General features: G+C 59.2%; 228 protein-coding genes and 2 tRNA genes (1 of these 230 cut by a window edge). 114 read left to right on the plus strand and 116 right to left on the minus strand.

The window, feature by feature from the left end; translation table 11 throughout:
- From AC53L6_RS12450 to AC53L6_RS12470, 5 genes are all read left to right on the plus strand, one after another.
- A partial coding sequence (locus tag AC53L6_RS12450; protein ID WP_496908510.1) for an EF-Tu C-terminal domain-related protein occupies window positions 1–96 on the plus strand: 96 nt, incomplete at its 5' end.
- Window positions 97–294: 198 nt separating this feature from the next.
- Entirely contained in the window at window positions 295–1,539 is a 1,245-nt protein-coding gene (locus AC53L6_RS12455; RefSeq protein ID WP_496908082.1) for a tetratricopeptide repeat protein, read from the plus strand.
- A 384-nt stretch (window positions 1,540–1,923) separates the two neighbouring features.
- Complete coding sequence (locus tag AC53L6_RS12460; protein ID WP_496908083.1) at window positions 1,924–2,763, plus strand: HTD2 family dehydratase; 840 nt, start codon at window positions 1,924–1,926, stop codon at window positions 2,761–2,763.
- The gene (locus AC53L6_RS12465; protein WP_496908084.1) at window positions 2,760–3,998 is read left to right on the plus strand and encodes a CoA transferase; all 1,239 of its coding nucleotides are present in this window, start codon (window positions 2,760–2,762) and stop codon (window positions 3,996–3,998) included. Before AC53L6_RS12460 ends, AC53L6_RS12465 begins: the two co-directional genes overlap by 4 nt.
- Window positions 3,999–4,047: 49 nt before the next feature.
- A tRNA-Trp gene (locus AC53L6_RS12470) sits at window positions 4,048–4,123 on the plus strand.
- A gap of 272 nt (window positions 4,124–4,395) precedes the next feature.
- Here the strand turns inward: AC53L6_RS12470 and AC53L6_RS12475 are convergent.
- Together AC53L6_RS12475 and AC53L6_RS12480 are read right to left on the minus strand one after the other, a co-directional pair.
- On the minus strand, window positions 4,396–5,214 hold the full coding sequence (locus AC53L6_RS12475) for an SDR family NAD(P)-dependent oxidoreductase (RefSeq protein ID WP_299599606.1): 819 nt from the start codon (window positions 5,212–5,214) through the stop codon (window positions 4,396–4,398).
- On the minus strand, window positions 5,211–6,584 hold the full coding sequence (locus AC53L6_RS12480; protein ID WP_496908085.1) for a flavin-containing monooxygenase: 1,374 nt from the start codon (window positions 6,582–6,584) through the stop codon (window positions 5,211–5,213). The genes AC53L6_RS12475 and AC53L6_RS12480 overlap by 4 nt, the downstream gene beginning before the upstream one ends.
- Window positions 6,585–6,716: 132 nt before the next feature.
- Between AC53L6_RS12480 and AC53L6_RS12485 the strand changes: the two genes are divergently transcribed.
- On the plus strand, window positions 6,717–7,313 hold the full coding sequence (locus tag AC53L6_RS12485; RefSeq protein ID WP_496908086.1) for a TetR/AcrR family transcriptional regulator: 597 nt from the start codon (window positions 6,717–6,719) through the stop codon (window positions 7,311–7,313).
- Between the two features lie 51 nt (window positions 7,314–7,364).
- On the opposite strand, the gene AC53L6_RS12490 is transcribed toward AC53L6_RS12485, so the two are convergent.
- From AC53L6_RS12490 to AC53L6_RS12525, 8 genes are all read right to left on the minus strand, one after another.
- Entirely contained in the window at window positions 7,365–8,366 is a 1,002-nt protein-coding gene (locus AC53L6_RS12490) for an ABC transporter ATP-binding protein (RefSeq protein WP_496908087.1), read from the minus strand.
- Window positions 8,366–9,313, minus strand: a complete 948-nt coding sequence (locus AC53L6_RS12495) for an ABC transporter ATP-binding protein (protein WP_496908088.1) — start codon at window positions 9,311–9,313, stop codon at window positions 8,366–8,368. Before AC53L6_RS12495 ends, AC53L6_RS12490 begins: the two co-directional genes overlap by 1 nt.
- A gap of 39 nt (window positions 9,314–9,352) precedes the next feature.
- Entirely contained in the window at window positions 9,353–10,321 is a 969-nt protein-coding gene (locus tag AC53L6_RS12500) for an ABC transporter permease (protein WP_496908089.1), read from the minus strand.
- On the minus strand, window positions 10,285–11,217 hold the full coding sequence (locus AC53L6_RS12505) for an ABC transporter permease subunit (protein ID WP_299201192.1): 933 nt from the start codon (window positions 11,215–11,217) through the stop codon (window positions 10,285–10,287). The genes AC53L6_RS12500 and AC53L6_RS12505 overlap by 37 nt, the downstream gene beginning before the upstream one ends.
- An 82-nt stretch (window positions 11,218–11,299) precedes the next feature.
- Complete coding sequence (locus tag AC53L6_RS12510) at window positions 11,300–12,916, minus strand: peptide ABC transporter substrate-binding protein (RefSeq protein WP_496908090.1); 1,617 nt, start codon at window positions 12,914–12,916, stop codon at window positions 11,300–11,302.
- Window positions 12,917–14,018: 1,102 nt separating this feature from the next.
- Window positions 14,019–14,588 (minus strand): transporter substrate-binding domain-containing protein, encoded by a 570-nt coding sequence (locus AC53L6_RS12515; RefSeq protein ID WP_496908091.1) that lies wholly within the window; start codon window positions 14,586–14,588, stop codon window positions 14,019–14,021.
- Window positions 14,585–14,974 carry a hypothetical protein gene (locus AC53L6_RS12520; RefSeq protein ID WP_496908092.1) on the minus strand — a complete coding sequence of 130 codons (390 nt, stop codon included), beginning with the start codon at window positions 14,972–14,974 and terminating at the stop codon, window positions 14,585–14,587. The genes AC53L6_RS12515 and AC53L6_RS12520 overlap by 4 nt, the downstream gene beginning before the upstream one ends.
- Window positions 14,971–15,456, minus strand: coding sequence for a hypothetical protein (locus AC53L6_RS12525; protein WP_496908093.1), 486 nt, complete (start codon window positions 15,454–15,456; stop codon window positions 14,971–14,973). Before AC53L6_RS12525 ends, AC53L6_RS12520 begins: the two co-directional genes overlap by 4 nt.
- A 982-nt stretch (window positions 15,457–16,438) precedes the next feature.
- Between AC53L6_RS12525 and AC53L6_RS12530 the strand changes: the two genes are divergently transcribed.
- From AC53L6_RS12530 to AC53L6_RS12545, 4 genes are all read left to right on the plus strand, one after another.
- Window positions 16,439–18,160, plus strand: coding sequence for an SLC13 family permease (locus AC53L6_RS12530; protein ID WP_496908094.1), 1,722 nt, complete (start codon window positions 16,439–16,441; stop codon window positions 18,158–18,160).
- A 62-nt stretch (window positions 18,161–18,222) separates the two neighbouring features.
- Complete coding sequence (locus tag AC53L6_RS12535) at window positions 18,223–19,401, plus strand: glycerate kinase family protein (RefSeq protein WP_299599582.1); 1,179 nt, start codon at window positions 18,223–18,225, stop codon at window positions 19,399–19,401.
- A gap of 217 nt (window positions 19,402–19,618) precedes the next feature.
- Entirely contained in the window at window positions 19,619–20,536 is a 918-nt protein-coding gene (locus AC53L6_RS12540) for a lipid A-modifier LpxR family protein (RefSeq protein ID WP_496908095.1), read from the plus strand.
- Between the two features lie 154 nt (window positions 20,537–20,690).
- Complete coding sequence (locus tag AC53L6_RS12545; protein ID WP_496908096.1) at window positions 20,691–21,755, plus strand: Hint domain-containing protein; 1,065 nt, start codon at window positions 20,691–20,693, stop codon at window positions 21,753–21,755.
- 89 nt (window positions 21,756–21,844) lie between these two features.
- Here AC53L6_RS12545 and AC53L6_RS12550 read toward each other — a convergent pair whose 3' ends face one another.
- Together AC53L6_RS12550 and AC53L6_RS12555 are read right to left on the minus strand one after the other, a co-directional pair.
- Window positions 21,845–22,774, minus strand: a complete 930-nt coding sequence (locus tag AC53L6_RS12550; RefSeq protein ID WP_496908097.1) for a sterol desaturase family protein — start codon at window positions 22,772–22,774, stop codon at window positions 21,845–21,847.
- Window positions 22,771–23,160, minus strand: coding sequence for a hypothetical protein (locus tag AC53L6_RS12555; RefSeq protein ID WP_299744005.1), 390 nt, complete (start codon window positions 23,158–23,160; stop codon window positions 22,771–22,773). The genes AC53L6_RS12550 and AC53L6_RS12555 overlap by 4 nt, the downstream gene beginning before the upstream one ends.
- Before the next feature lie 373 nt (window positions 23,161–23,533).
- Between AC53L6_RS12555 and AC53L6_RS12560 the strand changes: the two genes are divergently transcribed.
- The gene (locus AC53L6_RS12560; RefSeq protein ID WP_496908098.1) at window positions 23,534–23,713 is read left to right on the plus strand and encodes a hypothetical protein; all 180 of its coding nucleotides are present in this window, start codon (window positions 23,534–23,536) and stop codon (window positions 23,711–23,713) included.
- Here the strand turns inward: AC53L6_RS12560 and AC53L6_RS12565 are convergent.
- Window positions 23,710–24,276 (minus strand): TlpA disulfide reductase family protein, encoded by a 567-nt coding sequence (locus AC53L6_RS12565; RefSeq protein ID WP_496908099.1) that lies wholly within the window; start codon window positions 24,274–24,276, stop codon window positions 23,710–23,712. The genes AC53L6_RS12560 and AC53L6_RS12565 overlap by 4 nt on opposite strands.
- 25 nt (window positions 24,277–24,301) lie before the next feature.
- On the opposite strand from AC53L6_RS12565, the gene argH reads away from it, so the two are divergent.
- From argH to AC53L6_RS12590, 5 genes are all read left to right on the plus strand, one after another.
- Window positions 24,302–25,693: an argininosuccinate lyase gene (argH, locus tag AC53L6_RS12570; protein WP_496908100.1), complete on the plus strand. Its 1,392-nt coding sequence runs from the start codon at window positions 24,302–24,304 to the stop codon at window positions 25,691–25,693.
- The gene (locus AC53L6_RS12575) at window positions 25,690–25,866 is read left to right on the plus strand and encodes a hypothetical protein (protein WP_299201241.1); all 177 of its coding nucleotides are present in this window, start codon (window positions 25,690–25,692) and stop codon (window positions 25,864–25,866) included. Before argH ends, AC53L6_RS12575 begins: the two co-directional genes overlap by 4 nt.
- Window positions 25,867–25,869: 3 nt before the next feature.
- Window positions 25,870–26,187, plus strand: a complete 318-nt coding sequence (locus AC53L6_RS12580; protein WP_299599570.1) for a DUF2834 domain-containing protein — start codon at window positions 25,870–25,872, stop codon at window positions 26,185–26,187.
- Window positions 26,188–26,224: 37 nt separating this feature from the next.
- Window positions 26,225–27,490, plus strand: coding sequence for a diaminopimelate decarboxylase (gene lysA / locus AC53L6_RS12585; protein WP_496908101.1), 1,266 nt, complete (start codon window positions 26,225–26,227; stop codon window positions 27,488–27,490).
- A 67-nt stretch (window positions 27,491–27,557) separates the two neighbouring features.
- Complete coding sequence (locus AC53L6_RS12590; RefSeq protein WP_496908102.1) at window positions 27,558–30,158, plus strand: TIGR02302 family protein; 2,601 nt, start codon at window positions 27,558–27,560, stop codon at window positions 30,156–30,158.
- A gap of 3 nt (window positions 30,159–30,161) precedes the next feature.
- Here the strand turns inward: AC53L6_RS12590 and AC53L6_RS12595 are convergent, their stop codons facing one another.
- Window positions 30,162–30,974, minus strand: a complete 813-nt coding sequence (locus tag AC53L6_RS12595) for a zinc-ribbon domain-containing protein (RefSeq protein ID WP_496908103.1) — start codon at window positions 30,972–30,974, stop codon at window positions 30,162–30,164.
- 147 nt (window positions 30,975–31,121) lie between these two features.
- On the opposite strand from AC53L6_RS12595, the gene AC53L6_RS12600 reads away from it, so the two are divergent.
- Genes AC53L6_RS12600 through AC53L6_RS12615 form a run of 4 tightly spaced genes read left to right on the plus strand, consistent with a single transcriptional unit; the run spans window position 31,122 to window position 34,018 of the window.
- A complete protein-coding gene (locus AC53L6_RS12600) occupies window positions 31,122–31,799 on the plus strand; it encodes a cell division ATP-binding protein FtsE (protein ID WP_496908104.1) in 678 nt (225 codons plus the stop codon).
- A 17-nt stretch (window positions 31,800–31,816) separates the two neighbouring features.
- Window positions 31,817–32,701 (plus strand): cell division protein FtsX, encoded by an 885-nt coding sequence (locus AC53L6_RS12605; protein ID WP_496908105.1) that lies wholly within the window; start codon window positions 31,817–31,819, stop codon window positions 32,699–32,701.
- On the plus strand, window positions 32,701–33,429 hold the full coding sequence (locus tag AC53L6_RS12610) for a lysophospholipid acyltransferase family protein (RefSeq protein ID WP_299599559.1): 729 nt from the start codon (window positions 32,701–32,703) through the stop codon (window positions 33,427–33,429). Before AC53L6_RS12605 ends, AC53L6_RS12610 begins: the two co-directional genes overlap by 1 nt.
- On the plus strand, window positions 33,416–34,018 hold the full coding sequence (locus tag AC53L6_RS12615; protein ID WP_299201266.1) for a pyridoxamine 5'-phosphate oxidase family protein: 603 nt from the start codon (window positions 33,416–33,418) through the stop codon (window positions 34,016–34,018). Before AC53L6_RS12610 ends, AC53L6_RS12615 begins: the two co-directional genes overlap by 14 nt.
- A gap of 64 nt (window positions 34,019–34,082) precedes the next feature.
- On the opposite strand, the gene AC53L6_RS12620 is transcribed toward AC53L6_RS12615, so the two are convergent.
- The 12 genes from AC53L6_RS12620 to sucC form a co-directional block, all read right to left on the minus strand.
- Window positions 34,083–34,583 carry a fasciclin domain-containing protein gene (locus AC53L6_RS12620; protein ID WP_299201269.1) on the minus strand — a complete coding sequence of 167 codons (501 nt, stop codon included), beginning with the start codon at window positions 34,581–34,583 and terminating at the stop codon, window positions 34,083–34,085.
- Between the two features lie 296 nt (window positions 34,584–34,879).
- Entirely contained in the window at window positions 34,880–36,268 is a 1,389-nt protein-coding gene (lpdA, locus tag AC53L6_RS12625) for a dihydrolipoyl dehydrogenase (RefSeq protein WP_496908106.1), read from the minus strand.
- Between the two features lie 78 nt (window positions 36,269–36,346).
- Window positions 36,347–36,757 (minus strand): MAPEG family protein, encoded by a 411-nt coding sequence (locus AC53L6_RS12630; protein WP_496908107.1) that lies wholly within the window; start codon window positions 36,755–36,757, stop codon window positions 36,347–36,349.
- 13 nt (window positions 36,758–36,770) lie between these two features.
- On the minus strand, window positions 36,771–37,163 hold the full coding sequence (locus AC53L6_RS12635) for an MAPEG family protein (protein WP_496908108.1): 393 nt from the start codon (window positions 37,161–37,163) through the stop codon (window positions 36,771–36,773).
- Entirely contained in the window at window positions 37,160–37,519 is a 360-nt protein-coding gene (locus tag AC53L6_RS12640; protein ID WP_496908109.1) for a VOC family protein, read from the minus strand. The genes AC53L6_RS12635 and AC53L6_RS12640 overlap by 4 nt, the downstream gene beginning before the upstream one ends.
- A gap of 4 nt (window positions 37,520–37,523) precedes the next feature.
- Window positions 37,524–39,047, minus strand: a complete 1,524-nt coding sequence (gene odhB / locus AC53L6_RS12645; RefSeq protein ID WP_496908110.1) for a 2-oxoglutarate dehydrogenase complex dihydrolipoyllysine-residue succinyltransferase — start codon at window positions 39,045–39,047, stop codon at window positions 37,524–37,526.
- Between the two features lie 4 nt (window positions 39,048–39,051).
- Window positions 39,052–42,009 (minus strand): 2-oxoglutarate dehydrogenase E1 component, encoded by a 2,958-nt coding sequence (locus AC53L6_RS12650; protein WP_496908111.1) that lies wholly within the window; start codon window positions 42,007–42,009, stop codon window positions 39,052–39,054.
- Between the two features lie 11 nt (window positions 42,010–42,020).
- Window positions 42,021–42,608 (minus strand): hypothetical protein, encoded by a 588-nt coding sequence (locus AC53L6_RS12655; protein WP_299698615.1) that lies wholly within the window; start codon window positions 42,606–42,608, stop codon window positions 42,021–42,023.
- The gene (sucD, locus tag AC53L6_RS12660; protein WP_299698616.1) at window positions 42,608–43,492 is read right to left on the minus strand and encodes a succinate--CoA ligase subunit alpha; all 885 of its coding nucleotides are present in this window, start codon (window positions 43,490–43,492) and stop codon (window positions 42,608–42,610) included. The genes AC53L6_RS12655 and sucD overlap by 1 nt, the downstream gene beginning before the upstream one ends.
- Window positions 43,493–43,511: 19 nt before the next feature.
- Entirely contained in the window at window positions 43,512–44,186 is a 675-nt protein-coding gene (locus AC53L6_RS12665) for a hypothetical protein (RefSeq protein ID WP_496908112.1), read from the minus strand.
- The gene (locus AC53L6_RS12670) at window positions 44,177–44,887 is read right to left on the minus strand and encodes a hypothetical protein (RefSeq protein ID WP_299770163.1); all 711 of its coding nucleotides are present in this window, start codon (window positions 44,885–44,887) and stop codon (window positions 44,177–44,179) included. Before AC53L6_RS12670 ends, AC53L6_RS12665 begins: the two co-directional genes overlap by 10 nt.
- A 5-nt stretch (window positions 44,888–44,892) precedes the next feature.
- Window positions 44,893–46,086: an ADP-forming succinate--CoA ligase subunit beta gene (gene sucC, locus AC53L6_RS12675; RefSeq protein WP_299698619.1), complete on the minus strand. Its 1,194-nt coding sequence runs from the start codon at window positions 46,084–46,086 to the stop codon at window positions 44,893–44,895.
- A gap of 231 nt (window positions 46,087–46,317) precedes the next feature.
- On the opposite strand from sucC, the gene AC53L6_RS12680 reads away from it, so the two are divergent.
- Both AC53L6_RS12680 and AC53L6_RS12685 read left to right on the plus strand, forming a co-directional pair.
- Window positions 46,318–47,298, plus strand: coding sequence for a glycosyltransferase family 2 protein (locus AC53L6_RS12680; protein WP_496908113.1), 981 nt, complete (start codon window positions 46,318–46,320; stop codon window positions 47,296–47,298).
- A 78-nt stretch (window positions 47,299–47,376) separates the two neighbouring features.
- Window positions 47,377–47,973 (plus strand): sulfotransferase family 2 domain-containing protein, encoded by a 597-nt coding sequence (locus tag AC53L6_RS12685; RefSeq protein ID WP_496908114.1) that lies wholly within the window; start codon window positions 47,377–47,379, stop codon window positions 47,971–47,973.
- A 48-nt stretch (window positions 47,974–48,021) separates the two neighbouring features.
- Here AC53L6_RS12685 and AC53L6_RS12690 read toward each other — a convergent pair whose 3' ends face one another.
- Window positions 48,022–48,828: an adenylate/guanylate cyclase domain-containing protein gene (locus AC53L6_RS12690; RefSeq protein WP_299599535.1), complete on the minus strand. Its 807-nt coding sequence runs from the start codon at window positions 48,826–48,828 to the stop codon at window positions 48,022–48,024.
- Between the two features lie 71 nt (window positions 48,829–48,899).
- Window positions 48,900–49,862, minus strand: a complete 963-nt coding sequence (gene mdh, locus AC53L6_RS12695; protein ID WP_299201309.1) for a malate dehydrogenase — start codon at window positions 49,860–49,862, stop codon at window positions 48,900–48,902.
- Window positions 49,863–50,031: 169 nt separating this feature from the next.
- On the opposite strand from mdh, the gene AC53L6_RS12700 reads away from it, so the two are divergent.
- Window positions 50,032–50,784, plus strand: coding sequence for a sulfite exporter TauE/SafE family protein (locus AC53L6_RS12700; RefSeq protein ID WP_299743948.1), 753 nt, complete (start codon window positions 50,032–50,034; stop codon window positions 50,782–50,784).
- Complete coding sequence (locus tag AC53L6_RS12705; protein ID WP_496908115.1) at window positions 50,781–51,215, plus strand: GNAT family N-acetyltransferase; 435 nt, start codon at window positions 50,781–50,783, stop codon at window positions 51,213–51,215. Before AC53L6_RS12700 ends, AC53L6_RS12705 begins: the two co-directional genes overlap by 4 nt.
- 143 nt (window positions 51,216–51,358) lie before the next feature.
- On the opposite strand, the gene AC53L6_RS12710 is transcribed toward AC53L6_RS12705, so the two are convergent.
- The gene (locus AC53L6_RS12710) at window positions 51,359–51,667 is read right to left on the minus strand and encodes a hypothetical protein (protein WP_496908511.1); all 309 of its coding nucleotides are present in this window, start codon (window positions 51,665–51,667) and stop codon (window positions 51,359–51,361) included.
- 362 nt (window positions 51,668–52,029) lie between these two features.
- Here AC53L6_RS12710 and AC53L6_RS12715 point away from each other — a divergent pair, with 362 nt between their 5' ends.
- From AC53L6_RS12715 to AC53L6_RS12795, 17 genes are all read left to right on the plus strand, one after another.
- Window positions 52,030–52,884, plus strand: coding sequence for an HpcH/HpaI aldolase/citrate lyase family protein (locus AC53L6_RS12715; RefSeq protein WP_496908116.1), 855 nt, complete (start codon window positions 52,030–52,032; stop codon window positions 52,882–52,884).
- Between the two features lie 3 nt (window positions 52,885–52,887).
- The gene (locus AC53L6_RS12720; protein WP_299546554.1) at window positions 52,888–53,442 is read left to right on the plus strand and encodes an NnrU family protein; all 555 of its coding nucleotides are present in this window, start codon (window positions 52,888–52,890) and stop codon (window positions 53,440–53,442) included.
- A gap of 4 nt (window positions 53,443–53,446) precedes the next feature.
- Window positions 53,447–53,650 carry a DUF1737 domain-containing protein gene (locus tag AC53L6_RS12725; protein ID WP_299546552.1) on the plus strand — a complete coding sequence of 68 codons (204 nt, stop codon included), beginning with the start codon at window positions 53,447–53,449 and terminating at the stop codon, window positions 53,648–53,650.
- On the plus strand, window positions 53,650–54,681 hold the full coding sequence (locus AC53L6_RS12730; protein ID WP_496908117.1) for a MaoC family dehydratase: 1,032 nt from the start codon (window positions 53,650–53,652) through the stop codon (window positions 54,679–54,681). The genes AC53L6_RS12725 and AC53L6_RS12730 overlap by 1 nt, the downstream gene beginning before the upstream one ends.
- A 72-nt stretch (window positions 54,682–54,753) precedes the next feature.
- Entirely contained in the window at window positions 54,754–55,464 is a 711-nt protein-coding gene (locus tag AC53L6_RS12735; RefSeq protein ID WP_496908118.1) for a DUF4344 domain-containing metallopeptidase, read from the plus strand.
- 50 nt (window positions 55,465–55,514) lie between these two features.
- Complete coding sequence (locus AC53L6_RS12740; RefSeq protein WP_496908119.1) at window positions 55,515–56,174, plus strand: DUF1194 domain-containing protein; 660 nt, start codon at window positions 55,515–55,517, stop codon at window positions 56,172–56,174.
- 151 nt (window positions 56,175–56,325) lie between these two features.
- Window positions 56,326–56,709 (plus strand): succinate dehydrogenase, cytochrome b556 subunit, encoded by a 384-nt coding sequence (sdhC, locus tag AC53L6_RS12745; protein WP_299546544.1) that lies wholly within the window; start codon window positions 56,326–56,328, stop codon window positions 56,707–56,709.
- Window positions 56,710–56,722: 13 nt separating this feature from the next.
- Window positions 56,723–57,094: a succinate dehydrogenase, hydrophobic membrane anchor protein gene (sdhD, locus tag AC53L6_RS12750; protein WP_299201343.1), complete on the plus strand. Its 372-nt coding sequence runs from the start codon at window positions 56,723–56,725 to the stop codon at window positions 57,092–57,094.
- 49 nt (window positions 57,095–57,143) lie between these two features.
- Window positions 57,144–58,949 carry a succinate dehydrogenase flavoprotein subunit gene (gene sdhA / locus AC53L6_RS12755; protein WP_496908120.1) on the plus strand — a complete coding sequence of 602 codons (1,806 nt, stop codon included), beginning with the start codon at window positions 57,144–57,146 and terminating at the stop codon, window positions 58,947–58,949.
- A gap of 80 nt (window positions 58,950–59,029) precedes the next feature.
- Window positions 59,030–59,851: a polysaccharide pyruvyl transferase family protein gene (locus AC53L6_RS12760; RefSeq protein WP_496908121.1), complete on the plus strand. Its 822-nt coding sequence runs from the start codon at window positions 59,030–59,032 to the stop codon at window positions 59,849–59,851.
- A 70-nt stretch (window positions 59,852–59,921) separates the two neighbouring features.
- Entirely contained in the window at window positions 59,922–60,665 is a 744-nt protein-coding gene (locus AC53L6_RS12765; protein WP_496908122.1) for a hypothetical protein, read from the plus strand.
- Between the two features lie 141 nt (window positions 60,666–60,806).
- Window positions 60,807–61,631, plus strand: a complete 825-nt coding sequence (locus AC53L6_RS12770; RefSeq protein WP_496908123.1) for a hypothetical protein — start codon at window positions 60,807–60,809, stop codon at window positions 61,629–61,631.
- On the plus strand, window positions 61,628–61,957 hold the full coding sequence (locus tag AC53L6_RS12775; RefSeq protein WP_299201353.1) for a hypothetical protein: 330 nt from the start codon (window positions 61,628–61,630) through the stop codon (window positions 61,955–61,957). The genes AC53L6_RS12770 and AC53L6_RS12775 overlap by 4 nt, the downstream gene beginning before the upstream one ends.
- A gap of 13 nt (window positions 61,958–61,970) precedes the next feature.
- Entirely contained in the window at window positions 61,971–62,750 is a 780-nt protein-coding gene (locus tag AC53L6_RS12780) for a succinate dehydrogenase iron-sulfur subunit (protein WP_299201356.1), read from the plus strand.
- Window positions 62,751–62,757: 7 nt separating this feature from the next.
- A complete protein-coding gene (locus AC53L6_RS12785; protein ID WP_496908124.1) occupies window positions 62,758–63,456 on the plus strand; it encodes a ZIP family metal transporter in 699 nt (232 codons plus the stop codon).
- A 94-nt stretch (window positions 63,457–63,550) separates the two neighbouring features.
- Window positions 63,551–64,696 (plus strand): WD40/YVTN/BNR-like repeat-containing protein, encoded by a 1,146-nt coding sequence (locus AC53L6_RS12790; RefSeq protein WP_496908125.1) that lies wholly within the window; start codon window positions 63,551–63,553, stop codon window positions 64,694–64,696.
- Between the two features lie 37 nt (window positions 64,697–64,733).
- Entirely contained in the window at window positions 64,734–65,582 is an 849-nt protein-coding gene (locus AC53L6_RS12795) for an urea carboxylase-associated family protein (protein WP_496908126.1), read from the plus strand.
- A gap of 238 nt (window positions 65,583–65,820) precedes the next feature.
- Here AC53L6_RS12795 and deoD read toward each other — a convergent pair whose 3' ends face one another.
- Together deoD and AC53L6_RS12805 are read right to left on the minus strand one after the other, a co-directional pair.
- Entirely contained in the window at window positions 65,821–66,525 is a 705-nt protein-coding gene (deoD, locus tag AC53L6_RS12800) for a purine-nucleoside phosphorylase (RefSeq protein ID WP_496908127.1), read from the minus strand.
- A 189-nt stretch (window positions 66,526–66,714) separates the two neighbouring features.
- Window positions 66,715–67,038, minus strand: a complete 324-nt coding sequence (locus tag AC53L6_RS12805) for an H-NS histone family protein (protein WP_299201372.1) — start codon at window positions 67,036–67,038, stop codon at window positions 66,715–66,717.
- 441 nt (window positions 67,039–67,479) lie between these two features.
- Here AC53L6_RS12805 and AC53L6_RS12810 point away from each other — a divergent pair, with 441 nt between their 5' ends.
- Entirely contained in the window at window positions 67,480–67,617 is a 138-nt protein-coding gene (locus tag AC53L6_RS12810) for a RebB family R body protein (protein ID WP_366141793.1), read from the plus strand.
- Here the strand turns inward: AC53L6_RS12810 and AC53L6_RS12815 are convergent.
- Window positions 67,569–67,694: a hypothetical protein gene (locus tag AC53L6_RS12815; RefSeq protein WP_299599503.1), complete on the minus strand. Its 126-nt coding sequence runs from the start codon at window positions 67,692–67,694 to the stop codon at window positions 67,569–67,571. The two genes, AC53L6_RS12810 and AC53L6_RS12815, sit on opposite strands and share 49 nt — an antisense overlap.
- 112 nt (window positions 67,695–67,806) lie before the next feature.
- Between AC53L6_RS12815 and AC53L6_RS12820 the strand changes: the two genes are divergently transcribed.
- Window positions 67,807–68,172 carry a hypothetical protein gene (locus AC53L6_RS12820; protein ID WP_496908128.1) on the plus strand — a complete coding sequence of 122 codons (366 nt, stop codon included), beginning with the start codon at window positions 67,807–67,809 and terminating at the stop codon, window positions 68,170–68,172.
- Window positions 68,173–68,175: 3 nt separating this feature from the next.
- Here the strand turns inward: AC53L6_RS12820 and AC53L6_RS12825 are convergent, their stop codons facing one another.
- On the minus strand, window positions 68,176–70,146 hold the full coding sequence (locus AC53L6_RS12825) for a methylmalonyl-CoA mutase family protein (protein WP_496908129.1): 1,971 nt from the start codon (window positions 70,144–70,146) through the stop codon (window positions 68,176–68,178).
- A gap of 74 nt (window positions 70,147–70,220) precedes the next feature.
- Window positions 70,221–70,616 carry a hypothetical protein gene (locus tag AC53L6_RS12830; protein WP_299599497.1) on the minus strand — a complete coding sequence of 132 codons (396 nt, stop codon included), beginning with the start codon at window positions 70,614–70,616 and terminating at the stop codon, window positions 70,221–70,223.
- A gap of 82 nt (window positions 70,617–70,698) precedes the next feature.
- Between AC53L6_RS12830 and AC53L6_RS12835 the strand changes: the two genes are divergently transcribed.
- From AC53L6_RS12835 to AC53L6_RS12860, 6 genes are all read left to right on the plus strand, one after another.
- The gene (locus AC53L6_RS12835; protein ID WP_496908130.1) at window positions 70,699–72,087 is read left to right on the plus strand and encodes a 1-acyl-sn-glycerol-3-phosphate acyltransferase; all 1,389 of its coding nucleotides are present in this window, start codon (window positions 70,699–70,701) and stop codon (window positions 72,085–72,087) included.
- A 111-nt stretch (window positions 72,088–72,198) separates the two neighbouring features.
- Window positions 72,199–73,479: a crotonyl-CoA carboxylase/reductase gene (ccrA, locus tag AC53L6_RS12840; protein WP_299201399.1), complete on the plus strand. Its 1,281-nt coding sequence runs from the start codon at window positions 72,199–72,201 to the stop codon at window positions 73,477–73,479.
- A 216-nt stretch (window positions 73,480–73,695) separates the two neighbouring features.
- Window positions 73,696–73,902, plus strand: coding sequence for a hypothetical protein (locus tag AC53L6_RS12845; protein WP_189370924.1), 207 nt, complete (start codon window positions 73,696–73,698; stop codon window positions 73,900–73,902).
- Entirely contained in the window at window positions 73,838–74,569 is a 732-nt protein-coding gene (locus AC53L6_RS12850) for a helix-turn-helix transcriptional regulator (RefSeq protein ID WP_299201404.1), read from the plus strand. The genes AC53L6_RS12845 and AC53L6_RS12850 overlap by 65 nt, the downstream gene beginning before the upstream one ends.
- Before the next feature lie 114 nt (window positions 74,570–74,683).
- Complete coding sequence (locus AC53L6_RS12855; RefSeq protein WP_496908131.1) at window positions 74,684–75,319, plus strand: acyl-homoserine-lactone synthase; 636 nt, start codon at window positions 74,684–74,686, stop codon at window positions 75,317–75,319.
- Window positions 75,320–75,360: 41 nt separating this feature from the next.
- The gene (locus AC53L6_RS12860; RefSeq protein ID WP_496908132.1) at window positions 75,361–76,899 is read left to right on the plus strand and encodes an ATP-dependent DNA helicase; all 1,539 of its coding nucleotides are present in this window, start codon (window positions 75,361–75,363) and stop codon (window positions 76,897–76,899) included.
- On the opposite strand, the gene AC53L6_RS12865 is transcribed toward AC53L6_RS12860, so the two are convergent.
- The 14 genes from AC53L6_RS12865 to AC53L6_RS12930 all read right to left on the minus strand — a co-directional run bounded on the left by AC53L6_RS12865 (window position 76,896) and on the right by AC53L6_RS12930 (window position 88,081).
- On the minus strand, window positions 76,896–77,648 hold the full coding sequence (locus tag AC53L6_RS12865) for a TIGR02186 family protein (RefSeq protein WP_299201411.1): 753 nt from the start codon (window positions 77,646–77,648) through the stop codon (window positions 76,896–76,898). The two genes, AC53L6_RS12860 and AC53L6_RS12865, sit on opposite strands and share 4 nt — an antisense overlap.
- The gene (locus AC53L6_RS12870; protein ID WP_299743886.1) at window positions 77,648–78,565 is read right to left on the minus strand and encodes a sulfite exporter TauE/SafE family protein; all 918 of its coding nucleotides are present in this window, start codon (window positions 78,563–78,565) and stop codon (window positions 77,648–77,650) included. The genes AC53L6_RS12865 and AC53L6_RS12870 overlap by 1 nt, the downstream gene beginning before the upstream one ends.
- A gap of 154 nt (window positions 78,566–78,719) precedes the next feature.
- Entirely contained in the window at window positions 78,720–79,694 is a 975-nt protein-coding gene (locus AC53L6_RS12875) for an ABC transporter permease (protein WP_299201415.1), read from the minus strand.
- Window positions 79,695–79,699: 5 nt separating this feature from the next.
- Window positions 79,700–80,818: an ABC transporter permease gene (locus AC53L6_RS12880; RefSeq protein WP_496908133.1), complete on the minus strand. Its 1,119-nt coding sequence runs from the start codon at window positions 80,816–80,818 to the stop codon at window positions 79,700–79,702.
- A gap of 3 nt (window positions 80,819–80,821) precedes the next feature.
- A complete protein-coding gene (locus tag AC53L6_RS12885) occupies window positions 80,822–82,417 on the minus strand; it encodes an ABC transporter ATP-binding protein (protein ID WP_496908134.1) in 1,596 nt (531 codons plus the stop codon).
- Window positions 82,418–82,514: 97 nt separating this feature from the next.
- Complete coding sequence (locus AC53L6_RS12890; RefSeq protein ID WP_496908135.1) at window positions 82,515–83,510, minus strand: BMP family lipoprotein; 996 nt, start codon at window positions 83,508–83,510, stop codon at window positions 82,515–82,517.
- Window positions 83,511–83,711: 201 nt separating this feature from the next.
- Window positions 83,712–84,158 carry a ribosomal protein S18-alanine N-acetyltransferase gene (rimI, locus tag AC53L6_RS12895; protein ID WP_496908136.1) on the minus strand — a complete coding sequence of 149 codons (447 nt, stop codon included), beginning with the start codon at window positions 84,156–84,158 and terminating at the stop codon, window positions 83,712–83,714.
- Window positions 84,155–84,727, minus strand: a complete 573-nt coding sequence (gene tsaB / locus AC53L6_RS12900) for a tRNA (adenosine(37)-N6)-threonylcarbamoyltransferase complex dimerization subunit type 1 TsaB (protein WP_496908137.1) — start codon at window positions 84,725–84,727, stop codon at window positions 84,155–84,157. Before tsaB ends, rimI begins: the two co-directional genes overlap by 4 nt.
- Window positions 84,724–85,155, minus strand: a complete 432-nt coding sequence (locus AC53L6_RS12905; protein WP_496908138.1) for a GFA family protein — start codon at window positions 85,153–85,155, stop codon at window positions 84,724–84,726. Before AC53L6_RS12905 ends, tsaB begins: the two co-directional genes overlap by 4 nt.
- Entirely contained in the window at window positions 85,145–85,708 is a 564-nt protein-coding gene (locus tag AC53L6_RS12910; protein WP_299201438.1) for a NifU family protein, read from the minus strand. The genes AC53L6_RS12905 and AC53L6_RS12910 overlap by 11 nt, the downstream gene beginning before the upstream one ends.
- A gap of 100 nt (window positions 85,709–85,808) precedes the next feature.
- Window positions 85,809–86,264 carry a universal stress protein gene (locus AC53L6_RS12915; protein WP_299201441.1) on the minus strand — a complete coding sequence of 152 codons (456 nt, stop codon included), beginning with the start codon at window positions 86,262–86,264 and terminating at the stop codon, window positions 85,809–85,811.
- A gap of 65 nt (window positions 86,265–86,329) precedes the next feature.
- The gene (locus AC53L6_RS12920) at window positions 86,330–86,926 is read right to left on the minus strand and encodes a 2-hydroxychromene-2-carboxylate isomerase (protein WP_496908139.1); all 597 of its coding nucleotides are present in this window, start codon (window positions 86,924–86,926) and stop codon (window positions 86,330–86,332) included.
- Entirely contained in the window at window positions 86,919–87,782 is an 864-nt protein-coding gene (locus AC53L6_RS12925; protein WP_299743861.1) for a branched-chain amino acid aminotransferase, read from the minus strand. Before AC53L6_RS12925 ends, AC53L6_RS12920 begins: the two co-directional genes overlap by 8 nt.
- 59 nt (window positions 87,783–87,841) lie before the next feature.
- Complete coding sequence (locus AC53L6_RS12930) at window positions 87,842–88,081, minus strand: DUF8831 family protein (protein WP_299201450.1); 240 nt, start codon at window positions 88,079–88,081, stop codon at window positions 87,842–87,844.
- Window positions 88,082–88,204: 123 nt separating this feature from the next.
- On the opposite strand from AC53L6_RS12930, the gene AC53L6_RS12935 reads away from it, so the two are divergent.
- A complete protein-coding gene (locus AC53L6_RS12935; protein WP_299202522.1) occupies window positions 88,205–88,927 on the plus strand; it encodes a M48 family metallopeptidase in 723 nt (240 codons plus the stop codon).
- Here the strand turns inward: AC53L6_RS12935 and AC53L6_RS12940 are convergent.
- A complete protein-coding gene (locus AC53L6_RS12940; protein WP_299599466.1) occupies window positions 88,924–89,205 on the minus strand; it encodes a CBU_0592 family membrane protein in 282 nt (93 codons plus the stop codon). The genes AC53L6_RS12935 and AC53L6_RS12940 overlap by 4 nt on opposite strands.
- Window positions 89,206–89,261: 56 nt before the next feature.
- On the opposite strand from AC53L6_RS12940, the gene AC53L6_RS12945 reads away from it, so the two are divergent.
- Together AC53L6_RS12945 and AC53L6_RS12950 are read left to right on the plus strand one after the other, a co-directional pair.
- A complete protein-coding gene (locus AC53L6_RS12945) occupies window positions 89,262–89,648 on the plus strand; it encodes a YigZ family protein (RefSeq protein WP_496908140.1) in 387 nt (128 codons plus the stop codon).
- Between the two features lie 74 nt (window positions 89,649–89,722).
- A complete protein-coding gene (locus AC53L6_RS12950; protein ID WP_496908141.1) occupies window positions 89,723–89,983 on the plus strand; it encodes a DUF6455 family protein in 261 nt (86 codons plus the stop codon).
- Here AC53L6_RS12950 and trhA read toward each other — a convergent pair.
- The 4 genes from trhA to rimO form a co-directional block, all read right to left on the minus strand.
- The gene (trhA, locus tag AC53L6_RS12955) at window positions 89,975–90,607 is read right to left on the minus strand and encodes a PAQR family membrane homeostasis protein TrhA (protein ID WP_496908142.1); all 633 of its coding nucleotides are present in this window, start codon (window positions 90,605–90,607) and stop codon (window positions 89,975–89,977) included. The genes AC53L6_RS12950 and trhA overlap by 9 nt on opposite strands.
- Window positions 90,608–90,653: 46 nt before the next feature.
- The gene (locus tag AC53L6_RS12960; protein WP_299599458.1) at window positions 90,654–91,037 is read right to left on the minus strand and encodes a thiol-disulfide oxidoreductase DCC family protein; all 384 of its coding nucleotides are present in this window, start codon (window positions 91,035–91,037) and stop codon (window positions 90,654–90,656) included.
- A 51-nt stretch (window positions 91,038–91,088) separates the two neighbouring features.
- Window positions 91,089–91,436, minus strand: a complete 348-nt coding sequence (locus AC53L6_RS12965) for a hypothetical protein (protein ID WP_496908143.1) — start codon at window positions 91,434–91,436, stop codon at window positions 91,089–91,091.
- A gap of 122 nt (window positions 91,437–91,558) precedes the next feature.
- Entirely contained in the window at window positions 91,559–92,938 is a 1,380-nt protein-coding gene (gene rimO / locus AC53L6_RS12970; RefSeq protein ID WP_496908144.1) for a 30S ribosomal protein S12 methylthiotransferase RimO, read from the minus strand.
- Window positions 92,939–93,041: 103 nt separating this feature from the next.
- Between rimO and AC53L6_RS12975 the strand changes: the two genes are divergently transcribed.
- Window positions 93,042–95,003, plus strand: a complete 1,962-nt coding sequence (locus tag AC53L6_RS12975) for an AsmA family protein (protein ID WP_496908145.1) — start codon at window positions 93,042–93,044, stop codon at window positions 95,001–95,003.
- 327 nt (window positions 95,004–95,330) lie between these two features.
- Here the strand turns inward: AC53L6_RS12975 and pobA are convergent, their stop codons facing one another.
- The 8 genes from pobA to AC53L6_RS13015 form a co-directional block, all read right to left on the minus strand.
- Window positions 95,331–96,500 (minus strand): 4-hydroxybenzoate 3-monooxygenase, encoded by a 1,170-nt coding sequence (pobA, locus tag AC53L6_RS12980; protein WP_496908146.1) that lies wholly within the window; start codon window positions 96,498–96,500, stop codon window positions 95,331–95,333.
- 50 nt (window positions 96,501–96,550) lie between these two features.
- Window positions 96,551–97,225 (minus strand): TetR/AcrR family transcriptional regulator, encoded by a 675-nt coding sequence (locus AC53L6_RS12985; RefSeq protein WP_496908147.1) that lies wholly within the window; start codon window positions 97,223–97,225, stop codon window positions 96,551–96,553.
- A complete protein-coding gene (locus tag AC53L6_RS12990; protein WP_496908148.1) occupies window positions 97,225–98,754 on the minus strand; it encodes a trimethylamine methyltransferase family protein in 1,530 nt (509 codons plus the stop codon). Before AC53L6_RS12990 ends, AC53L6_RS12985 begins: the two co-directional genes overlap by 1 nt.
- Complete coding sequence (locus AC53L6_RS12995; RefSeq protein ID WP_496908149.1) at window positions 98,751–101,171, minus strand: GcvT family protein; 2,421 nt, start codon at window positions 101,169–101,171, stop codon at window positions 98,751–98,753. Before AC53L6_RS12995 ends, AC53L6_RS12990 begins: the two co-directional genes overlap by 4 nt.
- Before the next feature lie 158 nt (window positions 101,172–101,329).
- Window positions 101,330–102,541 carry a CaiB/BaiF CoA transferase family protein gene (locus AC53L6_RS13000; RefSeq protein WP_496908150.1) on the minus strand — a complete coding sequence of 404 codons (1,212 nt, stop codon included), beginning with the start codon at window positions 102,539–102,541 and terminating at the stop codon, window positions 101,330–101,332.
- Window positions 102,538–104,046, minus strand: a complete 1,509-nt coding sequence (locus tag AC53L6_RS13005; RefSeq protein ID WP_496908151.1) for a tripartite tricarboxylate transporter permease — start codon at window positions 104,044–104,046, stop codon at window positions 102,538–102,540. The genes AC53L6_RS13000 and AC53L6_RS13005 overlap by 4 nt, the downstream gene beginning before the upstream one ends.
- Window positions 104,046–104,477, minus strand: a complete 432-nt coding sequence (locus AC53L6_RS13010) for a tripartite tricarboxylate transporter TctB family protein (protein WP_496908152.1) — start codon at window positions 104,475–104,477, stop codon at window positions 104,046–104,048. Before AC53L6_RS13010 ends, AC53L6_RS13005 begins: the two co-directional genes overlap by 1 nt.
- Before the next feature lie 44 nt (window positions 104,478–104,521).
- Window positions 104,522–105,484, minus strand: coding sequence for a tripartite tricarboxylate transporter substrate binding protein (locus tag AC53L6_RS13015; protein ID WP_496908153.1), 963 nt, complete (start codon window positions 105,482–105,484; stop codon window positions 104,522–104,524).
- 124 nt (window positions 105,485–105,608) lie between these two features.
- Between AC53L6_RS13015 and AC53L6_RS13020 the strand changes: the two genes are divergently transcribed.
- The 4 genes from AC53L6_RS13020 to AC53L6_RS13035 all read left to right on the plus strand — a co-directional run bounded on the left by AC53L6_RS13020 (window position 105,609) and on the right by AC53L6_RS13035 (window position 108,078).
- A complete protein-coding gene (locus AC53L6_RS13020) occupies window positions 105,609–106,505 on the plus strand; it encodes a LysR family transcriptional regulator (protein ID WP_496908154.1) in 897 nt (298 codons plus the stop codon).
- A 160-nt stretch (window positions 106,506–106,665) separates the two neighbouring features.
- Window positions 106,666–107,001 carry an ArsR/SmtB family transcription factor gene (locus AC53L6_RS13025; RefSeq protein WP_299698661.1) on the plus strand — a complete coding sequence of 112 codons (336 nt, stop codon included), beginning with the start codon at window positions 106,666–106,668 and terminating at the stop codon, window positions 106,999–107,001.
- Window positions 106,998–107,495, plus strand: a complete 498-nt coding sequence (locus tag AC53L6_RS13030; protein ID WP_496908155.1) for an SRPBCC family protein — start codon at window positions 106,998–107,000, stop codon at window positions 107,493–107,495. The genes AC53L6_RS13025 and AC53L6_RS13030 overlap by 4 nt, the downstream gene beginning before the upstream one ends.
- A gap of 1 nt (window position 107,496) precedes the next feature.
- On the plus strand, window positions 107,497–108,078 hold the full coding sequence (locus tag AC53L6_RS13035; RefSeq protein WP_496908156.1) for a dihydrofolate reductase family protein: 582 nt from the start codon (window positions 107,497–107,499) through the stop codon (window positions 108,076–108,078).
- Between the two features lie 52 nt (window positions 108,079–108,130).
- Here the strand turns inward: AC53L6_RS13035 and mnhG are convergent, their stop codons facing one another.
- Genes mnhG through AC53L6_RS13065 form a run of 6 tightly spaced genes read right to left on the minus strand, consistent with a single transcriptional unit; the run spans window position 108,131 to window position 114,072 of the window.
- Complete coding sequence (mnhG, locus tag AC53L6_RS13040) at window positions 108,131–108,517, minus strand: monovalent cation/H(+) antiporter subunit G (protein ID WP_496908157.1); 387 nt, start codon at window positions 108,515–108,517, stop codon at window positions 108,131–108,133.
- Entirely contained in the window at window positions 108,514–108,801 is a 288-nt protein-coding gene (locus AC53L6_RS13045) for a K+/H+ antiporter subunit F (protein ID WP_299201517.1), read from the minus strand. The genes mnhG and AC53L6_RS13045 overlap by 4 nt, the downstream gene beginning before the upstream one ends.
- Window positions 108,798–109,298 carry a Na+/H+ antiporter subunit E gene (locus AC53L6_RS13050; RefSeq protein ID WP_299698664.1) on the minus strand — a complete coding sequence of 167 codons (501 nt, stop codon included), beginning with the start codon at window positions 109,296–109,298 and terminating at the stop codon, window positions 108,798–108,800. The genes AC53L6_RS13045 and AC53L6_RS13050 overlap by 4 nt, the downstream gene beginning before the upstream one ends.
- Window position 109,299: 1 nt before the next feature.
- Entirely contained in the window at window positions 109,300–110,844 is a 1,545-nt protein-coding gene (locus tag AC53L6_RS13055; protein ID WP_496908158.1) for a monovalent cation/H+ antiporter subunit D, read from the minus strand.
- Window positions 110,841–111,191 carry a Na+/H+ antiporter subunit C gene (locus tag AC53L6_RS13060; RefSeq protein ID WP_299201527.1) on the minus strand — a complete coding sequence of 117 codons (351 nt, stop codon included), beginning with the start codon at window positions 111,189–111,191 and terminating at the stop codon, window positions 110,841–110,843. Before AC53L6_RS13060 ends, AC53L6_RS13055 begins: the two co-directional genes overlap by 4 nt.
- A gap of 1 nt (window position 111,192) precedes the next feature.
- Entirely contained in the window at window positions 111,193–114,072 is a 2,880-nt protein-coding gene (locus tag AC53L6_RS13065; RefSeq protein ID WP_496908159.1) for a monovalent cation/H+ antiporter subunit A, read from the minus strand.
- A gap of 634 nt (window positions 114,073–114,706) precedes the next feature.
- Between AC53L6_RS13065 and urtA the strand changes: the two genes are divergently transcribed.
- The 5 genes from urtA to urtE are packed head-to-tail and all read left to right on the plus strand — an operon-like array spanning window position 114,707 to window position 120,727.
- A complete protein-coding gene (urtA, locus tag AC53L6_RS13070; protein WP_299599424.1) occupies window positions 114,707–115,990 on the plus strand; it encodes an urea ABC transporter substrate-binding protein in 1,284 nt (427 codons plus the stop codon).
- 57 nt (window positions 115,991–116,047) lie between these two features.
- Window positions 116,048–118,021 carry an urea ABC transporter permease subunit UrtB gene (gene urtB, locus AC53L6_RS13075; protein ID WP_496908160.1) on the plus strand — a complete coding sequence of 658 codons (1,974 nt, stop codon included), beginning with the start codon at window positions 116,048–116,050 and terminating at the stop codon, window positions 118,019–118,021.
- Window positions 118,022–118,024: 3 nt separating this feature from the next.
- The gene (gene urtC / locus AC53L6_RS13080; protein WP_299743797.1) at window positions 118,025–119,293 is read left to right on the plus strand and encodes an urea ABC transporter permease subunit UrtC; all 1,269 of its coding nucleotides are present in this window, start codon (window positions 118,025–118,027) and stop codon (window positions 119,291–119,293) included.
- The gene (urtD, locus tag AC53L6_RS13085; RefSeq protein WP_299201539.1) at window positions 119,290–120,030 is read left to right on the plus strand and encodes an urea ABC transporter ATP-binding protein UrtD; all 741 of its coding nucleotides are present in this window, start codon (window positions 119,290–119,292) and stop codon (window positions 120,028–120,030) included. The genes urtC and urtD overlap by 4 nt, the downstream gene beginning before the upstream one ends.
- 1 nt (window position 120,031) lies before the next feature.
- A complete protein-coding gene (gene urtE, locus AC53L6_RS13090) occupies window positions 120,032–120,727 on the plus strand; it encodes an urea ABC transporter ATP-binding subunit UrtE (protein WP_496908512.1) in 696 nt (231 codons plus the stop codon).
- A 37-nt stretch (window positions 120,728–120,764) separates the two neighbouring features.
- Here the strand turns inward: urtE and AC53L6_RS13095 are convergent, their stop codons facing one another.
- Window positions 120,765–121,847: an alcohol dehydrogenase family protein gene (locus AC53L6_RS13095; protein ID WP_496908161.1), complete on the minus strand. Its 1,083-nt coding sequence runs from the start codon at window positions 121,845–121,847 to the stop codon at window positions 120,765–120,767.
- Between the two features lie 460 nt (window positions 121,848–122,307).
- Here AC53L6_RS13095 and AC53L6_RS13100 point away from each other — a divergent pair, with 460 nt between their 5' ends.
- The 8 genes from AC53L6_RS13100 (at window position 122,308) to AC53L6_RS13135 (ending at window position 130,184) form a co-directional block, all read left to right on the plus strand.
- Window positions 122,308–124,041 (plus strand): ABC transporter substrate-binding protein, encoded by a 1,734-nt coding sequence (locus AC53L6_RS13100; RefSeq protein WP_496908162.1) that lies wholly within the window; start codon window positions 122,308–122,310, stop codon window positions 124,039–124,041.
- 93 nt (window positions 124,042–124,134) lie between these two features.
- Window positions 124,135–125,199, plus strand: coding sequence for an ABC transporter ATP-binding protein (locus tag AC53L6_RS13105; protein ID WP_496908163.1), 1,065 nt, complete (start codon window positions 124,135–124,137; stop codon window positions 125,197–125,199).
- 100 nt (window positions 125,200–125,299) lie between these two features.
- Window positions 125,300–126,373, plus strand: coding sequence for an ABC transporter ATP-binding protein (locus AC53L6_RS13110; protein ID WP_496908164.1), 1,074 nt, complete (start codon window positions 125,300–125,302; stop codon window positions 126,371–126,373).
- On the plus strand, window positions 126,370–127,233 hold the full coding sequence (locus AC53L6_RS13115) for a carbohydrate ABC transporter permease (RefSeq protein WP_189370973.1): 864 nt from the start codon (window positions 126,370–126,372) through the stop codon (window positions 127,231–127,233). Before AC53L6_RS13110 ends, AC53L6_RS13115 begins: the two co-directional genes overlap by 4 nt.
- 147 nt (window positions 127,234–127,380) lie before the next feature.
- Window positions 127,381–128,178: a carbohydrate ABC transporter permease gene (locus AC53L6_RS13120; RefSeq protein WP_496908165.1), complete on the plus strand. Its 798-nt coding sequence runs from the start codon at window positions 127,381–127,383 to the stop codon at window positions 128,176–128,178.
- On the plus strand, window positions 128,178–128,576 hold the full coding sequence (locus AC53L6_RS13125; protein WP_496908166.1) for a DUF2160 domain-containing protein: 399 nt from the start codon (window positions 128,178–128,180) through the stop codon (window positions 128,574–128,576). The genes AC53L6_RS13120 and AC53L6_RS13125 overlap by 1 nt, the downstream gene beginning before the upstream one ends.
- Before the next feature lie 80 nt (window positions 128,577–128,656).
- On the plus strand, window positions 128,657–129,052 hold the full coding sequence (locus AC53L6_RS13130; RefSeq protein WP_189370976.1) for a BlaI/MecI/CopY family transcriptional regulator: 396 nt from the start codon (window positions 128,657–128,659) through the stop codon (window positions 129,050–129,052).
- Window positions 129,039–130,184, plus strand: a complete 1,146-nt coding sequence (locus AC53L6_RS13135) for a M56 family metallopeptidase (protein WP_299770066.1) — start codon at window positions 129,039–129,041, stop codon at window positions 130,182–130,184. The genes AC53L6_RS13130 and AC53L6_RS13135 overlap by 14 nt, the downstream gene beginning before the upstream one ends.
- Window positions 130,185–130,187: 3 nt before the next feature.
- Here AC53L6_RS13135 and AC53L6_RS13140 read toward each other — a convergent pair whose 3' ends face one another.
- Entirely contained in the window at window positions 130,188–131,243 is a 1,056-nt protein-coding gene (locus AC53L6_RS13140) for a LacI family transcriptional regulator (RefSeq protein WP_496908167.1), read from the minus strand.
- 187 nt (window positions 131,244–131,430) lie between these two features.
- Here AC53L6_RS13140 and AC53L6_RS13145 point away from each other — a divergent pair, with 187 nt between their 5' ends.
- From AC53L6_RS13145 to AC53L6_RS13175, 7 genes are all read left to right on the plus strand, one after another.
- Complete coding sequence (locus AC53L6_RS13145; protein ID WP_299201573.1) at window positions 131,431–132,657, plus strand: ABC transporter substrate-binding protein; 1,227 nt, start codon at window positions 131,431–131,433, stop codon at window positions 132,655–132,657.
- Between the two features lie 68 nt (window positions 132,658–132,725).
- Complete coding sequence (locus AC53L6_RS13150) at window positions 132,726–133,628, plus strand: carbohydrate ABC transporter permease (RefSeq protein ID WP_299201576.1); 903 nt, start codon at window positions 132,726–132,728, stop codon at window positions 133,626–133,628.
- Between the two features lie 55 nt (window positions 133,629–133,683).
- On the plus strand, window positions 133,684–134,511 hold the full coding sequence (locus AC53L6_RS13155; protein ID WP_366141792.1) for a carbohydrate ABC transporter permease: 828 nt from the start codon (window positions 133,684–133,686) through the stop codon (window positions 134,509–134,511).
- A 3-nt stretch (window positions 134,512–134,514) separates the two neighbouring features.
- Window positions 134,515–135,588 (plus strand): ABC transporter ATP-binding protein, encoded by a 1,074-nt coding sequence (locus tag AC53L6_RS13160; RefSeq protein WP_299698676.1) that lies wholly within the window; start codon window positions 134,515–134,517, stop codon window positions 135,586–135,588.
- 6 nt (window positions 135,589–135,594) lie between these two features.
- Complete coding sequence (locus AC53L6_RS13165; protein WP_496908168.1) at window positions 135,595–137,985, plus strand: beta-mannosidase; 2,391 nt, start codon at window positions 135,595–135,597, stop codon at window positions 137,983–137,985.
- 12 nt (window positions 137,986–137,997) lie between these two features.
- Window positions 137,998–138,753: a sugar phosphate isomerase/epimerase family protein gene (locus tag AC53L6_RS13170; protein WP_496908169.1), complete on the plus strand. Its 756-nt coding sequence runs from the start codon at window positions 137,998–138,000 to the stop codon at window positions 138,751–138,753.
- Window positions 138,754–138,764: 11 nt separating this feature from the next.
- The gene (locus AC53L6_RS13175) at window positions 138,765–139,889 is read left to right on the plus strand and encodes a Gfo/Idh/MocA family protein (protein WP_496908170.1); all 1,125 of its coding nucleotides are present in this window, start codon (window positions 138,765–138,767) and stop codon (window positions 139,887–139,889) included.
- Window positions 139,890–139,904: 15 nt separating this feature from the next.
- Here the strand turns inward: AC53L6_RS13175 and AC53L6_RS13180 are convergent, their stop codons facing one another.
- The 7 genes from AC53L6_RS13180 to AC53L6_RS13210 all read right to left on the minus strand — a co-directional run bounded on the left by AC53L6_RS13180 (window position 139,905) and on the right by AC53L6_RS13210 (window position 147,610).
- Window positions 139,905–141,398, minus strand: coding sequence for a mannitol dehydrogenase family protein (locus AC53L6_RS13180; RefSeq protein WP_496908171.1), 1,494 nt, complete (start codon window positions 141,396–141,398; stop codon window positions 139,905–139,907).
- Window positions 141,398–142,171 carry an L-iditol 2-dehydrogenase gene (locus tag AC53L6_RS13185; RefSeq protein ID WP_496908172.1) on the minus strand — a complete coding sequence of 258 codons (774 nt, stop codon included), beginning with the start codon at window positions 142,169–142,171 and terminating at the stop codon, window positions 141,398–141,400. The genes AC53L6_RS13180 and AC53L6_RS13185 overlap by 1 nt, the downstream gene beginning before the upstream one ends.
- Complete coding sequence (locus AC53L6_RS13190) at window positions 142,168–143,172, minus strand: ABC transporter ATP-binding protein (RefSeq protein ID WP_299201599.1); 1,005 nt, start codon at window positions 143,170–143,172, stop codon at window positions 142,168–142,170. The genes AC53L6_RS13185 and AC53L6_RS13190 overlap by 4 nt, the downstream gene beginning before the upstream one ends.
- Before the next feature lie 49 nt (window positions 143,173–143,221).
- A complete protein-coding gene (locus tag AC53L6_RS13195; protein ID WP_299201601.1) occupies window positions 143,222–144,055 on the minus strand; it encodes a carbohydrate ABC transporter permease in 834 nt (277 codons plus the stop codon).
- A 5-nt stretch (window positions 144,056–144,060) separates the two neighbouring features.
- A complete protein-coding gene (locus AC53L6_RS13200; protein ID WP_299599396.1) occupies window positions 144,061–144,999 on the minus strand; it encodes a carbohydrate ABC transporter permease in 939 nt (312 codons plus the stop codon).
- Between the two features lie 166 nt (window positions 145,000–145,165).
- Window positions 145,166–146,461: an ABC transporter substrate-binding protein gene (locus tag AC53L6_RS13205; RefSeq protein WP_496908173.1), complete on the minus strand. Its 1,296-nt coding sequence runs from the start codon at window positions 146,459–146,461 to the stop codon at window positions 145,166–145,168.
- A gap of 117 nt (window positions 146,462–146,578) precedes the next feature.
- On the minus strand, window positions 146,579–147,610 hold the full coding sequence (locus AC53L6_RS13210) for a LacI family DNA-binding transcriptional regulator (RefSeq protein ID WP_299698686.1): 1,032 nt from the start codon (window positions 147,608–147,610) through the stop codon (window positions 146,579–146,581).
- Between the two features lie 208 nt (window positions 147,611–147,818).
- Here AC53L6_RS13210 and AC53L6_RS13215 point away from each other — a divergent pair, with 208 nt between their 5' ends.
- From AC53L6_RS13215 to AC53L6_RS13235, 5 genes are all read left to right on the plus strand, one after another.
- Window positions 147,819–148,487, plus strand: a complete 669-nt coding sequence (locus AC53L6_RS13215) for a DNA-3-methyladenine glycosylase I (RefSeq protein ID WP_496908174.1) — start codon at window positions 147,819–147,821, stop codon at window positions 148,485–148,487.
- 179 nt (window positions 148,488–148,666) lie between these two features.
- A complete protein-coding gene (locus tag AC53L6_RS13220) occupies window positions 148,667–149,605 on the plus strand; it encodes a sugar ABC transporter substrate-binding protein (protein WP_299599389.1) in 939 nt (312 codons plus the stop codon).
- Between the two features lie 95 nt (window positions 149,606–149,700).
- Entirely contained in the window at window positions 149,701–150,783 is a 1,083-nt protein-coding gene (locus AC53L6_RS13225; protein WP_299201619.1) for an ABC transporter permease, read from the plus strand.
- Window positions 150,784–150,794: 11 nt separating this feature from the next.
- Entirely contained in the window at window positions 150,795–151,571 is a 777-nt protein-coding gene (locus AC53L6_RS13230) for an ATP-binding cassette domain-containing protein (protein WP_299201622.1), read from the plus strand.
- A 61-nt stretch (window positions 151,572–151,632) separates the two neighbouring features.
- On the plus strand, window positions 151,633–152,634 hold the full coding sequence (locus tag AC53L6_RS13235) for a LacI family DNA-binding transcriptional regulator (protein WP_299743744.1): 1,002 nt from the start codon (window positions 151,633–151,635) through the stop codon (window positions 152,632–152,634).
- Between the two features lie 66 nt (window positions 152,635–152,700).
- Here the strand turns inward: AC53L6_RS13235 and AC53L6_RS13240 are convergent, their stop codons facing one another.
- Complete coding sequence (locus tag AC53L6_RS13240) at window positions 152,701–153,432, minus strand: endonuclease/exonuclease/phosphatase family protein (RefSeq protein ID WP_496908175.1); 732 nt, start codon at window positions 153,430–153,432, stop codon at window positions 152,701–152,703.
- Between the two features lie 41 nt (window positions 153,433–153,473).
- Here AC53L6_RS13240 and AC53L6_RS13245 point away from each other — a divergent pair, with 41 nt between their 5' ends.
- The gene (locus AC53L6_RS13245; RefSeq protein WP_299201635.1) at window positions 153,474–154,127 is read left to right on the plus strand and encodes a DUF2238 domain-containing protein; all 654 of its coding nucleotides are present in this window, start codon (window positions 153,474–153,476) and stop codon (window positions 154,125–154,127) included.
- 134 nt (window positions 154,128–154,261) lie between these two features.
- Here AC53L6_RS13245 and AC53L6_RS13250 read toward each other — a convergent pair whose 3' ends face one another.
- Genes AC53L6_RS13250 through AC53L6_RS13260 form a run of 3 tightly spaced genes read right to left on the minus strand, consistent with a single transcriptional unit; the run spans window position 154,262 to window position 157,435 of the window.
- The gene (locus AC53L6_RS13250; RefSeq protein WP_472728788.1) at window positions 154,262–155,416 is read right to left on the minus strand and encodes a Gfo/Idh/MocA family protein; all 1,155 of its coding nucleotides are present in this window, start codon (window positions 155,414–155,416) and stop codon (window positions 154,262–154,264) included.
- Window positions 155,417–155,419: 3 nt separating this feature from the next.
- Window positions 155,420–156,316, minus strand: coding sequence for a TIM barrel protein (locus tag AC53L6_RS13255; RefSeq protein WP_496908176.1), 897 nt, complete (start codon window positions 156,314–156,316; stop codon window positions 155,420–155,422).
- 15 nt (window positions 156,317–156,331) lie between these two features.
- Window positions 156,332–157,435: a Gfo/Idh/MocA family protein gene (locus AC53L6_RS13260; RefSeq protein ID WP_496908177.1), complete on the minus strand. Its 1,104-nt coding sequence runs from the start codon at window positions 157,433–157,435 to the stop codon at window positions 156,332–156,334.
- 115 nt (window positions 157,436–157,550) lie between these two features.
- Here AC53L6_RS13260 and iolD point away from each other — a divergent pair, with 115 nt between their 5' ends.
- The 6 genes from iolD to iolG are packed head-to-tail and all read left to right on the plus strand — an operon-like array spanning window position 157,551 to window position 163,886.
- Window positions 157,551–159,419 carry a 3D-(3,5/4)-trihydroxycyclohexane-1,2-dione acylhydrolase (decyclizing) gene (gene iolD, locus AC53L6_RS13265; protein WP_496908178.1) on the plus strand — a complete coding sequence of 623 codons (1,869 nt, stop codon included), beginning with the start codon at window positions 157,551–157,553 and terminating at the stop codon, window positions 159,417–159,419.
- Window positions 159,419–160,216, plus strand: a complete 798-nt coding sequence (locus AC53L6_RS13270; RefSeq protein ID WP_496908179.1) for a phytanoyl-CoA dioxygenase family protein — start codon at window positions 159,419–159,421, stop codon at window positions 160,214–160,216. Before iolD ends, AC53L6_RS13270 begins: the two co-directional genes overlap by 1 nt.
- The gene (gene iolC, locus AC53L6_RS13275; protein WP_299599368.1) at window positions 160,213–161,193 is read left to right on the plus strand and encodes a 5-dehydro-2-deoxygluconokinase; all 981 of its coding nucleotides are present in this window, start codon (window positions 160,213–160,215) and stop codon (window positions 161,191–161,193) included. The genes AC53L6_RS13270 and iolC overlap by 4 nt, the downstream gene beginning before the upstream one ends.
- A 14-nt stretch (window positions 161,194–161,207) precedes the next feature.
- Complete coding sequence (locus AC53L6_RS13280) at window positions 161,208–162,062, plus strand: 5-deoxy-glucuronate isomerase (protein ID WP_496908180.1); 855 nt, start codon at window positions 161,208–161,210, stop codon at window positions 162,060–162,062.
- Window positions 162,059–162,886, plus strand: coding sequence for a class II fructose-bisphosphate aldolase (locus AC53L6_RS13285; RefSeq protein ID WP_496908181.1), 828 nt, complete (start codon window positions 162,059–162,061; stop codon window positions 162,884–162,886). The genes AC53L6_RS13280 and AC53L6_RS13285 overlap by 4 nt, the downstream gene beginning before the upstream one ends.
- 4 nt (window positions 162,887–162,890) lie before the next feature.
- Window positions 162,891–163,886 carry an inositol 2-dehydrogenase gene (gene iolG / locus AC53L6_RS13290; protein WP_496908182.1) on the plus strand — a complete coding sequence of 332 codons (996 nt, stop codon included), beginning with the start codon at window positions 162,891–162,893 and terminating at the stop codon, window positions 163,884–163,886.
- 3 nt (window positions 163,887–163,889) lie between these two features.
- On the opposite strand, the gene hemN is transcribed toward iolG, so the two are convergent.
- A complete protein-coding gene (hemN, locus tag AC53L6_RS13295) occupies window positions 163,890–165,242 on the minus strand; it encodes an oxygen-independent coproporphyrinogen III oxidase (RefSeq protein WP_496908183.1) in 1,353 nt (450 codons plus the stop codon).
- An 80-nt stretch (window positions 165,243–165,322) separates the two neighbouring features.
- Here hemN and fnrL point away from each other — a divergent pair, with 80 nt between their 5' ends.
- The 10 genes from fnrL to ccoS all read left to right on the plus strand — a co-directional run bounded on the left by fnrL (window position 165,323) and on the right by ccoS (window position 174,440).
- Entirely contained in the window at window positions 165,323–166,042 is a 720-nt protein-coding gene (gene fnrL / locus AC53L6_RS13300; protein ID WP_299202531.1) for a transcriptional regulator FnrL, read from the plus strand.
- An 81-nt stretch (window positions 166,043–166,123) separates the two neighbouring features.
- The gene (locus AC53L6_RS13305; RefSeq protein ID WP_496908184.1) at window positions 166,124–166,531 is read left to right on the plus strand and encodes a universal stress protein; all 408 of its coding nucleotides are present in this window, start codon (window positions 166,124–166,126) and stop codon (window positions 166,529–166,531) included.
- A 115-nt stretch (window positions 166,532–166,646) separates the two neighbouring features.
- A complete protein-coding gene (gene ccoN / locus AC53L6_RS13310) occupies window positions 166,647–168,272 on the plus strand; it encodes a cytochrome-c oxidase, cbb3-type subunit I (protein WP_496908185.1) in 1,626 nt (541 codons plus the stop codon).
- 13 nt (window positions 168,273–168,285) lie between these two features.
- Window positions 168,286–169,011, plus strand: coding sequence for a cytochrome-c oxidase, cbb3-type subunit II (gene ccoO, locus AC53L6_RS13315; RefSeq protein WP_299743714.1), 726 nt, complete (start codon window positions 168,286–168,288; stop codon window positions 169,009–169,011).
- A gap of 9 nt (window positions 169,012–169,020) precedes the next feature.
- A complete protein-coding gene (locus AC53L6_RS13320) occupies window positions 169,021–169,212 on the plus strand; it encodes a cbb3-type cytochrome c oxidase subunit 3 (protein WP_299201676.1) in 192 nt (63 codons plus the stop codon).
- 1 nt (window position 169,213) lies between these two features.
- Window positions 169,214–170,086, plus strand: a complete 873-nt coding sequence (ccoP, locus tag AC53L6_RS13325) for a cytochrome-c oxidase, cbb3-type subunit III (RefSeq protein WP_496908186.1) — start codon at window positions 169,214–169,216, stop codon at window positions 170,084–170,086.
- A 184-nt stretch (window positions 170,087–170,270) separates the two neighbouring features.
- A complete protein-coding gene (gene ccoG / locus AC53L6_RS13330; protein WP_299599353.1) occupies window positions 170,271–171,704 on the plus strand; it encodes a cytochrome c oxidase accessory protein CcoG in 1,434 nt (477 codons plus the stop codon).
- 2 nt (window positions 171,705–171,706) lie between these two features.
- Window positions 171,707–172,165 carry a FixH family protein gene (locus AC53L6_RS13335; protein ID WP_496908187.1) on the plus strand — a complete coding sequence of 153 codons (459 nt, stop codon included), beginning with the start codon at window positions 171,707–171,709 and terminating at the stop codon, window positions 172,163–172,165.
- Window positions 172,162–174,288 (plus strand): heavy metal translocating P-type ATPase, encoded by a 2,127-nt coding sequence (locus AC53L6_RS13340; RefSeq protein ID WP_496908188.1) that lies wholly within the window; start codon window positions 172,162–172,164, stop codon window positions 174,286–174,288. Before AC53L6_RS13335 ends, AC53L6_RS13340 begins: the two co-directional genes overlap by 4 nt.
- Before the next feature lie 2 nt (window positions 174,289–174,290).
- Window positions 174,291–174,440: a cbb3-type cytochrome oxidase assembly protein CcoS gene (gene ccoS / locus AC53L6_RS13345; RefSeq protein ID WP_299201691.1), complete on the plus strand. Its 150-nt coding sequence runs from the start codon at window positions 174,291–174,293 to the stop codon at window positions 174,438–174,440.
- On the opposite strand, the gene kce is transcribed toward ccoS, so the two are convergent.
- The 10 genes from kce to AC53L6_RS13395 form a co-directional block, all read right to left on the minus strand.
- Window positions 174,437–175,366 (minus strand): 3,5-dioxohexanoate:acetyl-CoA acetone transferase, encoded by a 930-nt coding sequence (gene kce, locus AC53L6_RS13350; protein ID WP_496908189.1) that lies wholly within the window; start codon window positions 175,364–175,366, stop codon window positions 174,437–174,439. The genes ccoS and kce overlap by 4 nt on opposite strands.
- A 2-nt stretch (window positions 175,367–175,368) precedes the next feature.
- The gene (locus AC53L6_RS13355; protein ID WP_496908190.1) at window positions 175,369–176,388 is read right to left on the minus strand and encodes a branched-chain amino acid ABC transporter permease; all 1,020 of its coding nucleotides are present in this window, start codon (window positions 176,386–176,388) and stop codon (window positions 175,369–175,371) included.
- Window positions 176,388–177,254: a branched-chain amino acid ABC transporter permease gene (locus AC53L6_RS13360; protein WP_496908191.1), complete on the minus strand. Its 867-nt coding sequence runs from the start codon at window positions 177,252–177,254 to the stop codon at window positions 176,388–176,390. The genes AC53L6_RS13355 and AC53L6_RS13360 overlap by 1 nt, the downstream gene beginning before the upstream one ends.
- On the minus strand, window positions 177,251–177,961 hold the full coding sequence (locus AC53L6_RS13365; protein WP_496908192.1) for an ABC transporter ATP-binding protein: 711 nt from the start codon (window positions 177,959–177,961) through the stop codon (window positions 177,251–177,253). Before AC53L6_RS13365 ends, AC53L6_RS13360 begins: the two co-directional genes overlap by 4 nt.
- Window positions 177,954–178,682 (minus strand): ABC transporter ATP-binding protein, encoded by a 729-nt coding sequence (locus AC53L6_RS13370; protein WP_496908193.1) that lies wholly within the window; start codon window positions 178,680–178,682, stop codon window positions 177,954–177,956. The genes AC53L6_RS13365 and AC53L6_RS13370 overlap by 8 nt, the downstream gene beginning before the upstream one ends.
- 9 nt (window positions 178,683–178,691) lie before the next feature.
- A complete protein-coding gene (locus AC53L6_RS13375) occupies window positions 178,692–179,963 on the minus strand; it encodes an ABC transporter substrate-binding protein (RefSeq protein ID WP_496908194.1) in 1,272 nt (423 codons plus the stop codon).
- Window positions 179,964–180,110: 147 nt separating this feature from the next.
- Entirely contained in the window at window positions 180,111–181,049 is a 939-nt protein-coding gene (locus AC53L6_RS13380) for a 3-hydroxyacyl-CoA dehydrogenase family protein (protein ID WP_496908195.1), read from the minus strand.
- 3 nt (window positions 181,050–181,052) lie between these two features.
- Complete coding sequence (locus AC53L6_RS13385; RefSeq protein WP_496908196.1) at window positions 181,053–181,838, minus strand: SDR family NAD(P)-dependent oxidoreductase; 786 nt, start codon at window positions 181,836–181,838, stop codon at window positions 181,053–181,055.
- Window positions 181,835–182,185: a cupin domain-containing protein gene (locus AC53L6_RS13390; RefSeq protein WP_496908197.1), complete on the minus strand. Its 351-nt coding sequence runs from the start codon at window positions 182,183–182,185 to the stop codon at window positions 181,835–181,837. Before AC53L6_RS13390 ends, AC53L6_RS13385 begins: the two co-directional genes overlap by 4 nt.
- Window positions 182,185–183,024 (minus strand): cyclase family protein, encoded by an 840-nt coding sequence (locus tag AC53L6_RS13395; protein ID WP_496908198.1) that lies wholly within the window; start codon window positions 183,022–183,024, stop codon window positions 182,185–182,187. Before AC53L6_RS13395 ends, AC53L6_RS13390 begins: the two co-directional genes overlap by 1 nt.
- A 156-nt stretch (window positions 183,025–183,180) precedes the next feature.
- Here AC53L6_RS13395 and AC53L6_RS13400 point away from each other — a divergent pair, with 156 nt between their 5' ends.
- On the plus strand, window positions 183,181–183,912 hold the full coding sequence (locus AC53L6_RS13400; RefSeq protein ID WP_496908199.1) for an IclR family transcriptional regulator: 732 nt from the start codon (window positions 183,181–183,183) through the stop codon (window positions 183,910–183,912).
- Window positions 183,913–184,419: 507 nt separating this feature from the next.
- Window positions 184,420–185,877, plus strand: coding sequence for a hypothetical protein (locus AC53L6_RS13405; protein ID WP_496908200.1), 1,458 nt, complete (start codon window positions 184,420–184,422; stop codon window positions 185,875–185,877).
- A gap of 42 nt (window positions 185,878–185,919) precedes the next feature.
- Here the strand turns inward: AC53L6_RS13405 and AC53L6_RS13410 are convergent.
- Window positions 185,920–185,995: transfer RNA gene (locus tag AC53L6_RS13410), tRNA-Thr, on the minus strand.
- 337 nt (window positions 185,996–186,332) lie between these two features.
- Here AC53L6_RS13410 and AC53L6_RS13415 point away from each other — a divergent pair.
- Window positions 186,333–186,911, plus strand: coding sequence for a hypothetical protein (locus AC53L6_RS13415; protein WP_496908201.1), 579 nt, complete (start codon window positions 186,333–186,335; stop codon window positions 186,909–186,911).
- A 3-nt stretch (window positions 186,912–186,914) separates the two neighbouring features.
- Here AC53L6_RS13415 and carB read toward each other — a convergent pair whose 3' ends face one another.
- The 3 genes from carB to AC53L6_RS13430 form a co-directional block, all read right to left on the minus strand.
- A complete protein-coding gene (carB, locus tag AC53L6_RS13420) occupies window positions 186,915–190,247 on the minus strand; it encodes a carbamoyl-phosphate synthase large subunit (protein ID WP_496908202.1) in 3,333 nt (1,110 codons plus the stop codon).
- 120 nt (window positions 190,248–190,367) lie between these two features.
- On the minus strand, window positions 190,368–191,612 hold the full coding sequence (locus AC53L6_RS13425) for a class I SAM-dependent methyltransferase (RefSeq protein WP_496908203.1): 1,245 nt from the start codon (window positions 191,610–191,612) through the stop codon (window positions 190,368–190,370).
- 69 nt (window positions 191,613–191,681) lie between these two features.
- A complete protein-coding gene (locus AC53L6_RS13430; RefSeq protein ID WP_496908204.1) occupies window positions 191,682–192,446 on the minus strand; it encodes an alpha/beta fold hydrolase in 765 nt (254 codons plus the stop codon).
- A 76-nt stretch (window positions 192,447–192,522) separates the two neighbouring features.
- Between AC53L6_RS13430 and AC53L6_RS13435 the strand changes: the two genes are divergently transcribed.
- The gene (locus tag AC53L6_RS13435) at window positions 192,523–192,897 is read left to right on the plus strand and encodes a hypothetical protein (RefSeq protein ID WP_496908205.1); all 375 of its coding nucleotides are present in this window, start codon (window positions 192,523–192,525) and stop codon (window positions 192,895–192,897) included.
- A 46-nt stretch (window positions 192,898–192,943) separates the two neighbouring features.
- Window positions 192,944–193,948: an NAD(P)H-binding protein gene (locus tag AC53L6_RS13440; protein WP_496908206.1), complete on the plus strand. Its 1,005-nt coding sequence runs from the start codon at window positions 192,944–192,946 to the stop codon at window positions 193,946–193,948.
- Between the two features lie 33 nt (window positions 193,949–193,981).
- Here the strand turns inward: AC53L6_RS13440 and glyA are convergent, their stop codons facing one another.
- Window positions 193,982–195,277: a serine hydroxymethyltransferase gene (gene glyA / locus AC53L6_RS13445; RefSeq protein WP_496908207.1), complete on the minus strand. Its 1,296-nt coding sequence runs from the start codon at window positions 195,275–195,277 to the stop codon at window positions 193,982–193,984.
- Between the two features lie 183 nt (window positions 195,278–195,460).
- Between glyA and AC53L6_RS13450 the strand changes: the two genes are divergently transcribed.
- Window positions 195,461–196,222: an NAD kinase gene (locus AC53L6_RS13450; RefSeq protein WP_496908208.1), complete on the plus strand. Its 762-nt coding sequence runs from the start codon at window positions 195,461–195,463 to the stop codon at window positions 196,220–196,222.
- Here AC53L6_RS13450 and AC53L6_RS13455 read toward each other — a convergent pair whose 3' ends face one another.
- Genes AC53L6_RS13455 through AC53L6_RS13465 form a run of 3 tightly spaced genes read right to left on the minus strand, consistent with a single transcriptional unit; the run spans window position 196,223 to window position 197,800 of the window.
- Window positions 196,223–196,768: an SCO family protein gene (locus AC53L6_RS13455; RefSeq protein ID WP_496908209.1), complete on the minus strand. Its 546-nt coding sequence runs from the start codon at window positions 196,766–196,768 to the stop codon at window positions 196,223–196,225.
- A 19-nt stretch (window positions 196,769–196,787) separates the two neighbouring features.
- Complete coding sequence (locus AC53L6_RS13460) at window positions 196,788–197,351, minus strand: hypothetical protein (protein ID WP_496908210.1); 564 nt, start codon at window positions 197,349–197,351, stop codon at window positions 196,788–196,790.
- Entirely contained in the window at window positions 197,348–197,800 is a 453-nt protein-coding gene (locus tag AC53L6_RS13465) for a hypothetical protein (RefSeq protein WP_496908211.1), read from the minus strand. The genes AC53L6_RS13460 and AC53L6_RS13465 overlap by 4 nt, the downstream gene beginning before the upstream one ends.
- A 169-nt stretch (window positions 197,801–197,969) precedes the next feature.
- Between AC53L6_RS13465 and AC53L6_RS13470 the strand changes: the two genes are divergently transcribed.
- On the plus strand, window positions 197,970–198,986 hold the full coding sequence (locus AC53L6_RS13470; RefSeq protein ID WP_496908212.1) for a M48 family metalloprotease: 1,017 nt from the start codon (window positions 197,970–197,972) through the stop codon (window positions 198,984–198,986).
- A 3-nt stretch (window positions 198,987–198,989) separates the two neighbouring features.
- Here the strand turns inward: AC53L6_RS13470 and AC53L6_RS13475 are convergent, their stop codons facing one another.
- The 6 genes from AC53L6_RS13475 to AC53L6_RS13500 form a co-directional block, all read right to left on the minus strand.
- Window positions 198,990–200,288, minus strand: a complete 1,299-nt coding sequence (locus AC53L6_RS13475; RefSeq protein WP_496908213.1) for an SPOR domain-containing protein — start codon at window positions 200,286–200,288, stop codon at window positions 198,990–198,992.
- Window positions 200,289–200,353: 65 nt separating this feature from the next.
- Window positions 200,354–200,986: a uracil phosphoribosyltransferase gene (upp, locus tag AC53L6_RS13480; protein WP_299698728.1), complete on the minus strand. Its 633-nt coding sequence runs from the start codon at window positions 200,984–200,986 to the stop codon at window positions 200,354–200,356.
- Between the two features lie 147 nt (window positions 200,987–201,133).
- Window positions 201,134–202,303 (minus strand): phosphopentomutase, encoded by a 1,170-nt coding sequence (locus AC53L6_RS13485; RefSeq protein WP_496908214.1) that lies wholly within the window; start codon window positions 202,301–202,303, stop codon window positions 201,134–201,136.
- Window positions 202,303–203,610, minus strand: coding sequence for a thymidine phosphorylase (locus AC53L6_RS13490; RefSeq protein ID WP_496908215.1), 1,308 nt, complete (start codon window positions 203,608–203,610; stop codon window positions 202,303–202,305). The genes AC53L6_RS13485 and AC53L6_RS13490 overlap by 1 nt, the downstream gene beginning before the upstream one ends.
- Window positions 203,607–204,005, minus strand: a complete 399-nt coding sequence (locus tag AC53L6_RS13495) for a cytidine deaminase (protein WP_496908216.1) — start codon at window positions 204,003–204,005, stop codon at window positions 203,607–203,609. The genes AC53L6_RS13490 and AC53L6_RS13495 overlap by 4 nt, the downstream gene beginning before the upstream one ends.
- Window positions 204,006–204,116: 111 nt before the next feature.
- Window positions 204,117–205,202, minus strand: a complete 1,086-nt coding sequence (locus tag AC53L6_RS13500) for a cupin domain-containing protein (protein WP_496908217.1) — start codon at window positions 205,200–205,202, stop codon at window positions 204,117–204,119.
- A 190-nt stretch (window positions 205,203–205,392) separates the two neighbouring features.
- Between AC53L6_RS13500 and AC53L6_RS13505 the strand changes: the two genes are divergently transcribed.
- From AC53L6_RS13505 to AC53L6_RS13520, 4 genes are all read left to right on the plus strand, one after another.
- Complete coding sequence (locus AC53L6_RS13505; protein WP_496908218.1) at window positions 205,393–207,666, plus strand: NADP-dependent malic enzyme; 2,274 nt, start codon at window positions 205,393–205,395, stop codon at window positions 207,664–207,666.
- Between the two features lie 100 nt (window positions 207,667–207,766).
- Window positions 207,767–208,018 (plus strand): hypothetical protein, encoded by a 252-nt coding sequence (locus AC53L6_RS13510; RefSeq protein ID WP_299743626.1) that lies wholly within the window; start codon window positions 207,767–207,769, stop codon window positions 208,016–208,018.
- Between the two features lie 44 nt (window positions 208,019–208,062).
- Entirely contained in the window at window positions 208,063–208,314 is a 252-nt protein-coding gene (locus tag AC53L6_RS13515; protein ID WP_496908219.1) for a hypothetical protein, read from the plus strand.
- Between the two features lie 111 nt (window positions 208,315–208,425).
- Window positions 208,426–210,315, plus strand: coding sequence for an AMP-binding protein (locus AC53L6_RS13520; protein ID WP_496908220.1), 1,890 nt, complete (start codon window positions 208,426–208,428; stop codon window positions 210,313–210,315).
- A gap of 26 nt (window positions 210,316–210,341) precedes the next feature.
- Here AC53L6_RS13520 and AC53L6_RS13525 read toward each other — a convergent pair whose 3' ends face one another.
- Window positions 210,342–211,880 carry a DUF427 domain-containing protein gene (locus AC53L6_RS13525; protein ID WP_496908221.1) on the minus strand — a complete coding sequence of 513 codons (1,539 nt, stop codon included), beginning with the start codon at window positions 211,878–211,880 and terminating at the stop codon, window positions 210,342–210,344.
- 284 nt (window positions 211,881–212,164) lie between these two features.
- On the minus strand, window positions 212,165–213,784 hold the full coding sequence (locus tag AC53L6_RS13530) for a long-chain-fatty-acid--CoA ligase (protein WP_496908222.1): 1,620 nt from the start codon (window positions 213,782–213,784) through the stop codon (window positions 212,165–212,167).
- 75 nt (window positions 213,785–213,859) lie between these two features.
- Here AC53L6_RS13530 and AC53L6_RS13535 point away from each other — a divergent pair, with 75 nt between their 5' ends.
- The 3 genes from AC53L6_RS13535 (at window position 213,860) to AC53L6_RS13545 (ending at window position 216,271) form a co-directional block, all read left to right on the plus strand.
- Window positions 213,860–214,792, plus strand: a complete 933-nt coding sequence (locus AC53L6_RS13535) for a DMT family transporter (protein WP_496908223.1) — start codon at window positions 213,860–213,862, stop codon at window positions 214,790–214,792.
- The gene (locus tag AC53L6_RS13540; protein WP_496908224.1) at window positions 214,789–215,433 is read left to right on the plus strand and encodes a sulfotransferase family 2 domain-containing protein; all 645 of its coding nucleotides are present in this window, start codon (window positions 214,789–214,791) and stop codon (window positions 215,431–215,433) included. Before AC53L6_RS13535 ends, AC53L6_RS13540 begins: the two co-directional genes overlap by 4 nt.
- 202 nt (window positions 215,434–215,635) lie before the next feature.
- Entirely contained in the window at window positions 215,636–216,271 is a 636-nt protein-coding gene (locus AC53L6_RS13545; RefSeq protein ID WP_299201806.1) for a Hint domain-containing protein, read from the plus strand.
- A gap of 10 nt (window positions 216,272–216,281) precedes the next feature.
- On the opposite strand, the gene AC53L6_RS13550 is transcribed toward AC53L6_RS13545, so the two are convergent.
- Both AC53L6_RS13550 and AC53L6_RS13555 read right to left on the minus strand, forming a co-directional pair.
- A complete protein-coding gene (locus tag AC53L6_RS13550; RefSeq protein ID WP_496908225.1) occupies window positions 216,282–216,908 on the minus strand; it encodes a LysE family translocator in 627 nt (208 codons plus the stop codon).
- Window positions 216,905–217,297 (minus strand): GFA family protein, encoded by a 393-nt coding sequence (locus AC53L6_RS13555; RefSeq protein ID WP_496908226.1) that lies wholly within the window; start codon window positions 217,295–217,297, stop codon window positions 216,905–216,907. The genes AC53L6_RS13550 and AC53L6_RS13555 overlap by 4 nt, the downstream gene beginning before the upstream one ends.
- Before the next feature lie 199 nt (window positions 217,298–217,496).
- Here AC53L6_RS13555 and AC53L6_RS13560 point away from each other — a divergent pair, with 199 nt between their 5' ends.
- Window positions 217,497–217,991 (plus strand): GNAT family N-acetyltransferase, encoded by a 495-nt coding sequence (locus tag AC53L6_RS13560; protein ID WP_496908227.1) that lies wholly within the window; start codon window positions 217,497–217,499, stop codon window positions 217,989–217,991.
- An 80-nt stretch (window positions 217,992–218,071) separates the two neighbouring features.
- On the opposite strand, the gene AC53L6_RS13565 is transcribed toward AC53L6_RS13560, so the two are convergent.
- The 7 genes from AC53L6_RS13565 to AC53L6_RS13595 form a co-directional block, all read right to left on the minus strand.
- Window positions 218,072–220,270 carry a 3-hydroxyacyl-CoA dehydrogenase NAD-binding domain-containing protein gene (locus AC53L6_RS13565; RefSeq protein ID WP_496908228.1) on the minus strand — a complete coding sequence of 733 codons (2,199 nt, stop codon included), beginning with the start codon at window positions 220,268–220,270 and terminating at the stop codon, window positions 218,072–218,074.
- Window positions 220,271–220,285: 15 nt separating this feature from the next.
- Complete coding sequence (locus AC53L6_RS13570; protein ID WP_496908229.1) at window positions 220,286–221,497, minus strand: acetyl-CoA C-acetyltransferase; 1,212 nt, start codon at window positions 221,495–221,497, stop codon at window positions 220,286–220,288.
- Between the two features lie 97 nt (window positions 221,498–221,594).
- Entirely contained in the window at window positions 221,595–222,227 is a 633-nt protein-coding gene (locus AC53L6_RS13575; RefSeq protein WP_496908230.1) for a glutathione S-transferase family protein, read from the minus strand.
- Window positions 222,228–222,530: 303 nt separating this feature from the next.
- Complete coding sequence (locus AC53L6_RS13580) at window positions 222,531–223,679, minus strand: acyl-CoA dehydrogenase family protein (protein WP_496908513.1); 1,149 nt, start codon at window positions 223,677–223,679, stop codon at window positions 222,531–222,533.
- A 33-nt stretch (window positions 223,680–223,712) separates the two neighbouring features.
- Window positions 223,713–223,925 carry a hypothetical protein gene (locus AC53L6_RS13585; RefSeq protein ID WP_496908231.1) on the minus strand — a complete coding sequence of 71 codons (213 nt, stop codon included), beginning with the start codon at window positions 223,923–223,925 and terminating at the stop codon, window positions 223,713–223,715.
- A 46-nt stretch (window positions 223,926–223,971) separates the two neighbouring features.
- On the minus strand, window positions 223,972–225,753 hold the full coding sequence (locus tag AC53L6_RS13590; RefSeq protein WP_496908232.1) for an acyl-CoA dehydrogenase C-terminal domain-containing protein: 1,782 nt from the start codon (window positions 225,751–225,753) through the stop codon (window positions 223,972–223,974).
- A gap of 25 nt (window positions 225,754–225,778) precedes the next feature.
- Window positions 225,779–225,949 carry the 3' portion of a MerR family transcriptional regulator gene (locus tag AC53L6_RS13595; RefSeq protein ID WP_299201836.1) on the minus strand. The gene runs 231 nt beyond the window's last position, so the window shows 171 of its 402 coding nt (coding positions 232–402); its start codon lies beyond the right edge, outside the window — the gene reads right to left on this strand; its stop codon occupies window positions 225,779–225,781.

Here is a 225,949-nt window from a genome sequence, read left to right on the forward strand (position 1 = left end):
ATCGCGCCAATCGCGATGGAGCAGGGCCTGCGCTTCGCGATCCGCGAAGGCGGCCGCACCGTCGGCGCCGGCGTCGTGTCCAAAATCACTGACTAATCGTGCGGTAGGGCGAATACTGCATTCGCCACGCTGTTCGAGACATGGAAAGGCCGCGCATTCAGTGCGGCCTTTTTCGTTGTCTGGATTGTTTAGTTTGCTACCGTATTCGAAACCGGAGCTTTTTGTATGAGATTAATGATTTTGGCCGTTTTCGCGTGCCTGTATTTGCCAGGCGCGGTCGCGGCGCGGCCCATCTTGAAAGATAGTCAGAAAAGCTACGCTTTGGTCTGCCTTGAGGATACGGAAACCCCGCAACGTCTCGTTGGAATCTGCGAAACCGCTCTTGCCGAGTTAACGCAGCTCAATCGTGACTACAGAAACATGCAAGTTGTGCTCGCTGGCGCCTATGCCGATCTTGGGCAGTCTGATGTGGCGATCAATATCCTGGAAAAGGTGCTATCGGATGATAAAACGCACAACGGGGCATTGAACACGCTTGGTTGGGTGTATTGGGACACTTCTGATTACGATGCGTCGATTGACGCCTTTCAAAGTGCGCTCGACGTAGGTGCGTTGGCCGAGTCCTTTGCCGGTCTTGCCTCATCAAGTCGCTACAAGGGCGAGATCGAGGAAGAAGATTATCTGACATTGATCGATACAGCCATTGCCATGTCGCCAGAATACGTGTGGGCCTATCGCGACAAAGCGTGGTACTTCATTGAAACGGGGCGCCCTAAAAAAGCAGAAAAAATTCTAAAAGTCGCGTTGCAACACGACAAAGAGGACCCTTGGACCCTCTATGCACTTGGTGTGGCCTTCTACGATCAAAACGCGTCCGCCGCTGCAGTTGCCCGGCTGAACAAGGCTATTGAGACGCAGCAAGCGCCGACCAACGCCTATCTCTATCGCGCCAAGGCGAACTTCGATCTTGAGAATTATCGCCGTGCACTGCTTGACGCCGAACATGTCGTGCAGGATTGGCCGGCCTCGCCCGAAGGATATGTCTGGAAAGCGCGTTCACTATCTGCATTGGGCATGCGCCCCGCCGGGCAAACTGTTTTGCGTAACTATCTTGAAGAATCCTACGACAGCTACGCAGTCTACTGGCTCGCCGAACTCCTCTATTACGGAGGAGAAGAGATCGAAGCGATCCGCGTTCTGCAGTCGAACTTTGACCAAGGCGATGCCGATTACTACGACCATGAATTCATGGCCATGATGATGCTTGAAGTGCAGGATTTCGATGTCGCCAGAACACATATTGATGCTGCACTAAAGCTAGACCCGGGTGCGCAGTTCCCACGCTTCTATACATCTCTGATCCATGTCGCCGAGGGCAGGTTTGACGAAGCCGAGGCTCTTTTTCTTGATGCGTTGAGGGGGGGTTTACCACGCCATAGAATTGGGTACTTCATCGGCGCGCTGACGGAAGAAGGCGAGCTACAAAGAGCCGTCGAGTTTCGTACAAAAACCAATTTAGTGTCTGCCGAAGCCGACTGAGCCATCACTTAACACGGGCTTGGGGATGAAAGGCGATCAGCATGTCCGTTGGTCTTTGGACTGAGCCTATTGGTCATGGCTTCAAGTCGAAGAATCGTTCCGGGTTTATTGACACTGACAGGCGTATCTCGGCCACCCACAGGCGTGACATAGGCGGACATAAAGTTTCAATTTTCCCGCCTGGGGAGAAATTTTTTGAATGCCGCCTTTGGGTTTCTGCGCCAGCAAAATGGGCTGCAAACTCATTGAAATTGCTCACTCCTCCGAATGCTGCACGTGCAAAGGCCGTGCCGCGGTATACGACAGTATTCCGCTAAGTTATTAAAATATATTGATTTTTTTCCGTGACCTCCTCACCATAAGGAGGCGGGAACGGAGGGCATCATGGATCAGGTGAACGTAGAGGCGTGGATCGGACGAAGCCTGTCGGACGTCGGTGAGATTGACCTGACGATGGCGGCAAAACTGCATGCGACACTTGGTCGAGCAGAAGCGTCGCCACCTTGCACAGGTGATCTGCTTCCTCCGCTCTGGCATTGGAGTGCGTTTGTTCCAATGACGCATACCGAGCATCTTGGTCCGGACGGCCACCCGGGACCGGGCGCGTTATTGCCTCCGCTTGGCCTGCCTCGCAGGATGTGGGCCGGTGGTGCTCTGCGCTTCCACGCGCCGATCCGCGTCGGAGACATTTTGCATCGTCACACCGCTGTCCAGTCGATCGACACAAAGACAACGGCGTCCGGCCCCATGGCGCTTGTGACCTTAGATCACAGGATTGTCGGTCCCCGGGGCCTCGCCATCGAAGAGCGCCAAGACATCGTGTATCTGCCGATGCCAGACAGCTTCACACCGCCCAAAAAACGACCCATGCCCGCGGAACCGGTCGAGCGTCTGGATATGTCGCCGACCTTGCTGTTCCGGTTCTCTGCCGTCACCTTCAACGCGCATCGCATCCACTACGATCAGGACTATGCACAGTCCGTCGAAAAGTATCCCGGCCTTGTCGTGCACGGGCCCTTGCAAGCTGCGCTCTTGATGCGTCACGCTGTCGAAACGCGACAGCGCCCGCCCAGTTACTTCGACTTCCGGGCCATGCACCCCCTGTTTGCGGCCACAGCCCTCGACATTTGTACGACGGAAGAAGATGGCGTTCTGTCACTCTTTACAGGCCAGAACGGCCATCAGGGCATGCGGGCCTCAACGATGTGGGAGGATACGCAATGACCATCTTGTCCGGAATGCGCGTTGTCGAACACTCCGCCTTTGTGGCGATGCCACTCGCAGGCATGACACTGGCTCAAATGGGAGCCGAGGTGATCCGCGTAGACAGGATCGGGGGCGGGCTCGATGCGGGCCGCTGGCCGCTTGCGCCTTCAGGACAAAGCCTTTTTTGGGCTGGTTTGAACAAGGGTAAGAAATCTGTCGCGGTCGATACCCGGCATCCTAGCGGCCGCGAGTTGCTTCAGCACCTCGCGACTGCACCGGGCGATGATGCAGGTCTGTTCCTAACCAATCTGCCGGCACGCGGTTGGCTGGATTATGATACGTTGCGCACGCTGCGAGACGATATCATAACGGTCACCTTGGCGGGGGATCGGCATGGCAAACCCCAGGTTGACTACACGGTGAACCCTGCGCTTGGCATACCATACATGACTGGACCGGAAGGATCACAAGACCCCGTGGCGCATGCCTTGCCCGCGTGGGACTTGATTGCCGGCAACATGTGTGTGTCGTCCCTGCTGGCCGCGGAACGGCGCCGCTTGCGCGGCGGGGGCGGACAGGAGGTGAAGCTTGCGCTCAAAGACGTGGCAGCGGCGACCATCGGCCACCTCGGTATGATCGGTGACGCCGCACTGAACCCATGCGACCGGGCCAAGGCGGGCAATGCCCTCTACGGGGCCTACGGTCAGGACTTTCTCTGTGCAGATGGTCGGCGGATCATGGTCATTGGGCTGACGGACCGGCAATGGTCAGGTTTGATCAAGGCCACCGGCACGCAACACGCCATGTCTGCTATGGAACTGCGCTATGGCGTTTCTCTGCAGGACGAGGGCGAGCGCTGGCGCCGTCGGGCCGAGATCACGGATATCCTGCGACTATGGTTTGCCGCGCGCCGAGTGTCTGACTTCCGCGCTGACTTTGACCGTGCGGGGCTGACATGGTCCGAGTTCCGTACGGTGCGGGAAGCTCTTGCACATGATCCCGACCTCGGGCCGGATAATCCGATGTTCGACATGCTGACTCAACCGGGCCTGGGCAGCTTTCCCGTGCCCAAACATCCCGCCAGCTTTGGAACGGCGGAACGACCTACGGCAGGGCAGGCACCTGCGCTGGGCGCACATACCGAGGAAGTGCTGGGGGATGTCGCTGGCCTCTCCGATACTGAAATTGCCGATCTCTTCGATGCGGGCATTGTTCAATCCAGCACCTATCACACTTCCCGTACGGCGGCCTGAATTCATCCTTGCAAACCGGGGACGCGCCGCGTAATTCAGTCCGGCGCGAAGGGGTATAGCTCAGCTGGTAGAGCGACGGTCTCCAAAACCGTAGGTCGCGGGTTCGAACCCTGCTGCCCCTGCCAAAACCAAACTGACATGAACATGCTGATGTTTGCCGCGCAGGAGATGCCAGCTTGAGTATTATTGTTGCACAACACTGCCCTTGGCATGTGCGTCGATTGTTTGAGTCGGGATGATCCACAGCCGCTTTCGAAAAGTTTCTGCCGTCGCACGTGCTGAACGTGAAGCTTATCCATCGGCTCCATGGGCGCACTAAGCGTTCGCTACAACCGAGCCTGTGATACGCTGACCGCAATAGCCAGCCAGACGAATGAAAGTACGGGCGTCTTGATGCTCAAGAGGATTTGAGCGTCTTGAGATAGTCTTGCTTCTTTTTCTCGCCCTGCCGTTCGAAATAGCCGACAACGGGTTTGAGCAGTTTGGGGAACATCATCATCAACGAAGCCATGAAGCCATCGGATTTCGGCAGCCAGGTTTCGAGCCTGCCCTTGTTCATTGCCTTGACCACGTGGTCCGCAATCTGATCCGGCGTCAGTGGCTTGACGTTGCCGATGAAATTCAGCGGCGATCCATCCGGGCTTGCCATCTCGGCTGCGAGCATCGGGGTGTCGATGGCACTGGGGAACAGGCCGCCAACCCCGACCCCATGGGGCTCGAGTTCAAGCGCTAGCGCAGCCTTGAAACCGCGCAAACCGAATTTCGATCCACAATAGGATGCGCTGTTCTTCATCGGCCCGATGGCGGCCAGCGACATGATGGAGAAGATATATCCTTTCTTCCGCGCGATCATTGCCCGTGCGGCAGCAGCACACAGTACCATTGGCGCCGTCAGGTTGATGTCGACATGCGCCCGCATCAGGTCATTGGGCAGTGATCCGACTGGCCCTGGTACAATGATTCCGGCGTTGTTGATCAGCAGATCAATCGGCGACTTGGGGTTTTCGAGGCGATCACAAAGCTGCTTGAGGCCCACTTCGCTACGCAGGTCTGCGACAAGAAGCTCGGCTGGCTGGGGCAGGGCGTCTGACACCTTTTCAAGGGCGTCCCCATCACGGTCGGTCAGTACCAGAGTGTAGCCTTCGCGCGACAGCCGTTTCGCCAGCGCCTCGCCCACACCGCCCGCGGCACCGGTGATCAACGCGCGTCCCATCATGCGGCCTCCAGCGTCATTTGCGTGTCGGATGATTGCTTGGCCTTGTTAAAGTAACCCGCTTCGGGTTCATGCCAGCCCATGTGTTTGCGCAGGTTCCTGAACTCCCGCTTCAATGCATCGATGTTTGCATATGTGGCATGGCGGTCGCTTTCGACGTAGCGGATACCGCCGCTCAGATCCGGGACGTGGGACTGCATCCGCGCGCGCAGCTTGGCCCATGTAACCGCATCGTCCCGCTGCGCTAAAATCGTGCGCCCGATCAGATCTGCCATCCCATCAAAGAGCTTGTAGATACCGCCATTCGTTTCCGTGAATCCAAGCCCAAAAAGCTGGCTGTTGGCGCGTGAGAACATGTGCAGGTAATTGTCGGGCCGGTTGCCTTTCCAGCTGAACAGGCTGGGATCGACATAAGGCACTTTCCATTCGTAGCCGGTGGCACAGATGACCACGTCGACCTCTTCTCGGGATCCGTCCTTGAACACCACATGCTTGCCCTCAAGCCGCTCGACATCGCCCTTGGCAAGAATGTCCCCGTGCCCAAGATAGTGGAGCAGTTGCGAGTTCACGATGGGATGGCTTTCAAGCACGCGGTGGTCGGGCTTGGGTAACCCAAGCCGAGTGAGATCCCCGTTCAGGACCTTCAGGATGCCGCTGAAGATGCGCTGGGACAACCAAAGTGGCAGGTTTGGTCCTGAATCGGCAAAAACATCCGCGGGCTTGCCCATGATGTGTTTCGGCACAAAGTGGTATCCACGCCGGACAGAGATGAACGTCTTGTTGCCGCTCACGGCTGCATCGCAGGCGATGTCGCAGCCCGAATTGCCTGCCCCCACGATCAGCACGTTCTTGTCGCGAAATTCGTCCATGTGGCGGAAGGAATTGGCGTGGCGGACTTCCCCGTCGAATTGCCCGGCCTCGAGTGCCCAACCCGGGAGCTGGGGATGCCAGGTCGTCCCCGAGACACAGATCAGCCAACGATACGTGCGGCTTTCTCCACTGGACAGTGTCACCGTCCAGGCATCGTCATCGAACGACGTCTCGGTCACTTCGGTGTTGAAGCTGATGTGAGGATAGAGATCATACTTACGCGCAAACGACTTCATATAGTCAAAGATCTGACGGTTCGCCGGATAGTCCGGGTAGTGATCCGGCATCGGGAAATCTGAGAAGTACGAGTGCGTCTTGGACGAGATGAAATGCGCAGAATCGTACATCGGCGTGCCCGGGTTCTCCAGATCCCAGACGCCGCCGACCTCACTGTGTCGTTCAAATACGTCAAACGCGATACCCAGATTTTTGAAAGCCCGCGCCAGCGCAAGGCCCCCTGGGCCAGCTCCGACAATGCATGCACGGTTGACAGTGTCTGTCATGATCTTTCCTCTTAAATGTGAGTATCTGTCATGTTTGTAATATGTGAGGCTTTCTCATATTAGTCAACCATTGGGATTTTTGGCAGGATGCTCATCGTCATGGAAACGTCGATCAAAATACGGAAAACGCCCGTGCAGGCCCGCAGCAAAGCGCGGGTCGAGCAGATCCTCAAAGCAGCCGAAGAGATGATCTCGGATCACGGAAGCGATGGTTTGAAAATGAGTGCTGTTGCGAAGCGCGCGGATGTACCAATTGGAACCGTCTACCAGTTTTTTCCGAACAAAAGCGCGCTGATACAAACTTTGGCGACTTCGGTCATGTCTGATATCAGGGACAGTATTGATGCCGACTTTGTCGGTGTTTCAAGTCTCGCGGATGCCGCGGACCGGATCGAAATATCCTTGCGTGCTTACCAACAATTTCTCAAATCCAATCCAACTGTGCGGGACATACTTTGTTCGACGCAGGGGGACAAAAAACTGCAGCAGCTTGATCTGGATGACAGCCGAAAAAACGGTGAAACGCTCCTTCGTCACCTCAAACCCTTGGTCGACGATTCGCAGCACGACCAGCTTGCAACGATGTGTTTCATGAACATGCATTTGACCGGGGCACTGGTTCGGATGACGGTCGAATTGGACGATAATGAGGCTGCAAGTCTGCTGAATATGTTTATCACCAACTTGCGGACCGAGATCACAAATTTCACCAGCCGCGCCGGACCATGAACGCCCGCACGTTGGCCGTGCGGGTGGCAACGGACTGACCGTCCGACTTTTTCAGCTATCAGATAGGCAAGGTTCCTGTTCTGCGGATGTGTCGTCCAACAGATAACATGCTGCTTCATGTCCTTCACGCTGCACCATTGGCGGCCGTGCCTTTGTGCACTTCGCCATGGCATGCGGGCAGCGCGAAGCGAACAGGCAGCCGGGTGGCAAATCCATCGGGCTGGGCAAGTCGCCTTCCAGCATCTGTGGCGCAATGCGGACATTTGGATCGGGCACCGGCACCGCCGACAGCAAGGCCTTGGCATAGGGGTGCTGTGGTGCACGGACGAGGTCAGCGGCAGGGGCGCGCTCCATCTGGGCACCCATGTACATAACCAGCACCTCGTCCGAGATGTGGCGGACGACGCCAAGGTCATGGGCTACGAACACAAGGGCCAGCCCCATCTCGCGCTGCAATTCCTTGAGCAGGTTCACCACCTGCGCCTGGATCGATACGTCCAGCGCTGACACCGGCTCATCACACAACAACACCTTGGGCTCGGCCACCAGCGCGCGCGCGATCCCGATCCGCTGGCATTGTCCACCCGAGAATTCGTGCGGAAAGCGGTTCGCCTGTGCGGGCGGAATGCCCACCCGTTCAAGCATCGCCAGCGCGGCGGTCTTGCGGTCTGCGGCACCCATCTCGGGCCGGAAGAATGTCAGCGGTTCAGTGACAATCTCGCGGATCGTCATGCGCGGGTTCAACGAGGCGATGGGATCCTGAAAGATCATCTGCATCGTCGCGCGCAATCGCTGCATCGAAGTGCGATTGCCATACTCCACCTGTTCGCCATCAAGGGTCACAGTGCCGGAGACCAAGGGTGCAAGCCCCGCAACAGCCCGGATCAGCGTGGATTTCCCGCAGCCTGACTCACCGACGATCCCAATCGTCCTGCCCGCCTCCAGTTTAAAGGAAACACCGTTGACCGCGTGGACGATGCCCGCAGGCGACCAGGGCCATTTCTTGGTTTGGGCAACGCGGAATTCGACATATGCGTTCTGGACCGAGAGCATCAGGTCAGCTCCTCGATGGGGCGCAGGCAGGCACGGCCGTCGCGCAATTGGGGCAAGGTTTCGCGGCAAGTGTCCACGACATCCGCGCAGCGGGGTGCGAAGGGGCACGCCACTGGAAAGCGGTGTTGGTTCGGTGGACTGCCGGGGATGGCCGTCAATGCATCCGACGGATCCTCGATATTCGGTACGGCGCGCAACAGGCCGCGGGTGTAGGGGTGACCGGGCTGATCGAACAGGGCCATGGTCTTAGCCGTCTCCATGACGCGACCGCCATAGAGGACAAGCACGTCTTCACAGAACCCCGCAACCACGCCGAGGTCATGAGTGATCAACACAACCGATGTCCCAAGGTCGCTCTGCACGTCCTGCAACAACTGCATGATTTGAGCCTGTACCGTCACGTCCAACGCGGTTGTCGGCTCATCCGCTAGGATGAGCTTGGGTTGGCACATCAAGGCCATGGCAATGACAATCCGCTGGCGCATCCCGCCTGAGAATTCGTGAGGATAGGCGCGCAGTCGAGCCTTGGCGTCCGGGATGCGAACCGCATCCATCACTTCAAGTGCGCGGGCGCGGGCGGCACGGCGCGACAGCCCCTCATGATGTTCAACGATTTCGGTCAATTGCCGCTCGATCGTCATGTAGGGGTTCAGCGATGACATTGGGTCCTGAAAGATGATCCCGATTTCGCGGGCGCGGATGCGGTTTATCTCGCGAGTAGACGTGGCCAGAAGGTCCTGACCATCCCACATGATGCGCCCCTCGACCTCGGCATTCTTGGCAAGCAACCCCATGATGGCGAGTGCGATCTGCGATTTGCCGGACCCGCTTTCACCCACGACTGCCAGACGACTGCCGGGGTCCACGGAAAAGGAAACATCGTTGACTGCATGGACCATACCGTCGCCGGTGCGGAAGCGGATGTGCAGATTTTCGACACTCAGCATGGCGTGCCTCGGGCTGTAGAGGTTTTCATTTGGCTCATCTCAACGCTCCTTGGGGTCGAGCGCATCCCGCAGGCCGTCGCCGATATAGAATAGCGAGACTTGGGCCAGCACGAAGACTGCAGCTGGGAAACCCAACTGCCAGAGTGTGCCGAAAGTCATTGTACTTGCTCCTTCAGACAGAAGGGCGCCCAGCGAAGTATTGGGTTCCTGAATGCCAACACCGAGGAAGGACACCAGGCTTTCCATCATGATCACTTCGGGGATAACCAACGATGTGTAGATTACCACCACCCACAGCACGTTGGGGGTCAAGTGGCGGAAGATGATGGCAAGGTCCGACATGCCCAGCATCCGCGCGGCGTCGACAAACTCGCGGTTCTTCAGCATCATCACCTGCCCCCGCACGATCAGCAGGCCAGCCGTCCAGTTCACAAGGATTATGACAAGGATCATCTGGCTCATCGAACGGCCAAAGAAGGCCTGCCAGACGACGAAGAAGATGATGTAGGGGATCGCCAACCAGATCGTGTAAGCGCCCAGCACAGTGCGGTCGAAGCGCCCGCCATAGTAGCCCGAGAGTGCGCCCAGCGTGGCGCCCAGGATCACGGAGACCGGGCCCGCAATGAAACCCACCAGCAGCGACGTGCGCGTGCCTTGCACAACGCGAGCGTACAGGTCGCGGCCCAATTCATCGACACCGAACCAGTGGCCGTTTTCCAGCGATGGGCCACCATCTTGCTTGATGCGACCCAGCACATTCCAGTCGATCTCTTCAAAGGACCAGCGCGCGAACAGGTTGCCGAAGATGGCGAACAGGATCAGTACGCTGAGCATGCCCACCGAAAACACGGCCATGCGGTTGCGCAGAAACCGCCGCCCTGCATCAGCCCAGAACGAACGGGAGGCGACCATCTCTCCGGCGCGTTCATCGGCGAAGGCGGCAGAGTTCAAGCGTCGTTTAACAGCCCCGATCATGACAGGCCCGCCCGCACCTTGGGGTCGATCCAAGCATAAAGCAGGTCAACCGCCAGTGTCAGCGCAAAGGTCAGAACAGCGTACAGGATCGCAAGGCCCAGCAGGATCGAATAGTCGCGGCTATAGGCCCCATCGATAAAGTCCTGGCCGATGCCACCGGTGGAAAAGAACACGTCGACAAAGACCGATCCGGTGATCATGTAGACAAAGACCGGGCCCATATACGTCAGCGTTGGCAGCAGCGCCGGCTTGAGCGCATGGCGCAGAATGATTGTCCGCTCGGGCAAGCCCTTGGCGCGGGCCGTGCGGATATAGGGTGAGCCCAGGACTTCCAGCATCGATCCCCGTGTCAGGCGCGCGACAGACGCCATGTAGGACGTACCAAGCGCGATGGCGGGCATGACAATGTACTGCCATTGCCCCCCGTTCCAGCCGCCGCCCGGCAAAAGGCCCCACGAGAGTGTAAAGAGCAGCACCAGCAGCGGTGCCAAAACAAAGTTCGGGAAAATCTGGGAGAAGATGGCCAATCCGGTCATCGTGTAGTCCCAGAACCCGTTGTGCCGAAGCGCCGCGATGATCCCCAGCGGCACACCCAACGCCAGCACGAAGACAGCTGACCAGAACCCGTAGGTCAGCGTCACGGGAAAGCCCTGCGCGATGACGTCGTTCACCGTCCGGTCCTTTTGCGCAAAGGAGGGGCCGAAATCAAAGCAGCAGATGATGTTCTTGATGTAGGTCCACAGCTGGACATAGAGCGGCTCGTCCATGCCATAGCGTTCAAGCACGTTTGCCATGACGGCTGGCGGCAGGGGGCGTTCCGAGGTGAAGGGGCCACCGGGTGCAAGGCGCATCAGGTAGAACGCGAAGATCACGAGGATCAACAGCGTCGGGATCACCATCAAAAGACGGCGAAGGGTGTAATTGAGCATTGTGGGCTCCGAGGTTCCGGTGGGGGATATGCCCCACTGTTACGCCCCGGCGCGGAACCGGGACGTAAGGGTTACGGGCGCATCAGTCGGCGACGCGGTAGAGATCCTTGGCGTACCAGTTTTGCTCAACATTATTGATCGGCCAACCCTGGATGCTCTCGGACAGCATGATGTTGGTTGAGTAGTGGTAGATCGGTATTACCGGCATCTCGGCGGCCACAATCTGCTCTACCTCGGTATAGAGCGGCTGCGGATCCTTAGACGATTTGGCCTCGGCCATCAATTCGTCGACGCGGGCGTTGGAGAACTTGGCATCGTTGTAACCTGACTCGGTGGTCAGAAGGTCAAGGAAGGTCGACGCCTCGTTGTAGTCACCACACCATGCACCCCGCGCCATGTCGTAGTTCTGGGCACCGCGCGTTTCGAGGAAGACTTTCCATTCCTGGTTCTCCAGTGTCACATCCACGCCCAGCTTCTGTTTCCACATCTGCGTGGCGACGATGGCGACCTGCTGGTGTGCTTCGGAGGTGTTGTAGAGGTATGTGAAGCTCAGTTCTTCACCGCCTTCGCCATATCCCGCCTCGGTCAGCAATTCCTTGGCTTTTGCGTCACGCTCGGCCTGCGTCATGCCTGCCATGTCTACGTCCGGTGTCTCGAACCCGGCCGTCGCAGCTGGGGTGAACGAGAAGGCTGGGAACTGACCACCCTGCAACACGCGGTCTACAATCACCTCACGGTCTACAGCCATTGCCAACGCCTGACGGACGCGGACGTCCTTAAAGGCTTCGGGACCGGAGGTGAGGTTGAAGTTAAAGTAGTAGTTGCACAGGCGCGGAAGAGCAAAAGCTTCGTCCGGGAACTCCTCGGCCAATGCGGGATACTGGCCTGCGGGAATGTCGGTCATATCCACTTCGCCAGCACGCCATCGGGTCAAACCCTGCGCCTCGTCGCCTATGACAAACGTCGTGACTGTATCCAAAACCGTGTTTTCATTGTCCCAGTACATCTCGTTTCGCGACCGGACCGAACGTTCTTTTGGCACGTGCGCTGTCAGGACATAAGCGCCGTTGCTTACCATGTTCTCGGGGCGGGTCCATTGTGCCCCGTGTTCCTCGATCGCCCATTTGGGGGCGGGGAATGTGGTGGCATGCGTGACCATCTTGGTGAAATAGGGCAGCGGCTGCGACAGTTGCACGACCAGAGTTGTGTCGTCAGGGGCCGAGACACCAAGCGCGGTTGGTTCCATGTCGCCTGCAATGATGGACGCGCCATTCTCAATGGACATCAATTCCATGTACCAAGCGTACGGCGAGGCCAGTTCAGGATCGACCGCGCGCTGCCAAGCATAAACAAAGTCGTTCGCTGTAACAGGTGTGCCGTCGGACCATTTGGCGTTGTCACGCAGGGTGAACGTATAGGTCAGGTTGTCGTCTGATGCCTCGTGATTTAGCGCGACGCCAGGGACGAGGTTGCCATCTGCATCCTGATTATAAAGCCCTTCGAATAGATCACGTACGACGTTGGAGCCATCCACATCCTCTACAACCTGCGGATCAAAGGACGAAAACTCGTCAAGCGTGCGATAGGTAAAGGTCTGCTCCTCTGCCAAGGTCACACCATCGGGGATGTCAGCAGCAATAGCAGGGGTTGTAAGACAAGTTGTTGCAAGGGCGGCGGCAAGAAACGAGCGACGTTTCATAGGGGGGCTCCTCCATTGGTTTTAATTTATGCTGTCCTGGTACTGTGGCTTAGGTGCGACAAAGACCAAAGCCGTGTCGAGTGGAATTAACGCTACGGCACTTGATGGTCGGCGAACTTCCGCCATTGACCAAAGTTTGCTCGTAAAACAATCGCTTGCGCTTCACCCAAGGCAAAGGGTGATGCACAGTGGATCGTCCGGGATGACGCCAGACAACGATACAAGAAATTCAGCTAACCGTCGATATGTGACCGCCTCAGTTTTCTTAATTCCTGTTCTCGACCTGGCCGACACATTTGTCGCTCAAGCCTTTTGTCTTCACTTTTAAAGGGAATTTACGTTGTTGCGCTGGACTGAGAATTCTTGCCCCGCCGAACTGTAGTACCTTGTATCAATTGATACGGGTGGGTTGCCATGCCAGGTTGTGACCCACTGGTATCCACCTTGAATATGGGCTCTGGGTTGTATGTCGGGCATTCCGTAGCGCAGGGTTGATATGCTCTATTCGGGAAGGCTGCAGGCTCATCAACCAGAACGCCCGGAACTAATCAGGGCGGGGTAAGCGAAGGCGCCAGTACTTACTACTAATAACCTGGTCATAAAAAATACGCCTTCGCCCACTGCCGCAGCGGCGACATCAGCGGTGATACCAGCGTAGTAGGTGAAGGTTCGAGCTTCGCTTACCATGCGGTTTTTCATTCGCTATGTCTGCCCTTTCGCAACTTACATGGGGCGCCTCACGAAACGCTTCCATGCACAAACTAACTATGCCCAGAGGCGACATTTAGTTCCTGAAATCTTTCCGAAATTAATCCGAAACGTGGTTTGCGCGGTTACGGTCAACTGTTTCTTGTTGAAATACGACGCGTGGCGCACGCGTGCTCTGTGTTTGCGCGACCGCCGTTCCATTCGGCCCGCACGCGTACACATCCAAATCGAACCGTATTGGTGGATGCCCTGGGTTTCTGAAATGCAGCGGAAGCATTTCAGATCGTGAGCATCAGCTTTTTGCAATGATTTCATGAGGGTTTCAGGCAGAAAACTACTTCTACGGGAATTTGGTTTCCGTGGAGCACCCCCCCCACACTCAAACTTCAGCGGATCATGCGCTGAAAATACTGACCACAAGGAGACTTGAAATGGCCACCGTAAACGTTCTGATCGCCGTAGACGTCGAGGGCGCCCTGAGCAGCGCCAACCCGGACGTCGATCCGCCAAGCGACCCCACCAAGGCCGAACATGTGGCAGCTTCGCCCACTGGTTTTCGTTGCGCATAGGTGACGCCGGACAAGAAAACCGGCGGCGAGGAAATGTAATTCGACAGACGTTTTTTCGTGGCCGTCGTCGGGCTGCATATAATGTCAATCTCGCCACTCCGCAGCGCGGGAAACACCTCGGCCGCCAGAAGTGGAACAACTTCAATGCTCAATTCCGCGCCAAAAACTGTCTGCATTTCAACAAGAGCACTGTCGCAGATGAAGGCGACATAGCCTTCAAAACCGTCTTCTTCCAGCGGGCCGGGAAACACCAAAAACGTTATATCGACAAGCGCTTCTAATGTGTGGGCCATGCCGGTTGCGTCTGATCGTACACCAACCATCAGAGCCTCTTGCGCATGCAACGCCGGTGCCATCGTGCAGAACAGGGCCGCGCTTAACGCAACTGCCTTCACGCCTGCTCCTCCAACTTTGCGAACGAGCACAATAATACTGCCGCGAGGCCGGGAAATAGCGCATGGATAAAAAAGTGCAGGAAAGGAATGTGGTTCAGCGGCCACCTCTGCCAGCGTCCATATTCCAGCGACGCCTCGCGACTTAAAAGTGCTGTGCCCGCGCACAAGCCGAACATCAACAGGCTTTGGATGAGCGACACCAGAGTTTCGTTGCGGATGAAATCAACAAGGTCCTGAGGTAGGCCATCTGTTGCGCCCACAACCTGCCACCACGATGCAAAGTAAACGAGCGGGTAAACAACCAATACAGATATAGCCATGATCAAAACGACTCCGGCCAAGGCGTTTTGCGTTGGTTCCCGGTCATTCTGCAAATGCTTGATCAACCGGACGGTGTTGGGCTGGGCCTAGTAGTGTCCTCAATCTTGTCATTCCGGATGAACAACAAGGCAAACAGGGCTTGAATATTGTTCCTCAGACGCCCTGCTTTCATGTGAACGGCTTCAATGTTTCCTTCGTTCAACTCGTCACCGACCAAAGCGCTGCGGACTTGTTCGTATTCGCCCTCCATCTTTTCGATAAGCGTCTCGATAGGGCGGTGCTTATGCACCGCAAAAATCTGGTCTCGGCTGCTTTCAAGGACGGATGCGTAGAGCACGTCGATCGTCTTCAGGCTCTCCCGGATTTCACGAAGAATGCCCGCGTTGGTTTCAGAAGCCTGATCCTCTGCTAGGCTTTCGTTCAAAGCCGTTTCCAGAGGCCCCTTGGTGCGGTGACTGATCGCTGCATAGTTCGCGCGTTTCAGGCTGCCGATGACGTGATACACACCACGCGGTATCGCGGCGATCCAATGCGCATAGGACCGCATGCCCCTTTCGATCGGGGAAAAGAGGCCGATAGATAGTGCGGAAACGATGGCGGCCGACACAAGGATAGGCTTGCTCAGATCGAAGCCTGATGTCTGCCTGGCAAGATCGGCGTCGTCACCGGTGCCTTCCCGCGCGCCGACGATCGTGAGTGTTGAAGAGTCGGAAGAGCTCGCCGCTTCCGACGCGGCGACGATAGAATAGAGTTCCGTCGACGTTAGGATCGCGGCCTATTCGCAAAGATAAAGTGCGGCATACATCAGGAAGCCGCGCAGCAGTTCCCCCTTGGTGCACAGCGCATCCAGATCTACATTTCTAAGGATCGGATACCGATCATGAGGTTCGACGTCGAGTGGCGTTTAAAACTGGCGATACGCCTCAATGACCAGCGTGACAGCCCCCACCGCCCAATATGCTACAAACATTGGACTGGATCAGTAGCAGGTCTGGATTTCGGGATTACATGGTCCAGTCGCCTTGACCGTTGTCGGAGCGAGCGAACCCGCCGCTGCAACAGTTGTCGCGAATGCTGTGAACTTAAAATAAAGTACCTCAAAATTCTCCCGGTTAAATGGCAATCAATCAATGCGCGAATATTGGCTAAAATTTGACCAAAACTCAAATTCTTGGACAATCAAGCGCGTGGCGACCTCTCTCTTGCGGTCTATGATTTGCGGTCCGATGAAGGACAATCCCTGAGAATAATCATTCCTTGTCAGAGATTTAGAATCCGCGCTGATCTGTCCTGTCTCAGAACCGAAATCCGCTTTCCGTAACCATCAAATACAATGCGACTGGGCGGATCACTGTATACTGCTTCGTGCCGGAAAAAGCGCGTAGGCCCGCATCAGTTACGGCTGTCATAAAACATTCACAAACCTGATGGGCCGTCGTTCATCGCCCTGTAAGTCCCGGCGATGGCTTTTGTCGTTACCCCTTTGATCAGCAACCCGCGAAAGCGCTGATCGACGAAAGGGACAGACGATGACGATGACTGCGGACCATGACACGTTTGGCAAGGCAAACCCGGTTCTGGCCGAAGGGCTGAAAACGGTTTTGCTTCCAGCGGTGTCGGCTGCAGTTCTCGGCGCGGTGATCTGGTTCAAAGCCACCACTCTCCTCCCGGATGCCCGGATCGTTCTTATCGTCATCGTCTGTGCGTTGATCGGTTGGGTTGCCACCCGGTTGCCGGACAGTCTGGTTGCCCTGATCGCGGCGCTGACCCTTGTGATCATGGGCGCCCAACCGCCCGAGGCTTTGACCGACACGCTCGGGTCACAGATTGTCTGGCTCTTGCTGGCGGCCTTTGTCATCGCCGCTGTGGTCAAGGAGGCTGGCCTTGTGGAGCGCCTCGTCGCGCCATTGACGCGAAGCGCCCCGCGGGTGCTGCCGTTTTTCCTCGTGACAGGTCTGGCCATTTCAGCCACCGCCTTCCTCCTGCCCAGCACGTCGGGGCGTGCCGCGCTCCTGCTGCCGGTCTTTCTTGGGTTGCTGGCTGCTTTGCCGGATCGCAGGCTTATCAAACCCTTGGCCCTGCTGTTTCCAACGGCCATTCTGCTGTCTGCTGGCGGGTCGCTTATCGGAGCAGGAGCGCATGTGGTCGCCGTCGAGGCAATTGACGCGACCGGCGGACCACGGATCGGCTATCTGGATTGGTTGCGCATTGGTGCACCACTTGCCGGCGCTTCGGTCGTTTTGGCCACCGTTTTGATCTTTGCAATCTTCGTCCCTCGGGATTTGCAGTGCGCCCGCATCGTGCCCTCCGCTCAAAGTGGATCTCTCTCGTCGCTACAACGCCGCATCCTGTTTGTTTTGGCTGGTTTGGTCGTTCTATGGATTGCCAAGCCAATGCACGGTCTGGACGAGTCCATGGTTGCGCTGGGCGGGGCAGTTCTGCTTCTGTTGCCGCCGTTCTGCACGCGCAAACCTAAGGAAGTCTTTCGCTCAGTTGATATGGAACTGGTGCTGTACATGGCAGCGACGCTTATGCTGTCTGTGGCCGTGGTCGACACCGGTGCAGATCACTGGCTGGCGGCAGGGGCCATAAGCCTTTTGCCACCAGAGCTGGCAACGCACACCGGTGCTGTTGTGATCTTCACGTCCGTTGTTGCAGTCGTGTCGCATCTGGCCATCACCTCGCGCTCGGCCCGTGCGGCCATCCTCGTGCCTGCTCTAGCGCTGCCGGTGGCCGGTCTGGGACATGACGCGACACTGACCATCCTGATTGCTGTCATGGGAACAGGTTTTTGCCAGACGCTGATGGTAAGTGCCAAGCCGGTGGCCATCTTCGGGATGCACGAGTCCGCTGGGTTCAGCCAAAAAGACCTGTTTAAACTCGCCCTCCGACTTGCCCCGGTCAAGATCACGCTGCTTGTCGCTTTTGCGCTGTGGGTCTGGCCGGATCAGTTGGCCGAGCTTGGCCCTGCAGAACTGCAGTCGCAACCATCGGCGCTTGCTGCATCCGAGCAACCCCTGCCGCGTCATCAGACTACCGCTGCAACCGTGGCGTCCACCCCGCCATCTAGTAGCCAGCGGCCCATGCTGCGTCCGGGACGCACAACGGCTGCTTCTTCGGATACAGCGCCTATCACGCGCACGATATCCAGTAAGGCTGAGCAGCAGCCATCTATCATCGCGCAGGCCCGCAGCGATCTCCGGGTCGCGCACAAGCAGATCAAACGCGATCTCTCCCGTCTGTTCCAATGACTGTCATTGCGCAGACGCTTCCAATCCTCCCTCCCAGCTCCCAGACAAAAGGAACCAGACCCATGACCATGACTGTTCTTGTCGCACCATCCGGCTTTAAGGAGTCTCTCTCAGTAAATGCCGTCACCAAGTCGATTTCCAAGGGGATCCTGCGCGCCATGCCTGACGCCCGCATTCTGCAGGCACCCATGGTTGACGGCGGCGAAGGTACAACCGAAGCGTTGGTGCGAGCCACGGGCGGCGCGATTATCCCGGCCTGTGTTACCGGGCCGGTTGGAGAGCCGGTCGACAGCTTCTACGGCATTCTTGGCGGACCCGGGCCACGCACCGCAGTGATCGAGATGGCCGCCGCTGCGGGTCTATCGCTGGTGCCGCAGGATTGTCGCAACCCGATGCTGACCACGTCCTATGGTGTCGGCGAACTGATTCTGCACGCACTTGATACCGGGGTGGAGAAAATCTTGATCGGCTGTGGTGACAGTGGGATCAACGATGGCGGTGCGGGCCTCGCCCAAGCCCTCGGTGCGCGACTTCTCGACGAAGAGGGTGCCGAGATCGGCCGCGGCGGCGCCGAGCTGATGTGGCTTCACCGGATCGACATGTCGGATCTGGACCGACGCCTCAGGTCGGTGCGTATCGACGTCGCGGTGAACTGGCACAACATGTTGCTGGGGCCGAAAGGCGTCGCGCGGGTCTTTGGCCCGCAAAAGGGCGCGACGCCGACTCAGGTGGATTACCTGGATTCCGCGTTGCAACGCTGGGCAACCGTTATCCGGGCCGAAACAGGTCTGGATGTCGGGACCGCTCAGGGGGCAGGGGCATCTGGTGGTCTGGGCGCAGGTCTGATGGCGTTTGCAGGTGCCACGTTGCACCCACGCTTTGACATCATGATGCAGTATCTCGATTTTGACCGCCTGCTGGATCAGGCCGATCTGGTTATTACAGCCGAAGGCAGCCTCGACGGTCAAAGCCCTTACGGAAAAGTACCTTGCGAAGTGGCAAGACGCGCCGCCGACCGGGACATTCAGACCGTGGCCCTCGCCGGTACCATCGGTAAGGGTGTCGACCAGACATTCTCCCACGGGATTTCGGCCTTTGCGTCCATTCTGAAACGACCCTGCACCCTCGAAGAAGCGATCCGCGATGGTGATCAACTTCTGCGCCGCGCGGCAGAAGATGCGATGCGCATGATGTGCGTTGGGTTGCGCATGTCGCAGAAAAAACAGGTCGCATATGCATGAACGTCATGCTGGCGGGTTTCTGGCTCGCCAGCTCTGTCACTCCCATCAGGCGCGCGCAATTCTGTTTGATGGCATCAGGCGGATAGAAATCAGGCACAAATAAGGCATAATTTTAGACTGAGTTTTTCTGACTGTGGCCGATCCGCACTAGGCAAATCAGAACCCTCTGGGCTAACCGTTGTCGGGCCTGGGGGGGCACGCTTGTCGAGGCATCTTAATGCTCAAAATTTTGACCGCCGCACTCTGTGCGACGCTCTGTTTCTCCGGTTTGGCAGAAGCACAAGACAGGAAACGGCTGGGTTACGGTCGCCTGATCACCAATGACTTCTTTGGCGATGGAGAGGACCGCTGGCGTACCGGTGGCTTCCAGTCCTCGCGTGTCTGGGGACCTACGTGGGACGGCGCGGCGCCGACCGGGTTCGGCCAGTTGCTGGAACTCAGACTATCTGCCGAAATCCTCGCGCCTGATGACATCCGCACACCTGATCCAGGGGATCGTCCCTATGCCGGTGCGGTGTCAGCGGGTCTACACACGCATTTCTCGCGGGGACCAATGGAGTATTCCGTCGGTGGGGACATCGTCTTTCTTGGCCCGCAGACCCGCCTCGACGAACTTCAGGACGCATTCCATGACACGTTCAACATTTCCACACCGTCGGATGCGGTGCGGGATGCGCAGGTCGGCAACGATGTTTTGCCAAATGTGGTGGCTGAAGCCGGGCGCAGCTTTGCTATAGGACAATCCACGTCCCTTCGCCCCTTTGTTGAGGCGCGGGCTGGTGTTGAGACGCTTGTTCGGGTTGGTGTAGATTTTACGTATGGCGCCTTTGGACAAGGCGAGCTTCTGGTGCGCGATGGTGTCAGCGGACAGCGCTACAACGTTGTTCAGTCGGACTGGACCGGGTTTAGCTTCGTGATGGGTGCGGACATTGCGCGAGTGGCGGACAGTGAGTTCTTGCCTGCCAGCAGTGGCGTCAGTCCGGAGGACACGCGAGAACGGCTGCGCGCCGGTGTGATGTGGCGCAGCGAAACGGGGGTGTCCGGGTTCTACGGCGTGACCTATCTGGGCGAAGAGTTCGAGGGTCAGGACGAGGGCCAGATCGTCGGTGCAATCCGGTGGCGCGTGCCTTTCTAGCATGCGTTGAGATAGCGTGCTGAAGGCCAGTCAGTGACCACACGTTATCTTCCGCGTGCAACACTCTGGAATCTTGTGGAAATCCATACTTCACAGAAGCGAATCACTTTGCTAACGTGCCCGCAATAAAAAAAGTAAGGCAGGCATACAGGCAATGGAAACGGGCTTTCGTGGCACGTTTGTCATCTCCTGGTCGCAAACGGAAGTGGACGGTCTCGAGGCCGCGCCTTTGCCATCTTTGGCGGTGGGCGCAGCATGGGCGTGGCGTGGGGACGCCGTGCGTGTGGATGGTCCGCAGGATGTATTGCGTCTGGACAGGGCGAACGGAGAAGACGTAATCCGCCGCAGGGCGGCGCGGATGGTGCATCGACTTGTCGGGGCAGCCATCGAAAATACCCCTCTGACACCCGAACCGGACGAGTCGGAGCCGCTGATGACAGACAGCAGCTTTGTCGTTACGGACGGTGCCAAGAGTTACGCTGTGACAGTGATCGAAGTGGGCCGCGGTGCGCCGCCATTGCTCATGTTCCTGGACGATATTCCACCGCGAAAAACCGACCTGTGGGTTGTGCATCACACGATCAACACCGCCTACGGTGATCCAACCCCGGATGGAGCGGGTGGCGTTATCTGCTTTACGCCCGGGACATGGATCGACACACCCGATGGACCGCGCCTGATCGAAGATCTGCGCGAAGGGGACAAGGTTCAGACACAAGACAATGGTCCTCAGGAGATCTTGTGGACCGGAAGCCGTCATATGACCGGCGCACGGCTATTTGCCATTCCACGGTTGCGTCCGATCCGGATTGCGGCTGGCGCTCTGGGGGTGGAGCGACCCGATCAGGAACTGCTGGTGTCACCGGAACATCGGATGCTGATCAAGGGAGACGTGGCCAAGGATCTGTTCAATACACCCGAGGTGCTGGTTGCGGCCAAGGATCTTGTCAATGGGTCCACCATCACCGTCGATCTCAAGGCACGTAAAGTGACCTATGTTCATCTGCTTCTTCCCAAACACGAGGTGTTGCGTGCCAACGGTGTGGAGACCGAAAGCTTCCATCCGGCCAATACTGCGCTGTCGATGCTGAACGAAGATGATCGCGCGCGGTTGGTGGGAGGCATGCCGAACCTGGAACGTGACCCGCATACCTATGGTAGCTACGCGCGTCGCAACCTGAGCGCCAGCGAAGCTGCAATCCTAAACCACGTCGCTTGATCTGTCGGACGCTGCGCGATGACATGATTTTGAGGCCTTGCCCTCGCCTTGCGGGCGGCCCCATCGTGTTTCCGGTCAAGATAAACGGTTTAGTTGAACCCTGGCGTGCCCTTGTCCTGAGGCGCGCGTGCCAGATGCTTGGCCTTGATCTTTGCTGAAGTATCGCGGGAGCCATCGTGGCTCCATCCCGGTGGGGCAACTGCGTAGAGCAGGCGATCTTTGAGCGTCAGCCCACGTTGGGTGACATCCTTCCAGATGCCGACCCATTCGTGAAACGCGACCCGGATCGGGTTGAAGGTGCCGATGTTCTGGACCAGCCCGTAGTCCGGCTTTTCACTGTCCAGCTCTGGAACAAAGGTGCCGAACATCTTGTCCCAGATGATGAAGACACCAGCGTAATTGGCATCGAGATACCTAGCGTTGCGTCCGTGATGGACGCGGTGGTGACTGGGTGTGTTCATCACGGCCTCGACCCAGCGGGGCAGTTTTCTGATGGCTTCGGTATGAATCCAGAATTGGTAGATCAGGTTGAGGCCGCCGACGAACAGCACCATGGCCGGGTGAAAGCCGAGCAGGATCAAGGGTGCACGGACAACCATCATGAAGGTGAAGGTGCCTGTCCAGGTCTGCCGCAATGCCGTTGTCAGGTTGTAGTGTTGGCTGGAGTGGTGGTTGACGTGGCTGGCCCAGACCCAGCGGATGCGGTGCCCGAAACGGTGCACCCAGTAGTACCGCAGGTCATCCAGCACGAAGCAGATCAGCACAACCCAGATGCCGGTTCCGAGATCAAATGGGGTGATCGCCCAGAGCCACATGAAAAACCCCCAGGCGATGAAGCCCAAGATGATGCCCGACGCGACACTGCCAGCCCCCATGATCAGCGATGTGACGGCGTCACGTGTTTCGTAGCGCCCGCCGCGATGTTTGATGACGATCCACGCCAGTTCGATGGCAATCGCGATGATGAAGAAGGGGACAGCGAGTTGTACGACGTCGGGGTAGGTCAGGTCGCTCATCATTTTTGGGTGATCCACGTTTGCCAGTCGGTGTATTCGTCGGGGGTGAGATGCAGCCGCACTTTCGGAGCGGCATAGTCATCAAGGTAAAGCGTTGTCGATTTTGCGTTGATGCGGAGCGTTTCGTTGCCTGTCAGCAGTCGGGCGCATGTGTCTGCCCCCATCTGCCACAGGATACCCGGACCGCGCTCTGTCGTGATCCGTGCGGCACGTCCATCGGCGGTGATCATTGTCTTTTCGATCACATCATCCGGGTGCGCGCGCAGCCATGCGGCACTGGCTGTTTCCGGTGTGAAAGGCGGGACCTTGGACAAGCCAAGCCAATGCAACACGAGCGCAATGCCCGCGATGCCACCGACCACTAAAATAAGCAGGATGTGCAATGGCACGGCCTGATCCTCCCTGTTGCCACTTCAGCGGAGCAGGTGCGCAATCGTCAAGCTTGGCGTTGCGTCAGGTTTGTTTATGGAACGCAGGGACGGTGAGCCATGTGTAAACGTATGTTATTGTTAATAAATATTAAAAAAATAAGTATCGCTTGCGAGCTGCGGCTTATCGCATCAAAGGCCAGTGGCGTTTGAAGACGATAGTACGTTATCCGCGTGACATGTATCGCGTGTTGTTTCTCTGCGGAAAAACCCGGATGCTTAGCCCCATAGCCGCTGATGTTGTCGCGGCCTGGCCAGGGTTCGAAGCAGACTTTGCCGGGTTGAGCAGAGATGCCGACGAACAGGTGTCTAAGGAACACCTTAATGGGCCGACATGGTGATCGTCATGCAACAGCGGCAGAAGCGGCTCTTGCAAGAGAGGATTGGTGCCAATTTACGCGATGTGTATGTGCGTCTCTTGAATGTCCCCGACCGCTTTGGGTTTATGGACCCGGAGCTGGTCGAACTCATCACACCCCGGTTACGTCGCATTCAGCCAATGAATGGCAGTTAGCTGTCTTCGCGCTCGATCAATGTTGCTATGATCGCCTTGGCGCTGTCCGATGACCAGTCGGCATCGCCGCGCAGGCGGGCGATTTCGCGCCCTTTGGGGTCGATCAGAACGGTGATTGGCAGGCCAAAGATGCCCATTTGCGCGGCCAGCTTCTGTTTCGGGTCTTGATGACGGGGCAGGTTGGTTGCGTTGATTTCTTCAAGGAATTTCACAATGGCGGCCGGGTTGTTGCGGCCTGTCGCGATGGTCACCACCTCGAAGTCGTCGCCACCGAATTCGGCTTGCAATTCTGATAGCATGGGCATTTCGTGCCGACAGGGCGCGCACCATGTGGCCCAGAAGTTCACCAGGATATGCTTGCCTTCATAGTCGGCGAGCGAACCCTCACCTTCGCCATCGGCCAGATCGAAGGATTGCATCGACACTGCTTCGGGTGTGCCGTGGAAGATCAGTTTTTTCATGTCGCCGTCCCGTAGGGCTGCGGCGGCATCCGTGTCGGCGAGCGCGGGAATTGCACCAAGGCTCAGGGCCATGTAGAGGGCTGCGACAACATTTTTTTTCATGTCTCTTCCTTAGGTGGGCGACCAGATGACCGACAAATCCGCGAATGCAATGTGGGGAGGCCGTTTTGCGGCAGGGCCAGATGCGATCATGGAGGCAATCAATGCCTCGATCGGATTTGACCAGCGCATGGCGTCCCAGGACATCGCGGGTTCGCGCGCCCATGCCGCCATGTTGGGCGCCACCGGCATCCTGAGTGATAAGGACGTGGAGGCGATCCGGGAAGGGCTGCTCACGGTCTTGTCAGAAATTGACGCAGGCACGTTTCAGTTTTCGACAGCTCTGGAAGACATTCACATGAATGTCGAGGCGCGGCTGAAAGAGGTGATCGGAGAGCCTGCGGGGCGTTTGCACACGGGGCGTAGCCGGAATGATCAGGTTGCCACCGATTTCAAATTGTGGGTGCGGGAACAGTTTGACGCGGCGGAGGGTGCTTTGTTGTCGCTGATCGCTGCCCTTCTGGATCAGGCAGAGGCGGGCGCCGACTGGGTTATGCCCGGTTTCACCCATTTGCAAACAGCGCAGCCGGTCACATGGGGCCATCACATGATGGCCTATGTCGAGATGTTTGGCCGTGACCTGTCCCGCGTGCGCGATGCGCGCGACCGGATGAACGAAAGCCCCTTGGGGGCGGCGGCGCTTGCGGGGACGTCTTTCCCGATTGATCGACAGATGACGGCGGAGGCGCTGGGTTTTGACCGGCCTGCCGCAAACTCTTTGGATGCCGTGAGTGATCGTGATTTTGCGCTGGAGTTCCTGGGTGCGGCCAGCATCTGTGCCGTACACCTGTCCCGTTTTGCGGAAGAATTGGTAATCTGGTCTTCGGCTCAATTCCGGTTTGTCACCTTGTCAGACAGATTTTCGACCGGATCGTCGATCATGCCGCAGAAGAAGAACCCCGATGCTGCCGAACTGATCCGGGCCAAGGTGGGCCGTATCTATGGCGCACACACGGCGCTGATGATGGTGATGAAGGGCCTGCCGCTGACTTATTCCAAAGATATGCAAGAGGACAAGGAACAGGTGTTCGACGCAGCCGACAACTGGATGTTGGCGCTGGCCGCTATGGATGGGATGGTGCGTGACATGACCGCGAATCGCGACAGTCTGGCTGCTGCGGCGGGTTCCGGTTTCTCAACCGCGACCGATCTGGCCGACTGGCTGGTGCGCGTTCTGGGTCTGCCATTCCGCGATGCGCATCACATCACCGGCAGCCTTGTGGCGCTGGCCGAGGCTGAGGGGTGTGACCTGCCTGATCTGACCCTGAAGCAGATGAAAACCGCGCATGAAAGCATCACTGACGATGTTTTCACTGTTTTGACCGTGAAAAACTCCGTTGCTTCGCGTACAAGTTACGGAGGCACTGCGCCGGTGCAGGTCCGTGCGCAGGTCGCCCGATGGAGAGAGGTGATCGCATGATCCGCGTTCTTTGTGTCCTGTCCCTGCTGGCCCTTGCAGCCTGCGGTGCTGATGGTGAGCCGGTGCAACCGCATGCGGGCGTAAACATCGGTGTGGGATCCGGCGGCGTGCACGCAGGTGGCACTGTGGGCGTCAGCAGAGGACCCCTGTCCGTCGGCGTGAGTCTTTTCTGATCCATGGCCCCCATTCGCATGATCTACCTTGGCCTTGCCATTTGGGGGGCCATCCATCCGATGTACTATTTCGTTAGCTGGTTTCAGGCTAACAGCTGGGATTTGATGGCGATGGTCGATGCGTGGCATGTGAACGCTGCCACCAGCGGTCTGGTCTGGGACCTGACCATTGCGGCTCTTGCCCTAACCATTTGGATCATCTCGGAAGTGGCGGTGCGCCGGAACTGGATCGCGCTTGTCGCCATTCCTGCAACATTTTGCATCGGTGTCAGTTGTGGCCTGCCTTTGTACCTGTTTTTACGGTCCCGCCCCGTCACCTGATTGATCCCGGCCAGCTTGCCCGATAAAGGCGCGTGTCATGGATCATTTTCTGTATCGCCATGGCGTGTTGCACGCCGAAGATGTCCCGGTGGCCGACATAGCCGCTTCCGTGGGCACGCCGTTCTATGTCTACTCTACGGCCACCTTGCTGCGTCACTTCAAACTTTTTGATGATGCGCTGGAGGGGATGGACCATCTTGTCTGCTATGCGATGAAGGCGGCCAGTAATCAGGCGATCCTCAAGACCCTTGCGCAGGCGGGTGCTGGCATGGACGTGGTGTCGGGCGGTGAATATGCACGGGCCAGGGCCGCAGGTGTGCCGGGCGACAAGATCGTGTTTTCTGGCGTGGGAAAGACGGCCGACGAGATTCGCAAGGCCCTGATCGGCGGCATTCGCCAGTTCAACGTGGAATCTGAACCCGAGATGGAGGTGCTGAACCGCGTCGCGGGCGAGGTCGGTGTCATCGCCCCCATCACCATCCGGGTGAACCCGGACGTAGATGCCAAGACCCACGCCAAGATCGCAACGGGCAAGTCCGAGAACAAGTTCGGCATCCCAATTGCCCGCGCACGCGAGGTTTATGCCATGGCGGGCGCGATGGACCACCTCGACGTTATAGGTATCGACGTGCATATCGGCAGTCAGCTGACTGATCTGACTCCGTTCGAGCTGGCCTATCAGAAGGTGGCCGAGTTGACTGTGCAGCTGCGCGAGGATGGGCATGACATTCGCCGCCTCGATCTGGGTGGCGGTCTGGGCATTCCCTACGCCCGTTCGAACGAAGCACCGCCGCTGCCCACCGATTATGGCGCGCTGATCAAGCGAACTGTTGGGCATCTGGGCTGCGAGGTCGAGATCGAACCCGGGCGCCTGATCGCGGGCAACGCGGGGTTGATGGTATCCGAAGTCATCTATGTCAAATCAGGCGAGGGGCGGGATTTCCTGATCCTGGATGGAGCAATGAACGACCTGATCCGTCCGGCGATGTACGAGGCCCATCACGACATCGTTCCCGTGATCGAGCCTGCTCCGGGCACGGAACAGGCCCCCTATGACATCGTGGGGCCGGTTTGCGAATCCGGGGATACGTTTGCCAAACAGCGCATGATGCCGCCCCTTGCGGCCGGAGACCTTGTCGCTTTTCGGTCGGCCGGCGCCTATGGCGCGGTTATGAGCAGTGAATACAATACGCGGCCGCTGATCCCCGAAGTTTTGGTCAATGGTGATCAATACGCGGTGATCCGCGCACGCCCGACCTTTGACGAAATGATAAATCGCGATACCATCCCTGAGTGGCTCTGACCTGTGCAGGGCCTCTTGAGGCTTTGGGCGCTATGGTGCGCCGCGACACCGGCAAGGGACGCGATGAATGGCGAGTTTTTCCAGGCATGACGTTCGGCATGGTCTGAAGGCGTTGCGCTGGCCGCTTGCGCTAACGCGGGCGGGTATGTTTGCCGAGGCGTTCTGGCAAGCCACGTGGCCGCTGGCAACCGTGGTGCTGGGGTGCTTGGCGATGCTTATGCTGGGCCTCCACGACACTGTCATGGTCGAACTGGTCTGGTTCCTTGGTGTCGTCGCGGCGTTGGCAAGCATCGGTGCATTGATCTACGCCCTGCGCCGGTTCCGTATCCCGACGCGCGAGGCGGCACTGGTCAGATTGGACGAAACGCTGCCAGGCCGCCCTATTCAGGCGCTGATGGATGAACAGGCCATTGGGGACGACGATGCCGCGTCGACGGCGGTGTGGCGCGCGCACCAAGCACGCATGGCCGAGCGTGCTGCCGCTGCGCAACCCGTCCCTGCCGATCTGCGCATCGCCCGCCGCGATCCCTATGCCCTGCGCTATGTTGCGGTGCTAATCTTTGCCGTGGCGCTGATCTTTGGCTCTATCTGGCGGGTTGGATCGGTGACCGACATGACACCGGGCGCAGGCAACGGGTTGGCAACGGGCCCGGTGTGGGAAGGTTGGGCTGAAAGCCCGCGCTACACCGGACGCCCAACCATCTATCTGAATGACATTGCAGAGGGGCCGCTTGAAGTCCCTGCGGGGTCGCTGATCACCTTGCGCCTGTACGGCGAGGTCGGCGCGCTGACCATTGCGGAAACTGTGTCGGGCCGCATCGGCGAAGTGCCCCCCGCATCGGACCCGGAGCAAGACTTTACCGTTGTCCAATCAGGCGAGATTGCGATCAACGGGCCTGGGGGCCGAACATGGGCCGTAACCGTTTTGCCTGACGTCCCTCCAGCTATCGCTGTTCTGGACGCCCCGGAGGCGACGGCGCTGGGCGAGATGACTCTCCCCTTTGGCGCATCTGACGATTATGGGGTAGAGGCGGGTGAGGCCCGCTTTTTCCTTGATCTGGATGAGGTGGACCGCCGCCATGGTCTGAGCATTGCGCCGGAGTCGCGGCCCGAAATTACAGTTGCCTTGCCGATGCCGTTCACGGGCGAGCGGACTGAGTTTGAGGAAGCGTTGGTCGAGGATTTCTCGGAACATCCATGGGCGAACCTGCCTGTGACGGTCATTATGACTGCACTTGATGCCGCGGAACAGCAGTCGGAAACCGAACCGTTCCAGATGATCCTGCCTGGACGACGGTTCTTTGACCCGATGGCTGCCTCCATCATTGAGCAACGCCGCGATCTGTTGTGGTCGAAAGACAATAGCGCCCGTGTTGCGCAGATTTTGCGCGCTGTGGCCCACCGTCCGGACGACGTTTTCCGCCGCGAAGTGGATCAGTTGCGCCTGCGCCGTGTCATCACACGGCTTGAAACGCTGGCCAGCTATGGCCTGACCGATGAGCAACAGGAAGATGTTGCGCGCGATATGTGGGACCTTGCCCTCGGGATTGAGGAAGGGGACCTGTCCGACGCGTTGGAGCGTTTGCGTCGTGCTCGCGAACGGTTGGAGCAAGCAATGCGCGATGGTGCCAGCCAAGCCGAGATCGAGGAGTTGATGCAGGAGCTGCGTCGGGCGACCGATGATTACATGCAGCAACTGTCCCGTCAGGCAGAACTTGATCGCCAAGAGAATGACGAGAACCCGCGCAACCAGCCCCAGAACCAGATGCAGATGACGCAGGACGATATCCAGCGCATGATGGATCGCATTCAGGAGCTGATGGAGCAAGGCCGCATGGCCGAGGCCGAACAGGCCCTGCGCGAGTTGCAGGAGATGCTTGAGAATATGCAGGTCACCCAAGGGCAAGGCGGCGAAGGCCAGAGCCCGGGAGAACAGGCCATGGAAGGGTTGGCCGAGACCTTGCGTGAACAGCAAGGCCTGAGCGATCAGGCGTTCCGCGATCTGCAAGAGCAGTTCAATCCCAATGCGCAAACTGGTGAAAGTCAGGGCAACGAAGGCCGTGATGGCGGTCGGGGCCGGGGCAACCAGCACAGTCAGGGCGGCGAAGGCCAGGGCGAGCAGGGCACCGATGAGGGCGGCGGAGAAGGCAATGAGCAGGCTGAGGGGCAATCCGAGGGATCTCTTGCCGACCGCCAGCAGGCGTTGCGGGACGAGTTGCGCCGCCAACAGGGTAGCCTGCCAGGCGCGGGCACGCCCGAGGGCGATGATGCGCGCGATGCGTTGGATCGCGCAGGCCGCGCCATGGACGGTGCGGAAGAGGCCTTGCGCCAACGGGATTTCGCAGAGGCCATCGACAATCAGTCGCAGGCCATGGAGGCGCTGCGCGAAGGCATGCGCGCGTTGGGCGAAGCGATGCAGCAGGAACAACAGAACGCGCAGCAGGGTCAGGGCACTAGCGAAAGTGATCGCCGGGCCGAAGCGCGTGATCCCCTTGGCCGTGATCCGGGGGCAAATGGTTCTGTAGGTACCGAGGAAGGGCTGCTTCAGGGCGAAGACGTGTACCGCCGCGCCCGCGATCTGCTGGACGAAATTCGCCGCCGCTCGGGCGATGGCGAACGTCCTGACGTGGAACTTGACTACCTCAAGCGTCTATTGGATCGGTTTTAAGGCTTAGCCTTCCTCTGCCGGTGCGGACAGGTTGTCGAGCCATGTCAAACCCGCTTCAACTTGCCCATCCAGCCAAACCCGTGCGCTGTCGACCTGTGCCACATAGGCACTGAGAAACGGATCGGCTTGGGGAACCGCCCGCGCGATATCCGGCGCAAAGACATAGATCGCGCCAAGGATCACCGCGAGCAGGATCATTAGCGTAAAACCACGACGGAAACTGGACTTGCGCGGCGCCACTTCTGCCGGATCGGTTGCGGTATCTGCCGTAGGCGCAGTCTGGCGGTCACCGGTCGATCGAAGAGTCGAGTTGATTTCCTCTATATCCGGCAACAGGTCACGGCGGGACCCGATAGCGGCCGCTGTCACCGCCGCTTCCGAAACTTGTTCCGGTGCAGCCTCCTCGCCACGCATCCGTGCCATTCGCTCGCGCGCTTCTCGGGCACGGCGATCTGAATCCGTCTCAGCGCTGTCGAGACCAAGGTCAGGTTGACTTTCAAGGCCCTCGGCATCGGTGGCCCTGGCTTGTGCTTCGATCTCTGCTTCCTGGCGCAGAATGTCGGCAACCGAAGAATCCAGTTCGCGCCGCTGGGGCTCGGGCGTGTCAGCGCGTTCTTCGTCCTCGACCGGTTCATCATCCGGCGGGCTCAGATCCGCAGGTGCTTCCGCCTCCTCCGGCTCCTGAGGGGCGTGGTCGGGATGATGCTGAAACCAGGTCTGGCCGCAGTTAGAACACTGCACATCGCGCCCCTCGGAGGGGATCACGTCATCGACAACCTCGTATTGGGCATCGCAATTGGGACATATCAGCCGCATTTTGGGTCCTGCCTCGGTTTTACGTGTTACCATATGTTGTAGGAATTGTTCAGAAAAGACATAAGTGCGACCACCACTGTCGGAGCATTCAGATTGAATCCGGCATGGTGCTGAGGCACAACAGGTGCCAAAGGGGCGAGGGCACGCGTGATCGAGCTGGAAAATGTAGCCTACAGCTATGGTGGGGGTGAACTGCTGTCCGATATATCGGTCAAGCTGGCCCCTGGGTCTTTTCATTTTCTGACGGGCCCGTCTGGCGCGGGCAAGACCACTCTTCTCAAGCTGTGTTATGGGGCGTTGCTACCCACGGCCGGACATGTGCGCTTGTTTGAGCGTGATGTACGCAGCCTGGAACGTGATGACGTCGCGACGATCCGGCGCAAGGTCGGGGTGGTGCATCAGGATGTTCAGTTTCTGGATCATTTGAACGTGTCCGACAACGTCGCCCTGCCTTTGACAGTGTCGGGGCGACAAGCTGAAGCGGCAAACGGTGATCTGACCGAGCTTATGGCTTGGGTTGGATTGACCCACCGGGCTGACGCGATGCCGCCAGAGCTGTCAGGGGGCGAACGCCAACGTGCGGCACTGGCCCGTGCTGTCATCATGTCGCCCGACGTTGTGCTGGCGGACGAACCCACCGGCAACGTCGATTGGGAGATGTCACAGCGCTTGCTGACCCTACTGGTCGAGTTGAACAGGATGGGCAAAACAGTCTTGCTGGCCACTCATGACCTCTCCCTGATCCGCGCCGCCAAGGCACAGGTACAGGCGCGCGTCTTGCGCATCTCGAACCGCCGGGTGCAGCTTGCGGGGGCAGACCTGTGACTTTTGGCCGGAACACCTTGCGCGCTCTTCTGGTGGGTGATCGACATGCGGACCGGGTTGTTCCGCCCACGGGCTTTACAGCGCAACTGACCCTATTCGTGTCGGGTGCGATGGCCTTTCTGGCGGTTTTTGCGCTTGCCTTGTCACTGGCGTCGGGCCGGTTGGCCGACCGATGGGGAGAGGAACTGGCGCGCACGGCGACCATTCGTATCGTGGCACCGGAAGATCAACGGGCGATCCAGACCGCCGCCGCTTTGCAGGTGCTGTCTACAACACCGGGCATCGCAGACGCGCGTGCCCTGACGGACGAAGAACAGCAAGCCTTGCTGGCCCCGTGGTTTGGGCAGGAGCTGCCGTTGGATACACTGCCCGTCCCCCGGCTGATCGAGATTGAAGCGACAGATCAGGGGTTCGACGCCACGGGTCTGCGCTTGCGTCTGGCGGCGGAGGTTCCCGGGGCCGTGCTGGATGATCATGGCCGCTGGCGCGAACCACTTGTGTCCGCAGCACAGCGGATGCGCCTACTGGGGTGGACTGTGGCTTTGCTCATTGTTGGGACTGTCGCTGCCATGGTGACATTGGCTGCAAACGCTGCACTGGCTGCCAATGCGCAGGTCATTGCCGTGCTCCGGCTCGTGGGGGCGACAGACAGCTATATCGCGAATGCCTTTGTCAGGCGCTTTACGCTGCGGGCCCTCGTTGGCTCTGCTGTGGGGGCCATCATCGGTGTGATCGCCGTATGGCTCATGCCTTCGGGCGGAGATAGCCCCGGCTTTCTGACAGGGCTTGGTTTTACTGGCGCGGGATGGTTGGTGCCCGTCTTTTTGCCCCTCGTTTGCGCGGCAGTGGCATTGTTCGCCACGGCCTATGCGGCCAGCCGCGCCCTAAGGACCCTCACGTAATGCAGATGATCCGTTCCGCCCTGTTCGTGGGCCAGATTTACGTCGCCATGCTCGTTCTTGGCATCGTGTTCGCCCCCTATGCCATCTTCAGTCGCAATGGGGCCTATACGGCCTGCAAGACCTATTGCAAGTGGGTGTTCTGGACCATGGGCTGGATGGTGGGCATCAAGGGTGAAGTCCGCGGCGAGGTCCCACAGGGCGAGGTGCTTATCGCAGCCAAGCACCAGTCCTTTCTGGACATCATGCTGATCTTTCATGCCTTACCCGCAGCCAAGTTCATAATGAAGCGCGAGCTGCTCTATGCGCCGATCATTGGCATTTATGCAAAACGGTTGGGGTGCGTTCCAGTGGCCCGCGGGAAACGGGGAGCGGCCATCGCCAAGATGGTGCGGGACGTGGAAGCCGGACGTGCCAATCCTGGGCAATTGATCATTTATTCGCAGGGCACGCGCGTGGCACCAGGGGTCAAGGCCGCCTACAAGGTTGGAACCGCCGTTCTGTATGAGCAGCTTGGACAGCCATGTGTACCCGTTGCGACAAATGTTGGGGTGTTCTGGCCGCGCAAGGGTATCTTGCGCAAGCCCGGCACTGCGATCGTGGAGTTTCTGCCTGTGTTGCCAGAAGGTATGACGCGCGATGCGTTTATGACTGAGCTGGAGGAAACGGTCGAGGCACGGTCAGACGCGCTGATGCGCGAAGGAGGGTTTGAGCCCAATGGAGTTCATTGAAGACATTCCTGCGTTGGAAGCCCTGTACGGCACGCCGGGGCAACCGTCGTTGCGTAAGGTGGCCGACCATCTGACCCCGCTTTACGCCGAGTGGATCGCTGCATCACGCTTTGTGGTGCTGACGACTGTTGGTCCGGATGGAACCGACGGCAGCCCGCGCGGTGATGATGGGCCCGTCGTGCTGCAGCTTGACCCAAAAACACTGGCGCTGCCGGATTGGCGTGGGAACCAGCGGCTCGACAGCTTGCGCAACATCGTCGAGGACGGGCGTGTGTCACTGATGTTCATGGTGCCGGGGTCGAATACCGTCGTGCGGGTAAATGGTGAGGCTCGGCTAACAGCGGATGAGGGGCTGAGACAGCAGTTCGAGCAGAAGGGGAGGCATCCGGCAACGGTGATCGTGATTCGCGTGGGAGAGGTCTACACCCAATGCGCGCGGGCACTGATCCGGTCAGGTCTGTGGTTGCGCGACGATGCAAAGAGCCTGCCGACACCGGGCGAAATCCTGGCCGAAGTGTCCGAGGGCGATGAAGGTGGCGCATCCTATGATGCGGCATGGCCCGAGCGTGCAGCCCGGACCATGTGGTAGCCGTTTTCTGGAATAGAAAACGGACCGGAAACTGGGTCAGTTTCCGGCTCTGCTCGGAACTGTGTTATGGCAGCAGCACTGCGTCGATGGCGTGGATTACGCCATTCGACGCAAAGATGTCCGGCTGAATAACATTGGCATCATTCACTTTCACGCCTGACCCGAACTTCCCGACGATCCCGTTCACATCGAGTGTACCGCCCTGAACTGTTGTCACATTCTGGCGCGTGCCCAGCACGTCACCTGCCGTGATCTGGCCCGGTACAACATGGTACGTCAGGATATTGACCAGTTGGTCTTTGTTTTCGGGCAAGAGCAAATTGTCGACGGTGCCAGCGGGCAGCGCGGCGAATGCGTCATTTGTAGGGGCGAAGACGGTGAAGGGACCGGGCCCCTTCAGCGTATCGACCAGTCCGGCCGCCTGAATTGCGGCGACGAGGGTTGAGAAGTTCGGATCGCCAGCCGCGATATCTACGATGTCCGGGTCTTGCGGTTGCGCGCATGCGGCCAGTGTCAACAGGGCAGCGCCGCCCCCGATTAGTTTCAAAGTGCTGCGACGATCCATGATGATGTCCTCTTGTCGTTTGGCATTTAATCAATCAACCCCGACGGGCTAGCCTATCAAAGAGCGTGGTTTGCCAAAAAGGAAATGACGGGCATCCCTATAAATAGGCGTGAACGCGCCATGCGGCGGATTTGCTCCGAGGGCGAAACCGTTCGGTGGCGGATGGTCGCCAGTTTGAGGCCAGTTCACGTTATCTATGGACAGGTGGCGCTGTGCTCTGGCCCGGCTCGCCTCCAAGAAGCAAAAAAGGCCGGCTCTTTTGGAACCGACCTTCTCGTTAGCATTGTGCGGTGTGACTAGCTATGAATCGCCCCAAGGCCGCAGGCCAGTGCCGCCTCGCGCACCGCCTCGGAGTAGGTGGGGTGCGCGTGGCAGGTCAGCGCCAAGTCTTCTGCTGAGGCGCCGAATTCCATCGCCACGCAGACCTCGTGGATCAGGTCGCCTGCGCTCGGGCCGATGATGTGCGCCCCAAGGATGCGGTCGGTTTCGGCGTCGGCGAGGATCTTGACGAACCCGTCTGCGGCAAAGTTTGCTTTGGCCCGACCGTTGCCCATGAAGCTGAACTTGCCCGCCTTGTACTTACGCCCTTCGGCTTTCAGCATTTCTTCGGTCGCACCGACGTTGGCCACCTCGGGGTGCGTGTAAATCACGCCAGGGATCACGCCGTAGTTCACGTGGCCATGCTTGCCTGCCACTTGATCGGCGGCGGCCATGCCTTCATCCTCGGCCTTGTGGGCGAGCATTGGTCCCTCGATCACGTCACCGATGGCGTAGATGCCGGGGATGTTGGTCTGCCAGTGCGCGTCAACGGCGATCTGGCCGCGGTCGGTCATCTTGATCCCCAGCGCATCCAAACCCAGCCCGTCAGTGTAGGGCTTGCGGCCTGTAGCGACCAGAACGACGTCTGCGTCGACTTCGTGTTCGCTGTCGTCCTTGCGAAGTTTGTAGTGCACCTTGGCCTTGTTCTTGGCGACGTCGACCTTTTGAACGGCAGCGCCCATGGTGAAGCCCAGACCCTGTTTGGTCATGATTTTCTGGAACTGGCGCTGCACCTCGGCATCCATGCCGGGTGTGACGGCGTCGAGGAATTCGATAACTTGTACTTCGGACCCCAGGCGCTTGTAGACCGAGCCAAGCTCCAGCCCGATTACGCCAGCGCCGATCACCACCATCTTCTTCGGGATCTTGCCCAGTTCCAACGCCCCGGTGGAGCTGACGACAACCTTTTCGTCGATCTCGACGCCTGGCAGTGTGGCGACATCGGATCCGGTGGCAATGATGATGCTCTTGGCCTCGTGGACCTCATCTCCGACTTTGACCTTGCCTGTTTCGGGAATACTGCCCCAACCCTTGAGCCAGTCGACCTTGTTCTTTTTGAACAGGAATTCGACACCCTTGGTGTTCTGACCGATCGTGTCGGTCTTGTATTGCAGCATCTGCTTCCAATCGACGGATGGCGATTTACCCTTGAGGCCCATGGCGCCGAAATTGTGCTCAGCCTCGTGCAGCATGTGGCTGGCGTGCAGCAGCGCTTTCGAAGGGATACAGCCGACGTTCAGGCAAGTGCCGCCCAATGTCTCGCGCCCCTCGACGCAGGCGGTTTTCAGGCCGAGCTGCGCGCAGCGGATGGCGCAGACATAGCCGCCGGGGCCGGAGCCGATGATGATTACGTCGTAAGAAGCCATGGGTTTGGTCCTTTTGCTTTGGCGTCGGACCGGTGGCGCTGCCCCCGGACCCCCGTGGTATTTTCAGTCAGAAGAAGATCACAAGAGCGCCGCGATTAACATGAAGGGTGCGGAGAGGAAGCCCACGAACCAGATTAGCGACCGCCATGGGGTCAGGCCGAAGTAGTAGGCGGGGATATAGAGGATGCGGGCAGCAAGATAGGTCCAGGCGCAAGCGGCAGTAAAGCCAGTATTGGCGTCTGCGAGCGACACCACCATGACGGCTATGGTGAAAAGCGCGAGGCTTTCGAAGTGGTTTTCCCAAGCCCGGATCAGGCGGGCCGTTCTGTCGGACACCTGATCCTGAATGTCGCCGCCCAAACGATTGCGGTCCCGCGGGGACAGTGTCTTGCCTTGCGGCAATTCGATGTTCGTGGGCACGGCCATGAGTGCGAATTGCAGCACTTGCAGAAGGGCCGCGAGGGCAAGGGCGGTGAGTTCGGGTGTCATCACGCGTGTCCGATCAGGCCCCCAGAAGTGGCAACAGCATCAGCACCAGCCCGCCAAGCGAGGCGAACCACGCGATAGAGCGGACCATGGGTATACCAGAGGCATAGGCTGGGATGTAGGCAACGCGTGCCCAGAACCATAGAGCTGCACCTGTGGCACTGGTCGCCGTGCCCAGGTCAGTGACCTTGAGCATCAGCGCAAGCGCGATGAAGGCGGGCAGGGTTTCGAGATAGTTCTTGAGCGCACGCTGGATGCGCCCCGCGATCTGGTTTTGATCGCGGTGGTCGTCCTGGGGGCCGAGTGCCCAGCCGATACCTTTGGACAGGTCAGAGAATGTGGCCTGCAGGATTGCGTGGGCGATCAGCAGGATGACGGCGTAGGTGAGGTAGGTGAGTTCTGGGGTCATTGGGTGGTCGCCATTATCTTGAGGATGTTTCGATCTGGGTCTTCAACTTCGAGGCTACGGGACCCATCGGCATTCTCGTGGACAGCTGCCACACTGGCAACCGGCGCAATTCGATCTTGAAGAGCGTCAATGTCGGCCGTCGCAAGATGAAAGTCTACTGATCCGCCGAGCGTTCGATGGCCGCCTCCTGCGCCAGATACATACAGCGCCAGACCTGGTTCCGGGTGGTCGAATTGCGCCCACCCGAATTGTTCTGCGACAAAACTTGCCTTGCACTCCAACAGCGTTTCATAGAACCGCAAAGATGCGGCCAAGTCAGCTACCGGAATTTTCACAAGTGCAAGTTGCAAGGCCATATGCTTACAAATCCATCAACAGACGCCGCGGATCCTCCAGTGCTTCTTTCACCCGCACGAGGAACGTCACCGCCCCTTTTCCGTCTACGATCCGGTGGTCGTAGCTAAGGGCGAGGTACATCATCGGCCGGATCACGACCTGACCGCCAATCGCCATGGGACGATCCTGGATTTTGTGCATGCCAAGGATGCCGGATTGCGGCGGGTTCAGGATAGGTGAGGACATGAGCGAGCCATAAACGCCGCCGTTCGAAATGGTGAACGTGCCGCCCTGCATCTCCGCCATCGACAGTTTGCCATCGCGCGCGCGCGCACCTTTCTCGGCGATCTGCTTTTCGATGTCGGCAAAGGACAAGCTGTCGGCTTCGCGGATCACTGGCACCACAAGGCCTGTGGGCGTGCCCGCGGCGATGCCCATGTGCACGAAATTCTTGTAAACGATGTCGGTGCCGTCAATCTCGGCATTGACCTCGGGCACTTCTTTCAGCGCGTGGCAGCACGCCTTGGTGAAGAAAGACATGAAGCCCAGCTTGACGCCATGTTTCTTCAGGAACAGGTCTTTGTACTCGTTCCGCAGGGCCATCACCTCGGTCATGTCGACCTCGTTATAGGTGGTGAGCATGGCGGCGGTGTTCTGACTGTCCTTCAGGCGTTTGGCGATGGTCTGGCGCAGGCGGGTCATCTTGACCCGTTCCTCGCGTGCGGCATCATCTGCTGCGACTGGCGCACGGGGCGCGCCTACGGGGGCCGATGGGGCAGGTGCGGTAGCCGCAGCTGCAACGGCCTTGGCCACATCCTCTTTCATCACACGGCCATCGCGACCCGTTCCGGTGACTTGGTCGCCACTGATCCCGGCCTCGGCCATCGCTTTCTGAGCTGACGGCGCATTTTCGACATCCGAGCGGCCTGTCCCCGCGGGGACAGCAGCCGGTGCGGCCTCGGGGGAGGCTGCGACAGGCGCGGCGGCTGCGCCAGAGGATGAGATCACGGCCAATTTGGCCGATGCGTCTACGGTGGTCCCTTCGGGCGCCGTGATTTCGGCAAGGACACCGGCGGCGGGGGCAGGCACTTCGACGCTGACCTTGTCGGTTTCCAGCTCACAGAGCATTTCGTCTTGGGCGACACTGTCGCCCACAGCTTTGAACCATGTGGATACGGTTGCTTCGGTCACGCTTTCACCCAATGTGGGCACCATGACGTCAACACTGTCTCCGCTCTTGGCGGGAGCAGCGGCGGGCGCTTCGGCCTTTGGAGCAGCCTTGGGCGCGTCGCTGGATGCTGCCGCTGCCCCACCTTCGGCGATGTTGGCGAGCAGGGCGTCCACGCCAACGGTTTCGCCCTCCGCCGCCACGATGTCAGCCAGCGTTCCCGCCACAGGGCTGGGCACCTCAACCGTAACCTTGTCGGTTTCCAACTCGCACAGCATCTCGTCCACCTCAACACTGTCGCCGGGTTTCTTGAACCATGTGGCGACGGTGGCTTCGGTGACGCTTTCACCCAGGGTGGGCACGCGGACTTCGGTGGTCATGGTGTTATCCTTCGATGGTCAGCGCTTCGTTCACGAGCGCGGCTTGTTGGGCTTTGTGCTGGCTGGCCAGACCTGTAGCAGGGCTGGCAGAGGTGGCGCGGCCCACGTAAGCGGGGCGCTGGTGCTTGGCCTTGATGCGGGTCAGGACCCATTCGATATTGGGTTCGATGAATGTCCAGCCGCCCTGGTTCTTGGGCTCTTCCTGGCACCAGACCATTTCGGCCCCTTTGAACCGCTCCAGTTCCTTGACCAGAGAGATCGCCGGGAATGGGTAGAACTGTTCAATCCGCATCAGATAAATGTCGTCAATGCCGCGGGCGTCACGTTCTTCCAGCAGGTCGTAGTAAACCTTGCCCGAACACATGACGACGCGCTTGATCTTGTCATCTTTGGCCAGCTTGGTGTCGGAATTTCCGTGCTCAGCATCGTCCCACAGCACACGGTGAAAGGACGAGCCGGTTGTGAACTCGTCGGCCTTGCTGACAGCCAGCTTGTGACGCAGCAGCGATTTGGGTGTCATCAGGATCAGCGGCTTGCGGAAGTCACGGTGAATCTGGCGACGCAGGATATGGAAGTAGTTGGCGGGCGTCGTGCAGTTGGCGATGATCCAATTGTCTTGACCGCACATCTGCAAGAAGCGTTCAAGGCGGGCAGAGGAGTGCTCCGGCCCTTGCCCCTCGAACCCGTGCGGCAGCAGAACGGTCAGGCCGGACATGCGCAGCCATTTGCTTTCGCCCGAGCTGATGAACTGGTCGAACATGATCTGCGCGCCGTTGGCAAAGTCGCCGAACTGGGCCTCCCACAGCGTCAGTGCGTTTGGTTCGGCCATCGAGTAGCCATATTCGAAACCCAACACCGCGTATTCCGACAACATGGAGTCGATCACTTCATACTGCGCCTGGCCCGCCCGGATCTGGTTGAGAGGGTAGTACCGCTCTTCGGTCTCCTGGTTCACGTAACCTGAGTGCCGTTGGCTGAACGTGCCGCGGGTCGAGTCCTGACCGGCGAGGCGCACCGGGAAGCCTTCGGTCAGAAGCGAGCCGAATGCCAGCGCCTCACCCGTGGCCCAGTCAAAGCCTTCGCCGCTGTCGAACATCTTCCTCTTGGCCTCGATCAGACGGCCCACGGTCTTGTGCATCGGGAAGCCGTCTGGCGTGGATGTCAGGGCCTTGCCCACATCGGCCAGGGTTTCCGGCGCGATGGCCGTCTTGCCGCGCTGGTAGTCTTCCTTATTCTTGTCGAGGTGAGACCACTTGCCGTCCAGCCAATCGGCCTTGTTCGGTTTGTAGTCCTTGCCCGCCTCGAACTCGTCATTCATCTGGGCCTGGAAGGCGGCTTTCATATCCTCGATCTCGCCCTCGGGGATCAGGCCATCACGGACCAGGCGTTCGGTATATAGCGTGAGCGTCGTTTTGTGCTTCTTGATCCGCTTGTACATCACCGGGTTGGTGAACATTGGCTCGTCGCCCTCGTTGTGGCCGAAGCGGCGATAGCAGAAGATGTCGATCACAACGTCCTTGCGGAACTTCTGACGGAACTCTGTGGCCACCTTGGCGGCGTGGACCACAGCCTCTGGATCATCCCCGTTTACGTGGAAGATGGGTGCCTCGACCACCAACGCGTTGTCGGTGGGATAGGGGGAGGAGCGCGAGAAGTGTGGCGCGGTTGTGAACCCGATCTGGTTGTTGACCACGATATGCATGGTGCCACCGGTCTTGTGGCCCCGTAGGCCCGAAAGGGCGAAGCATTCAGCCACAACACCCTGACCGGCAAACGCCGCATCACCATGCAGCAAGATCGGCATGACGCTGGTGCGTTCGTGGTCATTGTTCTGGTCCTGTTTGGCGCGCGCTTTGCCCAGCACCACCGGGTTCACGGCTTCGAGGTGCGAGGGGTTTGCTGTGAGTGACAGGTGGACCGTATTGCCGTCAAACTCACGGTCGGAAGAAGCGCCAAGGTGGTACTTCACATCGCCGGACCCGTCCACGTCCTCCGGTTTGAAGCTGCCGCCCTGGAATTCGTTGAAGATCGCCTTGTAGGGTTTGGCCATCACGTTTGCCAATACCGACAGGCGCCCGCGGTGGGGCATCCCGATCACGATGTCCTTGACTCCCAGCGCACCGCCGCGCTTGATGATCTGCTCCATCGCGGGGATCAGGCTTTCGCCGCCATCCAGACCGAAGCGTTTGGTGCCCATGTACTTGACGTGCAGGAATTTCTCAAAGCCCTCGGCCTCGACCATCTTGTTCAGGATCGCCTTGCGCCCCTCACGGGTGAACTGGATTTCCTTGCCGAACCCCTCGATCCGCTCCTTGAGCCAGCTGGCCTCCTCGGGGTCCGAGATGTGCATGTATTGCAGGGCAAAGGTGCCGCAATAGGTGCGTTTCACGATGGCGACGATTTCGCGCATAGTGGCGACCTGCAGGCCCAGCACGTTGTCGATGAAGATGGGGCGGTCCATGTCGGCCTCTGTGAAGCCGTAGGATTTTGGGTCCAGCTCGGGGTGCGGGGTCTGATCACGCATGCCCAGCGGGTCGAGGTCGGCCACAAGGTGCCCCCGGATGCGGTAGGCGCGGATGATCATTAGCGCGCGGATAGAGTCGAGCACGGCGCGTTTGATCTGGTCATCACTGACTTCAACGCCCTTTTCCGCAGCCTTCGCCTTGATCTTGTCGCCTGCGCCTTTGACCTCAGCCGGGGCGGCCCACTCACCCGTCAGGGCCTGGGTCAGATCATCGCCCGGAACCGGAGGCCAATCTGCGCGCGCCCAGGACGGCCCCTCAGCTTCGCGTTTGACGGACACCTCGTCATCGCCCATCGCCTTGAAGAACGCCTGCCAGCTTTCGTCCACTGCACCGGGGTCATTGGCGTAGCGGGCGTACATCTGTTCGAGGTATTCCGCATTGTGCCCCTGCATGAAGGAGGAGGCATGGAACTGGTCGTTGGGGGATTGGTCGGTCATTGTGAGTATCCTTACTCCCGAAGTTCTGCAGTCGCTGCGATACTGAGTTTCGCACCCGACACCGCTTTGGCGGATTGGTCAGGCATCATGGCGATCGAAAAGTACTGATCACCTTTTCCCGTGAATGCGAGTTTCTTTTCCGCACTTTGTGTTCGACGAGTTGCAAATTGCGTAAACTGATCTTCAAGTTCCGCGAAAGGAATGACAAATGTCGTTGTGAAACTACAGGTGAACGTGTCCGGTGGCAGCGCGGAAGAAACAAATGCCACGGCATCGTTTCCGCGTTCAAGGATCAGCATGAGACGAGTCTGAAACAGCTCGATTCCTGAGAACTCGGTGGGATTGCGGACAATGTCGTCTTGATTGGCGATGTCTATGCCTTCCACTTCTAAGGCGTAGAAGCGTTCAGTGATCTTGCCTTTGGATGGCACCCGCGTCCAGTCATCCGAAACACCCTGCTGTATCAGTTCCGCCGGTCCGGAAATGTCTGCCTGACAGCGCTCGAGCATCGCGAAAGTCGCGGCCTTGAGCACCACATTCGCTGATGCGGAATGTGGTGCAATCAAAACTGCGAAAGATACAAGAAGCAGCCGTAGCATTATCCCTTAATCGCCTCCATCACGGCCTCGCCCAGCGTCGCGGGGCTGTCGGCCACCACGATGCCTGCGGCGCGCATGGCTTCGATCTTGTCCTCGGCACCGCCTTTGCCGCCCGCGACGATGGCACCCGCATGGCCCATGCGGCGCCCGGGAGGGGCGGTGCGGCCTGCGATGAAGCCGGCGGTTGGTTTCCAGCGGCCTTTCTTCTTTTCGTCAGCGAGGAACTGTGCTGCGTCTTCTTCTGCAGAGCCACCGATCTCACCGATCATGATGATGCTTTCGGTTTCATCGTCGGCCAGGAACATTTCCAGCACGTCGATATGCTCCGTCCCCTTGATCGGGTCGCCGCCGATGCCTACGGCGCTTGACTGGCCCAGGCCCATATCCGTCGTCTGTTTCACAGCCTCATAGGTTAGGGTGCCCGAGCGGCTCACGACACCCACGCTCCCGCGCTTGTGAATGTGGCCAGGCATGATGCCGATCTTGCACGCATCCGGCGTGATGACACCGGGGCAGTTGGGGCCAATCAGGCGACTAGCTGACCCTTCCAACGCGCGCTGCACCTTCATCATGTCCAGAACCGGAATGCCTTCGGTGATGCACACGATCAGGGGCATCTCGGCGTCGATGGCTTCAAGGATAGAGTCGGCGGCGAAGGGCGGCGGCACGTAGATGACAGAGGCATTCGCCTCAGTCACGTCCATTGCCTCGTGCACCGAGTTGAAGACAGGCAGGTCCAGATGTGTCTGACCACCTTTGCCGGGTGTCACGCCGCCCACCATCTTGGTGCCATAAGCGATGGCCTGTTCGGTGTGGAACGTACCTTGCGAGCCGGTCAGGCCCTGGCAGATCACTTTGGTGTTTTCATCGATGAGTACGGCCATGAAGCGCTTCCTTGGTTTGTCAAGCGCAGACGGACTGGGTCTGCGGCGAGAGAGTAGTTTGAGTGACGGGAACAACGTCGCGCCTGGCGGTGCCGTGCGCGGTCGCGGAAAGGGTGAAGAGGGGGCGGGCGGCTTCGAAGTAGGCGCGCAGCAGCTTTTGGCGATGCGGCAACCACCCGTTTGGGTGTTTACGGCGCGCATCGGATATCTCCACCTCTTCCGGAAGCCGGTCGACAGCGATGAACGTCTTGCCTTGGCGCGTTCCGACATGGACCACGGCAATACGCCCGCGCAACAGCGCCCGACCTTCGAGATACGCTGTGCCGGGTTCCGTAGTGTATGGTGCGGGCAGGGAGATGGGCGTGCCAAAGACCGGCTGTTCAGCCATCTTGGCCTGAACGGCGGCCACGGCATCTGCTGCATGGTTGCCTTGGAACTCCACGGCGCAGCGGCGTTCGGCGTGATCAGGTGTTCCGGGGGCAGGCTCAAGTGACTTGTCCCAGAAGGTCAGATCGAATGGTAGCGGGGCGCCCGCGAGGCTTTCCATGTTCACGCGAGCACGCTCGACTGTCTGACCTGCTTTGAAACAGTACGATACAAATGCGTCGATGGCCGGATGTGTTCCGGCGGTCGCTGGCATGGCCAGACCGCACAGAGACAAGGCGCCAAGGATATGACGTGCGACTAGCGCCATACAATCCAGACTCCGGTGAGTTTTTGACCCAGAACGTTTGTGCGCGTCACCATCTTCAATCGTGTCCCGGCCGGTGCACCGGATATCGCCCATTCCTGTTGTGCATTTCCCGTGGCCGCGACCGGCGTCAGAGCATAGCCCGCCGCCGTGACAGTGTTCACCAGTGCTTGCGCAGTCGTGGCTTGGTCCTGCCGGCGGACAGAAATGTTGCATTGGAAGATATTGGATCGTCCGGCGCCCAGGGCGACACTCATGAAAATGTCACCACGCCGCTGACCTGAGAGAAAGTAGTTTCGTCCCGCCTCGTCCGGGGCAACCCCGAAATCGCGTCGGCTCACCTGATCGAAGCGCTTTTCGACGCCAGCCATGCTGGGCAGCGATGCGACACAGGTATCTGCAAAGGCCTGCGCGGCCAACGCTATGTTTCCGGCTGGTTTCGAGCGGTTGGGCACTGCAGGTTGCGCAGCGGGAGTCGCGACAGGTGCATTGCCGCCGGACACGACCGATCGGATTTCTGACGTTGGGATGTCGCGTGCAGCGCGCGCACGCGGCGCGCTGCCTTCCCGTTGCTCCAGCCATACAGCTGTCGAGGCCAACCCAACAGGCGGCAAGCTCTGCTGGACCGGAATGTCTGGCCGTCTTTCGCTGCTGCATGCGGCAACTGCCAAAAAGGCTGCGACAACTACTCCCGCGCGCACCATCGGCGTCAGCCCTTGACCGCTTTCACGATTTTCTGGGCACCGTCTTTCAGGTCGTCGGCCGCGATCACATCAAGACCAGAGTTGTTGATGATGTCCTTGCCCTGCTGCACGTTGGTGCCTTCGAGGCGCACAACCAGCGGGACTTGCAGGCCCACCTCTTTCACGGCGGCGACAACACCCTCGGCAATCACGTCACAACGCATGATGCCCCCGAAGATGTTGACAAGGATACCTTTGACGTTCGGGTCTGAGGTGATGATTTTGAAGGCTTCGGTCACCTTCTCCTTGGTCGCGCCACCGCCTACGTCGAGGAAGTTGGCAGGCTCGGCGCCGTAGAGCTTGATGATATCCATCGTCGCCATGGCCAGGCCCGCGCCGTTCACCATGCACCCGATCTCGCCATCCAGCGCGATGTAATTCAGGTCGTATTTGGAAGCGGCGAGTTCCTTGGGGTCTTCCTCGGTCTCATCGCGCAGTTCATTGATGTCTGTGTGGCGATAGATGGCGTTGCCATCAAAGGACACTTTGGCGTCGAGCACTTTCAAATCACCGCTGTCGGTCACGATCAGTGGGTTGATCTCGAGCATCTCCATATCCTTCTCTTCGAAGGCTTTGTAGAGCAGGCCCATCAGGCCCACGCATTGCTTGATCTGCTTGCCTTCCAGACCCAACGCAAAGGCGATGCGGCGGCCATGATAGGCTTGATACCCTGTTGCCGGATCGACCGAGAAGCTCAGAATTTTTTCAGGGGTCGCAGCGGCAACTTCTTCGATGTCCATGCCGCCCTCGGTCGAGCAGACAAAGCTGATGCGGCTGGTTTGGCGATCCACCAGCAGGGCGAGGTAGAGTTCAGTTTCGATACCCGAGCCGTCTTCGATGTAGATGCGATTGACCTGTTTGCCGGCCGGTCCTGTTTGATGGGTAACCAGCGTCCGTCCCAGCATCTTCTTGGCTTCTTCGGCAGCTTCTTCGACCGATTTGGTCAGACGTACGCCGCCTTTGTCGCCTGCATCCGCTTCCTTGAACTTGCCCTTGCCGCGGCCACCGGCGTGGATCTGTGCCTTGACCACCCACATCGGCCCATCAAGGGCGCCCGCTGCCGTCTTCGCCTCTTCTGCCCTCAGAACGACACGACCGTCCGAAACGGGCGCTCCGTAGCTGCGCAAAAGGGCCTTGGCCTGGTATTCATGGATGTTCATGGCGGTTTGATCCCGTATAGATACGTCAACGTTGGGCCTATACGACCAACACTGAACAGCGCGTAAACGGAAAATATGTCGCAGTGGCGGTTTTGTGCGCGAAAATCGGACATTTGTGATCACTGCATTAAATCGTGTGATCACAAATCTGGGTGAGAAAGGGAATCAACCCCCATGGCGACGCAATTTCCTATAAAACCAGAGGAAAATGGCGTGTGCTGGGGCGTGGTAATGACAGCAAGCGAACCGTTGGCCTTGGTCGAAACCAATGTGCGGTGGCACCTCGCAACAGGTGCCGAGACCGTTTTCGTGTTCCTCGACGACCCGAACGATCCGTCAAAAGATACGCTTGGGGCGATCCCAAATTGCTCGGTTCATCTGTGTGACGATCGCTATTGGAATGAAGCCAAGCCCAAAAATGGCCGGCCGCCGTCGCAGATGCGGCGCCAAACAATCAATGCCAACTGGGCGCAGAGCCATTGCGATCTGGATTGGCTGTTTCATATCGATGCCGATGAATTCATCTGGCAAAGTGGCGATCTGCGGGCCGAACTCTCAGACCATGACGATCCCAGCACCGAATTGAATTTGCCTGTGTTCGAAAGGGTCTTTCCGAAGGGGCAGCAGCAGTCCCTGTTCGACGGCGCATTTCGCGCGTCATCGGATCTGACGTCGGACCAGGCCTACGCCGTGTTTGGGTCTTTTGCGTCGCTCATGAAACGTGGACAGTATTCGCATGGCGCAGGCAAAAGCGGCGTATGTGTGCGGGCCGGTTTGCGCCTTGGGGTGCACAACGCGACACGCACCGGATCGGGCGGGCAGCAGAGACGGGCGGCCAAACGTGTTTCGGAGACGGCGCGCCTATTGCACTTTGATGGTGTGACGCCACTTCACTGGATGATGAAAGCGTTGCGCTACCGCCAGACGTCCCCAGAGGTGCAGGCGAAGGTGTTGCAGCCACACCGCGCGGCTCAAATCAGATGGATGATGGAACGTTCGGACACGATGGACAGTATGCGACAGGCTCATCGGTGCATGTTTTCACTGACGGACGAGCGACGTTTGAAATTGAACGCCTTTGGTTTGCTGCGCGAGGTTCCATTCAAGCCCAAAGGCGTTTTGGGCGCAGATTGCCCCAACCTCGACCCCGACGCGTTCGATACTGAATTGCTCCGCCGCACTCCCTGGCTGCGCGAACTGTTTGAAGAATAGGGATTTGTCATGGTTGTGTCGGCAGCCCGATAACAATAGCGCTTGCCATAGAGTGTCGAGAGATTTTGAGTTCGAAATATGCCGCTTGTCCGCCTTGATAAAACACTGATCTTTTTTGTGCACATCCCCAAGACCGGAGGAGCAAGTGTCGACCGCTATCTTTCAAAGGTTGGAAACATCGCCCTTTGGACGCCTGGAACCATGCAGTGGTCAAAATGCTCGCCACAGCATATCCATGCAGAATTGCACACACGCATGATCCCTCGTGGCTTCTATCAACACGGTTTCACCATCTTGCGGGATCCCGTGGCGCGTATGATCAGCGAGTATAGATACAGGGCGATGCGTCGCCAGTCAGACAGACCCTTGCCTGAGTTTGACATATGGGCGATCCGTATGTTGCAGCGATATGAGAGCAATCCCTATGTTCTGGACAATCATATTCGCCCGCAATCGGAATTCGTCTCGGACGGCCTCAAGCTGTTTCGCTATGAAGATGGGCTGGATCCGGTGTTCGACTGGATCGACGAGATAGGTGGTCATGCGGCCCTGCCGCGCAAATGGCATAACAGATCCTCTGGTCCGCAGGTCGAACCCTCCAAGGAAGTTGCGGACTTGATCCGTGAATTTTATGCGCAGGATATCGCGTTGCTGGATCAGATCTCGTCAGCATAGCGGGTTTTGACAGGTTGCCAACATACCCGGCATCGCCAAACTGATAGCTCAGGAGGCCGCCGTGTCCGTCGTGGGAAGGGTCTTATGGGCACGCCACTTGGTATAAAGGATGTATACCAGAGCGCCCTCCGGAATGGCGGTCACAAGAAACGGCAAACTTGCATATATATCCACCACGATGATGGCGCCCAGTGCCCCAAGAATGCGATTTCGGTCTTTCTTGAACTTTCGGTGGGCTGGCGTTTCCGTATCTGATGACGTGTCGTCCGCCGCCGGGGCAAAAGCCGTTGCGCGGTCAATCTTGGGACCAAGGTTATCAAGGTGTCGTGGGGCGGTGACGCCGTCTGCGACGACCGCATACACACCAACTTCTTCCGCGAGATGTTTGGGGGTCGCGGGTCCAAGCGGGCGCAACTCAACCTTTCCCAGTTTGCCATGTGCATGATCGTACACCTGTTGCGAGATCAGGATGCCGCCCACATCCGCCATCTCTTGCAAGCGCGCGGCCAGGTTCACGCCATCACCCAGCAGGTCAGCCCCTTCGATGATCACATCATCCAGATGAATGCCCAGCCGAAATGGCAGTAGATCGGCCCGTGCATTCAGCGTGCGTTGTACGTCTACCGCGCATTTCACAGCGCCGACAACGGATGGAAAGTCAACGATCAGGCCATCGCCCGAGGTGTTGGCGATGCGACCGCCGCATTCTGCAATCGCGCTGTCCATGACATCGCGCGTCGCGCGCAACGCCTGCACTGTACCTTCCTCATCCCGGCTCATCCGACCGGAATAGTTGGCCGCGTCCGCCGCCAGAATGGTGGTCAGCTTTCGTTCAATGGGGCGCGACTGGGACATGTGAACCATATAAACATAAAAAGGGCCGGATGCGACGGCATCCGGCCCCTAAATTCATCGCCGCGGCAAATTTACGCGAGGCTGTCGTCGATGCCCTTGCAGGCCTCCATCAAGCCCTGAACGGCTTTCACGGAGGTGTCGAACATCTCTTGCTCTTCCTTGGTGAGCTTGATGTTGACGATCCGTTCGATCCCGCCCGCACCGATCACGGTAGGCACACCAACATACATGCCTTTCAGGCCGAAATCACCGTCGCAATGGGCCGCACAAGGCAGAACGCGTTTTTGATCCTTGAGGTAGGCTTCGGCCATTTCGATGCCCGCTGTGGCGGGTGCATAAAACGCAGAACCGGTTTTTAGAAGGCCGACAATCTCGGCGCCGCCGTCACGGGTGCGCTGCACGATGGCGTCCAGTTTCTCTTGTGTGGTCCAGCCCATCTTGACCAGATCAGGCAGCGGAATGCCTGCAACGGTCGAATAGCGGACCGAGGGGACCATCGTGTCGCCATGACCGCCCAGCACAAAGGCGGTGACGTCTTTCATCGACACGTCGAACTCTTCCGCCAGGAAGTGGCGGAAACGGGCGCTGTCAAGAACACCGGCCATACCACAGACCTTCTCGGCTGGCAGGCCCGAGAATTTCTGCAGGGCCCAAACCATCGCATCAAGCGGGTTGGTGATGCAGATCACAAAGGCGTCGGGTGCGTTGGCGGCAATGCCTTCGCCCACGGATTTCATGACTTTGAGGTTGATGCCCAGCAGGTCATCGCGGCTCATACCCGGCTTGCGGGGAACGCCTGCGGTGACGATGCAGACATCCGCGCCCGCGATATCGGCGTAGGATTGCGTGCCTTTCAGCTTCGCATCGAACCCTTCCGAAGGGCCGGACTCCGCGATGTCGAGGGCTTTGCCCTCGGGGGTGCCTTCGGCAATGTCAAACAGGACAACGTCGCCCAGCTCTTTCAAAGCTGCGAGGTGGGCAAGTGTCCCGCCGATTTGACCGGCGCCGATCAGGGCAATCTTGGGTCTGGCCATGGGTGAAAATCTCCGCACTAGGGGTTTTTGCTGGCGCGGTGCCTAGCGCGAGATGGGGCGTCACGCAAGGGTGCCGCACCGCAGCGTATCGCAACAGGCGTGCTGGTGCATATCACATTCGCGCGCTAAGGGTGCAGGACAGCACTGTTTTTTAAAGGGTCGTGCGGGCGTGAACCTGGATCTGTGGTTTTTTGCAATCGCTGCACCGGCGGTGGTCTTTGCGGGGGTTTCCAAGGGCGGTTTCGGGTCTGGCGCATCCTTTGCGTCCGCTTCGATTCTGGCGCTGGTGATTGAACCGGGCATGGCGTTGGGGGTCGTGTTGCCCCTGCTGATGCTGATCGATGCAGCGACGCTCAAACCGTATTGGGGCAAGTGGGACTGGCGCGTGTCGGCGTTGATGATTGCGGGCGGGTTGCCAGGCGTCGCGCTTGGCGCTCTGTTGTATTCGCGTACCGAACCGGACGTGTTCCGAGTGTTGATCGGCGTGATCTCTGTCGGCTTTGTCGTCTGGCAGGTGGGACGCAGCCGGGGCTGGATCAGAACGGCATCGCGCGCCTTGCCCGCTTGGTTCGGTGCGCTGACGGGCACAGTTGCGGGCTTCACCAGCTTCGTCAGTCACGCGGGCGGACCGCCTGCCGCTGTATACCTTCTGTCTCTGCGTCCCTCAAAGACGGCATACCAAGCCAATACCGTGCTTATCTTCACCGCGATAAACATCTTCAAATTCATTCCGTATGCCTTTCTGGGCATGTTCACGGCCCAAACAGCGATCGCAAACATCGCCTTGGCGCCCTTTGCGCTGCTGGGGGCCTGGCTTGGGGTGCGCGCGCATCATCTCGTACCGGAACGCACGTTCTTTTTGCTGACTTATGTGTTGCTGGTGATGACAGGCGCGAAGCTGATTTGGGACGGCCTGACATGACCACGCGAACCCTTACGGTGGGTGATACAGCCCAAGCCGTGCTGTTGTACCGGCATCTTGTCGGAGAACAGCCGCTCGCATCCGACTCGGCATTTGCCGAGCTGATTGACCACCCCGGTACATGGGTGTGGGGTGCCTTTCTGTCGGATCATCTGGTGGCGATGGCAACGCTTCATGTTTTGCCCAACATGACACAGGGTGGTCGCCCCTACGCATTGGTCGAAAATGTGGTCACGCATCAAACGCATCGTGGGACTGGTCAGGGGCGGCGGGTCATGCAGGCGGCGATCGATGCAGCGTGGGCGGCGGATTGCTACAAGATAATGCTCCTGACCGGGCGAACAGCCGAAGCGCGAGGCTTTTATGAAAAGCTGGGGTTCGGCACGGACGAGAAATGGGGTATGACCATCCGCCGTGTTCCTGAGCGGTGATCTGTTGGGCGGATCAAGATCCACCTTACAGTGGGTAATGCGGACATTTGGTCTGCCCCGGGCAAAGCAAAGGCGCACCGAGGTGCGCCTTACAAAGGACTGTCAGGATACTGTAAGGCGGACCTGTCGTCCGCAGCACCGGTTCAGGCGTCGCTACCCTTGGCAGGCAAGGCTTCGGCGAGCGTTTCATAGGCCTGACCGCTGGCAACAAGGCAGGTCATCCCGTTGGGCGTTGTTACTGTGATCGTCCACGATCCGCTTTCGTCCGAGGCAAAAACCTCGATCACTGAATTATTGGCCCCAAGGCCCATGGATTGGCGTGTCTCGCCATAACCTTCGGCGAGACGGCTCACCACGATATCGCGGGGTCCGCAATTGCGGGCCTGCTGCGCCTGTGCCGCATTCACCATTGCCGCAAACGCTAGAACGCCCGCTATCATCACATTCATCATCCGTGTCATCACGTTCAGCCTTTCACAAAGGAAGGCGTCACCTCTGGTCATCTGGCCCAGCCGGAACCCCGGCGATGACCGGGCAGCCCCGGTTCACACCCGACCCTTTGCGCATTCCGTGAAGTGTTCGGCGGCCCTGCCGAAACGGCCCTCCCCGCGCTGTCGGATTGGGACAAATGTGCGGATCTAGCCTTGAATAGTGGTTAATGCAGCGTGCGCAGGTCGTTAAAATTTGATGAAAGACTGCTGAACCCAACGAAAGTAGGGCCCCCATTTCTGCAGCGCAGAAAAATAGCGCTTGAACTATCTGGCAAAAAGTGGCCCTTTCCGCGCAACTTTATGACTCGCAAGGATCGCACGCAATGGCCCTCGACCGTCCCCTCCGCTCTGTTCTCTACATCCCAGGTTCGAAACCACGGGCGTTGGACAAGGCGCGCGGACTGCCGGTTGATGCGATCATCTTCGATCTCGAAGATGCCGTATCGCTCGAAGAAAAGGAAAGCGCGCGGGCCACGCTGGCCGATGCGCTGGCCCAAGGCGGGTACGGTGCGCGGCTGAAAATCGTGCGGATCAACGGCTTTGACACAGCATGGGGTCGAGATGATGCGCAGGCAGCCAAGGATATGGGGGCCGACGCGATCCTGTTGCCCAAGGTGTCCTCGCCCGCCGATCTGGATGCATTGGCCGAGATCACCGGGGACACGCCTCTTTGGGCGATGATGGAAACGCCTCTGGGCATGATCAACGCGCCCGCCATCGCTGCGCATCCGAAACTGCAAGGCATGGTCATGGGCACCAATGATCTGGCCAAGGAATTGCAGACCCGCTTCCGGTCCGACCGACTGCCGCTGCAATCCGGGTTGAGCCTGTGCTTGCTGGCGGCCAAGGCGCATGGCTGTGCCATCGTCGACGGCGTTTACAACACGTTCAAGGACGATGAAGGTTTGCAATTCGAATGCGAACAGGGCCGTGATATGGGTTTTGATGGCAAGACGCTGATCCACCCGGCGCAAGTCGACATCACGAATGCCGCTTTTTCCCCGTCCGAGGCGGAGATCGATCTGGCCCGCCGCCAGATCGCAGCCTTTGAAGAGGTGGAAGCCGCGGGTCAGGGCGTGGCGGTTGTCGATGGACGTATCGTCGAGAATCTGCACATCGTGACTGCGCGCGAAATGTTGGCCAAGGCCGAGGCTATCGCGGAGATGGCAAAGGGATAAGCGATGTATTGGATTGTGTTGATTGCAGGTGTCGCCTTGTGGTGGGCGGCGCATCTGTTCAAGCGGGTGGCCCCGGCACGTCGGGCATCTATTGGGGATCCGGGCAAAGGCATCATTGCCTTGGTGCTTGTCGGGTCCATTGTGCTGATGGTTATCGGCTACCGGGGTGTGGATTTTGTCCATGTCTGGCTGCCCCCAGAATTCATGATCCACATCAACAACCTGCTCATGCTGATCGCAATCTACCTGCTCAGCCCAGCACCCAAACGGGGCAAGCTGGTGTCAGGCATGCGTCATCCCATGTTGACCGGGTTCAGCCTGTGGGCCATCGCGCACTTGCTGGTGAATGGTGATGTCGCCTCGATACTGCTCTTTGGCGGCTTGCTGGTTTGGGCCATTGCAACCGCGCGTATCATCAATGCAGCCGAACCCGGCTGGCAACGTGGGCCAGAGGGTACGCTTGCAAAGGACGCCATGTTCCTTGTCGGGTCCGTCGTCTTGCTGGGCGTAATCGGTTGGGTCCACAACTGGCTAGGTGTCTGGCCGTTCCCGGGGTAAATCCATGAAATTGTATCGATTTTTGTCCGAAGAGGACACGTCCGCCTTTTGCCACAAGGTTACTGCCGCGCTGAACGCGGGATGGGACCTGCACGGCTCACCGACCCAGACTTGGGACCACGCCGCGGGGATCATGCGTTGCGGACAAGCGGTCGTGAAAGAGGTGCCGGGGGACTACACCCCGGACATCAAGCTAGGAGAGCAGTGATGGCCAAGACCAATGCGGGCCGGTTTTTCGAAGATTACAGTGTTGGCGATGTGCTGACGCACGCGGTTCCGAGGACGGTCGGGGCAGGCGAGCGGGCGCTGTACCATGCGCTTTATCCGGCGCGGCACGCTCTGTACTCGTCAGACACGTTTGCACAGGCGTGCGGGCTGGCCGCGTCACCGCTGGATGATATGATCGCTTTTCACACGGTCTTTGGCAAAACCGTCCCGGACGTGTCGCTGAATGCCGTCGCAAACTTGGGCTACGCCGAAGGCCGGTGGCTGAAGCCGGTCTGGCCGGGTGATACGTTGACCTCGCAATCCGAGGTCATCGGGGTCAAGCAGAACTCGAACGGCAAATCCGGTGTCGTCTATGTACGTACCACCGGGCGGAACCAACGGGATGAGGCGGTGCTGGAATATGTGCGCTGGGTGATGGTGCGGAAGGGTGATCTGGATGCGCCCGCGCCTGAGACTGTCGTGCCGGAGTTGAACAAGGCCGTTCCAGCGGAAACACTTGCCGTGCCCGACGGTTTGACCTTCGAAAACTACAATTTCGGTCTGGCGGGGGAACCGCACCGCTGGGGTGACTACGAGATCGGGGAACGGATCGACCATGTGGACGGTGTGACGATCGAAGAAGCTGAACACATGATGGCCACCCGCCTGTGGCAGAACACGGCCAAGGTGCATTTCGACACCTCTGCGCGGCCCGACGGAACGCGGCTGATCTATGGCGGGTATGTGATTTCCATGGCGCGGGCACTGTCGTTCAACGGGCTGGCCAACGCACAAATGATGGTGGGGCTGAACGGCGGCGCACATGCCAATCCTTGTTTGGCGGGCGATACGGTGCGCGCGTGGTCCGAAGTGCTGGACAAGGCGGAAACATCAGCCCCCGGTGTGGGGGCGATCCGTCTGCGGTTGGTTGCAACCAAGGGCGGCGCCCCGTTCCAGTTGCGCGGCGAAAACGGCAAGTATCTGCCCGAGGTCTTGCTTGATCTCGATTACTGGGCCCTGATGCCCATGTAAGGATGCCGGGGTGACGCGCGTCTGACGACGACGCCCCACCCGCCATCCCGCAGGGCGTGAAGGAGAGACATCATGCTGCGATACGTGTTGCCGTTTCTGTTGCTACCGGGCGTGGCGCTTGCAGATGAAGAGCGCGAGGCCTTCGTCGAGGCCAATCTTCTGGGGGTGTTTTACCACGAACTAGGGCACGCGCTGATCGACATTCTGGCCCTGCCGGTTTTTGGTCAGGAAGAGGATGCGGCGGATGTCGCCTCGATCCTGTTGATCGACGGCTTCTATGAGGAAGAGGCAGCACAGGCGTTGGCCTACGATGCAGCCTTTGGTTTCCTGGGAGAGGCCGCCGCGGCCGCCGGAATCGCCTATTGGGACACGCATGGGCCGGATGAGCAACGCTTTTACAACACGGTGTGCCTGTTCTACGGTGCCAATCCCGAAGCGCGCGAGGATTTTGCGATTGACCTTGGGTTGCCGCCAGAGCGCGCAGAAACCTGCCCTCATGAATTCGCACTGGCGCTCGACAGTTGGGGCCCGGCCTTTGACGAAATCGCAGGGCAGGGCAATACGATCCAGTTCGATCCCGGCGGGCACGCCCTGCTGACCACGGACGTGATGCAGGCTGAGGTTGCCGCATTGAACGATGATTTCGACTTGCCCATGACTCTGACAGTCCGGGTCGAGGAATGTGGCGAGGCCAACGCGTTTTATGACCTTGGCACCACCGAAATCATCATGTGCACAGAGTTCGAAGACCATCTGCGCACGCTTTATGACGCGCTTGAGTGACCGTACGTTTGTGAAGTGCACTGTGTGACAGGACGCGCTAGGCTTCTGTCATGTGGCGCTTGGCTTCCATCTGTCTGACATTGGCGTCGCCAGCGCGCGCGTGCGAGTTGGCGCTTCTTTTGGCTGTGGATGTGTCAGGCTCGGTTGATGCCGATGAATATCGTATCCAGATGGATGGTGTGGCCCATGCGTTGCGGAACGGGATCGTGGCCGATGCTATCATCGCACAGCGCGCGCAGATCAGCCTGGTGCAATGGACGGGCGCGTCTCGCCAGCGCCAGACCGTGCCGTGGACGGAAATCCAGACCTACCAGGACGTGCTCGCCCTCGCCGACCGGATCGAAGGCGACGCGCGCGTCTGGCGAAACTACTCGACGGCCATTGGTGAAGCGTTGGCTGTGTCACGTGTGTCCTTTGCCCCCGTGGCTCACTGTCAGCGCAAAGTGATCGATGTGTCGGGCGATGGGGTCTCGAACGAAGGGGTGGAACCAGCGACGCTAAGAAAGGCGCTGACGCAGGACAACATCACGGTGAATGCCATCGCGATTGAGACCGACGATACGGATCTGACGGCGTATTTCTTTGAAAACGTGATCACCGGGCCTGGCGCTTTTGTGGTCACAGCCCAGGGATTCGAGGACTACCCCGAGCAGATCAAACGCAAGCTGCAACGCGAGACGACAAAACAGGTGACTTATTCTGCACAGTGACCAAACTTGTGATCACACGCATTTCAACCGTGATCACGTTTGCGCAGAATCCTGCAAATGCGCCAAAAAACCGCGCCAATTGTGAAGGCGTCGCGCGTGACATGTCCGTAAAAAGAGGTATCAAGAAGCAACCGATCACAAAGGATGCACAATGGCAGACGTCAACCGGGGCAATCGCCCGCTTTCGCCGCACCTGCAAATCTACCGCCCACAGTGGACATCGATGTCGTCCATTATGGTGCGCATCACAGGGATAGGCTGCCTGATCGCCTCTGTGCTTGTGGTTGCTTGGCTCTTGGCCGCTGCATCATCCGAGGCTGCATTTGCCGTGGTTGATGGTCTGCTGCGCAGCGTGCTCGGCAATCTGATCCTGATCGCAGCAGTGTGGGGCATCTTTTATCACATGCTGGGTCGGCTGCGTCACGTGTTGTGGGACTTCGGCCATTTTATCCAGGTCCCCGTGTCCGAAGACATGGCCAAGGGCATGTTCATTCTGGCCACGTTGCTGACCATTTTTGTTGTGATCGCAGTTTAGGAGGGGGTTCGATATGCGCTTTTTGACAGACCGCAAACGCGCCATGGGCCTGGGGTCCGGACGTGAAGGTACACACCATCATTGGCAGATGATGGTCAGTTCGATCCTGCTTGTGCCGCTCGTGCCAATCCTTGTCATCCTATTCGCGTCGGCCCTTGGCGGCAGTCATGCCGAAGTTGTGGCCTTCTTCAGCCGTCCCATCCCGGCCATTCTGATGGGGCTATCCCTGATCGTGATCGTGCTGCACCTGATGCGTGAAGCACATGCGGCGATCGAGGATTACGTTCATGGGACAGCTGGTAAGTTGACGTTAATCGCAACCACCGCATTTGCCTACACTATGATCGCGGCAGGCCTGTTTGCGATCGCGCGCATCGCGCTTTGAAATAACCAAGCGCGCTTCGCCAGCGCCGCTGTGAAACGAGGAGGCCGAAATGGCTGCATATGATTACGAGACGCATGAATATGACGTCGTGGTCGTTGGTGCCGGTGGCGCTGGACTGCGCGCGACACTGGGCATGGCCGAGCAAGGCTTGCGCACCGCTTGCGTGACAAAAGTGTTCCCGACGCGTTCACACACCGTTGCAGCACAGGGTGGCATCGCGGCGTCCCTGTCCAACATGGGCCCCGACAACTGGCAGTGGCACATGTATGACACGGTCAAAGGCTCGGACTGGCTGGGTGACACGGACGCGATGGAATACCTCGCCCGCGAAGCACCCAAGGCGGTCTATGAACTGGAGCATTACGGCGTGCCGTTTTCCCGTACGGAAGAGGGCAAGATCTACCAGCGCCCGTTCGGCGGTCACACCACCGAGTTTGGCGAAGGCCCCCCCGTGCAGCGCACCTGTGCCGCCGCGGACCGGACCGGCCACGCGATCCTACACACGCTTTATGGTCAGTCGCTCAAGAACAACGCCGAGTTTTACATCGAATACTTTGCCATCGACTTGATCATGTCCGAAGACGGCGTGTGTCAGGGCGTGCTGTGCTGGAAGTTGGATGACGGCACCATGCACCTGTTCTCGGCCAAGATGGTCGTGCTGGCGACAGGCGGCTATGGCCGCGCCTATTTCTCGGCCACATCGGCCCACACCTGCACCGGCGACGGTGGCGGCATGACCGCACGGGCGGGGCTTCCACTCCAGGATATGGAATTCGTGCAATTCCACCCGACTGGCATCTACGGCTCGGGTTGCCTGATCACTGAAGGCGCGCGGGGTGAGGGCGGTTACCTTACCAACTCCGAGGGCGAGCGGTTCATGGAACGATACGCACCGACCTACAAAGACCTCGCATCGCGCGATGTGGTCAGCCGCTGCATGACCATGGAAATCCGCGAAGGCCGTGGTGTTGGCGCTGATGGCGATCACATCCACCTGCACCTCAACCACCTGCCACCCGAAACGCTGGCCGAACGCCTGCCCGGTATCTCGGAAAGCGCGCGCATCTTTGCGGGCGTCGACCTGACCAAGGAACCGATCCCGGTTCTGCCCACTGTGCACTACAACATGGGCGGCATCCCCACGAACTATTGGGGCGAGGTTCTTGCGCCCACGAAGGACAATCCCGACAACGTCTCGCCCGGCCTGATGGCCGTGGGTGAAGCGGGCTGTGCCTCGGTGCACGGCGCGAACCGTCTGGGGTCGAACTCTTTGATCGACCTCGTGGTCTTTGGCCGTGCTGCTGCGATCCGCGCCAAGGATGTGGTGGACGCTGATGCGCCGGTGCCCACGCCCAGCAAACGGTCCATCGAGGCTGCGTTCAGCCGCTTTGACGGTCTGCGCTATGCCAAAGGCCATGTGCCTACGGCTAAGCTGCGGCTGGAAATGCAACGCACAATGCAGGCTGACGCGGCCGTCTTCCGCACGGACAAAACGTTGGCTGAGGGCGAAGAGAAGATGAAAGGCGTGGCCGAGAAGATCAGCGACCTGCAGGTCACCGACACGTCACTGGTCTGGAACTCCGACCTGATGGAGACGCTGGAGCTGACAAACCTCATGCCGAACGCCGTGGCAACCATCACCGCAGCAGCAGCACGCAAGGAAAGCCGCGGCGCCCACGCGCACGAGGATTATCCTGATCGCGACGATGAAAACTGGCGCAAGCACTCCCTTGTCTGGTTCAAGGGCAACGCGGCCTCACTGGGTTATCGCGGCGTGCATCTGCAACCGCTGACCAGCCACAACGACGGCGGCATTGATCTCAAGAAAATCGCGCCCAAGGCGCGTGTCTATTGATCGGTCTGGTCAACACATCAATGCCGAACCGCTTGGAAGATGATGGCTATCTACTGCGTCGTATGTATTGGGGTGCTTGAATGACGTTGCGCGGTCACAGTTGTTTTGAAGATCTCGCGGATGCCCTCCGCGCTTTTGCGAACGGGCAGCCGCTTGTCGAAATCGTAAACTCTGGTAACTGGGGCGACGCGCTGATTCATGCCGGTCAAAAGCAATTTCTGGCGGATGCCGGGCTAGTGGTCGAGCAGGTGCCGGTGCAGAGCCTACAAAACAAAAAAGCGTGGAAGAATGCGTTGAAGCGTATTCTCATCCCGCGCAAGGCAATAATCACCGGTTCCGGAGCCTATCGCAAGGAATATAACAGGCCAAAAGAACTCGCCTTCGCGGCGCGCCAGTTTGCGCATGTCGTGGTGATGCCCTCTTCTTACCCCTTTAAACCAGATATGGATTTCAACCGTACCGTGTTCTGGCGGCGCGACGCGCTGGAAAGCATGGAGGCCATCCCGGACGCCCGCTTCTGCCATGATATGGCATTCTACCTCCAACCTGCGCCGCGAGACGTGACGCAGGAGGTCGGTGTTTTCTTTCGTGATGACGCCGAGCGCAGCAGCGTAGCGTTGCCCGCCAATAATGAAGACATCAGCGCCGAAGGTACCCATAAAACGGATATAGAGCCGTTTCTGGATCGTATCGGTGCATGCAGTGTGATCCATACAAACCGGCTGCATGTCGGTATTGCGGGCGCGTTGCTGGGGCGCGAGGTGCATCTCTATCCGGGCAACAACCAGAAAATCCGGTCCATGTACGAAGCGTCCCTTGAGCCATTTTATGCCAAGGTTCACTTCCATCAAGACGTGCCGCCCACATTGTATCAGGAGGCGGAAACACATGCCGCGTCCTGACAATGTCACAATAGACGCATGCCCTGATGGTCCACGCTATGTCATCGGCAGCGGTTGGTGGTGCAGCGAAGTGGCGGATGCCGACGTGAACGCCAAACGGCGCAAAGTCGGGTCCGAGCAGCAGCGCGCGGTTGGGTTCTTTGCGATTTGGCTGGCCAACATAAATCGGTTTGCGCAGCCCTTTGCGGTGGTAGTGGTCGATTCAGCGTCTCCGGTCAAACCGGACAGCGACCTGCGCGAACAGGTGGCGTGGATAGAGCTTCCGTTCAATGCCCGTCACGCCACGGACCATGTCGGACAGTGGAGCGGTTGGCTAAGATCCGTTATGATCTCGGCACAATATGCCCTGACAGTTGAAGCCGAATACTTCGTTTATGTTGAGCAGGACTGCCTGATCAAGGGTGATAGGATTGTTGAATATTGCATCGGCAAAATGAAAACCGGTTTGATGTTTGGCGATGGTGAAGGCACGCCGCAGCCCGTGCAGCAGTCCTTTTTCCTCATCCACCGTGATCGAATACCTGGGTTTCTCAAGAATCTTGGGGATCTCCAGGCGCGTGACAGTGATCTTTCGCCGGAGCTGAAATTTGTCTTTGCGTCATGGCGCCCGTTTGTTTGGTTGGAAAACCTGGGTCTTATGAAGCGCAGGAAAATACGCAATTTTTCCATCAAGGTCGCAAAACGATTTTTCTTCGATATGTTGCCGATGGGAACCGGGCGAACGCGCCCCGTTCCGTTCGATGCTCCACATTACTACTTCCAGCATGGGTCAGAAAAAGAGTTAAACAAGCATCTTGAGGCAAACGTCGGATGAAGTCGCTTCAGCCAAAACTCCAATTGGTTTGCGGTATTGACGCGCCGCGCAGCCATGGACAAATCTTCCTGCCGGATATGGTACTAACGGACCGGGCCCGCGCTTCATCGCGACTCCTTTCCAGAGGCGAGGATGATACGCATGGCTGATATTGCAACACATGCTGGCGCCGCGCTCGTCCCCGGACGGGTGCTGCGCGTCTATGGCATGCGTCGTTCGGGCAATCATGCGATCATTGACTGGATCATGCGGAACACCAGCGGTGGCGGGCTGTTTTTGAACAACTGCAAATTTGGCTGCGACCCGCTGGAAACAACGCGCGCCATCACCGTCTATCGCGACGGGGTGCAGCTGGACATGCCAGGCCGGGAAGCCAAGATTGCAGCGGCAGGTGATGCTCCCACTGCGCTCATATCCTACGAGGACCGCATCCCGCCGCGTCAGCGCAAACCGCTCTATGCTGCGCCTGAAACATGCGTGATCATCTACCGCAGTTTCCTTCATTGGGCCGCCTCTCTCTTGCGCAAGATCCAAGGCAATATGGGTTACGGACCGGTCGCACGGATGCGGATCATGATGAACGCCGTTGCCACCTACGGTAAGATGCTGGATCGGGTGCAGGACGATGACACTGTGGCGTTGCTCTATGATCAGTGGAATGCGGACGACAGCTACCGTGCCGACATGGCGGCGCGGCTTGACTTGCCCGGGCGCGACCTCAGCAAGGGACAGGTCCAAAGCTACGGCGGCGGCTCGTCTTTCCAAGGCAAATCGGCGACCCCCGAAACGCTCAAGACGGATCAACGTGCCAACCAGATGGCAGATGATTTTGAGTACCAGCTGATCCTGTGGACCGCCGCCCGCGATCCCCATTTCATCGCCCGGCTGGCCGAAATGTTCCCCGAAGACGCGCTGCGCCTGTCCGGCCTGCTGCGCACCGCCAAAGCCGAGGTAACCCTGACATGATCCGCGCCGCCGCCCTTGTTGCTCTCCTGACGCTTACCGCTTGCGAAGAAACCACCCAAGCGGTGGACAACGTCGCGCGCCGCAGCGCCAAGGCCGCTGTTTCGGAAACCATAGTCACGCGCTTCCCAGCTGTGCCGAAACAGGCGGTCACGCCCTTTACCGACTGCATCATCGACAACGCGTCAGCGCGTGAGATCGGTGAATTTGCCAAGGACGCCGTGATCGGCGTCTCAGAAACAACTGCTGCTCTGGTACGCTCCGTGCTTGAGCGGCAACAGACACAACAGTGCATCGTCGGGGCAGGTCTCTCTGTCCTGACCGCGTGAAAGGAGAACCGCAATGGTCCAACTGACGCTTCCCAAGAACTCTCGCATGACGACAGGCAAAACCTGGCCCAAACCCGAAGGGGCCACCAACGTGCGCAAGTTCAGCATCTACCGCTGGAACCCCGATGACGGGAAAAACCCGCAGGTCGACACCTATTTCGTCGACATGGACACCTGTGGCCCGATGATCCTGGACGCGCTGATCAAGATCAAGAACGAGATCGACCCGACCCTGACCTTCCGTCGCTCCTGCCGCGAAGGCATCTGCGGGTCCTGTGCGATGAACATCGACGGCATCAACACGCTCGCCTGCATCTACGGCATGGACGAGGTGAAGGGCGACGTCAAAATCTACCCGCTGCCGCACATGCCCGTGGTCAAGGACCTGATCCCTGACCTCACGCATTTCTATGCGCAGCATGCGTCGATCATGCCCTGGCTCGAAACCAAGACGAACCGCCCGGCGAAAGAGTGGAAGCAGTCGATCGAAGACCGCAAGAAGCTGGACGGCCTCTATGAATGCGTGATGTGCGCCTCCTGCTCGACAGCGTGCCCTAGCTACTGGTGGAATGGTGACCGCTACCTCGGGCCAGCAGCCCTGCTACACGCTTACCGCTGGATCATCGACAGCCGGGACGAGGCGACAGGCGAACGGCTCGACGATCTTGAGGATCCGTTCAAGCTCTATCGCTGCCATACGATCATGAACTGCGCCAAGACATGCCCCAAGGGCCTGAACCCGGCAGAGGCGATTGCCAACATCAAGCAGATGATGGTCGAACGTACCGTCTGATGCAGGCATGAACGACGTCTGGGCGGCCCTTCTGCTGGCAACACTTGCAGGCGGATCGATCCCGCTGGGCGCTTGGATTGCGACATTCAACGCCGCTTGGCCCAACTGGCTCAAGACCGAAGCGCGCCACGGCGTGATTGCATTCGGGGCTGGCGCGCTCTTGGCAGCCGTCGCACTAGTGCTGGTCCCCGAAGGCACGGAGCGGCTTGGGGCTGGCGCAGCCCTTGGCTGGTTCTTTGCAGGCGGTGTCGCTTTCGCCGTGATTGACCGGGCGCTGTCGCGGGCAGGGGGCAAATTCGCGCAGTTTCTCGCCATGATGATGGACTACCTGCCCGAGGCGATGGCTCTTGGCGCCCTTATCTCAGGCGATCTTGGCACTGCGCTCCTTGTGGCGGGCCTTATTGCCCTGCAGAACCTGCCCGAAGGCTTCAATGCCATGCGCGAATTGTCAGAAGATGGCCCCGCGCCGCTTTGGCTCTTTGTAGTGATGGTCCCGCTTGGTCCACTGGCCGCTTATGTCGGGGTGTCTCTGCCGCCCTCGCAAGAGCATGTGATCGGTGCTGTCATGATGCTGGCGTCGGGTGGCATACTTTTCCTGATGTTCCAGGATATCGCACCGCAGGTGCCATTGAAGAACGCGCATCTGCCGACACTGGGCGCTGTGTGCGGCTTTGGCCTTGGATTGGCCGGCGACCTGCTGATTTAGCCCTTCGAGCGCAGCATATCTTGCCTGCGGATACCCCCGGCTGCCGCTGACGGCCGATTTGTGATACCCTGCGTCCAATCAAACGGGGGTGGACATGTCGGATATCACCATTCTCATCGGCACGACCAAGGGTGCGTTTCTTTTGCACAGTGCCACGCGCGACACCTGGAAACTGACAGGACCACATTGTGACGGCTGGGCCATCAACCATGTGATTGGTGATCCGAAGACAGGCCATATCTGGGCCGGTGGTGGCAATACTTTCAGCGGCGCCGGGATCTGGCGGTCTGAAGATGGCGGGGCGACATGGCAGCTGTCCAAACTTTCGAAAGGCGAGATGGACAGCTGGGCCGAAGACAATCCGGATGAGGCGGCCCTTTTCGGCTGGACGGCGCACGACACCAGTTTTGATGGCGATGTCACAGCGATCTGGTCGCTGTCACTGGCCGACGGACGGCTTATGGCAGGTGGCAATCCGGGCCGTCTTTATGAAAGCACCGATGGCGGCCAGAACTGGACCCGCAACGATGCGCTTAGCGACCATGACACGCGCGACAGCTGGAGCCCTGGTGGGGCGGGACTGGTCCTGCATACGATTGTTCGCGACCCCAAGGATGACGCCAAGATGTGGGTGGGTATTTCTATGGCCGGCGTTTTTGCGACCGAGGATGGTGGCGCCACATGGGACCGGCGCAACCGGCTCTCCAATGCAGAAAGCTGCGGCTACAATGCACATCCGGCAGCACCCCGCGATGGCGAAACCGGGCATTGCGTTCATAACTTTGTCCGCGCCAGCACGGATGTGCTCTATCAGCAAAACCATCACGGGGTCTGGCGGTCGTCCGATGACGGCCGCAGTTGGGAGGATATCACCGAAGGGTTGCCCTCGACCTTCGGGTTTCCCATCGCCGTACATCCCCATAAGCCACAGATGATCTGGACCTTGCCGCTCAACAGTGACAGCGACGGGCGCTATCCACCGGATGCCAGCGCCGCCGTCTGGCGGTCAGAGAACGGCGGCGACACCTGGACAGACCAGCGAAACGGATTGCCACAAGACACCTGCTTTTTCACCGTGTTGCGACAGGCCATGGCGACCGATCAGCAGACGCAAGCGGGAGTGTATTTTGGCACAAACTCCGGCTCGGTTTTTGCATCAAGGGACGAAGGCGAAACATGGGATGAAGTCGCCCGGCACCTGCCGACAATCCTGTCGGTCGAGGTGATGGACCGTATCTGACACTTGCACCCAACGTTCTGGCAGTTAGGCTGCGCGCATGACCGATGCCCCCGACTATGCCGACGCTCACCGCGCCATCCCGCCAGTGATCTGCTACCCGCCCGAGACATTGCCGAAACCGGATATGGAGCGCTATGCCCGCGCCCGTGATGACATGACCAAACTGTCCGAGATTATTGCCGCCCCACGCGAGGCGGCAACGTTCGAGGTGCCTGCGGGTCACATCTTTCGCATCTCATCTGTCGAAGGGCCGCAGGTCGGCGACTTGAACCTGTGGAATGCAAACGATCTGTCCGAAAGGTTCTACTCGGGCAAGACGCGGGCCTTGCACGGCACCCATGTGGACACAGGCGATCGGCTCTGGACCAGCTTTCCCACCCTGCGCCCCATGGCCACGATCATCCACGACACGCTTGATTGGTACGGGTTCGATGAGTTTGGGGGTGGTGTGCATGACGTGATCGGTACGCGGTGTGACCCCTATACAGGCAACCTTTTACAGGGCGGTCACTACCATCACTGCTGCCATTCGAACCTGACCCGCGCGCTGGCCGACCATACGGGGCTGTCGCTAGTCGAGGCCGAGCCGCATGTGCATGACGTCATGAACGTCTTCATGTGCACCGGCTTCACCCGCGACACCGGTCAGTACTTCATGAAGGCGTCACCGGTCCGTCCCGGTGACCACATCGACTTCTTCGCCGAGATCGACCTGCTGGGCGCACTCAGCGCCTGCCCGGGCGGCGATTGCGGGTCCGAACATTCCTCGGACACAGCGCCCTGCTTCCCGCTCAAAATCGAAGTGTTCGCGCCCACACCCGGCGCACTTGATGGCTGGCAGAGCCCGCCGGTCAACGGCTACGATCGCAGCCACGGACGCGCATAGCGCGACGAGGGCCAGCCTTCCCTGTTTTGGAAAAATCCCCGCCGGAGGCTCCGACGAAGGCCACATGCATAACGGTGCATTCATCGCGCGTTAAGCAAGACGCGCTACAAGAAAGTTAACCAACGCTTGCATGACCGTGACGGTGGGGGTGCACAGGGGGTGTACAGATGGTGCACGCGGGGTGACAGGCTTGTGCCACCCCTAATAGGCTGAAAAATAGTGCTAAAATAGCGTCGCGTCAGGCAAACGCGGCTTCCAGCGCAATTTCCACCATATCCCCAAAGGTCTTTTCACGATCTTCCGACGGCAGGGCTTCACCTGTCTGAAGGTGGTCACTGACGGTCAGCACAGCCAGTGCCCGGCGCCCGTGACGCGCCGCCAAGGTGTACAGCTCCGCCGCTTCCATCTCGACGGCAAGGATGCCATGGCGAACCATCTGTTCGTCCAGGTCGGCCCGCTCGGCATAGAACACGTCGGATGAATAGATGCCGCCCACATGCGTCCTAGTGCCCTTGGCCTGGGCCGCATTTACTGCTGCCGCCAACAGACCATAGTCGGCAAAGGGGGCATAGTTGATCTCTTTGAAAAAGCCGGAGGACGGTGACGTGATGGTGGTCGAGGTCATCGCAATGATCACGTCACGAATACCCACGTAAGGCTGCATGCCCCCGCATGATCCAATGCGGATCAGCGTCTGCGCGCCATACGTGGTGATCAGTTCGTTGGCATAGATCGACAGGGATGGCATGCCCATGCCTGACCCCTGAATGGTGACCCTGTTGCCCTTCCACGTCCCGGTAAAACCCAGCATGCCACGTACTTCGTTGACCAGCTCGGCGTTTTCCAGAAACGTCTCAGCCGCCCATTTGGCGCGATAAGGGTCGCCGGGCATCAACACGGTTTCAGAAATTTGGCCCGGTGCGGCACCGATATGAACGGTCATGGTCAACTCCTTCGTCTGGGAACAGCCGTTGCAGTACTCGCTTTCAGCGGAAAGGAGAATAGCACGCACGACAACGGCGCAGATTTGTGCGCATGGATCGCACATCAAAATGTGGAAGATGCGCCGGAAACAAAAAAGGCCACGTTCCCGTAGCAAAAGGAACGTGGCCTTTCTTGAATTGGCGCGCGGTCAGATTTCCATCTTCTCCGCTGGTGTGCCTGCTTCGACAGCAGCCTTGAACCAGTTTGGCTGACGCCCTTTGCCGGTCCAGGTTTGTGCGGGATTTTCAGGGTTCATGTATTTCGGTTCGGCAGTGGACGCTTTCGCGCTTCCCCGTCCCGATTTCTTACTCGTCAACTCATCCAGCGAAAAACCATACTCTGCTGCCGCTTTTTGGGCCGCGGCCAAAGCATCATGCCGCTCTGATTTGCGACGTTGCACAATTGCCTCGTCTATGTCAGCGCGTAGTGCTTCCAGTTCCTTGCGGCTCATTTTGTCGAGTTTGATTGCCATTTTTTGTCCAGTTTATTTTGAGATTACATACTCTATTTGGCGAAATCGTAGGAAAATCAAGAGCCTGACTGATCGTAATTGTGTCAGCGGCGGGGACTTGCCCGTTATGCGCGTTTCTTTCGACCGCCAGTGGAAAACTGACTTGGCGAATTGATGACACCGGAATTGGGTTTCCCGTAGGACGGGAGAGCCCTATGGCAATTAAAACTGAAGACCATTGAAGCGGCGGTCGACGTCGCCAAAGCCTATTCCGATTTGGCGCGATCAGTATCTTCGGCGCTATTGGACGCAACTGCCGCCCAGCAAAAGGCACGGCACGAAAACATGATTGAAACCGCGAAACTGTGCGCGAGCGATTTAAAGAATGATTGATCCGGTTTTAGATCGGGTTGATTGGCTCGACATAGTTAGAGCGTGATATGGCCGAAGAAACAGCGGTGAGTGACCAGCATCACTGATGCTGTATCCCAGACACTGGTGGCCAATGTCGGCACGGCGCAGCCAAACGGCGCAGCGGTTTTTCAGCAGTGCTATGCCCAAACAATAGCGTTCTGCATGCAGAACACAGCCGCCCGATAGCGGCAGGGATAGGTTATCGCCGACACGTCGATGTCCGCTTTGGTGCCCGTCGTGGGCAAGGAAAGGTCGTAGCCCATGGTACAAAAACCCAAACCCGCCAAAAACGATATTTCGGCAGGTTCAGCAGATGCGGACGACACGTAACCCCAAGACAGCAGTCAGTTCGGAGCCGATCACCGGCAAGAGGCGTTGAACACGTTGAATGCGCAGGCCGATGCTTCGAAATCGGCAAGTTCCGTCAATGCCCGGATCGAGGCAACGGTTGTCTTGCTCAACAAGAAAATTGCCAAAAACCCCGGTGAACTCGCGCGCGTTGGGCTCGAGCTTGCAACATCGCAATCGCTGTCCATCGCCGTTCAGGATGCCGTCGATCACTTGCGACTGATGCAGCTGCTGGCCGAAGCAACGCTGGCGCGGGCGGTCATGCCCGAGGCGAGCAAGGAAGACACGGCCGCGGCATCCGCTACCCAGACCGGAGTGCACACAGCTTTGCAGCCCCTGCAGTGGGTCGCTGACCTCGCTCAGGCAGTATGGGTTTCGAAAAAGGCGCAGTGACGGCTATTCTGCCGCCACAGCCTTTGGATCCGCTAGTGTCACGATTTCCTGCATGATCGTGTTCAGCTCGAAGTCCTTGGGCGTGTAAACCCGGGCGACGCCCATGGCGCGCAACCGATCGGCGTCGTCATCGGGAATGATGCCGCCGACAATCACCGGCACGTGTCCCAGCCCCGCGGCTCGCATGCGCTGCATCAAGTCCTCGACCAGTGGAATGTGGCTGCCCGACAGGATCGACAGACCCACCACATGCGCATCGTCATCACGGGCGGCGGTCACAATTTCCTCGGGCGTCAGGCGGATCCCTTCATAGGCGATGTCCATCCCGCAATCACGCGCACGAACAGCAATCTGTTCGGCGCCGTTGGAATGGCCATCAAGGCCCGGCTTGCCCACAAGGAATTTCAAACGCCGACCCAAACGGTCGCTCACAGCATCAACAGCATCGCGCAGATCATCCAACCCCTCGGTCATGTTCGAACGACCCGCCGACACGCCGGTTGGCCCGCGATACTCTCCGTGCACCGCACGCATTTGCGCCGCCCATTCACCGGTGGTGACGCCAACCTTGGCGCAGGCGATCGAGGCAGGCATGACATTCTGGCCCGTCTGCGCCGCTGCACGTAAATCGGAAAGGGCAGCCTTCACTGCGGCATCATCCCGTTCTGCGCGCCACGCGTTCAGCCGGTCAATCTGGTCTTGTTCGACAGCCGGATCGACAACCATGATTCCGCCATCGCCGGTCATCAGTGGTGAAGGCTCCCCAGCCTGGTACTTGTTTACGCCAACCACAACGGTTTCACCCTTTTCAATGCGGTTCAGACGCTCGGCATTCGATTGCACCAGTTGGGCTTTCATATAGTCAATTGCCGCAATGGCTCCGCCCATCGCATCAAGGTTTTCCAATTCGTGGCGCGCGCCGGTTTTCAACTCCTCGACCTTGGCGTCAACAGCAGGATTGCCATCAAACAGGTCGTCATATTCCAGAAGGTCCGTTTCAAAGGCCATAATCTGCTGCATGCGCATCGACCATTGCTGGTCCCATGGACGCGGCAGACCCAGCGCCTCGTTCCAAGCGGGCAATTGCACCGCACGGGCCCGCGCCTTTTTTGAAAGCGTGACGGCCAGCATTTCGATCAGAATGCGATAGACGTTGTTTTCCGGCTGCTGTTCGGTCAGGCCGAGTGAATTGACCTGCACCCCGTAACGGAAACGGCGGAATTTCGGGTCAGTCACGCCGTAGCGCTTCTCGCAAATCTCGTCCCACAGATCGACAAAGGCGCGCATTTTGCACATCTCGGTCACAAAGCGGATGCCAGCATTCACAAAGAAGGAAATGCGCCCGACGACAGCCGGAAAATCGGTCGGGTCAATACGCGGTTTCAGTTCGTCCAGAACAGCCGTGGCCGTGGCAAGAGCGAATGCTAATTCCTGCTCAGGCGTCGCGCCCGCCTCTTGCAGGTGATAGGAACACACATTCATCGGGTTCCATTTCGGTACGTTGGTGTAGCAGTATTCGGCCACATCCGCGATCATCTTGAGTGACGGTTTCGGCGGGCAGATATATGTGCCGCGGCTCAGGTATTCCTTGATCAGGTCGTTCTGCACGGTGCCCTGCAGCTTGGCCACATCCGCGCCCTGTTCCTCGGCCACGGCGATGTAAAGCGACAGCAGCCATGGGGCTGTCGCATTGATTGTCATCGACGTGTTCATCTGTTCCAGGGGAATGTCCGAGAACAGCGTACGCATATCGCCCAGATGCGCTACGGGGACACCAACCTTGCCGACCTCACCGCGCGCCAGAACGTGGTCGCTGTCGTATCCGGTTTGTGTTGGCAGATCGAAAGCCACGGACAAGCCGGTTTGACCTTTGGCCAAGTTTGATCGGTAGAGCGCGTTGGATGCGGCGGCGGTCGAGTGTCCGGCATAGGTGCGGATCAACCAAGGGCGGTCTTTCTGTACATGCTGCGACATGGCGTACTCTCCCGTGAATCGGCTGGGTAACAAAATTTCGTATGATGTGAGGTATAGGTAATTTTGTGGCGCAGTCAATCCGCTGCGTCGCGGCATTTTCTGCGTTGCGGCCAGACGGCTACGACAAACATCAGCCATCCCAGAACCCCGACGCTGTGGGCTGACAAGGTGATGGGCCCGGTAAAGGTTAGCAGTGCCAGGATATCTTCCGGCGGGGGCGGCGCCTTGATCACGGATTGCGCAGGCAACCCGTCAAAAATCATGCGGTAGTAGGTATAGTATCCTTGCGGTGATGCCCAAACAAAGGTGATGAAGGCGACCAGCCACACGGGCACCCGGATGATCAGCGGGCGCCTCAGCACCAGCAAACGTGTGAACCCAAGAGCAACAACAGCAAACAGAAGGGATACAACGGCAAGGCCGATCTGTCCCCAAACGGTCAGGGTATGAAAGGAATCTCCGTCGTACATCCGGCCACTTTCAGGGGCAGACAGGGGAAAGACCAGCCCATTTTGCTTGCTCCTATCCCATACGCCTGCGAGGGTCCACGCGATGATGAGATCGGTTGAACTCCCCCTCTGGCTTTTTGTGCTGATCGTGTTGTTCGCAGCCGTGACTTTTGCCTCGCATTTCCTGTTCCCGTCGGTGCGCTGGTTCTTTCGACGGCGGTTGGAGCGGGCGGTGAGCCGACTGAACGAGCGGCTGACACGGCCAATCGAACCGTTCAAGCTGGCCCGCCGTCACGACATGATCCAGCGCCTGATCTATGACCCGGAAGTGACGGAGGCCATCGTTCAGCACGCGGATGAGAACAACGTGCCCGAGAACGTGGCTTTTGAACAAGCGCGCCGCTATGCCCGCGAAATCGTTCCCAGTTTCTCCGCCTTTGCCTATTTCAGCTTCGGTGCGCGCGTCGCACGGTGGTTGGCAACGGCGCTCTATGATGTGCGGACCGGCCTCAACAACGATCAGCAAATCCAAAGCGTGGACCCGGATGCGACGGTGGTTTTCGTCATGAACCACCGCAGCAACATGGACTACGTTCTGGTCACATATCTTGCGGCGCGGGCCTCGGCGCTCAGCTACGCGGTGGGGGAATGGGCACGCGTATGGCCATTATCGCGTTTGATCAAGTCGATGGGCGCTTACTTTATCCGCCGAAGATCGCGCGGCGCGCTGTATCGCAAGGTTTTGTCTCGCTACGTGCGCATGGCAACTGCGGGTGGCGTGACCCAAGCCATCTTCCCCGAAGGCGGGCTGAGCGTGAATGGTCAGCTGATGCCGCTCAAGATGGGGCTCCTATCCTATGTCGTTGATGGGTATGACCCCAGCAAACGTGACGTCGTCTTTGTTCCCGTCGCGATTAACTACGACCGTGTGCTTGAAGATCGCGTTCTGATCGCTGCCGACAAACGAGGAGATCGCCGGTTCGGGGTCAGTATCACCGTGGTGATGGCGGCAATTCTACGCCTGTTGTGGCAGTGGATAACGCGGCGGTATCGCAAGTTTGGCACAGCTTCCGTTGTCTTTGGCCCTCCGGTCTCCCTTGCGGCTTTGGGTCAGGATCGTGACCTGGATCAACTGGCAGAAACGCTTCGTGGTCGAATACAGGATGTGATGCCAGTCCCTTTTGTTCCGTTGTTGGCACGCATGTTTTTGCAAACGGACGCGCCGATCCCGGATACGGATATGACCCATCGGATCAAGACGGCCATGCCATCCGAGCGTGGAACACGGCCGCCATTGACAGACGATGATCTGAGCAACCGCATTTCCCGTGCTTTGGGCGACATGGAACGGCGCGGCATGATCCATTGGATCGACAATGGATGGGCAAAGGTAAGCGACGAACAGGACCTGTTCCGCTTTTATGCCAATTCAATCGACGATCTGTATCCGGACAGCATCACGCCGGAAGATGCTGCGCGCGCAAAGTCATAAAATTACAAAAATGATAATGCGCGGGTTGCTTTATTTCGCGGTGAGCCATATTCAGCCGTAACGCAGTCGATTCTGCGCTGCGGCACGGAATTTTCAACCCGGAGGCTCAACATGGCACTCGACACTGGCATCGCGTCCTACGACGCACCTGAAAAAGACCTCTACGAGATGGGTGAAATCCCACCCATGGGGTATGTCCCGAAACAGATGTATGCGTGGGCCATTCGGCGCGAACGCCATGGTGAGCCGGACACGGCAATGCAGTTGGAAGTGGTCGACGTTCCAAAGCTTGATAGCCACGAGGTGCTGGTCCTCGTGATGGCCGCAGGGGTCAACTACAACGGTGTCTGGGCCAGCCTGGGCAAGCCGATCTCGCCCTTTGACGGGCACGGCCAGCCGTTCCACATCGCCGGTTCCGATGCTTCGGGCATCGTGTGGGCAGTGGGTGACAAGGTGAAGCGCTGGAAAGTCGGTGATGAAGTGGTGATCCACTGCAACCAGGACGATGGCGATGACGAGCATTGCAATGGCGGCGATCCGATGTATTCGGAAAGCCAGCGCATCTGGGGTTATGAAACACCCGATGGGTCCTTTGCCCAGTTCACCAATGTGCAGGCCCAGCAGCTGATGCCACGGCCCAAGCACCTGACATGGGAAGAAAGCGCGTGCTACACGCTGACGCTTGCCACGGCTTACCGCATGCTGTTTGGCCACGAACCACATGACTTGAAGCCCGGCCAGAACGTTCTGGTCTGGGGCGCGTCCGGCGGCCTGGGATCCTATGCGATCCAGTTGATTAACACAGCCGGAGCGAATGCGATTGGTGTGATCAGCGACGAAAGCAAGCGCGACTTCGTCATGGACCTGGGCGCCAAGGGTGTCATCAACCGCAAAGACTTCAATTGCTGGGGTCAACTGCCCACGGTCAACACACCTGAATATGCGGAGTGGTTCAAGGAAGCTCGCAAGTTCGGTAAGGCGATCTGGGACATCACCGGCAAGGGCGTGAACGTCGACATGGTGTTCGAACACCCCGGCGAAAGCACGTTCCCAGTCTCGACCTTTGTGTGTAAAAAGGGCGGTATGGTTGTGATCTGCGCGGGTACCACTGGCTACAATCTGACCTTTGACGTGCGTTACATGTGGATGCACCAGAAGCGTTTGCAAGGCAGCCACTTCGCCCACCTCAAGCAAGCGTCGGCTGCCAACCACCTGATGGTCGAACGCCGCCTTGATCCTTGCATGTCCGAAGTCTTTGCCTGGAATGACCTGCCTGAAGCGCACATGAAGATGCTGCGCAACGAACACAAGCCCGGGAACATGTCGGTGCTGGTGCAGGCGCCCAAGACCGGTCTGCGTACTCTTGAAGATGCGCTGGAAGCGCGGCGTTAACGCCATACACGCCAAAGATGAGTGTAAACGCCCGCGAATCACCCTGTGGTTTCGCGGGCGTTTTGCTGTTCCAAGGCCAGATGTAGTTGGATCAATGGCTTGTAAATTACCACCTCGCTATTTCTGGGGAGGGGAAATACGTGAATTTTCGGGGCAAGTTAACACATGCTATAGTTGTGTTAACCTTTCATTAACCACTCGGGAGTGAGTTTGATCATGAAAAGTGACTGGATACTGGACGTTCTTACGGACCTAAAGACTTTTGCCCGCTCCAACGACATGCATGCGCTCGCTGAGCAGTTGGACGACACCGCAATCGTCGCGATGGCCGAGATCGCCGCGATGAAGGAAACACAGGATGGTCAGCGTCACGACGGCGAGGCAGCCGTTGGAACCTATTTTGGAGGGTTTGGAGCAAGCTGAGGGGCTCGCTGCCCTACAGGCGGCGTCCGAAGAAATACGCGACCACTACAGGGTCGATCACGTGGTGTACCACTGGGTCGATTCCGCCGGGGATCAGTATGGTTGCGGAACGTATTCGGATGTCTGGCGTGACCGGTATCTTGAGCAGAATTACCTGCGTATTGATCCGGTCATAATGGGGTGTTTTCAAAGGTTTCACCCCGTAGATTGGAAACGGCTGGACTGGAGCAGCAAGTCCGCCCGCACCTTTCAAGCCGAAGCCATTGCACACGGGGTCGGGAACCAGGGGTTCTCGGTTCCGATCCGCGGCCCGAACGGGCAGTTCGCACTCTTTACGGTCAGCCACTCATGCGACGACAAAACATGGGCCGAATGGACAGACGCGCATCGTCGTGACCTGATCCTGATCGCGCACACGTTCAACGAAAAGGCGCTCGATTTCGAACCGGACCGGGCGCCGGAACAGTCCCAGGCGCTCAGCCCGCGCGAGGTTGACGCGATGACTTTTCTGGCCATGGGATACAGCCGCGCGCAGGTGGCCGATACGCTTTCGATCTCGGAGCATACCCTGCGCGTCTACATTGAAAGTGCCCGGTTCAAGCTGGGTGCCATGAACACGACACATGCCGTTGCCCGGGCCATGAGTCGGGGGTTGATCGTCGTGTAAAATACGCTTGTTGCTTGAGAGGGCAACACAACGGACGGGCATGCGTACAAGATATTAACTTACCTTACGGTAGGCTTTTGGTCACACCTCCCCGGTTTGACTAGGAGTATTCCGATGCTGCGTTATGTTTATGCCTCTGATCTTGGCGATTATCCCAAACTTTCTCGCACCATGTTCCGTGACCGTGCGGACCAATTCAAAACCCGATTAGGGTGGGATGTGAACGTGGACCAAGATGGGTGCGAGCGGGACGAGTACGACGATCTAAACCCGCTCTATGTTATCTGGGAAGAACCTGACGGGTCGCACGGCGGCTCCATGCGCTTTCTTCCCACGACCGGCCGCACAATGGTGAACGAACACTTTGGCGATCTGATCTCTGGACCCATTGCCAGCCCATTGATCTGGGAATGCACCCGTTTCTGCCTGACACGCGGGGCCGGTGGTCATGTCGCTGCCGCTTTGATGCTGGGCGGTGGGGAAATCATGCAAAATTTTGGGATTGAGCACTTTGTGGGTGTCTTTGACGCTCGGATGGTTCGCATATACCGCATGATCGGTTCCTCGCCGGAGGTGCTGGGCAGCAAGGGTACGGGCCGTGACCAGATCAGCGTTGGTCTCTGGCACTTTGACGAAAGCGCTGCAGCTGTTGTCGCGGAGCGGGCGGGTGTCCCGATGGAACGATCGCGCCAATGGTTTGACCGCGCATTCGGGATGACACGCTACCGCAACTACGCGCGCAGCGCCTGATCCCGCTGGCACCTGCCGCGACCCATCTATAGGGTCGCGGCATGTCCACTTCCCTTGCCCTTTCTGACGACCAGGCCAGCGCTTTTGACACCGTAACCGAGATGTTGCGCGGTGCAGGCATCGATCTTGATGACGCGCTTCTTATGCCGCCGAAATCCTCGGCCACGTCCGTCATGGCAATCACGGGCAAGGCTGGATCGGGCAAGACACTTCTGCTGTCCGAACTCTACAAGGCGCTCGAAGCTGCCGGGGTCGAGATCGTGTCGGGCGATTACGAATCCCGCAGGCGCAAGGACCGCCGGACCCTTGCCATTCTTGCCCCCACAAACAAGGCGGCAAGCGTGCTGCGCTTTCGCGGCGTGCCTGCGACAACGATCCACCGCATCCTCTACACACCAGTCTATGACCCAGAATACGAACGCATTGCCGAATGGCTCGCCGGCAATGGCGACCGGCCTGAGGTCGAGGGGCTGACCGACCAGGCACTCGATCGAGCCTTTGCCTTCTACCAAACAAACAAGTCCATTCCCGGCGCATTGGCTGCTGCGGGGTTGCGTGGAAGCGACTTCATCACCGGTTGGAAACGGCGCGAGGAACCGCTGGATATTGGCTTCATCGACGAAGCCTCCATGCTGGATGACAAGCAGTTCGAGGATCTGAAAGAGATTTTCCCAACCCTCTTGCTGTTTGGTGATCCCGCGCAGTTGGCCCCTGTCAACCAATCCGGCGCGATGGTGTTCGACAAGCTGCCCGAACGTCGGGTCATGAACCTGGGCCGCATCCACAGGCAGGCAGCGGACAACCCGATCCTCGACCTCGCACACGCGCTGGCCGATCCGCAGGTCGATTTCTACCGGTTTGAAAAGATGGTGGAGGAGGCCGCAGCTCGTGACAAACGTGTCGTCTGGGGCCAGCGTGTCGAGGTGGACCTGATGGCGCGCAGCCCGGTCCTTGTCTGGCGCAACGCCACCCGCATCCGTCTGATCAATGCCTTCCGCGCGGTGTACGAAGCCCCCGATGACCGCCTGATCGAAGGCGAACCACTGATCTGTGACGGTCTGGAACTGCCGCTGAAACACCGCAAGAAACGGCTCGACCTCGAAGCGCGCGGGCTGATCAAGGGCGCGCAGGTTGTTTATCTTGGGGAAGGGCGCAAACCCGGCTTTTCCCGCCTGCACGTGATCGGGGCCGAAGACCCGCAGGTCTCTGCTGCGTCAATTGTGAAGATAGAAAAACCGGACGAGGAAGAACCTTTTATCCCCTATGCCGCGCGCATGGGCGCCACATTCCTCCACGGGGCCGCCGTAACAATCCACAAAGCACAAGGCTCGCAGTGGGACACGGTGCAGGTGTTCGCGCCTGACCTTTATGTGGCCGCCCGCATGAACCGGACAGAAGCAGGGCAGCCCCTCTGGAAGCGGCTGGCCTACGTGGCCATCACGCGCGCACAGAACAGGCTGATCTGGGTGGTTCGGAACAGGTTGTCAAAACCGACAGGTCCGCTGCGCGTCGACGATTTGCGCAGCGTTCCGGCTGCCACCCTCACCCTCACCCTCGCGCCCGAGGAACCAGAACTCTAGTTGCGCAACAGTGAAAACGCAGCCGATGCAGTCCATCCAGCTGCAATGGCAATCGCGAGCGACATCAATCCGTACCAGAACGGGTTTTCGCGGCTGAGGACAAAAAGCCAGCGCTCCAGTCCTACTTTGCGGACGTCAATGGTTGTCTCGTAGCTCGCCACCACCTCTGCGTCCCGCGTCAGAAAGATGCGCGTTTCATAGGCGCCTTCTGTCAATGCCGCTGGCAGGCGGATGCGGGTCCGAAACAGCGTGTCTTCATCGACAACAACCTGACCTTCAAGCAGCTGGTACGTCTCGGCAGCGGTGTTGATGCGGATCAGGGCCGCAACATAGGAACTGGCATCCAGAACCGAGTTTGGCGCGCCGACGGCATTTAGTTTGCTGGTGACAGATACGCGGTGTTCCAGGTTCTCACGAATCCCCAAAACCTCTTCAAGCGGCGCGCTTGATGCCACAGCGTAGTAACTTGGTGCCCCATCAAACTCGACCGCGTCGGTGTTGACCCAGATACCGAAACGCCGCTCCTTGCGGCGCACGGTGACGGGCTCAGGTGGGCCTGCAATGGTGACGATGACACCCAACTCACCCTCGGGGATGGGGGCTTCGCGTTTGACCGCGCCAAAGATCAGGATTTCGGATCCATCAAAGCTGGTGGTGATCGCCACTTCGTCCTGGCTCAGACCCAGTACGACCTCTTCGGCCCAGGTGGGCAGGGCGACGAGAATGAACAGGGCCAACCAGCGTAGCATCAATGACCCCCCACCGCACCAACAGAGTAAAGTTCGGACGGCATGACAAGCAGATCAAAGGCCAGCTTGCCGCAGACAACCAGCACCATCAGGGCCAGCAAGATGCGCAGCTGTTCCGCCTTCATCCGCACGCCGATGCGCGTGCCGATCTGGGCACCGATCACACCCCCAACCAACAACAACACGGCCAATACCACATCCACCGTAAAGTTCGTCGTGGCATGCAGCATCGTGGTGAATGCGGTGACAAAGATGATCTGGAACAGGGACGTCCCAACAACCACCTTGGTTGGCATACCCAGCAGATAGATCATGGCAGGCACCATGATGAACCCGCCACCAACACCCATGATGGCGGCGAGGATGCCAACACTCAGTCCGACCAAAAGCGGCGGAATGACCGAGATATAAAGACCAGACACCCGGAACCGCATCTTGAAGGGCAGCTTGTGGATCATCCCGTGTTTCTTGCGGGTGGGCATTGTAGTGCCCTTGGCCGTTTTGCGGATCGCGTTCAGGCTTTCGACAAACATCAATGCGCCGATCACGCCAAGGAAAACGACGTAACATAGACGTACCAGCAGATCGACCTGACCCAGCGACTTGAGATAGTTGAAGATCAGCACACCCAGTGCCGCACCTATCAGGCCGCCAATCAGCAGCACGGTCCCCATCCTCAGGTCCACCGTCTTGCGTCTGAGATGGGCCAGCACGCCCGAGAAGGACGAGGCAACAATTTGGTTTGCTTCTGTCGCAACAGCGACAGCGGGTGGAATGCCGATAAAGAACAAAAGCGGCGTCATCAAGAAGCCGCCACCAACACCAAACATGCCGGATAGGATACCCACCATGCCGCCCAATCCAAGAAGAAGGAACGCGTTAACCGATACCTCGGCGATGGGCAGGTAGATTTGCATGGGTACTGTTAGGACGGCACGGTATGGGAAATCAAGATGTCATGCCGCTGCGCAGCAAACTGGGGTTAAGTTTGTGGGGAATCTGGACCTATCACGCGGCACATAAGCATGTGCGCCTTATTGTTCGGGCGCCGGTGGCGCATCAAGATGCGCCTTACCGCTCTTTCACATAGGGCTCGCCGCCCGCACGCGGGGGAATCGCCTTGCCCACAAAGCCCGCAAGGATCACGACCGTCAGGATATAGGGCAGGGCGTCCAGAAGCTGGACCTGCACTCTAAACCCAAGCGCGCCTTCGATGATGTCAGGGCGCAGGGCGATAGCCTGCAAGTAGCCGAACAGCAGTGTGGCCCACAGCGCATGCCAGGGCCGCCACTTGGCAAAGATGAGGGCGGCCAGCGCGATAAAGCCACGACCGGCGGTCATGTCCTTGACGAAGCCAGCTTGTAGACCCGTCGCAAGATAAGCCCCCGCGATGCCACATAGGATGCCGCAAATACCAACGGCCACAAAACGCAGGCCGACGACCGATACGCCGGCTGTATCCACGGCCGCCGGGTTTTCACCGACAGCGCGCAGGCGCAAGCCAAAACGGGTGCGGAAGAGCAGCCACCACGTGCCCGGCACGGCCAGAAGCGCCACGTAGACAAGGATTGAGTGGCCCGAGATCAGCTCGGCATAGATCGGGCCAAGGAACGGCACGCCGCGCAGGCTTTCGGCAAAGGGGAGGATAATTGGTTCGAACCGGCCACCGCCGATCAGCGACGGGGTGCGCCCACCTTGCTGAAACCAATCCTGTGCAATCAGCACAGTCATGCCCGCAGCAAGGAAGTTGATGGCGACACCGGAGATCAACTGGTTGCCGCGAAAGGTGATCGAGGCAAGGCCATGGATACCCGACAAAGCCATCGACGCGGCGATACCGGCCAAAAGCCCAAGCCAGACAGAGCCCGTCATGGCCGCTACGGCAGCAGAGAAAAAGGCCGCAAACAGCATCTTGCCTTCAAGGCCGATGTCAAAGATGCCCGCACGCTCCGAGAACAGGCCGGCAAGACAGGCCAGCAGCAGCGGCGTTGCCAGACGGACGGTTGAGTCGAGGACCGAGAGGTCGAAAAGGGCGAGAAAATCCATCTTACTTACTCCGCCGGTTCGACCGATTTGGACGCACGTGCAGTGCGCACCGCAAGGAATATCCGTTCAAGCGGCATCCGCACCATGTTATCCAGCGCACCTGTGAACAGGATCACAAGCGCCTGAATGACGACAATCAACTCACGTGGAATCGATGTCCACAGCGCCAACTCCGCCCCACCTTGGTAGAGAAAGCCGAACAGGATCGCGGCAAGGAAAACACCAAACGGATGGCTGCGGCCCATAAGGGCCACCGCGATGCCAATAAAACCGGCACCCTCAACCGCGTTAAGAACCAGTCGCTCGGCCTCACCCATCACGTTATTGATCGCCATCATGCCCGCGAGGGCGCCTGAGATCAGCATGGCGATCATGGTGATGCGCACGGCCCCTATACCCGCGTATTTGGCAGCGCGGCCTGACTTGCCATAGGACCGGATCTCAAGGCCCAAGGGCGTGCGCCAGATCAACAGCCAGACCAGCACACAGGCGATAATGGCGATGACCAGCGACACGTTTGCCGGTGCTGCCTTGGAGAAGTTGATGCCAATCGGGGCCAGCATCTCGTGCAGGTTCGGCAGATGCACTGCTTCGCGGAACCGCTCGGTGGCGGGGTCCATGCTGCCCGCTGGGCGCAACTGGTTGACGAGCATGTAGTTCAGCACGGCAGCTGCGATGAAGTTGAACATGATCGTGGTAATCACGATATGGCTGCCCCGCTTGGCTTGCAGATAAGCAGGGATCGCGGCCCAAAGTGCGCCAAATACTGCAGCACCGGCCGTTGCAGCCAACAAGGCGATGGTCCAATGCGGCCAGGGAATGAACAGCAAGACAAGAGCAACGCCAAGCCCGCCCAACATGGCCTGACCTTCGCCACCGATGTTGAACAGCCCGGCGTGGAACGCCACGGACACGGCCAGCCCGGTAAACATGAAGTTGGTCGCGTAGTAGAGCGTGTAACCCCAGCCATAGGTCGACCCAACCGCGCCAGTGACCATCAGGTTCACGGCCTCTACCGGATTCTCACCAATGGCAAGGATCACCAGCGCCGACAGAAGCGCCGCAAGGATCAAGGAGATAAGCGGAACAAGGATCACCTCGGCCCATTTTGGCATCACATCCATGGTTCAGACCTCCTTCGACGCATCGCCGTGCGCATGGGCGAGGTTGGCTTCAATCTCAGCTATCGTGTGGGGCTTGTCGGTGTCGGTGATACCCGCCATCAGCAAGCCCAGTTCTTTTTCGTCGGTCTCGGTTGTCTGGCGCTCACCCATGATCTGCCCGTCAAACATGACGGCCACGCGGTCGGCAAGACCCAGAATTTCCTCCAACTCGACCGACACAAGCAGGATGGCTTTGCCCTGATCACGCAGGGCAACGATCTGTTGGTGAATGAACTCAATGGCCCCGATATCCACGCCGCGCGTCGGTTGACCGATCAGAAGCAGGTCCGGGTTCCGCTCAATCTCGCGCGCCAGAACGATCTTTTGCTGGTTGCCGCCGGAAAAGTTCTTTGCCGCCAAATGCGGATGCGGCGGACGCACGTCAAAGCGCTCCATCTTCTCGGCCGTATCGGCCTTGATGGCTGCGTTGTTGCTGAGCAGGCCAGAGGTATAGGCCGCATCCCTGTGATAGCCGAACGCGGTGTTTTCCCAGGCGGCGAAGTCCATGATCAGGCCTTCGCGCTGACGGTCCTCGGGCACGTGGGCGATGCCACGGTCGCGGCGCGACCGCCCATCCGAATACTTGCCGGTCAGGTCAATGGGCTGACCGTTCAAAGTCACGGCCCCGGTTGCGTCCTCATAACCACCCAGCACTTCAAGCAACTCTGACTGACCGTTACCTGCAACGCCTGCGATGCCCACAATTTCACCTGCACGCACCTGCAGATCGATGCCACGCAGACGTTCAACGCCCTGATCATCGACGACTTTCAGGTTTCTGACGTCCAGCACAACATCGCCGGGTGCCGCTGGTGCCTTGTCGACGCGCAGCAAGACCTTGCGACCGACCATCAGTTCGGCCAGCTCTTCGGGGCTGGTTTCGGCAGTTTTGACGGTGGCAGTCATCTCGCCCCGGCGCATCACGCTGACGGTGTCGGTGATGTCCATGATCTCGCGCAGCTTGTGCGTGATCAGGATGATTGTTTTGCCTTCTTCCTTGAGGCGCCCAAGAATTCGGAACAACTGGTCCGCCTCGGCAGGCGTCAACACGCCCGTGGGTTCGTCCAGGATCAGGATGTTGGCCTGTCGGTACAGGGCTTTCAGAATCTCGACACGCTGCTGCATGCCCACGCCGATCTCTTCAATGACGGCATCCGGATCGACCTTGAGGTCGTATTCCTTCTCCAGCTCCAGGAGGGTCTTGCGGGCCTTCGAAAGCGCCGGCTTCAGCAAGCCGCCGTCTTCGGCGCCCAGAATGATGTTTTCCAGCACGGTAAAGTTCTCGACCAGCTTGAAATGCTGGAACACCATGCCGATGCCTGCGGCAATCGCCGCCTGGCTGTCGGGGATCTCGGTCTTGTTGCCCCCGATAAAAATCTCGCCCGCATCGGCCTTGTAGAAGCCATACAGGATGGACATGAGCGTTGATTTGCCCGCACCATTTTCGCCGATGATCCCGTGGATCGTGCCGGGCATCACGCGGATCGAGATGTCTTTGTTGGCCTGAACAGGGCCGAAGGCTTTGGAAATGCCTTTAAGTTCTATGGCGGGGGCTGTCATGGGTCTTCCCTTGGTCCGGGGCCAAGATTTTTCGTACGAAAAATCTGGGCCGCGCGGCGGTTACACCGGGCGGCCCAGATCACTGCGTGTCTTGCGCTTAGAAGTTCAGCACAGGGCAGCTGTCGTCCGACATGTAGTCGTGAACGGTCAGGGTGCCGCCGGCGATCTCGGCCGATGCCGCGTCCACGGCGGCTTTCATCTCGTCCGAAACCAGAGCCGCGTTGTGCTCGTCCAATGCATAGCCGACGCCGCCATTGGCCAGACCCATGACATTAAAGCCTGTCTCCATGTCCACGCCATCGGTAAAGGCCTGGAAGACGGCGTTGTCCACGCGCTTCATCATCGAGGTCAGAACCTTGCCCGAGTGCAGGTAGTTCTGGTTGCTGTCCACGCCAATCGACAGGATGTCTTCGTCAGCGGCGGTCTGCAGCACGCCTACGCCGGTGCCACCCGCAGCGGCATAGACAACGTCAGCACCCTGGCTGATCTGCGCCTTGGTCAATTCCGATCCCTTCACAGGGTCGTTCCAAGCGGCGGGCGTCGTGCCTGTCATGTTGGCGATCACGGTTGCGTCGGCGTTCACGGCCTTGACACCTTGGGCGTAGCCGCAAGCGAACTTGCGGATCAGCGGGATGTCCATGCCGCCGATGAAGCCGACCGTGCCGGATTCGCTGGCCTGCGCCGCCATCATACCCACGAGGTATGAGCCTTCATGCTCGTTGAAGACAACGGAACGGACGTTGGGGGCGTCCACAACCATGTCGATGATGGTGAACTTGGTGTCGGGATAATCAGAAGCAACCTGACCCAGTGCATCGGCAAAGGCAAAACCGGCCATGACGATTGGGTTCGCGCCGGATTCGGCAAAGCGGCGCAGGGCCTGCTCGCGTTGGGCTTCGGATTGCAGTTCGATCTCGCGGAAGCTGTTGCCGGTCTCGTCCGCCCAGCGTTTCGCACCGTTGAAGGCCGCTTCGTTAAAGGATTTGTCGAACTTGCCGCCCAGATCAAAGATCAGCGCGGGTTCGGCCAGCGCAGCACCTGCGGACAGGGCCAGGGCCGCAGTCGCGCCAAGGAATTTCTGCATCATGGTCATCTATCAGGTCTCCCAGTTTTATCATGGTTGGGGCGGTGGCGGCGGACCACCGAACGCCCGGGATCAAAAGATCATACGGGATTAGGCCGCAGGGGCGGGGGGGCGTCAACCGCTTTTTAACCCATGGGGCGGGTGTGAAGGGGGCTAACCTTGCGCAAAGCTGATTGGGTAGGCAGGGTGGCTGTCTGCCCCCGCTCGGCCCTACGGGCGAAGCCCCCCCGAGGATTTTTTGAGAACAGACAATGGGAGGGCCGCGCGCATGATCAGCGCGTCAGCACGGCTGTCCGGGCGATTGTAGTAGTCCGGACGGGTCGCAATGATTTCAAAGCCTTGGTGGGTGTAGAGTGCAATGGCGTTCGCGTTGTCCGATGCCACTTCAAGAAAGGCGCTAGCGCACGTCGTGGCTGCCTCTGACATCCAAGAGGTCATCAACTTCGTGCCAATTCCCTGGCCCTGATGCGCCGGGTCAACGGCGATGGTCAGCAGTTCCGCCTCCGCTGCAATCCCACGCCAAAGGGCGAATCCATGCGGGACCGTGTTTAGATGCGTGTGGGGATTCGCCAGAAGATCGACGAACTCCTGCGCTGACCATGGGCGTTCGCGGGTAAAGGCAGCCCCATGCAAAGCGGCAAGCGTGTCCGGTGTCATGGCAGGATCGGTGGCGGCGCATCCCGCGCCGGTGCCGCATCCGGTGGGCGGACATAGAAAGGGGCAGGTGGCGGTGTCTCGGTCGGCCAGACAGAGGCGGCGTGCAGCGCGATCGCGGTGGCCAGTTCTGCGGGGGCAGGACGCGGCGCTGGGTTCGCGACTTCCGCAACGGGTCGCAACTGTGCTTTGCCACTCTCCGTGACATAAGCCATGTCACGGGGGGCCGGGATAGCGACGGTCGTGCCGTCTGGTGCAAGCCGCGTCCGAGCCTCGAAACCTGTGACGCCGTAGGCGGGGCACCCGAGCCCAAGGGCCAAGCCGCGTGCCGCCGACACGCCGATGCGAATGCCGGTGAAGTTGCCTGGTCCGGTTCCCACGGCCAGCGCATCCAGATCCGCCCAGGTCATGCCTTGGCCGTTCAACACCTCCTCAAGCAATCCCATCAACCGCTCGGCCTGTCCGCGCGCCATCTCTTCTCCCACCGCAACCAACACCGTATCACCGCGCACCAGCGCCGCCGCACAATGGGCGGCAGACGTGTCAAAGCCGAGGATTAATGGCGCTGTCATTCGGCTACAGTGCCCAATGCGTCACGTGCGGATGCATCGGCACGCGGCAGATCGTCATCGATATGCAGCCACGGCAAGGCACTGCCAGAATGGCTGTGCATCGCGGGTGCAAGCTGCTCCGCCTGATCAATGATCCCGATGGGCACATAGATTTGGTCCGGCAAGTAGTCGAAGGCCGCGCCCAGCGGTGCATGACAGGTGGGACATGTCCAGCGTTCGACACCAGCGGCACCCCGAAATGCATCCGGCAATTGTGCGATCACATCGGCCCGATCAAAGGCGGCAAAGGCCGCGACCGGCGCGCCAGTCCAGCGACGACAATCGTCGCAATGGCAATAAGCCACCGTGAAAGGTGGCTTATCCAGCGTCAGTCGGGACGCACCGCAATAGCATCGGGCCGTGATCGGCCCGGTAGGGTCAGACGGCAACAGGTCGTACCTCTGTCACCTCGGGAATATAGTGGCGCAGCAGGTTCTCGATCCCCATTTTCAGTGTGAGGGTCGAAGACGGGCAGCCTGCGCAGGCACCCTGCATGTGCAGGTAGACAACGCCGCGGTCAAAGCCGTGGAAAGTGATGTCTCCACCGTCCTGTGCAACGGCTGGACGGACCCGGCTGTCGAGCAACTCCTTGATCTGACCAACAACGGCGGCATCTTCACCATCATGCTCGGCGTGACCGGAGGCCGGAGCGTGGCCATCATCCATGACCGGCTGGCCGGATTGGAAGTGCTCCATGATCGCACCCAGCAGGGCCGGCTTGATATGATCCCAATCGACGGCATCCGCCTTGGTCACGGTGACAAAGTCGGTGCCAAAGAACACGCCCGTCACACCTTCGACCGCAAAGATGCGCTTGGCGAGCGGTGATTTGTCTGCCGCCTCGGCCGTTGGAAAATCGGCCGTTCCCATTTCAAGCACGGACTGGCCGGGCAGGAATTTCAGCGTCGCGGGATTCGGGGTGGATTCGGTTTGGATGAACATGGGCACAGCTCCTGAGCGTTACACTAGGATATGCGGATGCTACGGCGCACTGTCAAGGTTTGGAACGATTCTAAAGTGGGTGAAAGCACACAGATTGCGATCAGGTGATTGCTTCCAGCTTCTCTTTGCTTAAATCGCCCGGCACGACGGTCATCGGAATCGGCAGATTGCCTGCGTTGCGGCTCAGCTGCGTGACAAGCGGGCCAGGGCCCTTTTTGTCCGTCCCAGCACCCAGCACCAACACACCGATCTCTGGGTCGTCATGGACCTGCGCCATGATCTCGTCCACGGCCTGTCCCTCGCGAATAACCAGCTCGGGGTCGATACCCTGCTTGTCGCGCATCCACTTGGCGAACACCTCGAAATGGGCGTGGATGCGCTCGCGAGCCTCCTCGCGCATGACATTACCGACACCAATCCAGTGATTGAACTCGTCGGGTGGGATCACTGACAGGATTGCAACGCCACCGCCCGTGTGGTTGGCCCGCATTGCTGCAAAGCGCATCGCGTTCAGGCACTCACGGCTGTCATCCAGCACCACCAGAAATTTGCGCATCCTGTCCTCCGCTCACGTGCCGGCACAATGGCCCAACGTCCGCGCGCGCGCAATCCCGCGTGTGATCACGAGGCGCGGGCGTGGGCAAGCGCCTGTTCCAACCGGTCATTGCCCCAGAACAACGCGCCATCCACGACAAAACTCGGGGCACCAAACACCCCACGTTCCAGCGCCTCTTCGGTCGCACGACGTAGCAGGGCCTTGCCTTCTGGTGCGGTGGCCGTAGCCAGCACTGGCGCTGCATCCAGTTCAATCTCGTTCAGAAGGGTGGCAATCACGTCGTCGTCCGAAATATCGCGATCCTCGGCAAAATTGGCATGATACACGGCACGGACAAAGGCTCCGACCCACGGGGCATCCAAATGTGCCGCGGCAATGCGTGCAGCCAGCAGGCTGCCCCGCGGAAACGAGGACGGCTTGGCAAAGGGCAGCCCCAGATCGGAACAGCACCGTGCAATGTCCGTCCACATGTAAGCGCCCTTCACCGGAAACATATTGAACGGCGAATCCGTCATGCCCTGCGCGCCAAAGACAGGCCCCAGCAGAAAGGATCGCCAGACCAGCGGCACCCCGGCCTTGGCACAGGTATCTTCGATCCGGGCAGCACTCAGATAGCTGTACGTGCTGGCGAATTCGAACCAGAACTCAAGCGGCTTACCCATGGCTTGCGGCCCAATCCCAATACATCTCGCGCGCGCGGCGGGTGACAGGACCGACCTGGTAGGACGTGTCCTCGAACCCCGACACAGGCGTGACTTTCATCATATTGCCAGACAGGAACACCTCGTCAGCCTCCTCGAAATCCTCGAATGTCAGGACTTTTTCGATGACCTCCATGCCATCGGCGCGCATGTTTGACATGTGGCGGGCGCGGGTGATGCCGGACAGGAACGTGCCGTTCGGGATAGGGGTAAAGACCGCGCCATCCTTGACCATGAACACGTTGGCAGTGGCGCTTTCGGCCACGTTGCCCATCGCATCGGCCACCAGCGCGTTCTGAAAGCCACGCTTGCGCACTTCGGCCAGCATACGGGCGTTGTTGGGGTACAGGCATCCAGCCTTGGCGTTGACGACATTGTCTTCGATCACGGGGCGGCGAAACCGCGTGCGTCCCAACGTGATCGACGTGGACGGATCAGCCATCGGGATCGCTTCGAGGCAGATGGCAAATCCGGTGGCGTCCGGTTTGGGCACGATGCCTGACGCATCACCGTCCAGCCCCCAATACATGGGCCGGATGTAAACGGCATCGGACGGATCATAGGCTTTCAAACCCTCGTGGATCGCCTCCACGATATCCGCGCTTTCCATGGTTGGGGTCAGCATCAACGCCTCAGCGGACCGGTTTACGCGGGCGCAATGCAGATCCAGGTCGGGCGCACGGCCATCAAACCAGCGTGCGCCGTCAAAAACCGTGCTGCCCACCCAGCTGCCATGATCGGCCGCACGCATGACGGCAACGTCTTCATCATGCCATGCACCTTCAAAAAATGTGCGGATCTTGGTGCCGGTCGCCATGTCTGTCCTCCCCTACTGGCCCGCAGGCTAGCAGAGACAGGTCAAGGGTCCAGACCTTTTCACTTCGGTTCCTTGCGCAACTGATACACACCTTCGGGCAAGTCCAGTGCCGCAGCCAAATCACGCGCCTGTTCCGGGGACAGGGTGATCTTGACCACGCTGTCGGTGCGCGGGTCATATTGCTCCACAGTGATCACCTCGGCGAACGAGTTGATCACAACGTCTTCCTGCAGCGGGGCGGTCCCGTCATCCACCAGCGTGACGACGGTGGCGTCGAATTCATGCTCGATTGTAAACATGGGTTTAAGCGTATGCCATGCGCGCAGAGTTGCAAAGGGGCACACGGCTGCGTGAACAGGGCTGGAAGCTGCCAACATGCGTGATAGTATCTGCTGCGTTTTCTACGAAAGGACATCGCCTTGATCACGCGTCTCTTGGCCGCCCTGACAACACTGGCTTTCGTGGCCGCCTGCGATGATGTGGTAATCGCGCCAGCGCCCACCGGTGGCCCTGCGCCCGCCACGCAGGGCGTGCCAGATGAATTGGGCTCGCGGCAGCAATCCCTTCGTGCCTTTGCCGAGGTCGTGCGCCGTGTCGAACCCGTGGCTGAACGCGAATGCCGTGCCCGGACGCGGGACGTGAACTGCGATTTCAGAATCATCGTGGATGATCGGCCAAACGCCCCTTCCAATGCGTTTCAAACGCTTGATGACGATGGCCGCCCGCTGCTCGTGTTCACAGAGCGGCTGATCGACGACGCGCGGAACGTGGATGAGCTGGCCTTTGTCATGGGCCACGAAGCGGCGCACCACGTGCGCGGCCACATTGCGCGGCAGCAACAGAATGCGGCTGCAGGGGCGGTCATCTTCGGCGGTTTGGCCACAACGCTGACCGGTGGTGATGCAACTGCAATCGAGTCCGCCCAGCGGATCGGGGCGCAGGTGGGCGCACGGACCTATTCCAAGGATTTCGAGCTTGAGGCCGATGCGCTGGGCACCGTCATTACGGCCGCCGCGGGCTATAATCCCGTCAACGGAGCCGAGTTCTTCAACCGTATCCCCGATCCTGGTGACAGATTCCTGGGGACGCACCCGCCCAACGCGCAGCGCATCGAAACCGTGCGCCGTACCGCCGCCGGTCTTTAGACCGGTGCGGATGCACCGCGCCGTTTCAATCGGACCAGGATGCCGACAAGAGACATCGCCACCCAGAAGATCTGCAAAAGGGCCGAGGCCAGATTGAAACTGGCCATCAGCCCCAGCAACACGCAGCTTGCGGCAACGAGGTTGATGCAGAAATAAGCCAGACAATCGCTGCTTAGGCAGCGGGTGGTCAAAAGGCTGTAATTCGTCACATAAAGGGCAAAGCCCAGAATGCCGATCAGCTCATAAATAGGCATCGGCGGCAGTATTGAAAACGTCATGGGAAAATCCCCGGTTTGAAATTGTCTTTAATCAATCAATGCAGCGGGGATAGCACATGCGGGCCCGTCTGTCGGGTCTGGGAAACCCGACCTTGAAGCAGCTTGGGCACATCCTGACTGACCGCGGCTCGAAATACGCCGTGTCCGGCTGTCCCGTCATATCGCGGGCCGACATTGACGCTGCACTAAAAGACCTCAAACGCGACCGGGCCTATGCCAAGGCCACCCACAATACGTGGGGTGCCGCACTTTCCGATGGTGGCCCGATCAAGGGCGACGATGGTGAGGCGGGCGCGGGTATGGTGATCCTGCGCATGCTCGAACGCGAGGGGCTGACCGATCACCTGGTCGTCGTCACCCGCTGGTATGGCGGCAAACATCTGGGCGGCGACCGCTTCCGTCATGTGCAAAGCTGCGTGCGCGCCTATCTCGACCGGCTTTGATCTAGATCAAGGACCTTCCGCACCGCGCCCGTCAGGCTGGAACCATCCAAGGATCTCGTCGAAAGGGACGCCCGATGACTGACGCCCGATTGAAGACCCATGCCGATTTGGTCGACCGCATGGCCGCTGCCCGCGGTGTTGATCTGCAAGAAGCCGCCCTGCGCGCGCATCTCACACCCTCCGACATCTCGGATCTCGTGCTGAACTGTGTGGGCTGCACAAAGCCTGACGCCTGCGCGCAATGGCTGGAAATGCAGCCCGGTCGAGTATCTGAAACGCCGGACTTCTGCCGCAACGCCGAAGCATTTGGCGAACTGGCCCGCCGCTCAGACTGACACGCCGAGGGCCACAGCCCCAAAGAAACAGGCCGAGGCGGCCAGAACGAAGCTGTGCCAGATCGCGTTCTGAAAGCGCAGCGACTTCTGCGCATAAAACACCGTGCCCAGCGAATACAGGCCGCCGCCCGCCACGATCAACGCGGTCGAGGCCCCGGGCAGGTTCTGCCACATCGGCCAGATCAACAGCACGCTCGCCCAGCCCATCGCCAGATACAGCGCCAGCGATCCCCGCGCATCCGTCGCCCAGAAACTCAGCTTGGCCACGGCCCCCAGCAGGGCCACCAACCAAACGGCGGCTAGCACCACGTAAGCAAAGGCTGACCCGATCAGGACAACCAGCGGCGTGTAAGTGCCCGCAATCTTGAGGTAAATAGCGGCATGATCGACCCGGTGAAACACCGGACGCGACCGCTCCCACGGCAGCAGATGATAGGCCGCAGAGGCCACAAGGGCAAAGACCGCAAGGCCGGTATAGATGCTGGTAGCAGCAATCTGTGCCGCCCCTTGGGTCTGCACAACATGAACCAACAGCATTGCACTTGCTGTGATCCCGGCTGTCAGACCAAGAACATGAACGGAAGCATCGGCAAGGGTTTCACGAACAGAATTTGGGTATGGCATTGCGGCAACCTGACCTGTGAGATGCGCGTAGTCTAGGCACAAACCCTCACGATTCAGTTGACGTTGCTGCCGCCTGACGCCGCAGGTGCCACTGGTAGATCAGCGGCGCCAACACATGGTCATATGCTTTGGACGCCAGCCAATGGAGACCGGGCAGCGACACGATCCGTGCCAACCAGCGATAACGCGGCATGTCCTGCCACAGCACGATGAAGGCCGGGATGCCCGAATACATCTGACCACCCCGCAACACGTACAGACGGCGCGCCGCCTTGTCCCGGCTCAGCCCCCAATCCGTCATATCGATGCAATTCAGATCTTCAAAGCGGATGGGCAGGGCACGGCCCTCACTATACTTGGCATAGTGGTCAATCTCGAAACTGCAGACAGGGCAATCTGCGTTATAAAGCACCCGGGTATCTTCAGTCATGATGCAAATATAGAGCCGCACAAACGCGGCTCTACAGACAAAGCGCCGCACTCACCGTGGTTTGTTTCCATCAATCCAGCGCGACATCATTACCTTGTCCTTGAAACACTCCGCCGGGATCTGGCGGCGCTTCAGACGGGCGATGCGTTCGGCAAACTGCACCTGCTTCGCGCTGGGATAAGCTGAAAACCGGCCCTCTGGGGCTTTGGGCTTGGCCTGATCGATCCATGCCGACAAACCCGTCCGGTCACGGAAGAGTGTCGCAGGCAAGGGGCGACCCGTCTTCGCAGCCAGCGTCCGGGCATAGGCAATCTGCTTTTCCGTTGCAGGCTGCGCATCAAGGGGTAGGGCCGTCTGCACCGGCTCGAACAGGCCGGGAAGGGTGGGATGGATCGACATATCTGTTCTCCTTGCTTTCGCCAGGGTGGAGAACAAATATAGAACAAATTAACCAAAACGCAAGGTTTGTGGAAAAACGTCCCGAACGTGTTGGATATGGATTGGTGGAAACGGGCCTTTGTTCAACCCGCTGTCACCAGCTTTCCCCACAGGTCGTAATCACCAGCCTCGTCCACCTCGACGGTCACGATATCGCCGGGGGTCAAATCCTCGAACCCCTCATCAATGAACAGGTTGCCGTCGATCTCGGGCGCATCTGCCTTGGTCCGGCAGGTCGCGGCCTCGTCGTCCACCTCGTCCACGATCACGTCCATGTGCTGACCCACCTTGGCGGCCAGCTTGGCTTCGGAAATGGCCGCCGCCTTTTCCATGAACCGCTCCCAGCGTTCCTGCTTCAGCTCGGGCGCCGCGTGATCGGGCAGGGCGTTTGATCGCGCACCCTCCACGTTTTCGTACTGAAAGCATCCCACGCGATCCAGTTGCGCCTCGTCCATCCAGTCCAGAAGGGTCTGGAATTCCTCTTCCGTTTCACCGGGATAACCCACGATGAATGTCGAACGCAGAGTGATCTCAGGGCAGATCGACCGCCATTCCGCGATCCGGTCCAGCGTCCGCTCGGCGGCGGCAGGGCGTGCCATGCGGCGCAGCGTATCGGTGTGGGCATGCTGGAACGGAATGTCGAGATAGGGCAGCACCAGCCCCTCCGCCATCAGCGGGATCAACTCGCGCACATGGGGATAGGGATAGACATAGTGCAACCGTACCCACGCGCCCAGTGATCCCAGATCGCGGGCCAGATCAGTGATATGCGCGCGGTGTCCCTTATCCTCGGCATGTTTGATATCGACGCCATAGGCCGACGTGTCCTGAGAGATGACCAGCAGTTCCTTCACCCCGGCCTCGACCAGCTTTTCGGCCTCGCGGACGACGGCATGGGCCGGGCGGGACGCAAGGCGGCCACGCATGTCCGGGATGATGCAGAACTTGCACTTGTGGTTACAGCCCTCTGAAATCTTGAGGTAACTGAAATGGCGCGGGGTCAGACTGACACCGCGCGCGGGCAGCAGGTCGACAAAGGGGTCCGGGTCGGGCGGCACGGCGGAATGTACGGCATCCAGCACCTGCTCGTATTGATGCGGCCCGGTGACGGCCAGCACTTTGGGGTGTGCGCCGGTGATGTACTCAGGTTCCGCGCCCAGGCAGCCGGTGACGATCACGCGCCCGTTTTCATCCAGCGCCTCGCCAATGGCCTCAAGACTTTCGGCCTTGGCACTGTCCAGAAAACCGCAGGTGTTCACGATCACCGCATCCGCGCCGGAATAGTCGGGCGACACGCCATACCCTTCGGCCCGCAGCCGGGTCAGGATGCGTTCGCTGTCGACCAGCGCCTTGGGACAGCCAAGGCTGACCATCCCGATTGTGGGCTGGCCGGGGCGGCGTGTGCCGTCCAGCGTGGCTTTGGGGGCAATATCGGGGCGCAGATCAGGCGGGTTTGTGCTCATGATTTGCCTCATATGTGATGTGGTGGCCCGGGAAAAGGGTTGGGTGCTATGCGTGCGCTGCGTTACGCTGGTCCCAACACGTCATCAGAACGGAGCAGTTGTCATGAAATGGATTTTGCGCCTCATCGGGTTTGTCCTGGTTCTTGTGTTTGTGGCCGTCGTGTCCTTGTTCTTCCTGCCTGCCGACCGCATCGGCGTCATCGCCGCTGACCAGATCCGCAAGGCAACAGGTCGTGACGTGACCATCACCGGGGTGTCGATGACACTGTGGCCGGTGTTGGGTGTGCGGGCGGACGGGCTTGAGGTTGGCAATGCCGAATGGTCCGAACAGGGGCCCATGCTCACGGCTGAGAATGCTGCGATTGGCGTCGACCTCATGGCCTATGTCCGCGACCGCGAAATCCGCATCACCAATATCGAGGCAACGCGCCCCACCATCCGGCTCGAAAGCCGTGCTGACGGGCGGGCAAGCTGGGTCTTCACAGATGCCAGTGGAGAGGCGCAGATCGAAACCGAGACGGCACCCACCCGCGACGCGCAGCCTTTGTCGATCCAGAAGCTACAGATCACGGACGCCACGCTGGTCTATGCTGCGGAAGGGTCAGATACACTTTCATATTCAGGTGTGGATCTGTTTCTTGACTGGCCCGAGCGTCTGGGCCCGGCCACCATCGACGCGACCCTGCGCCCCTCGGGGACACCGGTTGAGGTAGATGCCACCATTGGCGGGTTCGCGGGCTTCATCGCGGGACAGGTGCAACCCGTTGAGGCCAGCATCGAAGCAGGCGGGGGGCTATTGACGCTGGACGGACGCGCCAGCACTGCCGGAGAAGTTGCGGGCACGCTTGGGTTGAACCTGCCGGATACCGATACGTTTATGGCCGCCTTGGGCCTGCCGCGCCCCGGTCTGCCGGCAAAACTGGGGGAGTCGGTCGAGATGTCGACGCAGCTCACCCTCACCGCCGACCGACGCCTGTCCCTGCGCGATCTTCGGGCAGACCTCATGGGCAACATGGTGACTGGCGCGGCCGATATCAGCCTGAACGGCACACCGACAATCAACGCCCAACTGAATGCTGGGGCGCTGGACCTGAGCAGCGCAACCGGCGGGGCCAGTGAGGGTGGTAGTGGCGGTTCCTCCTCTTCGGAGACTGAGGTAGGCACCGGCTGGCCCACGGATCCGATCGATGCCAGCGGGCTGGCGGGGTTCAATGGTGAGATCGCATTGGCCGCCTCTTCCATCGACCTTGGCCAATTCAAACTGGGGCCGACGCGCACCCTTTTGCGCAACGATAACAGTCGCATGGTGTTCGAACTGCGCGAGGTCGCCGCCTATAACGGCACCTTGGTGGGCGAGTTCGTGGTCAACAACCGCTCGGGCCTGAGTGTGGGTGGCAACCTGACCGCGCGGGGCCTTGGCCTGCAACCCTTCCTGCGGGATGCCGCGGACCTTGAGATGTTGACGGGGAAAGCCAATGCGCAAGTGAAATTCCTTGGTGTCGGGTCCAACGTGGATGCGATCATGAAGTCCCTTTCGGGTGATGGATCATTCAATGTCGCAGGTGGCACAATTGAGGGTCTGGACCTTGACGGCCTTTTGAAATTTGGTCGCGGCAACGGCCGTACAACCGTGTTCGAAGATATGAGCGCAAGCTTCCGAATGGAGGGCGGCAACCTTCTGAACGATGACCTTCTTGTCGTGCTGCGCAGCTTCGAGGCGCGGGGTGCGGGCCGGGTTGGACTGGGCCAGCAGGACATCGACTATCTGTTCACACCCACGGCACTCAAAGGCGATGATGGTCCCGATCTGGCGATCCCCGTGCGCATTCGGGGACCTTGGGCGGACCCCAGCATTCTACCCGATCTGGACTCGGCCATTGACCTGAAGCTGGACGAAAAACTTGAGGCTGAAAAGGACAGGATCGAAGCCAGGGCCAAGGAAAAGGTCCGCGAGAAAGTGACCAAGGAACTGGGTGTCACCGATGAGGGCCAGGACCTGGAAGGTGCGGCCAAACGGAAGCTGGAAGATGAGGTCAAAAAGGGGCTGCGGAGCTTGTTTGACTGATTTGTCCCCGCGGGGACAGCCTGTTCGGTGGCGTCACGGAATCTTGGTGGTTTTCTGAATTTGTAATGGCGTCAGGGACTTGGCCTTGCGCACGGTCGGTTTGGGCCAAATTAACCAGATTTTCGGCAAGCTGCCCACGAAGGCAGGCGGCAGTTTGGTGCGGGTGCAAGACGGGCAAATGACGGCGTGAGGTTGTGCTGGTTTCCCGGTGTTTCAAAGACCGATCTGACCTGCGCAAGGTTGCGATGCGACGGACATTGGTCTGGTCTATCGTTGTTGACCCACCTTGGAATTCTGATCGGGCACCGGCGGTGACGCGTTTCCAATTCAGTACGGCAGACCAACATAGTTGAGCGCCATTGCCGCTTGCGCCTCTTTGCTGTCGCGCAGGAAGGCAAGTTCGGCCAGCTGCATTTTCTTGTCGAATGCGGTTTGTCCGGGGAAGTGGTGCATGAGGGTTGAGAACCACCAACTGAAGCGTTGTGTTTTCCATACACGGGCCAGGGCGCGTTCCGAGTAACGGTCGATCCCGTTGCTGTCGCCCTCGCCGTAGAATTGGCGCAGTCCCTGGTTCAGATAGTGAACGTCTGATGCGGCGGTGTTGAGGCCCTTGGCCCCGGTCGGTGGAACGATATGGGCGGCGTCGCCGCACAGGAACAGACGCCCCCAGCGCATCGGCTCGCACACGAAGCTGCGCAGCGGCGCGATGGATTTTTCGATGCTGGGGCCGGTGATCAGTGTGTCTGCGGCCTGCGGTGGGATGCGGCGGCGCAATTCGTCCCAGAAGGCGTCGTCCGTCCAGTTGGACGGGTCATCTGATGTGTCACACTGGATGTAGTACCGGCTGAGGTTCTCATTCCGCATTGAGCAGAGGGCAAAGCCGCGGTCCGAGTTGGCATAGATCAGTTCATCGTTAACCGGTGGTGTTTCGGACAAGATGCCGAGCCAGCCGAAAGGATAGACCTTCTCATACTCCTGCCGCACGGCTTCGGGAATTGTTTGGCGGCTAACGCCATGAAACCCGTCGCAGCCCGCCACGAAATCGCAGTCGATCCGGTGGTTTTGGCCGTGTTGGGAGAAGGTGACATAGGGCGCGTCGGTGTCTGCGTCGTGTATCACGACATCTTCGACCTCGAACCGCGTGTCGCCGCCCGTCGCGTCCCGCGCATCATAGAGGTCGCGCGTCACTTCGGTTTGTCCATAGACCAGAACCGTTGCGTCGGTGTGGGTGGTGAAATCCACGCGGAACATGTCGTTGTCATAGGCGATCAGCGTGCCGTCATGCGCGAAGCCTTCGGCTTTCATCCGGGCGTCTACACCGGCCTGACCCATCAGGCCGACCAGGCCCCGTTCCAGCACGCCTGCGCGGATGCGACCAAGAACATATTCACGCGATTTGCGCTCAAGAACGGCCGTTTCGATCCCGGCCTTGTAGAGCAGTTGGCCCAGCAACAGGCCGGACGGCCCACCGCCCACGATGACGACCTGAGTGCGCATGATACCCTCCCCCGAGATTTGTCATACGACATAACTATTTTGGAAAAAGGTCAAGCAGGGCCGGTTTGCCTGGTGACTTCGCGGGCGTAGGTGACGAACGCCTCGATTTCAGCGTCTGATGCGGCGTGGCCCGTGTAGGCGACGAGGTATCCCGGCACCATGGCGAGCCGTTCGTCCAGCGTTTCGCCAAGGTTGGCGTCGTCGTAGCCAAGCTGCATGTAGTAGATGACCCGCGCGCGGGCCTTTGCTTCCAGTTCGGGATAATCGAACCGGAGGAACATGTGTGTCAGAGCAGCGATGCGTGCATCGTCACCTGCTTTGAGAACTGCATTGACCCGTTCGGACCTTCGCGCCCAGTCCCGGATGGCAAAGTCGAGCCGATTGTCGAAGAGCGCGGTGTTGATGTTGCAGCGAAAGACGTTGCAGCAGGCTTCGGTGATGGTGCCGGCGGGCGCGTTTGCCTGTGCGACCATGGCCGCTGTGTTGGTGCGTTCCCAGTGATCCAGCAGGGCGTTCAGCAGGTCGGTGCGGTTCTTGAAATACCAGTAGAAACTGGACCGTGAGACACCCATCTGCCCCGCCAGTTCCGCCACTTTCACAGCCTCGACCCCGCCTTGTTTGAGGACGGACAGCGCGGCGTTCAGCCAATCCTGGCGCGTGACCTTGATATTGCCGACAAGCGGGTCCTTGGCCGGATCGTCGCGGTGGAGGAGCGGCTCTGACATCAGCTTGTGGGGGCGCAGCCGCCTGCGGCTGTCCGGTCTGCGATGTACTTGTGCAGGGCTTCTATCCGATCGCCGCTGGTGGCGGGTGGGGTGAAGTCGCGCAGGATGCCTTTCCAGATATCTGTCGCGCGGGTTGTGGCGTCGACGCTGCCGCGTTCTTCCCATGTGCCGAAATTGGCAAAATCGGCCACGACGGGTTCGTAGAACTCGGTCGCGTAGCGTTCCATCGTGTGGGCGGCGCCAAAGAAGTGGCCGCCGGGTTGTACTTCCTCCAATGCATCCATTGCGATTTCTGCCTCGTCTGCTGGAGTTGCAGCGCATAGTTCGGCCACCATCTGCAAAACCTCAACATCCGTGACCAGTTTTTCATAGGAAATGGTCAAGCCGCCTTCGAGCCAACCGGCGGCGTGCAGCGTGACGGTGGCGCCGGCCAACAAACATCCCCATGTGCCGAATTGCGTTTCGTTGGCGGCTTGTACGTCGCCTAGATTTGCGGCGGAGCCAGAGGCGCAGCGCCAGGGTAGGCCGATGTGGCGGGCGAGTTGGCCTGCTGCGAGGGATGCTTTGAAGTGTTCGGGCGTGCCAAAGACGGGTGCGCCGGATTTCATGTCCACGTTCGAGGTGAATGTGCCGTAGCAGACGGGTGCGCCGGGATTGACCAACTGGCCGAGCGTGATGGCCGCGAGGGCTTCGGCGTGGCTGAGCGTCATGGCCCCGGCCACAGTGATCGGTGCCATTGCCCCCATCAGCGTGAAGGGCGTGATGATCGCCATCTGGCCGTGGCGGGCAAAGTCCATGACACCAAGGGCCATGGGGATGTCCAGTTGCCGGGGCGAGTTGGTGTTGATGATCGTGTAGCAATGGGAATTGGCGGTGAAGTCCGCGTCCGACAGCCCGCGAAAATCGCGCAGCATTTCGAAGCTTTCCTCGACCTGTCCAGTGCCGCGCGAATAGATGAAAGGCAGCTTGTCGGTCAGCTCCATCTGCCCCTTGGTCATTGTGTAGTGGCGCAGGTGGATGGGCACGTCCTGTGGTTCGACCAGCGGCGGGATCATGTGCAGCACGTCGTAGTGTTGGGTCAGCGTGATCAGCTCGCGAAAGTCCTGTTCGGTGCCGGGGCGGCGGCCCCGTTCCAGATCGGTGGCATGGGGACAGCCCGCGCCGGGCTGAAAGATCATGGAGCCCAGTTCCATCACCAGATTGCGGTCAGGATTGCCTGCGATCAGAGGGAAGGACCTGGGTGCGGTAGTGAGTGCCGCCTCGACCATCTCGCGCCCGATATGCACCATCTCGGTGCTGTCATCGACCCGCGCGCCGCCTGCTTTGAACTGCGCCCGTGCTTCGGGCAGCAGCACCTTGATCCCCAGCCGTTCCAGCACATCCAGCGCTGCCTCGTGCATGGCCGCGATCCGGTCGTCCGAGAACACGTTCATCGGGGGGAACGGGTTGCGCAGGTTGCGGTAGTTGGTGGTGCGCGACTTTGGCGGCGGCGCACCACGACCACGGCGGCGGCGGGGGAGGTCTGTCATCCCCGCATTGCCTTGCCCGTGGGGTCATAGGGCGACGGGGCGATCACCTTGGCGGACCGTTCGACGCCGACGACGTGGACCTTCAGGTCCGTGCCTTCGGCCGCCGCGTCAGTATCGACTAATGCCATGGCAAGCGATTTCTGCACGGTATGCCCGTAGCCACCAGAGGTGACAAAGCCAACGCGTGTGTTGCCGTTCCACACGGGTTCGTATCCGCTGGCGTCTGCATCATCGGCATCGATCTCAAGCGTCACCAGCTTTTGCGCAGGGCCATTCCCGTCACGTTCAGCCACGGCGGCGGCCTTGCCCACGAATTCCTTGTCCCAGTCGATCCAGCGGTCCATGCCTGTCATGCCGGGTGTGTAGCCTTGGGTGAATTCGGCCGACCAGATGCCGAAGGATTTTTCCAGCCGCAGCGACAACATCGCGTTGAAGCCGTATTCCTGTAAGCCGAACTCTTCGCCCGCTTCGAGCAGCATCCGGCGCAGCTTGATGTGGTCGCCGTAGCGGCAGTTGATCTCGTATCCCATCTCGCCTGCGACAGACATGCGGGCGACCTTTGCCCGGATCATGCCCACATCGAAGTCGCCGCAGCCCATGAACTTGAGCGCGCCGATGTCCTGATGGCACAGCTTTTCGATCACCTTGCGGGAATTGGGGCCGGTCAGGCCGAAGCCGCACATCTCCTCGCCCAGATCGCGCACCTGCACGCCGTCGATCATGTGGTCGTCGAACCAGCGCATGTGCCAGGCGCGGAGGTAGTAGGAGCCCATGATCCACCACGTGCAGTGTCCAGACGAGTCTGTGCCCCAGTTGAGGACGGTCAGGTCGCCCTTGAGCCGCCCGTCTTCGCCCAGCATCGGGGCCAGTTTGGCACGACCGGGGGCGGGCAGTTTCGAGGCCATGACGTTGTTCAGCCAAACCTCGGCATTGGGTCCTGTCACCTTGAACCGGGAAAAGCCTGTAATGTCGACCATGCCGACATTCTCGCGCACGTTCTTGCATTCGGCGGCCACGATTTGATGCGCGTTTGAGCGTTTGAGGGTCAGGTTCTCAACGAAATCCTCGGACGGCGCGAAGTAGAGCGGGGTTTCCAGATCCCAGCTTGATCCCCAGCGGCACCCGGCAGCGGTCATGGCGTCATGGGCCGGGGCCATCTTGAGCGGACGGCCTGCGGGCAGTTGCTCGTTGGGATAGGACATCACGAACCGCCTGGAATAGAACTGGCCGGTGGTTTCCTTGATGTACTGCTTGTTCTGGGCCCAACTGCCGTAGCGGGCGACGTCCATGCAGTAGACATCGGCCTCGGGCTCGCCCTCGATCATCCATTCGGCCAGCGATTTGCCCACGCCGCCGCCCTGCAAGAACCCGGCCATGACGGCGCAGGCGGACCAGTAGCCGCGTTTGCCCGGTACTGGCCCGACCAGCGGGTTGCCATCGGGTGAGAAGGTGAAGGCGCCGTTGACCCATGTCTTGATTCCGACGTTTTCAGCGGATGGATAACGGGCAAAGCCCAGCATCAGCTCATTCTCGATCCGGTCGAGGTCTTCCTGGAACAGCTCCATCCCATAGTTCCATGGCGCGCCGTCCATGGCCCAGTGTTGATGTTCGATCTCGTAGATGCCGATCAGGATGCCCTTCTGGTCCTGCCTCATATAGGTGAACCCTTCGAGGTCCACGGTCATGGGCATCTCGAAATCGTGCGCGGCGACTTCGGGGATCTGGTCGGTGATCAGGTAGTGGTGTTTGAGCGGGGAGACCGGCAATTCCACGCCCGCCATGCGGCCCACCTGCTTGGCCCAGAGGCCTGCGGCGTTGACCACGTGTTCGCAGCGGATGTCGCCCTTGTCCGTCTTGACGATCCAACCGTCATGGACCTGTTCCAGTGCTTCGACCTTGGTGTGTTCAAAGACGGATGCGCCACGTTTCTTGGCCGCCGTGGCATAGGCGTGCACGGTGCCGGTGGTGTCCACGTACCCCTCGCGGTCGGCCCACATGGCCCCCAGCACGCCGTCTGTGGACATGATGGGGCACCGTTCTTGTGCCTGTTGCGGCGTCAGAAGTTCGCAATCCTCGATCCCGATGGACTGGAAGACGCGGTAGGCCGATTGCAGCCATTCCCACCGTTCGGGTGTGCCCGCCAACGTCAGGCCGCCGGTCATGTGCAACCCGATGTTCTGGCCGCTTTCTTCTTCGATTTCTGACAGCAGGTCGATGGTGTAGGCCTGAAGCGCCGCCATGTTGGGGTCTGCGTTCAGAGCATGAATCCCACCCGCCGCGTGCCAGCTTGACCCCGCCGTGAGAACCGACCGTTCGATCAGGGCCACGTCGGTCCATCCCATTTTTGCCAGGTGATACAGGACTGAAGCCCCGACCACACCGCCACCAATCACGACAACCCGGTATTGCGAATTCATGTTCCGTCCCCGTCGACTCACTGTTGATTGCCGGCAGGGTGCGAAACACTGGACAGCTCTGTCCAGTACTTTCACGACACGCCGGGGTCAAACTGCGACCCGCGGTCAGGTGGCGCCTTTGCGGCGTGGGTTTGCCGCGCGTGGGTCAGGAGCTGCGGTCAGGCGTTCTGCTGATCCGGCGCGTGGATTGCGCCAGCGTCGACCAGCGCGGCGATCTGCTGTTCTGAATACCCCAGCGCGTTCAGGATCGAATTCGTATCTGTGCCAAGTGTCCGTGGTGGAAGCGCATCGGCTGGTACGTGCATCCCATCCATCAGAAACGGTAAGCCGGTAAACCCAGCGGCCCCACGCTTTGGCATGTTGCGCTGTATTGCGGGTGGCAAATCCAGCGCTTGAGCCAGCGTCCGCAGCCGTGCGCATGGAACACCAGCTGCCATGAGGCGCTGTTCCCAATCGTCGGCAGAGCGCGTTTGCAGCAAGTCCGAGATGTCTTGTCCAAGGGCCGCACCGTTTTGATCGCGTGCCACCGCATTGGAAAAACGTGCATCTGTTAGCCAATCGGTCCGGTCCACGGCGTGGGCAAGTGCCTGAAATTGTGCATCCTCGTTCACGCCCAGGCTGATCCGCCCGACCTTGCAGTCAAACACACCCGACGAGGGCGATCTGCTGTTCGCCGCGTTTCCACGCGCTTTCGGCTCTGTTCCGGTCAGTTGGAAATCGGTGAGTGTTGAACTCATCAAGCTGAATGCGGTTTCGAGCATGGAGACATCGACAAATGCCCCTTCCCCCGTGTTCTGTCGCCGCATCAGGGCCGATACCGTGGCGAGTGCTGCCGTCAGGCCAGTCGCGTAGTCGATGATCGGTGCGCCCGTTCGAAGTGGGCCGGTGTCCTTGGTGCCCGTCAGGGTCATCAATCCGCTGATGGCCTGAATGTTCACGTCATATGCCGGTGCCCCCGACATATCGTTGCTGCGTCCGTAACCGGTCATTGCGCAATGGATCAGCCGTGGGTTGATGGCGCGCGTTTCTGCCTCGGACAGCCCAAGGCGGGCGAGGGTGTCGGGCCGGTGGTTTTCGACCAGAATGTCGGCTGACCGGAGCAGCCGGTCGAACACGTCCCTGCCCATCCTGGTAGACAGGTCCAGAGCAACGCTGTGCTTGCCTGCACTTTGGGTCATGTAGGCCGTGCTCATCCCGGCAGCGGCGCGGGCCTTGTCGGTGCCGCCGCGATGACGCATTGCATCGCCGCGACCGGGGCGTTCGACCTTGATCACTTCGGCCCCGAGCAGGCCGAGGTAGTAGGCACAGGCGGGGCCAGCCAGAACATGCGTCCAGTCAATCACGCGGATGCCATCAAGCGGGGCCGTCATTGTGCGGCTTCCACCTGTGGCGCGCGGGATTGCCGGTTCAGGCTGCGCATGCGCATGACCAGCGCTGTGATCCCGATCAGGAGAAACAGGAGCGCAACCGGTCGTGTGACAAAGATCATCAGGCCGTTGTCCGAGAGCAGGAGGGCCTGGCGAAATGTCTCTTCCGCGCCACCGGCCAACACGAACGAGATGACAAACGCAGCCGGGTTGAAATCCAGCTTGCGCATGGCCCAGCCAGCAAAGCCTGCGGCCACCATGACATAGACGTCAAATAGGTTGCCCCGGAAGGTGTAGGCGGCGACAAAGGAGGTCAGGAAGATCACCGGGTACAGCACCTTGGTCGGGATGCGGGTGATGAACCGTCCCACGAACGCCGCGCCGAAATAGCCGATCAGCCCATAGAGCACGATGCCGATCAGGCCGCAGGCAAACAGCGCATAGACAAGGTCCCGGCTTGTCAGGAACATCGTCGGGCCGATCTGGATGCCGTGGATCAGGAATACACCCATCAGGATCGCCCCGATCGTCGAGCCGGGAATCCCAAGCGTCAGGAGCGGGGCCATGGACGGGCCGCTGACCGCATTGTTCGCGGCCTCGGGCGCTGCCACACCTTCCAGTGCGCCCTTGCCCCACGCCTCGGGATTTTTGGCCCGCCGCTTGCCCTCACCATAGGCGACAAAGGCGGCGATGGCGGAACCGAGCCCGGGCAGCATGCCGATGAAGGCCCCGATAAAGGACGAACGTGCCACATGCGGCAGGCACGGTTTGTATTCAGCCCAGGTCAGCGTGTTGCGCGCGGCGTCATTGCCGTTCTGCACCATCTCGGTCGTTTTTCCGCGCTCCTCGATCTGGGCAAAGACCTCGCCCAGAACAAAGATGCCAATCATCAGCGGCACCAGCCCGATCCCGTTGGTCAGGTCGAAACTGCCAAAGGTAAAACGCTCGGTCGAGCTGATGGGATCAAGGCCGATCATCGCGACCAGCACACCCAAGGCGGCTGAGGCCAGCCCGCGTGTGACCGATTTTCCGATCACGGAACCAATCACGATGAAGGCCGCGAAATAGACTGCAAAGAGCTCGGGCGGACCCAGTTTCAGGGCGATGGTAGCAATCCATGCAACGCCGACGATCAACAGGATTTCGCCAGTGAAATCCCCGATGACCGAAGAGATCGTGGCCACCTTCATGGCTTTGCTGGCCTGGCCTTGTCGCGCCAGCGGATAGCCGTCAAGCTGTGTGGCCGCCGATGCCGCTGTGCCGGGTGTGTTGAACAGGATCGCAGCGATGGAGCCGCCGTAGCGTCCGGATTTGCCGATGACATATAGGAAGGCGAGGGCGGGCAGTGGCTCCATATAGAACGTCAATGGCAGCAGCATTGCGATGGCTGCCGATGCGGTCAGGCCGGGGATGGCGCCCACGATCATTCCGACGATGGCTGCCAGCAGAACCCATCCCATCAGAAAGGGATCAGAGAGAACAGCAAGGAGAGCAGGGAAGATATCCATCAATATCCTCCAATGACGTCCAGAAGGTCAAAGTATCGACCGAGTGGAGGGAAAACACCGAGCAGTTTGAAAAACACAAGATGATACGCAGCGGGGCACAAGAGGGCCGCAAGACCAAGGCCCGCCGCGCCGCGTATGCCAAAGATCCACAGAGCGGCGGGCGCTGCCAGGGCGGTGGCAATCAAGTATCCAAAACCCGAGATGACCCAGACATAGGCAACTGACAGCATCAGCAGTACCGCGATGGTCGGGAGGTGTTTGCGCCCGGTCGTATGTGTGCCCGGGGCGTTCCGTAGCTCTGCAAGCCCCAAAAGGATCAGTGCAATTGATCCCGCCAGTGGAAAGAACCGCGCACCCCAGCGGCCATATTGGTCGAGCGAAATGCTCATCGAGGTTGCTGTGGCGCCGATCCCGATCAGGACCAGCGCCATGCCGACCAACCGAGGGGCAGGAGAAGACCCTGGGGCCACCTGTCTCAGCCCTGCTGCTTCAGCGCGTCGATGACGGGCTGGGTGTCAATTTGCATTTGCTGCAGGCGGGCCTTGGTCTCGTCCCCGCTGAGGAACGCCGGAACATTGCCGCGTTCGCGCATCAGGTCGGCAAACTGCGTTGTCTCGGTGATCTTTTGCAGGGCCTCCTCCATGCCTGACACGATATCCGGGGCGGTGCCTTTCGGGGCAAAGAAGACGATCGGCGATGACACCGCGACATAATCAAAGCCAAGTTCGGCCAGTGTTGGTACATCGTCCCGGATCGGGTCCCGTTCCGGCGCGACCAGCGCCAGTACGCGCAATTCGTTTTCGAAACCCGCGGCCTGCTGGATGCCGACAAAGGCAAAGTCAACCTGCTCGCCTATCACGGCTGCGCGGGTCGGGCCGCCGCCCTTGAATGGCACATCCTGCGCCTCAAGCCCATTGCGGTTCAGGAAGCTTTGACCCGCAACCTGATGGAACCCGCCGCGCCCGTTGTGGGCCCACCGGAGGCTGCCGGGATTGGCGCGAGCTGCATCGACAAGGTCCTGGACAGATTGGAACGGGCTGTTGGCGGGCACGATGATAGCTGGGGTCAGATTGCCAATCTGTGCGATAATGTCGAAGCTATCGAGCGGGTTTACATCCGTGTCCCGCAGCATGGATGTCAGCAGGAAAGAGCCCGCCGAGGTGACCATGACCGTGTTGCCATCCGGGCGTGCAACTGCTGCTTCGGTGGCGCCGGTGATACCGGACGACCCCGGCTTGTTCACGATGACCAGTGGCACGGGCAGAATGCCGTCGGCAGATGCTGCCGCGGCCCGGGCCAGGGCGTCGGTTCCGCCACCTGCGGAATAGGGCAGGATGGCATTGATGGGCCGGCGGGGTGTCCATTCGGCCAATGCCGGTGCTGCCGCCAGCAGTGTGGATGCGGCCAAGCCGGTTCCGATGAAGTCGCGTCTTTTCATTTTGTCCTCCCATGACTCGTTGGCGTTTTAGGCAACGCACTTGCGATCACGGCTGGACGATAACCTACATGGTGATTTAGAAAAAACGCAATTATCAGAAGTATAGATCGAGAAATTCGAAGTTATGAACCTGCGCAGCCTCAAAGTCTTTGTTCTGGTGATGGAGGAAGGCACGCTTGCACGGGCTGCCGCAGCCATGCATCTCAGCCAGTCCGCAGCCAGTCGGCTTTTGCAGCTGCTGGAAGACGAGTTCGACATCTCGCTGTTCAAGCGGGACAAGAAACGTCTGGTGCCCACGGCGGAAGCGGAACGATTTTACCAGGAGGCGTTGCGCATCCTCTCCCAGATCGAGGCGTTGCCGGAGTTTGCGCGCCAGATCCAATCCGGGGTGCCGGAACCATTCCGCATCATCGCGCAGTCCCGTATCGTCAACGGTCTTGTGTTGCCGGCCATTGCCGCACTCGAAGACCGAATTAAGGATCAACCGATCAAGCTGGAGATTCACCGTCGCCGCGATTTGGGGCGCCGGATGATGAATGACCGCTTTGATGTCGGGATTTCAGCGCTGCCGTTGCCGATTGACCGGCCTGAGCCGATCCGTCTTGGATCTGCCCCGCTCAAGATTGCCATTTCCAAAAAGCACCCATTGGCAGAACGTTCCGTTTTGCGACCACGGGATATTGTTGATGTCCCCTACATCGCGCTGGACGATACGACGGTCATCCGCCGTATCGTCGATCAGGAGCTGCATTCCATAGGCGTGCAGCTTGACGTTGCGCATGAGGTTTCCCTGGGTTCTGCGGCCTATCGATTGGTGCAGCGTGGGCTTGGTTTTACATTTGCTGATCCGGTCGCCCTTGACCCTGAACTGGAGCCGCAGGTGCGCCTGATTGACTGGGAGCCGCGTATGGAGATCGAATTTGGCTTCTTCGCACCGAGCCGGGACCGCAAGCCAGAGCTGACAGCGGCGTTTGAAAGCGCTTTGCGGCAGGTCTTTGCTGAAAGATGTGCGGCTGTTTGATGCGCTGAGTTGCTGCGGTGTGCTGTTGGTCCTGACCTCGCTTTTTGACACGCCTCAGCCCACCTCAGAAATCGCAACTCGGCATAGGAACGTGGTCGCCAATATCAGTAGTTATTAAACCAGTTGACTAATTAACTTATGGGTTAAATAATGATAACCTATGGACCAGGACGACCAACTAGACGCGGCATTTTCGGCCTTGGCGCACCCTACGCGCCGGGCCATCCTCGCGCGCCTCGCGCAAGGGAAGGCGACGGTGAATGCCTTGGCGGAGCCGTTCGACATGTCACTGCCCGCGGTATCAAAGCACATTCGCGTTCTTGAGAATGCCGGGTTGATCGAGCGTGAGAAGGACGCACAGTTCCGTCCGTGCACGCTCAATCCCAAGCCCATCCAGGACATCGCGGATTGGACGGAAAAGTACCGCCCCATATGGGAAGCCCGTTTTGATGTGATGGGGAAACTACTGGACGAGATGAAGGATCAATCATCATGAGTGACACAGAAAACTGGGTGCGCATTGAGCGCGAGTTTGATGCCCCATTGGAATTGGTATGGCGTATGTGGACCGTGCCAGAACTGTTCAAGCGGTGGTACGGCCCCAACGGCATGTCCGTGCCCACAGCTGAGATGAACGTCACGGTTGGTGGTACACGCAAGGTCTGCATGGCGATGGAAACCCCCGAAAGATCCATGTCGATGTGGTTCACAGGAGTTTACAAAGAGGTCACCGCGCCGCGCCGCCTTGTCTACACCGAAAGCATGTGTGACGAGGCAGGCAATATCATCCCGCCGCAAAGCATGGGTATGCCCGATGGCTTTCCCGACATCACCGAAGTGATCGTCGAGCTGAGCCAAGTGGGCGATAAGACCAAGATGACGATGGTGCATGTTGGCGTGGCCGAAGGCACCGCGGGCGCGGGGGGGTGGAACCAGGCGTTCGACAAGCTTGCCGACTTGGCCCAAGCGCAAGCCCAAGTGGGCAACTGATATGCGCGAGCTGGCAATCCTTGCTTTCGTGACGGTTGATGGGGTGATGCAAGCGCCCAGCATGGCCGACGAAGATCGTTCGGGCGGCTTTGACCGGGGCGGGTGGGCCGCGCCCTATTGGGAAGGGGTCATGCCGCATGTGGAAGAGACGGCCATGTCGACGCCTTATGATGTCCTATTCGGCCGGAAGACCTACGATCTGTTCGCAGGTCACTGGCCGAATGCCCCTCGATCAAAAGCGAATGAACGGCTGAACAGTGCCCGGAAGTTCGTCGCAACGTCTTCACACTTGGGGACGGAGTGGGAGAATTCCGAGGTTTTGACGGGCGAAGTTGTCCCCGAGATAGCGCGTCTGAAGTCGCAGGACGGTCCACTGATTCAGGTGCACGGCAGTGCGCAGTTGATTCAGGCGCTCACCAAACATGACCTGATAGACGAGTTCCGGATATGGACGTTTCCGGTTCTGGTTGGCAAAGGAAAACGTTTGTTTGAAGGGGAGCATCCGCCGCGAGACCTGACCCTTGTGTCCGCTGAAGGTCTCACCAATGGTGTTGTGTCGCAAGTCTACCGGACAGCTCGCTGAGCCACATGCATTGCGCAGCGGCCGCTCCGGCGGGTCTGGACCGTTTGTGGGTCTACCTGGTTGCTGGCTTCTCGTCGTTCGAGTGGTCAGGCGAATCCAGAGTGGACCACATCTCGTCATCCGTTGGTTTGGGTGGCGTCATGCACTCACGCGTGTGGATGCTGACCTTGGCAAGGAAATGCGCGGACACCGGCGCCGTTACAAACAGAAAGGCCATGATCAGAAACTCGTGCATCGACGGATCGCCAGAGGCGGCGGCCGTCAGGATCGATGCCAAAAGCAACATACCGATGCCGAGCGTCCCAACCTTGGTAGGCGCATGAAGGCGTGTCATCGGGTCGTTGAATTTCAACAGGCCAATGACACCGACCAGCACAAAGATCGACCCGATCAGGAGTGAAATGGCTGCACCAATGATTGCAAGGGCTTCCAATGTCATTCGATGATGTCCCCCCGCAGAACGAAACGGGCCAGCGCCACCGTCGATACGAAGCCCAGCATGGCAACGAGCAAGGCCACTTCGAAATACACGCCGACCCCTTGGTGGATACCAACCACCACAACAAGGCCAAGCGCGTTGATGACCATCGTGTCCAGGGCCAGCACACGGTCGCCGCCCGTGGGGCCAATCACCAGACGCACCATCGAAAGCACCTGACCGATGGCGAGTACGACAAGCGCAATCGAAAGCGCGATGTCAAAAAAGCTGGTTGCGAGTGTCATGCGAAGATCTCCTTCAAACGGCGCTCGTATCGATCCTTGATTTCGTCCCTGACTGCGTCTGGGTCGTCGGTGTGCAGGATATGAACCAAAAGGCAGCTTCCTTCGTTCGATAGGTCCGCGGACACGGTGCCAGGTGTCAGCGTGATCGTGCCCGCCAGAACGGTGATCGCCTCTGGCTGTTTCAGGTCCAGTGGCACAGAGACCCAGGCAGGCTTCAACTTGTCGTTCGGAACGGTCAGAACGATCCACGCAACCTCGATATTGGCGACGATGATGTCGCGGATGACCAACATAGAATACGAGATCATCCGGCCCAGCCGGAACCCCTTGGGCGTGCCGGGCCACCATATCGCAGTGATGCGCGGGATGATGATGCCAAGGATGATGCCGAAGACGACCATCCCGGCACTGACTTCATTTTGAAGCAGTATCCAGACGAGAGCCAAGACCAGCGTCAGCGATGGATGCGGGAGGATCCAGCGAAAGGCGCGTCCCATATCAATGGCCCTCCTGCGGTTTGCTGAGCTTGCCGGGTGTGTCCAGCACGGTAGAGATATATGCATCGGGTGCAAAGAGTTGTGCGGCGATGGTCGTTGTGTAGCCGTGCACTTGCCCTGCAAACACGGTATGCACGGTCAGCAGCGTGAACAGCCCCCCGACGGCCACATATGACATTGTGGCGGGGCGGTCGGTGTCGGGTACTGGTTCTTCGGGTTGTTCGACACTGTGCGCTTTCCAGAACACGATACTGCCCGCGCGCGCAAAGCCAAGGATGCTGATTAGGCTGGACGAGAGCACGATGGCCCAGACCCAGACCATCAAGTCACTGTCAAAGGCGGCGTCCAGCACCAGAAGCTTGCCAAGAAACCCGGATAGGGGCGGCAGGCCCGCCATTGCGATGGCCCCGGCAAAGAACATGCCGGCCGTGACAACCGCGCCGATCATGGGCGCTTGGGTTGTCAGATCGACATTGCCGCGTCCGGTCCGAACAAGGTCAGACACCATGAACAACACGGCGCCCGCGAAGGTGGAATGCACAATGTAGTACAGCGCGGCTGCAATGCCCGCCGGGCTGAACAGAGAGATGGCAACCATAACCATCCCCATCGACCCGATGACCGAGAACGCAACAAGCCGATCGAGTTTGCGCGCGGCGAGCACACCGACCATCCCGATAGCCAGCGATACCAGTGCCGCGGGCAAGAGCCACACGTCATGCAATCCCGCCGTGACCTCAAGGTCAGGCGGGAAGATCATCGTGTAAACCCGGATGAGGGCGTAAGCGCCAACCTTGGTCATGATGGCAAACAGGGCGGCAACAGGAGCTGGGGCTTCTGCGTAGCTTGAAGGGAGCCAGAAGTGCAGCGGGACCAACGCTGCCTTGATGGCAAAAACCAGCAGCAGCAGCACGGCGGCCACTCGGATGCCCACGGTCTCTTCCGGCGCGATCAGGCGCACACGCTCAGCGAGGTCCGCCATGTTGAGCGTACCGGTTTCGGCATAGATGGCGCCAAGCGCAAACAGGAACAGGGTCGAGCCGATAAGGTTGAACAGCACGTATTGTATGCCGGCCCGCAAGCGCGCATTGCCGCCTGCATGGATCATCAGGCCATACGACGCGATCAGCAGCACCTCAAAGAAGACAAACAGGTTGAACAGGTCGCCCGTCAGGAAGGCACCGAGTATGCCCATAAGTTGGAATTGGAACAGCGCGTGGAAATGCCGACCGCGATCATCCCATCCCGATCCGATGGCATAGAGCAGTACAAAAAGTGCCAGCACCGAGGTCAGCAGTATCATCAGCGTGGAAAGTCGGTCACCGACAATGACAATGCCAAACGGTGCAGCCCAGTCGCCCAATCGGTAATAGATGACCGAACCATCCGAGACCTGCCAAGCAAGCCCAGCAGCGAGGCCGATCAGCGCGACGACACCAGCAACGGAAAAGACCCGCTGGATGCCAATGTGGTAGCGGGCGGCCAGCACGATCAGCGGGGCCAGAAGGGCCGGCAGGATGATGGGGGCAACGATCCAGTGGGTCATGGCTGGCCCTCCGTTTCGCGCGGCTCTGGCTGATCATCGATATGATCGTCGTCAGATCCAAGGAAGGCACCAAGCCCGATCATCACGGCCACGGCGGTCATCCCGAAAGATATCACGATCGCGGTCAGAACCAGCGCCTGCGGCAACGGGTCGGTGTATGTGGTCACGTCATCACTTAGCACCGGAGGCGCACCAATGGTCAGCCGCCCGGACGAGAACAGGAACACGTTCACAGCATAGGTCAAAAGCGAGATACCGAGGATCACCGGAAAGGTTCTGAGCCGCAGCACGAGGTAGATACCACCGGCGGTCATCACGCCAATGGCGGAGGCAACAAGCAATTCCATGTCAGCCACCCTCCTTCACAGGCGCAATTGGATCGGATGATCCTTCGGCCCTTGCTGGATTGATGTCCATGGGGTGTTCGGTTTCGTCAGCATTTGCACGCCGTGCTAGCCGCGAGAAGCTTTCGAGCGACAGCATGACCGCCCCGACAACGGCCAAGAACACGCCAACGTCGAACAAGGCGGCTGTGGCCAATTCGAATTTGTCGAACGGGGGAATGCGAACATAGGTGAAGTCCGAGGTCAGGAAGGGTTTGGTGACAAACCACGACCCGATGCCCGTGAAGCCAGCCACCAGAACGCCAGCACCGATTACACCATGATAGGGGTACTTCAATCGGGCCGAGGTCCATGTGAAACCACTGGCCATGTACTGCATGACAACCCCGATCGACACGACCAGACCGGCAATGAAACCGCCTCCGGGTTCGTTGTGGCCACGCAGGAAGATGTAGAAACCAACCAACAGAACAACCGGCATGATGACGCGTGTCAGCACGACCATCATCATCGGGTGCATGTCGCCCGCGCGTGGTTGATCGGGAATGCGGTTCAGAAGGCGTGCGCGCACGGGGCCACGCAGCAACGCTTCGGTGAGCGCGTAGATCAGGAGGGCCGCGATCCCCAACACGATGATCTCGCCGTAGGTGTCAAAGCCACGGAAGTCGACAAGGATCACGTTCACCACGTTGGTGCCGCCGCCGCCCTTGTACGAATTGGCTAGATGGAATTCTGAAATCGGCGTCGCGACTGCGTCCCGCAGCATGTAGTGATAGGCGAGTGCAAAGGCCGCAAGCCCACCAGCAATCGCCACGCCTGTATCGCGTGCTCTGCGTAGAATGGTGCTTTCGGATGGCGTCGTTTTCGGCAGGAAGTTCAGGGCCAGCAAAAGAAGAATGATGGTCACAACTTCGACCGTGAACTGGGTCATGGCAAGGTCCGGTGCGCTCAGGTAGACGAACCCGACGGACACCATCAGCCCGACAATTCCGATCAAGATGAGGGCCAGGAACCGATTGCGGTGCATGAAGACCAGTGCGCCGGTTGCGGCGACCAGCATCGCCCAGCCGGCGATGGGAACGGGCCCGGCGACTTGCACGGCGCGGGTCGCATCCCCAATCGTGCCGGTCACCCATGCATGGTAGCCGATAGCGACGATCGCCACGAAGGAAATCATCGCATACCGGCTGAACGCGCCATTGTGCAGGGTGTGGGTAAACGTGCGCGCCGCCGATGCGGCGGCTTCGATGATGCCTTCGAAAATGACTTTCGCCTCGGGACGCGGTGCGGCTTCCCATGCGTTGGACAGCGGTCTGAAGATGATCATCAGGATCAGACCGCCGACCACGGCGGCGATCGACATGAACAGCGCGGGCACAAGACCGTGCCAGATCTTGAAATACGCCTTGGGCACTTCCGCGGCCTCACCCAACAGGGATGCTGTCACGGTCTTCACAAAAGGCTCGGCCAGGAACGGGGCGACGCCGATTACCACAACCAGCACAACCAGAATGGCCGGGGGCAACCACATTCCGGGGTTCGGATCGTGGGGCTTCGCAGGATAGTCGTCACGCACCTTGCCAAGGAAGGTGTGTCCAATCAGGCGGAAGCAATATGCGGCAGAGAAGAGCGAGCCGACCGTCGCCAGCACAGGCACCAGCCATGGGGTGTTGAACAGCACGGTGTGCGTGGCTTCCTCCAGCATCATCTCTTTCGACAGGAACCCGTTCAGCAGCGGAATGCCTGCCATCGAGAGCGCTGCGAGTGTGGCGATGATGAAGGTCACTGGCATGAGCGTCCGCAGCCCGCCCAACCGCCGGATGTCGCGGGTGTGTGCTTCGTGATCCACGATACCGGCGGACATGAAGAGGGCGGCCTTGAACGTGGCGTGGTTCAGGATGTGGAACACGGCCGCCATTGCGCCGAACGCGGTGCCCGTGCCCAACAGCATCGTGATCAGCCCAAGATGACTGACGGTTGAGAAGGCGAGCAATGCCTTCAGATCGTGTTTGAACAGCGCGATCACTGCACCCAGCACCATGGTCACAAGCCCTGCGGTCGTGACAATAGCAAACCATTCGGGCGTGCCCGACAGAACCGGCCACATGCGCGCCATCAAGAAGATGCCCGCCTTCACCATCGTGGCAGAGTGCAGATAGGCCGAGACGGGCGTCGGCGCGGCCATGGCGTGTGGCAGCCAGAAGTGGAACGGAAACTGTGCGGATTTGGTGAAGCATCCTAGAAGGATCAGGATCAGGGCAGGGAGGTACAGGGGATCGGCCTGGATCAGCTCCCGGTTTTGGAGGATGACGCTCAGGTCATAGCTGCCCGCGATTTGGCCAAGGATCAGCATGCCAGCGATCATGGCGAGACCGCCCATACCAGTCACCGTCAGCGCCATGCGCGCGCCCTGACGCCCTGCGGGCAGGTGCTTCCAATATCCGATCAGCAGGAAGGAAGACAGCGACGTCAGCTCCCAGAACACCAGCAAAAGCAAGATGTTGTCGCTGAGCACAATCCCGACCATCGCGCCCTGGAACAGCAACAGATAGGTGAAAAACTCGCCCATGTTGTCGTCGCGGCTCAGGTAGTGACGCGCATAGGTGATGATCAGCAGACCAATGCCCAGGATCAGAAGCGCAAAGAAGAACCCGAGCCCGTCCAGCATCAACGTGAAGTTCAGGCCCAGTTCCGGCATCCAATTCACGCGCGCCGTGACCAGCTCACCGCGCAGAACCTGCGGTAGATTCGTCAGCAGGCCCACAAAGGCGGCGAGGGAAACCGTGAACGTCACGCCTGCGCAGGCCGCGCGGCCAGCAGCATTCATTAGTCCGGGGAGAAGCGCGCCCAGAAAGGGGAGTGCAACGATAAAGAAGAGTGACAATGTCGGGCCCAGTAAGGTTAGTTCGAATCTATCCAACAAGATAGATGGCATTCCGGTGTGTTCAGGCAACCGGAATCGTTGGGAAACTTGCGATAACCCGCTCAATTCCCAGCATCTTGGGTGTCAGTGGGTGCGCTGCACCGCAGAACGGGATGCTTGGGTGCGGTTGACTGATCGTGCGTTGGACGACCCGTTGATGCATTGCGCCGGTGAATAGCCCAGCACGGGGATAAGACGCCATCTGGCACGGTTGCCAGCCATTTGCGCCGTTAACTGGGTGACCGGTGTAAGCGGGGCTGATCGCCATTCGCCGGGTGTGGTGTTTGCTGCTGAGACACCGTTGCCGTGCCGCCAAATGCAGCATTACTCAGATTCACCTGCCTATCTTTTCGGCGAAATCGGGTATTTCGTCCAAAAAATATGCAAAATCTCGGATGACGGCTCATTTTTCAGCCGTGCGGCGTGCACTGCGCAGTCTTGGAGCTACCACTTGGCGCGGGTTTCAAAACCTACGAACGTGCGATGGTGCCGGCCTAGGAAACCAAACACCACCGCACTCCGCATCATATGCGTGGGGGGTGATATGGGTGTTTTGCCTGCAGAACACAACGTCCCTGCGCGACACGCAAAGGGAATGGCAATGTACAAGAAACTACTCGCAACAACAGCGACACTGACAACCATGGCGGCTCTGCCAGCCGTCGCGCAGGATTGCCCCATAAAAGTGGGCGTTCTGCACTCGCTGTCTGGGACAATGGCGATCTCGGAAACGACGCTGAAGGACACCATGGAAATGCTCGTTGAGCAGCAAAATGCCGCTGGTGGCGTGTTGGGCTGTCAGCTTGAAGCCGTCGTGGTTGACCCGGCATCCGACTGGCCGCTGTTCGCTGAAAAAGCGCGTGAGCTGCTGACCGTTCATGAGGTTGACGTGATCTTTGGCAACTGGACGTCGGTCAGCCGCAAGTCCGTTCTGCCCGTGATCGAAGAACTGAACGGCTTGCTGTTCTACCCCGTGCAATACGAGGGCGAGGAAAGCTCGAAAAACGTGTTCTACACAGGCGCCGCGCCGAATCAGCAAGCCATCCCGGCCACCGACTATTTCCTTGAAGAGCTGGAAGTCGAGAAATTTGCACTGTTGGGGACCGACTATGTGTACCCGCGCACAACGAACAACATTCTTGAGTCATACCTTCAGCAAAAAGGCATTGCCGCTGAAGATATCTTTGTGAACTACACACCCTTCGGTCACTCCGACTGGTCCAAGATTGTGGCGGACGTTGTCGCGCTGGGCGCGGACGGCAAGAAAGTTGGCGTAATCTCGACCATCAACGGTGATGCCAATGTGGGTTTCTACAAGGAACTGGCCGCTGCTGGCATCTCGGCGGATGACATTCCGGTTGTAGCCTTCTCGGTTGGGGAAGAGGAACTGTCGGGTCTCGACACATCCAACCTCGTCGGTCACCTCGCGGCGTGGAACTATTTCCAGTCGGCAGACACCGAAGCCAATGAAGCATGGATCGATGCATGGAAAGCCCGCATGGGTGACGAGCGTGTGACCAACGACCCGATGGAAGCCCACTACATCGGCTTCAACATGTGGGTGAACGCGGCGACTGCGGCAGGAACCACCGACGTGGATGCCGTGCGCACCGCGATGTATGGTCAGGAGTTCCCGAACCTCACAGGGGGGACCGCGGTCATGCTGCCGAACCATCACCTGGCCAAGCCGGTCCTGATTGGTGAGATCCTGGAAGACGGCCAGTTCGACATCATCAGCCAGACCGAAGAAGTGCCTGGCGACGCCTGGACCGACTTCCTGCCGGAATCGGCTGTCCTGGTGTCGGATTGGAAAGAGCTGGGTTGCGGGATGTACAACACCGACACATCCACCTGCGTGCAGATCAAGTCCAACTACTGATCTGACATTGCGGGGGCAGGCAACTGCCCCCGACACTTCTTCAAGGATAACACTTGGATGCCGGTTTTCCGCCAGTTCTACGCCGCGCTTGTGTCGGTGCTGTTGATCGCGTTTGCAGCCCCATTGGCTGCGCAGGACGCCGACGCGCCCATTCAGCGCTTGCTGCAAGAGCACGGCGAGATCATTGCAAAAAGCTCACGCCGCACCATCGGTCCTGCCATCGACGCGCTCGCTGACAGTGGTTTGCCCGAGGCGCAGGCGGTGCTGGAACGCTGGCGGGCCAAGGAGATGTGGTTCGACAAGGATACCGGTCTGTTTATCTACGCTGAAGAGATTGACCGCCGCACCATCCGCACCTTCGATTTTGCCAACGGTGCCGAGTTGGGGGAGTTCGAAGACAATGGGTTCAAACAGCTCAAACCCAACAGCGGCATCCGCGGCCTGATTGGCGCAGCGTTGGTGAGGTTTCAGTTGAATGATCCCAATCCGGTCGCGCGCGCCGCGGCCCTGATCGCCATCGAACGCGATGCGGATGAAAGCCACCTTGCCGCCTTGCGCGCTGTGCGAGACACCGAAGAGAACCCGCGCTTGAGCGCACGCATCGATCGCCTTGAACGGATTCTGACCATCCGCTTTGCAGAGGATGACGCAGAGCGCGTTGCCGCAATCCAGACCTTTGAGGGTGATCTGGGTGTCGATGTGCGCGCGGCTCTCAATCCACTTGTCGTTACAATGATGGATGCCGGTACGGACCTGCCGAACGATGCCGATGTGGCGAGGCAGGTGGTGCCCGGTTCAGAGGTGCTCAGCGAGGCTGAGGCCTATAGAATCCTTGTCGCCAAGGAACTGGCGCCCCCGCTCATTTCGCGCGCTGCTCAAAAGGCTGCGTTGATTGCTAACATAGATGGCACCTCCGTCGGCGGAATTCAGGTTGCATCACTGAATACCGAAGTGAGGCGTGACGCTGCCTATGACGAATTGGTGCGGCAGGGTCGTGTCGAAAATGCAGCAACGGTCACCGATGTGACACAGACGGTAGATGCCTATGTGTTTTTTGAACGGTATTCCGCCGCCGCGCCGACCGTTGCACTTGCCGCACAGGCGGTGCTGTCCGGGATCGAGAACAAGGTCGCCTTGAACCAGACAATCGATCTGGGGCTAGACGCGCTGTCGCTGGCGTCGATCTATTTCCTTGCAGCCATCGGCCTTGCCATCACCTTTGGCGTCATGGGCGTGATCAACATGGCCCATGGCGAGTTTATCATGATGGGCGCCTATACCGGCTATGTGGTCCAGCTCTTTATCCTGGACTACACGCTCAGTATCATGGTCGCCATCCCGTTGGCCTTTGCAGTGACCTTTGGCGCGGGGGTCGCGATGGAGCGGTTGGTGATCCGGTGGCTCTATCATCGCCCGCTTGAGACGCTTCTGGCGACCTTCGGTATCTCGATCGCGCTTCAGCAGTTGGCCAAGAACATCTTTGGCACGCAGGCCCGGCCCTTGACCGCACCCGGCTGGCTGGACGGGTCACTGGTGTTCAACGACATTGTGTCGATCAGCTATATCCGCATCGCGATCTTTGTTCTGGCGCTTCTGTTCCTTGCCCTGTTCCTGATCGTAATGAACCGCACACGGTTGGGTCTGGAAGTGCGCGCCGTCACCCAGAACCCGCGCATGGCGTCCTCCATGGGCATCAACCCGGATCGGATCAACATGCTGACCTTCGGCTTTGGCTCCGGCATCGCCGGGATCGCGGGCGTTGCCATCGGCCTTTATGCCAAGGTCACGTCCGAGATGGGCAGCGACTACATCGTGCAATCCTTCATGACTGTCGTGGTCGGCGGGGTGGGCAACATCTGGGGCACGCTGCTGGGCGCCACGATGGTGGGCACGATGCAAAAGGGAATCGAATGGTTGAACCCGTCCAACACCCTTGCGGCCCAGACCTACATGATCCTGTTCATCATCCTGTTTATTCAGTTCCGACCCAAGGGCATCATCGCCCTCAAAGGTCGCGCGGCGGAGGCTTGAGCCATGACAAACGTCGCACTTGATACCGCGCCCGCACGCAAGCCAACGTTTCTGCTGGTGAACAACCCGTCGGTGCTGATTTTCCTGGCTTGCCTTGCCTTGTTCACTCTGGGCGTGACGGTGCTGGCCGAAGGGTTTGGCATCGGTGTGGTCTCGACCAGCTTCGTCAAGACACTCGGTAAGACACTCTGCCTATGCCTTGTCGCGCTCGCTATGGATTTGGTCTGGGGCTATTGCGGCATCCTGAGCCTCGGGCACATGGCGTTCTTCGGCATCGGGGGCTACGCCATCGGCATGTGGTTGATGTACGCCCGTACCGAAATCATCGTAGTACAAAGCCTGTCAGCTGCCCCATTGCCACCAACGACCCAGGAAATCTCGGACGGGATCGCAGCGCAAATCTTTGGTGTTGTAGGTGCTTCCGAGTTCCCGCCCATCTGGGCTGTGGCCCATTCGCTGCCCTTACAATTGGCGGCCGTTGTGCTGGTGCCCGGGGTGCTGGCTTTGGTCTTTGGTTGGCTCGCGTTTCGCAGCCGGGTGACAGGCGTCTACCTGTCGATCCTGACCCAGGCGATGACGCTCGCCCTGTCGCTTTACCTCTTCCAGAACGATAGCGGGTTGCGCGGTAACAACGGCCTTTCCGGGCTACAGAACCTGCCGGGGCTGGGGGATGTGCCGCAATCCACCGTGTCGATCTGGTTCTTCTGGGCGTCGGCACTGGCGCTTGGGTTGGGCTACCTGCTGTGTGTCTGGGTGGTGTCGGGCAAGTTCGGCTCGGTCGTCCGGGCGATCCGCGACGACGAGAGCCGCGTGCGGTTCCTTGGCTACCCTGTCGAAGCATACAAACTTTTTATTTTCACGCTCACCGCGGTCATCGCAGGCATTGCCGGCGCGCTCTATTACCCACAGGCAGGGATCATCAACCCTGCCGAGATTGCGCCGATCGCCTCCATATATCTTGCGGTCTGGGTCGCTATCGGCGGGCGTGGTCGGCTGTACGGTGCGGTGATTGGCGCGGCTTTCGTTTCGCTTCTCTCGACCTACTTCACGGGCGGTCAGGCGCCAGACATCAACCTTGGATTCTATACGATCCAATGGGTCAACTGGTGGACAGTCCTGTTGGGACTGTCATTCGTCGTGGTCACTCTGTTCGCGCCCAAAGGGCTAGGTGGACTGTTTGATTTTATTGCGAGCAAAAGATCACCCAGCCGCCACGGCGCTGACCTTGGCCCAGACGCGGGTGCGTTGCGGGAAAAGGAGGCCGAGACATGAGCACACTTCTTGAAGTGTCCGGTGTGTCCGTCTCATTCGACGGGTTCAAAGCGATCAACAATCTGACCTTCCAGATCGGCGAGGCCGAGATGCGCGCCGTCATTGGGCCAAACGGCGCAGGTAAAACCACGTTCATGGACATCGTGACCGGCAAGACGCGACCTGACGAGGGGCGCGTACTCTGGGGCGAAAAATCGCAATCGCTTCTATCGATGTCAGAAAGCCAGATCGCGCAGGCGGGGGTCGGGCGGAAGTTCCAGCGCCCAACGGTGTTCGAAGACCAGACTGTTGCCGAAAACCTGATGCTGGCGCTGAAAAAGAAACGGTCCCCCTTTGCCGTTCTGAACTTCCGCGCGTCACGCGCAGACCAGGAACGGGTCGAAGAATTGGCCGGTGAGATCGGACTGGTCGCTGCACTCGCTCGCAAGGCGGGCGAATTGAGCCATGGTCAAAAACAATGGCTTGAGATTGGCATGCTGCTTGCACAGGAACCACGCCTGCTTCTGGTCGATGAACCTGCCGCCGGTATGACTCCGGCCGAGCGCGAACATACAACCGAAATACTGGTGGAGGCGGCCAAGACTCGCGCGGTTGTGGTGGTCGAGCACGACATGGAATTCGTCCGCCGCCTCGATTGCAAGGTCACCGTCCTGCACGAAGGTTCGGTTCTGGCCGAAGGATCGATTGATCACGTGACATCCAACGAAGCCGTCATCGAGGTGTACCTTGGCCGATAACCTGCTCGAAATCGAAGGGCTGACCCTGCATTACGGCGGCAGTGAAATCCTGCGTGGTATCGACCTGACGGCGCGGCGGGGTGAGGTCACATGCGTGATGGGGACCAACGGCGTCGGCAAGACCAGTCTGCTCAAGGCTATCTCGGGCACACATGTCCGCAGCGATGGTGTTTATCGGTTGGATGCCGAAGAGATAGGCAAATCCAGTGCCCATGCCCTTGCTCAGAAGGGCGTCGCCTATGTGCCGCAGGGGCGCGAGATTTTTCCGTTTCTGACTGTGCAAGAAAATCTTGAGACCGGGTTTGCCTGCCTGCCACGTAGCAAACACAGAATTCCAGACGAGATTTTCGATCTGTTCCCCATCCTTAAGGATTTTCTGCATCGTCGTGGTGGAGACCTGTCGGGCGGCCAGCAACAGCAGCTTGCCATCGCCCGTGCGCTGGTCACCGAACCCAAGCTTTTGCTGTTGGATGAGCCCACCGAAGGTATTCAACCCAACATCATCAAGCAGATCGGCGAGGTCATCTCGACCCTGCGGGAGCGGGGGCAGATGGCCATTGTGCTGGTCGAGCAGTATTTCGACTTTGCCTTCGGTCTTGGCGACCGTTTCACGGTGCTTGAGCGTGGTGCGGTCAAGCTTGAAGGAAAACGGGCCGAGATTGAGCGCTCTGAGTTGTTGAGCGCTGTCTCGGTCTAGACATCGATGTCATCGCAACGCGGGTGCTGTGCCGACGTTATGGCACGACAACGATGTTCCCGGTGTGCTGTTTGGCGATGAATGCCGTTTGTGCGGCATGCAGCTCGGACAAGGGGTAGGTGGCTGCCAGAGCGGGTTGGATTTCGCCCTGTTCGATGTACCGGACAAGGTTTGGCATGACCTCAAGATCAATGACGGTGGAACCTGTGAACGTCAGGTCCCGCAGGTAGAATGTGCGCAGATCCATGTCGACAATAGGGCCAGCGATGGCACCGGAACATGTATAGCGGCCTCCGCGCTCCAGCACGTCGACCATCGTGGGCCAGTAATCACCACCAACAACATCCGCCAGCACGGTGACAGCTTCGCCGCTCAAAGCGGTCTTCAGGTTCATTGGCGCGCGTGGCAGCACGACATCGGCACCCAAAGCTTGAACATCGGCATGCTTGACCTCTGACGCCAGGGCAATGACACGTGCCCCACGTCGCTTGGCAAGCTGCACCAAAGCGCCGCCGACACCGCCCGACGCTCCGGGGATCAACACCGTGTCCTGATCTGTCACACGGGCACGGGTCAGCATGCCTTCTGCGGTAGAATAGGAACAGGAAAACGTCGCCAATTCGGCATCCGACAGATCGGATTTGACCGCCACAGCATTGCGGGAGGGTATGGTTGTGTATTCGGCAAAACCGCCATCGCGTTCCGATCCGAAGTAGCCCGTCTTGTTCTTGTTGTTCAGGTCCGTCGGGTCACGCAGCCAGTTGTCTGTGATCACCCGTTCGCCAATGCGCGCCGGATCAATGCCATCGCCGACGGCAACGATGGTGCCGCACACATCCGCGCCCTGAACGCGGGGAAAACTGATAGGTGCGCCGCCCCAGCTTGGGTCCTCTTGTCCGACCTCTTCAAAGGCGCCGCCTGTCGTCGCCTCGGTCACGGTTTTGGAGTACCAGCCCGAGCGGGTGTTCACGTCGGTGTTGTTCAACCCGCAGGCGCCAACTTTGACCAGAACCTCGCCTTCAGCAGGGTCCGGGCGCGGCCATTCGGCGTGCCAGACCATTTGATCCAGATCGCCGTGACCCATCGTGACCATTGCGTTCATTGTTTTGGGAAGCGTCATCTAAAGGGCTCCGGTGTTCTGTTCGTCAGTGGCTCGAACGCAGGGGGATCAGATGAAAACCACACCGCGCGTAATGGCCATGGACCACGGTCAGCAAGGGCGCGTCCAGTGCAAAACAATATCGCTGGGAGGAAGCAGTGCTTTGTTGGATATGCGGTGTATACAGGTTCGACTGACCGGGCGTATCGTTCACCAGACTGCCTGGGGCGGTCTTGGAATTGAAAACAGATGTCGCCTTTTTCTGCCGCAGTCGTGGTTGATCCTCGTCACGCTTGAATGATTCAGGTCGTCAAAGAATGTGGCCCATAGAAGTGTTTCAAAGGGCTTTGATGACTTTAAAATATTGATTATAAACAGTTTATTTCTACTAACTTTTTAGTTTGACAGAAAATTTACTTTGCGCCTATCGTAAGCACAGTCGGCGAAATCCGGCTCACATAGAAATTTGGGAGGACACAAGATGCGCAAGTATCTTCTCTCCGCGACGGCTGTAGCTGCAGTCATTGCGGGGCATGGGACTGCTTTTGCCGATACGGCGGCAGCCCAGAAATGGATTGATCAGGAATTCCAGCCATCCACGCTCAGCAAGGATGATCAGATGTCGGAGATGGAGTGGTTTATCCAGGCGGCTGAACCCTTCTCGGGCATGGAAATTAACGTGCTGTCCGAGGGTATTCCGACCCACGGCTACGAGTCCGAGGTGCTGACCAAGGCGTTCGAGGAAATCACCGGCATCAAGGTGAACCATCAGATCCTTGGTGAAGGCGAGGTTGTGCAGGCTGTTCAAACGCAGATGCAGACCCAGCGGAACCTCTATGACGGCTATGTCAACGACTCCGACCTGATCGGGACGCACTCGCGCCTGCAGCTGGCCTATAACCTGACCGAGCAGATGGCGGGCGACTGGGCGGGCACAACCAGCCCGACGCTGGACCTGGAAGACTTCATGGGTATCCAGTTTACCACTGGTCCCGATGGTAACCTGTACCAGTTGCCGGATCAGCAGTTCGCGAACCTCTACTGGTTCCGCAAGGACTGGTTCGATGACGAAGACAACAAGGCGGCGTTCCAAGCCAAGTACGGCTATGAGCTGGGCGTGCCGGTCAACTGGTCGGCCTACGAAGACATCGCTGAGTTCTTCTCGAACGACGTCAAGGAAATCGACGGCGTGGCGATCTACGGCCACATGGACTATGGCAAGCGTGCGCCCGACCTTGGTTGGCGCATGACCGATGCGTGGCTGTCCATGGCAGGCACCGGTTCGGTAGGTGAGCCAAACGGTGTGCCAATTGACGAATGGGGCATCCGCATGGAAGCCGGTTCGTGCAACCCGGCGGGCGCAAGTGTGACCCGTGGTGGTGCGGCCAACGGTCCTGCGGCGGTTTACGCGATCCGTAAATGGGATGAATGGCTGCGCAACTACGCACCACCCGGTGCGGCGTCCTATGACTTCTACCAGTCGCTGCCCGCATTGGCACAAGGCAACGTGGCCCAGCAGATCTTCTGGTACACCGCCTTTACCGCCGACATGGTCAAGCCGAAGTCCGAAGGCAACAACACCGTGGATGACGAGGGCAACCCGCTGTGGCGGATGGCGCCCAGCCCGCATGGCCCATACTGGACCGAAGGGCAGAAGGTTGGCTATCAGGATGTGGGGTCGTGGACCTTCCTCAAATCCACGCCTTCCGAGCGCGCACAGGCGGCTTGGCTCTATGCCCAGTTCGTGACGTCCAAGACGGTCGACGTGAAGAAGTCCCATGTGGGTCTGACCTTCATCCGCGACAGCTCGGTCAACCACGAGTCGTTCACGGAACGTGCGCCCAAGCTGGGTGGTCTGGTGGAATTCTACCGCTCGCCTGACCGCGTTGCATGGTCGCCGACCGGCATCAACGTGCCTGACTACCCGAAGCTGGCCCAGATCTGGTGGCAGCAGATTGGTGACGTGAACTCGGGTGCCTTCACACCGCAGCAGGCGATGGATCGTCTGGCCGAGGAGATGGACATCACCATGGCTCGGATGCAGCAGGCGGACGAAGCGGCCGGTGTCTATGGCGGCTGTGGCCCACGTCTGAACGAAGAGCAGGACGCCGAATACTGGTTCGCCAACGGCGGCGCCAAGCCGAAGCTAGAGAACGAGAAGCCGCAAGGCGAGACCGTGAACTACGACGACCTGGTTGCCCGCTGGCAGCAGTAAACTCCCCGTCGGTCCCCTTTCCCAACATGGGGGGCTGACACCTGGTCGAAGCACGCGCGCGTGCTTCGACCTCATTCTTCGCGGATAGGAACAATGACACTCGAGCTGAAAGACGCTACCAAGCGCGTGCGCGGCATCACCCATATCAAGCCCACATCGCTGGTGATGGAGCCTGGACATTTTAATGTCCTGCTGGGGCAGACCGCATCGGGCAAAACATCTTTGATCAAGCTGATGGCTGGCCTCGATCCACTGGCCGATGGCGAGGTCTGGATGGACGGACAGAACGTGTCGCGACTGTCGACGCAGAAACGCAACATCAGCCTCGTGCACCAGTTTTTCGTGAACTATCCGCATATGACGGTTTTCGATAACATCGCCTCCCCGCTGCGGGTTGCAGGCATGGCGAAGTCCGAAATTCAGGGGCGGGTCGAAGAAGCAGCTGACATCCTGCAATTGCGTCCGATGCTGCACCGTCGCCCGCAGGAATTGTCGGGTGGCCAGCAGCAACGGTGCGCGCTGGCCCGCGCAATCGCTAAGGAAAGTCGGGCGGTGTTCCTCGATGAACCCCTCGCCAATCTCGACTACAAGCTGCGCGAAGAACTGCGGGAGCAACTGCCGGAGTTGTTCGCCGGTCGCGGTGCGGTTGTGGTATATGCCACGTCCGAGCCAGAAGAGGCGCTGTTGCTGGGGGGCAAGACGGCGCTGATGGACGATGGTGTCGTCACCCAGTTTGGCACGACGGCTCATATCTATCGCAAGCCGGACAATCTGACGGCGGCACGGGTCTTTTCCGATCCGCCCATCAATGCCGCGCGGATCACAAAGTCAGGCGGGACCGCGCAGATGGAAACAGGGGCAAGCTGGGCGCTTTCTGGGCCAGCGGCGGATATCGCAGACGGTGACTATACGCTGGCCATCCGGCCCCACCACGTGACACCTGTCCCCGCGGGGACAGATTATGTTAAGTTGGATGGCACTGTTCTGGTTACCGAATTGTCCGGGTCAGAGTCCAGCGCACACTTTCAGATCGGCGATGACGGATGGGTTTCTTTGGCTCATGGCGTGCACCCCTACGAAGTGGGGGAGCGGCATGAGTTCTACATGGATGCATCTCAGGCCTTCTACTTTGCAGAAGATGGGAGGCTCGTGGCGTGACGCGCATCCAATTCAAAATGCTTCGCCTTTCGCTGCCTCTCGCTGTTCGCGCGAACGCGAAAGGCGACACCTATTTGTGCCAAGAACTGGATGCTCTGTAATGGCAAAGATTACGCTTTCGAACCTGCGCCATTCCTATCTGCCTTCCCCAAGCGGACCGGCGGACTATGCACTCAAGGAAATCGACCTCGATTGGCAGGACGGCGGTGCATATGCGTTGCTGGGACCATCGGGTTGCGGGAAATCCACGCTGCTGAATATCATTTCGGGCCTGCTCACCCCGTCCGAGGGTCGCATCCTGTTCGATGATAGGGATGTGACGGACCTGCCGCCGGATCAACGCAACATCGCGCAAGTGTTCCAGTTCCCGGTGATCTACGACACGATGACGGTGCGGGACAACCTTGCCTTTCCTTTGCGCAATCGCGGGGTGGATGAAGGACGCATTGCGGAGCGTGTGGCAGAGATCGCGCAGATGCTGGAGGTCGAGGAGATGCTCGACATCCGAGCGTCACACCTCAGCCCTGACAACAAGCAAAAGATTTCCATGGGGCGTGGCCTTGTCCGTGATGACGTGAACGTCGTCATGTTTGACGAGCCTCTGACAGTGATCGACCCGCATCTGAAATGGAAACTGCGGTCGAAGCTAAAAGAGCTGCACCAGCGGGTGCGCGCGACGATGATCTATGTGACCCATGACCAGACCGAGGCGCTGACCTTTGCCGATCAGGTTGTGGTGATGCAGGACGGTGAGATTGTTCAGATCGGCACCCCGGTCGAGTTGTTCGAGCGGCCGCAGCATACGTTTGTGGGCCACTTCATCGGGTCACCCGGCATGAATGTTCTGCCTGCCGAAGAAAGTGATGGCGCGGTGCGGTTCCAGGGACGCCAAGTTGCGCTGGAAGGCGCAGTGACCGGGCAGGGGGGGATGACGCAAATTGGCGTGCGCCCCGAGTTCGTATCGCTGACCGATGCAGGTCTGCCTGCACGTGTGCACAAGGTGTCGGACGTGGGCCGTCACGCAGTTGTCGAAGCGATGGTGGGGGATGCGGCTGTCAAAGCCATCGTTGAGGGTGAATTGCCGGAGCAGGGTGCAGAAATACATCTCGCCTTCCGGCCTGACCATACGCGTCTGTATCGCGACGGATGGTTGTCTACGGAGGCACGGACATGAAGACTGAAAACCAAAAGGCGTGGTTCTTTGTTCTGCCTGTTCTGCTGCTGGTCGCGTTCAACGCGCTGGTGCCGATCATGACGGTGGTCAATTATTCAGTGCAGGAGACATTTGGGAATAATGTGTTCTTCTGGCAGGGGCTGGATTGGTTTGAACAAATCCTGCGCTCGGACCGGTTTCAGGCAGCCTTGGGGCGGCAGTTCCTGTTCACCTTTCTGATCCTGATCATCGAGATTCCGCTGGGCATTATCATCGCGCTGTCCATGCCGAAGAAAGGCATGTGGGTGCCCGTGTGCCTTGTGCTTATGGCGCTGCCCATGCTGATCCCATGGAACGTGGTGGGGGCGATGTGGAACATCTTTACCCTGCCGAAGATCGGGTTGCTGGGCTACTTTATGAACGACGTTTTGGGCATTGCCTATGACATGACCCAGAACCCCTTTGCCGCTTGGGTGACGATCATTGTCATGGATGTGTGGCACTGGACGTCGCTGGTGGTGCTGCTGAGCTATGCGGGCCTCGTGTCTATCCCGGATGCCTATTATCAGGCGGCCAAGATTGATGGGGCATCCCCATGGAAAGTGTTCCGCTACATCCAGTTGCCGAAGATGAAAACAGTTCTGACGATCGCGATCCTGCTGCGCTTCATGGACAGCTTTAACATTTATACGGAGCCGTTCGTTTTGACCGGCGGTGGGCCGGGCAACTCGACGACGCTCTTGTCGATCGACCTGGTGAAGATCGCACTTGGGCAGTTTGACCTTGGCCCTGCGGCGGCGATGAGCCTGATCTATTTCGCGATCACGCTGCTGGTGTCGTGGCTGTTCTATACTCTGATGACGAAGGATGACGCGCAATGATCTGGACGCTCCATTCAAGCCTCGTGCACGGCGGGCACCGCCGGGCAGCGCCCGACCGCCCCCCCGGGCGGGCGCTTTCAGCGCGACGCCCGCGGTCGGTCGCTGCCCTCAGTTCTGTTGGACGACCGTTTGAAAGAGGGATGTGCCATGCGTAAACGCTCCCTCATCCCGATCCTTTACATCGCGTTCCTGATGCTGCCGATCTATTGGCTGGTGGCGATGTCCTTCAAAACAACGAACGAGATACTGTCTGGCTTCAGCCTGTTCCCTCAGACTTTTACGCTCGAGAACTACAGGGTGATCTTCACCGACCCAAGCTGGTATTGGGGCTACATTAACTCGATCATCTATGTATCGCTGAACACGGTGATCTCGGTCGCTGTTGCCCTGCCTGCGGCCTACGCATTCTCGCGGTACCGCTTCCTTGGCGACAAGCAGTTGTTCTTTTGGCTGCTGACGAACCGGATGGCACCGGCGGCGGTTTTTGCTTTGCCGTTCTTCCAGCTCTATTCGTCGGTCGGCCTGTTCGACACGCACATTGCGGTGGCGTTGGCGCATTGCCTGTTCAACATCCCGCTGGCGGTGTGGATTTTGGAAGGGTTCATGGGCGGCGTGCCCAAGGAGTTGGATGAGACGGCCTATGTCGATGGCTATTCCTTCCCCCGGTTTTTCATTGTGATTTTCCTGCCGACAATAAAGGCGGGGGTTGGTGTGGCTGCGTTCTTCTGCTTCATGTTCTCTTGGGTTGAGTTGCTGCTGGCCAAGACGCTAACGGCGGTGCAGGCGAAACCCATCGCCGCCGAAATGACCAAGACCGCATCGTCTGCGGGTTATGAACTGGGACTGCTCGCAGCGGCCGGGACGTTGACGATCATCCCCGGTGCTATCGTGATCTACTTTGTCCGCAACTACATCGCCAAGGGCTTTGCCCTGGGGAGGGTGTGATGAAACGACTGATGTATCTTGCTGCGCTGCTTCCGACGTCGGCTGTCGCGCAGGGTTGGGGCAATGTTGCCAACCAGCAGGAGGAAAAAGGGTTTTCATGGACCGATCCGCTGTGGCCTGCGTTCTGGATGGCGTGGACACCGGCGACGTTCGCCCTGTTCTGTGGCATCTTCGGAGCCATAGCGATCATCGGCGTGCTTGAGGTGGTCAAGTACCGGGACGGGATCGAGCGGCGCGGTATTCTTGGGCTGACGACGACGCTGGGTGATCGGCTGTTCATCTCTCTTTTGGGATCGGCATATATCTTTCTGTTGTGGCTTGGCCTGATGGGGCAGCCGCTGTGGATTCCGCTTGGCCTTGCCATCGTGTGGGGCGTCTTCTGTTTCTGGAAGGTGTGAGAAAGCGTTTTGTAAAACGAAAGAGTTCGTATTTACTCACCCGGCGTAACGAGTGAGCGATACGTCTTGGATAGGACGGTATGAGACAAAAGAAGAAAAGCGAACTGCTGACCGAGGTTGAACTGGAGTTCATGACCGAACTTTGGGATCTGGGTGAGGGCACTGTACGGGACGTTCTGGACAAGCTGCCGGAAGACCGAAACCTGGCCTACACCTCGGCTGCCACCATCCTGCGCATTCTGGAGCAAAAGGAATTTGTGACCAGCCGCAAGGATGGCAAGCGCCATGTCTTCAAACCGACGCTGGGCAAGGATGCGTACCAGACTCGCTCACTCAAGGATCTGTCGATGAAGTTGTTTGACGATACACCTGCGTCTTTGGTCGCAAGGCTGGTCAACGATGATGCACTGACAGAGGAAGCATTGGGGCAAATCCGGGCGCTTGTGGATCGGAGGTTGAAAAATGATTCCGGGTGACGCGCTGCTCGACGCATTCATTAATGCCAATATTCTTTTTGTTGTGGCCTACGGCCTTTGGTACGCCGCACGCTTCCTGTTTTACCGATTGGGTTTGACGCACAGCTACGCGACGCAACTGCGGCTGCTGAACAGTGTTTTTCTGGCCATCGTTTTCTCTCCGTTCCTTATTCTTTTGTTCACGACCCTGCAGTCGAACGGCTACGCCAAGGCCGTGAACGTCAACCTGTCGGATATGGTTGTTGCTTACTATCTGAATGGTGGGTTCAGCATGCAGGCGACCGAGTTCGAGAAGCTCGTGAATATGCGGGACACGTTCCTGAGCAATGTAACCAATGCTGTTGGATGGGGGGCCTGGACGGTCATCGCAGCGTTCTTTGTCGGTCTGGTAATCGGAACAGTGCGTTTGGTGTTTTCGATGTTCTGCCTGTTTCGCATCGTGTCCGCCAGCTACGCATGGCGTAGGTTCGGGCGTGTTCGACTGCGTTTGTCCGACAAGACGTTGGTTCCGTTTTCGACACGAGGCCTCTGGTGCTACTACGTTGTCATTCCATCGCACATGCTTGGCCAGCCTAAGGAACTAAGTGTGACGTTGGCGCACGAGTTACAGCACTTGCGTCAGGGCGATATCGAATGGGAGATTGTGCTGGAAGCGCTGAAGCCTTTCTTCTTCCTCAACCCGGCCTATCATGCCTGGAAGCGACAGGTGGAAAACCTGCGCGAGTTCGCGTGTGATACCGAAGTTCTGACCCGTGGCCGGATCGACGTCCGTGCGTATTGCGATACGTTGCTGTCAGTTTGCCAGCAGACCCTCAGACGCGACCGCATGTTTGTGGTTGCCGTGCCAAAAGTCACATTGGTCACCGCTGATCGGTCGGCCCTGCGCGATGGGCGTATGACGTTCCTTGAACGGCGGATCACCTCGCTTCTTGATATGCGCCATTTGAGCCACCCACGCCTTTTGTTTCTGGCGACACTGTTGCCCCTGATCGCAGCCATCATGCTGACGGCCATGGCCATTCAAAGGCCGGGGGATTGGAGCCAGGACAGATTGATGCTGTCGACAGTCGTCAATCTTGAACGGCTGGATGAGATCAACCGCCTCTCGACGTTTGGGCGCATTCGGAACTGACGCCTAGCGGTCTACTTTCCACGCACTGTTGTCTGGATAGACCAACCGTTGCATGGGAGGCTCGTCGGGATGGCTGATCCTGTGCATGAGTGCGCGGGCCAGGAAATCTCCGGCCTCGTCCACGTTCTCCTCGAGCACCAGAATGCCCGGCCGAAATCGGCGTAGGAAACTCACGGCCTCTTTCGCGGCAATGTCGAAGTCCTGTTCCAGCACCAGCCCCAGTCTTTCAAGCGCGGAAACCATTGTGACACAACCACCTATGCTGGGTGCAATAAGGGCATCGGGCCGGTCAGCTTGATGGAACAAGGTTGTCATCGCCTGTTCCACAATCGAGACGGTGCTGTGTGATGTTGCCCCTTCGATGACAGAGAACTGCACACCTTCATCCGAGGCGGCGGCACGCGCGCCTTCTATCATGTTCTGCGCATAACCCTGGGTTTGTGGTGGTGCCAGCATCGCAACGTGTTTGCGTCCCCGTTCCGCCAACGCTTTGATGGCCAATGAGCCAAAGGCGGTGTTGTCATAGTCGAAATAGGCATGCTGCTCGGACAGGGCCGTCCGTCCGTGTGATACAAAAGGAAATCTGTTTTCCAACATGTAACGCACGCGGGCATCGTCCGGTTCGGTCTGGTTGATGATGAGCCCGTCCGCCGATCCGGTTTCGACGATGTAGCGGATGGGAACCATCGGATCCTCATCGGGAAAGTAGGGCGTGATGATCACGTGATATGGCGTGCCTCGTAAGGCGGATGTGACAGCTGAAATCAGGCGCCCGGTGTTGTTCATCGCGTCGTGTTCGGTCGACATCACGAGCGAGATCACATTGGTGCGTCCGGTGCGCAGGCGCACGCCGGCGCGGTTGGGGCGATAGCCGATCTGGTTCGCGATGTCGCGGATGCGTGTCTTTGTATCTTGCCGGATATCGGGGGCATCGGCGAGGGCTCGTGACACGGTTGGAACGGCAAGGCCAGACAGCCGCGCAATTGTTTTCAACGTCGGTCGCTCACCTGGTGCAAGTTCAATTTTTTTGGGTGTCTCCGATGTGCCTGATTTGCTCATTCCGGCCCCCTTACGGTACGCAAACGCGATTCTGACCTGTGTCGCCTCACGTTCAATCATAACGGAATCAACCCGTTACATATTCGTCGATGATTAATTCGAGCCATAGCAAAATTCTAGCTTGATCGAAAAATCTAAATCGTTGTAGCAATTACTATAACGATTTAGAAGTCAGGGAGGACTCAATATGAAAATAATCGCAAAACTGATGGCGTCCGCTGCACTGTGCACGGCGTCCATGGCGCATGCCGGCGAACTTGAAGTGACGCACTGGTGGACATCGGGTGGCGAAGCTGCGGCCGTTGCCGAGTTCGCAAAAGCGTTTGACGCGACCGGCAACACGTGGGTTGACGGTGCAATTGCCGGGTCTGGCGGCACAGCCCGTCCGATCATCATCAGCCGCATTCTGGGCGGTGACCCGATGGGGGCCACGCAGCTGAACCATGGTCGCCAAGCCGAAGAATTGATCGAGGCTGGTCTGATGACCGATCTTACAGAACTGGCCGAGGCAGAAGGTTGGAAGGATCTGGTCAATCCGTCCTCACTCCTGGATGCCTGTACCTTTGAAGGGCGCATCTATTGCGTTCCCGTGAACATCCATTCGTGGCAGTGGATCTGGTTGAGCCATGACGCCTTTGCCAAGATCGACACACCCGTGCCCTCTGACTGGAGCGATTTTGCCGCCGCCGCGCCCAAGCTGGAAGAGGCGGGTATCGTGCCTCTCGCCATGGGCCAGCAGGGCTGGCAGCAGAATGGTGCCTTTGGTGTGATGACCATTGCGATTGCGGGTCTGGATGCATGGCGCAAAGTTGTGGTCGACAAGGATGCGGATGCCGCCCGCGGACCGGAATACGCTGCTGTGTTCGAAGCGGCAGTCGACGCGCGCAACTTCGCCGCCAACTCAAACGTACAGGATTGGAATCTGGCGACGAACATGGTGATCACCGGCAAAGCCGGGGCTCAGATCATGGGCGACTGGGCGCAGGGTGAATTCCAGATGGCTGGTCAAGTTGCCGGTGAGGATTACACGTGCCTGCCGGGTCTTGGTGTGAACGAAATTCTCGATACCGGTGGCGACGCGTTCTATTTCCCTGTCATCGACAACGAGGATACGAAAGCGGCGCAGATGGCGCTGGCTTCCACCCTGATCTCGCCCGAGGTGCAGGTGGCCTTTAACCTTAAGAAAGGTTCGCTGCCCGTGCGTGGCGATGTGGATCTGAGCGCTGCGAATGACTGCATGCAAAAGGGTCTCGATATCCTCAAAGCGGGTGGGATCATGCCCTCGGGTGATATGAACCTGACGGCCGACACGCAAACGCAGATCGAGGATCTGATGGCCGAATTCTGGACCTCCGACATGTCGGCGGATGACGCGCAGGAGCGTTACGCCGATATCATCGCGTCCGCAGAGTAAGGGCGCACCTCCCAGCCACCTGCCCGGGTTTCCGGGCAGGTGGACATTTGCATGTAACGGGGTGTGTCATGTCTTCTTCTTCGAATGCGCGGAAGCCCTCCGGGTTGTTTCGCAACCTGTCGGCCAAGATTGCATCGGTGCCGATGGTTCTGACGGCATTGGTCGTTTTTGTCGGCGGAACAGCGTGGACGGTGTTGTACTCTTTCACGTCGTCCAAGCTGCTGCCCAAGATGAATTTTGTCGGGTTGGACCAGTATGAACGGCTGTGGAGCACGCGGCGTTGGTTGATTTCAATCGAAAACCTGGCCGTCTACGGTTTCTTCTCGATGATCTTCACGTTGGTGATCGGGTTTACGCTGGCCGCTTTGCTGGATCGCAAGATCAGGGGTGAAAACGTCTTTCGCACCATTTTCCTCTATCCTTTCGCCCTTAGTTTTGTGGTCACGGGATTGGCGTGGCAATGGATCCTCAACCCTGATCTGGGAGTTCAGAGTGTCGTGCGGTCGCTGGGTTGGGAAAGCTTCACCTTCAATCCACTGAATGACCCTGACATCGTGATCTACGGCATCCTGATTGCGGGATTGTGGCAGGGAACAGGCCTGATCATGGTGATTATGCTGGCCGGTCTGCGCGGGATTGATGAAGACATTTGGAAAGCCGCCCGCGTTGACGGCATCGGTACCGTCAAAACCTATATTCGCGTCATCATTCCAATGATGCGCCCCGTGTTTGTGACGGCGCTGGTCTTGATCGCCTCTGGCATCATCAAAATCTATGATCTGGTCGTCGCCCAGACCAATGGCGGTCCCGGCATCGCGTCCGAAGTGCCGGCAAAATACGTGATCAACTACATGTTCCGCGCCCAGAATCTGGGTCAGGGCTTTGCCGCCTCGACCATGATGCTGGTCAGTGTGATCGTCATTCTGATCCCGTGGGCCTACCTAGAATTTGGAGGGAAGAAACGTGGTTGACGCTGTGATCCCACGCGGACCAAAACCCCGCCCCCGCTTTTCCCGAACCAATATCATGCTTTACGGCACCCTGATCGTGGTCGCTGCGTACTACGCTCTGCCGCTGTATGTGATGATTGTCACGTCGCTGAAAGGCATGCCGGAAATCCGCATCGGCAACATCTTTGCCCCACCGGTCGAGGTCACATACCAGCCGTGGGTGAAGGCGTGGTCCGAAGCCTGTACGGGCATCAATTGCGAGGGGCTGAGCCGCGGCTTTTGGAATTCGGTCCAGATCCTGATCCCCTCTGTGATCCTGTCCATCGCGATTGCATCCGTGAACGGCTACGCGCTGGCAAATTGGAAGTTCAAAGGGTCCGAGGTGTTCTTCACCATCCTGATCCTAGGGGCCTTCATCCCCTATCAGGTGATGATCTACCCGATTGTGATCATCCTGCGTGAGATGGGGCTGTACGGAAACATCTGGGGGCTGGTGATGGTGCACACGGTATTCGGTATGCCCATCCTGACGCTTTTATTCCGCAACTACTTCACCTCGGTGCCGGAGGAGCTGTTCAAAGCCGCCCGCGTCGATGGGGCCGGGTTCTGGGGGATTTACTTCCGCATCATGCTTCCCATGTCCCTGCCTATCTTCGTGGTGGCAATCATCCTGCAGGTCACGGGCATCTGGAACGACTTCCTGTTCGGCGTAATCTACACCAAGCCTGCCGATTATCCGATGACCGTGCAACTCAACAACATCGTCAACTCGGTGCAGGGCGTTAAGGAATACAACGTCAACATGGCCGCCACGCTGCTGACCGGTCTTGTTCCCCTCATCATCTACTTCGCTTCCGGCAAGCTGTTTGTCCGGGGTATCGCCGCTGGCGCGGTGAAAGGCTGATCCATGACTTCTGTACTTGTCAAAGACCTGACTTTGAAATTCGGCGCATTGACTGTGCTGGACAACCTCAACATCGATATTCCCGAGGGCGAGTTCCTTGTGCTGCTGGGTGCTTCGGGCTGCGGGAAATCCACCTTGCTGAACTGCATCGCGGGGCTGCTGGATCCCACCGATGGCGAAATCCACATAAACGACCGCAATGTCACATGGGAGGAACCGTCAGGCCGAGGCATCGGCATGGTGTTCCAGTCCTATGCGCTCTATCCGCAGATGACGGTTGAGGGGAACCTGTCTTTCGGCCTGAAAAACGCGCGGATGGCCAAGGCCGAGATCAAGCAGCGCGTGGCCCGCGCCGCCGAGATTTTGCAGATCGAGCCGCTTTTGCACCGCAAACCCGCCGCCCTCTCTGGCGGGCAGCGCCAGCGCGTTGCTATTGGGCGCGCGCTGGTGCGCGATGTGGATGTGTTCTTGTTCGATGAACCCTTATCAAACCTTGATGCCAAGCTGCGCGCCGATCTGCGGGTCGAAATCAAACGCCTCCACCACAACCTGAAAAACACGATGATCTACGTGACCCATGATCAGGTCGAGGCGATGACACTCGCCGACCGGATCGCCATCATGAAGGGTGGGATCATCCAGCAACTGGATACACCGACCGAGATCTACAATCGTCCGCGGAACAAGTACGTGGCTGGGTTTATTGGCAGTCCCGAGATCAATTTCTTCGAAGGTGAGGTTGAACAAGGTGCCTTCTCAACGGGCGGAGAGCGGTTTTCACTGGATGGCTATGCGTTCCAAGGTGCCGCGACAGGAGGCTCTGCCTGGTTGGGTATCAGGCCCGAGCACATCCTGTCCGGAGATGCCGCCAAAGACTTGCCTGTGACGGCTGAAGTGACAGTGGACATCGTTGAACCGATGGGGTCGGACACGTTGGCATGGGCCGCCTTGGCCGGAGTGCCTTTGCGGATCCGTATGGATGGGCAAGCCGCCGTTTCAACGGGCGATCGCATCCTGATCGGTTTCGATCCTGCGCGCGCGTCCATGTTCGACAAGTCGACCGAGGAAAGGCTCTGACGCTTCATGCTTGACCTCAGTGGCCAATGGCACCTGTCGGACGAGACGGGTCAGTATTCTGCGCCAATGTCGCTGCCCGGCGACGGGATCAGTGCATTGCGTGCCGCGGGCATTATTCCCGATCCTTATTGGGGGCAGAATGAATATGACCTGCGCTGGATTTCGGATCGCGACTGGCTGCTGACCCGAACGTTCCGGGCCACTGAGCGAAACATGACGCTGGTCCTGTCGATGCTGGACACGGTTGTTGACGTGTCATTGAACGGGCAAACCGTTCTGCAAGCCAACAGCATGTTTCGCACACATCGCGTGGACATCTCTAATGCGTTGATCCTGGGCGAAAACGTGATCACGCTACATTTTCGATCTGCGCCGCGCGCGGCCAAGGCGCTTGCTGATGCGCAACCGTTTCCAGTGCCGTTTCAGGCTGACAATTGCCCTCTCCCTCATGGCAACATGCTGCGCAAACCGGAGTGCGATTTTGGCTGGGACTGGAACATCGCGCTCGCACCCTTCGGCATGTACGGAGATATCCGGTTGGAAAAGCACGGACCGCGTATTTCCGCCATCGCGGTTGCTCAAGATCATAACGCGACCGGGGCAACGGTCACGGCGACTGTCCAGACCGAAGGGATTGACGACGGCGCAGACCTGCGGGTGTCGTTGTGTGGGCAGGAGGCCTGCGCACCGGTCATATCCAACACTGCAACAGTGGCGCTGAAATTTGGTAGCGCCGAGCTTTGGTGGCCTGCTGGCCATGGCAAGCAGGCACTGCATGTGCTGACAGTGGCTGTTGGCGACCTGACTGCAACGCGCCGCATCGGTTTTCGAGATGTTCAGCTTGTGACCGCCAAGGACGAGACGGGCACAGGTTTTGCTTTGCATGTGAATGGGCGCCCCGTTTTTATGAAAGGGGCGAACTGGATACCGGCGGATGCTCTTGGATCGGCGATCACGCCTGACATCTGCCGTGATCTGCTTCAGTCGGCCGTTGATGCCAACATGAACATGATCCGGGTTTGGGGTGGTGGCCGGTACGAGCCTGACTGGTTTTATGACCTGTGCGATGAGTTGGGCCTGCTGGTCTGGCACGACTTCATGTTTGCGTGCCACCTCTACCCGGCGACTGATGACTTTCTGGCAGATGTAGACGCCGAGGTGCGCGAACAGGTTGCGCGCCTGAACCATCATGCCTGCATTGCATTGTGGTGTGGCGACAACGAATTGCTCGGTGCGTTGAACTGGTACGAAGAAAGCCGGCAAGATCGTGATCGCTATCTCGTTGCATACGACCGGTTGAACAGAACACTTGAGAAAGCTCTGCGAGAGACCGCACCGCATGCCATCTGGTGGCCGTCCAGCCCATCGCCGGGCCCGATGAGCTTTGGCGATGCATGGCATGATGACCGGTCCGGCGACATGCATTTCTGGTCCGTTTGGCACGAAGGGCGGGACTTTGATCACTACCGTGATGTGTCGCCACGGTTCTGCTCCGAATTCGGGTTCCAATCTTATCCATCCATGGACGTGATCCGGCGCTTTGCTGATCCCGCTGATTTCAACATTGCCGCCCCAGTGATGGAGAGCCATCAGAAGAACGCAGGCGGCAACGCGCGGATTGCCGAGACGATGTTCCGCTATTTCCGTTTTCCGGTTGGTTTCGAGAACTTCGTCTATCTCAGCCAGGTCCAGCAGGCGCTCGCGATCAAGACAGCGGTAACCCATTGGCGCAGCCTCAAGCCGCATTGCATGGGCGCACTGTACTGGCAGCTGAATGACACCTGGCCTGTGTGTTCGTGGTCCAGTCTGGATCACGGCGGGGGTTGGAAACTGCTGCACCACGTCGCGCGTCGTTTCTATGCCGATGTTATTGTGTCGGCCGTTCCCAACGCAGACGGTGTGGAACTGCTTGTCGTAAACGATCAGCCCGACGCCGCGCAGGTCGAGGTCGAAGCCTTTGCTGTGTCCATGGATGGTCGGATGCGGACCGTAGGGACAGCATCTGTCGAAGCCTGCGTCGACACCGCCATTTCAGCACTTGTTGTTCCGCACGCCGCTCTGAACGATGACGAGATACTGATGTTTGATTGGACCGCGAATGACAGGCTGCGTCAATCCGATCACTTCGCGGCGCGCCCTTACAAGGCGTATAGGCTCGGACCCGCCAGTATCTCGACCGAAATTACTGAACAGGACGGCCAATATGCCGTCACGCTGACGTCCGCCGCGCTTGCCCTGTACGTTGCCGTCGAGGCGGACATGCCTGGACGTTTCAGCGACAACGCCTTTGATCTGCTGCCGGGCCGACCTGTCACCACTGAGTTCACGCCGGCTGACCCGAGCGTCACCACGGAATTCACAATCCGTGATCTTCATTCCGCCACTCACCATATATGAAAGGCTACCGACATGACCGCATTGTCTTACCAGCTCTACAGTTCCCGCCTGTTTCCGCCGCTTGAGGATACGCTCAAATTGCTGGCCGAGATCGGATATGCGCATGTTGAAGGCTACAGCGCTTTACTCGCGGACAGTGCAGGTGTCGATGCGCTTGAACGTGGGCTGCAAGCACACGGGCTGACGATGCCCAGTTGCCATGTTGGTCTTGATATGTGTGAAAACGATCCCGGTGCCGTGGCGCAGCTCGCGTCGCGTTTCGGGATCGAAACGATCGTCATTCCATACATTCAGCCGGATGACCGCCCGACTACGGCTGACGGGTGGCGCGCCTTTGGGCAGCGGCTGGCTGCGGTCGCGCAGGAGCTGTCGAAGTCCGGTTTGAAACTTGCCTATCACAACCATGATTTCGAATTCGTACCACTTGCCGACGGGCCGCTGCCAATGGACCTGATCCTCGAAAGCGCGCCCACCGTGTTGTTTGAGTATGACGTCGCATGGGCCGTGCGCGCGGGTGCCGATCCAATGATCCCCGTTGCAAAGTACGGATCGCGTATCGCGATTGCGCATCTCAAAGACATTGCGCCTGACGGTGAGGCCCAAGACGAAGATGGCTGGGCCGATGTGGGGCATGGGATCATGGATTGGTCATCGCTCTTCCAATCGCTGCGGGCTGTAGGCACGCGACATTTCGTGATGGAACACGACAACCCCAGCGACCACCGCCGTTTTGCGCAACGTGCGTTCGACGCCACGCAGACATTTTAAGGGAGACTTCCATGCAAGGCATTGGAATCATTGGGTGCGGTAACATCTCGACCGCCTATCTGACGCTCGCGCCCCTGTTCAAAGGGCTGGAGGTACGTGCGGTTGCGGACCTCAACATCGAAGCGGCCAATGCGCAGGCAGCAGCATTCGATGTTCGCGCGCATACGGTGGAGGATCTGCTGGCGGCGGACGATATCGACATTGTTGTGAACCTCACAATCCCCGACGCGCATTTCGAGGTGACGCGTGCGATCCTGCAGGCAGGTAAGCACGCCTATTCAGAGAAGCCGATCGTGCTGACCCAAGCGCAGGGCGAGGAGCTTCGTACGTTGGCAGCAGCGCAGAACCTGCGCATCGGCTCTGCGCCGGACACATTCCTGGGCGGAGCTCATCAGGCGGCGCGAGCGGCATTGGATGCGGGCCAGATTGGGGATGTGGTCGCGGGCACAGCACATGTGATGAGCCATGGGATGGAGCATTGGCATCCGAACCCGGACTTCTTCTTCCTGCCGGGTGCCGGGCCAATGCTGGATATCGGCCCATACTATGTGACCAACCTGATCCAGTTGCTTGGTCCGGTGCGTCGGGTCGGTGCGCTGACCACAACACCTGCAGACACAAGAACCATCCTGTCCGAACCGCGCCGCGGCGAAGTGATTTCGGTCAAGACACCCACCAACATCCATGCATTGCTGGACTTCCATTCCGGGGCAAGCATCACTTTGTCGACGTCGTGGGATGTTTGGGCGCACCGGCATGGGCATATGGAGCTTTATGGAACGTCGGGCAGCATGTTCCTGCCTGATCCCAACTGGTTTTCGGGCGACGTTGAGATCGTGAGTGCCGAGGGCGACACGACCGCTCTTGAAACGGAGACGCATCCATTCGGAATTCCCAATCAAGAAAACAACGGCGTTGCGAAGGCCAACTACCGTACGGCCGGGCTGGCCGACATGGCTGCGGCGATGAACTCAGGTCTACAACATCGCTGCTCGCTAGAACTGGCCCTGCACGCCGTGGATGTGATGACCTCGATCCTTGAGGCCGGGGAACGCGGCGAAATGGTTACGCTGACCACCACTTGTGAAAGGCCCGAGCCGCTTACCGCAGATGCGGCGCAGGCCTTACTCAAATAGGGAAGGTCGGGCGCTTTACGCAGTGTATGCGTTGAGCGCCGCCTCTACCCCGTCTGACCAGATCAGGCGCAACCATGTCTCAAACTGCTGGCTGAAGTCGTGGACCTGAGCCAGCTCCTGATAGTATTGGGTTTGTGCCAGCCATGCTTGGGGGGTGGTCTTTGCCTTTTGGGCGGCAATGGTCAGGGTTTCCCAATGCGGATCATTGCTTTCAATTGCACTTCCGTCTTCGCGTGTGCCGGCGCACATGCGGGCCCAAAGCGCCTCGACAAGGCTGAGCCCGGCAATGGCGCCGTTTGCCTGAATGGCATCCCGTAGGATCGGCAAGACAAAGCCGGTGTGGCGGGATGAGCCGTCAAAGGCTACGCGGCGTGTGGTGTCCCGGATGGCATTGTTGGCAAACCGCGGTTCAATCAGGTCAACGTAAGCCGCTGGCGTAAACCCGGGCACTTCGGCGACATGAGGCACTATTTCGTCCATCTGCACCTTGCGGAAAAACCTGCGCAGGGTCGGGTGGGCCATGCAATCGGCGATGGTTGCCAGTCCCAACAACTCACCTGCATTAGCCAGCACCTGATGACCTGCGTTGAGGATGCGGATCTTCATTGCTTCGTATGAATGAACCTGGTCTGTGAAGATGGCACCAGCCTTGTCCCAGTCCGGGCGACCCGCACAGAATGCATCTTCGATCACCCACTGTCGGAAGTTTTCATGGGTCACGGGCGCTGCGTCATTGATACCAAGCTGGGCGGCGAGCGCAATTTCGTCAGCGCCAGTGGCAGGCACGATGCAATCCACCATTGAGTTGGGGAATGTGGCATGGGTTTCGAGCCAGTCCGCCAAATCCTCGTCCGTTGCGCGGGCCAGTGATACGACAATCGTTCGAAGGATATCGCCATTCCCCTGAAGGTTGTCACAACTTTGGCTAGTGAATGGCCCATGGCCTGCGGCTTTGCGTTTTGACAGAGCTGCAACAATCGCGCCAAACGCTGTGCACGGGGAATCCGGGTGAGCAACGTCGTGCACGATGTCCGGATGCGTGAGGTCGAGTCCGCCAGTCTTGGGATCGACATAGTAGCCACCCTCGGTGACGGTCATGGCCACGATCCGGACATTCGGGTTGGACATCGCCGCAATCAGGCTGGCGTTGTCAGGTTCAACTGGCAAGAAGTCGATCATGGATCCGACCACCTCGGCAGAGGTCCCACTTGGGTCAAGCTCAACCAACGTTGTCAGACAGTCTTGCGCCAGCAGCTTTTCCCGCATGATAGCATCACCTGGGCGCACACCTGCGCCAATGATTGCCCAGTCCTGCGCTAAACCGGCCTGCATGAGCCGGTGCAGATACCACGCCTGGTGCGCCCGGTGAAAATTACCAACGCCTATGTGGACAATGCCGGGCCGCAGCATCGACCGGTCGTATGTCGGGCTCAGGACGCCGCTGGGCAGCATTGCAAGCGCCGCGTCCGTGAGTGGTACGGCGTGCCGTCTTTCTGAACCATCTGCCATCAGCTCATCCATTGTCCGCCATCAACGTTGTAGCATTGGGCGACGATGTATTCGGCCTCGTCGCTGGCAAGGAACACGGCCATGCCGGTCAGATCCTTGGCTGTCCCCATACGGCCATAGGGAACGGCGTCGCCCACTTCCTTCTTCTTTTGCCCCGGTGCTTTGCCCTCGTATTTGGCAAAGAACGCATCGACCCCATCCCAGTGTTCGCCATCCACCACACCCGGCGCTATGGCGTTCACGTTGATGCCGTGCTGGATTAGGTTCAGCCCTGCGGATTGGGTCAGCGAGATAACGGCGGCCTTGGTCGCGCAGTAAACCGCAACCAAAGGTTCTCCCCGCCGCCCGGCCTGGCTTGCCATGTTGATGATCGCCCCTTTGGTCCCCGTGTCGATCATGTGGCGCGCTATGGCCTGTAAAGTGAATAAGGTGCCTGAGACATTGATGTCGAATACGCGCTGGTAGTCGTCGCGCGTGATTTCCGTGATAGGAGCGGCAGAGAAGATGGCCGCGTTGTTGATCAGAATGTCGATAGCACCAACATGTTCGATAGCAGTCGCAAGGCCTGCATCGATGCTGGCCTGATCCGTCACATCCAAGTGCACCGAAAACGCGCCGTCACCCAGTTGAGATGCTGTTTCGGCTGCCCGTTCTGCGTCGATATCGGCGATGACCACACGTGCGCCCTCGCGCAAATACGCTTCGGCAAAGGCGCGGCCAATGCCGCGCGCGGCCCCGGTGATCAGTGCCGATTTACCCGCCAATCGTATCATGCCATGCGCAATCCATCAGCGCCGAACTTGTGCAGCTTGTCCATCTGCGGCGTGAGATAGATGTCATCGCCATGCGTCACTGCGATGTCTCCGGCGATGCGCACAGTGATCATGTCAGCGAGCCCGGTGTCGTGCACGTGTATGAACGTGTCGGACCCCAGATGCTCGGCCACGCCGACCCGGCCTTTCCACTTGCCTTCGGTGGTGCTGACATCCGTGTGTTCAGGCCGGAACCCGATCGAGGTCGCACCCAGTTTTTCCGCTTCGGGGCCATCGATAATGTTCATCTTGGGCGAACCGATGAAACCGGCCACAAAGACGTTGCGCGGAGTATGATAGAGATCTAGCGGCGAGCCGACCTGTTCGATGTTACCTGCGCGCAGCACCACGATCTTGTCGGCCATGGTCATGGCTTCGACCTGGTCGTGGGTCACATAAATCATCGTTGTGTTCAGACGGTTGTGCAGTTCTGAGATTTCCAACCGCATACCGACGCGCAGCGCCGCATCCAGGTTTGACAGGGGTTCATCAAACAGGAACGCCGCCGGTTCACGCACAATGGCACGGCCGATGGCAACCCGCTGGCGTTGCCCGCCAGAGAGTTGCCCCGGCTTCTGCTCGAGATAATCAACAAGGTTCAGGATCTTGGCGGCCCCTTCGACTTTCTTGTCGATTTCGGCCTGGTCCATCTTTGCCATCCGCAGGGGAAAGGCGATGTTCTTGCGCACTGTCATATGCGGATACAGGGCGTAGGACTGGAACACCATCGCCAGCCCGCGCTTTGATGGCGGCACCTGCGTTGCGTCTTCGCCATCAATCTGGATCTTACCCGATGTCGTCTCCTCCAATCCGGCGATCAGGCGCAGGAGTGTAGACTTGCCACAGCCCGAGGGGCCAACAAATACCGCGAACTCGCCATCCTCGATGGCCAGGTCCAAGGGGGGGATCACCTGGGCATCCCCAAAGCTCTTGGTCACGTTTTCAAGTACGATACGTCCCATTGGTTTTCCTCTTATGCGCTACCGCTTTGCTACTTGAGCGCGGGCGTTCCTATTTCACGGCGCCAAAGGTGAGCCCTTGGACCAGTTGTTTTTGACAGAACCAGCCCAGCACGATGATCGGGCCAACTGCGGCGGCGGATACGGCAGACAACCGGCCGAAGAACAGACCTTCGGGTGCGCGGTTGCCTTCGATGAGTTTGGACAGGGTGGCAGCCTCGGTCGTCGTCAGGCGAACCGTCCAGTACGCTTCGTTCCAGCAGAAGATGAAACAAAGCAGCGCGGTTGAGGCGATGCCACCCCAAGCCAGTGGGATCAGGATTTCCTTGACCTCGCCCCAGGTGTTCACACCATCCATCTGGCCTGCTTCAATGATGTCCTTGGGAATTTCCTTGAAGTAGGTGAACAGCATCCAGACCACGATGGGCAGGTTGATCAACATCAGCACAACGATCACCATGAAGTGCGTGTCAAACAGGCCCAAGCTCTTGGTCAGGAACGTCATCGGATACAGCACCGCGGCGGCGGGTAGCATCTTGGTCGACAGCATCCACATCAGGACGTCTTTGGTTGCCCGCGATGGATTGAACGCCATGGCATAGGCACAGGGAATGCCGACGGCCAGTGCAAAGACTGTAGCAAAGACCGATGTGATGACCGAGTTGGTCGCAAAGCGCCAATAGTCATAGTTCTCTGTCATGTTTAGATAGTTATCGAGCGTCGGCGTGAAGAAGATCAGGAACTCGGGCTTCACCGCGTCCGCGTCCGTCTTGAAGCTTGTGAGTACCAGCCAGAAGATCGGGAAGAAGAAGATCAGACCCACGATCCAGGCCAGAACGGGCCGTCCATAGATGCTGAATTTGGTGCTGGTTGCAACAATGGCCATGGGAGTTACTCCATCAATGTCTTGCCGATCATCCGCAGCAGGAAGATGGCAACAATGTTGGCAAGGATGACGGCAAAGATACCGGTAGCGCTGGCCGCACCGATGTTGTTGTTGGCGAACTCGCCAATCAGATAGGGCAGGTTCTTGTTGCCGTTGCCGCGGCTTACGATCTCGATCTCGGCGTAAAGCGACAGATGAAAAATTGCTTGGATCATCACCACGATTGCGATGGGCCGCGCAAGGTGGGGCAGGGTGAGAAAGCGAAACTGAGAGAGCGCGCCAGCGCCATCAAGAACGGCGGCCTCCTTCTGCTGCTGATCTTCGGATTGCAGTGAGGTCATGAAAATCAGGACCGCAAAGGGTGTCCACTGCCACGTCACCATAATGATTACAGCGTAGGCTGATGTCTGAGTGGCCCGGAAAGAGATGGGTGCAACGTCAGGCCATAGTGAGAAGAACCAGCCGATACCCGGTGCCCCTTGCAATGACGCGATCAGGTCATTGATGCCGTTCACGGCAAGACCCTGCAAACCCAGTACCGGATCAAGGATCATGTTGATCCACAAAACGGCATTCACGGCGGGCATTACAAAGAAGGGCGAGATCAGCAGAACCCGTACAATCCCTTGGCCAGGAAAAGCCCGGTTGATCATGACGGCGATGAGCACGCCCAGGATAACGGTCAGGAACAAGATACTTCCGACGATCAGCAGGCTGTTCTGAATTGCAAACAGGAAGTCCTTGGAATTCAGAACAAATTCGTAGTTACCGAAGCCACGCCAGTTGCTGAAGCTTGGTGTGGTCCACTCCGGCCGACGCAGGTTGTTCAGAACGTAGCGGATGAAAGAGAAGTAGAGCGTTAAGCTCAGGGGAACCAGCATCCAGATCAACAACAGCACGACAGCCGGTGTTTGAAGGAGGCGGGGAAGCTTTCTGTCAGACATAACCCTAGTCCCTAGCATCGCGTGTGTTCAGCGATTCCGTTGGATGTTGATTGCAATTTACGAGTGCCAGCCTAGGCGATTGTGGGGCTTGAGTAACCCCGATGGACCATAGGCCGGGTTAGCTTGGGGGCCCGGTTGGGCGGGCCCCCGCTAAGTCTGGGAAGACCTAGTAGTAACCTGCTTCGCGCATGACCGAGTCTGCGACTTCTTGTGCCGCAGCCAATGCGTCTTCGACCGACTTGGCGCCCGACAGTGCGGCCGACATTTCTTGGCCAAAGGCGCTACCGATTTCCGGGAATTCCGGGATCGCAACGAACTGGACGCCAACGTAGGGCTTCAGATCGGTTGCACCGGGGGCGGCGGAGTCGATTGCGGCCATCTCGGCTGCTGCAAACTTCGCCACGGCCTGGAATTCAGGGATCTCGTAGGTCGATGCGCGCTGACCTGTCGGAACCTTGTCCCAGCCGAAGTCTGGGTGGGTGCCAACGGCCTTAACGTAGTCTTTGGATGTAGCCCACTCGATAAAGGCTTTTGCCTCTTCTGCATTTTCAGTTCCGGCGGGTACAGCCATCGCCCATGCCCACAGCCAATTCGCACCAACCGGGTTACCGGCATTTGGCGACTGTGCATAAGCGACATTCGGGTTCTCTAGGAAAGAAGCCGCGATTGTCGCGTCGATCCACAGGCCACACTTATCTTCGTTATAGAGGGCGAGGATTTCGTTGAACGAGTTGCCTTCCGAACCGGGAGGGCCGTAGTTGCTGAGCAGGTCAACATAGAAGCTGACAGCCGCGTTCCACTCGGGCGAGTCGAGCTGCGGTTTGTAGTCTGCGTCGAACCAGCGCGCGCCGAACGAGTTGGCAACAGTCGTGATAAAGGCGGCGTTATCGCCCCAACCCGGCTTGCCGCGCAAACATGCACCGTAGATGCCATTGTCGGGGTCGTGCATCGCAGCAGCGGCAGCTTTCACGTTTTCCCAGCTGTCGTTGTCCGCAATCGTGACGCCAGCCGCATCGGCCAGGTCCTTGCGGTACATCACCATCGAGCTTTCGCCATAGAACGGTGCGGCATAGAGCTGCCCGTCGTAGCTCAGGCCTTCGCGCATTGCGGGCAAGATGTCATCGACATCGTATGCGTCGCTGAAGTCCAACGGCTCGATCCAGCCGGCTTGACCCCAGATTGGTGCTTCCTGCATGCCAATGTTGATGATGTCGTACTGGCCGCCACCGGTTGCTGTGTCGGATGTGACCTGCTCGCGCAGCACGCCCTCTTCCAGCGAAACCCATTCAAGTGCGACGCCCGTTTCTTCGGTGTAGGCTTCCGCAACTTTCTGCATGTTAATCATGTGACCGTTGTTCACGATCGCGATGGTGAGCGACTTTGCATGGCCGTCTGCCAGTGCGCTCGTTGCCGTGACAAGCGACAATGCTGTCGCCGCACGCAGTGCGTTCTTCAAGTACATCCGACTCCTCCCTATTATTGGATGTTACACAGCAAACGCTATCCGCAGACTTATTGCCGCGTCAATTCATTTTTTACGCGCGTAAAGATTTCAGTCAAAGCGCTGGAAACCAAGGCTTTAGGCAGAGTCCCGCATGATCAAGCGCGCCGAGAACAGCGTTTCTTCCCGGCTTTGGAACCGTCCTCCTGATTCGATCAGACGGAACAATGTCTCTACCGCATGGCCCGACACGCTGCCGTAATCATGCGCTGCTGTCGTAAGGGACGGGCAGGTGTAACGTGAGAACGGATGATCGTCGTGCGACGCAACGCGCAGGTCGTCACCGGTGCTGCGTCCGACCTTGTAACCGATCTCGAAACAGGCCGACAGAAATCCGATGGCCAGACGATCATTGCTGCACAGAACCGTGTTGGTGGGCAGCGCTTGCCTGTTGAGAATATCATGTGCCCCTTTGCGTCCGATCTCTTCAAACGCCCAGCCGGAGCCATCGACCTGCATCACATGTGGTTCCAGTTGCAGTCGCTCCATCATGTCCAGATAGGCACGGCGGCGTTTGTTTGCGTTCGGGTTGGCCGGGTGCTTCATTTCAAAAAAGCACGGCGGTTCGCCTGTTCGGCTGAGATATTCCACGGTTTGCGAAACGAAGCTGTAGTTGTCGGACCCTACAAATGCTTCGCCCATCCCATCAATGTTGCTGTCAAACAAGACCGTAGGCACATCGCGGCAAAAGGTTTCGATCGCGGATTTGTCCGATAGTCGCCCGAGGGGTGCCAACAACACGCCAGCGGGTTTGAGAGACCGCAGCGTATCCAAAATATCCTTTTCTTGCTCCGGCTCACCGTGTGAGCTGAAAAGAGAGGGAGAAAATCCAGCTTCGATACACCGCATTTCGATGACACGAACGATCTCGCCAAAGAACGGGTCGGCAAGGTATGGCACAACAATGCCAATATTCTTGGTCAACTGCCGGTTCTGGTTCATCGCGTAGATGTTCGGGCGATAATCGTATTGTTCGATGGCCGCCTCAATCCGCGCACGCGTGGATGCGCGGACGCTGGTCGGGTCGTTGAAGTACTTGGACACAGTCGGACGAGAGATGCCGCTGACCGAGGCGAACTCTTCCATGTTCCTGATCTTGCGTTCGCCCATTTCGCACTCCGTCCTACGCCCTGCCAGACAATGCGTCGGACTCGCGTCAGATGAACGATAGAAAAAAAACTTTGCGCGCGCAAACTGCCTGGCTGCGGTGTGTGCCTAGTGCATTCATTTGCGCACCACCCCAAAGCGGAATTACGTCTACCCGGCAATTTGCACCGGCGTTTATCTTTAGGCTGCACAATGAAAAAGGAGATGGTTTATGCGCACCCTGGACGACATTCTTGCCATTAGCGCAGATCGCAAAGGCAGTGAAGATATTGTGTTTGCCGGTTCTGAGCCGCCGGTTGAACCGGATGTCCTATCGGGGATCCCTGATCACCGTTGGCTTGCCGAAATGACACGCTCCATTTTTCAGGCAGGGTTCAACTGGAAGGTCGTGGAGCGTATGTGGCCCGGCTTCGAAGAGGCTTTTTATGGTTTCGATGTGGGACGCTGCGCCATGATGAGCGGGGATTGGTTTGATGAGCTTTGTGCAAACACAGCCATTATTCGTTACCCGCAAAAAATCCGGTCTGTACAGCAGAACGCTGTCTTTGTTCAGGAACAAGCCACGATCCATGGCAACTTTGGCAAAATGGTCGGCCACTGGCCTTCAGACGATTTTGCAGGCCTTTTGGATCTCCTCAAGAAAGAAGGATCGCGGCTGGGCGGAACAACAGGGCAATACTTTCTCCGATTTATGGGCGTGGACGGTTACATTCTGTCGCGCGATGTCACTGCGCGCTTGATCGCTGAAGGCGTGATTGACAAGCCGCCGACCTCAAAGTCGGCGATGAAGGCGGTTCAGGAAGCAATGAACGCCTGGGTGGACCAATCGGGGCGTTCATTGAAAGAAATCAGCCGCATCCTTGCCACCAGTTGCGGTTAGCCTCGTATTTGCGGGGATTGCCCTTCATCCAAATTTTGAATGCAACCGGTTGCAAAATGCAGCGACTCGCCTATCATCGCGGTCGTTGCCAGCCGGGGACTCAGTCCGAGGAGAGACGGTTTTCGGTCGGCGGTCCGGCAAAAATGGCGTGATCCGGACACGCAACTTGGGAGGAAACCATGAAGAAATTTGTGACAGTAGGCGCGCTGGCGATGCTGATGGGTGGCACGGCGATGGCCGAAACCATTGGCGTGTCGGTGGCCCGTTTTGACGATAACGGCCTGACGATTATGCGCAATGGTATGACCGATCATATTGAAACGCTGGACGGTGTTGAACTGATCATGGAAGACGCGCAGGACGACGTTGCGCGCCAACTTGACCAGATCAACAACTTCATTGCGTCAGGCGTGGATGCGATCATCGTGAATGCGGTCGACACCAACGCGACCGAGGCGATGAGCCAAGCCGCTGCAGCCGCAGGTGTGCCAATGGTCTATGTGAACCGTCAGCCCGTTAACATGGACACGTTGCCCGAAGGTCAGGCTTTTGTGGCGTCGAACGAGATCGAATCCGGTACGCTGAAGGCCTTTGAAATCTGCAAGAACCTGCGCGCAGCAGGTAAGTCAGGTGGTGCAACAGCATACATGCTGATGGGCCAGCTTTCGAACCAGGCCGCCGTTCAGCGTTCCAAGGACGTAGAGGACGTTCTGGGTATGGACATGTGCAACTTCATCACCCTTATCGACAAGCAAACCGCAAACTGGTCGCGCGATCAGGCGCAAGACTTGATGACCAACTGGATTTCTTCGGGCGAGCCGTTTGACGCTGTTTTCGCCAACAACGACGAAATGGCAATCGGCGCGATCCAGGCGATGAAAGCCTCGGGCATCTCGATGGACGACGTTGAAGTGGGCGGGGTGGACGCCACCCCAGACGCCCTGGTTTCGATGCAGGCGGGTGATATGGACGTAACGGTGTTCCAAGATCTTGCTGGTCAGGGCGCAGGCTCGATCGATACGGCCATCAAACTGGCGGCCGGAGACGATGTTGATAAAACAGTCTTCATCCCCTTCAAGCTGGTTACTCCGGACAACGTGTCCGATTTCCTGAACTAAGCTAGTGAACAGGTCAGGCGGTGCTCATGTGCCGCCTGACAGACTTACCCTGACAAAAGAAGCGGCCCGACGGACCGCTCAAACTGGAGGCATCCATGGCCGACGCAACGCAGGGCACCGGCGGGCTGACATTTGACGCCAGAAAGCGCGCCTGGCCGAACGAACTCAATATCTTTTTTGCGCTGATCCTGATCATCTTCGCGTTCGAGGCGGCGGGCCAGTTGCTGCCCTACATGAACGGGCAAAGCTTTCTGTTCGATACACGTGACCGCTTCGACAGTATTTTCAACGAAGCGCGGCTGCGCATCATCATTCTTCAAGTTGCGATCATCGGGATCATCGCGTTGGGGGTGACGCAAGTGATCATCTCAGGCGGCATCGACCTCAGCTCCGGCCCCCTTGTCGGGGCAACGGCTATGATCGTGATGTCCTTTGCACAGACAGAGTTGGTCAATGGCGGTCCAAATCCCAAGGCGGTGTTTGGCGACTGGGCCTTTGACTTGCCGCTTATCATCCCATTGATTGTCGGGCTCAGTTTCGGGGCCTTTATCGGGGCCATAAACGGCAGTCTGATCGCGTACACCCGCATCCCGCCCTTTATCGCGACACTGGGTATGTTCCTAATCTGCCGTGGCATCGCACAGGCTTGGACACGCGGGCAGCCGGTGTCTTTCCCCACCGAGAGCTACGCACTGATCGGCAAGGGTATGATGCCGGTGTATCTGTTTATCGCATTGGCCATACTGTTCCATTTCATCCTGAAATACACCGTCTACGGCAAACACACCTACGCCATAGGCTCGAATGAGGATGCCGCTCGGATGTCGGGCATCAACGTCAAACGGCACAAGGTGATGGTCTATATGATCGCTTCGATGCTTGCGGCCTTTGCTGCCATCGTGCTGAGTTCAAAGAACCTGACGGCGCAGTCTGGCATGGGTATTTTCTACGAACTCTACGCCATTGCCATGGCTGTGATCGGCGGCGTTAGCCTGACGGGGGGGCGTGGGTCCATCATCGGCACCGTGCTGGGCGCCATGGTGTTCGGGGTCATCCAGTCAGGGTTCACTTACATCAAGCTCGACGCCTTCTACCAGTTAATGGCAATGGGTGGGATCATCATTGGCGCGGTCGTGCTGGACAAGGTCCGGCAGGAACGCGCGGCATCGCGAAGTTGAGGGGAAGCACCATGAACGACGACATAGTTCTCGAAACGCGGAGTCTAACCAAACACTATGGTGGGGTGCACGCACTCAACGACGCGAACTTCACCCTGAAAAAGGGGGAGCACGTGGCGATCATGGGCGACAACGGAGCGGGCAAGTCTACCTTTGTCCGCCAGATCACCGGGGTAGAACAACGCACGCGGGGTGATATTCTGTTCTACGGCGAACCGGTACAATTCGACGGCCCACTTGATGCCCGTAAGGCAGGCATTGAAACAGTGTTCCAAACGCTTGCCCTGGCGGACGACCTGGACGTACCCGACAATCTGTTCCTCGGTCGCGAAAAGACCAAACTGGATTGGCTCGGACCTTTTCGTCTGCTCGACTACAAGGCGATGCGGCAAGCCACGATGGACGGGCTCGAAAAGACGGCTGTGAAAATTCCCAATATCCGCAACACCATCCGCAACATGTCTGGTGGACAGCGGCAATGCGTAGCGATTGCGCGGACGGCCACCTTCCACTCGCGGCTCACCATCATGGATGAACCAACTGCGGCGCTGGGCGTGCAGGAAACGGCGCAGGTTGAAAACATCATCCGAACGCTGAAAGAAGCGGGCGAACCGCTGATCCTGGTCAGTCACAACATGCGGCAGGTGTTTGACTTGGTGGACCGGATCGTGGTTTTCCGGCGCGGACGCATTTGCGCGAACCTACGCAAGGAAGACACTGATGGCCAAGACGTGGTCGCCTACATCACCGGCGCCAAGACGCAGGAAGGGTACGAGGACGCGGCCTGAAGAGGTGTGCGACCTTGGGTGCGGCCCGGACGGCGACCAAGTCGGTGCGAGGGTCTGATCTATGGCTGTGACGCTTAAGGATGTGGCCCAACGGGCAGGTGTGTCTCGCTCTGCTGTGTCCCGCTGTTTCACACCTGGCGCGTCGATCAGTGGCAAAACGCGGGAAAAGGTTGAAAAGGCCGCGGCTGAGTTGGGCTATAGTCCCAATGCTCTGGCCTCATCCCTCACCACGGGCCGGACCAAGCTGGTCGGCGTGATCTCCAACAACTTTCACAACCCTATTTTCTTGGAAGTGTTTGATCTGGTCACGCGCGAGTTGCAAAAGCGCGGCTTGCGACCTTTGTTGGTCAATCTTTCGGATGAAACCGACCCGTCGAACTCTGTCCGCCTTCTTCAGCAATACTCTGTGGACGCGGTGATCGTGGCGTCCTCTACGCTGCCCGTCAGCTTTGCTGAAAGCTTTCACGAAGCGGGCATGCGTGTGGTTCATTCCTTTGGCCGCCTCACGGACGCGCCGAAGATAAACGTACTTGGCATCGACAATATTGAGGCTGGTCGGATCGCTGCGCGAGAGTTGATCAAGCGCGGTTACAGGCGGGTCGGGTTCTTGGCCGGACCCCTCAGCGCCACTTCAACCCGCGACCGCCACACCGGGTTCGTCGAGGAGCTGGGGCGCCACCCCGAGATGTCGCTTTCGGTCAGCTATGCTGCTGCCTACTCGTTTAGTGCGGGCAGGGATGAGATGGCGCGCCTTCTCTCCATGGGGCCAGCCGAGGCATACTTCTGTGGCGACGATGTGCTGTCCATCGGCGCATTGTCGGCGATCAAAGATGCTGGGCTGTCTGTTCCGGATGACGTCGGTATCCTTGGCCTCAACAACATGGAAATGGCTGCGTGGGAGTTGATTGACCTCACGACGATTCACAACCCGATTGACGACATCGTTCGCACTTCTGTCGATCTGGTCGAAGCGATGCTGGATGGCGCGGAAACCGTGGCACAATCCCTGACCTTCGATTGCCATGTGGTTGAGCGCGGCACCTTGCGCCCGGTCTTGACCTGACTGAGCGAACGATCCGATGAAGTGGCTGTCTGGCCGATTGCGTCGGGTACAAAGCCGCTTACCCGGTCAGGCCTTCGCGGACAACGACGGCCTTGGCAGCATTAGATCCGCCCAGATGGGCAGATGGTCTGACGCGAGCTTTGCTAGTTTCCCTTGGTCGACACCCGCGTCGGCTACCTTGATGGCGCTGGAATGCGCGATGCGATCCAACGCAGCGACCGGACGTGCTGCGTGAAAAGACTGGCCGGGGCTTAGAACGGTAAATTTCGGCGTCAACGGTTCTAGCCCCCTCCGGGCGGACCATTCGTTGAAGTCGCCCAGGATAATCGCGTCATCGACGTCCTGAACTTGCGTGGCCAATCTCTCGAGTTGAAGCCGCCGGTGCCGACGCATGAGGCCAAGATGGGCACCCATGACGGCAACCGACAAGGGGCCGAGATCAACTTCAAAATAGACCGCGCCACGCGGCTCGAGCCCGGGCAGGTCGATCCGTTTTACACCAGCCGCCTCAATCCCCTTGCGTAAGAGAATGGCATTCCCGTGCCAGCCTAGGCTGACGTCGTTTTGCGCAGTTGGCAGAACCTCAAAGTCGGTGTCTGTCTCGATCATGCGGAAAGGCAACGCTGCGGGTCTATCGCCCAGCCTTCTGTCAGCTTCCTGCAAGGCTATGACGTCAGCGCCCAGCTCGTTCAGAACGTCCAGGATGCGGCCCGGATTTCGTTGGCCATCCAGCCCGCGCGCCTTGCGAATATTATAACTGGCAAAACGCAGTGTCTGGGGGATGCTAAGCTCGGCCATGGTGCTTACGTATGTAGTGATACTTGAAAAAGAATAGGCCCATGGACCGGCTCAGAAACCAAAACCCTATCTTGTTGATCCTATGGGGTGTCCTGCTTGCGGCGTCCCTTGTTGCTCTTGTCGTCGGCTTTTGGGAACTGGCATTTGTCGCTCTGTTGACGCTTGGGCTATGTATGGCACCACTTTTTCTGGCTTCCCGATACTCCATTACCGTGCCTTTTCCCTTTCTGATTGCCACGACACTCTTCATCAGTGGTTCCATTTTCATGGGTGAGGCGTTTGGCTTCTATGAGCGTGTCTGGTGGTGGGACCTTGCTCTGCATGGGTCCTCGGCCATCGGGTTCGGTTTGATTGGTTTCTTGTTCATTTTCATGTTGTTCGAAGGTGATCGCTATGCTGCGCCGCCGGTCGCCATCGCGTTTCTATCCTTCTGCCTTGCCGTGACGGTCGGCAGTCTGTGGGAGATTTTCGAGTATGCGATGGACTCGATCTTTGGTCTCAACATGCAGAAAAGTGGCCTCGACGACACGATGGGCGATCTTATTGTAAATGGCATTGGGGCGATCATCGGCGCCGTCAGCGGGTATTTTTACCTCAAGGGGCGTGAAAGACGTTTGTTTGCGCCCTTCATCAGACAGTTCGTTGATGCCAACCGGAACCTTTATCACCGGGCAAAAGACAAGCTACGCCGCTAAGGCATCTCTCCATGAGCCCAAGCATCGCCTGCGCTGGGTCTGGCAAGGCTTCCTCTTTGAGGTGGAGACAAATTCACTTTGGTAGGCAATGTGTTGCGGTCACCCCAGGGGTAACCGCATGCCGACTGTTCAGCCTATCGAAACATCGGTGGCCGCGCATCCAGCCAGGCGCCGTCCTGCTTGCCACTTTCAGCCACCGCGAACACGGCAGCCATTGACCGCAGCCCGTCCTCAGCCCGCGGGTAAAGGTTCGCTGCCGGGTCCATCAACCGACCCTCTTTGCGTGCGCAGATTGCTTCGGCCAGATCGGTATAGATATTGGCAAACGCAAGCGGCATTCCCTCGGCATGGCCGATGGTGACACGGGTTGTGCGATCTGCCTCTGGTGACAGGTTCGCCTCGCCCCGTTCGATCACCCGCAGGCGTTCATTCAGCGGCATATAGTAAAGCTGGTTCGGTTGCTCCTGGCTCCACCTCAGACCGCCTGTTTCCCCAAAGACTTGAATGCCTAACCCATGCTGGCGCCCGATGGCCACGGAGGAGGTCCAAAGCCGTCCAACGGCCCCGCCGTCCATGCGGAAGTTGACCATGGCGTCATCTTCCAGCGTGCGCACGTCGATGCAGGACACCGTATCGGCGCTCAGTTTCTCGACTTCTTGCCCCGTGACGAAGGAGGCCATGTGCAGCGCATGGATGCCGCAATCGGCAAACTGCGCGGACACCCCCGCCTGTGCCGGGTCATAGCGCCATCGGACGCGGGGGTTGTCCGCGTCCGTCGCGTCAGCATGGTGACCATGAGCGAATTCAGCAACCACCAGCCGCACCTTGCCGATGTCGCCGCGTGCAATCATGGCCCGCATGTGCCGGACCAGGGAGTAGCCGGTGTAGCCGTAGTTCACGGCGCAGATGTTGCCGGTTTTCTGGGCGATTTCGACGATCTCTTGCCCTTCCTCGACGGTCATGGTCATCGGCTTTTCGCAGAGCACGTGGAAACCGCCTTCGAGGAAGGCTTTGGTGATCTCGTAGTGGGTGGCGTTGGGCGTGGCGACGGTGACAAGGTCGATGCGATCGTCGCGCTTTTGCTCGCCTTCCAACATCTCTTGCCACGAGCCGTAGGCGCGGTCGCCCAAGCCTAGACGCTTGCCGTAATCACGTCCTTCTTCAGGCCGGTGATCGAGCGCGCCCGCGGTGAAGTCGAAAAGCCCGTCCAGCCCGGCTCCGAGCCGGTGAGCCGGTCCGATCTGGCTGCCTTCACCGCCGCCGATCATGCCCCATTGCAGCTTTGCCATGGCTCAGGCTCCTTCAAATCCGATGGATTGCAGATAGGCGCGGTTCAGTTTCGCGTCGTCGATTGGTGACGTGTCGCCCGCCGGGTCGCAATCCTGTTCAACCGTGCACCAGCCGTCGAACCCATTGTCCAAAAGCACTTGCCTAGCCGCAGGGAAGTCCACATCCCCGTCGCCTAAATTGCAGAAAATGCCCTGACCGCAGGCGTCGTAAAAGCCGGTGCGTTTGGTGATGACGTCGGCCTTCACCTTCGGGTCGATGTCCTTGAAATGCATGTAGCTGATGCGGTCGATATGACGTTTCATGAAGGCCACCGGGTCAAAGCCCGCATAGGAGTGGTGCCCGGTGTCAAAGCAGATTTTCAGGATGCTCTCGTCAACCTCGTCTAGCAGGCGTTCCAATTCGGGCTCAAAGTCGATGAAGCCTGCGGCATGGGCGTGCATACCAACGGTTAGGCCGTACTCTTCTGATCCCATCTTGGCGACGGTCGCGATGCGGTCACGGAAGGCGGTCCACTCCGCCTTGTCCATCTGCTCGGCCTCATCCGCGCGCCCCGCGGTGGGGGCACGGCGGTCCGAGATGCTGTCGATCAACACCAGATGCTGCGCGCCATGGGCCTTGAGCGCTTTGCAGGTGCGCACCGCGCCGTCCATGACGTCATCCCACGCATCCGGATCATGGAAGGGACGGAAGACAACACCGCCCACCAATTCCTGCCCGAACTCCTCAAGCGCGTCGCCCAAGGTGGCAGGGTCTTCTGGCATGAAGCCAACAGGCCCCAATTCGATCCCGGTATAGCCTGCATCCGCGTTCTCTTGCAGTACCTTGCGCCATGCGGGGTTGCGCGGGTCGTCCGCAAATTCCACGCCCCAGGAACAGGGGGCATTGCCGATCTTGATCATGGTGTTTGCCTTTGTTCAGAAATCCGCCACGTTGACCCAGGCCTCTTTCCGAGAGGACGCAAGGGCCGCAGCCACAACTTGATTGACCCGCAGACCTTCTTGGAATGTGGGCCAGACGGGATCGCCCGTATGGATGGCCGTCAGAAAGTCCTTGGCTTCGATGATGATCTGGTCCTGATAGCCAGTGCCGTGACCGGGGCCCTGACAGAAGGGCAGGTAGTCGGGATGCGCGGGGCCGGTCAGGATCTTGCGAAATCCGCGCTCGGCCACTGGCCCGTCCGCGGTGTAGAGCCAGAGCGCGTTCTGGTCCTCGCCATCGAAGCGAATGGCACCGCCCGTGCCGTAGATGTCATAGGCGTAGCCCATCTTGCGCCCCGTCGCCACGCGGCTGATGAAGAGGCTGCCGTTGATGCCGGAGGCAAAGCGTAGGGTCAGGTAGGCCTGATCGTCATTGGTGACCTGCACGCCACCCCGCTCGGGATGCACAGTTTCGACCCGCGCAAAGAGCGCTTCAATCGGGCCCATGAGCGCCTGCGCGCAGTTGATGGGGTGGGGGGCCAGATCGCCCATGCAGCCATTGGCGTCACCCTGCGCCCGCCACGTGCCGGGATCATTCGGATCAGCAAAGAAGTCCTCGGTCATCTCGCCCCTGAAGGACGTGACCTGCCCGATGCGTCCCTCGGCCACCAGTTTGCGAGCATATTGTGTCGCCGGCGTCTTGGCGTAGTTGAAGCCCACCATGTTGGCGACGCCCGCCGCCTTGGCGGCAGCGACCATCTCGCGTGCATGATCCGGTGTCTCAGCTAACGGTTTTTCGCACAGAACAGGCTTGCCCGCTGCAAAGGCTGCAAGTGCAATGTCGCGGTGCGTGTCTTGAGGCGAAGCGACAACGATGGCATCGACTTTCGGATCATCGACCAACACGCGCCAATCATCCGTCGCGCGCGCGAAGCCATAGGTCGCGCGGTACTTCTCAGCGGACGTTTGCGATGTGGCGCACACCATTTCCAGTCTTGGACGCAAGGCGGTGTCGAACACTGCGGCTACAGCGCCAAACGCCACCGCGTGGGCTTTGCCCATATAGCCTCCGCCGACAATGCCAATCCCGATCTCCGCCATCCGGGCCCCTCCAAAAAGTGTTTGCAACCGGTTGCAATACCGGTATCGTCATTGCGACAGACGGGTCAATACAGAATCGTCGATAAATGAAATCGCGCAGCCATGGGAGGATAGAATGGCGGGCAGCGACACGGTGCGTCTAACGACAGCGCAGGCGATCATCCGCTATCTTGCGGCACAGTACATCGAGATCGACCGGCAGGAATGGCGCCTTTGTGGTGGTGGCTTTGGCATCTTTGGCCATGGCAACGTGACGTGCCTTGGAGAGGCGCTCTATGACCACAAGGACGTGCTGCCACTGTATCGCGGACAGAACGAGCAGAGCATGGGATTCGCGGCGGCAGGCTATGCCAAGACGTGGTTGCGCCAGCGGTTTATGTTCTGCACCGCCTCTGCCGGACCTGGCACGGCGAACCTGCTTACGGCCTCGGCCCTGGCTCATGCCAACCGGCTTCCGATGCTGATGCTCTGCGGAGATACGTTTATCACCCGCTTGCCGGATCCGGTTCTGCAGCAGCTTGAGCATTTCGGTGATCCTACCTTTGGTGTGAATGATGCGTTCAAGGCTGTCACACGATACTGGGATCGCATCACGCATCCGGCGCAGATCATCCAATCTCTGCCCAACGCGATTGCCACGATGCTGGACCCTGCCGATTGCGGCCCGGCATTCCTTGGCTTGCCGCAGGATGTGCAGGGCTGGGCCTATGACTACCCAACCGTGATGTTCGAGGAAAAGGTGCACCGCATTCGGCGCCAGTTCCCGGATGCCGCAGAGGTGGCGGATGCCGCCGCGGCACTGAAAGCAGCCAAGCGGCCCGTGATCATCGCGGGCGGCGGCGTGCAGTATTCGCGGGCAGTGGAAGAACTTACATCCTTTGCGGAGGCACACAACATCCCTGTGGTCGAAACCATCGCGGGCCGTGCCAACATGATCGACACGCATCCATTGAATTGCGGGCCCATTGGCGTGACGGGATCGGACAGCGCCAATGCAGTGGCCGAAAAAGCAGATGTGATCCTCTCGGTCGGCTGCCGGTTGCAGGACTTCACAACCGGGTCCTGGACAGCCTTTGCACCTGATGCCCAAATCATCGGCCTGAATGCTGGCCGGCATGATGCGGGCAAACATCGGTCCTTGCCCGTCGTAGGAGATGCCAAGCTCGGACTGGATGCACTGGCCGCGGCGATGACCGGTTACACGACGCCATCCGGTTGGGTCGATTTTGCCAAGGGTGAGCGTAGCAAATGGGTCGCCTATGTCGCGGACAACGTTGCGCATGGGAACCGTCCCAAATCCTACGCTCAGGCGATTGGCGTTGTGAATGCCGCCTGCGACCCGCGCGACCGGGTGGTCGCAGCAGCCGGTGGGCTTCCTGCTGAAGTGACCGCCAACTGGCGCACCCTGGACATCGGGACCGTGGATGTGGAGTTCGGCTTTTCCTGTATGGGCTATGAGATTGCGGGGGCATGGGGCGCGCGGATTGCGCAGGCCGAGAGAGAGCCAGATCAGGATGTGATCACCTTTGTTGGGGATGGGTCATACCTGCTGATGAACTCGGACATCTATTCGTCGGTTCTGTCGCGGAAGAAGATGATTGTGCTTGTCCTCGACAATGGTGGCTTTGCGGTCATCAACAAGCTGCAGAACAACACCGGCAACGAGAGCTTCAACAACCTGCTGAGTGATGCGCCGACGATCCCGCAAGCCTTTGCCGTCGACTTCGAAGCGCATGCTGCTAGCATGGGAGCATCGGCCGAGACAGTTGAAAATCCTGCTGAACTGGGCGAGGCGTTCAAGCGGGCCAAGGCCAGCGAGACGACCTATGTCATTTGCATGAAGGTCGACGCTTATGAGGGGTGGACTACCGAGGGCCATGCCTGGTGGGAAGTGGGCACGCCACATGTGACAGACAATGAAAAGGTTGCTGCCGCCCATGAAGATTGGGAATCGTCACGTCCGAAACAGCGGAAGGGCGTGTGATGCAAAGCTTCACGGCTGAAACGGCTGATCCCGTTGCGATTTGCGAAGAGTTGCTGAATGGTTCCGGCGCGGTGCGCATCATGGCGCATTCGAACGGAGAGGGTGAGAAGGTCACTCACTTCCAAGGTGCGGCGATGGAGGAGGGCCGCGCCAACCTGCAGCGCCGTGTCTGGAACCTGCTGGCCAAGGGCGACGTATTCTCGGACATGGCCACGCACCCTGTCATCATGGCGGTGCTGCGTCGCTGGTTGGGGTCAGAGTTCATCATGGGGTCGATTGCGGCGAACCGCCTGTTACCGGGTGGGCCGGGGCAAGAGCCCCATATTGACTTTCCCTATTGGGATTTTCACCAACCCGAAACGCATCCGATGGGCCTGAACGCCAGTTTTCCCATGAACGCACAGGTGACCATCGCGCTTGATCCCTTCACCGAGGAAAGCGGCGCGACCGCCTATCTGCCCGGGTCGCAAAAAGACATGCGCTATCCCACGGCAGAGGATCGCGACCATTTCTACAGCAACTGCGCTCGCATGACGGGCGAGCCCGGGGACACAGTGATCTTTTTTGGCGCGGCGTGGCATTGTGCCATGCCAAACAACGCTGATCACGACCGCAACGCGGTTCTGATCAACTACATCCCGAAATTTGTGAAACCGCTGGAAGATATGCCGGGGGCTCTGCCGCAATCCTTCCTTGATGCGGCCAGCCCCGAGATGCGGCAGCTTCTGGGTTTTAATTACAAATATCCGGAAGTTCTGGATGATGCTGATGCTGTGAATGCCGAGGGGATCAAGTGAGCGGGCTTCTGGAGGGCATAAAGGCCAATGACTTTGTCATCGTGGGCCGGGCAGGGATCGATTTCTTCACAGATGTTGGTGTGCGCGCCGAGGATGCGGAACGCCTGACCGTGGATCTTGGGGGGTCGGCGGCGAATATCGGCGCAGGCATCTGCAAGCTGGGGGGCAAGGCGGCTCTGGTGACATCCGTGTCAGACGACTCGGTGGGCAGCTACTGTGTGAACCGCTTGCAGCACTACGGCGTGAACACGGATCATGTGCAGCGTGTGGGTGGAGAGTTCCGCAACTCGCTGGCTTTCTATGAAAGCGTGCTGGAGGGGCACCGGAACGTCATCTACCGCAACGGCGCGGCCGATTTTCAAATGACCATGCAAGATGTTGAAGCAGTGGACTACTCCAAGTTTGGTGCACTGATCACTGCGGGAACTGTGTTTGCGGCTGAGCCGTCGCGGACCGCCACCTTCCGCGCCTTTGACCTGGCCAAGACGGCAGGCTTGCCGATCATCTTCGACGTTGACTACCGCCCGTACTCTTGGCCCTCAGCAGAGGTCGCGGCCGATGTTCTCAGCCGCGCAGCCGAAGCCTCGGACATGATTGTGGGCAATGACGAAGAGTTTGGATTCATGGCGGGCGGCATGGACAAGGGACTGGCCAAGGCCAGAGCCTTGTCAGAGACGACTGCTGAAATCGTGATCTACAAGATGGGTGAGAACGGGGCTGTCACCTATGCGGGCGGTGAAGAGATTGCCACTGGCATCTACCCGGTTACGGCGGTCAAACCAAACGGTGCAGGGGACGCGTTCATGGCGGGTCTCATGACCGGAATGGCCGATGGGCGCGATCTGAGAACTGCAATTCTTCGTGGGTCGGCTTGCGCCTCAATCACCGTCTCGCAACCGGGTTGCGCGCCCGCGATGCCCACCCCCGACCTGCTTGATGATTTCCTGACCAACCATCCCGGTCCGACACCAACGTAAAAGGAGGCACGCCGATGCATATCGCGCCTTACGACAACCAGAACAAACCGATCGTGGATGCGGACGATGCCACTGTCCCTCTCAACTACTTCAACATCGTGAAGCTAAAAAGGGGCGAGGCATTTGAATATGCCGTACCCGGCTACGAGACATGCATCGTGCCCGCGACCGGCACCGTCGATGTGAATGTCGAAGGGTTCAAGGCGGATGCCTTGGGCGGGCGCGGCGTAGATGTGTGGGATGGCGAACCCGAAGGCGTCTACGTGCCCACAGCGGCCAAGGCCGAGATGGTGTGCACTTCGGACGAGGCTGAGGTTTTCGTGGCTGGGGCCAGATATGACAAGGTGCTCGACGCCTTTGCCGTTCGCAATGACGAGCTGGATCTGGTGCAATACGGCTCTGACGACACCAAGACGCATCGCAAGATCAAGCATATCCTAGGCACCAAATACCATGACAAGGTCGGCCGCCTGCTGGTATCCGAACTGTTCACGGTCGGGCAGGGTGGTTGGTCCGGCTTCCCCAGCCACAAGCACGACACCGACCGGTCCGAAGGCGGTGAGATCATCGAAACGCGCCACGACGAGACCTACAACTTCCGCTTCCGCCCCAACCACGGCTCGGGCGTGCAGATGCTGCAACGGAACGACAATACGGCGGGCGACGCCTATCACATCGTGGATGGCTCCACGATCTGCCTCGACAACGGATACCACCCCTGCGCAGTGCTGCCCGGATACGAGATGTACTACTTCACCATCCTCGGTGGTCTGAGCCAGCGCAGCCTGGTGCAGTATTTCCAACCCACCCATGCCTACCAGATTGAGACGATCCCAGGCATCAAGGACATGATCGCGAAGTTCAAATGACACTTGCTACTTTGGAAGAGGTGCTGGGCCCGGCCAAGGCCCAAGGCCACGCTGTGGCTGGTCTGGTCGCGCTGGGCTGGGAAGACATGCGGGCCTACGTCGCGGCGGCTGAGGCCGAAGATTGTCCTATAATCCTCCAGGCGGGACCGTCCTGCCGGGAACACACGCCATTGCGGGTGCTTGGCAAGATGTTCCGGCATCTGGCCGAAGGTGCACGCGTGCCAGTGGTGGCGCATCTTGACCATGGGTACACCTTCGACGAGTGCAAAGAAGCGCTCGATAGCGGCTTCACTTCGCTCATGTTTGATGGCTCGCGCAAGCCGCTGGCCGAGAACATTGCCGAGACGGCGGCTATTGCCGAGATGGCACACAAGGCGGGTATTTCCTGCGAAGGTGAGATCGGGTTCGTCGGCTATGACAACGGTGAGGCTTCGGCGGGCACGGATCCGGATGAGGCTGCGCTATTCTCCCGCGAGACGGGCGTGGATGCCATGGCGATTTCGGTTGGCAACGTGCACTTGCAAACCGATCAATCAGGCGGCTTGGACGAGGACCGTATCGCGGCCATCCAGGCGGTCACCGATGTGCCTTTGGTTATTCACGGTGGGTCTGGCGTGCCCGCCGCACAGCGCCGTAAGCTTGCGACCCAAACCAATATTTGTAAGTTCAACATCGGGACTGAGCTACGCCAAGCTTTTGGCAACGCGCTCCGCGATGCCGTGAACAGAGACCCCGACCGGTTCGACCGTGTGCAAATCTTGAAAGATACGCATGATCCGGTGGTCGCAGCGACGCGCACCGTCTTGCAGACAATGAGAGGCTAAGCCCATGATCAACATCGCACTTTTGGGCTGTGGCCGTATTGGGCAGGTCCATGCGCGCAGCCTGATGGGGCTGGAAGGTGCCCAAGTCGCCGCCGTCGCTGACGCCATGCCAGAAGCTGCCAATGCGCTTGCTGCGCGAACCGGCGCTCAGGTCATGGGGGTCGAAGACATTCTCGCAGCATCGGATATCGACGCGGTGGTGATCGGGACACCGACGACCACGCATTACGACTTGATCCATGGGGCTGCGCGGGCGGGCAAGGCGATCTTCTGCGAAAAGCCCATCGACCTGAACGCGGGGCGCATTCGAGATTGTCTTGCTGTGGTCGAGCAGCACGGCGTGCCTTTCTTCATCGCTTTCAACCGCCGTTTCGACCCGAATTTCCGGACCCTCAAAGGGCAAATCGATGAGGGCCGCATCGGGAAAGTTGAGATGGTGACGATCCTGTCGCGCGACCCGTCGCCGCCACCCATCGGATACATCAAGACATCCGGTGGTCTCTTCCGCGATATGATGATCCACGATCTTGATATGGCGCGCTTCATGTTGGGTGAAGATCCGGTGGAGATTTTTGCCCATGGTTCGTGCCTTGTTGATCCAGAAATCGGACAAGCAGGCGATGTGGACACTGCGATGGTCAGCTTGCGCACAGCATCGGGCAAGCTCTGCCAGATATCGAATTCTCGTCGCGCGACCTATGGCTATGACCAGCGGATCGAAGTGCATGGAGAAAAAGGGATGCTTCGGGCGGACAACGTTCTGACGTCGACCGTTGAAGTATCCGACGCGCAGGGCTTCATCCGTGCCCCGACCGAGCCGTTCTTCCTTGAACGGTACGCAGCCGCATATACCGCAGAGATGCAACATTTCGTCGAGGTAGTTACGGCCGGTACTTCGCCAAATCCAAGTGGCGTTGATGGATACAAGGCACAAGTGATGGCCGACGCGGCGCAAACCTCCTACGAAGGAGGCGTACCGCAAGCCCTGACATTCGACTAAACGTCAGATTGCAGCGCTGTAAGTGCGATCATCGGATTTTTCGTTCTGATCGGTGGTCAAAGTGCCAGCGATCATCCGAACCAGTGGGTGAGCCCACCGCACAATGCTGAGCGTCCTGCCGTTCCAGGTCACGGCGTCGCCAAAGCGTTCGACAATGTGCAGAATGGCGGTCAGGATGATTTGCTCTGCCAGCTGCGCGTCGGACAGTGTTGCGGTATGGTAGCACATCAGCTGTTCGACCAGATCGGCTTTCAGATGGTCCGTGTCGCTCAATTCATAACCACGCCACAAAGCGGATTGCCCCGCTTCGACCTGCGCGGCGTATTTGCCGGTGACTGGAATGTTCTGCGCAAATCCCTGCGGATAGGTTGAAATGGCCGAAGCGCCCAACCCGATCAGGTAGGGCGCCCTGTCGTCGGTGTATCCCTGGAACGAACGTGTCAGGCGCTTGTCGAAATAGGCTTGGGCCAGCGCATCGTCAGGCCGTGCGAAGTGGTCGATGCCGATCTGGACATAGCCTTGGCCCAGAAGGGTCCTGCGGGCCAGGTCAAACAGGGCAAGGCGTTGTTCAGGTTTGGGCAGTGCATCACTGGGGATCAATGATTGGCGTTTGGACATCCAAGGCACGTGGGCATATCCAAAAAGCGCAATCCGCCCGGGATCCATTTCCAGCGCTGCTTCGAGGGTTGCCGACAGTGTCTTCTCTGTCTGGAAGGGCAAACCATAGAGCAGATCGAAATTCAGTGCATTGATGTTCAAGCCACGGAGCTGCGCAACGACGCCGGCTGTGAGGTCGCGGGATTGCTGTCGACCAATTGCTTTTTGCACTTGAGGGTCAAAATCCTGAATACCCAGACTGACCCGTGACATGCCGTGCTTTTTCAGCATCGCCAGCCGCTTTGGGCCAACATCCGTGGGGTCCACCTCGACGGAAAATTCCTCAAGTTGGTCAAGTTCCCAGATGTCGTTCAGACCGGTTAACAGGTGATCCAGCAGGGAAGACGACAGAATCGTTGGTGTCCCGCCGCCCAGATGCAGGCGCCTTGGACGTACCCTGTTGGCGAAGCTGTCACTGGCCGACTGTGCCTCGGCTAAAATCCGCTCAACATACGGTGCCAACGGGGCATCGTTTCTCGTGCCTTGGGTTCGACAAGCGCAGAACCAGCAAAGTCTGCGGCAAAAGGGAATGTGGACATAAAGGGAAATCTCTGCATCCTCGGGAGCAGTGGATTGCCAAGTGCGCACGCATTCCTCACCGACAGCATCGCTGAACCAATTCGCGGGCGGGTAGCTGGTAAAGCGTGGCACCTTGGCGTCAAAAAGCCCATGACGGCGGAGGTCTGATACGTGTTTCATGCTCTTAAGCTGAGTGATCTGTCGGCACCATGCATTGACACAGATCAACGGAGGGTGTGGTGAACAAGGTGCTGCCCGTCATGGAGAGCTGTGCAAGCTGCCCGATCCGTCACCGCGCCGTGTGCGCGCGTTGCGATGATGACGAACTGGAACAGCTGAACCAGATCAAGTTTTATAAGACATATGCCGCAGGCCAGACGATCGCCATGCGAGGGGACGCGCTGGATGTGGTGGCTTCAGTCGTTGCAGGTACGGCAACACTGGAACGCGCAATCGAAGATGGTCGGACCCAATTGGTTGGCTTGTTGCTGCCGTCAGACTTCATCGGCCGGCCCGGGCGCGACACGTTGCAATATGATGTTACGGCTGTGACAGATGTCACGCTGTGCTGTTTTCAACGTAAGCCCTTTGAGGCGTTGTTGATCCGTATTCCCCATGTTCAAGAACGGTTGCTGGAGATGGCCTTGGATGAACTGGACGCCGCTCGCGACTGGATGCTCTTGTTAGGCCGCAAGACAGCGCGTGAGAAGATCGCAAGTTTCCTTATGCTCATTGCCAAGCGCACCGTTCACCCGGATGGACGGGTTCTGGGGGACCTGTCGCGTATCGAATTGCCGATCAGCCGCGAGGCGATGGCAAACTTTCTGGGCCTCACTATCGAGACAGTCAGCCGCCAGTTTACCGGCTTGCGCAAGGACGGTGTGATCGAGCTGGATGGCAACCGGAGTGTGCGCATTCCTGACCTTGAGACGCTGTTGCTGGAAAGCGGTGACGATTCAGATGGTGGGCCCCTGATCTGACGTTGGCTTGATCCAAATCAACGCGGCGGTGCGACGCCTTCGCTATCCCTTCTGACCGAAAGGCCAAAGGAGGGCTTGCACATGTATTCCAACATCCTGATCCCCGTCTTGTTCGGCGAGGGACGCGATCATCCGCAGGCTGTGGCCGTCGCCAAGCATCTTGCATCTGAGGGCGCGCGCATAACGTTGCTGCACGTGATGGAACAGTTGCCCATGTACGCCGCTGAATACGTGCCGGCGGATACGGTGGCGGGCAATCGGGAGCGGATTGCAACGCGGTTGAAGATGATGGCCAGTGAATTGCCAAACGGGCAAAGCGCCGTGATTGAAGGCGCAACCGGTCGCAGTATCACCGACTACGCCCAACAAAACGGTGTCGATCTGATCGTCATTGCGTCCCACCAGCCTGCTTTGTCCGATATCCTGCTGGGGTCGACAGCAGCGTGGGTCACGCGTCACGCGAAGTGTGCGGTGCATGTAATTCGGTAAATCGGCCTCTCTTGATCCAGATCAACGCGGCCCGACGCGGGCGCATCTAATCAGCCAACATACGAACAGGTCTGTTGTCCCCGCGGGGACAGCACGCAACCGCGAAGGACGAACCATGTGGGACTATGTTAAATTGATCTTGCTGGGTCTGGTTGCTCTGGTCGCTGCAATTGCAGCGGATTGGGGCCACGATCTGGCCTATAAACTGCATGCCGCGCTGATCATGTTGATCGCTGCAGGCATGTTTATTTGGCAACTACGCCATGTCGGCGAAACGCGCGCTGTCGTTGATGACACCGGTTACATGGATAATGTTGTCCGAGCGGGTGTAATCGCCACTGGCTTCTGGGGTGTCGTCGGATTTCTGGCGGGGGTTTTCATCGCCTTCCAGCTTGCTTTTCCGGGGCTGAATTTTGATTGGGGTCAACCTTTTACCAATTTCGGACGTTTGCGCCCACTGCATACTTCTGCAGTGATTTTTGCGTTTGGCGGCAACGCCCTGATCATGTCGTCTTTCTACATTGTTCAACGCACCTGCGGCGCGCGGCTTTGGGGCGGCAACCTCGCCTGGTTCGTATTCTGGGGTTATCAGCTTTTCATCGTGATGGCGGCCACCGGCTACCTGCTGGGGGCGACGCAATCCAAGGAATATGCCGAACCTGAGTGGTATGTGGACATCTGGCTGACCATCGTTTGGGTCGCGTTTTTGGTTGTCTACATGGGCACGATCTTCAAGCGGCAGGAAAAACATATCTATGTCGCCAACTGGTTCCTTCTCGCCTTCATCATCACTGTGGCAATGCTGCATATCGTTAACAACCTCAGCATCCCCGTGTCTCTGCTGGGCTCCAAGTCGGTGCAGGTCTTCTCGGGTGTGCAGGACGCGATGACGCAGTGGTGGTACGGCCACAACGCCGTGGGCTTCTTCCTGACCGCAGGCTTCCTGGGCATGATGTACTACTTCGTACCCAAACAGGCTGGTCGCCCGGTCTACAGCTACAAGCTGTCGATCATCCACTTCTGGGCGCTGATCTTCCTGTATATCTGGGCTGGTCCACACCACCTGCACTACACTGCATTGCCTGACTGGGCCTCGACCTTGGGCATGGTGTTCTCGATCATCCTTTGGATGCCCAGCTGGGGTGGCATGATCAACGGTCTGATGACGCTGCAAGGCGCGTGGGACAAGCTGCGCACCGATCCGATCATTCGGATGATGGTGATTTCGCTGGCCTTCTACGGCATGTCCACCTTTGAAGGGCCGATGATGTCGATCAAGGCCGTCAACTCGCTGAGCCACTATACAGACTGGACTATTGGTCACGTGCACTCTGGCGCGCTGGGCTGGAACGGTATGATCACCTTTGGTGCGCTCTACTTCCTGACGCCACGCCTGTGGGGCCGCAAGCAGATGTATTCGATGGCTGCCATCGACTGGCACTTCTGGCTCGCGACCATCGGTATCGTGCTTTACGCGGCATCGATGTGGGTGACCGGTATCATGGAGGGCCTGATGTGGCGCGAAGTCGATGCCCAAGGGTTCTTGGTGAACTCGTTCGCCGACACCGTGAGCGCGAAGTTCCCGATGTATGTGGTGCGTGGATTGGGTGGGGTCCTGTACCTGACCGGTGCCTGCATCATGGTCTGGAACATGTGGATGACCATCCGGGGCGGCCAGCCCGTCCGGGTGGCCCCGCCTGCGGCGCCTGTTGCTGCCGCTCAACCTGTACAAGCCGCATAAGGGAGACCGAAACATGGCTTTTCTCAAGCGACACCAGGTTCTGGAACGCAGCCCGACGCTTCTGTTCGTCTTCTCGCTGCTCACCGTATCCGTCGGCGGCATCGTGGAGATCGCACCGCTCTTCTACCTAGAAAACACCATTGAGGAGGTGGAAGGCGTGCGGCCCTATAGCCCGCTCGAACTGGCGGGGCGAGACATCTACGTTCGCGAAGGCTGCTATGTCTGCCACAGCCAGATGATCCGGCCCATGCGGGACGAGGTCGAACGCTACGGTCACTACTCACTGGCGGCTGAATCGATGTACGATCATCCGCATCAGTGGGGATCGAAGCGCACCGGGCCTGATTTGGCCCGTGTGGGCGGACGGTACTCGGATGCGTGGCACGTCGATCACCTGATGGATCCGCAATCGGTTGTGCCTGAATCGATCATGCCGAAATACGCCTTCCTCGCGGATGCGGTGATAGACGGCGAGCATATCGAGGATCTGGTCAAGACCCACCGCTTCGTGGGCGTGCCCTATACCGATGAGATGGTCGAGGCTGCTGCCGACGACTTTCGGGTTCAGGCCGACCCCGACGGTGATTGGGATGGTCTGGTCGAGCGTTACCCCGGTGCGGTCGTGTCCAACTTCGATGGCCAACCTGAACTGACCGAGATGGATGCGTTGATCGCTTACCTGCAGATGCTGGGCACCTTGGTCGATTTCTCGACCTTCACGCCTGATCCAAGCCGATAGGAGGTTTTGATGGACACGTATTCCTTCCTACGAGAGCTGGCTGACAGCTGGGTGCTTCTGGCGATGGTGATCTTCTACATCACCGCCTGCCTTTGGGCTTTCCGTCCCTCGGCGCGTGCGGCCAATGAAGAGGCGGCCGGTATTCCACTGCGAAACGACACTGATGCGCATCTGGCGGCGCAAGAACCGGAGGCCGACTAATATGGCTGACAAACAGGACATTGATGATGTCACCGGGACCGATACCACAGGTCACGAGTGGGATGGCATCAAGGAGCTCAACAATCCGCTGCCGCGGTGGTGGTTGTGGACGTTTTACGGCACGGTTGTCTGGGGGTTGGCATACACCATTGCTTATCCTGCATGGCCGCTGATCAATTCGGCCACGTCGGGCGTATTGGGGTACTCCACGCGCGCCGAAGTTGCCGAACGGATTGCCGAAGTGGATGCGCAGAACGCGGAATTGACTGAACGGCTGGCGTCTGCGGATTTGGCGACACTTGCGCCTGATGATCCTGCGCACCGGTTCGGTGTTGCAGGCGGTGCTTCGGTCTTTCTTGCTCATTGTTCGCAGTGCCATGGGTCCGGTGCTGCAGGCGTTCAGACGGCAGGCTATCCCAACCTGCTGGATGACGCCTGGTTATGGGGCGGCACGCTGGAAGACATCGAGTACACAGTGCGGCACGGTATTCGGAACGAGACCGACCCAGATGCGCGGTGGTCTGAGATGCCGGCGTTTGGCGACATCTTGTCGGACGAAGAGATCGGCCAGACCGTTGAGTACGTCCTGTCCCTATCGGGCCAGGACCATGATGCAGCCATGGCTGAACAGGGCATGGTTTGGTTCCAAGAGCAGTGCACCTCTTGTCACGGCGACAATGGTGAAGGCATCCGGGAGCTCGGCGCGCCTACTTTGAACGATGCGATTTGGCTTTATGGCGGGGATCGCGAAACCCTGATTGAGACGGTGACCTATTCACGCTTCGGTGTGATGCCAGCTTGGGGTCAGCGTTTGGACGAGGAAGAGATCAAGGCCGTTACCTTGTATCTGCACCAGTTGGGCGGCGGCGAGTAGATCTCGCCGTATCGCTCTATGCTGCGTATCGGGCTCGGGCCCATCCAGGAGGGATACGCGGCGCTCCCGGTCTCTGTCCTGTTCGTACCAAGCGGGGACCGGGATTTCTCCTCATGCTTGATCCAGATCAAGGTGTTGGCCGCGCAGGCCATGCAGTTTGAACCTACGAACAGGACAATTGACAATGACACAATCTCCGGCCTCTCCGCCGTCTCTTTATGTCGCGCGTGAACCGATCTTTCCCCGTCGGGTGAAGGGCAAGTTCCGTACGCTCAAATGGTGGATCATGGGCGTGACGCTCGCGATCTACTACCTGACCCCATGGATCCGCTGGGACCGCGGCCCGAACCTTCCTGATCAGGCCGTTCTTGTCGATTTGGCCGGGCGCCGTTTCTACTTTTTCTGGATCGAGATCTGGCCGCACGAGTTCTACTTCGTCGCGGGCCTGCTGATCATGGCTGGGCTTGGCCTGTTCCTTTTCACATCTGCTTTGGGCCGCGTCTGGTGCGGTTACACATGCCCTCAGACCGTGTGGACCGACCTTTTCATTCTGGTGGAGCGCTGGATTGAGGGCGATCGCAATGCCCGTGTCCGCCTCTGGAACGCTGACTGGTCGTTGCGCAAGGTCCGCCTTCGCGTCACGAAATGGATAGTGTGGTTCCTGATCGCAATGGCGACAGGTGGCGCCTGGGTTTTTTACTTCGCGGATGCTCCAACCTTGGCTGCTGATTTAATGACGTTCAGCGCACCCTTGGTCGCCTATTCCACCATTCTGATCCTCGCTGCGACCACCTTTGTCTTTGGCGGCTTCATGCGCGAGCAGGTCTGCAATTACATGTGCCCCTGGCCGCGCATCCAGGCGGCCATGATGGACAATGACACGTTGACCGTTGCCTATCGTCACTGGCGGGGCGAGCCGCGCGGCAAACACATCAAGGCGGAAGGGGCGGACCAGCTTGGCGATTGCATCGACTGCATGGCCTGCGTGAACGTTTGCCCTGCCGGTATCGACATCCGCGACGGGCAGCAGATGGAGTGCATCACCTGTGCGCTGTGCATCGACGCCTGTGACGAGGTGATGGAGCGGATCGGCAAGCCACGCGGTTTGATTGACTATCTGGCCCTGTCGGATGAAGAGGCCGAAACCCAGGGCGCGCAGCCGCGCCCGATCTGGCAGCATGTGCTGCGCCCACGTACCATCCTGTACACGGCGATGTGGTCGCTGATCGGTGTGGCACTGGTCTATGCCTTGTTCATTCGTTCGGACATCGACCTGACGGTCGAACCTGTGCGCAACCCGCAGTTCGTAACACTGTCGGATGGAGCGGTGCGTAACACCTACACCTTGCGTATTCGCAACCTGACGGCAGAGGATCGCGACTTCCGGGTCATGCTGACATCAGAGGAGATCCTGCGCATCGATGTCGAAAGTGATGGGGCGGTCGCCAACCACGTCACCGTTCCCGCCAATGAAACACTGCAGGCGCGTGTCTACGTCATCGCCCGCCCGCAGGATGCAGCGGCGGATGCCGAAACCACCGACCTGCGTTTGTGGGTCGAGGATGTCGAAACCGACGACCGCGCAGGCGTCGCCACCATTTTCAACGGAAAGGGCTAAGGATGCAGATCAAGGAACTTACCGGCTGGCATGTACTGGCAATCTTCGGGACGGCGTTTACCATCATCATCAGTGTCAACCTTACGCTAGCTTTCCAAGCCGTGCACACTTTCCCAGGGCTTGAGACCAAGAACTCATACATCGTCAGCCAGGCTTTTCAGGACGATCGCGCGGCGCAGGAAGCCTTGGGCTGGCAGGTGTCGGCTGAGGTCGCAGATGGCGTGCTGGCGTTGAAGATTGATGATGCGATTGGCCCGGTTGTTCCTACGATCACTTCCGCAACCTTGGGGCGTGCAACGCATGTTGGTGAGGATTTGACACCGAGCTTCCGACATGATGGTGCCCGGTTTGTGGCTGATATTCCTGAGCTAGCGGCAGGAAACTGGAACCTGCGGTTAACCGCGGTCGCGCCAGATGGAACCGATTTCCGGCAGCGCATTGTTCTTCGGGTGCGGCAATGACGGTTGCCTCGTGCCCTGGCTGCGTGGCCGCTGGCGAGGTTGCAGAGACGCTTGGCCGCGATGCGGGGCTTCCGACGCATGAATTGATTGTGCCGGGCGTTCATTGCGTTGCCTGCATTCGATCGGTTGAAGGCTTGCTGAATGCCCGCCCTGATATCGCGGCTGCGCGCGTGAATCTGAGCCGCAAGAGGGTGGCAATCACGGCGGAACCGGGGATTGACCCCGCGCCGTGGATCGCGGCCCTGACCGACATCGGGTTCGAGGCACACGAGGCCCGCGATGCTGGTAATCGCGGGCAAGACGATGGACTGACAATGCGCCTTGGCATCGCCGGTTTTGCGATGATGAATGTCATGCTGCTGTCGGTGGCCGTGTGGTCCGGCGCGACCGATGCCACGCGCGATTTCTTCCACTGGATATCAGCAGCGATTTCATTGCCTGCCGCAATTTATTGTGCGCAGCCGTTCTTCCGTTCGGCAGTGTCTGCCCTGCGTGGCATGCGGCTGAACATGGATGTACCGATTTCACTTGCCATCATCCTGGCCTGTGGACTGTCTCTTTATGAGACGTCTCAGGGTGGAGAGCACGCGTATTTCGACGCGGCGTTGTCACTGACGTTTTTCTTGCTTGGTGGCCGTGTGCTGGAAAAGCGCATGCGGCAAGCTGCGCGTTCGGCGGCCGCTGATCTCGCGGCACTTGAACCTTTGCGCGTGACGCGCATCGAAGGTGAGACCCGGGTGAGTGTCCCAGTCGATGATGTGGCCGAGGGAGACACGCTTTGGCTGGCCGCAGGGGCTCGGGTGCCCGTGGACGGTGCGCTGAACAGTGATGCAGCGCAGGTGGATCGCAGTGCGCTTACCGGGGAGAGCGACGAAATTGCAGTGGCGCGTGGTGCTGCCCTGACGGCGGGAGAAATCGTTCTGACCGGCCCGGTCACAATGCGCACAACCGTTGCCGCCAAGGGATCGACCCTGCGCCGACTGATCCAGATCGCGGCCCATGCCGAAGGGTCTAAGAGCCGCTATACCAGCCTTGCCGACCGGGCTGCGGGCGTCTATGCACCGCTCGTCCATGGTCTGTCCTTTGCTGCATTCATAGGCTGGTCCATGGCGACGGGTGACATGTATCACGCCCTCAAAATCGCCATTGCGACGCTGATTATCACATGCCCCTGTGCCTTGGGTCTTGCTGTGCCGGCGGTGGCGACCGTTGCAACCGGGCGACTGTTCCGCATGGGCTTGCTGGTCAAATCCGAGACGGCGCTGGAGCGTTTGGCAGAGGTGGATACGGTTGTTTTTGACAAGACCGGCACACTGTCTGCGGCAGCGCTTGTACCATCCCAAGAGATGCCGGTTGAGGCACGCGAGATACTTAAAGCGTTGGCGCAGGCTTCGGCACACCCACTGAGCCGCTCCGTTCTGCCTCTGCTAAAGGATGTCAGGGTCGCTGATCTTGAAGGCATATCCGAGCACCGCGGCAACGGCGTCTCCGGGCTTTGGAATGATCAGACGGTGCGTTTCGGTAATGCCGCCTGGATCGGGGCTGGTCAGGGCACAGTCCTGCAAGTCGGGGATACGATTTACCCCCTCGAACGGCGTGAACAAATTTTTACGGATGCCGCCGATACTGTCGAGCGCCTGCGAGAGATGGGCTTTGATGTGCATATGCTGACCGGTGATAGCGAGCGGAACGCGACACGTGTCGCTGCAGAATTGGGCGTCACCCATGTGCACGCCGAGGTGGACCCGGAGGCCAAGCAGGACCTGATCGAGCAGTTGCAGTCCGAAGGCCGCAAGGTCGTCATGGTCGGCGACGGCCTGAACGACACGCTGGCTCTGACGCGCGCTTGGGCGTCCATTGCGCCGGGCACTGCCTTGGAGGCCAGTCAGAACGCGGCAGATGTCGTCCTTTTGGGTCAGCATCTGTCCGGTATTCCAGCGGCAATTGGCATCGCGCGCAGTGCAAGGCGGCGCATTCTTGAAAATTTTGCGCTGGCGGCCTGTTACAACGCTGTGGCGATCCCGCTGTCCCTTGCTGGTTTCGCATCACCGCTGATGGCAGCGCTTGCAATGTCCACCAGTTCCATCACTGTTACCTTGAACGCTCTGAGAACAAAGGCATAGCCATGAATGTTCTTGTTATCCTGGTTCCGTGTTCGCTCATCCTTGGGCTTGGTGCACTGGTGGCCTTCGTCTGGACGATGAAGAGCGATCAGTATTCTGATCCCGAAGGTGATGCCCAGCGCATCCTGTTGGACGATGATGAGACGACCTAGAACGCGACGCGATCGCCACCTTTGAGGTCCAGAATGTCCCGGGCTTCATCTGGGCTTGCAACCTCGCAGCCCAAGTCTTCGACGATACGCCGGATTTTGGTGACTTGTTCGGCATTCGACTGCGCGAGCCGTCCACGTGTGATAAACAGGCTGTCTTCCAACCCGACCCGCACATTGCCGCCCATTTGGCTGGCTGTGGTGGCAAGGGGCATCTGCGCAGCGCCAGCCCCGAGCACCGACCATCGGTAGTCGTCGCCAAAGAGCCGGTCGGCGGTGCGTTTCATGAAGATCAGGTTATCAACCTCGGGCCCGATGCCGCCCAGAACGCCGAACACGAATTGCAGGAAAACCGGCGCCTTGAAGAGGCCGATATCCATGCAGAATTTCAGGTTGTAGAGATGACCGACATCATAGCATTCGTGTTCGAATTTGATGTCATGCGGGGCCAGCTCTGTCGCCGCCTGTTTGATGTCGGCAAAGGTATTGCGGAAGATGTTCGCCTCTGATCCTGCGATGTATTCCTTCTCCCAATCGTGTTTCCACGTGTCGTAGCGGTCGGCCAGCGGGTGAAAGGCAAAGTTCATCGACCCCATGTTGAGCGAGCACATCTCGGGGCTGAAGTGGACCGCTGCTTTTATCCGATCCTTGATAAGCATGGTCGGTGCGCCACCCGTGGTGATGTTGAGCACGGCGTCTGTCGATTGTTTCACACGGCTCAGAATGCCAGCGTAATTTTCTGGCTCGACAGATGGGCGGCCGTCTTCGGGGTCACGGGTGTGCAGATGCAGGATTGATGCGCCTGCCTCTGCCGCAGCGATTGCCTGTTCTGCAATGTCGTTGTGGGTAATGGGCAGATGGTCGGACATGGTCGGTGTGTGGATGGCCCCGGTGACCGCGCATGTGATGATCGTTTTTTGCTTGGCCATGGTCACGTATCCTTTGGGTCGTTCAGTTTGATGCGGTAGCTGAGCGGAAAGAGCTCAAAGTCGTAACGGTCTCGGATCAGCCCCCAGACGCCCTTGGGGGCTTTCAGCATGACCACGATGGCGACCGCGCCGAGCACCATCAAGTAGATGGTGCCGAAATCGGCCAGTGTTTCACGCAGGAGGAAGAACAGGAGCGTGCCGATGATCGGCCCCTCAAGCGTACCAATGCCGCCGATCACGACGATGAAGATGACAAAGGCCGTCCAGTCGTTGACTGAGAATGCGGCATCGGGCGAGATGCGTAGTTTTTGCAGAAACAGAAGGCCACCGATAATCGCTGTGAAGGCGGATGTGACAACATAAACCTCCAGCTTCGTGCGCCAGATGTCGATGCCGAGGCCGCTGGCCGCCACTTCACTGTCACGGATGGCTGTCAGCGCAAGACCTCGACGCGAACGCAGGAACAGGTAAACGGCCGTGATCACGAGGACTGCGGCACCCAGCGCGAGCCAGTAGCTGAGCGCTTCGCGCGCCGAGCGCCCGTCAGCTAGCGAACGGACGATGCCCACCGGCAGGGAGCTTCCGGACCCGCCGCCCAGCGCAGAGATCTGCGCGAAGGTCAGGCGAAAAACTTCGGCAACCACCCAAGTGCCGATAGCAAAATAGGCGCCTTTAAGACGGAAGATGAGGGCTGCAATTGGGACCGACAGGACGGCAGCCAGCATGCCGGCCACCAGGATCGCCGTGATCGGATGCAACCCGCCAAAGATCGTCAACGCGAACAGCATGTAGCCGCCAAAGCCCACGAACGCCTGCTGGCCGACAGACACGAGGCCCGCGTAGCCCGCCATTAGGTTCCACAGGCAGGCGAGGGACAGGTAGAGGAAAATTTCACCCATCAGGCGCAGGTCGGCGCGTCCTGCCCACCATGGGGCTGCAGCCAAGACGATCAGGGCCAACACGGCAACGATCATTGCGATGCGGCTGGCACGGGTAGCGCGGTATACAGTTGGGGCGACCATCAGTGCTGGACCCGTGGGAACAAGCCGTTCGGACGCACGGCCAAAACGACAAGGAAGGCGATGTGACCCGCGAGGACTTGCCAGCCTGGATCGATTTTGGCCCCGATAGTTTGGGCGACGCCTAGGATTACGCCGCCGGCGAGGGTGCCCCAAAGGTTGCCAAGGCCACCGATTATCACAGCTTCGAACCCGAAGATGAGGCGACCACCGCCAATAGAGGGGTCAAAGCTGGTGCGGATGCCCAGCAGGATTCCGGCGATGCCGGTCACGGCAAGGGCCAACGCCATGGCGAGGCCAAAGACATGCGCCTTGTTCAGGCCCATCAACTGCGCGATGTCCTGGTTGTCGGACACCGCGCGGAAACCGCGACCAAGGGCGGTGGAGTAGAACATCCATTGCAGCCCGGCGATGACGCCAACAGCGATGGCAAAAGTCAGCAGGGGCAGGATGCCAATTGTCAGGCTACCCAAATTGACGCTGGCCGTCTCGATGGCCCCGGCGGACAGTTTCTGCGGATCGGCGGAATAGCCTTCAAGCAGCGCGTTCTGGATAATCACAGACAAGCCAAAGGTGACCAGCAGTGGTGGCAGGATGTCCGGCCCCAACGTCTGGTTCAAGATGCCGCGTTGCAAGACGTAACCGATCACCGCCATCACGGGCAGCACCAGAAGGGCGGCGGCAAAAGGGTGGACGCCGAACATCATTGTGGTGCTAAGCCCGAGATAGGCAGCGAGGATAATGAGATCTCCATGCGCGATGTTCACCAGTCGCATCACGCCAAAGATCAGCGACAATCCGGCGGCGAAAAGGGCATAGAGACCGCCCAGCAGAACGCCCTGTACGATTACGCCAATCCACTCGATCATGCGGCAACTCCGAAATAAGCGGCGGTGATTTGGTCTCGGGTGACGTCACCCGTAGCCCCGCTCAGGGACACGCGCCCTTCTTGCAGGCAGAACACGCGAGAGGAGACCTCGAGCGCTTTGCTGATATCCTGTTCGACCACCAGCGCTGTCATGCCGCCGCCGATGATGCCCGGCAGGGCGTCATAGATCGTTTTGATGATGACGGGGGCGAGACCGAGGCTGATTTCGTCGAACAGGATCACTTCGGGGTTGGCCATGAGGGCCCGGCCGATGGCGACCATTTGTTGTTGACCGCCCGAGAGGGATGTTGAGGCTTGGCTGCGCCGTTCCTTGAGAACCGGGAAAAGGTCGTAGACCTTGCCGAGCGACCATGGGCCGGGGCGGGCAACCTTGCCACCGAGCAGTAGGTTTTCCTCGACCGAGAGTGATGGGAACAGCTGGCGTCCTTCGGGCACCAAGGCAATGCCGCGATAGGCGACCTCGTCCGCGCGTAGGGTGCCTATGCCCTCGGTCTTGAACCGCACCTGTTCCGGCGCGTTGGACATCAGCCCGGAAATGGAGCGCATAAGCGTGGTCTTGCCCGCGCCATTGGCGCCGATGATCGCGACGACCTCGCCCGCGTGGATATCCATGTCTATGCCGTAGAGCGCCTGGAAGTCGCCGTAGTGCGCATCAAGGCCACTGAGCGACAGGATAGGGTCAGACATCAGGGTCCACTCCCAGATAGATTTCCTTGACCTCTGGGCTGTCCATAATCTCCTTCGGTGCGCCCTCGGCGATCTTCTTGCCGAAGTCGATCACGATCAGCCGGTTCACCACAGCCAGCAGCGCGTGGACCACATGTTCAATCCAGATGATTGTAGTGCCCTTGGCATGTACAGCCTTGATCGTGTCGATAAGCGCAGTGCATTCGGCTTCTGTCAGCCCACCTGCGATCTCATCGAGAAGGAGGAGTTTGGGTTGCGCCGACAACGCACGCGCCATCTCAAGCCGCTTGCGGTCTAGCAGAGTGAGTGAGCCTGCCCGTTGGTTTGCTTTAGGTAAAAGTCCCGTGTCCGTCAGGACCTGCAGCGCATGGTTTTCAGCGTCGCGACCCGAGAGGCCCGCGCCCTGCATAGCACCGACAAGCGCGTTTTCGTAGACTGTCATGCCGCCAAAGGGCTGGGGCACTTGGAAGGACCGGGCAATGCCAATCTTGCAGCGTTTGGCAGCGGAGGTGGCAGTAATGTCTGCTCCTTGAAAGATGATCCGGCCCGCATCAGGGCTCAGCGCGCCGGTGATGAGATTGAAAAGTGATGTCTTGCCCGCGCCATTGGGCCCAAGGATGCCCACGGCGTCGCCTTGGGCGATCTCTAAGCTTGAGTCGTCGGCGACCTTGACGGCACCGAACGACTTTTGCAGGCCGTGAATAGACAAAAGGGCAGACATCGCTGTGCTTTAGCCCAAGAGTTGCAGGTCGCCGCCCACCGGAATCTGTGGTGCGTGGCTGTTGTTTGTGATGACCAGCTCGACTTCATCGCCTGCTTTCTGCCATTGCCCCGACACCAGCGGTGTTTTGGACACATTCGGCACAGGGCCGTTTGACCAGTTCACGTCGCCCACGATGGTCGAGATGTTGGTGCCCGCGATGGCGGCGGCGTTGGCCTCGAAGTCATCAAGGTCCTCGGACCGGGAGATGACATCTGCCACCACTTCGAACAGCGCGTGCTTGAAGCCGATGGGCTGCGTCCACGGACGGCCTGTAGCAGCAGTGAAACCGTTTGCCAGATCACCTGCCGAAATGCCGGTCAGAGACGAGTTGAACGGGTGGTTTGGGGACCACCAGATTTCGGTCGTCAGACCAATACCGCGATCACCCAAGGCCTCAATGGCCGAGGGGAACAGCAGCGCCTTGCCGATGGTCGCGACCTTGGGGTTGAAGCCCTGTTGTGCGGCTTGCGCCCAGAAGGTGCCGAAATCCGGCGGGATCATCACGCCGGTGATGATTTCGCAGCCTGCATCCTTGAAGGCGGAGATGTAGTTCGAGAAATCGTCCGTCAGAGGTTGGAAACGACCGGGATCAACCAATTCGAACCCTTGCGCGGCAAGTGGTTTGGGCAGGCCCAGTTCCGCGTCACCCCATGCGTTACCGTCTGCGTCATTCGGGAATAGGCCGCCCACTTTCTTGGCAACACCGCTGCCGTCCCAGAGGCTGGTGAAATTGGCGATGACATCCTCAAGTCCCCAGAAGAAATGGTAGGTGTATTGGAAGGCTTCCGCAGGGTTGCCGCCACGGCCAAAGAAATAGGGCTGCCAAGGTGCGTCGGTCGTGATGCAGGGCACTTCATTGATCTCGGCCTGGTCTGCCACTGGGTTTGTCGTGTCAGGGGTCGCGGCAGCGGTGATGATGTCCACTTCATCCGACAGGATCAGTTCGGCGGCCACTTCAGCGGCCCGGTTGGGGTTGGACTGACTGTCCTTCTTGATGATCTCTATGTTGTAGGACTTGCCGTTGTTGGTCACGCCGCCTGCGAAATGGGCGCGCAAACCTTCGAGGATGTAATCATCGGCTTCCGCGAAGCCGGCAAGCGGGCCAGTAGACGGTGTCACGAACCCCACCTTTATGGTCGGATTGGCAGCGTAGGCCCGCGTGGAACGCAGGATTGCGGGTGCCGCGACGCTCGCGCCCAACCCAGCCAACAGACGGCGGCGTGTTATATCAGTTCTCATGTTTTCCTCCCAAAGATGCGGTTCGGGTATTCGCCGATCCGGTTGCGCGGACCATTTTGGCATGGCTTGGCGCAGTCTCGCTCTCCAGACCTATCACATGCAAAAGATGATCCTGATCCGATTTGAATGGTCATTTATAACTCAGCGTTATGACTCAGCGGCATTTTGAAACATCCCTTCAAGTGCGCTCAAGTGAAGTGCGACCCGCGTTTTTGTCCGTTCAAGATCGCCTTGGGTCCATTTGCGAAACCCATGACCCGAAGCCATACCGGTTCTATCCTCATCCAACAGCTCTTGGAGGAGGGGTGACGGATCAGGTCTTGCATCGAGGTCGAACAGAACTTGGCGGTGTATGTCCTGGGTGAGTTCCAACCCGACTAGATCGGCGTTTTCGAGCGGACCAAGAACGGCGAGCCGACGGCCAAAACTGGCTTTTACCACGTCATCAACAGCCTTTGCAGAACAAATCCCCTTTTCAACAAGGCTGATCGCTTCCCGCCAAAGCGCGTGTTGCAATCGATTGCCGATAAAGCCGGGCACATCCTTTTCGACCAGCGCCGGGGTTTTGCCTGCGTCCTCGAGCAGGTCAATCATCTTGTCCGCGACTTCGGGATCAGTCCATTCTGTTTTTACCACCTCGACCAGCGGGATCATGTGAGGCGGGTTCCACCAATGGGTGCCAAGCGCGCGTTGGCGAAGTTTAAGGTGCTCCATGATCTTGGTGATCTGGATAACCGACGTGTTCGAGGCGAGAATGGCGTCGCGAGGCGCGTGTGCCTCGACCTCGGCAAAAATCGCTTGTTTCAATTCCAGCTTTTCGGGTGCGGCTTCGAAGATGACTGCCGCATCGCTCACTGCTGCTTTGATCCCATCGCACAACTCGATCCGTTTGAGTATCCTTGCGATGTCATTGTCGGATGTACCTAGCAGCCGCAGGCTGTCGGACACGCGTTGTGGCAGGCTTTGCAGCGTTTCCTGTGCCGGATCGTGTACGGCGACGTAGTGACCTGCACGCGCAAAGGTCAGGGCAATGCCATGCCCCATCAACCCTCCGCCGATCACTGCAATTTGCTGGTTCTTGTTCATGCCTCACCCCGCCGTGTAGCCGCCATCGGCATAAAGTATGTGGCCGGTGTAGAAGTCTGAGGCGCGGGACGACAGGAACAGGAGCGGGCCAGCCAGATCCTCTGGCTCGCCAAGGCGCCCCTTGGGCACGCGTGTCAAGAACCCTTCGCGCACGGCTTTGGCATCGTCGGTGTCTTCGAACATCCACGCCGTGAGCGGTGATCGGAAGACAGTGGGTGCAATAGCGTTTACGGTGATCCCGGTTGGGCCGAGTTCGCATCCCAATGCCTTGGTTATCCCGTCAACTGCCGCCTTTGAAGCGCAGTAGGCGGTGTAACCCGCCGGGTGTCCCAAAAGGCCTCGGGCAGAAGACATGAGAACGATCTTGCCCCCGTCGCCCTGCGCTTGCATCTGTACGCTCGCGGCCCGGGCCATCAGCCAGCTTTGGGTGACGTTGGCGTTCATGACGCCTTCGAACGTTTCGGGGGGCATGTCTGCGATCTTGGCCACTTTATTCATGCCCGAGGCAACGACAAGAATGTCCAGCTGTCCAAACGTCTTGACAGTTTCCGACACCAGAGCCTCGCAGGCGAGTTCCGTATCGGGGCGTGCGTTGATCTGATGCGTGTCACCGGTGCACGTGTTTGCGACTTCTGCCATCGCACCGGCATTGCCTGCGGCAAGGACAACCTTGGCACCGGCACCCGACAGACAACGAGCGGCAACCGCTCCAAACGCACCGGAGGCACCGGTGATCAGGGCGACCTTGCCGGAGACATCAAAGAAGGACAGCGGATCGTCGAGGCTCATGGCTGTTCTCCAGTGGGATAGGGGATCACAACAAGCATTTTGCAAACGTGATTGCTGCGGTTTTCGATTTTGCGCACTTCACCTGGCGGGACCGTGCAACTGTCCATGGGACCAAGCACCGTGTCCGCGCCGTCAACGGTTACGGTCATTTCCCCATCCAGCACGACATAGATCTTTTCAAATGGCGTCGCATCAGGCCCGGCACCGCCGCCGGGAAGGAACTGCGAATATCCGACCCATTGGTTTTCCGGTCCACCGTCCTCGAACCCCTGAAGGCGCAGGCCAGTGACACCCCAATGGTTTGGGGCGTCATAGGGTTGAGCATCAGTGAAGCGCTTGACAAGCATCAGAAATTCTCGCCCGCCTCGATGCGATAACCTTGGGATTTGTCCATCATGGCAACAAGGCGGATGATGCAACCGTCGCCTCGGTCCCAGTTCCAGGGGAAGAAAGCAAAGGTGACCCGCTTGCCCGTAACGCGGTCAAGGTCGCCGCCAACGTTCTCGATGCCCAGAATACCATTCGAAAAGAGTTTCTGGTGCACGGGTTCCCATTCTGGGAAATCAACCTCCCACGGAGTGCCGCCGGACCATTCGAGGTACTCTTTCTCAAGGTGCGGCAGGATCGGGCCATTGCGCTGTGGGCCGATCGCGGTGGCCAACGGGTGATCGTTGGCTTGCGTATCGTGACCCACGACCTTTACGCCCCTTTCAACCATCCAATCGGCGGCAGATGGCACAAGACCAGGGCAGTAAGCAAAGTAATCACCATCTTCGTATTGCTTGTGCCAGCCCGTATTGATGATGAGCACGTCATTCTTGCGGATCGCGTGGCCGCAAGCCTTTTCAAGATCATCACCGGTGATCTGTTCCCATTTCTTCTTTGGGATGCTGACAACGAGGCCAGAGCCGAAGAAATGGGGCAGGGGCACCTCGTCAATGAAAGGCGTTCCCTGGACCACATGGGCGGGTGCGTCGATGTGAGTGGTGACGTGCATCGTCGTTGTGATCGTCTGGCTCAGCACTCCGGACTTCGCCATGTAGTGCTTGCGATCGATCTGTACGTCTTTGAAATACGGCCAGTTTGGGCATTGGAAACCATACCGGTGGCTCAGGTTCACGAACTCGAGGCCCATGTCGTTGTTGTCGTTTTCCTGGAAATCGATCCCGCGAATGTTGACGACCATCGGCTCCTCCCAAAGCTTCGTATTGCTGTCCCGTATTATGGTGCGTATGTATCACATAGCGGTCAACGTTTGATTTGACGGAACATAGGAAACAAGCGTTTTGGTGCTGTCTGGTCAAAATGCAATCGATACAAGAGTTCGCTGTAAGGTAAAAAGATGTCGAAAAATCAGGGTATTCAGGTCATTTCGCGTGCGGCTGACATTCTGCGCTTGTTGGGCCGTGAGACAGGCGGGTTGAGCCTTGGCCAGATTGCCAAGCGGGTTCAGCTGCCCCGCTCTACGGTACAGCGCATTGTTGCGGCGCTTGTGACTGAAGGATTTGTATCCACCGAGCGTGGAGATGGAGGAATCAGGCTTGGCCGCGAAATTCAAAGCCTGGCCCAGGCGGTGTCATCGGACATGCGGACGCGCCTGCGCCCCGTCATGGAACGGCTGTCGGACGAAACGGGGGAGACGGTTGATTTGGCAGTTCTTGAGGGCGCACAAATGTTGTTCGTCGATCAAATCGAAGGCAGCCATCGCCTGCGCACCGTGTCGCGGATCGGAGAGTATTTTCCCCTGACCACGACCGCCAATGGGCGCGCAGCGCTGGCTTGCATGCGCCCTGAGCGGGCGCTTGCCCTGATCCGCGCCGAACATAGGTCACGTGGCCCATATGCACCGCCATTGTCGGACATCATCGACGGTATCGATGCTATCCGAGAGGGTGAACTGGCATGTGATGAGAACGAACACACGGATGGTATTTGCGCGATGGGATTTGCGGTGGCGGACCAGACGGGTGACATTTTCGCGGTATCAGTTCCCGTCCCAAGCTCACGTTATGACCGGGTTAAACCTGCTTTGGCCGACTCTGTTCGCGCCGCTATTTCAATGCTTCAGGCATAGCGCAGACGCCACATTGTGACCGCGATATCTGGGCGGTTCGTTCTCGGCTTGGTGCGCGTGATGCGGGAACTGAAGCCGTTCGTCGCGATGGGGATCGGATGGTCGACAGGTAACTTCACAAACTACCTAGTTGGCACGTTCCGATAGCAATGCACTTGCCGTTTGGTTCGAATACCACTCTGGTGCAGGTAGGCCGAATAATTGTCTGCAACTCCTTGTGCCCTCTGTCGAGGCAACCGCATGCCATGTCTAAGTTCCTGCAAAACTGATATTTTGGGTTTGCAAAACCCGATCGAAATTGATGTCAGCCATCGGTGTTATGCTGCTGACGCAAAGGTGCTCGGGCTCTGGATAGTTTTCCCGGTGGGCAGATCGATTGACGCTTTGATGGCGTCGGAACTACGCCTATCGCGTTTGACAGAAAAACCCATCAGTAGTTGAAATTTTGTGGGTTTATTTCTTTTATCGCCTCTTTTCACAAAGATATTTTTCGAGGGTCTTCGGCCAATGCCTTTCGATCTTGCTTGGGTGGATTTGTTCCGACTCTACATTCTTCGGGGCGAGGCGACAACTTGGCATGCAGTCCTCTCCATCATATACGTTGAAAGCTACGAAACGGCGACGGTGCCGGGGGGAACCGTCATTCGCGGCGTGGCGCGGTTTTCCGGTGATGTCGATCTCCCTAGCTTTGATCCCACCACAGGCACGCTCACTGCCGGCGCTGCAAACGCGGAAGGGCACCCTCGAAACCAACCTGATCGGTCTGAACCATGGCTCGACATCACGGACACTCGGGTTGAGTTTTTCACGACCGTACCGCGCGTCGCGGGCGCAATCATCGCGAACGGGGTTGCTACAGTTTCAGGGGGTGATGCTGACTTTCAGCCGATGCGTGACGTTCTTGATGCGCTGGACACGCCGCCTATCGATCCACCGCCGTCGGACTATCCCAATACGGGGTTCACGCCGGATCTGATCCTAGCCGGGATCGAATTGCGGCCACCTTTCCTGCAACCGGCAGAGATGCGGTCAGATGGTTTGCTAGTTCCGCACACGAAACGCACGGACGTTGTATTTCATCTGCCCAAGATCAAACCGCGTGTGACACAGGGATCAGATGCCAACGCGCAGGTACAGGTATGTCTGGTGTCGCTCGGCGCAACGGGTCTGGATGATCCGGGTGCGCGGGCCGCGGTCGAACTGGTTCCGATAGAGCCAAGCCATGCCTTCATCGGGCCGGGCCGCGTTGTCGGGTTTGGATTTCGCTCAGCTCACCTTGATCTGTCAGACGGCTATGCGCCACCGGAAATCCTCTCCCAATTCGGGTTTGATGAAGCATGGACCGGGCTCTACCTGCCTGAAATCCGCATCTTCTTTGCACCAAACGGAGCCGAGGACTTTGCGGTCAATGCGGGTGTTGAGAACCTGCTGATCGGGCTTGGCGGGTCGAATGGCGTTACCGGTGATTTCGATGTTGCAATGATCAACCAAGGCAGTGGTGATCTTGCCATAGGTGCCCACTTCTTCACCGGTAACCGACAGGGCATTGGGATCTCCAGAACCAGCCCCGGTGCTGCAACGGCTGCCTTACCGGACACCACACGGCTGGCCGTGAATGTGCGCGGTGGCCGCGCGCCTCGTAGCGTGACTGTCGATCAGACCATCGCGCAAGGCCATAGTGCAAAGGTGCGCGCGCAACGGGTGATCTCAATGGCGGCTCGCATGGGCATCGCCCAACGTGATGGCATGGGATTACCGACCTCGGATTTCATCCGTCTCCAGCGTCCGGCCGCAGCCTTTTCGCTTGTTCGCGATCTCGTCGAACAAGGCGGGTTGGGACGGCATGAACCAAATTGGGAGGGGCCAAGCGATGCTACGGTCATCCCACAAACAGCAGATGTCGCCGACCCGGATGGCAGTGATGGCGCCAACCTAACGCTCTTCCTCGCAGCCCTGTTGAGTTGAACAAGAGCGCCACGCGCAAAAACAGTGGTTCTTAAAGGTATGTGGTGCCGCTGAAGGGACTCGAACCCCCGACCCCATCATTACGAATGACGTGCTCTACCAGCTGAGCTACAGCGGCCTGATGGCGGGGGTTATACTTTATGTGCACCGCAGGGCAAGGGGACAAGATCAAGAGTTGGAGCGGTTAAGTCCACCTTAAACTCGATGATCTAGATGCCTACTGAATATGGTTTAAAAATGATGTGACAGCCTTGTTGAAACTGCTTCTGACAGCCATCCTCGTCTCATGTTGCGCGACACACGCGGCGGCAGGGGAACAAACAACCGTCCGTGGCTTGGCGGATCAGGCCGTGTTGGTTCACCGCATAACCAAATCCGTGTGTCTGCTCTTTGTCGGGGCACAAACCCCCGTGCACGCGGAAGATGTGGCTGCATCAGTGAGGGAGCTCAACAGTTTGTCGTCAGCTATCGCCGCGCAACCCGGCGCAGATATCGGCCTGGCAGATGAGGTTGCGACCCTGACAAAATCCGCCCAACAGATTGTTGCAGGGGATCGGCACACTGTTCCCGTGACCTTGCTGATAAAGACCAACCCGACGCTCGCATCCCGCTACAGTCAGATGCGCTATCGGGCGGCCTCCGAGGTAGCAAGCAAGTACCAAAACTCTTATGCAGTACTGCACGAACTGCGTGTCGTTTCGCAGGCCTTTCAACGGGATTTGTGCCTGTTCCTCACGGGCCTGGCGTCAACAGGCGCTGAGCGCGCGATGATTGAGCGCATTGCCTACTTCAAAGCGTCCCTTGACGCTCTGGTGTCCGGCGACCGGGCGACTGGTCTGGAGGCTGCGCCAAACATTCACATCAAGATTACGCTGGGAAAAGTTGCTGCCAAGTGGAACACCTTGCAACCTATCCTGTCCGCGGCGGCCTCGGGTGGTCCAATAGATCCGCGCGACGTGCAGTTGGCCTCGGTCCTAGGGGACGCGATATTGAACAACCTTGATCAGATTTCTGACCGGTTTCTCGACCTGTAGGATCTATGCCTGCAGGGCTTTCACCCCCACATCTCCTTGTGACTGTTCACGGATCGCCAATGCCGCCGCATAGGCCCCGGCAGCCGTCGTGAAATAGGGAATCTTGTCATACAAAGCGATCGACCGGATTGATTTGCTGTCCTCAACCGCCTGTGCGCCCTCGGTCGTGTTAAAGACCAACTGAATGCCATGGTCTTTCATCATATCGGTGACGTCAGGACGTCCTTCGTAGACCTTGTTGACCGTACCGCAAGGCACACCGTTCTCTTCCAGCCAGCTTGCCGTGCCGCGCGTTGCAACCGTTGTAAAACCCAACCCGTGCAGGATCTGCGCGGCCTCCAGCATTTGTGGCGTTTTGTCCATATCCTTGATGGAGATGAACGTGCATCCCGCATCTGGCAGAACCATGCCCGCGCCCATCTGTGCCTTGAGGAATGCGCGCGCAAAAGTGCGATCCCATCCCATGACCTCTCCGGTCGAGCGCATTTCCGGTCCCAGAATGGTGTCTACGCCCGGGAACCGTGCAAACGGCAGAACAGCTTCCTTGACCGAGAACCAGGGCATATTCGGGTCGGCCAAAGTCATTGGATCTGCCAGCGGAAGCACACTGTCGTAGCTTGCATCAGCATCATATGGGGGGCGTTGCGGGAAATTCGAGAGCGGCTCACCTGCCATGATACGCGCCGCGATGGACGCAATCGCACTGTCCGTAGACTTTGCCACGAACGGCACGGTCCGAGAGGCGCGCGGGTTGACCTCGATCAGGAAAATGTCGTTGCCCTGAATGGCAAACTGGACGTTCATCAATCCTACGACATTCAGCGCCTTTGCCAGTGCGTGTGTCTGAATTTCAATCTCGGCAATGACATCAGCAGACAGTGAGTATGGGGGCAGTGAACAGGCGCTATCGCCGGAGTGCACGCCTGCTTCCTCAATGTGCTGCATGATGCCAGCAACATGTACGTCTGTGCCATCGCACAGAGCGTCTACATCCAACTCGACCGCGCCCGCCAGATAGCTGTCAAGCAACACAGGGCTATCACCGGAAACCACCACGGCTTGGGAAATATAGCGTTCAAGGTTGGCCTGGTCGCGTACAATTTCCATCGCGCGCCCACCCAGGACATAGGATGGGCGGATCACCAACGGGAACCCGATCTCACCGGCAATCTCCAGCGCCTCGGCGTCTGAATGCGCGATACCGTTCTTGGGTTGTTTCAAGCCAAGATCGTTCACAAGTGCCTGGAACCGTTCGCGATCTTCGGCCAAATCGATGGCGTCTGGCGTCGTCCCAAGGATCGGAATGCCAGCTTCATTCAGTGCGTTGGCCAGCTTCAAAGGTGTCTGCCCGCCGAATTGCACGATCACCCCGTGTAGCAGGCCATTCTCCTGCTCAACCCGCAGGATTTCCATGACATGCTCAAAGGTCAGCGGCTCGAAATAGAGGCGATCCGACGTGTCGTAGTCCGTCGATACCGTTTCGGGATTGCAGTTGACCATGATGGTTTCATAGCCCGCCGCCGTCAGGGCAAAACAGGCGTGACAGCAGCAATAGTCAAACTCGATCCCCTGACCGATCCGGTTTGGACCACCCCCAAGGATCACGACCTTCTTACGGTCCGACGGGCGGGCCTCGCATTCAACCTCGCCGAAGACAGGCGTTTCGTAGGTCGAGTACATATAAGGCGTTTGGGCTTCGAACTCGGCGGCACAGGTGTCAATCCGTTTGAAAACGGCGCGAACACCCAGATCCTCGCGTATGCGGCGTACCTGATCTTCGCCGCTTTCAGTCAACTGGCCCAAACGCGCGTCGGTGAAGCCCATCATCTTGAGCGCACGCAGCCCCTCTTCGGTCGCGGGCAGGCCTGCGCTGCGGACCTTTGCTTCGGTGTCCACGATTTCCCGGATACGGGCCAGGAACCATGGATCGAACTTGGTCGCACCAAAGATGTCGTCATCGCTCAACCCGTGCCGCATGGCTTGCGCAATAAGGCGCAGCCGGTCCGGAGTCTGGGCCGAAATGGCCTTGACCACCGCGGCCTTGTCTGGTGCGCCGGGGATATCGATGTCGTCCAGACCGGTCAGGCCGGATTCCATGGATGCCATCGCCTTTTGCAGGCTTTCATGGAACGTGCGACCGATGGCCATCACTTCGCCTACGGATTTCATCGCTGTGGTCAGGGATGCCTCGGAACCAGGGAATTTCTCGAACGCGAATTTCGGGATTTTGGTGACGACATAGTCGATGGTCGGTTCGAACGAGGCCGGCGTGACCTTGGTGATGTCATTGTCCAACTCATCCAGCGTGTAGCCAACCGCCAGCTTGGCTGCGATCTTGGCAATCGGAAAACCTGTCGCCTTCGAAGCCAGCGCTGACGACCGCGACACACGCGGGTTCATCTCGATCACCACCATGCGCCCGTCATCAGGGTTGATCGCCCACTGTACGTTGGACCCGCCCGTTTCCACGCCGATCTCGCGCAGCACTGCGATCGAGTGATTGCGCATGATCTGGTATTCTTTGTCCGTCAGCGTCAGGGCAGGGGCTACGGTGATGCTGTCACCGGTGTGCACGCCCATCGGGTCAACGTTTTCGATGGAACAGACGATGATGGCGTTGTCGGCAGTGTCGCGCACCACCTCCATCTCGTATTCCTTCCAACCCAGCAGGCTTTCGTCCACAAGGATCTGGCCCACGGGCGACGCGTCCATGCCAGAGTGACAAATCGCCATATAGTCGTCGCGGTTATACGCAACTCCGCCGCCCGTGCCGCCAAGGGTAAAGGCCGGGCGGATGATGGCAGGCAGACCAATGTCTTCCAGTGTCTCAAGTGCAATGGCAACACCGGCAGCAAGGTCCTTGTTGCCATTTTCGTCCTTGGGGGCCGTCACGATGGTGGCGCGCGGATTCTCGATTCCCAGCCGGTCCATCGCCTCGCGGAACAATTTGCGGTCTTCGGCCATCTCGATGGCATCGCGCTTGGCGCCGATCATCTCGACGCCGAACTTGTCCAGCACGCCCATTTCTTCAAGCGCAAGGGATGTGTTCAGGCCGGTCTGTCCACCCATCGTCGGCAGTAATGCGTCGGGGCGTTCCTTCTCAATGATCTTGGCAACCACTTCGGGCGTGATCGGCTCGATATACGTGGCGTCGGCCAGGCCCGGGTCGGTCATGATGGTCGCGGGGTTCGAGTTGACCAGGATGACCCGGTACCCTTCTTCCCGCAGCGCCTTGCAGGCCTGCGCGCCCGAGTAGTCAAACTCGCAGGCTTGGCCAATCACAATGGGACCCGCGCCGATAATCATGATCGACTTGATGTCGGTACGCTTTGGCATCTTGGCCCCCCGGCAGTGATTCAGTCCGCACCGTCAGGGCGCGAGCAAATTGTCCTGCGTTATAGGGATGGCGCAAGAAGGTGCAAGAGGGGCAAGGCATGCAGAATGCGGAATCTGCGGTCAGGCAGAGACTCTTTTCGGTTGGCGCCCGCTCGCCATGGGGGCGGAAGCATCATGGAGATAGTCTCGCGTCAACGGTACAGCCGCGCGCTTGTGCGCCAATTGCAGGTGATAAACGCCCTGCATCTGATGCTCAAAGGCCAGAATGCAGACCGTCAGATAGTAGCGGAACATCCGGACAAAGCGCTCATCATAGGTTGCCGTAATCTCGTCCAGATGTGCATCAAAACGATCACGCCAGTGCCGGATGGTCTTGGCATAGTGCAAGCGCCAAACCTCAATATCGGTCTGCCACAGACCTGACCGTTCCATCGCGGGCGCCAACTCGGAAAGAGAGGGAACATAGCCGCCGGGAAAGATGTATTTGTTGATCCATGATGAATGCGCGATCGGCGGCGCCGACCGGCCAATCGTGTGGATCAAGGCCACACCATCAGGATCCAGCAATTCGGCCACGCGGCCGAAATACGTGTCGAAGTTGGGGACGCCGACGTGTTCCAGCATCCCGACCGATACAATGCGATCAAAAGTACCCTTCGTATGCCGGTAGTCCTGCAATCGGAAGTCGATCTGATCCGACAGCCCCGTTGCAACTGCCCGCTGCCGGGCGGTTGCCAATTGGTTCTCGCTGAGGGTGATACCGGTCACGCGGCATCCATAGTCCTGCGCAAGGGTTAACGCCATACCGCCCCAGCCACACCCTATATCCAGCACATGCATGCCCGGCTCCAGACACAGTTTGCCTGCTATATGCGCCTTCTTTGCGGCTTGGGCCTGCTCCAGTGTCATCTCGTCATCCCGGAAGTACGCACAGGAATACTGCATGTCCTGATCCAGAAAGAGCCGGTACAGATCGTCCGAAATGTCATAGTGATGGGCAACGTTCTTGCGCGATGCGTTGGGCGTATTGTTTTGAATGAAACGACGCATGTGAAACCGGGCACGATTGGCCACGAGCATCCAGGACGGAATGGTCCCCTTGAAACGGTTGCGGATGATAAGCGTCAATGCGTCATCCAACGTACAGTTTCTCGGCGTGATCTTTTCGTCCATATACCCTTCGCCAAGGCCCAGGTCTGGATTCAAAACCAGTGCGCGCAGGGTTGCCTCATCGGAAATCTCAAGGTGAGCCGATGCCCCGGTGTCTGGCCCATAGTCCCGCGTCGTTCCATCCGGATAGGTCAGGCTAAGACGGTCCTCCACCATCATGCCTGTCAGAAAACGGTCAAGCAGTGTGTCCCACATGATCGCACTCCCCCAAAAAAAAGCACTCCGACACTAAAATTGGGGTGGCTGTTGGGGTTACGTCAAGGGCTAGGGCGCTTCTGCGTCCAGATACGCCCTCACGGTACCTTCAAATGCGCGTGGATCATCTGCGTGCAGCCAATGCCCCGCATTGGGTATCTTCACGAAACGCGTTCTGGGAAACAGGGTGCGGATGATTGGCCGGTGTTCACGCGTGACATAGTCGCTTGCCCCGCCCGAGAGGAAGAGCGCGGGGCCCTCGAACGACGTGTTCATTTTGGGAAAATCAAGAATTGCAGGCATGTTTTCTGCCAATGCATCCAGGTTCAGGCGCCACCGCGCTTCGGCCACGTCCAGCGATTGGGTCAGAAAGCTGCACAAAGCGGGCTCGACTCCCAGGGCTGCAAGTTGGTCGTTTGCCTCGGATCGTCGAATGACTTTCGTCAGATCAACAGCTCGCATTGCGTCGATGTATTGCATCTGGCTGTGGCCATAGCCCACCGGCGCAATATCGCCGACCACGAGCCTTCGCACAGTGTCTGGGCGGTTCAGCGCCAGCATCATGGCGGCTTTGCCCCCCATGGAATGCCCAACGACATCCATCGGCCCACCCAATGTGTCAATTACCTGTGCCAGATCGCCCGCCATATCGGCATAGCCATGATCGTCCGACCAGAAGCTCTGCCCGTGGTTGCGCATGTCCACCGTTATGACGCGCCGCGTGTCAGATAGGCGCTTTGCAATCACACCCCAATTGCGGCCCGATCCATACAGACCGTGCGCGATCAGGACAGGGGGGCTATCGATGTTGCCGTGTTCAGAATAGTTAAGCATACGGGTAGACTTAGCTGTGTTGGGCAGGCGCCACCAGAGGGATTGAGCGCTCGGGAACACGAGGTTAGAAAACGGTATGGAAACGCAGGACAGCATTCGGGCCCGCGCAGCCCGCGTTCAGGGCGCACTGGCCGCAGCATTTGGCGTGCGCGCCAAGTCGCTGGAGGTTGCCCTGCGCCGCACCGGTCGTCGATTGCCCAAACGCCTGCACGCCGAGGCGCACAAGATCGTCGCGGCACAATCGTTCGGAGCGCACCCCCGCCTGATGCGGCAGGTAGATGGCGCAGCGCTGTCTTTGGCCGAAGACCGGATTGTCGGCTTTTTGAGTGGGATAGACCGGGCCGACCGTCGCAAGGGGATGTGGCTGGGGATCGCAGCCGCTGTCGCCTTCAACATCCTGCTGGTGTTCACAGCAGTGATTGTCTGGATGTGGTGGACCGGTCGGCTTTAGTCGATGCTGGATGTTTGCAGCAGGGTGTGACAAGGCTTTGTCCGCCATGGCTTTGAATTACAATCAGGATTTGACCAAGCAACACCATCGCATAGTCGTTTTGGGGGCGACCGGTACAATCGGTCGCGCGACCACAGTGGCACTGCTGCGCAACGGGTATAACGTGACCTGCGTTGTGCGACCAGGTTCTGGTACAACGGACCTGCAGATCAATCTGCACGGCGCAGAGATTGTTGAGGCAGATATCACGGATTCCGACGGCTTGCGCAGCACCGTATTCGCCAATGCCTCATTCGATGCGGTGATTTCGTGCCTAGCATCTCGCAACGGCGCACCCAAGGACGCCATGGCCATCGATCATCATGCCATGGTCGGCGCAATCGAGGCGGCGAAGGCGACAGGGGTTGCGCATTTTGTGCTATTGTCGGCGATTTGTGTGCAGAAACCACGCCTTGCCTTTCAACATGCCAAGCTTGCGGCGGAACAGGCGCTGGTTGCCTCGGGTCTGACCTATTCGATTGTGCGTCCGACGGCCTATTTCAAGTCACTCTCCGGCCAGATCGCGCGGGTGCAGAGGGGCAAGCCGTACCTGTTGTTCGGGGACGGTGAACTGACGGCATGTACGCCAATCAGTGACCGGGACCTAGGGGAATACCTTGTATCATGCCTCGCCGATCCGGGGCTACGAAACCGTATCCTACCCGTCGGTGGGCCCGGAGCTGCTCTGACCCCGCGCTCGCAGGGGGAACACCTGTTCTCGTTGTTGGGGCGCAGGCCCAGGTTCAAACATGTCCCGGTTGGCATGATGCGCGGCATTGCGGGGGCACTGGGCGCGGCAAGCCGCGTGGTGCCATCGCTGTCTGCAAAGGCCGAGTTTGCCCGGATAGGGCTGTACTACGCGACGGAGTCCATGCTTGTTCTTGACCCCGAAACAGGCCGCTACGACCGCGCGGCGACGCCTTCAACCGGTCAGGATACACTGTTTGACTACTATGCCGCCGTCATCAACGGCGAAACCACTGTCGAGCGCGGAGAGCACAGCGTGTTTTGAAAGCCCCCCGCGCGAAGCAGGGGGCTTTGTGATTTATAGGTTCGGATAGAGCGGGAAGCGGGCGCACAGCGCGGCCACTTCTGCTTTCACCTTGGCCTCAACAGCCGCGTTACCATCCTCGCCGTTTGCAGCCAGCCCATCAACAACCTCGATGATCCAGTTACCGATCTGACGGAACTCGGTTTCGCCAAACCCGCGCGTGGTGCCTGCGGGGGACCCGAGGCGGATACCAGACGTGATTGTCGGCTTTTCATCATCGAAGGGCACGCCGTTCTTGTTGCAGGTGATATGCGCCCGGCCCAAGGCCTTCTCCGTCGCGTTGCCTTTGACGCCCTTGGGGCGCAAGTCCACCAGCATCACGTGGGTGTCGGTGCCGTGGGTGACAGTGTCCAGACCGCCCTTGTGCAGTTGATCAGCCAGCGCTTGCGCGTTCTTAATCACCTGCTGCTGGTAGGTTTTGAAGGACGGGTCCAGCGCCTCGCCAAAGGCAACGGCCTTGGCGGCGATGACGTGCATCAGCGGGCCACCCTGAATGCCGGGGAAGATGGCCGAATTGAACTTCTTGGCCAGCGCCTCGTCATTGGTCAGGATCATGCCTCCGCGCGGGCCGCGCAGGGTCTTGTGCGTGGTGGTCGTCGCCACATGCACATGCGGGAAGGGCGAGGGGTATTCGCCCGCGGCGATCAGACCGGCAAAGTGGGCCACATCGGCCAGCACATAGGCGCCGACCTTGTCTGCAATCTCGCGAATGCGGGCAAAGTCAATCACGCGCGGAATGGCCGAGCCACCGGCAATGATCATTTGCGGCTTGTGCTCAAGCGCCAGCGCTTCGATCTGATCATAATCGATGTCCAGCGTGTCGCGGCGTACGCCGTATTGCACAGCATTGAACCATTTGCCCGACTGGTTAGGGCGCGCACCGTGGGTCAGGTGGCCGCCAGCATCAAGCGACATACCAAGGATTGTATCGCCTGGCTGCAGCAGCGCTTGAAACACACCCTGGTTCGCCTGAGAGCCCGAGTTCGGCTGCACATTCGCAAATCCACAATCAAACAGCTTACAAGCACGCTCGATGGCCAGGTTTTCGGCCACGTCGACAAACTGGCACCCACCATAGTAGCGGCGTCCCGGATAGCCCTCGGCGTATTTGTTGGTCATCACCGAACCCTGTGCCTCAAGCACAGCGGCGGAGACGATGTTCTCTGACGCGATCAGCTCGATCTCGTCCCGCTGGCGACCCAGCTCGTCACGGATTGAGCCGAACAGCTCGGGATCACGATCGGCAAGGTTCTGGGTGAAAAAACCATCGGTGCGGTGGGGCGCATTCATGGGAACTCTCCTCGTGTGGACTGAGTCGATTTGATTTGCCGTTTCCTATCGGAAACCGGGCCTTTGAGCAAAGGATGTATCCCGACCAATCGTGCATCACCAGCGACAAAGCGCGCTGGGCGCTGGTAAGGGGCGAAAAGATATGGTTCTTTCGGCACAGAACGAATGCCATAGGAAACTCCAATGCCTCTCAAGATCGCCTTTGCGGCCAGCCGCGCGCCGGTTGCGCAAACAGCGCGGGCGACATTGATCGGGCGCTATGGCGATGTGCCCGCCGAAGCCGCGGACGTGATTGTTGCGCTGGGCGGCGATGGGTTCATGTTGCAGACCCTGCATGCCTCACAGCATTTGAACGTGCCCGTTTACGGCATGAACCGCGGCACAATCGGCTTTCTGATGAACGAATATGGCGAGGCCGATTTGGAAGCACGCCTAGAAGCGGCCGAGGAGGCGGAATTGAACCCGCTGTCCATGACGGCATTGGATACCGGGGGCAAAAGCCATCATGCGCTTGCCATCAACGAGGTGTCGTTGCTGCGGGCAGGCCCACAGGCCGCGAAGTTGCGGATCACCGTGGATGGCCGTTTGCGCATGGACGAACTGGTGTGTGACGGTGCGCTGGTGTCCACGCCTGCAGGCTCAACGGCCTACAATTATTCTGCACACGGGCCTGTCCTGCCCATCGGATCGGACGTGCTGGCACTGACTGCCGTTGCTGCGTTCCGCCCGCGCCGCTGGCGGGGTGCATTGCTGCCCAAAACAGCCAATGTCAGAATTGACGTGTTGGAGGGTGACAAACGTCCGGTCATGGCCGAAGCGGACTCGCGGTCTTTCCGCGACATTGCCGTCGTGGAAATCCAGTCGGAGCCATCCGTCGTGCACCGCATCCTCTTCGACCCCGGTCACGGGCTCGAAGAGCGGCTGATTTCCGAACAGTTCAACTGATTAGCCCTGTGGCGTGATGTAGCCTCTGGCGATCTTCGTGGCCTGCGCCACGTCCAGAATGGGCGGCAACAGGGTCAACAGCTCACCTTCGCCATCCAGAAGGTGCACGAAACTGCCATGGGAGTAGATCCAGCCGTATTCCGGGTCCTGGAACAGTGGCTCGATCTCGACCTTGAAGGCATCGTAGGCCACCTGCAAGGCATCCTCTTCACCAGTCAACCCGATGAAATCCGGATGAATCTCCGCCAGCGGCGCGCCCATCGTATCGACCTGATCCTGATCCGGCGCGACCGTGATCATCACCGGGGTCACATCGATCCCGTCGGCAGCCAGCTCGTCCACCACCTGCGCCATCAATGGTAGGGCAGCAGAACAGATGTTCAGGCAATTGGCATAACCAAAGAACAACAACTGGTGCTTGCCATCCGGATCAGCCTGCGTGCGTGTCTGGCCGTTCTGATCGAGCAGCGCGTAAGGCCCACCAATATCCACTGGAAACGGGCTTTGGCTTGCGGCGGGCATCCCCGCCACAAGCGCCATGGCCATCAAAACCGAGCGCATCACCTCAGAAGTTCTCCGCAATCCAGGTCTCGTCGACCTCAAGTCCCAGACCAAGATACCCTTCCTCAGCGATAATCGCCTTTACGCCGGGATCACGCCGGAACCACGGACCTTTCCCTTTGGCTTCGGGATGTTTGGCGGCCCAGTTCTTGGTCCACTTGTTCGCCTTGATCTTGTCACCACCACCCGGCGGCACAATGGTTTGCACCAGATAGACATTGTTGGCCCCAAGCTCGGGATCATCAATCATCAGCCCATCGACGGTGATGGTCTGGTTGCAGAAGGGCTGCAACTCGACCGCCGCGCCGGTAAAGGCCGGCTGGCTGTTCTTCATCGGCAGGATCAGCGTGTCATCGGCGGTGCGCAACAGACCCAGCTGGCGCTTGCCAGCACCACAGTCGGCCGGGCAATCGCCCGTGAAGGTGCACAACAGGTCAACGACCGTGGCCTCGAACTTGGCTGGCACTTCAGCATAGAGGTTCCAACTGCGCGCTTCGGACCCTTCAGAGAAGTCTTGTGCAACGAGCGGGCTGGCCATCATGGCCAGAAGAGCAATCAGTTTCTTCATTTGTTCGGATCCGGGATCGAGAAGGGGGGCACGTTGCCATAGTCGTCGTGGTTCTGGTTGGTGATATCGAGGTCGGACACCACATCAGACACAACAAGGTAATTCAGGCCGTCACGCTTATAGAGCATGCCGTCGGCCTCGACCGTATGTGCCGCCAGTTTGAGGGTCGTGTCTCCACCGGCCGTCTGGTCATCCTCACCCACCTTGAGCACCATGTAGACGGTGCCGTCTTCGGCAAGCAGGCCAACGGGGATACCGCCGGCACTGCACCACAAGGCGCAAGTGTGATGCGCCGATCCAACGACCGCATCTGGACTGCCCATAACACCCGAGTAGTAACACCAGGTGTCAATAATCTCTCCTGTCACCTGAATACGTGTGCCTTCCGCAGCGTGTCCCGCCAGCGGTAGGCTCATCGCAGCAAGCGCGCTCAGAATGAGTGATCGCATGATACGGCCTTTCCTGTTCAACTGTAACGTCAGGTTGACACTTGTGTTCAACCCGGTCAAATCACGCTTTTGGTTTCGACGCTTTTGTGATCGCTTGGCGCTTGGGTGTGGCTCTGCTATCCTGACAGCCAAAGACAGAGGCAATGAACCCGCCCGCCAAAGTACAGGTATGACAGCACTCAGCAAATATGATCGGCTCGAAGCAACGGGCCTGTGGCGCGACGCGGCGAATGCGCAGCGGCGCGAAGTTATTGTGTCCATCGGGGATGCAACTTTGATCATCTCCGACCTGAATGACCGCGCCATAACGCACTGGTCACTGGCCGCCGTTGAGAAGGGGCCAGCTCCCGACAAGGGTGGCGCGGCGTTTCATCCCGATGGAGACCCGGATGAAGTTCTCGAACTGGGCGCGGACGAAGCGGCGATGATCGATGCCATTGATACGCTGCGCCGTGCCGTTGCGCGAGCCCGGCCCAAGCAGGGCCGACTGCGCTGGGTGGGCGCTGCCGTGTCCGTGTCTGCCGTGGCAGCACTTGCGATTTTCTGGTTGCCCGGCGCATTGGTGGACCACGCCATGCGTGTGGTCCCCCCGGTCAAAGAGGCCGAGATCGGTGCGGCCTTACTGGCCCGGATCGAACGCGTGTCCGGTCAACCCTGCAAAAGTATCGAGGCACGCCCCGGTCTTGTTGCGCTTGCAGGGCGCACCGGGGTGGCACGTGTCGTCGTATTGCCAGCGGGTGTCCGAGAGGCACTGGCCTTGCCCGGTGGTACAGTGTTGGTGAACCGGACGCTGGTTGAAGACTACGAAGAACCGGATGTCGCGGCGGGGTACATCCTTGTTGAACAGACACGCAGCGCCGAAACACCACCTCTGCGCGCCTTGCTGGAACATGCCGGTCCGCGCGCCACGGGCACCTTGTTGACAACTGGATCGCTTCCATCCAGCGCGCTCGAAGCGTTTGCGGAGGACCAGTTGGCCAAAGCCGTTGTTGAAATGCCAGCCGAAACCCTTTTGCCAGCCTTTGCAGCAGCAGAGGTTCGCAGCACGCCTTACGCGCGGGCGCGCGACATTTCGGGCGAGGCGACCTTGCGGCTGATCGAAGCTGACCCGATGTCAGGTCAAGACCCGGTCCCCATTATGCAGGACCGGGATTGGCTTCAACTGCAGGCGATCTGTGAAAGCTGACCACTACTTCCTGACAAAGGCGTCAGAAAAACCCAACGCCCGGCTGCGCGTCAGCCCGTTTGACAGGTCAGCAGACGACCCGAACGGTCCGGCCAGGACAACCTGATATGATTTGCCGCCGCGCTTGAGCTTGCCAATGCGTGCAGGCAGACCAGATCGTGCAATGCGTTGTGCCGCGGCCTTTGCATTGGCCGGCACACCATAAGTTCCCACTTGAACATACCGGCTTTTGAAAACTTGCATCGACGCCTTGGGGACCGCACGCGCGGCAGTTTTCACGACGGGCTCTTCAGCGGACCGCGTTGAAACGACAGGTTGCCGCGCTTTTTTGCGCGCCTTGCGCTGCACCCGTTTCATGAGCTGCCCGTCGCGCTTGATCAGGGTCACAGTACCAAGGTCACGCTCTTGCGTTGCGATATCGACATATGGGTACACGAGTGGAACGGTCGCCGTGACATCACGACCTGTACGGCGGTCGATCAGGCGCCGTGGCACAGTACGTGTCCAGGCAAGTCGGGTTTGCGCAATGCCATTCAACGACTGCTCCGCACGTCTCCGGTTCAGACGGTCATCCTCCCAAACCGGTTGGTACCCCTCAGGTATCGGTGCGGGACGTTGCGCAATCCGGTTGTCATACACGTGGAGTGGAACAACACGTGTTTCGGGATCAACCGCTTTCGGTCGCGCGGAATTGTTGATGGATGCGACCGGTACCCGACGGACAGTCGTGGTCGGCGCCACTCTGGCTTGTGCGACAGACGGGACGGTCCTCTGTGCCGCAGGCACCTGCGCGCGGGTGGGGGCTGCGGTAGGTGTAGCAGCTTGTTGAGGCGCCGTTGCTGCAGGTACGGACCGACGCACGATAACCCGCCGGGTTGGTTGCGCGGGCGCTGCTGGCGCGGCTTGTGTCGTCCGCACAGTCGGGCGCGGTGCCGGTGTTGACTGTACTGCAGTTGCCGCGCCCGAGGCAGAAGGCGCGATTGTAATCTGCTCCGGCGTTGCCCCCGCCGATTGGTTCGGTGTGACACGCGCCGCAGCGGCAGCCGCGGACGACAGGCTGGGTGTTTGCCCGCAAATCAACTGACGCTGTCGATTGACCCGAGGGACCCAAGTTACATTGCCATCAATGCCTGCACGGACAAAGACACAGCCCTGGCTATCGACATATTGTGTCCCTTTAAAGGACGCGGGTGGAAACTCGGCCGGAGCTTGCGCGTTTCGTAAGGATTGGGCGTGGCCAAACCCGATAGACAACGACGCCGCGATAACAGCCCAAGCTGCAATTCTAGTTACTTTCATCATATCCCCCACAAGATATGGGAAATACGATGCCTCAACACCCGGCGTGAGTAAAGCGGCGATACCTGCTATTTGGTGCCAAACATGCGATCGCCTGCATCGCCAAGTCCCGGAACGATGTATCCCACGTCGTTCAACTGATCATCGACGGCAGCCGTCACGATGGGCACGTCCGGATGCGCTTCCTTCATGCGTGCGATGCCTTCGGGGGCAGCCAACAGGCACAGAAAGCGGATATTGGTCGCCCCGGCCTCTTTCAACTTGTCGATGGCCGCGGCGGATGAATTGCCCGTGGCCAGCATCGGATCAACCGCAATGACCAGACGATCTTCCAATGATTCCGGCACCTTGAAATAGTATTCGACGGGTTTCAGCGTCTCTTCATCCCGGTAAAGACCCACAAACCCGACCCGGGCCGATGGGATCAATTCCAGCACCCCGTCCAGCAACCCATTGCCCGCCCGCAGGATCGAAATCAGGGCCAGCTTCTTGCCATCCAGCGTCGGTGCATCCATCGCCTGCATCGGGGTCTCGATACGCTTGGTGGTCATCGGCAACCCGCGCGTCACCTCATAAGCAAGAAGTTGCGAAATCTCCCGCAAAAGCTGCCGAAACACGGCCGTCGGCGTGCCCTTGTCACGCATGATGGTCAGCTTGTGCTGGACAAGCGGGTGATCAACAACGGTCAGATGTTCGGACATTGCGGCAGCTCCTTGATGATGCCCTCTTCTGCCGTGTCGAACGTGCAACGACAATCCCCAGTTTCTTCTGACCTGAAATACCACGGGGTTTGGGGCAGCGCCCCAACGCGCGTCAGCGCCATGAAAATCGCGCGGGCCGTCAGGCGCTCATTTTGGTGAAACGCCCAAGTGCTGCGCCACCAAATGCGCAACATCCTGAAAGCCAATCAACCCCAGCGGCGCGCCATCCCCACCATGAACCAGAACAGGCACCCGCTCGCGCGTGTGGTCGGTGCCCACCCAAGTGGGGTCATTCCCATGATCGGCGGTCAGAACCATCAGGTCATCGGCGTGCAATTGCGGCAGAAGACGACCAATCTCGGCATCAAACCACTCCAGATGACGGGCATACCCGGAAACATCCCGGCGATGCCCATACAGGCTGTCGAACTCGACAAAGTTCGCAAAAATCAGGCTGCCATCCTCAGCCGAGGCAACCAGATCAGCCAAATGACCCATCAGGTTGGCATCCGCGCCCTTGCGCACCTCGTCAAAGCCCTGCATCGAAAAGATATCGCCAACTTTCCCAACGCCGTAGACCCGGTGCCCCGCATCCTGCACCCAATTCGTCAGAATGGGGGCGGGCGGTGTGATGGCATAATCCCGACGATTGACCGTTCGCTCAAATGCGCCCTCCACACCGACAAAGGGGCGGGCAATCACGCGGCCTACGCGCATCTTATGCAGTACGGGCGCCACGGCTTGGCACAGGTCCAAAAGCCGATCCAACCCGAAATGCTCTTCATGTGCGGCAATCTGGAACACGCTGTCGGCAGAGGTGTAGCAGATGGGTTTGCCAGATCGGATATGTTCGGCACCATGCTCGGCAATGATGGCGGTGCCTGACGCGTGGCAATTGCCCAGTATCCCGTCAACACCGGCCGCAGCACAAACGGCCTCAACCACCTCGTCCGGAAAGGCCGGGCGTGTGTCAGGAAAGTAGTGCCACTCCCAAGGGACTGGCACGCCTGCCAATTCCCAATGGCCTGATGGAGTATCCTTGCCCTGCGACACCTCTGTCGCAGCACCCCAAGGCCCCGCAGTGCCATCTTGATCATTGGCAAGGGCCATGGCCTCAAACAACCCAAGCGCCCGCAGATGCGGCACATCCAACGCTCCGCTGCGGCCATCCTCTGCGCGGCCAGCGGCACAGGCCTCGGCAATATGACCAACGGTATTGGCGCCGGCATCCGGCACATCCCCGTTGAAATACGCAGCCGCGTCGGGTGCACCACCAATCCCAACGGAATCCATGACGATGAGGAATGCGCGTGGCATCAGCCGATCCGCTCCGCAATCAGGTCCGGCACATCCGGCGCTTGCCTGCCGATAGTGATGGCCCTGCGCACCGCAGCCTCGGCCCGATCCGCATCCGCCGGACGCGCCGCATGGATGACGCACAAAGGTTGCCCCTTGGACAGTTTGCTGCCCAACCGGGCCACGTCAGACAGGCCAACGGCCGGGTTGATCACGTCCCCTTCGGCCTTGCGCCCACCGCCCAGATCGACAACGGCCAAACCCAGCGCCTCGCCATCAATGGCGCAGACATGTCCCGGGGCCCGCGCGTTGATTTCACGAATGACGGTCGCTTCCGGCAGGAACCTCGACCAGTTCTCGACAAACTGTAGCGGTCCGCCCATTGCGGCGATCATGGTCCCAAACCGTTCCGCCGCACGCCCATCTGAAATAGCTGCAACAATGGCATCTGCGCCCGCCTGCACGTCGTCGGCCAAGCCGCCATTGGCCAGAAGTACACCACCCAACGCGGCTGAAATCTCGACCAACGGCCCCTGTGCCGGGCCGGCCAGGGTGCGCATGGCCTCTGCCACCTCAAGGGCGTTGCCAAGGGCCGGGGCAAGGGGCTGCGACATGTCCGTGATCAGCGCCGTTGTCTTGCACCCGGCGGCATTGGCCGTCTTCACCAGCGCATCGGCAAGGGCGCGCGCAGCTTCCGCATCTTTCATAAAGGCGCCGGACCCGACCTTGACGTCCAGCACAAGCCCATCAAGGCCTGCGGCCAGTTTCTTTGACAGAATGGAAGCGGTGATCAGGTCCATGCTCTCGACCGTGGCGGTCACATCGCGCACCGCGTACAGACGTTTGTCTGCAGGGGCGACCTTGGCCGTTGCACCAACGATGGCGCAACCTGCCTTGGTCAACACGTCCCGCAACCGCTGCTCGCTCAGCTCGGTGGATACGCCCGGGATGGCGTCCAATTTGTCCAAAGTACCGCCTGTGTGACCCAACCCGCGCCCCGAGATCATCGGAACGTGGGCCCCACAGGCCGCAAGGGCAGGGGCCAGCACAAGGCTCACGCAATCGCCCACCCCACCGGTCGAATGCTTGTCGAGGACGGGACCCTCCAGATCCCAGTCCAGTACCTGCCCACTGTCGCGCATCGCCATGGTCAACGCGACCCGGCCCACATCGCCCAGGCCATTCAGACAAACAGCCATGGCAAAGGCCCCGGCCTGCGCATCGGTAACTGTGCCATCGGCCAGCCCTTGCGCAAACCAGCTCAGTTCCTCACGCGATGGGGTTTGACGTTGGCGAAGTTTGGCAATGATGGATCGTGCGTCACTCATGCATCGCCATCCATATGGGCGGCAACAAAGGCGCCAGGCAGCAATTCGGCCAACGTCATCACCTGTTCCACGCCTCCGGTGGTGGCCATGGTCACGCGCACATCGCCCGAACCGAATTCTGCCAGCTTCTGACGGCACCCGCCGCAGGGTGTGACAGGCATCGCGCTGCCCGCGACAACATAGGCTTCGGTGATCTTGCCCTGACCGGCTGCCACCATGGCCGCAATGGCCCCAGCCTCGGCGCAGGTCCCCTCGGGATAGGCGACATTCTCGACATTGCAGCCCACAAACACAGTGCCATCGGCCGCACGCAGGGCTGCACCCACCTTGAAATTCGAATACGGCGCATGTGCGTTTTCTCGCACGGCCAACGCCGCCTGCTTCAACTCGTCCATATGTATCCTCGTTTCGGAGCCCCGACACTAACCAAGCGTTTCAGCGTTGGCTACCGCTTTCAGATGGGCAAGGATCACGAGACACAACCTGTCATCCCCATGCGTGACACCTTAGTCAGGGCGTGTCCGGAACGCGCCGGGCAACGACACCTCAAGCAACTCGATATCATCGGAGACGTTGGCATAACGCGTCGCCATATCCGGTGGGATAACAAAGGCATCCCCCGCCATCAGCATATGCGGGTCGCGCCCTTCGCCCTCAAGGGTCATCGCCCCTTCCAGCACAAAGTTGAACAGAATGTCGCTGTCATGTTTGGCCCAAACAGTGTTGCCATGTCCCTTCCGCGCCACCTGAACGCCAGCAACACCAACGGTGCCCGCTGCAATACCAGTCTCGCGGGCCTCAAATCCCGGCAGGCGGAACGGCCCCCACGCTGCCTCCTCGACCTTGTGGTGCACAAAGGACTGTCCCTGGAACCGCCGATCCAGGTTCGCTGTACCATTCGGAAGCTCCATCTCGTGATCAATGGTCGTGACATGCTCTGCAGGCACACCGATCTCGATCACCTCGATATTGTCGCTCGCATACAGTACACGGTGTCGGATCTCGGGCGGCTGAATCACACAGCATCCCTCTGCTAAGCGAAACGGCTCCCCCTGATCCTCGTACACAAGGTCCACCCATCCCCGATAACAATAGATCAACTGAAACCCGACGGTATGATAGTGCACCATGTCCGGCACCGGCCCGCCATCGGGAATGCGGATGTGGCTTGCAATGATCGACCCACCCAGACGGTCCGGGATCAGATCGCGATAGTGCATACCGGCCCGCCCGATGATCCAGGGGGCCTGATCGGTCAGGCGCCGCACGACAAAGCTGTGCGCGGTCTCGGGCATGACTAAAGGCGGGTTCAGCTCATCAATCTCGACACGTGTGCCATTGGGGGCTGTCAGAATGCGCTGACCGTCTGCAAACCCATCCGGGTCATCGGTCAGAATGCGCAGCGTTCCCGGCGGCTCATGTGCACCCGCTTCAATCCGCACCCGCAGCCCATGACCGGAAAACACGGCCACCGAAGGATCATCAGCGGGATAGATCATGTCCATCCGCATGCCCAACACTTTGGTGAAAAACGGAATGTCATCCCGCAATTCCTGCGTCGGCAACCGTATCTCGGCGCGTATCTCAGCCATTTCAATCCTCTTCACTTTGCCAAATAAACTTCGGGGGAATTGCGAATGCAATGGGGGCAGAGCCCCCTGAAAAAAGTCGTGCGCGCAGCGCTCATTTGGGTCACGATCGACAAATGTGACCAAACGTCAATTGGCGTGTTGCGAAAAATAGTTTAACGCTAAACCAAATCCGAACACCCAAGGGGATTCCATGTCCGATACACCGAACCTGCGCGACGCGGCACTTGCCTACCACGAATTCCCCAAACCCGGAAAACTCGAAATCCGCGCGACCAAACCAATGGCAAACGGTCGCGACCTCGCGCGCGCATATTCACCCGGCGTCGCCGAAGCCTGCCTCGAGATCAAGGAAGACGCCGCCAACGCCGCTCGCTTCACGGCACGCGGCAACCTCGTGGCCGTGGTGTCGAATGGTTCAGCAGTGCTGGGCCTCGGCAATATCGGTGCTCTGGCCTCGAAACCGGTGATGGAGGGCAAGGCGGTCCTCTTCAAGAAATTCGCCTCCATCGACTGCTTCGATATCGAGGTGAATGAAAGCGACCCCGAAAAGCTCGCCGACATTGTCTGCGCGCTCGAACCCACCTTCGGCGCCATCAACCTCGAAGATATCAAGGCGCCCGAATGCTTTGTCGTTGAAAAACTGTGCCGCGAGCGCATGAATATTCCGGTATTCCACGACGACCAGCACGGCACTGCCATCGTTGTGGGCGCGGCCGCCAAGAACGCACTGCACGTAGCCAGCAAAAACTTCGAAGACATCAAGATCGTCAGCACAGGCGGCGGTGCTGCGGGTATTGCCTGCCTCAACATGCTCCTGAAAATGGGCGTGAAACGCAAAAACATCTGGCTCTGCGACATCCACGGCCTCGTCTACGAAGGCCGGACCGAAGACATGAACCCGGCCAAAGCCGCCTTTGCCCAAAAGACCGACAAGTGTACGCTCGATGACGTGATCGACGACGCGGACCTGTTCCTTGGCCTCTCCGGCCCCGGCGTCTTGAAACCCGAACACGTTCAGAAAATGGCAAAGCAGCCCATCATTTTCGCGCTGGCCAACCCAACCCCCGAAATCCTGCCCGAAGATGCCCGCAGTGTTGCCCCCGACGCGATCATCGCCACGGGCCGCAGCGACTTTCCCAACCAGGTGAACAACGTCCTGTGCTTCCCCTTCATCTTCCGCGGCGCACTCGACGTGGGGGCCACCACGATCAATGACGAGATGCAGCTGGCCTGCATCGACGGTATCGCCGCACTCGCACGCGCCACCACCAGCGCCGAGGCAGCCGCAGCCTATCAAGGCGAACAACTCAACTTCGGCGTAGATTACCTGATCCCCAAACCCTTCGACCCGCGCCTTGTGGGCATCGTCAGTTCCGCCGTTGCCAAAGCGGCGATGGAGACGGGCGTTGCCACCAGACCCATCGAGGACCTCGATGCCTACAAGACCTCGCTTGACGGGTCTGTTTTCAAATCCGCCCTTCTCATGCGCCCCGTGTTCGAAGCGGCCCGCGTTACCTCGCGCCGCATCGTGTTCGCAGAAGGCGAAGAAGAACGCGTGCTGCGGGCCGCCCAGGCGATGGTTGAGGAAACGACAGAACGCCCAATTCTGATCGGGCGGCCAGAGGTGATCGAGGCACGGATTGCCCGCGCAGGCCTCACGATCAAGATCGGCGATACGGTCGACCTCGTGAACCCCGAGAATGACCCGCGCTACCGCGACTATTGGGGCACTTATCACGAGCTCATGTGCCGTCGCGGCGTCACGCCCGATCTCGCCCGGGCCATCATGCGCACCAATTCAACTGCCATCGGTGCGGTCATGGTCCACCGTGAGGAAGCCGATAGCATGATCTGCGGCACGTTCGGCGAATTCCGCTGGCATCTCAATTACGTGCAGCACGTGCTTGGCCGCGACTCGTATCACCCCGTGGGGGCGCTCAGCATGATGATCCTCGAAGACGGGCCGCTTTTCGTGGCGGATACGCAGGTGCATCTGCATCCCAATCCAGACGAGATCGCAGAAATCGCCATCGGTGCCGCGCGCCACGTGCGCCGCTTCGGCATCGAACCGAAAATCGCCTTCTGCTCGCAAAGCCAGTTCGGCAACCAGGGCGACGGCTCCGGCTGGCGCCTGCGCGAAGCGATCCGGATGCTCGACGCACAGAACCACGACTTCTGCTATGAGGGCGAAATGAACATCGACACGGCGCTTGATCCCGAGCTGCGCCAGCGTCTGTTCCCGGGCAGCCGGTTGGAAGGGGCCGCCAACGTGCTGATCTTCGCCCACGCCGACGCTGCTTCGGGTGTCCGCAACATTCTCAAGATGAAAGGGGGCGGGTTGGAGGTTGGCCCGATCCTGATGGGCATGGGCAACCGTGCCCATATCGTGTCGCCGTCCATCACGGCGCGTGGATTGTTGAACATGTCAGCCGTGGCTGGCACGCCGGTGGCGCATTACGGCTAAAGAATAGCCAACCCAGCCTGAAAAATCGGCACAACCCGCAGGTGTATTTTGGCGTCTTGCACCCTATCTGTATCCGAGTGGACAGACCGGGGTGATCATCATGCGTGCAATTCTTGTGCTGGCTCTATTGGCAGCTGCGGGCTGCGCTGAGGTGGTCAGCGAAACCCGCGGCACATATACCGAGTTCGGGCGCACATACCCATCGGTGACGCGGGTCTATCAGAACGACGATGGCAGCACCTATTCTCGGACGACAATCATCTCGGGCGCTGAACGCGTGACCTGCATCACCGATGACAGGCTGGACTGTCGCGCCGCGCTGTTCGACACGGTCAATCGGGTACGCGACTGACGACGCCTGTTCGAATGCCACCCTTTGCTAAAGAGGATTGCTTGATGCGACTTGCACTATCTGCCCTGATGCTTCTGACCACCGCTGCCTGCACCGAGATCACCGCCGAACGCGAGGGCACGTTCGACTACCGTGGCGACACGCTCCGCGCTGTGACGCGCGACTATTCCGCGAACGGTCGCACCTTCACCAAGCGTGTCATTTACGACGGCCCCCGACGTGTCAGCTGTTCTGCGACCGACGATCTCGATTGCCGCGCGGCCATTTCTTACGAGCGTCTGGACAGCAACGACTGATATTTGCACGTATCCACGTGATATTCTGCCACAGTTGGCGCTCTCAGCCCTTGCCCCCGACAGTTGTCGCCGCGTAACCCTGCTGGAGACTATGACGGAGGAGTATGGGCCATGGGCTATCGGGCGGAGTATGACAGTTGGAAAGCGGACCCCGAGGGGTGGTGGATGCAGGCGGCGCAATCCATCGACTGGGTCAAGGCCCCGACCAAGGCACTGAGCCAGCGTGGCGAACACCTCTATGACTGGTTTGCAGACGCGCAAGTGAACACCTGCTGGAACGCCGTCGACCGGCATGTCGAAGCCGGGCGTGGCGATCAGGTGGCCATCATCTATGACAGCCCGATCACCGGGGCCAAATCCAAGACAACCTATGCCGAGCTGCAGACGCAGGTCGCGTCGCTCGCCGGTGCGCTAGCTGCCAAGGGCGTCACGGCCGGTGATCGCGTGATCATCTACATGCCCATGGTGGCCGAGGCGCTGGTGGCCATGCTGGCATGTGCACGGATCGGGGCGGTCCATTCGGTTGTGTTCGGTGGCTTTGCTGCCCACGAATTGGCCGTGCGCATTGACGATTGCACCCCCAAGGCGATCATCGCCGCCTCTTGTGGCCTCGAACCGGGGCGGGTCGTGGAATACAAACCGCTGCTCGACGGCGCGATCGAAGAGGCGGACCATACGCCCGACTTCTGCGTGATCCTGCAACGCGAACAAAGCCCTTGCGACCTTGGCCCCCGCGATGTCGACTGGCATGCGGTGCAAGAGGGGGTAGACCCCGCACCCTGCACACCCGTTGCCGGGACCCATCCCGCCTATATCCTCTACACGTCCGGCACCACCGGCGCGCCCAAGGGCGTCGTGCGGGCCACGGCAGGCCACCTCGTTGCGCTGAACTGGACGATGAAAAACATCTACCAGATGAACCCGGGCGAGGTGTTCTGGGCCGCCTCCGATGTGGGCTGGGTCGTCGGTCACTCTTATATCTGCTACGCCCCGCTGATCCACGGCAACACCACCATCGTGTTCGAGGGCAAGCCCATCGGCACCCCCGATGCGGGCACCTTCTGGCGCGTGATCGAAGAACATGACGTCAAATCCTTCTTCACCGCCCCCACCGCCATTCGGGCCGTGAAGCGCGAGGATCCCAAAGGCGAATATCGCGCAAAATACGACCTCAGCTGCCTGCGCGCGCTCTACCTCGCAGGTGAACGGGCTGACCCGGACACCATCGAATGGGCCAAGGACCTGCTGGACGTTCCGGTCTACGATCACTGGTGGCAAACCGAAACCGGCTACACCATCGCGGGCAATCCCGCTGGGCTCGAAGCATTGCCGGTCAAGGTGGGTTCACCCACCGTCGCCATGCCTGGTTACGATGTACAGATTCTGGATGATGCGGGGCACCCCGTCGCGCCCGGCGAACTTGGCGCCATCGCGGTCAAGCTGCCGCTGCCCCCAGGCACTCTGCCGACCCTCTGGAATGCAGAGGATCGGTTCATCAAGTCCTACCTCCACACGTTCCCCGGTTACTACGAAACGGGTGACGCGGGGATGATGGATGATGATGGCTACCTCTACATCATGGCGCGCACCGATGATGTCATCAACGTCGCAGGCCACCGCCTGTCCACTGGTGCTATGGAAGAGGTGCTGGCCGGCCACCCGGATGTGGCCGAGTGCGCGGTCGTGGGCGTCTCGGACCAACTCAAGGGGCAGTCACCTGTCGGTCTGTTGTGCCTGACCAACGGCGTGAACCGGGCGCATGACGAGATCGTCAGCGAATGCGTGAAGCGGGTGCGCGACCAGATCGGTCCAGTGGCCGCCTTCAAACAGGCGGTGGTCGTGGATCGCTTGCCCAAAACCCGCTCCGGGAAAATCCTGCGCGGTACAGTGGTCAAGATCGCGGACAATCAGGACTTCAAGATGCCTGCCACCATCGACGATCCCGCCATTCTGGACGAGATCAAGGACGCGCTGCAAACCATCGGCTACGCCAAGGGGTGACGGGCGGGGCGGAGGACACCTCCGCCTTACGACATATCGCCAAACGCGTGAACCGCTGCGCTGACACCGCGCAACTCCAATGGGCCCAGATCGGACAATCCGGTCTGGCCCGCCGCCACCTCGTCCGTGACCATGATCGCGTGGCCCTGGCGCTTGCCCGCATCGCACAGGCGTGCTGCCACATTGGCGGCAAGGCCGATCACGGTGAAATCCAACCGCGTGCTTGACCCGATATTGCCGTAGGTGACGCGACCAAAGGCGATCCCGATGGCGCAAGACGTTTGCGCCGTCACTTCGTCTTCTGCCACCTTGGCAACCACCTCCCGCGCCGCCTCAAGGGCCGAGGCGCAGGCCGTCGCCGCATCCTCACCCGCGGGGAAGACTGCCAGCACAGCGTCGCCAATGAATTTCAGAACCTCGCCGCCATGCGCGTCCACGATGGTCGACGTGATGTCCAAAAACGCGTTCAGAAGTGCAATATACTCATCCCGCGGCAGCTCCTGCTCCAATCGGGTTGACCCGCGCAGGTCACAGAACATGATCGCCGCATCAATCTCGTCCCCATCGCCGCGCCGGATCTCTCCGCCCAGCACCCGCGCGCCGGACCGCTTGCCCACGTAAGTCTCCAGCAGCGCCTGCGCATTCTCGCGCTGCATGAACACTTCGTAGTACCGGCTGATGACGGTCGCACATTCAAACACCAGCCCCAGGTTCTCGGTCGTGAAACCGTCGGGGTGGTTCGTGGTCAGGGTCAGCACATTCGTGCGCCCATCGGAAAAGGGCAGGGGCATGGCCACGTAATCGGTCGCCCCCTCGGCCCGCAGCTCGTCCATGATCGGAAAGCGCGATGCCTCGTCCGTATCTCCCAAGCGCTGCCGCACCCCGCCCAGACCCTTGGACACATGCTGCAACGGGCTATTCAAAAAGCCCGGATAGCTGTGAATGTCATAGGATGGGGCAAAGGTCTGCACGTCATCCGTATCTGCGCGCCAGATATAGTTCTTGCCCGCAATCATTGGATGCAGCGACCAGATCAGAACGGCAAGGCGTGATACGGCGATCCCGTTCTCACGCATCTTGGTGGCCAGGGCGCGTGTAAAAGCCTCCGGGTCGGGCAGCGTACCCGCCTCGCGCATCAGCCAGTCGACCAGCGGCCCGGTGATGTTGCCATCGCGCTCGGTCTGCAACTGGTTTTCGCTCAATTCGACGCGCGTGGCAGCATTGGGCATGAAGCCGACATAGCCTTGAATGGCCTTGCTCTCGGGCAAGGCCGACACATAGGACCAGACACCGTTTTCGATGGTTTCACCATCCAGCAGAACATCGTGATAGCTCGCCGTGCCCTTGAACGGGCAGAAAGTCTGAAGGCCGGTCTGGGGGCCAAGATCGACCAGAATATCCTCGCGCGGCACGTAAATCGCGGTTGGCAGCCGTGTCTCATACATCGCACGGGCGCGCGTGGTTTCAACCAACAGCACATCGTCGTGCCAGATGCGCACCGGGCGCGTCAGCGGCTCTACGTCAATGCAGTAGCCACTGGGTTTGGGCAGGTCGTCAAGGCTCATGGCAAGTCCCCCTAAGCGTTCATCCTACATGGGCGCACGAGGTCAAACCACCAAGAGGGGCAGGGCATTTGGAAAAACTGCGGCCTCTCGGCCGTCAGTTTGAAATTTTTTGGTTAAATTTGACTAAAACGACCGCTCGGTGGGGCAGGCTCTTGAAAACAGGCACAAATCAGAAAGCCATGAAAATCACGCAAAGGCTCAGAACAGGTTGTCCCCGCGGGGACAAACCCCAGGGGGACAGCCTTTTTTGGTTCAAATGGCACCAGATACGACGAAAACGAGGATCACAAAGCGGCTGCGGATTTCCGCAATTCAAACTTCTGGATCTTCCCGGTCGAGGTCTTTGGCAACTCCTGAAACACCACCTTCTTCGGGGCTTTGAACCCGGCCAAGGTTTCACGCGAAAACGCGATCAAATCCGCCTCGCTCGGGTTGGTGCCGGGCTTCAACTCCACAAAGGCACAGGGCACCTCGCCCCATTTGTCATCCGGTTTCGCCACCACAGCGGCAAGGTTCACATCCGGATGCCCCATCAGCACACCCTCCACTTCGACGGAACTGATGTTCTCACCCCCGGAGATGATGATGTCCTTGGCGCGATCCGCGATCTGGATGTAGCCATCAGGATGTTGGATCGCGATGTCGCCCGAATGGAAATACCCGCCTTCGAACGCCTTCGCCGTCGCATCCGGGTTCTTCAGATACCCTTTCATGACCGAGTTGCCGCGGATCATGATCTCGCCCTGCGCGGCCCCATCCAGCGGCACCTGAGCCATATCGGCGTCCATGACAGTGATGTGCTCCATCATGGGAAAGGCCACGCCCTGCCGCGCCTTGATCGCAGCGGTGTCCTCGGCCCCGTCCCAATCGCTTTGCCACAGGCATTCGGTCACGTGGCCATAGGTTTCAGTCAGCCCGTAGACCTGCGTCACGTTGAACCCCAAAGCCTCGATCTTGGCCAGGGTTGCGGGGGCCGGGGGCGCACCAGCGGTAAAGACCTCGACCACGTGATCAAAGGTTCGCCGATCCTCGTCCAGCGCGTTTACAATCATGTTCAGGACGATTGGCGCACCACCGAAATGGGTCACGCCTTCGTAGTGGATCGCATTGTAGATGGCCGTGGCCGTCACGTCGCGGCAGCACACCAAGGTGCCACCCAGCATTGGCATCATCCATGTGTGGTTCCAGCCGTTGCAGTGAAACAGGGGCACGATGGCCATGAACACGGGATGCAGAACCATGCGCCATGACACGACCGTGCCCATGGTCATCAGGTATGCCCCCCGGTGATGATAGACGACACCCTTGGGCCGTCCGGTTGTGCCCGAGGTATAGTTGAGCGCAAGGCTCTCCCATTCATCCTCTGGCATGATCCACTCAAAGGCAGGATCGCCTGCTGCAAGCAGATCCTCATAGGTCTGATGCCGTCCCGATGCGGGGAACCCGGCATGGGGGTCCGGGCATTCGATTAGAACAGGCGCCGAGCCGTCCATCTGCTGTGATGCAGCCTCCGCCAGCTCCAGGAACTGGGAATCCACCAGCACGACCTTCGCGCCGCCATGATCAAAGATATAGGCGACCGTATCCACGTCGAGACGGGTGTTGATAGTGTTCAGAACGGCGCCACAGGCAGGCACGCCGAAATGTGCTTCTGCGTGGGCGGGCAGGTTGGGGATCAGGGTCGCCACGACATCGCCCGGGGCCACGCCCTTGGCGGCCAACGCGGACGCGAGGCGTGTGCATCTCTCGTAGTACTGCGCGTAGGTCACGCGGTGCGATCCGTAGATCACCGCCACCCGATCGGCAAAGACCGATGCCGCCCGCCGCAGATGCGACAGCGGTGTCAGGGGCACATAGTTCGCAGCCGTCTTGCCGAGGCCTGTTTCATCTGCCATCCAACCCATATCGGTCCTCCCCGTATCGTCTTGCGCAGCGATGTTGCGTCGTTATGGCGAGGGGCGCAAGCAATGGAAAGTCCCATGACGACATATCAGAGCCACCACCCGACAGCCGCTGCGCTGAACATGGTGGGGGCAATGTGCGTGATCGGTGCCATCGACATCTATGTCGCCGTGATCGCCCAGACGATTTCGGTGTGGCAGTTCCTGGTCATGCGGTTGCTGCTCGCCGCCCCCATCGTGCTTGCCCTGTCAGCCTTGGGCTTTGGGACCTTGCGTACCCGCAGGGTCGGCGCCGTGGCGTTTCGGTCCATGCTTATCGCAACCGGCATGTTCTGCTATTTCGGCGCACTTGCCTTCATGCCCATCGCAATGGCGCTTGCCGGGCTTTTCACCTCGCCCATCTTCGTGCTGCTGCTGACGGCCTTCGTTCTCAGGCAGCGGATAGGTCCATGGCGGATCATTGCCGTGGCTGTTGGCTTTGCGGGCATCCTCGTTGTCCTTGGCCCATCCGGGGGCACCCTGGGGTGGGTCGCAGCGCTGCCAGTGGTGGGCGGGATCCTCTACGCCTCGGGCGTCGTCGCGACGCGGGCGCTGTGCGATGGAGAAAGCACGCTGACTTTGCTGTTCGGTATCTTTGTCGCGCAGGGCGCACTCGGGACGGTCGTGCTTGCGCTCATCAGCGTTCTTGATCCTCCGGTCGGCGCAGGGGGCATGGCCTTTCTGACACGCGGTTGGGTCTGGCCCATTGACGCGGCGTGGCCCTATCTGCTGGTGCAGGTGTTTGGGTCCGTGCTGGGCGTTGGCCTGTTGAATCGCGCCTACCAGATCGGCGAGGCCAGCCATGTGGCAGTCTTCGAATACTCGATCATGATCTTCGGGCCTTTCTTTGGCTGGATATTGCTGGGTCAGCCCGTCACTTGGCTGCAAGGTGCCGGAATTGCATTGATCGTGGCGGCCGGGTTCATCATCGCAGTGCGCAGCCGGGAAAGGGCGGCTAAGCTTGCGTCATGATCCTGAGCACTGGCCGCAAATACATCTTTGTCCACGCCCCCAAGACCGGGGGCACGGCCATGGCCCAAGCGCTTGAGGCGCGGGCGATGAAGGACGACATCATGCTGGGCGACACGCCCAAAGCATTGAAGCGGCGGCACAAGGTAAAGAACATCAAGACGCGTGGCCGGTTGTGGAAGCACTCGACGCTGTCGGATATCGAGGGGTTGGTGCCCAGCCTTGACGGTCTTTTTGCCTTTACCCTGGTGCGCAATCCCTGGGACCGGATGGTCAGCTATTATCATTGGTTGCGGGAGCAGAGCTTTGACCATCCTGCCGTCGCGCTGGCCGGTCAGATGGAGTTTTGCGATTTTGCCTGTGCGTCCCATACGCGGTCGTCGATGCAGGCAAACCCGGCGCGTCGCTACATGACTGATGCTGCTGGGCGGGAGCGTTGCGATCTTTACATACGGCTTGAGCATTTTGACGCGGATGCTGAACCGCTTTGGGATCACTTGGGGTTTCGCCTGCAATTGCCCCCACGCGTCAACGCGTCGGACAGGGCTGCAGATTACCGAGGTTACTACTCGGACGATGCACGTGAAGCCGTTACAGAAGCCTGTGCTGAGGATGTCGAAAGATTCGGTTATTCCTTCGAATGACACCCCATTTACCCGCATGCGCTGAAAACTGTCCTTAGTTTGTAAACAACGGGGCAGTGGCGGGGTCACTGGAGCCGTTTGGGGCGACAGTGCCTCATTCCCGCCCAGATTGCGGCCCGTCTTGGCCTTGGGAATCACTGCAATTGGCGACATCAGAACAAAACCGGCGCGCTGCCAGCGCCGCACCATGGGGATGGAAAAGATGTTTGGATGGGCAAAGACACAAGCGCCACGCCGGATGCCGGAATCGACGGCAGCTTGGGATGGTGGGGTCATGACAACGCGGGGGCTGTTGGCAGGCACGCGGGTGGCAACGTCGATGGGGTGGCGGGCGGTGGATGCTTTGGCCGCGGGCGATCTGGTTCTGACATTCGACGCAGGTTTGCAGCCCCTGGTCGAGGTGCGGCGCGACATTTTTTGGACCGCAGATGCGTCGGTGCCTTCCGCCTATCATTCGGTCCTTGTCCCCGCGGGGACACTTGGCAACAGCGCTGATCTTGAGCTGTTGCCTGATCAGGGTGTGCTGGTGGAAAGCGACGCGGCTTGTGATGCCTTTGGCGATCCGTTTGCGGTTCTGTCGGCCAAGTCGCTGGAAGGGTATCGGGGTGTCCGGCGCATGGCGCCGCGGACGCAAATCGAAATCATCACTCTGGTTTTTGCCGGGGAACAGGTTGTGTATGCCGAAGGGGGTGCTCTCGTTCATTGCCCCCGGCACATGATGCACCTTGATGAACTGTGCGCCGCGGTGCCGGGCTACGATGTGATCCCGGCCCGCGATGCGGCTTTCCTTGTTGAATGCATGAAGGTCGAAGACGCACGCTACGGGATTGTGGCCTGATCCGGGGGGCTCAGGTGCCGGGCAGGGCCCGGTAGCCTTTGACGATCATTGTCAGGCCCACGCCCGTCAGCCCGGTCCCGGTCAGCATATGTGGATTGAGCCAGCGTGAGGTTGCGCGGTTCACCGTGTGCATTGTCAGCAAGGCGTACCCGATGATCGACAGGGCATCGAGCACCAGAAAGATCACCCCGTAGATCAGGGTTTGCACCAAAACGCTGTGATCGGCCGAGATGAATGCCGGAAACAGCGCCACAAAAAACACAATCGCTTTCGGGTTCGAGACGCAGGCAAAGAAGCCCGCCCAGAACGTCACCTTGTTGGCCGCCGTTGCCCGGAACGTGGCGCCATTGCGTATGGCTGCAAAGGATTGTAGGCCCATCCAGACGATAAAGACTCCTCCCGCGATTTGCAGGGGCGGTAGGATGACGTCAGACAAGGCGAGCAGCGTGGCCAGTGAACTGGCCGCAACCGCGATGTGAACGATGGTGCCCAGACCATCCCCGGCGACAGTGATGAACAGACCGCGACGCCCGTGTTTCAGCCCCTGCGCCGTGGCAAAGGCGACGGAGGGGCCAGGTGCCGCAACGAACAGCAGGGTTGTAGTGATGAAGGCGATGAGCAGTGTCGGGTCGATCATGTCTCCTCCGATGTCGGGGTGTCGCGCCCACGGGCGTATTGGGTCATGCCGGGGAAGGCGGGCAGCCAGGGCTCCCGACGGATGGTCCATAATTCGTAGGTTGGGGTGAATTTCCCGGGTTCGTCAAGTGAACCCAGGTGGATCTCAACCTCACCATCGCTGGTGGCAAAGACGGAGGATCCACAGGTGGCGCAGGTGTGCCTTCCCGCATGGTCCCGTGTTTCCCCCGTGATTTCAACAGCTTCACGTGGAAAGATGGCGGCGGCGAAGAACAGGGCGCCGTGGTGCTTGCGGCAGTCTAGGCAATGGCAGATGCCCACCCGGTCGGGCTGTCCCGTGGCCACAAGGCGCACGGCACCGCAGACGCAACCGGCCGTGATCTGGTCCATGTGCATGCCTCCCCCTTGACGCGTTTGCAGTATGCCCATGGGGCCAACCGCGTCCACAGGCGAAAACAGGCGGTGCTGCCATTGCTTGCCAAGGAAGGCCGATGTTCGCTGGTTCAGGCGTTTTGCAAGGCGGCGCGGTGCGCTGCGACCAAACAGATCCTATGGTCGCGACACACAGCGTAAACCGGAGCGTAAACCATTGTTTTCATATCGTAAGCTGGGGATCGAAGACGCGCGAGCGTGGCTTATTCTGCGTCAGGAAGGGGCCACTGTTGCACCAAGCGGTTTTCTGATGACCGAGGAGGAGAGCCGGGTGATGACTGTCGAGACGGCCAGCAAGGTTCTTGCATATGGTGGGCTGCGTGGCGTGTTCGACGACGATGCTTTGATCGGGTTTTGCGGTTATCGCCCGCAACGACAGGCGCGGACGCGGCACCGAGCGGAGTTGGGGCCGTTCTATGTCACACCCGATTTCCAGGGGACTGGGGCCGCGCAGGCCATGATGCAGGGTGTTCTGGACGAAGCGAAAGAGGGTGAGGTAGAGCAGATCGAACTGAGCGTTGCACCCGCGAACACCCGCGCTATCGCGTTTTATAAACGGCACGGATACGTGCAGTTCGGTGTCTTGCCGGATGCCATCAGGGAGAACGGGGCGTCTGAGGACGCGCTGTTGTACCGTTTGCAGTTAAGCTGATGGCGTTCGAAACGGGCCGCTTCAATGCAAAAGGGGCCGCGCAGAACGCAGCCCCTTGAGTATCTTGCATTGGACGCCGATCAGGCTGCCGCGGCTTCCTTGGGGCCGAAGCGGCCATAGAAGCTTTGGTTCTTCTCGGCCATCTCGCGCAGCAGGGCGGGGCACTTGAAGCGCTCGCCATACTTGGCTTCCAGCTGGTCGCAGCGTTCGGCAGCGTAAGGCGCGCCGATGATGTCGAGCCAGGACAGCGGACCGCCGGACCATGGGGCAAAGCCCCAGCCGAGGATCGCGCCCACGTCACCCTCGCGGATGTCCATCAGGACGCCTTCTTCCAATGCGCGGACGGCTTCGAGGACTTGGGAGAAGAGCAGGCGGTGCTGGACTTCACCCAGGTCGGGCTGCTCGTCCATCAGCGGGTACTTGTCGTGCACACCGCGCCAGATGCCCTGGCGTTTGCCCTTCTCATCGTAGTCGTAGAAGCCCGCGTTCGCCTTGCGGCCCATGCGGCCCAACTCTTCGAGCCAGAAGATCAGGTCGTCGGAGGGGCTGTCGGGATAGTCGGCGCCCATGGCGGCCTTGGTCGCGCGGGCGATCTTGGCACCCAGATCAATGGCCGTCTCGTCCGTCAATTGCAGCGGACCCAGCGGCATGCCAACCATCTTGGCCGCGTTTTCGATCAGCGCAGGTTCGACCCCTTCGGTGACCATCCGCGTCCCTTCATTGATGTAAGGGATGATGCAGCGGTTGGCGTAGAAGAAGCGCGCATCGTTGACCACGATGGGTGTTTTGCGGATCTGGCGCACGTAGTCGAGCGCCTTGGCCACGGCCCGGTCGCCGGTGTTGGCGCCTTTGATGATCTCGACCAGCAACATTTTCTCGACGGGCGAGAAGAAGTGGATACCGATGAACTGCTCCTGGTTCTTCGACGCTTTTGCCAGTTCGGAGATCGGCAGGGTCGAGGTGTTGGAGGCAAAGATGCAGTCGTCGGGGATGATCGCCTCGACCTTTTGCGTGATCTCGGCCTTGACCTTGGGGTCTTCGAACACGGCTTCGATGATCAGGTCGCAGCCTTTGAGTTGGTCAAGATCGGGGGTGGCGGTGATGCGGGACAAAAGCGCCTCGCCCTTTTCCTGCGTGGTCTTGCCGCGTTTGATGCCGCCCTCGACGTACTTCTCGGAGTAGTTCTTGCCCCGGTCCGCGCTTTCCTGATCGCGGTCGATCAGCACCACTTCCATGCCCGCCTGAGCGGACACGAGGGCAATGCCTGCGCCCATCAGGCCCGCACCCAGAACGCCAAGTTTCTTGACCCGCTGGTCTTCAATGCCTTGGGGCCGCACAGCGCCCTTTTCCAGCGCTTCCTTGTTGAGGAAGAGCGAGCGGATCATGGCACCGGAGGAGGGGTTCAGGAGCACATTGGTGAACCAGCGTGCTTCGATCTTTAGCGCCGTGTCGAAGGGCACGAGCGCGCCTTCATAGACGGCACTCAGCAGCGCCTTGGCGGCTGGGTAGACGCCTTGTGTCTTGCCGTTCACCATGGCGGCTGCACCCACGAAGGTCATGAAGCCAGCGGGGTGATAGGGGGCACCACCGGGCATTTTGTAGCCCTTCTGGTCCCAAGGCTTCACAAGGTCCGCATCGGTCGCGTTCAGCACCCATTCGCGGGCTGCGGCAACGGGGTCGGCGACGACCTCATCGACCAGCTTGCCCTTGGCTTTGGCGGGAGAGACCATCTTGCCTTCCAGCAGGAAGGGCGAGGCGTCCATCGCGCCCAGCTTGCGCGCCAGACGGGTTGTGCCACCCGCGCCGGGGAATATCCCGACGAGGATTTCGGGCAGACCCACCTTGGCCTTGGGGTTGTCGGCGATGAAGGTGCGGTGCGTGGCCAGCGGCAGTTCCAGGCCGATGCCAGCGGCTGTGCCGGGCAGGGCGGCGGCAATCGGTTTGCCGCCCTTGTTGGTCTTGGGGTCCATGCCCGCACGTTCGATCTTGCGCAGAAGGCCGTGCATTTTCATCGTGCCTTCGAACAGGCCCTTGGCGGGGTTGTCGCCGGCCTCTTCCTTCATCTTGGCGAGCAGGTTCAGGTCCATGCCACCGGCGAAGGTGTCCTTGCCGGAGGTGATCACCACGCCCTTGACCGCGTCATCGGCCAGCACGTCATCAATGTGGTCGTTGAGTTGCGCCAGCCCTTCGAGGGACATGACGTTCATGGTCTTGCCCTCGACATCCCATGTGATGGTGGCGATGCCGTCGGCGTCTTTGGTCAGTGTAAAGTCAGCCATTGTTCTCTTCTCCCCTTACACGCGTTCGATGATTGTGGCGGCACCCATACCGGAGGCGACGCAGAGTGTGGCAAGACCGGTTTCCTTGTCGGTCCGCTCCATCTCGTCCAGCAGCGTGCCGAGGATCATGGCACCGGTGGCGCCCAGCGGGTGGCCCATGGCGATGGCGCCGCCGTTGACGTTCACCTTGCCGTGGTCGACGTCGAATGCCTGCAGGAAGCGTAGGACGACGGCGGCGAAGGCTTCGTTCACTTCGAACAGGTCAATGTCACCGATGTTCATGCCGTTGTCGCGCAGGATCTTTTCGGTGACGGGCACGGGGCCGGTCAGGTTGATGGTGGGGTCAGTGCCGATCTTTGCGGTGGACTTGATGCGCGCGCGGGGCTTGAGGCCCAGCTTCTCGCCCAGTTCCTCGTTGCCGATCAGCAGGGCTGCGGCGCCGTCAACGATGCCCGACGAGTTGCCTGCGTGGTGCACGTGATTGATGCGTTCAAGGTGGGGATATTTCATCAGTGCGACCTTGTCGAAGCCGGGCATGACCTTGCCCATGGCCTCAAAAGCGGCGTTGAGGCTGCCCAGCGACTGCATGTCGGTCTGCGGGCGCATGTATTCGTCGTGATCCAGGATCGGCAGGCCGTTCTGGTCCATGACCGGGATGATGGATTTGGCGAACCGCTTGTCGTCCCACGCGGCCTTGGCCCGGCGCTGGCTTTCGACCGAGTACTGGTCGACGTCATCGCGGGAAAAGCCATATTCGGTGGCGATCAGATCCGCGCCGATGCCTTGGGGGGCAAAGTAGCTCTCCATCGCAATCGACGGGTCGGCCGCGATGGCCGCCCCGTCAGATCCCATGGCAACGCGGCCCATCATTTCCACACCACCAGCGATGTAGCCGTCACCGGCCCCACCACGTACCTGGTTGGCGGCGATGTTGACGGCCTCAAGACCGGAGGCGCAGAAGCGGTTAATGGCGATGCCGGGGATGGCCTCATCAAGGTCGGAGGCGAGAACGGCCGTCCGAGCGAGGTTGCCGCCCTGTTCCATCACTTGGGTGACGTTGCCCCAGATCACATCCTCGACCACGTGGCCGTCAATGTTGTTGCGCTCTTTCAGCGCGTTCAGAGTCAGGGTCGACAGGCGCAGCGAGGTCACTTCGTGCAAGGCACCGTCTTTGCGGCCCTTACCGCGCGGGGTGCGGATCGCGTCGTAGATATAGGCTTCGGTCATCGTATTCGTCCTTCTGCCAGTGGCGTGTTCTTTGATCTGTAGGTGGGATAGACCGGTTGGTCTAATCAAGGGTGACGTTGCGACGCTTCGGGTAAACTTACGCCCGGTCGGCAGGAGAGCCGGGCATAAGATCGTAAGGGGCCTTCCATCCGGGCGTGTTCGATATGTTGTCGAGCCAGCGGTCGATATGAGGCCAGTCCGTGCGATCAAAGCCAAACGGTTCAGGGTAATAGAGGTAGCCGCAGCAGCTGAGGTCGGCATTGGTGATGCCGTTGCCCACAATCCAATCGCGCCCTTCGAGATGTGTATTAAGCACAGTATACGCGCCCTTGAGGCGCCCCTGGTTGAAGGCAATCACCTCTTGGGGGCGTTTGCCTTCGGGAAGAAAGTTCATAAGGAAGCGGGTGACGCCGCACATGGAGCTGAGCTTGTGATTGTCCCACAGGACCCAGCGCAGCACTTCGTATTTGTCATCGCCGTCGCCCCCGAATTTGCCGGTCTTGTCGCTGATGTATTGCTGGATGACCCCGGACTGGCTGATCTTCTGGTCGCCGTTAATCAGCAATGGAGCCTCACCCATCGGGTTGAGCGCACGGTATTCATCGGTGCGCGCAGCACCCCCAAAGAAGTCCACGAAGATCGGTTCCCAGTCGAGACCGGAGAGTTGCAGGGCAAGAGCCGCTTTGTAAGAGTTCCCGCTTTCGCCGAAGCAGTGCAGTTTCAGGGTCATTGGCGCAGGCCTTTCCGGTCTTGAGATTTGAGTGGGCAGGACCGGTGGGTTTCACACCCCCCGGACCCCCGTGCGGTTTATCTGGCGAAATGAAGGTGATCCCGTTTACGCCACATTAAGGTTAGTGCCCCGATGGTGAGAGGGCATGGCAGGCTGCGGAGCTGAGCCATGTGCGAAGTGAAGCCCTGCTTTCCCGGCCTCGGTGGACACCGCCCGGGACAAGCAGGGTGGATCCAATCTTCATTTCGCCAAGTAAACCGCCCCCGGAGGGCCGATCTGCCAAAGGCTGTTCGGCCAGGCGCATCAAAACGCCCTCGCAATCAGCTCTTTCATGATCTCATTGGTGCCGCCGTAGATGCGCTGCACCCGGGCGTCTGTCCACATGCCGCCGATGTCGTAATCGTTGGTGAACCCGTAGCCGCCGTGCAGTTGCAGGCATTCGTCCAACACCCAGGCCTGTGTGTCTGTGGTCCAGTACTTGCACATTGCGGCCTTATCGACCGTCAGTTTGCCGCGGATGTGGTCGGCCATGCACTCGTCAAAGAAAGACCGGCTGACCATGGTTTTGGTCTTGGCCTCTGCCAGTTTGAAGCGGGTGTTCTGGAATTGCAGGAGGTTGCCGCCGAAGGCTTCGCGTTCCTTGCAGTATTGAAGCGTGCGCTCCACCGCGCCTTCCATTGCCCCCACAGCGGCGCAGGCGATGACCATGCGCTCCTGCGGCAGTTGCTGCATCAGTTGGTAGAAGCCCTGGCCTTCGGTGCCGCCAAGGATGTTTTCTGGGGCGATTTCGATGTTGTCGAAGAACAGTTCCGATGTGTCGGAGGCGTGCATGCCGATCTTGTCGAGATTGCGTCCGCGTTGGAAACCTTCCGCCCCGTCTGTTTCCAGCACCACGAGCGAGACGCCCTTGGAACCTTGGGTCGGGTCTGTTTTGGCGGCGACGATGATCAGGTTGGCGTGCTGGCCGTTGGTGATGAAGGTTTTGGAGCCGTTCAGCTTGTAGGCATTGCCATCCTTGATTGCGCGGGTCTTGATCGCTTGAACGTCCGAGCCGGTCGAGGGTTCTGTCATCGCCAGCGCGCCAACCAACTTGCCCGTGACAAGTTTGGGCAGCCAGCGCTGCTTCTGGTCTTCGGTGCCGTAGGACAGCACGTAGTGCGCGACGATGCCGGAATGGATGCCGTGCCCCCAGCTTGCGAGGTTCGCCCGCGCAGCTTCGACGAGGATCGCGGCTTCGTGGCCGAAATCGCCGCCTGCGCCGCCGTATTCTTCGGGGATCGAGGGGCAGAGCAGACCCAGCTCGCCCGCTTGGGCCCAAGTCTCGCGGTCCATCTCGCCCTGTTTGCGCCAGCGGTCGAAATGGGGCGCCCATTCGTTGGTGATGAATTGCGCCGTCATGTCGGCGATCATCTGGTGTTCCTCGGTCATCCACGTAGACGGACCGGCAGCCATATCTTTCACTTGTTTCCTCCCCAGGAGACAGGTCTAGCGCTTGCGCGCCTCAAGTTCGGAATTGAACAGCCGCAGGCGGGCTGTCAGGTTTTCTTCGTGCATCACGCTATCGAAATTCTCGAACAGGAACGACAGGGCTTCGCCCTCGTCCAGCCCCGCTTCGGCGGCAAACCGCTTGAGGCGGCGATAGCCATCCTCGGTCATAGCGACGGGAAAGCGGCGGGTGAGGCGAAAGCGTTTGGGCATGCGGTCTCCGAAAAGCGATAGGGCGGGGTGTTACCCCGCCCTAACTTTAGAAGTTTGCCGCTTCCAGTGCCATCACAGTGTCGGCACCGGTCTGGATGCGTGTCAGGTGCAGCGCCGTGGCGGGCAGTTGGCGCGCCATGTAGTAGCGGCCCGTTGCCAGTTTGGTCTCGTGGAACTCCGGGTCGGACGTGCCACCCGCCAGTGCCGCGCGCGACGCTTTGCCCATCTTGGCCCACATCAGGCCGAGGCACACATGTCCGAACATGTGCATGAAGTCGTAGGACCCGGACAGCGCGTTGTTCGGGTTCGTCATGCCGTTCTGCATGAAGTACATGCCCGCGGCCTGCAGGTCCTTGGAGGCGGCTTTCAGCGGTTCCAGGAATTCCTTGTCGAACGCTTCGTCCTGGCCTGAATTGTCCTTGATGAAGCTTTTGACCAGGTCAAAGAACGCCATCACGTGCTTGCCACCGTCTTGCGCCAGCTTGCGGCCCACGAGGTCCAGCGCCTGCACGCCATTAGCCCCTTCGTAGATCATCGCGATACGGGCGTCGCGGGTGTATTGCGACATGCCCCATTCCTCGATGTAGCCGTGACCGCCATAGACCTGCTGGGCCTTGATGGTGTTGTCGTAGCCAACATCCGTCAGGAACCCTTTGATGATCGGGGTCAGCAGCGACACGAGGCCGTCGGCGTCCTTGTCACCAGCCCGGTGGGCGGCGTCGATCATGGTCGCGCCCCACAGGATGAACGCGCGCGCGCCTTCTGCGAACGACTTCTGGTCCATCAGCGAGCGGCGGATGTCAGGGTGCACGATCAGCGGATCGGCGGGCTTTTCAGGGGCCTTGGCACCCGTCACGTCGCGCCCTTGCAGACGGTCGTTGGCGTACTCAACGGCGTTCTGATAGGCGACCTCGGCCTGGGACAGGCCTTGCATGCCCACACCCAGACGCGCTTCGTTCATCATGGTGAACATGGCGCGCATGCCCTTGTGCTCTTCGCCAATCAGGTAGCCTACGGCCCCGTCATAGTTCATCACGCAGGTGGAGTTGCCGTGAATGCCCATCTTCTCTTCGATGTTGCCAACGGCGACACCGTTGCGGGCACCCAGCGAGCCGTCTTCGTTCACGAGGAACTTGGGCACGATAAAGAGCGACACGCCCTTGATCCCTTCGGGACCACCGACGATCTTCGCCAAAACCAAGTGGATGATGTTGTCGGCCATGTCGTGCTCACCGGCGGAGATAAAGATCTTCTGGCCGGAGATTTTGTAGCTGCCGTCGTCTTGCGGTTCAGCCTTGGTGCGCATCAGGCCCAGGTCCGTGCCGCAATGCGGTTCGGTCAGGTTCATGGTGCCGGTCCATTCGCAGGACACCATCTTGGGCAGATAGGTTTCCTTTTGGGCTTGGCTGCCGTGCGCCAGGATGGCCGAGGCCGCGCCGTGCGTCAGACCCTGATACATGGTGAAGGCCATGTTGGCGGACGAGAACATCTCGCCCACTGCGGTGCCGATGACGTAGGGCATGTTCTGGCCGCCGAATTCCTCGGGCATGTCCAGACCGGGCCAGCCGCCTTCTTTGACCTGCTCGAACGCGTCCTTGAACCCGGTGGGGGTGTAGACCACGCCGTTTTCCAAACGGCAGCCTTCCTTGTCGCCCACGACGTTCAGCGGGGCGAGGACCTCGGAGGTCAGTTTGCCAGCTTCGTCGAGGATGGCGGAGGTAAAGTCGGCCTCCAGTTCATCGTAGCCAGGGATGTCGGCGCCTGTGACGTTCAGTACGTCGTGCAGGATGAATTGCATGTCCTTGGTGGGGGGCGTGTAGCTTGGCATAAGTCTCTCCCTAGTGCGGCGGCGCTTATTCAGCGGCCTTCTTCGTGGTATTCATCGAGGCGATCATCTTTTCGCCCCACTTCAATTGGTTCCGAAGGTCATCTATGGCCTCGGTCAACTCATCGCGTTGGCGCTCCATGTCGGCCAGTCGGTCACGGGCGATGTCATAGGTGCGCGCCAGTTGCGTCTGCTGCTG

The organism is Tateyamaria sp. LSS28 (assembly GCF_059611725.1).

Bases quoted from the DNA above. Each gene is read 5' to 3' on its own strand.
- AC53L6_RS12460 (WP_496908083.1), top strand. From the start codon at position 1,924: ATGGATCAGGTGAACGTAGAGGCGTGGATCGGACGAAGCCTGTCGGAC.
- AC53L6_RS12465 (WP_496908084.1), top strand. From the start codon at position 2,760: ATGACCATCTTGTCCGGAATGCGCGTTGTCGAACACTCCGCCTTTGTG.
- AC53L6_RS12475 (WP_299599606.1), bottom strand. From the start codon at position 5,214: ATGATGGGACGCGCGTTGATCACCGGTGCCGCGGGCGGTGTGGGCGAG.
- AC53L6_RS12480 (WP_496908085.1), bottom strand. From the start codon at position 6,584: ATGACAGACACTGTCAACCGTGCATGCATTGTCGGAGCTGGCCCAGGG.
- AC53L6_RS12490 (WP_496908087.1), bottom strand. From the start codon at position 8,366: ATGCTCTCGGTCCAGAACGCATATGTCGAATTCCGCGTTGCCCAAACC.
- AC53L6_RS12495 (WP_496908088.1), bottom strand. From the start codon at position 9,313: ATGCTGAGTGTCGAAAATCTGCACATCCGCTTCCGCACCGGCGACGGT.
- AC53L6_RS12505 (WP_299201192.1), bottom strand. From the start codon at position 11,217: ATGCTCAATTACACCCTTCGCCGTCTTTTGATGGTGATCCCGACGCTG.
- AC53L6_RS12510 (WP_496908090.1), bottom strand. From the start codon at position 12,916: ATGAAACGTCGCTCGTTTCTTGCCGCCGCCCTTGCAACAACTTGTCTT.
- AC53L6_RS12525 (WP_496908093.1), bottom strand. From the start codon at position 15,456: ATGCGGTCCTATGCGCATTGGATCGCCGCGATACCGCGTGGTGTGTAT.
- AC53L6_RS12530 (WP_496908094.1), top strand. From the start codon at position 16,439: ATGACGATGACTGCGGACCATGACACGTTTGGCAAGGCAAACCCGGTT.
- AC53L6_RS12535 (WP_299599582.1), top strand. From the start codon at position 18,223: ATGACCATGACTGTTCTTGTCGCACCATCCGGCTTTAAGGAGTCTCTC.
- AC53L6_RS12540 (WP_496908095.1), top strand. From the start codon at position 19,619: ATGCTCAAAATTTTGACCGCCGCACTCTGTGCGACGCTCTGTTTCTCC.
- AC53L6_RS12545 (WP_496908096.1), top strand. From the start codon at position 20,691: ATGGAAACGGGCTTTCGTGGCACGTTTGTCATCTCCTGGTCGCAAACG.
- AC53L6_RS12550 (WP_496908097.1), bottom strand. From the start codon at position 22,774: ATGATGAGCGACCTGACCTACCCCGACGTCGTACAACTCGCTGTCCCC.
- AC53L6_RS12560 (WP_496908098.1), top strand. From the start codon at position 23,534: ATGGTGATCGTCATGCAACAGCGGCAGAAGCGGCTCTTGCAAGAGAGG.
- AC53L6_RS12565 (WP_496908099.1), bottom strand. From the start codon at position 24,276: ATGAAAAAAAATGTTGTCGCAGCCCTCTACATGGCCCTGAGCCTTGGT.
- argH (WP_496908100.1), top strand. From the start codon at position 24,302: ATGACCGACAAATCCGCGAATGCAATGTGGGGAGGCCGTTTTGCGGCA.
- AC53L6_RS12575 (WP_299201241.1), top strand. From the start codon at position 25,690: ATGATCCGCGTTCTTTGTGTCCTGTCCCTGCTGGCCCTTGCAGCCTGC.
- AC53L6_RS12580 (WP_299599570.1), top strand. From the start codon at position 25,870: ATGGCCCCCATTCGCATGATCTACCTTGGCCTTGCCATTTGGGGGGCC.
- lysA (WP_496908101.1), top strand. From the start codon at position 26,225: ATGGATCATTTTCTGTATCGCCATGGCGTGTTGCACGCCGAAGATGTC.
- AC53L6_RS12590 (WP_496908102.1), top strand. From the start codon at position 27,558: ATGGCGAGTTTTTCCAGGCATGACGTTCGGCATGGTCTGAAGGCGTTG.
- AC53L6_RS12595 (WP_496908103.1), bottom strand. From the start codon at position 30,974: ATGCGGCTGATATGTCCCAATTGCGATGCCCAATACGAGGTTGTCGAT.
- AC53L6_RS12610 (WP_299599559.1), top strand. From the start codon at position 32,701: ATGCAGATGATCCGTTCCGCCCTGTTCGTGGGCCAGATTTACGTCGCC.
- AC53L6_RS12615 (WP_299201266.1), top strand. From the start codon at position 33,416: ATGGAGTTCATTGAAGACATTCCTGCGTTGGAAGCCCTGTACGGCACG.
- AC53L6_RS12620 (WP_299201269.1), bottom strand. From the start codon at position 34,583: ATGGATCGTCGCAGCACTTTGAAACTAATCGGGGGCGGCGCTGCCCTG.
- lpdA (WP_496908106.1), bottom strand. From the start codon at position 36,268: ATGGCTTCTTACGACGTAATCATCATCGGCTCCGGCCCCGGCGGCTAT.
- AC53L6_RS12630 (WP_496908107.1), bottom strand. From the start codon at position 36,757: ATGACACCCGAACTCACCGCCCTTGCCCTCGCGGCCCTTCTGCAAGTG.
- AC53L6_RS12635 (WP_496908108.1), bottom strand. From the start codon at position 37,163: ATGACCCCAGAACTCACCTACCTCACCTACGCCGTCATCCTGCTGATC.
- AC53L6_RS12640 (WP_496908109.1), bottom strand. From the start codon at position 37,519: ATGGCCTTGCAACTTGCACTTGTGAAAATTCCGGTAGCTGACTTGGCC.
- odhB (WP_496908110.1), bottom strand. From the start codon at position 39,047: ATGACCACCGAAGTCCGCGTGCCCACCCTGGGTGAAAGCGTCACCGAA.
- AC53L6_RS12650 (WP_496908111.1), bottom strand. From the start codon at position 42,009: ATGACCGACCAATCCCCCAACGACCAGTTCCATGCCTCCTCCTTCATG.
- AC53L6_RS12655 (WP_299698615.1), bottom strand. From the start codon at position 42,608: ATGCTACGGCTGCTTCTTGTATCTTTCGCAGTTTTGATTGCACCACAT.
- sucD (WP_299698616.1), bottom strand. From the start codon at position 43,492: ATGGCCGTACTCATCGATGAAAACACCAAAGTGATCTGCCAGGGCCTG.
- AC53L6_RS12665 (WP_496908112.1), bottom strand. From the start codon at position 44,186: ATGGCGCTAGTCGCACGTCATATCCTTGGCGCCTTGTCTCTGTGCGGT.
- AC53L6_RS12670 (WP_299770163.1), bottom strand. From the start codon at position 44,887: ATGGTGCGCGCGGGAGTAGTTGTCGCAGCCTTTTTGGCAGTTGCCGCA.
- sucC (WP_299698619.1), bottom strand. From the start codon at position 46,086: ATGAACATCCATGAATACCAGGCCAAGGCCCTTTTGCGCAGCTACGGA.
- AC53L6_RS12680 (WP_496908113.1), top strand. From the start codon at position 46,318: ATGACAGCAAGCGAACCGTTGGCCTTGGTCGAAACCAATGTGCGGTGG.
- AC53L6_RS12685 (WP_496908114.1), top strand. From the start codon at position 47,377: ATGCCGCTTGTCCGCCTTGATAAAACACTGATCTTTTTTGTGCACATC.
- AC53L6_RS12690 (WP_299599535.1), bottom strand. From the start codon at position 48,828: ATGTCCCAGTCGCGCCCCATTGAACGAAAGCTGACCACCATTCTGGCG.
- mdh (WP_299201309.1), bottom strand. From the start codon at position 49,862: ATGGCCAGACCCAAGATTGCCCTGATCGGCGCCGGTCAAATCGGCGGG.
- AC53L6_RS12705 (WP_496908115.1), top strand. From the start codon at position 50,781: ATGACCACGCGAACCCTTACGGTGGGTGATACAGCCCAAGCCGTGCTG.
- AC53L6_RS12710 (WP_496908511.1), bottom strand. From the start codon at position 51,667: ATGATGAATGTGATGATAGCGGGCGTTCTAGCGTTTGCGGCAATGGTG.
- AC53L6_RS12715 (WP_496908116.1), top strand. From the start codon at position 52,030: ATGGCCCTCGACCGTCCCCTCCGCTCTGTTCTCTACATCCCAGGTTCG.
- AC53L6_RS12720 (WP_299546554.1), top strand. From the start codon at position 52,888: ATGTATTGGATTGTGTTGATTGCAGGTGTCGCCTTGTGGTGGGCGGCG.
- AC53L6_RS12725 (WP_299546552.1), top strand. From the start codon at position 53,447: ATGAAATTGTATCGATTTTTGTCCGAAGAGGACACGTCCGCCTTTTGC.
- AC53L6_RS12730 (WP_496908117.1), top strand. From the start codon at position 53,650: ATGGCCAAGACCAATGCGGGCCGGTTTTTCGAAGATTACAGTGTTGGC.
- AC53L6_RS12735 (WP_496908118.1), top strand. From the start codon at position 54,754: ATGCTGCGATACGTGTTGCCGTTTCTGTTGCTACCGGGCGTGGCGCTT.
- AC53L6_RS12740 (WP_496908119.1), top strand. From the start codon at position 55,515: ATGTGGCGCTTGGCTTCCATCTGTCTGACATTGGCGTCGCCAGCGCGC.
- sdhC (WP_299546544.1), top strand. From the start codon at position 56,326: ATGGCAGACGTCAACCGGGGCAATCGCCCGCTTTCGCCGCACCTGCAA.
- sdhD (WP_299201343.1), top strand. From the start codon at position 56,723: ATGCGCTTTTTGACAGACCGCAAACGCGCCATGGGCCTGGGGTCCGGA.
- sdhA (WP_496908120.1), top strand. From the start codon at position 57,144: ATGGCTGCATATGATTACGAGACGCATGAATATGACGTCGTGGTCGTT.
- AC53L6_RS12760 (WP_496908121.1), top strand. From the start codon at position 59,030: ATGACGTTGCGCGGTCACAGTTGTTTTGAAGATCTCGCGGATGCCCTC.
- AC53L6_RS12770 (WP_496908123.1), top strand. From the start codon at position 60,807: ATGGCTGATATTGCAACACATGCTGGCGCCGCGCTCGTCCCCGGACGG.
- AC53L6_RS12775 (WP_299201353.1), top strand. From the start codon at position 61,628: ATGATCCGCGCCGCCGCCCTTGTTGCTCTCCTGACGCTTACCGCTTGC.
- AC53L6_RS12780 (WP_299201356.1), top strand. From the start codon at position 61,971: ATGGTCCAACTGACGCTTCCCAAGAACTCTCGCATGACGACAGGCAAA.
- AC53L6_RS12785 (WP_496908124.1), top strand. From the start codon at position 62,758: ATGAACGACGTCTGGGCGGCCCTTCTGCTGGCAACACTTGCAGGCGGA.
- AC53L6_RS12790 (WP_496908125.1), top strand. From the start codon at position 63,551: ATGTCGGATATCACCATTCTCATCGGCACGACCAAGGGTGCGTTTCTT.
- AC53L6_RS12795 (WP_496908126.1), top strand. From the start codon at position 64,734: ATGACCGATGCCCCCGACTATGCCGACGCTCACCGCGCCATCCCGCCA.
- deoD (WP_496908127.1), bottom strand. From the start codon at position 66,525: ATGACCGTTCATATCGGTGCCGCACCGGGCCAAATTTCTGAAACCGTG.
- AC53L6_RS12805 (WP_299201372.1), bottom strand. From the start codon at position 67,038: ATGGCAATCAAACTCGACAAAATGAGCCGCAAGGAACTGGAAGCACTA.
- AC53L6_RS12815 (WP_299599503.1), bottom strand. From the start codon at position 67,694: ATGGGCTACGACCTTTCCTTGCCCACGACGGGCACCAAAGCGGACATC.
- AC53L6_RS12825 (WP_496908129.1), bottom strand. From the start codon at position 70,146: ATGTCGCAGCATGTACAGAAAGACCGCCCTTGGTTGATCCGCACCTAT.
- AC53L6_RS12830 (WP_299599497.1), bottom strand. From the start codon at position 70,616: ATGTACGACGGAGATTCCTTTCATACCCTGACCGTTTGGGGACAGATC.
- AC53L6_RS12835 (WP_496908130.1), top strand. From the start codon at position 70,699: ATGATGAGATCGGTTGAACTCCCCCTCTGGCTTTTTGTGCTGATCGTG.
- ccrA (WP_299201399.1), top strand. From the start codon at position 72,199: ATGGCACTCGACACTGGCATCGCGTCCTACGACGCACCTGAAAAAGAC.
- AC53L6_RS12845 (WP_189370924.1), top strand. From the start codon at position 73,696: ATGAAAAGTGACTGGATACTGGACGTTCTTACGGACCTAAAGACTTTT.
- AC53L6_RS12850 (WP_299201404.1), top strand. From the start codon at position 73,838: ATGGTCAGCGTCACGACGGCGAGGCAGCCGTTGGAACCTATTTTGGAG.
- AC53L6_RS12855 (WP_496908131.1), top strand. From the start codon at position 74,684: ATGCTGCGTTATGTTTATGCCTCTGATCTTGGCGATTATCCCAAACTT.
- AC53L6_RS12860 (WP_496908132.1), top strand. From the start codon at position 75,361: ATGTCCACTTCCCTTGCCCTTTCTGACGACCAGGCCAGCGCTTTTGAC.
- AC53L6_RS12865 (WP_299201411.1), bottom strand. From the start codon at position 77,648: ATGCTACGCTGGTTGGCCCTGTTCATTCTCGTCGCCCTGCCCACCTGG.
- AC53L6_RS12870 (WP_299743886.1), bottom strand. From the start codon at position 78,565: ATGCAAATCTACCTGCCCATCGCCGAGGTATCGGTTAACGCGTTCCTT.
- AC53L6_RS12875 (WP_299201415.1), bottom strand. From the start codon at position 79,694: ATGGATTTTCTCGCCCTTTTCGACCTCTCGGTCCTCGACTCAACCGTC.
- AC53L6_RS12880 (WP_496908133.1), bottom strand. From the start codon at position 80,818: ATGGATGTGATGCCAAAATGGGCCGAGGTGATCCTTGTTCCGCTTATC.
- AC53L6_RS12885 (WP_496908134.1), bottom strand. From the start codon at position 82,417: ATGACAGCCCCCGCCATAGAACTTAAAGGCATTTCCAAAGCCTTCGGC.
- AC53L6_RS12890 (WP_496908135.1), bottom strand. From the start codon at position 83,510: ATGACCATGATGCAGAAATTCCTTGGCGCGACTGCGGCCCTGGCCCTG.
- rimI (WP_496908136.1), bottom strand. From the start codon at position 84,158: ATGACACCGGACACGCTTGCCGCTTTGCATGGGGCTGCCTTTACCCGC.
- tsaB (WP_496908137.1), bottom strand. From the start codon at position 84,727: ATGACAGCGCCATTAATCCTCGGCTTTGACACGTCTGCCGCCCATTGT.
- AC53L6_RS12910 (WP_299201438.1), bottom strand. From the start codon at position 85,708: ATGTTCATCCAAACCGAATCCACCCCGAATCCCGCGACGCTGAAATTC.
- AC53L6_RS12915 (WP_299201441.1), bottom strand. From the start codon at position 86,264: ATGCGCAAATTTCTGGTGGTGCTGGATGACAGCCGTGAGTGCCTGAAC.
- AC53L6_RS12920 (WP_496908139.1), bottom strand. From the start codon at position 86,926: ATGGGTAAGCCGCTTGAGTTCTGGTTCGAATTCGCCAGCACGTACAGC.
- AC53L6_RS12925 (WP_299743861.1), bottom strand. From the start codon at position 87,782: ATGGCGACCGGCACCAAGATCCGCACATTTTTTGAAGGTGCATGGCAT.
- AC53L6_RS12930 (WP_299201450.1), bottom strand. From the start codon at position 88,081: ATGTTTACAATCGAGCATGAATTCGACGCCACCGTCGTCACGCTGGTG.
- AC53L6_RS12940 (WP_299599466.1), bottom strand. From the start codon at position 89,205: ATGACGTTTTCAATACTGCCGCCGATGCCTATTTATGAGCTGATCGGC.
- AC53L6_RS12945 (WP_496908140.1), top strand. From the start codon at position 89,262: ATGCGGGCCCGTCTGTCGGGTCTGGGAAACCCGACCTTGAAGCAGCTT.
- AC53L6_RS12950 (WP_496908141.1), top strand. From the start codon at position 89,723: ATGACTGACGCCCGATTGAAGACCCATGCCGATTTGGTCGACCGCATG.
- trhA (WP_496908142.1), bottom strand. From the start codon at position 90,607: ATGCCATACCCAAATTCTGTTCGTGAAACCCTTGCCGATGCTTCCGTT.
- AC53L6_RS12960 (WP_299599458.1), bottom strand. From the start codon at position 91,037: ATGACTGAAGATACCCGGGTGCTTTATAACGCAGATTGCCCTGTCTGC.
- AC53L6_RS12965 (WP_496908143.1), bottom strand. From the start codon at position 91,436: ATGTCGATCCATCCCACCCTTCCCGGCCTGTTCGAGCCGGTGCAGACG.
- rimO (WP_496908144.1), bottom strand. From the start codon at position 92,938: ATGAGCACAAACCCGCCTGATCTGCGCCCCGATATTGCCCCCAAAGCC.
- AC53L6_RS12975 (WP_496908145.1), top strand. From the start codon at position 93,042: ATGAAATGGATTTTGCGCCTCATCGGGTTTGTCCTGGTTCTTGTGTTT.
- pobA (WP_496908146.1), bottom strand. From the start codon at position 96,500: ATGCGCACTCAGGTCGTCATCGTGGGCGGTGGGCCGTCCGGCCTGTTG.
- AC53L6_RS12985 (WP_496908147.1), bottom strand. From the start codon at position 97,225: ATGTCAGAGCCGCTCCTCCACCGCGACGATCCGGCCAAGGACCCGCTT.
- AC53L6_RS12990 (WP_496908148.1), bottom strand. From the start codon at position 98,754: ATGACAGACCTCCCCCGCCGCCGCCGTGGTCGTGGTGCGCCGCCGCCA.
- AC53L6_RS12995 (WP_496908149.1), bottom strand. From the start codon at position 101,171: ATGAATTCGCAATACCGGGTTGTCGTGATTGGTGGCGGTGTGGTCGGG.
- AC53L6_RS13000 (WP_496908150.1), bottom strand. From the start codon at position 102,541: ATGACGGCCCCGCTTGATGGCATCCGCGTGATTGACTGGACGCATGTT.
- AC53L6_RS13005 (WP_496908151.1), bottom strand. From the start codon at position 104,046: ATGGATATCTTCCCTGCTCTCCTTGCTGTTCTCTCTGATCCCTTTCTG.
- AC53L6_RS13010 (WP_496908152.1), bottom strand. From the start codon at position 104,477: ATGGCGCTGGTCCTGATCGGGATCGGCGCCACAGCAACCTCGATGAGC.
- AC53L6_RS13015 (WP_496908153.1), bottom strand. From the start codon at position 105,484: ATGAAAAGACGCGACTTCATCGGAACCGGCTTGGCCGCATCCACACTG.
- AC53L6_RS13020 (WP_496908154.1), top strand. From the start codon at position 105,609: ATGAACCTGCGCAGCCTCAAAGTCTTTGTTCTGGTGATGGAGGAAGGC.
- AC53L6_RS13025 (WP_299698661.1), top strand. From the start codon at position 106,666: ATGGACCAGGACGACCAACTAGACGCGGCATTTTCGGCCTTGGCGCAC.
- AC53L6_RS13030 (WP_496908155.1), top strand. From the start codon at position 106,998: ATGAGTGACACAGAAAACTGGGTGCGCATTGAGCGCGAGTTTGATGCC.
- AC53L6_RS13035 (WP_496908156.1), top strand. From the start codon at position 107,497: ATGCGCGAGCTGGCAATCCTTGCTTTCGTGACGGTTGATGGGGTGATG.
- mnhG (WP_496908157.1), bottom strand. From the start codon at position 108,517: ATGACATTGGAAGCCCTTGCAATCATTGGTGCAGCCATTTCACTCCTG.
- AC53L6_RS13045 (WP_299201517.1), bottom strand. From the start codon at position 108,801: ATGACACTCGCAACCAGCTTTTTTGACATCGCGCTTTCGATTGCGCTT.
- AC53L6_RS13050 (WP_299698664.1), bottom strand. From the start codon at position 109,298: ATGGGACGCGCCTTTCGCTGGATCCTCCCGCATCCATCGCTGACGCTG.
- AC53L6_RS13055 (WP_496908158.1), bottom strand. From the start codon at position 110,844: ATGACCCACTGGATCGTTGCCCCCATCATCCTGCCGGCCCTTCTGGCC.
- AC53L6_RS13060 (WP_299201527.1), bottom strand. From the start codon at position 111,191: ATGGAATTGCTTGTTGCCTCCGCCATTGGCGTGATGACCGCCGGTGGT.
- urtA (WP_299599424.1), top strand. From the start codon at position 114,707: ATGGCAATGTACAAGAAACTACTCGCAACAACAGCGACACTGACAACC.
- urtB (WP_496908160.1), top strand. From the start codon at position 116,048: ATGCCGGTTTTCCGCCAGTTCTACGCCGCGCTTGTGTCGGTGCTGTTG.
- urtC (WP_299743797.1), top strand. From the start codon at position 118,025: ATGACAAACGTCGCACTTGATACCGCGCCCGCACGCAAGCCAACGTTT.
- urtD (WP_299201539.1), top strand. From the start codon at position 119,290: ATGAGCACACTTCTTGAAGTGTCCGGTGTGTCCGTCTCATTCGACGGG.
- AC53L6_RS13095 (WP_496908161.1), bottom strand. From the start codon at position 121,847: ATGACGCTTCCCAAAACAATGAACGCAATGGTCACGATGGGTCACGGC.
- AC53L6_RS13100 (WP_496908162.1), top strand. From the start codon at position 122,308: ATGCGCAAGTATCTTCTCTCCGCGACGGCTGTAGCTGCAGTCATTGCG.
- AC53L6_RS13105 (WP_496908163.1), top strand. From the start codon at position 124,135: ATGACACTCGAGCTGAAAGACGCTACCAAGCGCGTGCGCGGCATCACC.
- AC53L6_RS13110 (WP_496908164.1), top strand. From the start codon at position 125,300: ATGGCAAAGATTACGCTTTCGAACCTGCGCCATTCCTATCTGCCTTCC.
- AC53L6_RS13115 (WP_189370973.1), top strand. From the start codon at position 126,370: ATGAAGACTGAAAACCAAAAGGCGTGGTTCTTTGTTCTGCCTGTTCTG.
- AC53L6_RS13120 (WP_496908165.1), top strand. From the start codon at position 127,381: ATGCGTAAACGCTCCCTCATCCCGATCCTTTACATCGCGTTCCTGATG.
- AC53L6_RS13125 (WP_496908166.1), top strand. From the start codon at position 128,178: ATGAAACGACTGATGTATCTTGCTGCGCTGCTTCCGACGTCGGCTGTC.
- AC53L6_RS13130 (WP_189370976.1), top strand. From the start codon at position 128,657: ATGAGACAAAAGAAGAAAAGCGAACTGCTGACCGAGGTTGAACTGGAG.
- AC53L6_RS13135 (WP_299770066.1), top strand. From the start codon at position 129,039: ATGATTCCGGGTGACGCGCTGCTCGACGCATTCATTAATGCCAATATT.
- AC53L6_RS13140 (WP_496908167.1), bottom strand. From the start codon at position 131,243: ATGAGCAAATCAGGCACATCGGAGACACCCAAAAAAATTGAACTTGCA.
- AC53L6_RS13145 (WP_299201573.1), top strand. From the start codon at position 131,431: ATGAAAATAATCGCAAAACTGATGGCGTCCGCTGCACTGTGCACGGCG.
- AC53L6_RS13150 (WP_299201576.1), top strand. From the start codon at position 132,726: ATGTCTTCTTCTTCGAATGCGCGGAAGCCCTCCGGGTTGTTTCGCAAC.
- AC53L6_RS13155 (WP_366141792.1), top strand. From the start codon at position 133,684: ATGCTTTACGGCACCCTGATCGTGGTCGCTGCGTACTACGCTCTGCCG.
- AC53L6_RS13160 (WP_299698676.1), top strand. From the start codon at position 134,515: ATGACTTCTGTACTTGTCAAAGACCTGACTTTGAAATTCGGCGCATTG.
- AC53L6_RS13165 (WP_496908168.1), top strand. From the start codon at position 135,595: ATGCTTGACCTCAGTGGCCAATGGCACCTGTCGGACGAGACGGGTCAG.
- AC53L6_RS13170 (WP_496908169.1), top strand. From the start codon at position 137,998: ATGACCGCATTGTCTTACCAGCTCTACAGTTCCCGCCTGTTTCCGCCG.
- AC53L6_RS13175 (WP_496908170.1), top strand. From the start codon at position 138,765: ATGCAAGGCATTGGAATCATTGGGTGCGGTAACATCTCGACCGCCTAT.
- AC53L6_RS13180 (WP_496908171.1), bottom strand. From the start codon at position 141,398: ATGGCAGATGGTTCAGAAAGACGGCACGCCGTACCACTCACGGACGCG.
- AC53L6_RS13185 (WP_496908172.1), bottom strand. From the start codon at position 142,171: ATGATACGATTGGCGGGTAAATCGGCACTGATCACCGGGGCCGCGCGC.
- AC53L6_RS13190 (WP_299201599.1), bottom strand. From the start codon at position 143,172: ATGGGACGTATCGTACTTGAAAACGTGACCAAGAGCTTTGGGGATGCC.
- AC53L6_RS13195 (WP_299201601.1), bottom strand. From the start codon at position 144,055: ATGGCCATTGTTGCAACCAGCACCAAATTCAGCATCTATGGACGGCCC.
- AC53L6_RS13200 (WP_299599396.1), bottom strand. From the start codon at position 144,999: ATGTCTGACAGAAAGCTTCCCCGCCTCCTTCAAACACCGGCTGTCGTG.
- AC53L6_RS13205 (WP_496908173.1), bottom strand. From the start codon at position 146,461: ATGTACTTGAAGAACGCACTGCGTGCGGCGACAGCATTGTCGCTTGTC.
- AC53L6_RS13210 (WP_299698686.1), bottom strand. From the start codon at position 147,610: ATGGGCGAACGCAAGATCAGGAACATGGAAGAGTTCGCCTCGGTCAGC.
- AC53L6_RS13215 (WP_496908174.1), top strand. From the start codon at position 147,819: ATGCGCACCCTGGACGACATTCTTGCCATTAGCGCAGATCGCAAAGGC.
- AC53L6_RS13220 (WP_299599389.1), top strand. From the start codon at position 148,667: ATGAAGAAATTTGTGACAGTAGGCGCGCTGGCGATGCTGATGGGTGGC.
- AC53L6_RS13225 (WP_299201619.1), top strand. From the start codon at position 149,701: ATGGCCGACGCAACGCAGGGCACCGGCGGGCTGACATTTGACGCCAGA.
- AC53L6_RS13230 (WP_299201622.1), top strand. From the start codon at position 150,795: ATGAACGACGACATAGTTCTCGAAACGCGGAGTCTAACCAAACACTAT.
- AC53L6_RS13235 (WP_299743744.1), top strand. From the start codon at position 151,633: ATGGCTGTGACGCTTAAGGATGTGGCCCAACGGGCAGGTGTGTCTCGC.
- AC53L6_RS13240 (WP_496908175.1), bottom strand. From the start codon at position 153,432: ATGGCCGAGCTTAGCATCCCCCAGACACTGCGTTTTGCCAGTTATAAT.
- AC53L6_RS13245 (WP_299201635.1), top strand. From the start codon at position 153,474: ATGGACCGGCTCAGAAACCAAAACCCTATCTTGTTGATCCTATGGGGT.
- AC53L6_RS13250 (WP_472728788.1), bottom strand. From the start codon at position 155,416: ATGGCAAAGCTGCAATGGGGCATGATCGGCGGCGGTGAAGGCAGCCAG.
- AC53L6_RS13255 (WP_496908176.1), bottom strand. From the start codon at position 156,316: ATGATCAAGATCGGCAATGCCCCCTGTTCCTGGGGCGTGGAATTTGCG.
- AC53L6_RS13260 (WP_496908177.1), bottom strand. From the start codon at position 157,435: ATGGCGGAGATCGGGATTGGCATTGTCGGCGGAGGCTATATGGGCAAA.
- iolD (WP_496908178.1), top strand. From the start codon at position 157,551: ATGGCGGGCAGCGACACGGTGCGTCTAACGACAGCGCAGGCGATCATC.
- AC53L6_RS13270 (WP_496908179.1), top strand. From the start codon at position 159,419: ATGCAAAGCTTCACGGCTGAAACGGCTGATCCCGTTGCGATTTGCGAA.
- AC53L6_RS13280 (WP_496908180.1), top strand. From the start codon at position 161,208: ATGCATATCGCGCCTTACGACAACCAGAACAAACCGATCGTGGATGCG.
- AC53L6_RS13285 (WP_496908181.1), top strand. From the start codon at position 162,059: ATGACACTTGCTACTTTGGAAGAGGTGCTGGGCCCGGCCAAGGCCCAA.
- iolG (WP_496908182.1), top strand. From the start codon at position 162,891: ATGATCAACATCGCACTTTTGGGCTGTGGCCGTATTGGGCAGGTCCAT.
- hemN (WP_496908183.1), bottom strand. From the start codon at position 165,242: ATGAAACACGTATCAGACCTCCGCCGTCATGGGCTTTTTGACGCCAAG.
- fnrL (WP_299202531.1), top strand. From the start codon at position 165,323: ATGGAGAGCTGTGCAAGCTGCCCGATCCGTCACCGCGCCGTGTGCGCG.
- AC53L6_RS13305 (WP_496908184.1), top strand. From the start codon at position 166,124: ATGTATTCCAACATCCTGATCCCCGTCTTGTTCGGCGAGGGACGCGAT.
- ccoN (WP_496908185.1), top strand. From the start codon at position 166,647: ATGTGGGACTATGTTAAATTGATCTTGCTGGGTCTGGTTGCTCTGGTC.
- ccoO (WP_299743714.1), top strand. From the start codon at position 168,286: ATGGCTTTTCTCAAGCGACACCAGGTTCTGGAACGCAGCCCGACGCTT.
- AC53L6_RS13320 (WP_299201676.1), top strand. From the start codon at position 169,021: ATGGACACGTATTCCTTCCTACGAGAGCTGGCTGACAGCTGGGTGCTT.
- ccoP (WP_496908186.1), top strand. From the start codon at position 169,214: ATGGCTGACAAACAGGACATTGATGATGTCACCGGGACCGATACCACA.
- ccoG (WP_299599353.1), top strand. From the start codon at position 170,271: ATGACACAATCTCCGGCCTCTCCGCCGTCTCTTTATGTCGCGCGTGAA.
- AC53L6_RS13335 (WP_496908187.1), top strand. From the start codon at position 171,707: ATGCAGATCAAGGAACTTACCGGCTGGCATGTACTGGCAATCTTCGGG.
- AC53L6_RS13340 (WP_496908188.1), top strand. From the start codon at position 172,162: ATGACGGTTGCCTCGTGCCCTGGCTGCGTGGCCGCTGGCGAGGTTGCA.
- ccoS (WP_299201691.1), top strand. From the start codon at position 174,291: ATGAATGTTCTTGTTATCCTGGTTCCGTGTTCGCTCATCCTTGGGCTT.
- kce (WP_496908189.1), bottom strand. From the start codon at position 175,366: ATGGCCAAGCAAAAAACGATCATCACATGCGCGGTCACCGGGGCCATC.
- AC53L6_RS13355 (WP_496908190.1), bottom strand. From the start codon at position 176,388: ATGGTCGCCCCAACTGTATACCGCGCTACCCGTGCCAGCCGCATCGCA.
- AC53L6_RS13360 (WP_496908191.1), bottom strand. From the start codon at position 177,254: ATGATCGAGTGGATTGGCGTAATCGTACAGGGCGTTCTGCTGGGCGGT.
- AC53L6_RS13365 (WP_496908192.1), bottom strand. From the start codon at position 177,961: ATGTCTGACCCTATCCTGTCGCTCAGTGGCCTTGATGCGCACTACGGC.
- AC53L6_RS13370 (WP_496908193.1), bottom strand. From the start codon at position 178,682: ATGTCTGCCCTTTTGTCTATTCACGGCCTGCAAAAGTCGTTCGGTGCC.
- AC53L6_RS13375 (WP_496908194.1), bottom strand. From the start codon at position 179,963: ATGAGAACTGATATAACACGCCGCCGTCTGTTGGCTGGGTTGGGCGCG.
- AC53L6_RS13380 (WP_496908195.1), bottom strand. From the start codon at position 181,049: ATGAACAAGAACCAGCAAATTGCAGTGATCGGCGGAGGGTTGATGGGG.
- AC53L6_RS13385 (WP_496908196.1), bottom strand. From the start codon at position 181,838: ATGAGCCTCGACGATCCGCTGTCCTTCTTTGATGTCTCCGGCAAGGTC.
- AC53L6_RS13390 (WP_496908197.1), bottom strand. From the start codon at position 182,185: ATGCTTGTCAAGCGCTTCACTGATGCTCAACCCTATGACGCCCCAAAC.
- AC53L6_RS13395 (WP_496908198.1), bottom strand. From the start codon at position 183,024: ATGGTCGTCAACATTCGCGGGATCGATTTCCAGGAAAACGACAACAAC.
- AC53L6_RS13400 (WP_496908199.1), top strand. From the start codon at position 183,181: ATGTCGAAAAATCAGGGTATTCAGGTCATTTCGCGTGCGGCTGACATT.
- AC53L6_RS13405 (WP_496908200.1), top strand. From the start codon at position 184,420: ATGCCTTTCGATCTTGCTTGGGTGGATTTGTTCCGACTCTACATTCTT.
- carB (WP_496908202.1), bottom strand. From the start codon at position 190,247: ATGCCAAAGCGTACCGACATCAAGTCGATCATGATTATCGGCGCGGGT.
- AC53L6_RS13425 (WP_496908203.1), bottom strand. From the start codon at position 191,612: ATGTGGGACACACTGCTTGACCGTTTTCTGACAGGCATGATGGTGGAG.
- AC53L6_RS13430 (WP_496908204.1), bottom strand. From the start codon at position 192,446: ATGCTTAACTATTCTGAACACGGCAACATCGATAGCCCCCCTGTCCTG.
- AC53L6_RS13435 (WP_496908205.1), top strand. From the start codon at position 192,523: ATGGAAACGCAGGACAGCATTCGGGCCCGCGCAGCCCGCGTTCAGGGC.
- AC53L6_RS13440 (WP_496908206.1), top strand. From the start codon at position 192,944: ATGGCTTTGAATTACAATCAGGATTTGACCAAGCAACACCATCGCATA.
- glyA (WP_496908207.1), bottom strand. From the start codon at position 195,277: ATGAATGCGCCCCACCGCACCGATGGTTTTTTCACCCAGAACCTTGCC.
- AC53L6_RS13450 (WP_496908208.1), top strand. From the start codon at position 195,461: ATGCCTCTCAAGATCGCCTTTGCGGCCAGCCGCGCGCCGGTTGCGCAA.
- AC53L6_RS13455 (WP_496908209.1), bottom strand. From the start codon at position 196,768: ATGGCCATGGCGCTTGTGGCGGGGATGCCCGCCGCAAGCCAAAGCCCG.
- AC53L6_RS13460 (WP_496908210.1), bottom strand. From the start codon at position 197,351: ATGAAGAAACTGATTGCTCTTCTGGCCATGATGGCCAGCCCGCTCGTT.
- AC53L6_RS13465 (WP_496908211.1), bottom strand. From the start codon at position 197,800: ATGCGATCACTCATTCTGAGCGCGCTTGCTGCGATGAGCCTACCGCTG.
- AC53L6_RS13470 (WP_496908212.1), top strand. From the start codon at position 197,970: ATGACAGCACTCAGCAAATATGATCGGCTCGAAGCAACGGGCCTGTGG.
- AC53L6_RS13475 (WP_496908213.1), bottom strand. From the start codon at position 200,288: ATGATGAAAGTAACTAGAATTGCAGCTTGGGCTGTTATCGCGGCGTCG.
- upp (WP_299698728.1), bottom strand. From the start codon at position 200,986: ATGTCCGAACATCTGACCGTTGTTGATCACCCGCTTGTCCAGCACAAG.
- AC53L6_RS13485 (WP_496908214.1), bottom strand. From the start codon at position 202,303: ATGCCACGCGCATTCCTCATCGTCATGGATTCCGTTGGGATTGGTGGT.
- AC53L6_RS13490 (WP_496908215.1), bottom strand. From the start codon at position 203,610: ATGAGTGACGCACGATCCATCATTGCCAAACTTCGCCAACGTCAAACC.
- AC53L6_RS13495 (WP_496908216.1), bottom strand. From the start codon at position 204,005: ATGGACGAGTTGAAGCAGGCGGCGTTGGCCGTGCGAGAAAACGCACAT.
- AC53L6_RS13500 (WP_496908217.1), bottom strand. From the start codon at position 205,202: ATGGCTGAGATACGCGCCGAGATACGGTTGCCGACGCAGGAATTGCGG.
- AC53L6_RS13505 (WP_496908218.1), top strand. From the start codon at position 205,393: ATGTCCGATACACCGAACCTGCGCGACGCGGCACTTGCCTACCACGAA.
- AC53L6_RS13510 (WP_299743626.1), top strand. From the start codon at position 207,767: ATGCGTGCAATTCTTGTGCTGGCTCTATTGGCAGCTGCGGGCTGCGCT.
- AC53L6_RS13515 (WP_496908219.1), top strand. From the start codon at position 208,063: ATGCGACTTGCACTATCTGCCCTGATGCTTCTGACCACCGCTGCCTGC.
- AC53L6_RS13520 (WP_496908220.1), top strand. From the start codon at position 208,426: ATGGGCTATCGGGCGGAGTATGACAGTTGGAAAGCGGACCCCGAGGGG.
- AC53L6_RS13525 (WP_496908221.1), bottom strand. From the start codon at position 211,880: ATGAGCCTTGACGACCTGCCCAAACCCAGTGGCTACTGCATTGACGTA.
- AC53L6_RS13530 (WP_496908222.1), bottom strand. From the start codon at position 213,784: ATGGGTTGGATGGCAGATGAAACAGGCCTCGGCAAGACGGCTGCGAAC.
- AC53L6_RS13535 (WP_496908223.1), top strand. From the start codon at position 213,860: ATGACGACATATCAGAGCCACCACCCGACAGCCGCTGCGCTGAACATG.
- AC53L6_RS13540 (WP_496908224.1), top strand. From the start codon at position 214,789: ATGATCCTGAGCACTGGCCGCAAATACATCTTTGTCCACGCCCCCAAG.
- AC53L6_RS13545 (WP_299201806.1), top strand. From the start codon at position 215,636: ATGTTTGGATGGGCAAAGACACAAGCGCCACGCCGGATGCCGGAATCG.
- AC53L6_RS13550 (WP_496908225.1), bottom strand. From the start codon at position 216,908: ATGATCGACCCGACACTGCTCATCGCCTTCATCACTACAACCCTGCTG.
- AC53L6_RS13555 (WP_496908226.1), bottom strand. From the start codon at position 217,297: ATGGACCAGATCACGGCCGGTTGCGTCTGCGGTGCCGTGCGCCTTGTG.
- AC53L6_RS13565 (WP_496908228.1), bottom strand. From the start codon at position 220,270: ATGGCTGACTTTACACTGACCAAAGACGCCGACGGCATCGCCACCATC.
- AC53L6_RS13570 (WP_496908229.1), bottom strand. From the start codon at position 221,497: ATGACCGAAGCCTATATCTACGACGCGATCCGCACCCCGCGCGGTAAG.
- AC53L6_RS13575 (WP_496908230.1), bottom strand. From the start codon at position 222,227: ATGACCCTGAAACTGCACTGCTTCGGCGAAAGCGGGAACTCTTACAAA.
- AC53L6_RS13580 (WP_496908513.1), bottom strand. From the start codon at position 223,679: ATGGCTGCCGGTCCGTCTACGTGGATGACCGAGGAACACCAGATGATC.
- AC53L6_RS13585 (WP_496908231.1), bottom strand. From the start codon at position 223,925: ATGCCCAAACGCTTTCGCCTCACCCGCCGCTTTCCCGTCGCTATGACC.
- AC53L6_RS13590 (WP_496908232.1), bottom strand. From the start codon at position 225,753: ATGCCAAGCTACACGCCCCCCACCAAGGACATGCAATTCATCCTGCAC.